221 protein-coding genes, 2 tRNA genes, 1 other RNA gene and 2 pseudogenes (2 of these 226 only partly in view) are annotated in these 230686 nt (G+C 48.3%); 77 read left to right on the top strand and 149 right to left on the bottom strand.

Translation table 11 applies throughout. The annotated features are described in order from the left end of the window. The 3 genes from pdxA to GN278_10465 all read left to right on the top strand — a co-directional run. Positions 1-53, top strand: partial view of a 4-hydroxythreonine-4-phosphate dehydrogenase PdxA gene (gene pdxA / locus GN278_10455; GenBank protein XAT61122.1) — the final stretch only. It extends 916 nt beyond the left edge of the window; the window shows 53 of its 969 coding nt (coding positions 917-969); its start codon lies beyond the left edge, outside the window; its stop codon occupies positions 51-53. Continuing rightward, the gene (rsmA, locus tag GN278_10460) at positions 50-889 is read left to right on the top strand and encodes a 16S rRNA (adenine(1518)-N(6)/adenine(1519)-N(6))-dimethyltransferase RsmA (protein XAT61123.1); all 840 of its coding nucleotides are present in this window, start codon (positions 50-52) and stop codon (positions 887-889) included. The genes pdxA and rsmA overlap by 4 nt, the downstream gene beginning before the upstream one ends. 117 nt (positions 890-1006) lie before the next feature. Further along, positions 1007-1543, top strand: a complete 537-nt coding sequence (locus GN278_10465) for an orotate phosphoribosyltransferase (GenBank protein ID XAT61124.1) — start codon at positions 1007-1009, stop codon at positions 1541-1543. Between the two features lie 93 nt (positions 1544-1636). Here the strand turns inward: GN278_10465 and GN278_10470 are convergent, their stop codons facing one another. The 6 genes from GN278_10470 to GN278_10495 all read right to left on the bottom strand — a co-directional run bounded on the left by GN278_10470 (position 1637) and on the right by GN278_10495 (position 7010). After that, positions 1637-2260 (bottom strand): DUF4167 domain-containing protein, encoded by a 624-nt coding sequence (locus tag GN278_10470; GenBank protein ID XAT61125.1) that lies wholly within the window; start codon positions 2258-2260, stop codon positions 1637-1639. 236 nt (positions 2261-2496) lie between these two features. Beyond that, positions 2497-3330 carry a peptide chain release factor N(5)-glutamine methyltransferase gene (gene prmC, locus GN278_10475; GenBank protein ID XAT61126.1) on the bottom strand — a complete coding sequence of 278 codons (834 nt, stop codon included), beginning with the start codon at positions 3328-3330 and terminating at the stop codon, positions 2497-2499. Then, the gene (gene prfA, locus GN278_10480) at positions 3327-4382 is read right to left on the bottom strand and encodes a peptide chain release factor 1 (GenBank protein XAT61127.1); all 1056 of its coding nucleotides are present in this window, start codon (positions 4380-4382) and stop codon (positions 3327-3329) included. Before prfA ends, prmC begins: the two co-directional genes overlap by 4 nt. A gap of 31 nt (positions 4383-4413) precedes the next feature. Next, on the bottom strand, positions 4414-4842 hold the full coding sequence (locus tag GN278_10485; GenBank protein ID XAT61128.1) for a DUF1499 domain-containing protein: 429 nt from the start codon (positions 4840-4842) through the stop codon (positions 4414-4416). 4 nt (positions 4843-4846) lie between these two features. Then, positions 4847-5815, bottom strand: coding sequence for an agmatinase (gene speB / locus GN278_10490; GenBank protein XAT61129.1), 969 nt, complete (start codon positions 5813-5815; stop codon positions 4847-4849). A 31-nt stretch (positions 5816-5846) separates the two neighbouring features. Beyond that, a complete protein-coding gene (locus tag GN278_10495; GenBank protein XAT61130.1) occupies positions 5847-7010 on the bottom strand; it encodes an amidohydrolase in 1164 nt (387 codons plus the stop codon). A 62-nt stretch (positions 7011-7072) separates the two neighbouring features. Here GN278_10495 and mazG point away from each other — a divergent pair, with 62 nt between their 5' ends. Next, a complete protein-coding gene (gene mazG, locus GN278_10500) occupies positions 7073-7909 on the top strand; it encodes a nucleoside triphosphate pyrophosphohydrolase (protein ID XAT61131.1) in 837 nt (278 codons plus the stop codon). Here mazG and GN278_10505 read toward each other — a convergent pair. From GN278_10505 to GN278_10520, 4 genes are all read right to left on the bottom strand, one after another. Next, positions 7906-9522, bottom strand: coding sequence for an ABC transporter permease subunit (locus GN278_10505; protein XAT61132.1), 1617 nt, complete (start codon positions 9520-9522; stop codon positions 7906-7908). The two genes, mazG and GN278_10505, sit on opposite strands and share 4 nt — an antisense overlap. Positions 9523-9525: 3 nt before the next feature. Further along, positions 9526-10554, bottom strand: coding sequence for an extracellular solute-binding protein (locus tag GN278_10510; protein ID XAT61133.1), 1029 nt, complete (start codon positions 10552-10554; stop codon positions 9526-9528). Next, on the bottom strand, positions 10551-11594 hold the full coding sequence (locus tag GN278_10515; protein ID XAT61134.1) for a sterol desaturase family protein: 1044 nt from the start codon (positions 11592-11594) through the stop codon (positions 10551-10553). The genes GN278_10510 and GN278_10515 overlap by 4 nt, the downstream gene beginning before the upstream one ends. Before the next feature lie 68 nt (positions 11595-11662). Then, positions 11663-13078: a DUF4856 domain-containing protein gene (locus GN278_10520; GenBank protein ID XAT62631.1), complete on the bottom strand. Its 1416-nt coding sequence runs from the start codon at positions 13076-13078 to the stop codon at positions 11663-11665. A 267-nt stretch (positions 13079-13345) separates the two neighbouring features. On the opposite strand from GN278_10520, the gene GN278_10525 reads away from it, so the two are divergent. Next, on the top strand, positions 13346-14287 hold the full coding sequence (locus GN278_10525) for a nucleoside hydrolase (protein XAT61135.1): 942 nt from the start codon (positions 13346-13348) through the stop codon (positions 14285-14287). A gap of 87 nt (positions 14288-14374) precedes the next feature. After that, complete coding sequence (locus GN278_10530) at positions 14375-15802, top strand: YdiU family protein (GenBank protein XAT61136.1); 1428 nt, start codon at positions 14375-14377, stop codon at positions 15800-15802. On the opposite strand, the gene GN278_10535 is transcribed toward GN278_10530, so the two are convergent. The 3 genes from GN278_10535 to GN278_10545 all read right to left on the bottom strand — a co-directional run bounded on the left by GN278_10535 (position 15803) and on the right by GN278_10545 (position 17912). After that, a complete protein-coding gene (locus tag GN278_10535; GenBank protein XAT61137.1) occupies positions 15803-16420 on the bottom strand; it encodes a histidine phosphatase family protein in 618 nt (205 codons plus the stop codon). Between the two features lie 7 nt (positions 16421-16427). Beyond that, positions 16428-16862, bottom strand: a complete 435-nt coding sequence (locus GN278_10540) for a GNAT family N-acetyltransferase (GenBank protein ID XAT61138.1) — start codon at positions 16860-16862, stop codon at positions 16428-16430. A 171-nt stretch (positions 16863-17033) separates the two neighbouring features. Next, positions 17034-17912, bottom strand: a complete 879-nt coding sequence (locus GN278_10545; GenBank protein ID XAT61139.1) for an EamA family transporter — start codon at positions 17910-17912, stop codon at positions 17034-17036. Positions 17913-18027: 115 nt separating this feature from the next. On the opposite strand from GN278_10545, the gene GN278_10550 reads away from it, so the two are divergent. Then, positions 18028-19275 carry a sodium:proton antiporter gene (locus GN278_10550; protein XAT61140.1) on the top strand — a complete coding sequence of 416 codons (1248 nt, stop codon included), beginning with the start codon at positions 18028-18030 and terminating at the stop codon, positions 19273-19275. A gap of 59 nt (positions 19276-19334) precedes the next feature. Here GN278_10550 and GN278_10555 read toward each other — a convergent pair whose 3' ends face one another. Then, on the bottom strand, positions 19335-20633 hold the full coding sequence (locus tag GN278_10555) for a DEAD/DEAH box helicase (protein XAT62632.1): 1299 nt from the start codon (positions 20631-20633) through the stop codon (positions 19335-19337). Between the two features lie 369 nt (positions 20634-21002). On the opposite strand from GN278_10555, the gene GN278_10560 reads away from it, so the two are divergent. The 4 genes from GN278_10560 (at position 21003) to GN278_10575 (ending at position 24626) form a co-directional block, all read left to right on the top strand. Continuing rightward, positions 21003-21419: a transcriptional repressor gene (locus GN278_10560; protein XAT61141.1), complete on the top strand. Its 417-nt coding sequence runs from the start codon at positions 21003-21005 to the stop codon at positions 21417-21419. 86 nt (positions 21420-21505) lie between these two features. After that, positions 21506-22213 carry a hypothetical protein gene (locus tag GN278_10565; GenBank protein ID XAT61142.1) on the top strand — a complete coding sequence of 236 codons (708 nt, stop codon included), beginning with the start codon at positions 21506-21508 and terminating at the stop codon, positions 22211-22213. A gap of 158 nt (positions 22214-22371) precedes the next feature. Then, the gene (locus GN278_10570) at positions 22372-23223 is read left to right on the top strand and encodes an EamA family transporter (GenBank protein XAT62633.1); all 852 of its coding nucleotides are present in this window, start codon (positions 22372-22374) and stop codon (positions 23221-23223) included. Positions 23224-23348: 125 nt separating this feature from the next. After that, entirely contained in the window at positions 23349-24626 is a 1278-nt protein-coding gene (locus GN278_10575) for a phosphopyruvate hydratase (protein ID XAT61143.1), read from the top strand. A 150-nt stretch (positions 24627-24776) separates the two neighbouring features. Here the strand turns inward: GN278_10575 and GN278_10580 are convergent, their stop codons facing one another. Continuing rightward, positions 24777-25331: a PIN domain-containing protein gene (locus GN278_10580; GenBank protein XAT61144.1), complete on the bottom strand. Its 555-nt coding sequence runs from the start codon at positions 25329-25331 to the stop codon at positions 24777-24779. Continuing rightward, the gene (locus GN278_10585; protein XAT61145.1) at positions 25328-26524 is read right to left on the bottom strand and encodes a methyltransferase domain-containing protein; all 1197 of its coding nucleotides are present in this window, start codon (positions 26522-26524) and stop codon (positions 25328-25330) included. The genes GN278_10580 and GN278_10585 overlap by 4 nt, the downstream gene beginning before the upstream one ends. 143 nt (positions 26525-26667) lie before the next feature. On the opposite strand from GN278_10585, the gene GN278_10590 reads away from it, so the two are divergent. Both GN278_10590 and eda read left to right on the top strand, forming a co-directional pair. Continuing rightward, entirely contained in the window at positions 26668-28473 is a 1806-nt protein-coding gene (locus tag GN278_10590; protein ID XAT61146.1) for a phosphogluconate dehydratase, read from the top strand. Between the two features lie 20 nt (positions 28474-28493). Then, positions 28494-29129: a bifunctional 4-hydroxy-2-oxoglutarate aldolase/2-dehydro-3-deoxy-phosphogluconate aldolase gene (gene eda, locus GN278_10595; GenBank protein ID XAT61147.1), complete on the top strand. Its 636-nt coding sequence runs from the start codon at positions 28494-28496 to the stop codon at positions 29127-29129. 111 nt (positions 29130-29240) lie between these two features. Here eda and GN278_10600 read toward each other — a convergent pair whose 3' ends face one another. The 3 genes from GN278_10600 to GN278_10610 form a co-directional block, all read right to left on the bottom strand. Further along, entirely contained in the window at positions 29241-29573 is a 333-nt protein-coding gene (locus GN278_10600) for a QacE family quaternary ammonium compound efflux SMR transporter (GenBank protein XAT61148.1), read from the bottom strand. 159 nt (positions 29574-29732) lie between these two features. Further along, complete coding sequence (locus tag GN278_10605) at positions 29733-30011, bottom strand: hypothetical protein (GenBank protein ID XAT61149.1); 279 nt, start codon at positions 30009-30011, stop codon at positions 29733-29735. Next, positions 30001-32790, bottom strand: coding sequence for a bifunctional [glutamine synthetase] adenylyltransferase/[glutamine synthetase]-adenylyl-L-tyrosine phosphorylase (locus tag GN278_10610; GenBank protein ID XAT61150.1), 2790 nt, complete (start codon positions 32788-32790; stop codon positions 30001-30003). Before GN278_10610 ends, GN278_10605 begins: the two co-directional genes overlap by 11 nt. A gap of 46 nt (positions 32791-32836) precedes the next feature. On the opposite strand from GN278_10610, the gene GN278_10615 reads away from it, so the two are divergent. The 5 genes from GN278_10615 to GN278_10635 all read left to right on the top strand — a co-directional run bounded on the left by GN278_10615 (position 32837) and on the right by GN278_10635 (position 35663). Further along, positions 32837-33304: a YbaK/EbsC family protein gene (locus GN278_10615; GenBank protein XAT61151.1), complete on the top strand. Its 468-nt coding sequence runs from the start codon at positions 32837-32839 to the stop codon at positions 33302-33304. 99 nt (positions 33305-33403) lie between these two features. Continuing rightward, a complete protein-coding gene (locus GN278_10620; GenBank protein ID XAT61152.1) occupies positions 33404-33808 on the top strand; it encodes a DUF2852 domain-containing protein in 405 nt (134 codons plus the stop codon). A 219-nt stretch (positions 33809-34027) separates the two neighbouring features. Next, complete coding sequence (locus tag GN278_10625; protein XAT62634.1) at positions 34028-34843, top strand: arginyltransferase; 816 nt, start codon at positions 34028-34030, stop codon at positions 34841-34843. 80 nt (positions 34844-34923) lie between these two features. After that, on the top strand, positions 34924-35286 hold the full coding sequence (locus GN278_10630) for an SUF system Fe-S cluster assembly protein (GenBank protein XAT61153.1): 363 nt from the start codon (positions 34924-34926) through the stop codon (positions 35284-35286). A 23-nt stretch (positions 35287-35309) separates the two neighbouring features. After that, positions 35310-35663 carry an iron-sulfur cluster assembly accessory protein gene (locus GN278_10635; GenBank protein XAT61154.1) on the top strand — a complete coding sequence of 118 codons (354 nt, stop codon included), beginning with the start codon at positions 35310-35312 and terminating at the stop codon, positions 35661-35663. Here GN278_10635 and GN278_10640 read toward each other — a convergent pair whose 3' ends face one another. Continuing rightward, on the bottom strand, positions 35664-36569 hold the full coding sequence (locus GN278_10640) for an isopenicillin N synthase family oxygenase (GenBank protein XAT61155.1): 906 nt from the start codon (positions 36567-36569) through the stop codon (positions 35664-35666). A 62-nt stretch (positions 36570-36631) separates the two neighbouring features. Here GN278_10640 and GN278_10645 point away from each other — a divergent pair, with 62 nt between their 5' ends. Then, positions 36632-37384 (top strand): triose-phosphate isomerase, encoded by a 753-nt coding sequence (locus GN278_10645; protein ID XAT61156.1) that lies wholly within the window; start codon positions 36632-36634, stop codon positions 37382-37384. Positions 37385-37627: 243 nt separating this feature from the next. After that, a complete protein-coding gene (locus tag GN278_10650) occupies positions 37628-38530 on the top strand; it encodes a hypothetical protein (GenBank protein XAT61157.1) in 903 nt (300 codons plus the stop codon). A gap of 66 nt (positions 38531-38596) precedes the next feature. On the opposite strand, the gene GN278_10655 is transcribed toward GN278_10650, so the two are convergent. From GN278_10655 to GN278_10690, 8 genes are all read right to left on the bottom strand, one after another. After that, on the bottom strand, positions 38597-40024 hold the full coding sequence (locus GN278_10655; GenBank protein ID XAT61158.1) for a mannose-1-phosphate guanylyltransferase/mannose-6-phosphate isomerase: 1428 nt from the start codon (positions 40022-40024) through the stop codon (positions 38597-38599). Positions 40025-40311: 287 nt separating this feature from the next. Continuing rightward, on the bottom strand, positions 40312-41172 hold the full coding sequence (locus tag GN278_10660) for an MBL fold metallo-hydrolase (protein ID XAT61159.1): 861 nt from the start codon (positions 41170-41172) through the stop codon (positions 40312-40314). A 373-nt stretch (positions 41173-41545) separates the two neighbouring features. Next, positions 41546-42427 (bottom strand): glucose-1-phosphate thymidylyltransferase RfbA, encoded by an 882-nt coding sequence (gene rfbA, locus GN278_10665; GenBank protein ID XAT61160.1) that lies wholly within the window; start codon positions 42425-42427, stop codon positions 41546-41548. Then, positions 42414-43271 (bottom strand): dTDP-4-dehydrorhamnose reductase, encoded by an 858-nt coding sequence (rfbD, locus tag GN278_10670; GenBank protein ID XAT61161.1) that lies wholly within the window; start codon positions 43269-43271, stop codon positions 42414-42416. The genes rfbA and rfbD overlap by 14 nt, the downstream gene beginning before the upstream one ends. Then, complete coding sequence (rfbB, locus tag GN278_10675) at positions 43268-44317, bottom strand: dTDP-glucose 4,6-dehydratase (protein XAT61162.1); 1050 nt, start codon at positions 44315-44317, stop codon at positions 43268-43270. Before rfbB ends, rfbD begins: the two co-directional genes overlap by 4 nt. Beyond that, entirely contained in the window at positions 44314-44883 is a 570-nt protein-coding gene (gene rfbC / locus GN278_10680) for a dTDP-4-dehydrorhamnose 3,5-epimerase (protein ID XAT61163.1), read from the bottom strand. The genes rfbB and rfbC overlap by 4 nt, the downstream gene beginning before the upstream one ends. Positions 44884-46119: 1236 nt before the next feature. Next, the gene (locus GN278_10685; GenBank protein XAT61164.1) at positions 46120-46518 is read right to left on the bottom strand and encodes a type II toxin-antitoxin system death-on-curing family toxin; all 399 of its coding nucleotides are present in this window, start codon (positions 46516-46518) and stop codon (positions 46120-46122) included. After that, complete coding sequence (locus GN278_10690; protein XAT61165.1) at positions 46515-46739, bottom strand: AbrB/MazE/SpoVT family DNA-binding domain-containing protein; 225 nt, start codon at positions 46737-46739, stop codon at positions 46515-46517. The genes GN278_10685 and GN278_10690 overlap by 4 nt, the downstream gene beginning before the upstream one ends. A 215-nt stretch (positions 46740-46954) precedes the next feature. Between GN278_10690 and GN278_10695 the strand changes: the two genes are divergently transcribed. Then, entirely contained in the window at positions 46955-47299 is a 345-nt protein-coding gene (locus tag GN278_10695) for a hypothetical protein (GenBank protein XAT61166.1), read from the top strand. A gap of 62 nt (positions 47300-47361) precedes the next feature. On the opposite strand, the gene GN278_10700 is transcribed toward GN278_10695, so the two are convergent. Beyond that, positions 47362-47925 (bottom strand): hypothetical protein, encoded by a 564-nt coding sequence (locus GN278_10700; GenBank protein XAT61167.1) that lies wholly within the window; start codon positions 47923-47925, stop codon positions 47362-47364. Beyond that, positions 47922-48575 (bottom strand): hypothetical protein, encoded by a 654-nt coding sequence (locus GN278_10705; protein ID XAT61168.1) that lies wholly within the window; start codon positions 48573-48575, stop codon positions 47922-47924. The genes GN278_10700 and GN278_10705 overlap by 4 nt, the downstream gene beginning before the upstream one ends. Before the next feature lie 343 nt (positions 48576-48918). Here GN278_10705 and GN278_10710 point away from each other — a divergent pair, with 343 nt between their 5' ends. Beyond that, positions 48919-49875 (top strand): tyrosine-type recombinase/integrase, encoded by a 957-nt coding sequence (locus tag GN278_10710; protein XAT61169.1) that lies wholly within the window; start codon positions 48919-48921, stop codon positions 49873-49875. Between the two features lie 178 nt (positions 49876-50053). Next, on the top strand, positions 50054-50437 hold the full coding sequence (locus GN278_10715; GenBank protein XAT61170.1) for a transposase: 384 nt from the start codon (positions 50054-50056) through the stop codon (positions 50435-50437). 97 nt (positions 50438-50534) lie between these two features. On the opposite strand, the gene GN278_10720 is transcribed toward GN278_10715, so the two are convergent. The 27 genes from GN278_10720 to GN278_10850 form a co-directional block, all read right to left on the bottom strand. Further along, positions 50535-51335, bottom strand: coding sequence for a YdcF family protein (locus tag GN278_10720; protein XAT61171.1), 801 nt, complete (start codon positions 51333-51335; stop codon positions 50535-50537). A 228-nt stretch (positions 51336-51563) separates the two neighbouring features. After that, a complete protein-coding gene (locus GN278_10725) occupies positions 51564-52862 on the bottom strand; it encodes a hypothetical protein (GenBank protein XAT61172.1) in 1299 nt (432 codons plus the stop codon). A gap of 120 nt (positions 52863-52982) precedes the next feature. Further along, positions 52983-54485 (bottom strand): phospholipid carrier-dependent glycosyltransferase, encoded by a 1503-nt coding sequence (locus tag GN278_10730; GenBank protein XAT61173.1) that lies wholly within the window; start codon positions 54483-54485, stop codon positions 52983-52985. After that, positions 54482-55399 (bottom strand): hypothetical protein, encoded by a 918-nt coding sequence (locus GN278_10735; GenBank protein ID XAT61174.1) that lies wholly within the window; start codon positions 55397-55399, stop codon positions 54482-54484. The genes GN278_10730 and GN278_10735 overlap by 4 nt, the downstream gene beginning before the upstream one ends. 10 nt (positions 55400-55409) lie before the next feature. Beyond that, positions 55410-56147: a glycosyltransferase gene (locus GN278_10740; protein XAT61175.1), complete on the bottom strand. Its 738-nt coding sequence runs from the start codon at positions 56145-56147 to the stop codon at positions 55410-55412. An 87-nt stretch (positions 56148-56234) separates the two neighbouring features. Next, complete coding sequence (locus GN278_10745) at positions 56235-58109, bottom strand: NAD-dependent epimerase/dehydratase family protein (protein ID XAT61176.1); 1875 nt, start codon at positions 58107-58109, stop codon at positions 56235-56237. 27 nt (positions 58110-58136) lie between these two features. Next, the gene (locus tag GN278_10750; GenBank protein XAT61177.1) at positions 58137-59603 is read right to left on the bottom strand and encodes a hypothetical protein; all 1467 of its coding nucleotides are present in this window, start codon (positions 59601-59603) and stop codon (positions 58137-58139) included. Positions 59604-59665: 62 nt separating this feature from the next. Continuing rightward, positions 59666-60403 (bottom strand): hypothetical protein, encoded by a 738-nt coding sequence (locus GN278_10755; protein ID XAT61178.1) that lies wholly within the window; start codon positions 60401-60403, stop codon positions 59666-59668. Further along, positions 60400-61221 carry a methyltransferase domain-containing protein gene (locus GN278_10760; GenBank protein XAT61179.1) on the bottom strand — a complete coding sequence of 274 codons (822 nt, stop codon included), beginning with the start codon at positions 61219-61221 and terminating at the stop codon, positions 60400-60402. The genes GN278_10755 and GN278_10760 overlap by 4 nt, the downstream gene beginning before the upstream one ends. Then, positions 61194-62042: a polysaccharide deacetylase family protein gene (locus tag GN278_10765; protein XAT61180.1), complete on the bottom strand. Its 849-nt coding sequence runs from the start codon at positions 62040-62042 to the stop codon at positions 61194-61196. The genes GN278_10760 and GN278_10765 overlap by 28 nt, the downstream gene beginning before the upstream one ends. Before the next feature lie 3 nt (positions 62043-62045). Further along, positions 62046-63155 carry a GNAT family N-acetyltransferase gene (locus tag GN278_10770; protein ID XAT61181.1) on the bottom strand — a complete coding sequence of 370 codons (1110 nt, stop codon included), beginning with the start codon at positions 63153-63155 and terminating at the stop codon, positions 62046-62048. Positions 63156-63183: 28 nt separating this feature from the next. Then, positions 63184-64320, bottom strand: a complete 1137-nt coding sequence (locus GN278_10775) for a UDP-N-acetylglucosamine 2-epimerase (non-hydrolyzing) (protein ID XAT61182.1) — start codon at positions 64318-64320, stop codon at positions 63184-63186. Next, positions 64313-65323 carry an NAD-dependent epimerase/dehydratase family protein gene (locus tag GN278_10780; GenBank protein XAT61183.1) on the bottom strand — a complete coding sequence of 337 codons (1011 nt, stop codon included), beginning with the start codon at positions 65321-65323 and terminating at the stop codon, positions 64313-64315. Before GN278_10780 ends, GN278_10775 begins: the two co-directional genes overlap by 8 nt. A gap of 35 nt (positions 65324-65358) precedes the next feature. Further along, on the bottom strand, positions 65359-66255 hold the full coding sequence (locus GN278_10785; protein XAT61184.1) for a sugar nucleotide-binding protein: 897 nt from the start codon (positions 66253-66255) through the stop codon (positions 65359-65361). Beyond that, complete coding sequence (locus tag GN278_10790) at positions 66209-67459, bottom strand: glycosyltransferase (protein XAT61185.1); 1251 nt, start codon at positions 67457-67459, stop codon at positions 66209-66211. The genes GN278_10785 and GN278_10790 overlap by 47 nt, the downstream gene beginning before the upstream one ends. Positions 67460-67467: 8 nt before the next feature. After that, positions 67468-68607 carry a hypothetical protein gene (locus tag GN278_10795; GenBank protein ID XAT61186.1) on the bottom strand — a complete coding sequence of 380 codons (1140 nt, stop codon included), beginning with the start codon at positions 68605-68607 and terminating at the stop codon, positions 67468-67470. Beyond that, positions 68607-69884, bottom strand: coding sequence for a glycosyltransferase (locus GN278_10800; protein XAT61187.1), 1278 nt, complete (start codon positions 69882-69884; stop codon positions 68607-68609). The genes GN278_10795 and GN278_10800 overlap by 1 nt, the downstream gene beginning before the upstream one ends. Next, positions 69853-71013 carry a glycosyltransferase gene (locus GN278_10805; protein XAT61188.1) on the bottom strand — a complete coding sequence of 387 codons (1161 nt, stop codon included), beginning with the start codon at positions 71011-71013 and terminating at the stop codon, positions 69853-69855. Before GN278_10805 ends, GN278_10800 begins: the two co-directional genes overlap by 32 nt. 11 nt (positions 71014-71024) lie before the next feature. Next, entirely contained in the window at positions 71025-72335 is a 1311-nt protein-coding gene (locus GN278_10810) for an oligosaccharide flippase family protein (GenBank protein ID XAT61189.1), read from the bottom strand. Between the two features lie 30 nt (positions 72336-72365). Beyond that, positions 72366-73280 (bottom strand): transketolase, encoded by a 915-nt coding sequence (locus GN278_10815; GenBank protein XAT61190.1) that lies wholly within the window; start codon positions 73278-73280, stop codon positions 72366-72368. Positions 73281-73283: 3 nt separating this feature from the next. Beyond that, positions 73284-74129: a transketolase gene (locus GN278_10820; protein ID XAT61191.1), complete on the bottom strand. Its 846-nt coding sequence runs from the start codon at positions 74127-74129 to the stop codon at positions 73284-73286. 20 nt (positions 74130-74149) lie between these two features. Next, positions 74150-75271 (bottom strand): aminotransferase class V-fold PLP-dependent enzyme, encoded by a 1122-nt coding sequence (locus tag GN278_10825; GenBank protein ID XAT62635.1) that lies wholly within the window; start codon positions 75269-75271, stop codon positions 74150-74152. Positions 75272-75713: 442 nt separating this feature from the next. Beyond that, positions 75714-75956: a type II toxin-antitoxin system prevent-host-death family antitoxin gene (locus tag GN278_10830; protein XAT61192.1), complete on the bottom strand. Its 243-nt coding sequence runs from the start codon at positions 75954-75956 to the stop codon at positions 75714-75716. Beyond that, complete coding sequence (locus GN278_10835) at positions 75953-76357, bottom strand: PIN domain-containing protein (protein ID XAT61193.1); 405 nt, start codon at positions 76355-76357, stop codon at positions 75953-75955. Before GN278_10835 ends, GN278_10830 begins: the two co-directional genes overlap by 4 nt. Further along, the gene (locus GN278_10840) at positions 76354-76596 is read right to left on the bottom strand and encodes an AbrB/MazE/SpoVT family DNA-binding domain-containing protein (GenBank protein ID XAT62636.1); all 243 of its coding nucleotides are present in this window, start codon (positions 76594-76596) and stop codon (positions 76354-76356) included. The genes GN278_10835 and GN278_10840 overlap by 4 nt, the downstream gene beginning before the upstream one ends. Before the next feature lie 88 nt (positions 76597-76684). Next, complete coding sequence (locus GN278_10845) at positions 76685-76915, bottom strand: transcriptional regulator/antitoxin MazE (GenBank protein XAT61194.1); 231 nt, start codon at positions 76913-76915, stop codon at positions 76685-76687. Positions 76916-77022: 107 nt separating this feature from the next. After that, a complete protein-coding gene (locus GN278_10850; protein ID XAT61195.1) occupies positions 77023-77397 on the bottom strand; it encodes a MarR family EPS-associated transcriptional regulator in 375 nt (124 codons plus the stop codon). Between the two features lie 348 nt (positions 77398-77745). On the opposite strand from GN278_10850, the gene GN278_10855 reads away from it, so the two are divergent. After that, positions 77746-78249: a transcriptional activator RfaH gene (locus GN278_10855; GenBank protein ID XAT61196.1), complete on the top strand. Its 504-nt coding sequence runs from the start codon at positions 77746-77748 to the stop codon at positions 78247-78249. A gap of 117 nt (positions 78250-78366) precedes the next feature. On the opposite strand, the pseudogene GN278_10860 reads toward GN278_10855, so the two are convergent. Beyond that, positions 78367-78591 (bottom strand): annotated as a pseudogene (locus GN278_10860) (DDE-type integrase/transposase/recombinase). Positions 78592-78985: 394 nt separating this feature from the next. On the opposite strand from GN278_10860, the gene GN278_10865 reads away from it, so the two are divergent. Further along, positions 78986-79795 carry a TIM barrel protein gene (locus GN278_10865; GenBank protein ID XAT61197.1) on the top strand — a complete coding sequence of 270 codons (810 nt, stop codon included), beginning with the start codon at positions 78986-78988 and terminating at the stop codon, positions 79793-79795. A 482-nt stretch (positions 79796-80277) separates the two neighbouring features. Here the strand turns inward: GN278_10865 and GN278_10870 are convergent, their stop codons facing one another. From GN278_10870 to GN278_10905, 8 genes are all read right to left on the bottom strand, one after another. After that, the gene (locus tag GN278_10870; GenBank protein XAT61198.1) at positions 80278-82041 is read right to left on the bottom strand and encodes an AMP-binding protein; all 1764 of its coding nucleotides are present in this window, start codon (positions 82039-82041) and stop codon (positions 80278-80280) included. Positions 82042-82056: 15 nt separating this feature from the next. Continuing rightward, a complete protein-coding gene (locus GN278_10875; protein ID XAT61199.1) occupies positions 82057-84405 on the bottom strand; it encodes an amidase in 2349 nt (782 codons plus the stop codon). Next, on the bottom strand, positions 84406-85122 hold the full coding sequence (locus GN278_10880; GenBank protein XAT61200.1) for an ATP-binding cassette domain-containing protein: 717 nt from the start codon (positions 85120-85122) through the stop codon (positions 84406-84408). Further along, positions 85115-86146, bottom strand: coding sequence for a branched-chain amino acid ABC transporter permease (locus GN278_10885; protein ID XAT61201.1), 1032 nt, complete (start codon positions 86144-86146; stop codon positions 85115-85117). The genes GN278_10880 and GN278_10885 overlap by 8 nt, the downstream gene beginning before the upstream one ends. Next, positions 86146-87012, bottom strand: coding sequence for a branched-chain amino acid ABC transporter permease (locus GN278_10890; GenBank protein XAT61202.1), 867 nt, complete (start codon positions 87010-87012; stop codon positions 86146-86148). The genes GN278_10885 and GN278_10890 overlap by 1 nt, the downstream gene beginning before the upstream one ends. Before the next feature lie 83 nt (positions 87013-87095). After that, positions 87096-88316: a transporter substrate-binding protein gene (locus GN278_10895; protein XAT61203.1), complete on the bottom strand. Its 1221-nt coding sequence runs from the start codon at positions 88314-88316 to the stop codon at positions 87096-87098. A 10-nt stretch (positions 88317-88326) separates the two neighbouring features. Beyond that, on the bottom strand, positions 88327-89934 hold the full coding sequence (locus GN278_10900; GenBank protein ID XAT61204.1) for a flotillin family protein: 1608 nt from the start codon (positions 89932-89934) through the stop codon (positions 88327-88329). A gap of 126 nt (positions 89935-90060) precedes the next feature. Continuing rightward, entirely contained in the window at positions 90061-91209 is a 1149-nt protein-coding gene (locus tag GN278_10905; protein XAT61205.1) for an ABC transporter substrate-binding protein, read from the bottom strand. A gap of 97 nt (positions 91210-91306) precedes the next feature. Here GN278_10905 and GN278_10910 point away from each other — a divergent pair, with 97 nt between their 5' ends. After that, a complete protein-coding gene (locus tag GN278_10910; GenBank protein ID XAT61206.1) occupies positions 91307-91738 on the top strand; it encodes a MarR family transcriptional regulator in 432 nt (143 codons plus the stop codon). Between the two features lie 939 nt (positions 91739-92677). Here GN278_10910 and GN278_10915 read toward each other — a convergent pair. Beyond that, positions 92678-93058 (bottom strand): hypothetical protein, encoded by a 381-nt coding sequence (locus tag GN278_10915; protein XAT61207.1) that lies wholly within the window; start codon positions 93056-93058, stop codon positions 92678-92680. Between the two features lie 301 nt (positions 93059-93359). On the opposite strand from GN278_10915, the gene GN278_10920 reads away from it, so the two are divergent. The 11 genes and pseudogenes from GN278_10920 to GN278_10970 all read left to right on the top strand — a co-directional run bounded on the left by GN278_10920 (position 93360) and on the right by GN278_10970 (position 104528). Further along, a complete protein-coding gene (locus GN278_10920) occupies positions 93360-95219 on the top strand; it encodes a hypothetical protein (GenBank protein XAT61208.1) in 1860 nt (619 codons plus the stop codon). A gap of 350 nt (positions 95220-95569) precedes the next feature. Next, positions 95570-96589 (top strand): geranylgeranyl pyrophosphate synthase, encoded by a 1020-nt coding sequence (locus GN278_10925; protein ID XAT61209.1) that lies wholly within the window; start codon positions 95570-95572, stop codon positions 96587-96589. Positions 96590-96665: 76 nt separating this feature from the next. Further along, entirely contained in the window at positions 96666-98192 is a 1527-nt protein-coding gene (gene crtI / locus GN278_10930) for a phytoene desaturase (GenBank protein XAT62637.1), read from the top strand. Continuing rightward, positions 97999-99168 carry a phytoene/squalene synthase family protein gene (locus tag GN278_10935; GenBank protein ID XAT61210.1) on the top strand — a complete coding sequence of 390 codons (1170 nt, stop codon included), beginning with the start codon at positions 97999-98001 and terminating at the stop codon, positions 99166-99168. Before crtI ends, GN278_10935 begins: the two co-directional genes overlap by 194 nt. Further along, a complete protein-coding gene (locus GN278_10940; GenBank protein XAT61211.1) occupies positions 99165-100304 on the top strand; it encodes a hypothetical protein in 1140 nt (379 codons plus the stop codon). Before GN278_10935 ends, GN278_10940 begins: the two co-directional genes overlap by 4 nt. Continuing rightward, entirely contained in the window at positions 100301-101197 is an 897-nt protein-coding gene (locus tag GN278_10945; GenBank protein ID XAT61212.1) for a beta-carotene 15,15'-dioxygenase, Brp/Blh family, read from the top strand. Before GN278_10940 ends, GN278_10945 begins: the two co-directional genes overlap by 4 nt. A gap of 739 nt (positions 101198-101936) precedes the next feature. Next, positions 101937-102215: a hypothetical protein gene (locus GN278_10950; protein ID XAT61213.1), complete on the top strand. Its 279-nt coding sequence runs from the start codon at positions 101937-101939 to the stop codon at positions 102213-102215. Further along, the gene (locus GN278_10955) at positions 102212-102361 is read left to right on the top strand and encodes a hypothetical protein (protein ID XAT61214.1); all 150 of its coding nucleotides are present in this window, start codon (positions 102212-102214) and stop codon (positions 102359-102361) included. The genes GN278_10950 and GN278_10955 overlap by 4 nt, the downstream gene beginning before the upstream one ends. 120 nt (positions 102362-102481) lie before the next feature. After that, positions 102482-102619 (top strand): oxidoreductase, encoded by a 138-nt coding sequence (locus tag GN278_10960; GenBank protein XAT62638.1) that lies wholly within the window; start codon positions 102482-102484, stop codon positions 102617-102619. Further along, a complete protein-coding gene (gene tnpB, locus GN278_10965; GenBank protein ID XAT61215.1) occupies positions 102616-102987 on the top strand; it encodes an IS66 family insertion sequence element accessory protein TnpB in 372 nt (123 codons plus the stop codon). The genes GN278_10960 and tnpB overlap by 4 nt, the downstream gene beginning before the upstream one ends. Before the next feature lie 89 nt (positions 102988-103076). Then, positions 103077-104528, top strand: a pseudogene (locus GN278_10970) (IS66 family transposase). 137 nt (positions 104529-104665) lie between these two features. Here the strand turns inward: GN278_10970 and GN278_10975 are convergent. The 8 genes from GN278_10975 to GN278_11010 all read right to left on the bottom strand — a co-directional run bounded on the left by GN278_10975 (position 104666) and on the right by GN278_11010 (position 112214). Continuing rightward, the gene (locus GN278_10975) at positions 104666-105472 is read right to left on the bottom strand and encodes a carbon-nitrogen hydrolase (protein ID XAT61216.1); all 807 of its coding nucleotides are present in this window, start codon (positions 105470-105472) and stop codon (positions 104666-104668) included. After that, positions 105469-106266 (bottom strand): ABC transporter permease subunit, encoded by a 798-nt coding sequence (locus GN278_10980; protein XAT61217.1) that lies wholly within the window; start codon positions 106264-106266, stop codon positions 105469-105471. The genes GN278_10975 and GN278_10980 overlap by 4 nt, the downstream gene beginning before the upstream one ends. A gap of 3 nt (positions 106267-106269) precedes the next feature. Further along, on the bottom strand, positions 106270-107115 hold the full coding sequence (locus tag GN278_10985) for an ABC transporter permease subunit (protein XAT61218.1): 846 nt from the start codon (positions 107113-107115) through the stop codon (positions 106270-106272). Next, positions 107112-108164 carry an ATP-binding cassette domain-containing protein gene (locus GN278_10990; GenBank protein ID XAT61219.1) on the bottom strand — a complete coding sequence of 351 codons (1053 nt, stop codon included), beginning with the start codon at positions 108162-108164 and terminating at the stop codon, positions 107112-107114. The genes GN278_10985 and GN278_10990 overlap by 4 nt, the downstream gene beginning before the upstream one ends. A 63-nt stretch (positions 108165-108227) precedes the next feature. After that, positions 108228-109328 (bottom strand): extracellular solute-binding protein, encoded by a 1101-nt coding sequence (locus GN278_10995; GenBank protein XAT61220.1) that lies wholly within the window; start codon positions 109326-109328, stop codon positions 108228-108230. A 26-nt stretch (positions 109329-109354) separates the two neighbouring features. Beyond that, entirely contained in the window at positions 109355-110341 is a 987-nt protein-coding gene (gene speB, locus GN278_11000; protein ID XAT61221.1) for an agmatinase, read from the bottom strand. 60 nt (positions 110342-110401) lie between these two features. Further along, complete coding sequence (locus GN278_11005) at positions 110402-111301, bottom strand: LysR family transcriptional regulator (protein ID XAT61222.1); 900 nt, start codon at positions 111299-111301, stop codon at positions 110402-110404. 409 nt (positions 111302-111710) lie between these two features. Beyond that, positions 111711-112214 (bottom strand): hypothetical protein, encoded by a 504-nt coding sequence (locus tag GN278_11010; GenBank protein ID XAT61223.1) that lies wholly within the window; start codon positions 112212-112214, stop codon positions 111711-111713. 240 nt (positions 112215-112454) lie between these two features. Between GN278_11010 and GN278_11015 the strand changes: the two genes are divergently transcribed. Then, entirely contained in the window at positions 112455-113159 is a 705-nt protein-coding gene (locus GN278_11015; GenBank protein ID XAT61224.1) for a hypothetical protein, read from the top strand. Positions 113160-113269: 110 nt separating this feature from the next. On the opposite strand, the gene GN278_11020 is transcribed toward GN278_11015, so the two are convergent. The 5 genes from GN278_11020 to GN278_11040 all read right to left on the bottom strand — a co-directional run bounded on the left by GN278_11020 (position 113270) and on the right by GN278_11040 (position 116648). Beyond that, on the bottom strand, positions 113270-113596 hold the full coding sequence (locus GN278_11020; protein XAT62639.1) for a DUF2938 family protein: 327 nt from the start codon (positions 113594-113596) through the stop codon (positions 113270-113272). 3 nt (positions 113597-113599) lie between these two features. Continuing rightward, entirely contained in the window at positions 113600-113803 is a 204-nt protein-coding gene (locus GN278_11025; GenBank protein ID XAT61225.1) for a DUF2938 family protein, read from the bottom strand. A gap of 430 nt (positions 113804-114233) precedes the next feature. Then, positions 114234-115661, bottom strand: a complete 1428-nt coding sequence (locus GN278_11030; protein ID XAT61226.1) for an aldehyde dehydrogenase family protein — start codon at positions 115659-115661, stop codon at positions 114234-114236. A gap of 352 nt (positions 115662-116013) precedes the next feature. Further along, positions 116014-116277: a helix-turn-helix domain-containing protein gene (locus GN278_11035; GenBank protein ID XAT61227.1), complete on the bottom strand. Its 264-nt coding sequence runs from the start codon at positions 116275-116277 to the stop codon at positions 116014-116016. After that, positions 116274-116648, bottom strand: coding sequence for a transposase (locus GN278_11040; protein ID XAT61228.1), 375 nt, complete (start codon positions 116646-116648; stop codon positions 116274-116276). The genes GN278_11035 and GN278_11040 overlap by 4 nt, the downstream gene beginning before the upstream one ends. Positions 116649-117237: 589 nt before the next feature. Between GN278_11040 and GN278_11045 the strand changes: the two genes are divergently transcribed. From GN278_11045 to GN278_11105, 13 genes are all read left to right on the top strand, one after another. After that, a complete protein-coding gene (locus GN278_11045; protein XAT61229.1) occupies positions 117238-117789 on the top strand; it encodes a tetratricopeptide repeat protein in 552 nt (183 codons plus the stop codon). Positions 117790-118784: 995 nt separating this feature from the next. Continuing rightward, on the top strand, positions 118785-119450 hold the full coding sequence (locus GN278_11050) for a hypothetical protein (protein ID XAT61230.1): 666 nt from the start codon (positions 118785-118787) through the stop codon (positions 119448-119450). Positions 119451-119452: 2 nt separating this feature from the next. Then, a complete protein-coding gene (locus GN278_11055; protein ID XAT61231.1) occupies positions 119453-119929 on the top strand; it encodes a hypothetical protein in 477 nt (158 codons plus the stop codon). Then, positions 119913-120380: a hypothetical protein gene (locus tag GN278_11060; protein XAT61232.1), complete on the top strand. Its 468-nt coding sequence runs from the start codon at positions 119913-119915 to the stop codon at positions 120378-120380. The genes GN278_11055 and GN278_11060 overlap by 17 nt, the downstream gene beginning before the upstream one ends. A 20-nt stretch (positions 120381-120400) precedes the next feature. Then, positions 120401-122662 carry a hypothetical protein gene (locus GN278_11065; protein XAT61233.1) on the top strand — a complete coding sequence of 754 codons (2262 nt, stop codon included), beginning with the start codon at positions 120401-120403 and terminating at the stop codon, positions 122660-122662. A gap of 119 nt (positions 122663-122781) precedes the next feature. Further along, the gene (locus GN278_11070; protein XAT61234.1) at positions 122782-124344 is read left to right on the top strand and encodes a toxin-activating lysine-acyltransferase; all 1563 of its coding nucleotides are present in this window, start codon (positions 122782-122784) and stop codon (positions 124342-124344) included. A gap of 115 nt (positions 124345-124459) precedes the next feature. After that, positions 124460-125059, top strand: a complete 600-nt coding sequence (locus GN278_11075; GenBank protein ID XAT61235.1) for a hypothetical protein — start codon at positions 124460-124462, stop codon at positions 125057-125059. Positions 125060-125230: 171 nt separating this feature from the next. Next, positions 125231-125857, top strand: a complete 627-nt coding sequence (locus tag GN278_11080; GenBank protein XAT61236.1) for a hypothetical protein — start codon at positions 125231-125233, stop codon at positions 125855-125857. A gap of 39 nt (positions 125858-125896) precedes the next feature. After that, positions 125897-126088 (top strand): hypothetical protein, encoded by a 192-nt coding sequence (locus tag GN278_11085; GenBank protein ID XAT61237.1) that lies wholly within the window; start codon positions 125897-125899, stop codon positions 126086-126088. Between the two features lie 2 nt (positions 126089-126090). Beyond that, a complete protein-coding gene (locus GN278_11090; GenBank protein ID XAT61238.1) occupies positions 126091-126477 on the top strand; it encodes a hypothetical protein in 387 nt (128 codons plus the stop codon). 1 nt (position 126478) lies between these two features. After that, positions 126479-127003: a hypothetical protein gene (locus GN278_11095; GenBank protein ID XAT61239.1), complete on the top strand. Its 525-nt coding sequence runs from the start codon at positions 126479-126481 to the stop codon at positions 127001-127003. A gap of 40 nt (positions 127004-127043) precedes the next feature. Then, entirely contained in the window at positions 127044-129569 is a 2526-nt protein-coding gene (locus GN278_11100) for a hypothetical protein (GenBank protein ID XAT61240.1), read from the top strand. Between the two features lie 127 nt (positions 129570-129696). Further along, positions 129697-129981 (top strand): hypothetical protein, encoded by a 285-nt coding sequence (locus tag GN278_11105; GenBank protein XAT61241.1) that lies wholly within the window; start codon positions 129697-129699, stop codon positions 129979-129981. Between the two features lie 37 nt (positions 129982-130018). On the opposite strand, the gene GN278_11110 is transcribed toward GN278_11105, so the two are convergent. The 16 genes from GN278_11110 to GN278_11185 form a co-directional block, all read right to left on the bottom strand. Next, entirely contained in the window at positions 130019-131314 is a 1296-nt protein-coding gene (locus tag GN278_11110) for an HlyD family type I secretion periplasmic adaptor subunit (protein ID XAT61242.1), read from the bottom strand. Continuing rightward, on the bottom strand, positions 131314-133056 hold the full coding sequence (locus tag GN278_11115) for a type I secretion system permease/ATPase (protein ID XAT61243.1): 1743 nt from the start codon (positions 133054-133056) through the stop codon (positions 131314-131316). The genes GN278_11110 and GN278_11115 overlap by 1 nt, the downstream gene beginning before the upstream one ends. Further along, a complete protein-coding gene (locus tag GN278_11120; GenBank protein ID XAT61244.1) occupies positions 133053-133274 on the bottom strand; it encodes a hypothetical protein in 222 nt (73 codons plus the stop codon). Before GN278_11120 ends, GN278_11115 begins: the two co-directional genes overlap by 4 nt. Positions 133275-134012: 738 nt before the next feature. Next, positions 134013-134165, bottom strand: a complete 153-nt coding sequence (locus tag GN278_11125; protein XAT61245.1) for a hypothetical protein — start codon at positions 134163-134165, stop codon at positions 134013-134015. A gap of 477 nt (positions 134166-134642) precedes the next feature. Beyond that, a complete protein-coding gene (locus GN278_11130) occupies positions 134643-135020 on the bottom strand; it encodes a hypothetical protein (protein XAT61246.1) in 378 nt (125 codons plus the stop codon). A gap of 769 nt (positions 135021-135789) precedes the next feature. Further along, positions 135790-137073 carry a tyrosine-type recombinase/integrase gene (locus GN278_11135; GenBank protein ID XAT61247.1) on the bottom strand — a complete coding sequence of 428 codons (1284 nt, stop codon included), beginning with the start codon at positions 137071-137073 and terminating at the stop codon, positions 135790-135792. Between the two features lie 279 nt (positions 137074-137352). Further along, positions 137353-137429: transfer RNA gene (locus GN278_11140), tRNA-Arg, on the bottom strand. 57 nt (positions 137430-137486) lie between these two features. Further along, complete coding sequence (gene sufS, locus GN278_11145; GenBank protein XAT61248.1) at positions 137487-138710, bottom strand: SufS family cysteine desulfurase; 1224 nt, start codon at positions 138708-138710, stop codon at positions 137487-137489. After that, entirely contained in the window at positions 138700-139215 is a 516-nt protein-coding gene (locus GN278_11150; GenBank protein XAT61249.1) for a hypothetical protein, read from the bottom strand. Before GN278_11150 ends, sufS begins: the two co-directional genes overlap by 11 nt. A gap of 71 nt (positions 139216-139286) precedes the next feature. Further along, positions 139287-139772 (bottom strand): YIP1 family protein, encoded by a 486-nt coding sequence (locus GN278_11155; protein ID XAT61250.1) that lies wholly within the window; start codon positions 139770-139772, stop codon positions 139287-139289. 1 nt (position 139773) lies between these two features. After that, the gene (locus GN278_11160) at positions 139774-141060 is read right to left on the bottom strand and encodes a Fe-S cluster assembly protein SufD (protein XAT61251.1); all 1287 of its coding nucleotides are present in this window, start codon (positions 141058-141060) and stop codon (positions 139774-139776) included. Continuing rightward, entirely contained in the window at positions 141061-141816 is a 756-nt protein-coding gene (gene sufC, locus GN278_11165) for a Fe-S cluster assembly ATPase SufC (GenBank protein XAT61252.1), read from the bottom strand. A 49-nt stretch (positions 141817-141865) separates the two neighbouring features. Continuing rightward, positions 141866-142177, bottom strand: a complete 312-nt coding sequence (locus GN278_11170; GenBank protein XAT61253.1) for a heavy metal-binding domain-containing protein — start codon at positions 142175-142177, stop codon at positions 141866-141868. Positions 142178-142295: 118 nt separating this feature from the next. Further along, positions 142296-143819 (bottom strand): Fe-S cluster assembly protein SufB, encoded by a 1524-nt coding sequence (gene sufB, locus GN278_11175; protein ID XAT61254.1) that lies wholly within the window; start codon positions 143817-143819, stop codon positions 142296-142298. After that, entirely contained in the window at positions 143803-144888 is a 1086-nt protein-coding gene (locus tag GN278_11180; protein XAT61255.1) for an aminotransferase class V-fold PLP-dependent enzyme, read from the bottom strand. The genes sufB and GN278_11180 overlap by 17 nt, the downstream gene beginning before the upstream one ends. Beyond that, complete coding sequence (locus GN278_11185; GenBank protein XAT61256.1) at positions 144888-145346, bottom strand: Rrf2 family transcriptional regulator; 459 nt, start codon at positions 145344-145346, stop codon at positions 144888-144890. Before GN278_11185 ends, GN278_11180 begins: the two co-directional genes overlap by 1 nt. 151 nt (positions 145347-145497) lie before the next feature. On the opposite strand from GN278_11185, the gene GN278_11190 reads away from it, so the two are divergent. After that, positions 145498-146151 carry an alpha/beta hydrolase gene (locus GN278_11190; GenBank protein XAT61257.1) on the top strand — a complete coding sequence of 218 codons (654 nt, stop codon included), beginning with the start codon at positions 145498-145500 and terminating at the stop codon, positions 146149-146151. A 30-nt stretch (positions 146152-146181) separates the two neighbouring features. On the opposite strand, the gene mfd is transcribed toward GN278_11190, so the two are convergent. Then, complete coding sequence (gene mfd, locus GN278_11195) at positions 146182-149661, bottom strand: transcription-repair coupling factor (protein ID XAT61258.1); 3480 nt, start codon at positions 149659-149661, stop codon at positions 146182-146184. Positions 149662-149692: 31 nt separating this feature from the next. Next, complete coding sequence (locus tag GN278_11200; protein XAT61259.1) at positions 149693-150133, bottom strand: hypothetical protein; 441 nt, start codon at positions 150131-150133, stop codon at positions 149693-149695. 210 nt (positions 150134-150343) lie between these two features. On the opposite strand from GN278_11200, the gene hemB reads away from it, so the two are divergent. From hemB to GN278_11220, 4 genes are all read left to right on the top strand, one after another. After that, positions 150344-151348, top strand: a complete 1005-nt coding sequence (gene hemB, locus GN278_11205) for a porphobilinogen synthase (GenBank protein XAT61260.1) — start codon at positions 150344-150346, stop codon at positions 151346-151348. A gap of 91 nt (positions 151349-151439) precedes the next feature. Further along, positions 151440-152018: a twin-arginine translocation pathway signal gene (locus GN278_11210; protein XAT61261.1), complete on the top strand. Its 579-nt coding sequence runs from the start codon at positions 151440-151442 to the stop codon at positions 152016-152018. Positions 152019-152144: 126 nt separating this feature from the next. Continuing rightward, a complete protein-coding gene (gene gyrA, locus GN278_11215) occupies positions 152145-154877 on the top strand; it encodes a DNA gyrase subunit A (GenBank protein XAT61262.1) in 2733 nt (910 codons plus the stop codon). A gap of 233 nt (positions 154878-155110) precedes the next feature. After that, the gene (locus GN278_11220; protein ID XAT61263.1) at positions 155111-155974 is read left to right on the top strand and encodes a LysR family transcriptional regulator; all 864 of its coding nucleotides are present in this window, start codon (positions 155111-155113) and stop codon (positions 155972-155974) included. Here the strand turns inward: GN278_11220 and GN278_11225 are convergent. The 3 genes from GN278_11225 to GN278_11235 form a co-directional block, all read right to left on the bottom strand. Beyond that, complete coding sequence (locus tag GN278_11225; GenBank protein ID XAT62640.1) at positions 155953-157422, bottom strand: carboxypeptidase M32; 1470 nt, start codon at positions 157420-157422, stop codon at positions 155953-155955. The genes GN278_11220 and GN278_11225 overlap by 22 nt on opposite strands. A gap of 24 nt (positions 157423-157446) precedes the next feature. After that, on the bottom strand, positions 157447-158598 hold the full coding sequence (locus tag GN278_11230; GenBank protein XAT61264.1) for a heme A synthase: 1152 nt from the start codon (positions 158596-158598) through the stop codon (positions 157447-157449). A 62-nt stretch (positions 158599-158660) separates the two neighbouring features. Beyond that, entirely contained in the window at positions 158661-159407 is a 747-nt protein-coding gene (locus GN278_11235; protein XAT61265.1) for an RNA methyltransferase, read from the bottom strand. A 136-nt stretch (positions 159408-159543) separates the two neighbouring features. On the opposite strand from GN278_11235, the gene GN278_11240 reads away from it, so the two are divergent. Continuing rightward, positions 159544-160173 (top strand): thiamine phosphate synthase, encoded by a 630-nt coding sequence (locus tag GN278_11240; protein ID XAT61266.1) that lies wholly within the window; start codon positions 159544-159546, stop codon positions 160171-160173. On the opposite strand, the gene GN278_11245 is transcribed toward GN278_11240, so the two are convergent. The 3 genes from GN278_11245 to GN278_11255 form a co-directional block, all read right to left on the bottom strand. Continuing rightward, the gene (locus GN278_11245) at positions 160148-160993 is read right to left on the bottom strand and encodes a 1-acyl-sn-glycerol-3-phosphate acyltransferase (GenBank protein XAT61267.1); all 846 of its coding nucleotides are present in this window, start codon (positions 160991-160993) and stop codon (positions 160148-160150) included. The genes GN278_11240 and GN278_11245 overlap by 26 nt on opposite strands. Further along, the gene (locus tag GN278_11250; GenBank protein ID XAT61268.1) at positions 160990-161769 is read right to left on the bottom strand and encodes a GNAT family N-acetyltransferase; all 780 of its coding nucleotides are present in this window, start codon (positions 161767-161769) and stop codon (positions 160990-160992) included. The genes GN278_11245 and GN278_11250 overlap by 4 nt, the downstream gene beginning before the upstream one ends. A 106-nt stretch (positions 161770-161875) precedes the next feature. Next, positions 161876-162061: a DUF3553 domain-containing protein gene (locus GN278_11255; GenBank protein ID XAT61269.1), complete on the bottom strand. Its 186-nt coding sequence runs from the start codon at positions 162059-162061 to the stop codon at positions 161876-161878. A gap of 30 nt (positions 162062-162091) precedes the next feature. Here GN278_11255 and GN278_11260 point away from each other — a divergent pair, with 30 nt between their 5' ends. Continuing rightward, positions 162092-162700, top strand: a complete 609-nt coding sequence (locus GN278_11260; GenBank protein ID XAT61270.1) for a hypothetical protein — start codon at positions 162092-162094, stop codon at positions 162698-162700. Here GN278_11260 and GN278_11265 read toward each other — a convergent pair. From GN278_11265 to GN278_11350, 18 genes are all read right to left on the bottom strand, one after another. Next, positions 162690-163946, bottom strand: coding sequence for a glutamate-5-semialdehyde dehydrogenase (locus tag GN278_11265; protein XAT61271.1), 1257 nt, complete (start codon positions 163944-163946; stop codon positions 162690-162692). The genes GN278_11260 and GN278_11265 overlap by 11 nt on opposite strands. Positions 163947-163964: 18 nt before the next feature. After that, positions 163965-165071, bottom strand: a complete 1107-nt coding sequence (locus tag GN278_11270; GenBank protein XAT61272.1) for a glutamate 5-kinase — start codon at positions 165069-165071, stop codon at positions 163965-163967. Further along, entirely contained in the window at positions 165059-166096 is a 1038-nt protein-coding gene (gene obgE, locus GN278_11275; protein ID XAT61273.1) for a GTPase ObgE, read from the bottom strand. The genes GN278_11270 and obgE overlap by 13 nt, the downstream gene beginning before the upstream one ends. Before the next feature lie 72 nt (positions 166097-166168). Further along, positions 166169-167122 carry a GNAT family N-acetyltransferase gene (locus tag GN278_11280; GenBank protein ID XAT61274.1) on the bottom strand — a complete coding sequence of 318 codons (954 nt, stop codon included), beginning with the start codon at positions 167120-167122 and terminating at the stop codon, positions 166169-166171. Positions 167123-167175: 53 nt separating this feature from the next. Beyond that, complete coding sequence (locus GN278_11285) at positions 167176-168243, bottom strand: GNAT family N-acetyltransferase (GenBank protein ID XAT61275.1); 1068 nt, start codon at positions 168241-168243, stop codon at positions 167176-167178. Positions 168244-168248: 5 nt separating this feature from the next. Beyond that, positions 168249-168701, bottom strand: a complete 453-nt coding sequence (locus GN278_11290; protein ID XAT61276.1) for a GNAT family N-acetyltransferase — start codon at positions 168699-168701, stop codon at positions 168249-168251. A gap of 15 nt (positions 168702-168716) precedes the next feature. Next, positions 168717-169307, bottom strand: coding sequence for a GNAT family N-acetyltransferase (locus tag GN278_11295; protein XAT61277.1), 591 nt, complete (start codon positions 169305-169307; stop codon positions 168717-168719). A 5-nt stretch (positions 169308-169312) separates the two neighbouring features. Next, positions 169313-169861, bottom strand: a complete 549-nt coding sequence (locus GN278_11300) for a GNAT family N-acetyltransferase (GenBank protein ID XAT61278.1) — start codon at positions 169859-169861, stop codon at positions 169313-169315. Continuing rightward, complete coding sequence (locus GN278_11305; GenBank protein ID XAT61279.1) at positions 169861-170463, bottom strand: LysE family transporter; 603 nt, start codon at positions 170461-170463, stop codon at positions 169861-169863. Before GN278_11305 ends, GN278_11300 begins: the two co-directional genes overlap by 1 nt. Positions 170464-170552: 89 nt before the next feature. Next, on the bottom strand, positions 170553-170822 hold the full coding sequence (gene rpmA, locus GN278_11310) for a 50S ribosomal protein L27 (GenBank protein ID XAT61280.1): 270 nt from the start codon (positions 170820-170822) through the stop codon (positions 170553-170555). A gap of 15 nt (positions 170823-170837) precedes the next feature. Beyond that, on the bottom strand, positions 170838-171524 hold the full coding sequence (locus GN278_11315) for a 50S ribosomal protein L21 (GenBank protein XAT61281.1): 687 nt from the start codon (positions 171522-171524) through the stop codon (positions 170838-170840). Positions 171525-171706: 182 nt separating this feature from the next. Then, positions 171707-172516, bottom strand: a complete 810-nt coding sequence (locus GN278_11320; GenBank protein ID XAT61282.1) for a hypothetical protein — start codon at positions 172514-172516, stop codon at positions 171707-171709. A 248-nt stretch (positions 172517-172764) separates the two neighbouring features. Next, positions 172765-172854: transfer RNA gene (locus GN278_11325), tRNA-Ser, on the bottom strand. A 67-nt stretch (positions 172855-172921) separates the two neighbouring features. Beyond that, positions 172922-173641 (bottom strand): alanyl-tRNA editing protein, encoded by a 720-nt coding sequence (locus GN278_11330; protein XAT61283.1) that lies wholly within the window; start codon positions 173639-173641, stop codon positions 172922-172924. 84 nt (positions 173642-173725) lie between these two features. Beyond that, complete coding sequence (locus GN278_11335; GenBank protein ID XAT61284.1) at positions 173726-174760, bottom strand: cysteine synthase A; 1035 nt, start codon at positions 174758-174760, stop codon at positions 173726-173728. Between the two features lie 163 nt (positions 174761-174923). After that, a complete protein-coding gene (locus GN278_11340; GenBank protein XAT61285.1) occupies positions 174924-176144 on the bottom strand; it encodes a methyltransferase domain-containing protein in 1221 nt (406 codons plus the stop codon). 12 nt (positions 176145-176156) lie between these two features. Continuing rightward, on the bottom strand, positions 176157-177578 hold the full coding sequence (locus tag GN278_11345) for a deoxyribodipyrimidine photo-lyase (GenBank protein ID XAT61286.1): 1422 nt from the start codon (positions 177576-177578) through the stop codon (positions 176157-176159). 51 nt (positions 177579-177629) lie between these two features. Beyond that, a complete protein-coding gene (locus tag GN278_11350; GenBank protein XAT61287.1) occupies positions 177630-178853 on the bottom strand; it encodes an aminotransferase class V-fold PLP-dependent enzyme in 1224 nt (407 codons plus the stop codon). A gap of 481 nt (positions 178854-179334) precedes the next feature. On the opposite strand from GN278_11350, the gene GN278_11355 reads away from it, so the two are divergent. After that, a complete protein-coding gene (locus tag GN278_11355; protein XAT61288.1) occupies positions 179335-181170 on the top strand; it encodes a BCCT family transporter in 1836 nt (611 codons plus the stop codon). Positions 181171-181286: 116 nt separating this feature from the next. Here the strand turns inward: GN278_11355 and ccrA are convergent, their stop codons facing one another. From ccrA to GN278_11375, 4 genes are read right to left on the bottom strand one after another with little or no spacing between them, the layout of a single operon-like run. Next, a complete protein-coding gene (gene ccrA / locus GN278_11360; GenBank protein ID XAT61289.1) occupies positions 181287-182528 on the bottom strand; it encodes a crotonyl-CoA carboxylase/reductase in 1242 nt (413 codons plus the stop codon). A gap of 16 nt (positions 182529-182544) precedes the next feature. Continuing rightward, the gene (locus GN278_11365) at positions 182545-183645 is read right to left on the bottom strand and encodes a dimethylsulfoniopropionate demethylase (protein XAT61290.1); all 1101 of its coding nucleotides are present in this window, start codon (positions 183643-183645) and stop codon (positions 182545-182547) included. Further along, positions 183646-184329, bottom strand: a complete 684-nt coding sequence (locus GN278_11370; protein ID XAT61291.1) for a DUF1326 domain-containing protein — start codon at positions 184327-184329, stop codon at positions 183646-183648. A gap of 12 nt (positions 184330-184341) precedes the next feature. Beyond that, positions 184342-185079 (bottom strand): DUF2182 domain-containing protein, encoded by a 738-nt coding sequence (locus GN278_11375; protein XAT62641.1) that lies wholly within the window; start codon positions 185077-185079, stop codon positions 184342-184344. Between the two features lie 84 nt (positions 185080-185163). On the opposite strand from GN278_11375, the gene GN278_11380 reads away from it, so the two are divergent. The 3 genes from GN278_11380 (at position 185164) to ssrA (ending at position 187803) form a co-directional block, all read left to right on the top strand. Then, complete coding sequence (locus GN278_11380) at positions 185164-185901, top strand: GntR family transcriptional regulator (protein XAT61292.1); 738 nt, start codon at positions 185164-185166, stop codon at positions 185899-185901. A 76-nt stretch (positions 185902-185977) separates the two neighbouring features. After that, on the top strand, positions 185978-187420 hold the full coding sequence (locus tag GN278_11385) for an amidase (GenBank protein XAT61293.1): 1443 nt from the start codon (positions 185978-185980) through the stop codon (positions 187418-187420). A 32-nt stretch (positions 187421-187452) separates the two neighbouring features. Beyond that, positions 187453-187803, top strand: a transfer-messenger RNA (tmRNA) gene (ssrA, locus tag GN278_11390). A 263-nt stretch (positions 187804-188066) separates the two neighbouring features. Here the strand turns inward: ssrA and GN278_11395 are convergent. Then, positions 188067-188399 carry a hypothetical protein gene (locus tag GN278_11395; protein XAT61294.1) on the bottom strand — a complete coding sequence of 111 codons (333 nt, stop codon included), beginning with the start codon at positions 188397-188399 and terminating at the stop codon, positions 188067-188069. Positions 188400-188672: 273 nt separating this feature from the next. Between GN278_11395 and GN278_11400 the strand changes: the two genes are divergently transcribed. The 5 genes from GN278_11400 to GN278_11420 all read left to right on the top strand — a co-directional run bounded on the left by GN278_11400 (position 188673) and on the right by GN278_11420 (position 192364). After that, a complete protein-coding gene (locus GN278_11400; protein XAT61295.1) occupies positions 188673-189476 on the top strand; it encodes a sulfurtransferase in 804 nt (267 codons plus the stop codon). Positions 189477-189954: 478 nt separating this feature from the next. Continuing rightward, complete coding sequence (locus GN278_11405) at positions 189955-190422, top strand: hypothetical protein (GenBank protein ID XAT61296.1); 468 nt, start codon at positions 189955-189957, stop codon at positions 190420-190422. Positions 190423-190569: 147 nt separating this feature from the next. Continuing rightward, positions 190570-191961, top strand: coding sequence for a class II fumarate hydratase (gene fumC / locus GN278_11410; protein ID XAT61297.1), 1392 nt, complete (start codon positions 190570-190572; stop codon positions 191959-191961). Next, positions 191961-192137 carry a DUF4169 family protein gene (locus GN278_11415; GenBank protein ID XAT61298.1) on the top strand — a complete coding sequence of 59 codons (177 nt, stop codon included), beginning with the start codon at positions 191961-191963 and terminating at the stop codon, positions 192135-192137. The genes fumC and GN278_11415 overlap by 1 nt, the downstream gene beginning before the upstream one ends. Beyond that, positions 192134-192364: an aryl-sulfate sulfotransferase gene (locus GN278_11420; GenBank protein ID XAT61299.1), complete on the top strand. Its 231-nt coding sequence runs from the start codon at positions 192134-192136 to the stop codon at positions 192362-192364. Before GN278_11415 ends, GN278_11420 begins: the two co-directional genes overlap by 4 nt. Positions 192365-192421: 57 nt before the next feature. Here GN278_11420 and GN278_11425 read toward each other — a convergent pair whose 3' ends face one another. Genes GN278_11425 through GN278_11435 form a run of 3 tightly spaced genes read right to left on the bottom strand, consistent with a single transcriptional unit; the run spans position 192422 to position 195773 of the window. Next, a complete protein-coding gene (locus GN278_11425) occupies positions 192422-193780 on the bottom strand; it encodes a cytochrome P450 (GenBank protein ID XAT61300.1) in 1359 nt (452 codons plus the stop codon). Next, positions 193777-194973 carry a hypothetical protein gene (locus GN278_11430; protein XAT61301.1) on the bottom strand — a complete coding sequence of 399 codons (1197 nt, stop codon included), beginning with the start codon at positions 194971-194973 and terminating at the stop codon, positions 193777-193779. Before GN278_11430 ends, GN278_11425 begins: the two co-directional genes overlap by 4 nt. 53 nt (positions 194974-195026) lie before the next feature. After that, positions 195027-195773 carry a cytochrome c biogenesis protein CcdA gene (locus tag GN278_11435; GenBank protein XAT61302.1) on the bottom strand — a complete coding sequence of 249 codons (747 nt, stop codon included), beginning with the start codon at positions 195771-195773 and terminating at the stop codon, positions 195027-195029. A 94-nt stretch (positions 195774-195867) separates the two neighbouring features. Here GN278_11435 and GN278_11440 point away from each other — a divergent pair, with 94 nt between their 5' ends. Continuing rightward, positions 195868-196092 (top strand): preprotein translocase subunit TatB, encoded by a 225-nt coding sequence (locus GN278_11440; protein XAT61303.1) that lies wholly within the window; start codon positions 195868-195870, stop codon positions 196090-196092. A 51-nt stretch (positions 196093-196143) separates the two neighbouring features. Here GN278_11440 and GN278_11445 read toward each other — a convergent pair whose 3' ends face one another. After that, entirely contained in the window at positions 196144-198948 is a 2805-nt protein-coding gene (locus tag GN278_11445; GenBank protein XAT61304.1) for an Rne/Rng family ribonuclease, read from the bottom strand. Positions 198949-199361: 413 nt separating this feature from the next. Continuing rightward, a complete protein-coding gene (locus GN278_11450) occupies positions 199362-200234 on the bottom strand; it encodes an NAD-binding protein (protein XAT61305.1) in 873 nt (290 codons plus the stop codon). 89 nt (positions 200235-200323) lie between these two features. Between GN278_11450 and GN278_11455 the strand changes: the two genes are divergently transcribed. After that, positions 200324-202789: a penicillin acylase family protein gene (locus GN278_11455; protein XAT61306.1), complete on the top strand. Its 2466-nt coding sequence runs from the start codon at positions 200324-200326 to the stop codon at positions 202787-202789. Position 202790: 1 nt separating this feature from the next. Here GN278_11455 and hflX read toward each other — a convergent pair whose 3' ends face one another. The 9 genes from hflX to dusB all read right to left on the bottom strand — a co-directional run bounded on the left by hflX (position 202791) and on the right by dusB (position 214514). Further along, positions 202791-204065, bottom strand: a complete 1275-nt coding sequence (gene hflX, locus GN278_11460) for a GTPase HflX (GenBank protein ID XAT61307.1) — start codon at positions 204063-204065, stop codon at positions 202791-202793. Beyond that, positions 204062-204301 (bottom strand): RNA chaperone Hfq, encoded by a 240-nt coding sequence (gene hfq / locus GN278_11465; protein ID XAT61308.1) that lies wholly within the window; start codon positions 204299-204301, stop codon positions 204062-204064. Before hfq ends, hflX begins: the two co-directional genes overlap by 4 nt. A gap of 114 nt (positions 204302-204415) precedes the next feature. Then, positions 204416-205918 carry a TrkH family potassium uptake protein gene (locus tag GN278_11470; protein XAT61309.1) on the bottom strand — a complete coding sequence of 501 codons (1503 nt, stop codon included), beginning with the start codon at positions 205916-205918 and terminating at the stop codon, positions 204416-204418. A gap of 3 nt (positions 205919-205921) precedes the next feature. Continuing rightward, positions 205922-207298, bottom strand: a complete 1377-nt coding sequence (trkA, locus tag GN278_11475) for a Trk system potassium transporter TrkA (protein ID XAT61310.1) — start codon at positions 207296-207298, stop codon at positions 205922-205924. Between the two features lie 61 nt (positions 207299-207359). Then, complete coding sequence (locus GN278_11480; GenBank protein ID XAT61311.1) at positions 207360-208760, bottom strand: response regulator; 1401 nt, start codon at positions 208758-208760, stop codon at positions 207360-207362. Continuing rightward, positions 208757-210988: a HAMP domain-containing protein gene (locus GN278_11485; protein ID XAT62642.1), complete on the bottom strand. Its 2232-nt coding sequence runs from the start codon at positions 210986-210988 to the stop codon at positions 208757-208759. The genes GN278_11480 and GN278_11485 overlap by 4 nt, the downstream gene beginning before the upstream one ends. Before the next feature lie 87 nt (positions 210989-211075). Further along, positions 211076-212449 (bottom strand): response regulator, encoded by a 1374-nt coding sequence (locus GN278_11490; protein XAT61312.1) that lies wholly within the window; start codon positions 212447-212449, stop codon positions 211076-211078. Further along, positions 212449-213534 (bottom strand): PAS domain-containing protein, encoded by a 1086-nt coding sequence (locus GN278_11495; GenBank protein ID XAT62643.1) that lies wholly within the window; start codon positions 213532-213534, stop codon positions 212449-212451. The genes GN278_11490 and GN278_11495 overlap by 1 nt, the downstream gene beginning before the upstream one ends. Positions 213535-213536: 2 nt before the next feature. Beyond that, the gene (gene dusB, locus GN278_11500; protein XAT61313.1) at positions 213537-214514 is read right to left on the bottom strand and encodes a tRNA dihydrouridine synthase DusB; all 978 of its coding nucleotides are present in this window, start codon (positions 214512-214514) and stop codon (positions 213537-213539) included. A gap of 194 nt (positions 214515-214708) precedes the next feature. Here dusB and GN278_11505 point away from each other — a divergent pair, with 194 nt between their 5' ends. From GN278_11505 to amt, 4 genes are all read left to right on the top strand, one after another. After that, complete coding sequence (locus GN278_11505; protein ID XAT61314.1) at positions 214709-215842, top strand: bifunctional 2-C-methyl-D-erythritol 4-phosphate cytidylyltransferase/2-C-methyl-D-erythritol 2,4-cyclodiphosphate synthase; 1134 nt, start codon at positions 214709-214711, stop codon at positions 215840-215842. Further along, complete coding sequence (locus tag GN278_11510) at positions 215839-216321, top strand: phosphatidylglycerophosphatase A (GenBank protein ID XAT61315.1); 483 nt, start codon at positions 215839-215841, stop codon at positions 216319-216321. The genes GN278_11505 and GN278_11510 overlap by 4 nt, the downstream gene beginning before the upstream one ends. A gap of 4 nt (positions 216322-216325) precedes the next feature. Beyond that, positions 216326-216796: a nicotinamide-nucleotide amidohydrolase family protein gene (locus tag GN278_11515; protein XAT61316.1), complete on the top strand. Its 471-nt coding sequence runs from the start codon at positions 216326-216328 to the stop codon at positions 216794-216796. Positions 216797-216958: 162 nt separating this feature from the next. Beyond that, positions 216959-218140: an ammonium transporter gene (amt, locus tag GN278_11520; GenBank protein ID XAT61317.1), complete on the top strand. Its 1182-nt coding sequence runs from the start codon at positions 216959-216961 to the stop codon at positions 218138-218140. Between the two features lie 55 nt (positions 218141-218195). Here amt and GN278_11525 read toward each other — a convergent pair whose 3' ends face one another. After that, on the bottom strand, positions 218196-218642 hold the full coding sequence (locus tag GN278_11525) for a type II toxin-antitoxin system RatA family toxin (GenBank protein ID XAT61318.1): 447 nt from the start codon (positions 218640-218642) through the stop codon (positions 218196-218198). Positions 218643-218712: 70 nt separating this feature from the next. Between GN278_11525 and hpt the strand changes: the two genes are divergently transcribed. After that, positions 218713-219252, top strand: coding sequence for a hypoxanthine phosphoribosyltransferase (gene hpt, locus GN278_11530; protein XAT61319.1), 540 nt, complete (start codon positions 218713-218715; stop codon positions 219250-219252). Positions 219253-219265: 13 nt separating this feature from the next. On the opposite strand, the gene GN278_11535 is transcribed toward hpt, so the two are convergent. The 5 genes from GN278_11535 to GN278_11555 form a co-directional block, all read right to left on the bottom strand. Then, positions 219266-220114: an EamA family transporter gene (locus tag GN278_11535; GenBank protein ID XAT61320.1), complete on the bottom strand. Its 849-nt coding sequence runs from the start codon at positions 220112-220114 to the stop codon at positions 219266-219268. Between the two features lie 46 nt (positions 220115-220160). Next, complete coding sequence (locus tag GN278_11540) at positions 220161-222551, bottom strand: DUF1989 domain-containing protein (protein XAT61321.1); 2391 nt, start codon at positions 222549-222551, stop codon at positions 220161-220163. Continuing rightward, positions 222551-224611 (bottom strand): ABC transporter permease subunit, encoded by a 2061-nt coding sequence (locus tag GN278_11545; protein XAT61322.1) that lies wholly within the window; start codon positions 224609-224611, stop codon positions 222551-222553. Before GN278_11545 ends, GN278_11540 begins: the two co-directional genes overlap by 1 nt. A 20-nt stretch (positions 224612-224631) precedes the next feature. Continuing rightward, positions 224632-225699: a betaine/proline/choline family ABC transporter ATP-binding protein gene (locus GN278_11550; protein XAT62644.1), complete on the bottom strand. Its 1068-nt coding sequence runs from the start codon at positions 225697-225699 to the stop codon at positions 224632-224634. 440 nt (positions 225700-226139) lie between these two features. Beyond that, positions 226140-227078 carry a glycine/betaine ABC transporter substrate-binding protein gene (locus tag GN278_11555; protein ID XAT61323.1) on the bottom strand — a complete coding sequence of 313 codons (939 nt, stop codon included), beginning with the start codon at positions 227076-227078 and terminating at the stop codon, positions 226140-226142. A gap of 201 nt (positions 227079-227279) precedes the next feature. Here GN278_11555 and GN278_11560 point away from each other — a divergent pair, with 201 nt between their 5' ends. Beyond that, positions 227280-228218 (top strand): LysR family transcriptional regulator, encoded by a 939-nt coding sequence (locus GN278_11560; protein ID XAT61324.1) that lies wholly within the window; start codon positions 227280-227282, stop codon positions 228216-228218. A 200-nt stretch (positions 228219-228418) separates the two neighbouring features. On the opposite strand, the gene GN278_11565 is transcribed toward GN278_11560, so the two are convergent. Then, positions 228419-228964 (bottom strand): hypothetical protein, encoded by a 546-nt coding sequence (locus tag GN278_11565; protein ID XAT61325.1) that lies wholly within the window; start codon positions 228962-228964, stop codon positions 228419-228421. A 51-nt stretch (positions 228965-229015) separates the two neighbouring features. Here GN278_11565 and GN278_11570 point away from each other — a divergent pair, with 51 nt between their 5' ends. Both GN278_11570 and GN278_11575 read left to right on the top strand, forming a co-directional pair. Next, positions 229016-229378 (top strand): ArsR family transcriptional regulator, encoded by a 363-nt coding sequence (locus GN278_11570; GenBank protein XAT61326.1) that lies wholly within the window; start codon positions 229016-229018, stop codon positions 229376-229378. A gap of 230 nt (positions 229379-229608) precedes the next feature. After that, on the top strand, positions 229609-230238 hold the full coding sequence (locus GN278_11575; protein XAT61327.1) for a helix-turn-helix domain-containing protein: 630 nt from the start codon (positions 229609-229611) through the stop codon (positions 230236-230238). A 21-nt stretch (positions 230239-230259) separates the two neighbouring features. Here the strand turns inward: GN278_11575 and GN278_11580 are convergent, their stop codons facing one another. After that, on the bottom strand, positions 230260-230686 hold the 3' portion of the coding sequence (locus GN278_11580; protein ID XAT62645.1) for a hypothetical protein. Its footprint extends 359 nt past the window's final position; 427 of the gene's 786 nt are visible here — the last part of the coding sequence; its start codon lies off the right edge, out of view; the stop codon is at positions 230260-230262.

Raw genomic sequence — 230686 nt, forward strand, 5'->3', positions numbered from 1 at the left:
CCTCGACAATTGAAGCCTTGCGCTTAGCGGCTAAAATGGGCGCATCGTCTTGAGCCAGATCGATGCCCTACCCCCTTTGCGTGAGGTCATTACCACACATGACCTTAAAGCCCGAAAATCACTGGGGCAAAATTTTCTGCTGGATTTAAACCTAACTGCGAAAATTGCCCGTCAGGTTGGTGATCTGGCAAACTGCGATGTTCTTGAAATTGGTCCCGGCCCCGGCGGCTTAACCCGAGGACTTTTGGCAGAAGGCGCACGCAGAGTTGTTGCTGTTGAAAAAGATCAGCGCTGCATACCTGCATTAGAAAACATCGCAACACACCATCCGGGGCGTTTGCAGGTGCTGGAAGGGGATGCCCTAGACATTGACCCAGCCGTCTATTTGAATGCTCCGATCCGTATCGCGGCCAACCTGCCTTATAACATCGGAACCGAGCTTTTGGTGCGCTGGCTGACCCCCCCTTCGTGGCCGCCGTTTTGGCAAAGCTTGACCTTGATGTTTCAACGCGAAGTGGCCGAAAGGATCGTCGCCCAGCCGGGCTCTAAGACCTATGGCAGGTTAGCCGTGCTTGCCCAATGGCGCTGCAATGCGAATATCGTGCTTTCGCTACCACCGGATGCTTTTACCCCACCGCCAAAAGTGTCGAGCGCAGTGGTTCACTTAACGGCCCTCAAAGAGCCAAAATTTCCAGCAGATTCAAAGACGCTGGAACGGGTTGTTGCGACCGCATTCAATCAGCGGCGCAAAATGCTGCGCTCGTCGCTTAAGCCGCTTGGCGGTGATATTGAAGATAGATTGCGCGCAGTGGGTATAGCCCCCACCGACCGCGCCGAAAACGTCCCCATAGAGGGGTTTTGCGCGCTCGCGCGCGTGCTGGCCGAATAGCGTCACCTTAATACAGAGTAACATTAAACTCTAAGTTTTAGCCTGTTCGGCCGAAAAAGCTTGTGAAGAATCTCCATTCACCGCACTATCGCATCGGTTGTATTTGGAGGCAAAAAGATGTCTATCCGGTCCAGATTGTCGTTGCACGATCTCGCGCAGGGTATCGCAGAGGTTGCTGCGATAGAGGGCGATTTTGTATTGCGCTCTGGACATGTTTCACATCGCTATTTCGATAAGTATCGTTTTGAAGGTCTGCCCCATTTATTGCAGCCTCTGGCGCGTGCTATGAGCGACCTGCTTCCACCACAAACCGAGATCATAGCAGGCCTTGAACTCGGAGGCATCCCTCTTGTTACCGCGCTCTCTTTAGAGACTGGGTTGCCAGCAGCGTTTATTCGAAAAGAGGCCAAATCCTATGGCACTTGCCAAGCGATTGAGGGCCAAAATATCGCCCGTAAAAAAGTAACCTTTATTGAGGATGTTATTTCCACAGGGGGCGCCGTTACGGATGCGCATCGTCTGGCAACGCAAGAAGGTGCAGATATTCTAGCAGTCGTATGCGCAATTTGGCGAGGCAAAGGTAGCCCAACTATTCAAGGCATTCCAAAGCTGCCAGTTTATCCAGTTTTCACAAGGGCTGATCTGGAACGTTGACACAGCTTACTAATCTTTCGAGCAAAGGCCCTGCCAGATTTAACCATAACTATAATTTCGTTTGCACCATTTAGACGTCTGAAAAAGGAAACTTTATTCGGCTGCTTCGGGGCTTTCGCTTTCGCCCACCGCAGGCGTCCCAGTATCAGTGGAAGCAGAGCTGTCGGCGGATGGCTCAGGCTTTTTACGGCGCGGAGCCCGCGGTTTGCGAGCCGGTTTCGAGCGCTCATCTTGTGAAGATGGCCCTGTAACTGAAGGCTGCGACTCTGGCGTATCAACCAAACCCATTGGCTGATCAACGCCCGGCATTGAAACAATATCAGGCTGCTCACTTTGCGAAGGATCATCCATAAAGATATCTTGATCCACGGGCTCAGCGACCTGCGTATTAGCCCTTTCGCTACGTTCGCGATCGCGCTCAGCTTGTCTCTCACGGTTGTCGCGCTCTTGTTGTTCGCGCCGCACCTCTTGTTCACGCTGCGCTTCACCCAGCAAGCGCAGATAATGTTCCGCGTGCTGTTGGAAATTCTCGGTTGCAACACGGTCGTTGCCAAGCTGAGCATCTCGTGCAAGTTGGTTATATTTTTCAATAATTTGCTGCGGGGTGCCCCGCACTTTTCCTTCCGGTCCAGAGCTATCAAAAACTCTGTTGACGACATTTCCGACCGAACGGTTGCGGTTCTGCTTAGACCGCGAACGGGATTTTGATGATCTCATTATAAGCTTTCTAGCCCTGTGCTATATGACGCTCATACCGCTTTTTGTAAGGTCCATAAAAAACCGATCTAAAAACGATTAGGATTATACGTCGCGAGGATAACATAGTGCGTTCCCATCTTGCGACTATCCTCAAGTAAACTGATCAGGAGCTGTGTTTCAAGAGTGATTCAACATTTTCCTCAAAAAAAATGCAATTAGATGTAATTAGATGCAAAATTGCAAAACTGTGACGTTTAATCTGGCATTTTTGCAGTAACGACGCGATCTCTTTCGCTTAAATCCTTCAGAATTTCTATTTCTTGGTAGCCTATTTGAGTAAATATTTTTTTAACAGCTGCACCCTGCGACGCGCCAATTTCAACAATCAACCGCCCGCTCGGCAAGAGATGATTGTGGGCATCGCGGGCAATCGTCCGATAGGCCGCCAAACCATCTTTTCCGGGGCTGAGAGCAATTTTCGGATCATAATGTGTTACATCTGCGCTTAACTCCGGAAATTCGCTTTCCGAAATATAAGGCGGGTTTGACACGATTAAGTCAAACTGACCTGAAATTGCAGCAAACCAATCAGAGCAACAAAATTCAACTCGTCCGGCTACCCCATGTGCAGCGGCATTTGTTTTTGCAATTGCCAAAGCTGCATTTGAAATATCGCTCGCAACAGCCTGTGCATCTGGCCATTCCGCAACCAACGTAACCGCCAGAACACCGCTGCCTGTGCCCAGATCAAGCAGCCGCTTCGCCGGCGTTTTTAACGCCTCAAGCACGATAGTTTCTGTATCTGCACGCGGGTCTAAAACATCAGCTGAAATTTCGAACTTGCGACCCCAAAACTCACGGTAACCCAAAATTCGCGCGACAGGTTTTCGCGCAAGCCTTTGGGACACATATGCCTCGAACTGTGCCACCTGATCTGGACTGGCGGTGCTGCCAGAAATAAGAGTTAGCCGTTCGGCAGGCACTGCCAGAGCCGCCGCCACCAATTTGCGAACATCGCGCCCTGGGTTTTCAATATTTGCATCCCGCAACCGCGCTTGAGCCTGCATCATTAATTCGCGTAAAATCATTGATTGAGATCAGCCAGCATACTCGCCTGAGCATCTGCTGTCAGCGCATCAATCATTTCATCAAGATCGCCTTGCATCACCTGATCCAACTTATAAAGCGTTAAGTTGATCCGATGATCCGACATCCGGCCTTGGGGGAAATTATAGGTTCTGATCCGCTCTGAGCGGTCTCCGCTTCCGACCTGTGATTTACGGTCGGCCGAGCGCTCGTCATCAACGCGCTGGCGCTCTAGATCGTACAGCCGTGTTTTGAGAACTTGCATCGCAATTTCGCGGTTGCGGTGCTGTGACTTTTCCGAGCTTGTTACCACAATACCTGTGGGAAGATGGGTGATCCGTACAGCAGAATCTGTAGTATTGACGTGTTGTCCACCAGCGCCCGAACTGCGCATCGTATCAATGCGCAGATCATTGGCATTAATCTGAATATCCACATCTTCGGCCTCAGGCAGCACCGCAACAGTCGCTGCCGATGTATGCACCCGCCCACCGCTTTCGGTTTCTGGTACACGCTGCACCCGATGCACACCGCTTTCATATTTGAGGCGTGCAAAAACTCCTTCGCCCCGCACATGGGCAACGACCTCTTTGATGCCGCCGAGCTCCGTTTGCTGTTCTTCGATCATCTCAAACTTCCACCCGCGTGCTTCGGAATATCGCTGATACATCCGCAGTAAGTCGCCAGCGAAAAGCGCCGCCTCTTCACCGCCAGTTCCAGGGCGGATTTCAACGATTGCAGGCCGTGCATCAGCCGCATCTTTGGGCAATAAAGCAAGCTGAAGCGCAGCTTCTACTTCGGGTAATTGCGCTTTCAACTCGGGCAGTTCTTCCTCAGCCAAAGCCTTCATATCAGGATCATGGAGCATTTCATTGGCGTCTTCAATCTGCCCTAGCAGCGCTTGATACTGCTCAATCTGGGAAATCACCGGCTTTATTTCGGCATATTCCTTTGACAATTGGGCAATTTCCTCACCCGAGACACCCTCGTTCATTTTGGCTTCCAGAAACTGAAAGCGCTGTTGAATTTGTACAAGCTTATCCAAGGGTATCATTGTGCTGATCTGATCTATTCACTGAAAGAGGTCAAGAGGTATCCTCAAGTCCAGCCTTGGTCAGCCAGTCGACGATGCGGGCTTTATTCACCCCAAAATCAATCCGACCAAAACGCACACGTGCATAGATATGCAAACCCATATCTGACAGCCAAATCGTGGTAAAATCTGGAAATCCAAAAACCTTGGTGCGGGTCACATAAGTAAACATGCCCTCTTTTTCGCCGCCGGCTATATGTTTGGTGCGCGGCGCTTGGTCGATTACGGCAACCAGTTGGCTAAACTCTGCTGTGCCGGCCGCCGGCAAAAAGCGTATAACACCGCCCATAAAAGCTTTGTCGCGTTCCGCCCGCGTTGTTACGTGCCAGCTGTCTTTATAAATCGGTGCAAACCGTATCCATAGCAGTCCCAAAACCAAAACAGCGCCGCAAGCGCCCAAAATCAATTTCAAAAGAAACATTGGATCATCCGTTCCGTTTATGCCTGTGCGCCCAAAGGCAAATTAATTCAACCGCCACATGGGCACCAGCAACCGCTGTGGCCCCGCTGCTATCATATTGCGGCGATACTTCAACCACATCACCGCCGAGGATATTTATGCCTGCCAAATCGCGCAGGATAATCGCCGCCTGCCCCGAGGACAGCCCACCCCACACCGGTGTGCCGGTTCCGGGCGCAAAGGCAGGATCCAGACAATCAATGTCAAAACTAAGATAGGTCGGCGCATCGCCAAGCAGGGACTTTATTTTCTTCGCCACAGCCACTGGGCCTATTTCATGCACCTCGCGGGCGTCTATGGTATTGACCCCGAGCGTATCTTCGTTGGTGGTTCTTATCCCGACCTGTACTGATCTTGATGGATCAATCAGGCCGGTTTTGACCGCTTTGTAAAACATGGTTCCATGATCAACCCGGCTCATATCATCGTCCGGCCATGTGTCCGAATGCGCATCAAACTGCAACAGGGACAGGGGGCCATATTTTTCTGCATAGGCCTGTAGGATTGGGAATGACACATAATGATCACCGCCCAACGCAATGCTCGCCACATCTGCATTTATTATTGTTTGGATGTGGGACTTTAAGGCCGCAGGAAAGGCCGATATCTTGGCATAGTCAAATGCCAGATCGCCATAATCAATAATATTGCATTCAGAAAACGGGTCAAAATCCCAACCATACGGCGGATCAAAGGTCTGCAATGTGCTGGCCTCGCGGACTGCGCGCGGTCCAAAGCGCGCACCAGGCCGGTTGGTCACAGCTTGATCGAAAGGAATGCCTGTAACGGCTAAATCTACATCCTGAAGATCTTTGGTATACTTTCGGCGCATAAAAGACGTGGCACCACCAAAAGCATTTTCAAAACTCAGGCCATGCAAGTCTTGTCGCGTAAAGGCATGGTCAATTTGTTTTTTTGCGTCTTCTAGAGGCATTTTTTATCTTTCTTTACTCCCACCACAGGACCTAGCTGACAGGTTGGGCTTTTTCAACCAAACGCGCAAAAAATGACGCTCCATAGGGGGCTGCGTCATCATTAAAATCATAATTGGGATTGTGCAGTCCTGCCGCCTCACCAATACCTAAAAACAGATAGGCGCCGGGGCGGGCCTCAAGCATATAGGAAAAATCCTCAGCGCCCATTTCCTGACCTCTGTCCGGATCAACCATATCCTCGCCAGATATCTCTTTGGCGATATCAACTGCAAACGCCGCTTGCTCTGGGTGATTTATTGTTGGAGGATACCCAACTTCATACTCGAACTCTGCCTCTACCCCATACGTTGCAGCCTGACCTGCGACAATCTCTTGCATTCTTTGCCGAACCATCGCTTGAACAGATTTGTCAAAAATTCGCACAGTTCCGTTCACATACGCCGTGTCGGGAATAATATTGTCGATCGTGCCGGCGTGGATTTGGGTCACAGATATGACCAGTTGGTCCATCGGGTTCGAGCTGCGTGTGACAATGGTTTGAAAGGCTTGCGCGATTGCCACAGCCGCAATCACCGGATCGCGTGTTTCATGCGGATAAGCCGCATGGCCGCCCTGCCCTTTGATGTTGACATGAAAGACATCCGCACCGGCCATAAGCGCCCCGGGCGTAGTGTAAAACTCGCCCAATTCGGCTGTTGGCGTATTGTGAATGCCGTAGACCTGAGAAATCTCAAAGCGGTCCATTATCCCTTCGTCAACCATAATCTCTCCGCCGCCGCCGCCTTCTTCGGCCGGTTGAAATATTAAGGCAACGCAACCGGAAAAATTCCGCGTTTGAGCAAGGTATTTTGCTGCGCCAAGCAACATGGTTGTATGCCCATCATGACCGCAGGCGTGCATATGGCCGGGGGTTTTTGACGCCCAGTCCACACCGCTTGTCTCTGTCATTGGCAGCGCATCCATATCCGCCCGAAGACCAATAGTTGGCCCTTCGCCTTTGCCCTCTATGATGGCCACGACACCAGATTTGGCGATACCAGTGTGTATATCGGTGATACCGAACTCGCCCAGGCGTTCAACTACATACTCTGCCGTTTTATGGCAGTCTAAACCTAACTCGGGATGCTGATGCAGATGACGGCGCCAGCCGCGCATTTCGTCAGCAAATCCGGCGATACTATTTATAACGGGCATGTTCTGGACTCTCTTTAATGGATTGCTAATCTGCATCTGACCTCAACTAAGCGAGTCATGCAATGCCCTATGATGAAAAACTGATCAACAATCCCAGCGGCGGCATGCCCCGTTTGGTCGAAATTATGCGTGCATTGCGTGACCCCAAAACGGGTTGCCCTTGGGATATTGAACAAGATTTCGCATCCATCGCGCCCTATACCATTGAAGAAGCCTATGAGGTAGCCGAAGCTATCGAACAGCAAGACTGGCAAGACCTAAAGGCTGAATTGGGCGATTTGCTGTTGCAAACCGTTTATCACACGCAAATGGCAAGCGAGGCAAAGCTGTTTGATTTTGACGATGTGGCCAATGCCATCAGTGATAAAATGGTTGCCCGTCATCCACATGTATTCGGCACTGAAAGCCGTGAAAAATCAGCCCAGCAGCAAACAGCTGATTGGGAAGCAATTAAAGCCGATGAACGTGCAGCAAGGGCAAAACAAGGCACACTTGATGATGTGGCTCTGGCTCTTCCAGCCTTGATGCGGGCAATCAAGCTGCAAAAGCGCGCTGCGCGCGTTGGCTTTGATTGGCCCGAAATTGATCAGGTGCTGGATAAGATGCTAGAAGAAGCGCATGAATTAAACGACGCGAAAAGTAACCTGTCACAGGCTGATATTGAGGAAGAGTTTGGCGATCTTTTGTTTGTCATGGTTAATTTTGGCCGGCATCTAAAGATCGACGCCGAAGAAGCGCTTCGATCCGCCAACGCAAAATTCACTCGCCGCTTTAAACATATCGAGCGTGCCTTGGCTGAGCGCGGCAAAACACCTGAGCAATCCACATTAGAAGAAATGGATGCTTTGTGGGAGGCTGCAAAAGTCATCGACAAAGCCAAGCGTGCAACCAGCGTTTAGTCGTAAGCGCGCAGCAACCTGTTCAAAAACACAACTGGGATTAGCCCTACAACAACGATCACAAGCGCTGGCAGCGATGCCTGATCCATCAACTCATCATGCGCAAACTGATAGGAATAGGTCGCGAGGGTTTCAAAATCAAACGGCCGAAGCAGCAATGTCATTGGCAGTTCTTTCATGATATCCACAAAAGCCAAAACACCTCCCGCAATGATTGAATTTTGGATCAATGGAATAGTGATCCGGCGCATCGTCGAGTGTGATGTCATTCCTAAAGAGCGGCTGCATGCAATCAAATTAGGCGGAATTTTGGTCAACCCCGAAGAAACTGAACCGTACCCAACCGCTTGAAAGCGCACCAGATAGGCAAAGAGCAACGCCAAAATAGTCCCGCTGAGGTACACGTTGCCAAATCCCAAACTCACAGCATTTATGCCGCGGTCAACAAATCCCAAAAACACCAGTACCCCGATCGCCAACATCGTGCCGGGAAAGGCATACCCTGTTGCAGATAGGTTGCCGACAACCTGAATGATCCTGCTGCCATTGTACTTTGCGGCACTGGCCACGAGAATTGCGCTGCCCATAATTAAACCTGCTCCCAAAGTCGCAATGAAAAGACTATTTTGCAACACATCAACCACAGCTCTGAAGGCAGCAAGGTCCGTTGATTTCACGACGTTCCAAAGCAGAATAGCCGCTGGTGTGACAAACCCGAAAATCACCGGGGTCAAACAGACGACATAGAGCAATACCGCTTTGAAACCGGTTACCATTTTAGGTTTGGCAACAGTTTGCTTTTTGCTTGTGTCATTAAATCGCTTGCGCGACCTAGAATACATTTCTGTTAATAAAAGCAGTATGATAAAGATAAACGTGAATGTTGAAATTTGCGCCGCAGCGGTGATATTATTCATCCCGATCCAGACGTTAAATATACCCAAAGTCAGTGTTTCTAGGGAAAAGAATTCAACCGTTCCAAAATCCGAGACCACCTCCATACACACCAGCGCAAGGCCTGCAACAATGGCAGGGCGCGCCAGAGGTAGGCAAATATTCCAAAAAACATTACGGTTTGAAATTGCGGCAACTTCGTAAAAACTCGACGGGATATGGCGAAATGCTGTGCGCGATAAAAGATACACATAGGGATAAAGCACTGAAGACAGCACAAAGATAGCCCCGCCCAGGGATCGAATTTCAGGAAAGTAATAATCGCGTGCAGTTTTCCATCCCATCATGTCGCGCAAAGCGCCCTGAACCGGTCCGGCATATTCAAAAAAGTCAGTATAGGCATAGGCCACCAAATACGCTGGACAGGCAATCGGCAGCAAAATCACCATATCCAAAATTTTGGAAAACCTAAATTGATAGGCCGCCACGATCCATGCTGTTGTCACACCGAACAGCAATGTCAAACAGGACACCCCAAGCATAAGCGCCACTGTCGTGGACACATAGCGCGCCAAAACCGACTCGAGCAAATGGCTCCACAACCCTTCGCTGTCACCAAAACTAAGATAAATAAGCGACAGGATTGGGCAAAAAATCACCACTGCAAGAGTGAAAACGCTTGCGCTCCATATATCGAAAGATCGGCGAAGCGCGATCACTGCCTACCAACCGACACGGTCAATGATTTTCTGCGCTTCCCGCGACAGTTCGGCGATTTTCAAAATGGGCAATTTATCCTCTTTGAATGTCCCCCAGCTTTGTAGCTCTTCAGAGGCAGGTACGTTGGGATTCACTGGATACTCAAAGTTGATCGCGCCGTAAAGCTGCTGTGACATCGGTTCCGTCAGAAATTCTAACAGTGCCTGAGCCGCCACTTTGTTTTTTGAATGTTTTGCGATCCCACCGCCAGAGATATTAACATGCGCGCCGCGCTCACCATCGCCTTGGTTTGGAAACACAAGATTAAGCGATTGAGCCCATTGGCGTTGGTTTTCATCCTCTGAATATTTCAGCTTTCCAAAATAGTAATTGTTAATAATGGCCACATCGCATTGGCCCTCATAAATGGCTTTGACCTGCGCGCGATCATTGCCTTGTGGGCGACGGGCCAAATTATCTACAAGAGCTGCGGCCCATTGCTCGGCTGCCTCGGCGCCATGTGCTGCGATCAATGAAGCCATCAGCGCCCGGTTATAAACATGGCTTCCGGGCCGCACACAAATCCGCCCTTCCCACTTGGGGTCAGCCAAATCCTCGATGTTTTCAATTTCACCAACGGCCACACGATCTTTCGATGTCACAATGATACGCGACCGCTTTGACAGGCCAAACCATGTATTATCGGTGCTGCGAAGATGGGTCGGAATATTGGCTTGCAAAACATCAGATTGGACCTGACTTAGCAATTCAAGATCTTGATAGATGTACAATCTGCCGATATCGACCGTTAGAATGACATCTGCCGGGCTGTTTTCACCTTCAGCCTTTAGCCGCTGCGCCAAACCCTTGGTCGAATAAAGCACATTGGTTTTAATGCCTGTTTTTTCGGTAAAAGCTTTCAGAAAGGGATCAATCAAAAAAGGTTGCCGATGCGAATAAATATTCAATTCAGTCGCGGCCGCGATATTCGAAAACAACATGGCGCAGGCGCTAAAGACGAAGATTAGATTGGTTTTTCGGAGCGATGTCATGGTGAAGATTTAATCCTATTTTTCAGACCCGGCTTAGAGCGCCAAGGCAATCTGTGAGCAACCCGCCCTAGGGCAGGTTTTAACTCTTTTGTTTTTGTCGTAAAATACCTGCCCATTTCAAGCAGTGGCAAGACATAGAGCGCATAGAGCCCATGCGCTGCATCACTGGTATCATCACTGACCCCAAGCGCCAATCCCTCGGTTTCAACCGAATGGTGAAGCGATCCAAAAAGCCAATCCCACAGGGCCAGCGTGGCCCCGAAGTTTTTATCATAATGCTCTTCGGCAATGGAATGATGCAATTGGTGCTGGGCAGGTGAAATCAAAATATATTCAAGCCAGCGCCAGTATTGGATGCCAATATGCGAATGGCGCAGATTTGATCCGGCAACATTAAAGGCAAAAACCAACACATTGGCGCCCAAGACGGTGAACAGATCCACCTGATTGCCAAACAGATAAAAGAACACCGCGATGGATAGTCCCTGCGTGAAGGCACTGCGCAGTGAAAATACGATGCCTTCAAGCGGGTGTGTGCGGTAAATGGTGATCGGTGTTAAATGTGATGCGGAATGATGCACTTTGTGCAGCGACCACAGCAGAGGCCATTTATGCATCCATCTGTGTACGATGTATTTGGTAAAATCATCCAGTACAAAGACGCAAAAGGTAAATGAGGCCACCACGACAGCCTTGGATGGTTCAAGCCCAAACGACCAAGCGCCCCAGTCAACTTCCAACAGCAGATTAAAAATAAAAGTGGCCACGACCAACTGGGTGAGCAGCAAAGGTGAGATAAACAAAGTAAATGCGCGGTTGATCAAGAACACCTTGAGGTCCGCGCGCGACGAGGTCGAGAAAAAGACACTGCGGTCAAAAATTTTACGCAAAGCATGGCGTATTGTTAATTTTTTAGAAATCAGTAGCCAAAAAAAGGCAATACCCAAAGCAGCGATCAAATATCCTATGAACAGCCGTTTTTTGGGGTCAAAGAAATGCTCGAATACGCTTATGCCAAAGTCGAAAACCTGCACAGCCATCACACCTTATTTTGACGCATAACTCCGGCAGAGACTATCTCTGCCGGAGCCAATTTTCCAGAGCCGAATTAGTCGTTCTCGGCGCTATCAGCTGAGCCAAGCTTGTCAGCCAGATCAGCCATATTTGCGGTCTGATCGTTCACTTTTGCAGCCAAGCCGAATTGATCAGCCAGCATGTTTTGAAGCTTAAGCATATGCAACTTGTACTCACCCCAAGACTGAGCTTCGTCTTTTATGAAGTTGCCTTGCGAGTCCATGCCAGTGACTTGTGAGGCATTCATCAAAACCGGACCATAACCGATAAGGCGGTTCATTTTAACCGCGGACTCACCAAGGTTTTTCTTGCCGACCTGAAGCGCCATTGAGAAGCCTTTTAGCTCACCCCAATGCTTTGCATAAGTGGCAAAAGCTTTGGCTGTATCGCCGTTTTCTGCCATCAGCGCTTCTAGCTTGACGATGTCTTTATACACAGAGCCTGCATATTTAAACACTGCCTCAGCAATGACTTTTTCCCAATTGCTACCGATCACTTCTGCATAGGCAACCAGTTGCGCCCGCTGCGCATCTGTTAGGTTTTCGCCATTGGCAGAGGTAATCACTGAGCGGCCGTCAATAAACGCCTTTGTAACTGTGCTCATGTAGTTGGTGTTGCCACCTTTATCAAAGCTAGATGCATAATAGGCATGGGCAAAGGTCATTTCAGATTTGAGATCAATAAGCCCATCACCATTGGCATCTGCCGCAGACAGATTTTTCATTTTGGCAACATCATAGTTGTCGCCTGCACTTAGATTAAGGCTATGCGCTGCTGCGCCCCAATATCCAAAGGCTTCATCCCAAGAGTGCTCTTTACCGGTGTAATGTGCGCCCTCTTTATAAGGTTTGCCGTTTGGCTTGTTGTCCGCTCCCAGTTTTTCGTCAAGGTAGTTATCAACCGCCTGATTATAGAACACTGCGCCCATCGCGAATTTTGAAATAAGCTGAGGATAGTTATATCCGGTGCTTGGATCAAAGCCGCCATCTGTCTGCGCTGCTTTCTCGATCATCGAGGTCAGAACTTCCACGCCGGTCATTTGACCCGGCCAGGCTGTAACGGCGCCTTTGTAGGTTTTGCCAGACAGGTTTTTACCGGATGAAATTTCGTTTACCGTTTCCTGTTTGATGTTGAAATCACCTTTGTCAGCAGGAGCGATGATTGCCTTGTTTTTATCTGATCCACCAAAATAGGCCATCATTTCCGCCTGCAACGCTGCTGCATTACCGCCGCCATCGCCTTGGCCAGCCAGTTTTTTGAGGCTGTCGTGCAAAACGTGCCGCGCAATTTGGCCGGTGTAGGAAACAGAATTTGTTTTGCTTCCACTGTAGCCTTTTAAGGTGACAGGGAATGGACCATAGGTATTTTCGCTAAATGCCGCTGTGGCCAGGGCGCTGGACGACAAAATACCAGTCGCCAATGCAATAAAGCGGACTTTTGTTTTCGACATCGTCATTCGAACATTTCTCCATGTTTTTGAGTCGTTTAAGGGCATTGGCCCGGTTTCTGAGTGATATTGTCAGGTTTGTCAATTCCGATTATTTTTATCGAGTTAAATTGTCGCTCTTTCCCCAAGAATTTCTTTTGCTTGCCCTCTTTGCTGGCCTTATCCACCAAAAAATAGGTTTTGTGTTAAGCAGATGCCCAGAAAATCAAAGGGTTGATCCGCGATGCATCCCATGCAAAACATGAATTTTTCAAATAAGGTCCCATGCGAATGCCCGCACAAAAAATCATCATTGATACAGACCCCGGACAGGATGATGCCGTTGCTATTTTACTGGCCTTGGCCAGCCCTGATGAAATTGATGTGATTGGCATTACGGCTGTTGCGGGCAATGTACCACTTGCACTGACTGAAAAAAATGCGCGTATCATCTGCGAACTTGCGGGCCGCACCGATATACCGGTTTTCGCTGGATGTGACCGCCCTCTTGGACGCAGCTTGGTCACCGCTGAACACGTGCATGGCAAAACCGGCCTCGACGGGCCGGTGCTGCCCGACCCTGAAATGCCCTTGCAAAGCACGCATGCGGTGGATTTCATCATTGAAACGCTGCGCGCGCACGCCAGTGGCACGATCACGCTCTGCCCTCTCGGGCCGCTGACTAATATTGCAACGGCGCTGACCAAAGCCCCCGATATTGCTAAAAAAATTGCCGCTATTGTTTTGATGGGCGGCGCATATTTTGAAGTTGGAAACATCACACCGACAGCTGAGTTCAATATCTATGTTGATCCCGAAGCGGCAGATATTGTGTTTAAATCCGGAATTAATATCACCGTTATGCCGCTTGATGTGACGCATAAGGCATTGGTTACAAAACCGCGCAATGATGCCTTTCGCGCCCTTGGCACTCCGGTTGGCAACGCCGTTGCAGAGATGACCGACTTTTTTGAACGCTTTGACAAAGAAAAATACGGCAGCGCCGGAGCACCGCTGCATGACCCCTGCGTGACCGCCTATCTGATCCGGCCCGAGCTGTTTTCCGGACGCCATATCAATGTCGAAATTGAAACCAGCTCTGAGCTTACGCGGGGTATGAGCGTTGCCGATTGGTGGCGGGTCACGGACCGTCCGGCCAACGCAACCTTTATTGGCGACCTTGACGCAGATGGATTTTTTGATTTACTCACCAGCCGCCTCTCGCGGCTCTAGGCGCTACAGCAGATATAAAACAAAGCCCACTCTTTGGAATTTGGCAAATTCCCCCTAAATACTAAAGCGAAGCCAGATGAGAATAGTATGACCCAAGACCCACTCGTAATCCCGTTTGACAATAGCTATCAAAAGCTGCCTGCACGGTTTTACAGCCGGCTAGACCCATCGCCGGCACCTGCGCCAACACTAATTGCCTTTAACCAACCATTGGCCAGAGAAATGGGCATAAGCGGCGGTAGTGACACCGAAATGGCGGCGATATTTTCCGGCAACGCCACGCCGCCGGGGGCAATGCCGATAGCTCAGGTCTATGCGGGCCATCAGTTTGGGCAATACAATCCTCAACTCGGTGATGGCCGCGCCCTGCTGATGGGCGAAACTCTGGGCCGCGATCAAAAACGCCGCGACCTTCAGCTCAAAGGATCGGGGCGCACCCCTTATTCGCGCGGCGGCGATGGCCGCGCCTGGCTTGGACCCGTGCTGCGTGAATACCTTGTTTCCGAGGCTATGCACCATATGGGCATCCCAACCACGCGGGCCCTTGCGGCGGTTGAAACCGGCGCGCCGGTGCTGCGCGAAACCGCCCTACCCGGCGCCGTGCTAACCCGGGTCGCCGCCAGCCATATCCGTGTGGGCACGTTTCAGTTTTTTGCTGCGCAGCGCGATTACGATGCGCTCAAAACGCTGCTCGACTATACAATTGCGCGCCATTACCCCCAAGCAGATGGCGCTTTGGGCTTGCTTCAAGCGGTCATTGAAGCCCAGGCAAAGCTGATCGCTCAATGGATGGGCGTGGGATTTATCCATGGGGTGATGAACACGGACAACTGCCAGATTGCCGGCGAAACCATCGATTATGGCCCCTGCGCGTTTATGGATCGTTACCACCCGATGCGGGTCTATTCTTCGATTGACCGCATGGGCCGTTATGCGTACGGCAACCAGCCCAATATAATCGTTTGGAACATGGCGCAGCTGGCCACTGCCTTGGTACCGCTCATGCCGGATAACGATGCGGCAATCTCTGCTTTCACCGCCGCCGTTCATGCAATGCCAGAGCAGCTGGAACAAAACCGGCGGGATGTATTTGCTGCCAAAATCGGCATCTCCGCCGCCACAACCGAGGATGACGCGCTCATCAATGATTTGCTTGCACTGATGGCAGATGGCCACGCCGATTTTACCAATACCTTTCGTGCGCTCGCCGCCGGCGCCGCCCGTGATCAATTTCTTGACCCGAATAAATTTGATCTCTGGCAAGAGCGCTGGCAAAGCCGGCTTGAGCAAGAGCCAGATGCAGAGCGTAGGATGGAGACATCCAATCCTGGGATCATTCCGCGCAACCACCGCATTGAAGAGATGATCTTGGCCGCCACCAACGGCGATTATGCTCCGTTCCATCGGCTTTTGGCGGCCGTCAAAGCGCCCTATAATGACGCAGCTGAGTTTAGCGACCTACGCCGCCCACCCAGCGCAGAGGAAGAGATCGAGGCGACTTTTTGTGGCACCTAATCAGCTTGGCCAAAGCGCCTCTTCGCGCCCTTCTTTGAGATGAAATATACAGCCCTGCCCACCCGGTAGCCCGGCCAACTGGCCGCGCTCAAGCCCCAGCCAGAGCCCGCGCAGCACGCGGCCGACAATCCCATGCGCCACAATCACCGTTGGCCGCTGCAAAGCCTCTAAAACCAACCGGATACGGGCGCTGAACACGGCATAGCTTTCGCCCCCGGGGCTGTTGCAATACACCTCAAAGCGTTCACTTTGACTGGGATTGGCAAAGCGCGGCTCAAGCTTTTCAATTTCGCCGCGCCGCAAACCTTCCCAGCTGCCAACGCTGATCTCGGCCAGCTCAGGCACAATTTTAGGCTCTGCGGGCACATCACGCAGCGCAATCTCAGCCGTCTCACGCGTCCGGCCCAACGGGCTAACCCACACATCCACCTCGCGCCAGTCTGCAATCACCGCGCGCAAAAGCTGTCCCTGATCTTCTGCCTGCCTGCGCCCGAGCGCAGTCAGGGGGCTGTCCTTTTGACCCTGAAACCGGCCTTCAAAATTCCACTCGGTCTGCCCATGGCGCAGAAAATAAACTTCTGGAAAATTCTTCATCCAAATACCTTTTGACTTCAACATAGCAGAGTCAAAAAACAAAAATAGTCATTCCAGAACCTAATTTTCCAGACGGTCGCACCTGAAACCCGAAATCAGAATAGAAGTTTTCTTTGCCTCTGGCTGACATTAGTCCGATAGTTGCGCCTTTGCCGGCGCGCTTTTTTGTTTCGTCAAGCAACAAACTAACAAGGGTCTTCCCGATGCAGTGCCCCTGAAACGCAGGCCTTACAATGATATCCTGCAAGTAAAAGTTCAGCGCACCATCTCCTATCACCCTTCCCATTCCAACAAGCTCATCTTTAAAGTAACAGGTTATATGAATGAGGCTGGATGATAGCGCTTCTTGCGCAGCAGAGGCCTCTATCTGCCCCCACCCGCATTCAACGCGGAGGCGAATGAAGTCAATTGGGTTTGGAGGATCATGTCTGTAAGACAAACCAGCGGGGTCAAGTACAGCGTTCATATCAGTTTCAAATAATCACCTCTCGCCCAATCCAAACGGCTACCAGTCCATTATCTGGCTTTATGTCCTCTTTCTTACCTACAACAAACACAGGTTTGTAGTCTTTTTCTTTGTCAAAATACTCAAATAATCCCATGCTCAAGGCTCAATATGCAACCATGGGTCTTAAAATCACTTTCGGTTAATCAACATAAGCCCCGCCGCAACAAGGATCAAACCGCCAATGATACTGCTGCTGATCTGCTCGCTCAAAATAAGCCATCCCAAAGCGACACTAAACACCGGCGATAGAAAACTAAACGACGCCACGCCCGAGGCTTTGTAAACGCTCACCAGCCAAAACCAGAACAAAAAACCAAAACAGGCCACCACAACCGATTGAAACGCCAATCCGATCCAATGGATCGGTGTCGGATCGCGCATCAGATCACCGAAAAACAGCGATGCCCCAAACAGTAGCGGCAAAGACACCACAAGCTGCACAAACAATTGCGTCTCGGGCCGCTCGCGCGCAAGGCCAGTCATCCGCACGCATAGCGCAATACCCGCCCAGGTCACCGCAGCGCTGAGCGCCAGGATATCGCCCCAAAAACTGGGCTCGCGCAGCTCACTGCGATCAAAAACCGCCCAAGCAACGCCGCAGATTGCCAAAACAAGCCCTGCTACACGCAGCCCGCTCAGCTTTTCATTGGGCAGAAAGAAATGCGCCGCCACAGCCAGCCAGATCGGCATGGAGTAAAATAAAATACTTACCCTTGAGACCGTAGTCAGGTCCAAGGCCAGAAACAAAAATATAAATTCGGCTGAAAACAGCGCGCCCAAAAGTACACTCGGCCATAGATTTTCCCGTGCAGGCAACATCGGTTTCCCGCGCCAGCGCATCCATAGCGCCAAAACAAAAACCGCCCCAAGCGAACGCAGCGCCGCAAGGTACACTGGCTGAAATCCCCCATTGGCAACTTTAATCACCACCTGATTAAAGGCCAGCAACAGGGAAAACCCGATAAGCATTACAGCGCCTTGGGCATCAATAGAGCGTTTATCCGACATAGCAGAACACAAAAACAATCTTTCGGCCGCGTCAAGCCAAACCTGCTTGAATTAAAATTATCTGAGGCATTTCCACTCTGTGCTATGCTGACCGGATAGAACCGAAAGAGAGCCCATGGATATTTTACAAATCACATCCCTTTTACTTGTTTTCGCCGCCACATTCGGGGCCATTAACTATCTGATTTTCAAGCTGCCAAGTGCGATCGGTATTTTAGTTGTTTCACTTCTGGCATCCTTGGGCACCATGGGGGTAGACATACTGCTGCCGGATCTTGGGATTGCGGAAAGCATCCGCACAACCATTTCGGAAATTGACTTTTCAAAGGCTCTGCTCGAAGGCATGCTGGGGCTTTTGCTGTTTGCCGGCGCGCTGCATGTCAAATTATCGGACCTGCGTAACGAGTGGAGCTTGGTCCTTCTTATGGCCACAATAGGGGTTGGAGTATCAACGCTTATTTTCGGGCTTGGAATTGCATGGATGACCGGCATTCCCATAATGATTGCATTGGTCTTTGGGGCCTTAATTTCCCCAACGGATCCAGTGGCAGTTTTGGGCGTTTTGCGTGAAGCTAATCTAAAAAAATCACTGGAAACCAAAATCGCAGGCGAGTCATTGTTTAACGATGGCGTTGGATATGTTGTATTCCTGGTGCTTGTCGGACTTGCCTTTCCAACTGGCGATCATCATGGCAGCGGGCTTTCTGCAGCGATGCGTTTGTTTATACAAGAGGCCTTCGGCGGCGCCATACTCGGTCTGGTACTGGGATGGGCCGTATTTCGGGTGATGCGCCAAATTGACGATTATGCGCTAGAGGTGTTGCTAACCCTCGCTCTGGCATTTGGCGGCTATCAATTGTCGGTCTGGCTTCATGTCTCGGCGCCGATCATGGCGGTTTGTGCCGGGTTGCTGATCGGCGATATCGGCAGCAAGCATGGGATGAGCGCAGAAACCCGCCACTATGTTGATGCCTTTTGGAGCCTGATTGACGAAATCTTAAATGCGGTTTTGTTTTTAATGATCGGCTTTGAGGTTTTTGCCATTGCCTTTGATGGCTCGATTTTGCTGACCTCAAGCTTTGCCATTGCCTTAGCGCTGGTAGCCCGACTGGCTGCGGTTGCAGTTCCGGTTTTGGCGCTTCGCCCGTTTCGCCAATTTTCCCGCGGCATCATTCCAATTATGACATGGGGCGGGCTTAAGGGCGGTATATCGGTAGCACTGGCGCTTTCGCTGCCGGACAGTGAGTGGAAGCCCTTGATCCTTACAGCCACCTATGTGGTTGTGATATTTTCCATTATTGTTCAGGGACTTACGGTATCCAGATTGGCCAACAGGCTTGGCCGCGAACCAGACCTGATGTAAATAAATCTGCTTTTATTGTCGGCGGCGCCCAAGATGTGCACCGCCGCAAAACTTAGCCTTTAGGCTGCCGAACGTGCGGCTTTTGCCTTGCGCCGATGCCGGGCTTTTTGGGCGCCAGTAGGGCCTTGTCCGCCGCTGCCTGCATGTTCTTTTGACCGATTTGGCCCACGTCTTCCTGCCCCGCGCGATTTGCGTTTTGGCTTGCCCTGACCGCCGCTGTCCATGTCTTCCCAAGGACGACCTGAGGCCACAGGGATGGAAATTCCCATGGTTTTATGGATCGCTTTTAATTCACCGATCTCTTCCGGTGCGCAAAAGGCCACCGCAGCGCCAGACGCGCCGGCCCGCGCCGTGCGGCCAATGCGGTGGACATAATTTTCCGGCACATTTGGCAGGTCAAAATTATATACAAATCGCACATCTGGAATATCCAAACCGCGTGCGGCAACATCTGTTGCAACCAAAATCTTTGTCTGCCCAGACTTGAAAGATCGCAAGGCGCGATCCCGCTGGCCTTGTGATTTATTGCCATGTACGGAGTCTGCCGCAAACCCGGCTTTTTCCAAAGTCTTTTTTAGCTTTTCAGCCCCGTGTTTGGTGCGTGAAAAGACCAAGGCCAACTGATCACGGTGTTTGTCGATCAATTCAATAAGCAAAGCCGGTTTTTCCGATTTTGCAATGAAATGGATAGACTGGGTTATTTTATCCGCAGCTTTGCCCGGCGGGGAGACTTCGACCCGTACCGGATTTTGCAAATAACTGGCTGATAGCTCGCTCATTTGCTTTGGCATGGTGGCAGAAAACAACATGGTTTGCCGCTCTGGTGGCAGCAAGGAAGCGATCTTACGCAAACTATGGATAAAGCCCAGATCAAGCATTTGATCCGCCTCATCCAGCACCAAAAAAGTAGTGGCATCCAGCGTGAGCGCGCGGCGATCAAGCAGATCAATCAGCCGCCCTGGTGTTGCCACCAGTATGTCCGTGCCCCGCGCAAGTCGTTTTATTTGCGGGTTGATGGATGCTCCACCTACAACCAAGCCTATTTTTAGCGGTGTATTTTCCACAAAATTACTTAGATTGTCGCTGATTTGTTTGGCCAACTCGCGGGTTGGCGCCAATATCAAACCGCGCACGGTTTTGGGCGCAGGCTTTTTGCCGGAAGCAAGTAATTTACTCACCAATGGCAGGCCAAATGCTGCAGTTTTACCAGTTCCGGTTTGTGCCAGACCCATCACATCTTTGCCGTCTAGAACCGGTGGAATGGCATGGGTCTGAATGGGTGTGGGTTCGGTAATTCCCAATGCAGCTACACGCGCCACAAGTTTTTCGGGCAAGCCCATTTCTTGGAATAAATTCAATGTCGTCCTTTCGCCGTCAATACCATAAGCTTGACGCACATTCATTTGCCCGCCTACCAACATAGGCAGTCAGGTCGCTTGGGCACATGACGTCGCCTGAGCAGGTCAAATACCCGATCAAGTGCCATGCGTGTGTGCCCACGCGTGATTTTGGGAACGCTGCGATAACTCATATGCGGCTCATTTTAAGGCGGGTCTTGCCCACCGGCCTGTTGACTGCTCACGCGGCAGGAATTAACGCTTAGATAGCGCAGTGAAGGTTTTACACTAAAAAGTCAATGATTTTTCTGCACTGCGGCGAATTCAGCCCTTTGCACCGCAGAGGAATTAATTTAAGTGATGCTCTGCAAATGCGCTTAAGGACAGCCAATGCCGGAAACCATAATTGAACGTTGCGAAACCAAAGGTTTGCGTATGACTGGCCAGAGGCGGATCATAGCTGGCGTGCTTGAAGACGCTGATGATCACCCCGATGTGGAAGAGCTTTACGCCCGCGCCTCAGCGCTGGATTCGGCAATTTCAATCGCAACAGTGTACCGCACGGTTAAACTTTTTGAAGAAGCCGGTATCCTTGAACGTGTCGAGTTCGGAGATGGGCGCGCGCGCTACGAAGATGCCGAACGCGATCACCATGACCATTTAATTGATCTCAACAGCGGTGAAGTGATCGAATTTGTTGATCCCGATATAGAAGCTTTGCAAGAAAAAATTGCTGCAAAGCTGGGCTATCAGTTAAAAGGCCATAAGCTTGAACTTTACGGCGTGCCAATCAAATCCAAGACCTAGACGACTTTCGCAGTTGAAACGTCAGACTTAAAAGACTTTAATTAGGCTGTAATCTAGCCGTTCTGTTAATAGTGTAAGGAGTTAAAATGACTGAGATTGATATCGCCTATCTGCCTGTGATTGGCCGCGGAGAACAAATTAACATTATCTGCGCCATGCACGGTATTAAGGCAAATTACCCTGCGCCCAAAGCCGCCGACTTTAACAAGGACACAGATGCGCCCTTTGGCACGATCCCTTGGATGAAAGATCATTCCAACGGGCTAGAATTGAACGAGTCGATGGCAATCGTTCAATATCTGGTGACTAAATATCCCGGGCCCCTGACGCCCAAAAGCCCCGAAGACGCCGCGCGGGTGGCGATGTACTGGGGCTGGGCGCAGGATTACTATTCTTTTGTCCTGTCGCCATTTCACGACATCATCACCGGCCATAGCGATGCGTTCTGGCGCAATCTGCGTCTCACTGACACTTTGGCCGAGGGCGGCAAAGAAACCGGTATTGCCAACCTGACAACATTGCATAAAAACCGGCTCGGGTTTTTAGAGCGACATCTGACGGCTCATAATGCAGGTCCATTTTTGACCGGCGATGCATGTTCTTATGCGGATATCTTTTTATATACCTGCGTTCGCTCAGTTCAGGACTGTGGCGGCTTTGGTATTTTACGCGATGCTTGCGGCGGCGCACCCTTTGCCGATTGCCCGACAATTTTGAAAATTGCTGAAACGGTCGGCGCAATGGATCAAGTCATTGAAGCCGTCGGCACAAAATTCGCCGAATACCCGATTTAGACCGCAGTGCGCTGGCTTAGGAGCCAGCGCGCAACCTCTCCCTTGCGCTGCATATATTGGCGCAAATCAAAGCGCTTCACGGCCTATTTTTAAGGCCGGCAGAATTATATTTCAATCGAGATGAGATAATTATGGACAACTTACGCGGCATCATTTTCATGCTTATTGCCATGGCCGGTTTCGCGGTTGAAGATGCACTTTTGAAAATTCTTGCCCGTGATCTTCCAGTTTCAGAGCTGTTAATCCTTATCGGGCTTGGGGGATTTTTGCTATTTTTTGCTGTGGCACTTGCCCGCCGCAAACCGATGTTTAGTTCACATATGCGCAACAAGCCCTTCGCCATCCGCTTTGTTGCAGATATCTTCGCCCCGCTGTTCTTCCTGCCGGCTCTGGCCTTAATCCCGCTTACCACGGTCACTTCGATCTTACAGGCGGCACCGATTTTGGTCACAATGGGTGCTGCATTATTTCTCAAAGAGCAGGTCGGCTGGCGACGTTGGAGCGCAATTATCATTGGCTTTATCGGTGTGCTGATCGTGGTGCGACCCGGCATGGACGGGTTTCATCCCGGATCTATCCTAGCCCTCATCGGGGTGCTTTTCCTCGCCTGCCGCGATTTATCATCAAGGTTGATCCCAGCCGAGCTTTCCTCTTCCACCGTAACCGCCTATGCATTTTTCGCCAGTATCATCGCCGGTGGAATTGCGCTGCCGTTCTTTGATCCATTGATCTGGCCAGAACCCGCTCACTGGCCACTTTTAATCGCCTGCGTACTCAACGGGGGCATTGCGTATTTCTTTATTGTATTGGCCACCCGCGTGGGTGATGTAGCCGTCATTGCCCCGTTTCGATACTCGCGTTTGCTCTTTGCGCTGCTGATTGCTGTGACGGTACTAAATGAATATCCAGACTGGCAAACGCTTTTTGGGGCCGCAATTATCATCGGCTCTGGGCTCTATACCTTTTGGCGCGAAAACCTGCGCCGCGAACCGCCCGCTCAAACCACCTAAAGTGACGTCACCCCATCCCAGTTACCGCTATCGCTGCACTGCGGAAAGCTCTGGCCATTTGCGCAGTGATTGCTTATGAAGCGCCAAACCACCACTTCAACGGCCGCTGTATTAAAGGACCCAACATGAGCATTATAGACGATATTTTCGCACGAGAAATTCTCGATAGCCGCGGCAACCCAACAGTGGAAGTGGACGTCACGCTCGAAGATGGCACTATGGGCAGCGCAGCTGTGCCCTCGGGTGCATCGACCGGCGCGCATGAGGCGGTGGAAAAGCGCGACGGGGATAAAACCCGCTATATGGGCAAAGGTGTGCTATCCGCAGTGGCCGCCGTCAACGGTGAAATTGCCGAAACGCTGGTGGGCTTTGATGCCAGCGAACAACAGGCCATTGATGCGGCGATGATTGCATTGGATGGAACACCAAACAAATCTCGGCTCGGGGCAAACGCGATCCTTGGTGTGTCTTTGGCGGCGGCAAAAGCTGCCGCAGACGCAAGCGCCATGCCGCTTTACCGTTACGTGGGCGGCACCGCCGCGCGTATTCTGCCTGTGCCGATGATGAATATCATCAATGGCGGCGAACATGCTGACAACCCAATAGATATTCAGGAATTTATGATTATGCCGGTGGCGGCGGAAAACATCCGCGACGCAGTGCGCATGGGCTCAGAAGTGTTTCATACGTTGAAAAAACAGCTGTCCGAGGCCGGTCTTTCCACTGGTATTGGCGATGAGGGCGGTTTTGCGCCCAACCTTAGCTCTACGCGTGATGCACTCGATTTCATTCTTAAATCCATTGAAAAGGCAGGCTATACTCCGGGCCAGGATATCTATCTGGCGCTTGATTGCGCCGCCACCGAATATTACCGAAATGGTGCATATGAGCTTAGCGGCGAAGGCATTTCGCTCAGCTCTGAACAGAACGTGGCCTATCTGGCCGATCTCAGCCGCGATTATCCCATTCTGTCCATCGAAGACGGCATGGCCGAGGATGACTGGGAGGGCTGGGGCATGCTCACCCGCGAGCTTGGCAATAAAGTACAACTGGTTGGGGATGATCTTTTTGTCACCAACCCCGAGCGACTGGCCCGCGGCATTGCCGAAGGCTGCGCCAATTCAATGCTGGTCAAAGTCAATCAGATCGGGACTCTGTCTGAAACCCTAAAGGCTGTGGATATGGCGCACCGCGCCCGTTTTACCAATGTGATGTCGCACCGCTCTGGCGAAACCGAAGACACCACAATTGCCGATCTGGCGGTGGCCACCAATTGCGGTCAGATTAAAACCGGCTCACTGGCACGTTCGGACCGGCTGGCAAAATACAATCAGCTCATTCGCATCGAAGAACAGCTCGACGATAGTGCCGAATACGCCGGCCGCAGCATTCTGCGCGGCTAAAGCGTCGGCGTGCCAGCACCAAAAAAAAAGCCTGCGGCGCGCTTTACCATTCTGCGCCGCCTGCGTTTGCAGCTGGGCTGATTTTTTCTTTGCCAAAATACTCTCGCCGAAGGCAGCTTTGTCCGGTTGACCTCAGGAACTGAAGCACTGCTACGAGCCTTCAAAAGCCGCCAAGGCTTTCGCCAATTTGGGCAAGCGGGCTTTTTTGTAAAAAGCGCGGGTTTGCCAAGCCGCCCCCGACAGGCTTTCAGCACGCGCTTTTATCGCATGGGAAACCGGAGTTATCGCATCAGGCGCAGCCTCGAATGCCTGCAGCAAAAGCGCATCGGGATCACAGCGATCAAGCCCCTCTTCACGCAGGATATGTTTGGGAAAATCTTTGGCATTCAGAGTTATAATCTGATCCGCTGATCCTGCGATCGCTGCCGCCAGCACATGGCAATCCGCCGGATCGGGTAGCCAAAGGCGGGCCTCTAAAGAGGGCGGCCAGCAGATCTCTGCCTCTGGCCATTTGGCGCGCAACAGCGCAACTTCCCCACGCGCAAAAATTGGACCCTCGGGGCCCAGCTTACCGGCTGCATGCACCCATTCGTCAAAAATGCGCGCCGACCAAAGCGGCTGCCAGCCCATCGCAGCTGCCGCGCCCAGCAGCATCTCGCGCATCACCGTGGGATAAAGCACGCAGGTATCAAGCAAAAGCTTCATAGGCGGAAAAACAGCGCTTTTAGATAATGGCTTTCCGCCAATTGCGGGTGCACCGGGTGATCGGGGCCGGCAAAGCCCGTATGGATTAAGGCACTGGCGCGGCCTGCGCGGCCAATGCCGCGGAGTGAGGCGGCGCGAAAGCGCGTCAAATCGGCCGCATGCGAGCACGAACAAAGCCCAAGATAGCCGCCCTCGTCCACCAAGGGCGCTGCCAGCCGTGCCAGCTTTTCATAAGCTCTCAAACCGGCTTCAAGCGCCGGCTTTGAGGCGGCAAATGCAGGCGGGTCACAGATCACCAGATCAAACCGCGCACCACTTTCAGCCAGCGCGCCAAGCACCTCAAAAGAATCGCCTTTTCTGGTGTCAAAGCGCGCGGTCACGCCGCCCGCTTCTGCGCCCTGCTGCGCTAATTCAAGCGCTGCGGCAGAGCTGTCCACTGCCAGCGCCGCGCTTGCGCCGCCTGCCAAAGCAGCCAATGCAAAGCCGCCTACATGGCTAAATACATCCAGCACCCGCGCGCCCTCGGCCAATTTGGCAGCAAACGCATGGTTGGGCCGCTGGTCATAGAACAGTCCGGTTTTCTGCCCCCCCTGAAGATCCGCCATATAGACCGCACCACTCATCGCGACCGGAACTGGCGTTTCTGGCGCAGCCCCGAATAAAACCGCATTTTCCCCATCAAGCCCTTCAAGGCTGCGCGCGCGTCCAGCCGCGTTTTTTAACACGCAGTTCACCCCGGTGACCGCCACCAGCGCGGCGCACAGCATCTCAATACAGTTCTCGGCCCAGACCGCATTCGGCTGAATGACGGCCGTATCCCCAAACCGATCAATAATAACCCCCGGAAACCCGTCAGCTTCTGCATGCACCAAGCGATAAAACGGCGCGTCATATAGCCGCTCGCGCAGCGCAAGTGCTGTTTTAAGGCGGGCGGTGATCCAGGCTTGATCTATTTCCACCTCAGGATCACGCGCCAGCACCCGGGCGACGATTTTCGAGGCCGGATTGACCGTGACCAGCGCCAGTGGCTGGCGCTCTGCGCTTTCCAGAACCGCAAAGCTGCCGGGGGCAATTTTCCGGCTGCGCCGGTCCATCACCAACTCATTATCATAGACCCAAGGAAACCCATGACGAAATTTTTGGACCATGGCATTGGGGCGCAATCGGATACGGGGGCGTTCGGAATTTATCATGCCCCCTCTTACGCAGTTTGCACAAAATTCTAAAGCCTCAATTGCACCTGACGAGAAACTCTTGCACAGTAATGCTGGGTGGTGTAACTCAAAATTCGTTAGCGCTAACATGTTGTGTTTGCAACAATCACAGATTAAGGACCTTGGCCATGCATCCTACCATAGCGCGGGTGACTGAACGCATCGAAACCCGATCACAAAACCGCCGCAACCAGTATCTAGAGCGCATGCGTGCTGCAGCCGATGCGGGGCCTCGGCGCGCGCATTTGACCTGCGGCAATCAGGCCCATGCCTATGCTGCGATGGGCGATGACAAATCCGCACTGGCTGAGGGGCGCGGGCCAAATTTGGGCATTGTCAGCGCGTATAATGATATGCTGTCCGCGCATCAGCCGTTTGAAACTTTTCCCGATCTGATCCGTGAAACAGCACGCAAATCTGGCGGCACAGCACAGGTCGCCGGAGGCGTGCCCGCCATGTGTGATGGGGTGACCCAAGGTCAGGGCGGCATGGAGCTATCGCTGTTTTCACGCGATGTGATTGCGCTGGCCACTGGTGTGGCACTGTCGCACAATACGTTTGACGGGGTGATCTATCTTGGGGTCTGCGATAAAATTGTGCCCGGGTTGGTGATCGCGGCGGCCACCTTTGGCTATCTGCCGGGAATATTTTTACCGGCGGGACCGATGCTGTCTGGTTTGCCGAATGATGAAAAGGCCAAGGTGCGTCAGAAATTTGCCACGGGCGAAGCCGACCGCGCCGAGTTGATGCGCGCCGAAATGGCCAGTTATCACGGACCGGGCACCTGTACCTTTTACGGCACGGCCAATTCAAACCAGATGCTGATGGAATTTATGGGGCTCCACCTGCCAGGGTCTTCTTTTGTCAATCCGAACACCCCGCTGCGCGATGCGCTGACCGAATATGGCACCCGGAAAATGATGCAAATCACGGCGCTTGGAAATCAATATCGTCCACTGTGCGATATTTTAGACGCACGGGCCTTTGTGAACGGTATTGTTGGTCTGATGGCCACCGGCGGGTCAACCAATTTGGTGCTGCACCTGCCGGCCATGGCACGCGCGGCTGGCATTGAACTTACGCTAGAGGATTTTGATGATATTTCATCAGTGACGCCACTGATGGCCAAAGTCTATCCCAATGGGCTGGCTGATGTGAACCATTTTCATGCGGCCGGCGGTTTGAGCTATATGATCGGTGAGTTGCTGGCAGATGGATTGCTGCATCAAGACGTTAAAACTGTGGTTGGTGATGGGCTTGATATGTACCAAAACGAGCCAAAACTGACCCCCGCCGGAGTTGAATTTCATCCTGCAACGAGCCAAAGCCAAAATGAAAAAATCCTGCGCCCTGCGCGTGATCCGTTTCAATCCAGCGGCGGGTTGAAACAGCTCAGTGGAAATCTGGGACAGGGGATGATCAAAACCTCGGCTGTTGCGCCCGAGCGTCATGTAATCGAAGCCCCAGTGCGTGTATTTCACACGCAAGAGGCGGTTAAAGACGCATTTAAGAACAATGAGATAACCACAGATACGATCGTGGTTGTCCGCTTTCAGGGACCAAAGTCCAATGGGATGCCAGAGTTGCACGGGCTGACCCCCACATTGGCGGTACTGCAGGATCGCGGGCTGCGCATTGCGCTGGTGACCGACGGGCGGATGTCGGGCGCATCGGGCAAAGTGCCTGCCGCCATCCACATTAGCCCCGAGGCCGCCGCCGGCGGACCGATCGCAAAACTGCAGGACGGCGACATCATGCGGCTTGATGCCATCACCGGACAAATTGAGATTCTAAGCGAAGGCTTTACCGCCCGCCAGCCGGTCACAATGGATTTATCCGATAATAAGCACGGCGTCGGCCGCGAGCTGTTTGAAATGTTTCGCCAAAACGTTGGCAACGCCTCTGAGGGCGCCGCCGTTGTGGTTTAAGGGATTAAAAGGACAAAGATATGACACCTGAGAGTGCCAGCACAGAAGCCGAAAAAATATGCGCCCTTGCGCCGGTGATCCCAGTATTGGTGGTGAAAGACCCCGCCATTGCGCAGCCACTGGCCAAGGCGCTTGTCGCCGGAGGCCTGCCCGCTCTTGAGGTCACCCTACGCACCCCTGCAGCGCTTGAGGTGATTGCCGAAATGGCAAAAGTGGAGGGCGGCGTGGTGGGCGCAGGCACATTGCTCAGCCCCAAGGATGTAACCGATGCAATAGCGGCCGGCGCACAATTTGGCGTCTCGCCCGGGGCGACAGATATGTTGTTGGAGGCCTGTGAAGCAGCCGAGCTGCCTTTGCTGCCCGGGGCGGCCACCTCTACCGAAGTTATGCGCCTGCTGGAACGTGGCTATCGGGTGCAAAAATTCTTTCCCGCCGAAGCCAATGGCGGCGCTGCAGCCTTAAAAGCCATCGGAGCGCCCCTGCCCCAAGTGCGTTTTTGCCCCACCGGCGGTGTTACACCCGCCAATGCGCCAAGCTATTTGGGGCTCAGCAATACGCTTTGCGTCGGCGGCAGCTGGGTCGCCCCACAAGCGCTTATCGATGTGGGCGATTGGGAGGCCATCACAGATTTAGCGCGCACGGCCGCCGCGCTTTAAGCGCGATTTTGCGCTAAAATGCTGCCTCTTGAGGGCAAAATTGCCACCTGCGTGATACTAACGTCATACCGACGCGAAACAGATAGGCAAATTTGCCCCCAAGAGCGCCGTTTAGGCTTGGGTTGGCTGCGATAAATACAGCCCAAGAGCACCACAAATAATCATCATAGTTGATATCATTTTGACTGTTGTGACGGTTTCTTTGAACAGCATTATGCCGATAAATGTGGTCAGAACCACGCCCAAACCGGCCCAGATTGCATAGGCAATGGACAGCTCGATCCGCTTGATTGCAAAGGTGATGAAAATACCCGATGCACTATAAAATACAAACATCATCGTTGACGGCAGCCATCGGGTAAAACCGACAGAAAGCTTCATACATGTGGTGGCAATGACTTCGCTTAGAATTGCTGCGAACAGCAATATCCAGTAGAGATATATACTCCTTTACTCCATGAAGAAACAGGCCATTAGAATGCTCTTCTAATGCGACTGTCCGCTGGCAGAATGCCAGAAGACCCTCCTCCTCCATCTTTTGGAATGTCTCGCCCAAAAGCCCGTTAAGTATAGATTAAAAAATTCTCCCGCATAGGGCATGGTTCAATTTTTTACTCTTCCATTGCGGGCTCGCCATCCACCGCGGCGCTTCGGAGCGCAGGCGGTTAACAGGCCCTCACGCAGGGTTTCAGTCATGGGATGATTTGGCGCGCCGGCTTCATATTGCACCAAAAGCGTGCGGATCACACTTTGGGTATCGGCCTCGGCTGGCACCCCCAAAGCCCAGTCCAAAAAGATTGAGCGGCACTCACCGGCACTGATAGCTTCAATATTATAAGCCTCTCTTATCAGTGCCTTAGGGTCGTTTGTGTCACCTTTCATCTGCATCTTCCTCTGGTTTGGGCAGCATTTTATCAATTGTGGCAGCAGCGGCCGTGGTCAGGGCTTCGATCGCTGCGTCCAATTCATCCATGGTTTCTTTGCCTGTCAGTCTGAGCAAAACCTTTTGTGCCCGTATTCCTAATTGATCGCGCCCCATCGCATCGCGCGACAAAAGCTTGAGCGCCACCCTTAAGGGAAACAAAAGCCTATAAGCGCGATCAAGGTCTTGTCTGCCTGCGTCATCCAAAAGCCCAGTTTCGACGCAGGCGCTTAGCCCTGCGCCGACGTCCCGATGGCCGCCGCCAGCCGCTAAATGGCCCAGTTGGGCTATCATTTCAATATCTTGCAGCCGCCCAGAACCGGCCTTTAAGTCCCACAGCTGCGCTGCGCCGCGCACCTGAGCAATCCGGCTACGCATTTTGGACACTGCCCCAAGCATTTTGTCGGTATCGCGCCGCCCCATCAAAGCACAGCGAAAGCTTTCAACATCCGCCGCCAAACCTGCAGGTCCAGCAATCACGCGCGCCCGGGTTAATGCCAAATGCTCCCATATCCAGGCTTCACCATTTTGATAGCTTTGAAAGGCCTGCCAAGAGGTGGCGACCGGGCCTTGGTTGCCAGAAGGACGAAGCCGCATATCGACCTCATACAAACGCCCCTCAGCCATCGGCGCCGTCATCGCCGTCACCAACGCCTGCGTCAATCTCGCATAGTAACTTCGGGCATTCAGCGCCCGTTTTCCATCGGACATTTCCACCCCATCAGCGTCATAAATGACAATTAAATCAAGGTCTGATGAAGCATGCAGCGCCTCGGCGCCAAGCGAGCCCATTGCTAAGACTACAGCGCCGCGACCCGGGGGGCCTCCATATTTTTTGGAAAATTGATCAATCACTTCCGGCCAGAGCCCCTGCACCATTGACTGAGCCAATTCGGTATATTGCGTTGCGGCCTGTTCGGCATTGCAAATACCGCGCAAAAGATGAACCCCAATACGGAAATGCCATTCTTTGCCCCAACGCCGCGCTGCATCGAGCTTGCGCTCATAGTCGCCTAAGGCATTTAATTCCTTACAAAGATTTTGGCATAAAGCGTCAACATCGAGCCAATCGCTCCAAAATGATCCCCCAATCACTGCATCAAAAACCTGCGCATTGCGCGCTAAATAGTGAGCAAGATCTTTCGATGTTCCAACAATATCGATCAACAAGTCGATTAGTTGGGGGTTGGCCTCAAAAAGGGCAAACAATTGTACGCCGGCTGGCAGGCCAGACAAGAACCCATCAAATGCCAAAAGCGCTTCCTGCGGGTTTTCTGTCGCTCTTAGCCGCCGAATAATTTCAGGTCGCAAGCGGTCAAAAATTGTTATGGCACGTTTTGATCGAAGCGCCGGATAGGACGGCCAAGATCGCGTAACCTCCTCAAAACCGTCCTCTTTTTCAGGTGCAGGATCTGTCATAGGCCCCGCAAAAAAACCCTCGGTAAGCTCATGTACCTCACTGAGCCGTTTCATGATGTCTTTTTGCAGATCAACGCTATTGCTTCCCATGAGCGCGGCCAATCTGTCAAAACCTTCTTTTGACGTGGGTAGACTATGAGTTTGTGCATCATTAATCATTTGAAGACGATGCTCAATGAGCCGATGCGCACGATAATGATCCGTTAAAACATCAGCTGTAGCATGTTCAATCCAGCCTTTTTGTGCCAAAGCAGCAAGCCCTTGCTGGGTGCCCAAAACTCTTAAATCGGTATCTCTTCCACCTGCTATTAATTGTCGTGTTTGGGTAAAAAACTCAATTTCCCTGATCCCGCCTCGGCCCAGCTTCATGTTATGGCCTTTAAGGGTTATTGCCCCGCCTACCCTTTTATGATCCCGAATTTGCAACTGCATGTTGTGCGCATCTTCAATCGCTGCAAAATCCAAGTGTTTGCGCCAGACAAATGGTACCATGTTATCCAGAAATTTAGCGCCAACTTTGAAATCACCAGCTGCAACACGCGCTTTAATAAACGCTGCGCGTTCCCAAGTTCGCCCAAGGCTTTCATAATAACGCTCTGCTGCTTCCACCCCCATACAGACTGGCGTGACTGACGGATTTGGCCTAAGTCGTAAGTCCGTCCGAAACACATAGCCGTCTTCTGTCAAATCACTGAGCAGAGCGGTCATTTTTTTCGTGGCGCTGATAAAGGCACTACGAGCTTGGAAAAAATCGTCAGGATCGAATCGTCCATCATCAAACAAGCAGATCAAATCAATATCAGATGAGTAATTGAGTTCATGAGCACCCATTTTGCCCATAGCAAGAACAAACATTCCCAACTGATCTGGGTCGGATATTTCCTTAGATGCTGGTAATTTCGCCCTTTCAAGCTGCTTTTCCAAGGCACTCCTTAAAGCGAGCGATACCGAAAGATCGGCAAATTCTGTCAACCAATGGGTGACAGTTTCCAACGGCCAAATTCCCGCCAAATCACAAAGAGCAGTCCATAAAGCCACCCGACGCTTGGCTTGACGAAGCGCTTGGGCCAACGCATCGTTCGCCACGTTTGACACTCTTTTAAACTCTTGCGGTAAACAGGTCTCAGGGTGATCAAAGGCCGCTTTGAGCCAAACAGCTTCTTTCTCGATAAGAGACTTTAGATACGGGCTAGATCCGCCTGCGCCGTGCAGCAGCTGCTGGATTTCAATTGACGCGTCCGCGAAGCCATCACAGACCTCGCGGCCCTGTGCGGGATCAAAGGAAAGGGGAATATGCTGGATGCGACTTGAAAAATTCATATACTGATGATTGCGCGCTGCCGCGCAAATGGTCAATGGTGACAAGATGAGCAAAAGCTTAAAACGTGTCAAAACAGCATTAAGAGCCGCAGGTCTTGCCGATACAGTGGTCGAAACGGGTACAGCAAGAACAGCTGCCCATGCGGCCGAGGCCTTGGACTGTGAAATAGACCAAATTGCAAAATCGATTATTTTTGCAGGGCTCAGTAGCCAGCAAGCTATTTTGTTTATCACCGCTGGCGGCAATTTGGTCGATAAAGAAAAAGCCGCCGCACTGGCCAATGAACCCCTCGGCAAAGCCGATGCCGCTTTCATTCGCGAAAAAACTGGCTTTGCAATAGGAGGCGTTTCGCCAGTTGGACATATTAATCCGGTTACAGTCTTCATGGACCCACGCCTTTTTGACTTTAACCAAATCTGGGCAGCGGCCGGAACGCCGAACCATGTTTTTTCAATCACCCCAGATAGGCTTCAACGCTTCACCAACGCCAAGACACTAATTTTTACTGCCTAAGAAAAAATGTAAAAAAGATTTACATGATCTCTTGAACTGGGCTTCAAGCACCTCCATATGACTTAATGTGAAAGGCATTTACATAAAATGGAGACTATTATGACCACCGCCACCTCGTATACTCAACTGCCCAAGGGCCCAACTTGGTTTGGGCGTGCTGAGAACTGGCTGGACCGTAAAGGAAAAGGAGCCTGGATCGCCGTAATGGTGTTAGGCTTCATCTTTTTCTGGCCCGTTGGATTGGCTTTTCTAGCTTATATAATTTGGAGAAAACCCGTGTTTCAAAAATCATGCAATTCCAGCTCTTATTTTGGCAGAAATCATTCCGTGACGCGACCAACTGGCAATGCTGCCTTTGACGCCTATAAAGAACAGACTTTACAAAGATTGACGGAAGAGCAGGAGAATTTTGAAACTTACCTGCAGCGCCTTAGGGATGCCAAAGACAAGGCAGAATTCGATCAATTCATGAACGAACGTGAAAAGGAAGCAAAAGAAACTTAGTAATTTATCCCTTTAAAGGATCAAAGCCGCCGCCCGCTTAATAGATGCAAATTGCATCCCGGGGGCGGCATTGCGCGCAATAAAACAGGGTGTTAATCATATTAGGCTCACAAATATTTATGTTAAATTGAAATTACTTGTGCAGAATTGGCTCACTTCACGAAGATACCTTGTAGCTATGATATTGATAAGCCGGCCAAGCCTTGGTATCGTGAGTACATGCGTCATACCTTACCGATAGCGCCGCAGTTTTATGTAACGGCTCCGCAGCCCTGCCCCTACCTAAACGGCAGGCAGGAAAGAAAACTGTTTACTTCCTTGCAAGGAGATGATGCTCAGCGTTTAAATGATACTTTATCCCAACAAGGTTTCCGTAGGTCGCAAAATGTACTTTACCGCCCGTCATGCGCGGATTGCTCTGCGTGTTTGTCAGCCCGTGTTGATTTATCAAAATTCGAATTGAGTAAAAGCCAAAAGCGGGTCTTGAAACGCAATAAAGACTTAATTCGAAAAGCCAACTCACCTTGGGCAACAGAAGATCAATACGAACTCTTCCGTAAATATTTAAATGCGCGCCATGCCACGGGGGGCATGGCCGACATGGATGTTTTTGAATTTGCAGCAATGATAGAAGAAACGCCTATCCGCACTCGGGTTGTTGAATACACAATTGGCAACGCATTAGCCGCTGTATCTTTGACTGATCTAATAGAAGACGGCCTGAGCATGGTCTATTCATTTTATGATCCAATGGTGGCTGCCCGCTCTATTGGAACCTATCTAATTTTGGACCATATCGCTTTGGCGAAAGAAGCAAAATTATCCTATTTATATCTTGGTTACTGGGTGCCAGGGAGCAAAAAAATGGGTTATAAAGCCCGTTTTTCAGGCTTGGAAATTTATTTCCAAGGCAAGTGGCAAAGCTTGTCGAACCCAACAGAATTTAATGCCGACCTGCATCCATTGAATACAGAACCAATTTCAGAGCAGGTTGCCAACCTCACTTTGCCAGACAGCAAACCTGTGCGCGGTTAACGGAATTTTTTTCGTCGTACCCTAGACCTATGGCCTGATATTACTTATATAAACAGTCAGGAAATAAACAGGAAAAACCCATGGACGAGCCTCAAACACAGCTAGAAGGAACTCCTTTGATTGCACCTTCTAGCACGGATCATCCGCTTTATGATTCCGTTGTTGAGGCTTGCAGGACCGTCTATGACCCTGAAATCCCTGTAAACATTTATGATCTCGGGCTGATTTACACAGTTGAAATCAACGATGAAAACGAAGTGCATATTAAAATGTCTCTCACTGCCCCGGGTTGTCCGGTTGCTGGCGAAATGCCGGGTTGGGTGGGCGAAGCTATTGAACCCCTTGCCGGCGTTAAGCAGGTTGATGTAGATTTAATTTGGGAACCGCCTTGGGGCATGGACATGATGAGTGATGAAGCCCGGCTTGAACTTGGCTTTATGTAACAATACCAGTGAAAGCAGAACTGATGCTTGATGAATCTGATAAAAAAAATGCTGTAACCTTAAGCCTTCGAGCACAGCAGCATGTAGAAAAACTAATGCAAGAAAAGGGCCATCTAGGACTGCGTCTTGGGGTTAAAAAGGGCGGCTGTGCAGGTATGGAATATACCCTAGATTATGTGGACACGGCTGATCCTCATGATGAGGTTGTAACCCAAGGTCATGCGCGGGTGATGATTGCACCTATGGCGCAAATGTTTCTGTTTGGAACTGAAATTGATTACGAAACTTCGCTGTTGGAGGCTGGTTTTAAATTTAACAATCCCAATGTGAGCGAAGCTTGCGGGTGTGGAGAGTCAATCAAATTCAAAGGTATGTAGTCATTTGCTCTGCAAATGAACATAAGTTTCATTATATCTACGGCTGAGATGTTCGCCGGCCAAAATTACCTGATCCTGCCCCGCGGGAGCCACATTGGTATCGTAATTGGGGTTTAAAAACAGTGGGATCGAAATTCGCTCATCCTCGCCGCCGCGCACACGATGCAAAGTCGCCTTGATATCTCCATCAGTCCACATTTCAAGCATTTCGCCAAAATTAATCACAAATTCCCCTGGTGAGGCAGTAAGAGATTGCCAAGTGCCGTCTGGTAACTGGATTTCTAAACCGGGCTGGCCATCAGTGGCCAAAAGCGTTAGACAACCGTAATCTGAATGTGCCGCAATCCCAAAATCAAGTACGCCAGCGCCCACAGGCCTTGGCGGATAATAATTACCTCGCAATAGGGCCATTGGCTTATTAAATTTATCGTCAAAATAGGCTGCATCGCGCCCTGTTGCAGCTGCAATTGCTCTTAGAACAATCATGCCAACGCTTAAGGATTTTTCGAAGTAATCTTGGATTTTATATTCAAAATCTATGGGTTGATCTGGCCATCTATTTGCTGCGTAAACAGATAATTCTGCCATTGGATCTTTTGCCGGCAATTCAATGCCGCAATCAAAGACCTCTTTATAATCTGGATTTGCCTTTGGATTGACTTGCTCAGATCGCCCCGGCCCCCACCCCCTGTTAGAGCCGGTTTGGACCATACTTACTGCCTGCTTTTTAGCTGCATTCTGTAAAAAAAATTGGCGATAGCTTTCAATAACCTCAGTAACGTCATGAGTATTTAGCTGCGTGCCGGTAATGACTAAAAACCCCAGTTCACGCGCGGCCCATGCAAGGCGGTCTAGCGCTTTACCCTCTAAATTTTCTAGTGCCACCGCATCAAGCCTTGGTATCATTTTTCCGTTCCTTGCTCATTGCGGCAATTTTTACTACAGAAGGCGGGGAAAGTAAAAAATATATGAGGCAAAAAATGAGAAAATTGGTGGCTGGAAATTGGAAAATGAATGGTCTTCGGGTTTCACTTGAAAACATTACAGAATTGGCCACCGCGCATGCAAGTGCACGCATTGATATAATGATTTGCCCACCGGCCACTTTATTGCAGAAAGCCTGTGAAATTAATGGGTCTTTAAAAATTGGAGCTCAGGATTGCCATTCGGCCGAAAAGGGCGCGCACACGGGGGATATTGCCGCCCAAATGATCGCAGATTGTGGCGCAACAGCCGTCATTTTAGGCCATTCGGAGCGAAGAGAAAACCATAGCGAAACAGATGCTATGGTTTGTGCAAAAACTTCTGCAGCGCAGAATGCAGGCTTAACAGCCGTTGTGTGTATTGGAGAAACACTTGAACAGCGGGAAAAAGGGGAAACGCTCAACGTTTTAGAAACCCAATTAGAGGCCTCCATTCCAGATAAGGTTGATCTTGCTCGCTTGGTTGTTGCGTATGAGCCAGTTTGGGCAATTGGCACTGGGAAAATCCCTACACGGGAACAAATCGCTGAAGCGCATGCATTCTGCCGCAGCACATTACTCGAAAGGTTGGGCCCTTTGGCCAATAATGTACCCTTACTCTATGGAGGATCTGTAAAAGCAAATAATGCAGATGAAATTTTCGCGCTTAAAAATGTTGATGGCGCTTTGGTTGGAGGTGCTAGCCTAGCTCCAGCTGACTTCTCTCCAATCATACATGCGCTTGAAGCAACTGTTTGATTGAGTTCTCCGAAGTAAAAACCATCTGTGATGCTTTGTGGATTTTCCAATGTAACCAAAGCGATTTTGCAAGCATGGACCAATGTTTATGAGGTTATACAATTAGGATAATTATATCCTAACGTTCTAAAAAGACTGAAAAATTACTCTGATCATACATCAATAATGCAATTAAAAGCCTTTTATTTCAAAAGCTTTTAGTTATCTTAACTGTCGAATCTGGTCGCGAAAAGGCAGGAGTTGATGGAGCAAGGTGTCAGATCTCTTTTTTTGATAAACCCAAAGTCCGGAAAGATGCGCCTGTCAGCAAAGCAACGGCTGATTGCAGAAGTTGCAAACCTAAGCAGCTCAAGTGTATTGGTTTCTAGCTCACCAGAACACTCTGGCCAAGCTGCAAGAGACGCAATGTTGAGAGGCGAAGTAGTTGTAGCATGCGGCGGTGATGGACTTCAGAACATCGTTGCACGGCAAGCTGTTGAAACGGGCGGATTGATGACTGTGCTACCACTTGGGCGTGGAAACGATTTTGCGGCGTCTTTGAAAATTAATACCGCCAACGATACAGTTTTAGCCCTAAAAAATGGTATCACGCATCACGCAAGATATGTAAAAGTGGATTTTTCAAACCACTCGAGGATTACATTAACATGTGCTGGTGTTGGGCTTCTCAGTGAAGCTGCTTTTCGCGCATCAAAAATCCCATTGCTGCAAGGTAAGCTATTGTACTCTGTGGCCTCATTACTCAGTTTTATCAACTTAAAGTGCCATAAATATCAATTGGTTATAGATGGACAAAAGACCAGCCAGAATAATTTAATTATTGCAGGCGCAGCAACTGAATACACGGGAGGTGGTATTTTCATTGCACCGCATGCGAGACAAGAGCCAAATTTACTTAATATTTTATCTGCAGGCGCAGTGAACAGGTTGTCGGCTATTAACCTTCTAAATAAAGCAATTTCTGGTAAGCACCTTGCTCACCCGAAAGTGAAAAATAGTCATTTTGCGCAATGCCAGATTGACAGCGAAACCAAAGACTTTTGGTCAAAGCTCGTCTACGGTGATGGCGAGTTTTTAGGCGAGCTTCCCGTGATACTAACATTGGGGGAAAAACCTCTTCGGGTTCTTGTTCCAAAAGATATTTAAGTACTTGAAGAACCATTGCGTTTGCTGAACTGGCTTTAGGCTTTGAAATGAAAAGAGTGGAGCAAATTAAACCCGTGAGTACTTATCTTTGTATCGAATAATATCATCCTCGCCGAGATAACAACCTATTTGTACTTCAATAAGTATCAATGGTACCTTCCCAGGGTTTTCCACACGGTGCACCGCACCAAGAGGAATATGAATAGACTCGCCCTCGAAGATGCTTTTTTCTGCACTGTTAATGCTAACTTTTGCAGTCCCTTGAACGACGATCCAATGTTCAGATCTATGATGATGACTTTGGAGGCTTAGGGCCGCACTTGGGTAAATAAAAATTTGTTTGACTTGAAAACGTTTGGCTTTTGTCAAAGTCTCAAACCACCCCCAAGGGCGATAATCTATTGGAAACACCTCAGCTTGAGGTATTGATTTTTCTTTAAGCTGTTTAACCACTTCAGCTATATCTTGAGCGCGATCTTTGTGGGCGACTAGAACAGCATCGCGCATCGCTACGGCGATAATATTGTTGAGCCCCAACCCAACCAAGTGCTGGGTTTCATTGTCAGATTTAAGAAGTACATTTGAACAATCTATTGAAGTGGAATTTTTTGAACATACAATACCATTACTATCAGGTTTAAGTTCTTGCCAGATAGAATTCCAACCACCCAAATCGCACCATCCTCCTAGAAACGGAATAGCTACCAAATTATCAACCTTTTCCATTATCGCGTAATCGATAGAGATATTTTCACATTGCGCCCATGCTTCAGGGTCCACTCGAATAGTTTTTCGTTCTTCGCGCAAGTTTTCAACGGCAAGTGTTACCTGCTTTAAGAGATCAGGGGCATGCTTTTCAAAAGCCGAAATCATGTCGCTTGCTCGAAATAGAAAGATGCCAGAATTCCATAGGTAGCGGCCTGACTCTATAAAATTCTGAACCGTTTGTGCGTCAGGCTTCTCAATAAAATTGACGACCCGATTGGCTTCCCTGGCGTCAACAGTTTCTAATTCTAAATACCCGTAACCCGTCTCAGCTCTCTCAGGATAGATGCCAAAAGTCACAAAGCGTCCTTTCTCAACGAAAGGTAAACCTTTTGCTACAACTGAGTGGAAGGCAACGGGGTCAGAGATGGCATGGTCACAAGGACTAATGAGCAAAACAGGATCCATACTGTTTTGTACTGCAAATATTGCAGCTGCTAGGATAGCTGGTGCTGTATTTTTCCTTTCAGGCTCTATGAAAACTGGCCCAGACTCAACACCAACCTCTAATAATTGCCTACTCGCAGTGAAATGCAGATCTTGGTGCGTAACTATCATCGGCTTAGCAAAGGAAATCAGGTCAGATTCACTTAAACATAGCGCGATGTTTTGAAACAAAGTTTTGTCGCCGATTATGGAAGAGAATTGCTTTGGATGGCTTTTTCTTGAAAGTGGCCATAGCCTGGTACCTGAGCCTCCGGCCAAAAGGACAGGGTTTATTTCAGTCATATGAGCTTCTCATCTATTGCTACAAAAATTTATATTCAAAACTTTAATAATTTTTAGTTAACAGAATATAAATCATTGAAATCAGCAGCAAAGATGTGAATTTAAATTACTACAAGCTAAATTTTTTGATTTCAACAGTAAACGATGGTCAGGAGCAGTTAGCCCGCTAAATACCACCCCCGTTAAAAAATTTAGGCTGCTCAGTATATTATTGAAAACAACACTAACTATTGCTGAACCCATCGACTATGGCTTCTCACACCCAATCCTAGTTTGTCTCTTTTAGTTTATACGTCCAAATCAATCCGCAAGCCATCAGCGCCCAAGAAAAATTGACCTGTCCAATTAGGCTCAACGGCCTTTTGCCAATGTTTCATTGTGAAATTAGGATCATCCGTTGGGATGAGATGATTAAGAGCTAGCATTTTTACCTCAGCCATGCTCGCAATTTTGGCTGCATCCGACGCTGATGTATGTGATGCATACAAGTGCTTTAGTAATCGGTCATCGCCGTTGCCAACCATTTTTACCAAAGGAATGATCGCATCTTCCAGCATTGCTTCGTGAATAAGTAAATCTGCCCCTTTTGCAAACTCCGCAAGCTCAGGCATAAATGCAGTGTCACCACCAAACACAACATGGTTTGTCTTAGATTTAAATGACAGGGCAAATGTATCGGTCAAGGGCGGGTGCAGTGTGCGCAACGCCGAGACATGCAAATCCCCAAGAGTAAGCACATCAGACTTGTTTATTATATGAAAGCGCACCAACTCTCGTATGTTGGGGCGTCCTTCATCCTCTATTCTCAACTCGATATCGCTTTTCATAGACGCAAGAAAACCTTGCCAATAAACATCTAGACCCGCAGGGCCATAAACATCAACCTTGGTTTTAAGCCCCGCTGTCCAAGAAGTGTGTAAAAGCGGACCAAGCTCAAGATAATGATCTGAATGTAAATGTGTAATGAAAATTAAACTTAGTTCCTTTAGGTGCATGCCTTGGTTGGTGAGACCGCGCGAAACCCCTAAGCCGCAATCAATAACAATTTTTTGCCCATCCATCTCAAGGAGGTTAGATGTCGGCATATTTGAACCAGGATAAATCGCAGGGCCGCCCTTGGTGCCAAGCAACGCGACGAAATTGGGCATTAAACCTCTCCTTCCGATAAATTCGTGTACTGAATTCAACAAGGCATTCTATACGCTCGCAATAATAGTCAGCACTAGAAAATTTCTTATTCAACCATAAAATAGATAGTCAAGAAAATAAGATCTATTAATTGCCTTAAAAAAGTTTATCGGAAAAATTTAGAGACGAAAACAATAACTTTTTGTCCCTGTAGTGAACCTATAAATTGGGAATCTTAAGCTATCGAAAATAATGCCTGTAAAAAAATTCCGAACTTTTCCACCTTATAAAGCCGTCACTAAAAAGTTTATTTCCTGCATGAAACAGTATTACTATGACGATAGAAAGCGCTTGCAGCGCTATCTATTTCGGCTCAATATTTCATAAAAATGTTTATTCAGGCTGCGAATTTAGATTTTTTAAATAAACACCGTAAGAATTCTTATTGTACTTTTCCGCCTGCTCTACTAGTTGGCCCTCGTCAATGAAGCCACGACGAAAAGCGACCTCTTCTGGAGAACCCATTTGTAGTCCCTGTCGTTCCGTCAGTGTTTTAACGAAGTTACCCGCGTCAAGAAGAGAGCTATGTGTTCCAGTATCAAGCCAAGCAAAACCACGTCCCATGCGTTTCACGGTTAGTTTGTCTTCTTTCAAAAAACTGTTTAACACTGCCACGATTTCTAGTTCACCGCGAGCGGATGGCTTTACCTGTTTTGCTCTCTCTGGCGCTGTCTGGTCAACAAAATATAGTCCAGTTACAGCATAATTCGACGCTGGAACCTCTGGTTTCTCGATGATTGAAGTAGCTTTCCCAGCCTCATCAAAACCGACAACCCCATAACGCTCAGGGTCGGTAACATGATATCCAAAAACGGTTGCGCCGTTTGATTTTGTATTAGCTGCCGCTAAAACTTCGGGTAAACCGTGACCAAAAAATATGTTGTCACCAAGAATTAGGGCAGAAGGTGCGCCATCTAAAAACTTTTCCGCCAGTATGAACGCTTGCGCCAGCCCATCTGGACTTGGCTGTATTTTGTAGCTCAGACTGATACCCCATTGACTTCCGTCACTCAGAACACGCTCGTACTGTCCAATATCTTCCGGTGTTGATATGATTAAAACTTCTCTAATTCCAGACAGCATGAGCACAGAGAGAGGGTAATAAATCATGGGCTTATCATAAACAGGCAACAGCTGCTTCGAGACACCTATGGTCAAAGGATACAGTCGTGTTCCAGAGCCACCTGCAAGTATAATTCCCTTACGCTGTTTCATTTTCTTTCTCCAAATCTCTTAAAATATTTTCCAACCCCTCCCGCCAGCTGGGGCGCAAGATATTAAATATACTTTCTGTCGAGTTACAATCTAATCGACTATTGAGCGGCCTTTTAGCAGGCGTTGAGTATTCGGATGTCGGGATGGGGAGTGCAATGGTTTCCCGTCCTACCTGCTCAAATATTGCATTGGCAAAACTGTACCAGCTGACATCCGGAGTTCCACTTAAGTGGTAAATACCAGACTTGCTAGGCGCATTGATCAATTGGTGCGCAATCTCTACGCAGGCTTTTGCAATATCCCGTGCAGGTGTCGGGCCACCAATTTGATCATCAACAACGGTTAAACTTTCTCGTGTCTTTAAGAGGTGCAGCATTGTCTTTACAAAGTTATTACCATGGGCCGAGACGACCCAGGATGTACGTAATATAGCGTAAGTTGCACCAGATGATTTGATGGCTTCTTCACCCTTTTGCTTACTCCTTCCATAAGCATTTTGTGGGTTTGTTTGGTCGGTAGCTCGCCAAGCCGTTTCGCCAGTCCCCTCAAAAACATAATCCGTCGAGGTATGTACAAAGGGGATATTCAGTTCAGCACAGACTTTTGCCATTGCGCCGGGGGCCGCGCCATTAATCAGGTTGGCCAGTTCTTCTTCACTCTCTGCCTCGTCGACTCCTGTGTAAGCAGCAGCATTTATAACAGCAATGGGTTCATATTGCTTGATAACATCTGCACAGGCCTGTGGATCCTTAAGATCTGCTTGCGATCTGTCTAATGCCACAATGTCAGTTAACATTTGGAGTTCGCGAGCCACCTGACCTGTTTTACCAAAAACCAAAATCATGTCTTGTTTCCTAGTCGTTTACCAACCCCTTGGCGTGCAAGAAGTGGTCGCCACCAAGCTTCGTTGTCCAAGTACCAACTGACTGTTTTCTCTAATCCCGCTTCAACTGTGACAGAGGGACTCCATCCAAGTTCTTCTTTGATCCGGCTTGGGTCGATTGCATATCTCGCATCATGTCCTGGACGATCGGCCACAAAGTTGATGAGTTCTGAGTACTTGCCTTCAGCTTTTGGCTGAAGTCTATCCAAGATAGAACACAGTGTTTCGACAAGTTCTAGATTAGTGCGCTCATTTTCTCCACCAATATTGTAACTTCGGCCAGCCTGCCCTTTCTCAAGAACAAGAAGAAGAGCATCTGCGTGGTCTTCCACGTAAAGCCAGTCCCTAACGTTGCTGCCATTTCCATAAATCGGTATAGGCTTTCCAGCCAAAGCGTTAAGTATCACAATCGGAATGAGCTTTTCTGGAAAATGGTAAGGCCCATAATTATTTGCGCAATTTGTTAGAACTATTGGCAGCCCATATGTCTCATACCAAGCCCGCACTAAATGATCGGAGCTTGCTTTTGAGGCAGAGTAAGGACTTCGGGGATCGTATGGTGTGTCTTCAGTGAATTTGATGTTTGGATTATCTGGAAGGCTGCCAAAGACTTCATCTGTGCTGATATGGTGAAAGCGGAAACTTTGAGGAGAACTTTGAGCCATCCAATATGAACGAGTTGCTTCTAACATATTGAATGTACCCGTCACATTGGTCTCAATGAAATCCGCTGGTCCATCGATAGATCGATCAACATGGGACTCAGCGGCAAGATGCATGACTACGTTTGGCCTGTGCTTATTGAAAATATTATCAAGGGCACCGCGATCTCGGATGTCCGCTTTTTCAAATGAATAATTCGGATGGTCTGCAACAGTCGCCACATTTTCCAAGCAAGCCGCGTAGGTGAGTGCATCGACATTCACCACGGAATGACCCCGCTCAATAGCTATACGAACGACAGCAGAGCCAATAAATCCAGCCCCACCAGTTACAAGCATCTTCATGAGTTAACTCCATACAGGAATGGACTATCAAAATCTTTCAATAACAGAGCGCTTTGGTCTTTATCACTTAGAAAAGGCTTGCCTCTCAATGGCCACTGAATTTCGACACTTGGATCATTCCAAAGCAAACATCCTTCGGTCTCCGGTGCATAATATTCAGAGCACTTATACACGATCTCGCTATCGGGTTCGAGTGTTAGAAAGCCATGCGCAAATCCGGCAGGAATATATAGTTGATGACCATTATCAGCCGTCAACTCATACCCTTCCCAATGGCCATAAGTTGGGCTGCCTTTTCTGATATCGACTGCCAAATCAAAAATCGCGCCCCTTCCACATCTAACCAACTTCGCCTGGGCATAAGGGGGAGCTTGGAAATGTAGACCCCGTAATGTTCCAACTTCCCTGGACAGTGAGTGGTTATCTTGCACGAACTCAACATCAATGCCAAACTCCAAGTATTTTATCCTACTATAGACTTCGGCAAAAAAACCTCTCTTGTCTGGGTAGCGTCTTGGCTTTATAATTTTAAGGTCTTTCAAATAGTTCTCCCTCTCTTTAATCATTGTAAATTACACCAGTTTCCAAAGGCATATAGTATCAACTTATCTAACGTCTAAACATATATATTAATCTTTTTATGCCATCTCGACAAACCAGCGGTTATAAAAACTTGATGCTTGTCGAGACACTAATTCTAATTTTTACACCAAGGCAACATATGAGAGACATTACAACTTTTTCACTGCTTACCCTTAATGTTCATGTCTTAAACAATTTGACAAAGGTCTTTGCCATAGTTGAAAATTGATTTGCGCGATGCCCTAGTTTTTTTCATGGTTGTTACACCGAGCAATTGGAAGAAAAAAATTCCTGGTCATACTTGCTTCACAAGCACCAAACCAAATATGCCAAATCCATCGTGAACATCTTAAAATAGTAGATTAAAGTAATAAAATTCTCGACCTAAGGCGCAATAATTGCAGAGTTTAAACAAATCATTTTCTTAACTATATTATTCATTCTAACAGAATTGTGATTTTAATTACTGCGCCTCTAGCTATCCTCCCATGTATTGCTTGTATTGCTGACTTTAAAGTGCCTACTAACCTTGGCCCTATTAATTTGCCTTGATTAGTTACAGTGATTATAGAATTGCTTGGTGAATTTTTTTCGACAAAAAACATTTTACTAAATTGAAGGCACGCTTCAAGCTACGAAAATTGAAATTTGATAGCACCACAAGACTATAAGGTGGAAATTATGATTGTCCTTAAACGACGGAGACACTTTTATGCCCAGCCTACCTTAGCAACGTTTTTAACTAAATAGCGCACTGTATAAGCCACCGAAAAATCAACTTTTGTAAATCTTTAAGAAAGTAGTGACCCTATACCATTTTTACCTTTTTATCTTTTGTAAACCAGATGAATCAACATCTTCATGTTAAAGTCAGGGGCATTGGCTTAGTTATAAACTGCGCAGTTTTTTATCTTTTTCCACACACTTATCTAGTAGCGCAATGATGTTTCCAATCTTAGCCTCAACGAATTATTTTCATATGACCCCACCATTACAAACTTGCCTAACGCAATTTAGTTCAACAAGTTTAACACATTTCCTTGCTTGCCCTCGCCAAAATAATATTTGGACGAAAGTTGATAAGGTTAGTACTACCTTATTATGTTTTCAAACATACTCTCTGAAATAATTTACTTCGCGGGTCTTAACTGTGCCGAGTTCCACGAAACCATGCTTATCGGAACACCCAAGCCCCTGAAGTAAATGACTATTACGTGGGTTTAACTTTTTATCTCTTTCAAGTTTTTCCTAATCCACTGCGCGAGTTCATCTTCACTGATATCACTCGCAGCGACGCGAATAATGGTCTTATACTTGGCTTCAGGTGAGGCTGCTAAATCGTATCCGTTTAACTTCAAAAACAGGCGCATTGCGATTAATGCCGTGCGTTTATTAGAATCATTGAACGGATAATTTTTCGCTAGCCCAAACCCGTAGGCGGCAGCGAGTTCGGCTACGTCTGGTTTTGGGTCAGAATAATGATAGGAATTTTCGGGCCGTGATAAGGCAGACAAAAGCAATCCCTCATCACGAAGCCCCGGTAGTCCACCATGTTCATTGATTTGCCGATAATGAAAGGCCTTTATGACGCGCAAATTGATCCAGATCGGTTCCGTCATTTAGCCAGTTTTCGCAAGATGTCACGATCTTCGCGCATGATGTCTTCTGCAACCGCAATCTGAGCATCAAATTCAGGGTCATAGGGAGTAAGCTCAATGCCGTTCTCCGTTTCAATAACATGCAAGACGTCCCCTTTATCGACCCGGAGTTTGGTCAAAATTTCTTTCGGCAATAGAACGCCAGCGGAATTACCAACAGATTTAATTGTGAGCGCAGTCATCGAGTTTCATCCAATCTTACAGAATTTTATAACAAATGTTATAACGCAATTGATTGGGGAAATCAAATGCAAGTGTCTGAAAATCACCAGCCGGAACCCTGGCCCTTATCGGAACCCCCAAGCCCCTGATGAGGCGCGCCTTTCGCTCTATCCGCGAACCTCCAAAATCATAGCTTTTCCTTGTGTTATGAGCCCAGCGCCTATACGCGGTTCACATGCGCAAGTACCTCGATATCCCGCTTACATTAATAGTGACGACTGTTTTGACAGTGGCCATGCTTTGGCCCATCAATCAGCCGCCCCCAGCGCCAGATAGCACCGACAAACTTGTGCATCTCATTGCCTTCGCAGCTCTGGTCTTTCCACTCGCTCGTACAGGCCGCTTTGGATTGATCCCCATCTTTGTTGGTGGAAGTGTCTTTGGCGGCCTTATAGAGGTCATCCAACCTTCCTTTGGACGCAGCTCGGATATGCAGGATTGGATTGTGGATATCGCAGGTGTGGGGCTCGGACTTGTGCTCGCGTTGCTCTATCGTCAGTTTCGGAAGCATCGCGTTTGACTATCCAGTTGTAAATATTTCGCCTTTTGGTTGTGAAAAATTTCGTTTCGGGATTTGGAGTTTTAGTCCCTCTTAAATTGGTCGCACCAGACTTTCTGAGCCTTACGCTGCTTTGACACCGCTTCGCGTTTGTATCGGTCTAACAGACGGGTACGTTTATTAATTTGCCTGTCTACCATCCTTAAATCCATCTTTACAGCCCTCAGTAACAGTTTAAATCCATCCCGAGTCCATTTATCAAAACTACGCTTGGAGCCCAAATCTAGATAGAGGGCATAGTCATGCAACAGATTTGCGCGCTCTTCAAACAACGGGTCACGCCCTTCATCAAATTCTGCGATCGTTTGCAAAACGCGGCGGAGCCGGACCTCCGTCTTAGCCAAATCAAGCGCCAGGCGTTGCATATAATTGCTCGTCTCCATGAGGGGCAACGTGTCGTTAGGGTCGCCAACGATCACGCGATACCACTCACACACCGATTTAGGTTCAAGGTCAGCTGTTACGCCATGCTTTTGCGCATTTTTCTTAGCGGCTTTTGCGCCCGTTGGAGGAGCTTGTGAAAGAGCTGCCTTATGCAGCTCGTCATGCATGTAATCAAAAATAGGATCGTAGTTGGAAACTATCATTCTGCGGCCGTCACATCAATCGCACGCGCGTTCTGTAAATTATTATAATCAACTACGAGAAGACGACGTCGTTTTTCCAAATCTGCGAGCGCGTCATCAAGATCTCTATACTTCGACCCAGTTTCGTCCACCGCAGCCAAGACGGTCTCTGGAGATAAAAGGTCCACTTTGATTTGTTCCTGGGCTTGTGCGATTTGATCTGCTTTACCAGACTTCAATTGCGCAATCACGCGTCCTGCCTGTAACTTTGCCTCATGTGGGTCAAAAGGCTCTGGCTTTTCGAAAGACGATCGTGACGCATAATTATCGCCAAAGCGCCGCTTATTCTCTAAGCGCTCCAAGCGCTTTTCAGCATCAAAAGCCTTCTTGGCAACCTTCACATATTGATTGGTGATTTCATCGAAGATGGCTGACCGCGCGATATGCCTCTTTTGCATGACGATTTGGGAAATATCCCATTCGACCATGACGAGGTTTTCAGCCATGACGGCCTCATGTGGTCGGATTGGGGCAAGATCAGTTAAAAGCGCATCTCGAAATGCATCTAAATAATCAAGGTGATCACCCGCTTTCTTGGGAAGTTGATAGATCAACTCTTGAAAACTGTTCAGACCAAAGTCACTTGGGAGAAGGTGTTGATTCTGTGTCATGTGGACTCCTATATGTAGTGCCCGCCATAGCATATTTTCGCAATTTACAACAATATGTAGGTTTTATGTTGCGGTCTGATTGTAAATATTCATAAGAATAATTATTTCATACTTCAGGGTATTTATCTCTTCCAGAGCCGAACGCCTGGACCCTCATCTGCGCGGCCGATAAATTCGATGCCGGCTTCTTCAAACGTTCTTTGCACAATGCTTAAGTTAGCCTTTGTAGCTGAAGAAAAACCTTCTAATGTCTCCATGCGATTTAATGTTCTTGAACTGACTTCACTTTCTTCGGAAAGCTTCTGAGTAGACCAGCCTAGCGCACTTCGTGCCATCTTGATTTGTGAAAAATGCACTATTGACATTTGCTACCTTATGGCGCATTTTACGACATATGTCGCATTATTTGCAAAAACGTATTAATGAAGCCTTTAGCACAAATAACGGTGCATATGCCCCCAATACACTTAAATCATATTACACAGACACCAATGCATTTGTCGATTGGTGCTGTGAAAAAAACATAGAGCCGTTTCCACTCACATCAGCCGGTACACGCATGTACATTGACACAATGGCCCCTGACTACAGCTACGCCTCAATCAGACGGCGGCTGTCATGTCTTAGGCGTATCAACAAGCTCCTTGGGCACCAGGACCAGACACAAACCGAAGAAATCTACCTTACTATCCGCCGCCTTAAGCGCTCTAAATGCCTAGATCAACAGCAAGCCGTTGGCATAAATCATGATCTCTTATTGAAAATGATTGATGCACAACCAAATACGCTCGCAGCGATACGCAACAAAGCGCTGCTCTCTCTGGGCTATGATTTCCTTGCTCGAAGATCAGAACTCGTCGCACTCCGAACAACGGACTTAGAGTTCACAAAGGACGGCGCACTGAAAGGAATGATTAGAAAAAGCAAAACCGACCAGTATGGACGTGGTCGGCTTGTCTTTGGCTCAGAACGAAGCGCTAAATTGTTAAGGGCGTGGTTTCGTCAAAAACCTAAAGAAATTGAATCAGTCTTTTGCGCTATAAATCATGGGAAGTGTTTGGATCGAGCTATTTGCGACAGAAACGTAAATGAAATTATCAAAAAGAGCGTAGTGAAAGTGAAGCGCTGCAAGCGGCCTAGTGACTTGGACGTTTCGGGGCACTCGCTGCGTGTTGGCGCTGCGCAGGACTTATTGATCAAAGGTTATGACTTAGCAGCCATCATGCGCGCTGGTGGATGGTCAAATGCAGAGACTGTTTCCAGGTACTTGCGGTTTTCACAGCATAATATTTGGAAATAAAGTTAAAATATCCAAATATCCAAAATTTAAGATTAGTCATAGTTTACGGCCATGCGTATGTTTTAATTATAATCGAGGCCTAATACCGCAAGATTCCAAGGCTCTTCCCTAGACTTTCCAAAAAAGTTTATGCGTTATCCAAATCGTCGGCTGAGATAAAGGTCGATTATCAAACACTATGGACGCCAGCTTCTGCAAGGAAGCGTTGGATGAGACGATTGCCAAATACGGCCCACCAGAGATCATGAACACGGATCAAGGTTCCCAGTTCACCGGCGCAGTATCGATCACCACACTGACCGAGGCAGGCGTGAAAATATCCGTGGATGGGCGTGGGCGGTATCTCGACAACATCTTTATCAAACGTCTCTGGCGATCCCTAAAACAGGAGGCGGTTTACCTACGTGAACTGACTGATGGCTTTGTGGCAGAGCGGGTGATCGGCGAATGGATCACGTTTTACAACACTGACCGCCCCCACACGGCTCTTGATAAACGAACGCCGGGCGAAGCATACTTTGAAGGCAAAGAAATGAAAAAGCGGCATGATAAACAAACCTGATACACCTTAACTTAGCCGCAAACCTGCCCAGAAAAGTAGGCCCACTTCACATGGACAGGCTTCGGAAAAGTTTATGACTACAAAGCGGCGGTTTGATTCAGCATTCTGAAGGAAAAATAGAGTTAGTTCTTCCGGTTATTCTATAGGCAAGAAGCCCTAGCCACTCCTTTGTGGCAAAATTCAATTCATTGAGGTTATCCGCAAAGTCCCAACCTATTCGAAACTTGTAGCCTGCCGTTCTATGATCAACTGGATATGGAGTTAGACTAGTCCATCCATTTTTGCAGAATACTCCAATTGAACGGGGTAAATGAAAGGCGCTGGTAACTAGAACCCAATTCCCAACATTTTTGCCGTCTAATAGTGCTAGGGAATATTTCGCGTTTTCGGCAGTGTTTCTAGCTCTACCCTCAAGTAACAGGCGGTTTTCATCTATACCGGAACTTACAAATATTGCTTTGGCAACATCGGCGTTACCATCTAATTCGGATGCGATCTTGCCGCTGCCGCCAGTGAAAAGAATTTTTGCTCCAGGAAAGCGCTTGGCAAGAATTATCCCAGCCAAAAATCGATCCCCTGCTTCATTTATGGATGGTATTCCCCAGAACTTCGAAACTTCCTCTCGCTCCGCGCCGCCAAGTACTATTATCCCAGCTATATTATCTAAGTTGGGGTTGCTTTGAAAGCGTGCTTCAAGCGGACGTAGCAATAATTCCCCAACAGGGAATGTACCTATCAATATTGACATCACTAAAACCGCTCTGAGGCACAACTTCCCAATCAGGGAATGCTTGCCTCTAATTAGAAACAAACCAATCAGAAGCACTACTAGCAAAAAGTTTTCTGGTCGGAAAGCAAACCAGACTAACTTGGAGACGACAAAGAATATTGTATCCATACAATTAGCTCCTAGCTATCAGAACAACTCCTAACCTCACAACCAGTGATTGTACAAATTGATCTTTGGGACTTTTATCAATTTTGTATTGGCTGATCCAATGCCTACTGATTAACCCTGCCATTTTACCAAAAGCTAGAAAAATCTAATGTCAGAGGGGTCAAGGGTTGTGAATCGGGTGCACCTGTTAGGTCGACCCAAATAAATAGAAGAGGCCCGCGGTGCAAATCAGTCATGAGAGGGATTCTTTCTAGGCATTCCCGCGTTAATGCTAAGCGCCACAATTAACCAAAAAACGGATGATATATATATTTCATGAAACATCCCATGAAAAATCATTCCAGCAGCTACCGATGCTAGAGAAGCCAATATCAGTTTATCCGAACCAACCCGTGATTTTGACCGCCTAAAAGCACCGACTGTAGCAGAATATAAAGTAGCTATAAACAATGCGCCGGCTACCAACCCAAACTCCAACGAAGTCGCTATGAAAATATTGTGAGCACTAATGTTTTGGCCAGTAATCCGCCCAAAGACAATTTTGGCATTCCCATAACCAATGCCAAATATTGGTTTTTCAAAAAGCATTGGAATAAACTGTTGAACTAACTCTTTCCGAACTGATGAAGACTCAATCTTATTTCCTAGTACTGAACCACTACTGACAATCTGGTTATTTTGTGTCAAAATTGTGATTACAGCTGTATAAACTACCAGAGCGAAAACGAATAATATGGCGAAGATGAAGGTTGTCTTTATCCCGAATGAGAACATTTTTCTTGGATTTTCCCTGCTGATTAGCAAGATTAACGTGCAGGACACCACACACCCGCCAATAGCACTTCTTGAATAAGTAAGTGTTAAACATGTTAGACAAAGCGCAAGACATAAAACGACACTAATTCTCGACATAGGGCTCTGCCGCAACCTCAACAATAAAAAGCAAATCGGCGGTCCTATCATAAACACAGCGGCAGCTGCATTCGGATTCCCTTTTCCAGCAACAACGACAGGGACTCCGAACTGATATTCGACCAAAAAAGGGCCCAACAAGCCGCCTATATCAAAGTTTATGGCTATGCTCACCAAAACAAGCAATGCTAGAATGCTAATACAAATTAACAGCCAGGACAGTATACGTAGTAGGAACGTCGTTGTTAACCGCAGGTTGGCAATCACAGTTAAAAGGATAAGGTAACCTAAAAGATTTGGCAGAATAAGAATATAATCCTGACTGATTAGAAGTGAACTTGAGGTCGCAATCAAAAACAAAAGAAAAATGACCTCCGGGCGGCCAACTTTATAGTTCCCTAATCCCAATTTTGAAATCAGCACTAGTAATAGAGCCAAGCTGAGAAATGACCCCAAATTTAAACCAAACAATACGGAGATATAATTGGAAAAAATGTAAGAGAAAATCAATATCAGAACGATCGGGTTGATAACGTTAATCTTTATCGCTTGAATTTCCATAGTGTCTCCAACCAAATTGCAGCACAGTTTCTTAGCTACCAAAACGGCACTCATGTGTCGTTTTGCACCAATTACGGTTACAAAATCGCGCCGGCCAATCTTTGGCGTGTTGCCGCACTCTCTATACTATTATTTCGGGTGTCAAAAGGCCGCTGTTTCAACCCAACTTAGCTCTTAGTTCATCGCGTAGACAATAAGATTATCTCCCTCAAAGACAAGCTCTCCTGCAGTTTCCAAATGTAAAATGAACGCTTCATTTTTCCTCAACTCTTGAAGCGAATTTCCATAAACCGTGTTGATGCTAACAAAAATATTTGCGCCATTCGACACTTCAGTGATTAGTAATTCAATCGCCTGTTGTTCATCCTCAATCTTAATCGGTTTTGAATTTCCATCAATGTAGTAATCCAACACTCCAGATGTCGCATTTTTTTGATGAATTAGAGCGTATCTATTTTCAGGAAAATGTTTCTTTATGATGCCTGCTGCTTGAATTGCATTTGGCATTCTCAGATTTGGGTCGTACATATACTGGTAGAATCGATAGTATCCAAAAACATGCACAGCTAATATTACCGATACTACTAGAATTCCGTTTTTACTCTTAACAAAGTTGATGATCTTGAAACTGTATCGTTCAAAAAACAGTCCACAGTAGAGAGCTAGTGGCGGCAAAAGGAAAATTTGATAATATGGGTGTCCACGATTTGCCCCTGCCAAAACAAAAATAAACAGCACACACCCAAAGAGCCAGTGTTGAATTGGAATGAACTTCTTATTAGCAGCTCCAACCCAAAGTCCCAAAAGTGCTCCAATAAAGAAGACCGGCGTCAACAGGAACACAACTATTGAACCACCAACATTTCGATAGAAATCCCAGGAAAGCCAGTTACCCAAAATTCCGCCACGGCCATAAATGATGTCCAACCAGTTTCCCCAGTTTTTCGGGATATTGGGATTGGAAGCATTGATATAATTTGCATAAATCCCCCAAGCGGCAAACGGAATCGTGCAGAAAAGTACAAGTGCTACCAAATTAATTTTGGTCGATCCACGAAACTTTGAGAAAAAAATGCTTGTGATTACAGGTAGAAATACGAGTCCAGCCGGCGGCTTTGTTAACGGCGCTAAACAAAGTGCAATCACTCCCAAAATCAAATAGAAAAGTTTCCTCTTCTCTAGGAAAATGGAAAAAAGATAGAACCCACTCAAGTAAAAGAACATCATGCTTGCTTCAGGCATAAATGCGCGGCCCAGAAAAATGTTCCACGGAGAAATCGTAAATATTATCAGAGCGCAAAGTGCACCACTGCGCGACAAAAAGAGCAAAGCCAATTGCAAAAACATCAGCGAAGAAAGTGCAAAAAACCCTAGACTTACCAAGCGGCCAAATATTTCGTTGACACCAAACAGCCAGTATAGCGAGGCTGTTATCATGTGCATTAGCGGGAATTCGAGCACAACGTCGCCGCTGGAGTTGCCAAAAAAATCCAAACGTGTTGGCAGGAAGTGAACACCGTCAAGGAAAATGTTCCGTGCCATCATTGCTGTTTGTGCCTGCCTGATATTCCAAGCTTCTGTCAACGGATTGCTGAGGCCATATAGCCTCAGCAATATTCCGATAAAGACGGTGACGACAACAAACCAACGAAAATTCTTACTGCTAATGACATTCATGAAATTGCTGGTGACCTCTTGCCTAGGGTCAATACCATGATGAGAAATGAAGCAATCACATAGGAGCAAAGATTCAAAACCCTGAACCCTATATAAGCAATTGCGATACCAGTGGTTTCAACACTGACGATGGATTTGGTGGTAAAATCAAAAACGAACTCTGATAATCCTAGTCCGTTTGGAGTGATCGGAATTATCGTTGCAAGATTTGAAGCGAGCGTACTGAGGGTGATTGCCACATAAGGAATGTTAAAGGAAAAAATTGAAGCTGATATAAACACAACCCCAGTTACGCATAGATTTAGGGCTGCGGATAACAGCAGCAAAATTAAGAACCTATGGATTCCTAATTCGAAAAGGCCCTGCCACTTTTCCTGTGATGCAATTCGAATGACGAACGGTGTTCGTGAAATTGCTGTGAATATGAGAAGAACCAGAATTAACCCCGATAACACGGATAGCCCAATTGTCCTCCCAAATACAAAGAACGAGCCAATCACTACGAAAAGTACACCTTGCGAAAGAAACGCGACTATTTTGTCCAAAATCGTCGCATAAACCAATCGGCCAATTCTCGAATCGTGCGATCGTTGCCGAAATTTTGCCATTCTTAGCGCATCCACTGCTAACTGTGCTGGCAGGAAATAAATAAACATACCGGCCCGGTGTGTTATTCCAACAACCTCACCAATTTTCACATCGATTCGCAACGCGCGTGCTATAATGTACCATCTGATACCGGCGCAGCTATTAACGAAGATAAGCACACAAATGGCCAAAAGAATTAGATCGGCATTCTGTATTGTCAGCTCAAGAGTTATTGCGCTGAAGTCCAGAAGTTTGAAGTAATTGAGTGCAAACAAAACAGCGGCAGCAATCGCTAAATTTGCAAGAATTTTTGATGTAGTTTTCATTGTTACGACATCAGAACCAAAAAACGATTTTTTTTCTGTGAAGCAAGGATCTGATCAAACATAAAGAGAAACCGGGGCCTTCTTTTATGAAATTAAATTTTGACACACCCCCGACCCGTGTTCCTTGCGCTCCAGGTAGGAATTGAATTTTAAATCCAGCGAGAATCGCTTTGAACATGATTTCTGGACTGATGTTAAATCGGTTTGAACTAAGGCCGAGCGCTAGAACCTTTCTCTTATCAAACATCTTAAACGAATAAGTCGAGTCTGGGATTTTTTTCCCAAGGCAAATACGAACTGAAATTCTAAAGAAGAACTGAAAAAACTTATACTTGAAAGGGATCGTACTAGAATCTTCCTTTGACAGATACCGGGAAACTTGCACTAAATCGTATCCGTCGTGGAGTGACTTATACATTTCGGGCAACAAGTGAATCGGATCAACCATATCAGCGGAAATAAAAATAACGAGGTCGCCAGTAGAGTATGCAGTGCCATATTTGATGACTGCGCCGTAGCCGCGCCGGTCAAATTCCTTGCGGTAGATCGTTATGTTTTTCGTATTCTGTGTTGAAACATATTCACTTACGATCTTATGGGTATCATCATCACTCTGGTCGTCGACTACAATCAGTTCATACGGAATGTCGGTCCCTAAGACAGTAACTATTTTGTCCAAAGCATCCACGATGTTGGACGCTTCGTTTAGGCATGGCACTATGACAGAAAGCTTTTTTTGATCAGGCATTTTGTGATTTCTTATTTTTTATTCGATTAAGGGTGCTCGACATTGAGCCGATATGTTGACGTGAAATAATAAAGGGATACAGATATGTCAATTTTCGGGATTGAATTCTTTGACCCATTTCTTGATAAACTTTCTTGCCTCTTTGTGATCGCTAGATTCAACGATAGGATGCAATTCGTTTAGCATCAACTCAATTTCGTCAGGAGGCAATGTTGTTTCTTCAGCTCTTAGAATCTTGTTGTGTGGTGTTGAAAGGGTTTTATGATCGATAAGCAATTCTTCGTAAAGTTTTTCTCCTGCACGCAGTCCAATTTCCTTTATCTCTATACCGAAGCCATCTGAATTATCTCGTTTGACACTTTTTCCGAGCAATTCGATCATCCGGGTCGCTAAATCAACGATTTTTATTGGCTCGCCCATGTCTAAAACGAAAACGTCACCACCACGTGCATAGCTTCCTGCAACTAGTACGAGTTGAGCCGCCTCCGAAAGGGTCATAAAATACCTAGTAACCCTTCGGTCAGTTATTGTAACTGGACCGCCCGTTGCTATTTGAGACTCAAAAAGCGGAATAACCGAACCTGAAGAGCCAAGAACATTCCCAAATCTGACGCTCGCAAATATTGTGGAGCTCTCAATTGCTTGGGAGTTTTGGACAATGAGTTCCGCAAGCCTTTTGGTGGCACCCATAATATTCGTTGGTCTTACAGCTTTATCGCTGGATATTAAAGTGAACCCCTCAACTTTCAGTCGTACTGAAGCGGAACACAGTATTTGAGTTCCGAGAACGTTGTTTCTTATGCCCTCAATCTCGTTCTGCTCAACAAGAGGTACATGTTTATATGCCGCAGCATGAAAAATCGCCTTTACTTTGAAGCCGGTAATAACCTCCTCGACGCGCGCCCGGTCAATCACGGACCCAAGTACTGCACAGATCTTTGTGCTGGTGTCGGGAAATAGTTCCTGCAAACTTTTTTCGATAGAATAGAGGGCAAATTCCGATTGCTCGAACAAAACGATACAAGAGGGCTCGTAGCTCATCAACTGGCGGCACAACTCAGAACCGATTGAACCGCCAGCACCCGTGACCATTACTACTTTCGATTTGTAGTGATCCCTAGGACCGACCAAGCCCAAATTTATGTCCTCTCGATCAAGAAAGGTTTCAGGGGAAACTGGTTTCCAATTTCCGAAAAGACGTTCTCCTGAAATAAGTTCTGGATATGAAGGGAGGGTCTGAATCTCGCAACCCAGCTTTGATAGCTTTTTCGCGATTAGCTTGCGGCTATCAGCGCTTAACGAAGGCATCGCGAGTAAGATCCGAACGATTTGACCCGAGGATGCCAAATCTTCTAGTGCCGAAGGTTGCTGAATTCGCAGATTACTAACAACTAGCCCCTGCAGGCTCGGCTTGTCATCAACTAAGGCCACAGGCTTGAACTCGTTGGAATGTTTCAATGCTACAACAAGTTGCACCCCTGCAGAACCAGCGCCGTAAATTGCTACCGGTACACGGTTGGCTGGCTTTGCCTGCAACAGAGTTAGACCGTGCAACAATCCGACCCTCAGGCCCACAGACATAAGAAAATAGAGTATCGAAAAAAGCACGGCTACCGAAATATTGGTTTCCAGAAGCCCAAGTAGTGATAGCAGGCCTGCGGCTAGTCCAATCAAAGCGACTGTTGCAGCCAGGGAGCGAACCGACGCAAGATCGAATCCAAACAGCTTAATTCTATGCATGCCCATAAGCGCCGAACTGAAAGCTGTCAGGAGCATCAGCACGAGGATTGGCGTGAAAAGGTCGTGGTGGTCTAGCCTACCTTCGACAAACAAAACCGATCCGAGATATGCTAAAATCACAAGAACTATGTCCGCCACAGAAAGCAATACTCGCTTTACAATTGCGGGTAAGCCAACCAGCCAAGCATATTTGGTCGAAAATAGTTTTTGGAGAAAAGTCATTGCTATCCTGTAATCTCGGCGATTTTCTTAGGCCCGCACATCTTTGACGGCCCAAATGCAATTCTTGATCATCAGAATCGTAGTTTCTTGGTTAGCGGTCGTATCAATTTCAACAACCGTGGTTTGTGGAAAATTGAGTTTTTTGGCCAGCTCAAAGCGTCCTCGAACAAAAGGCCCGGGTTCCGGCGAATCCCGCAGGGCATTGCGCTCAAGGGTGGTCTCCAACGGGGCGATCATTTTGAATACAATGTCAGGTGAGGGCAACATCTCGTAGTTGGCTCGCTCGATACGACTGAGTAGAGATTTATAGCCCGTATTTGGCTCAATTCGCGGACCGTCGAGACCATTACCAGATAAACTTGGATAGCGATCAGTAACGACTATTCCCCCTTCCATCATGCGAGAATAATGCTTCTTTAGCCAAAATTTCCGGTCAAAAGAATCTAAAACGCAAATGATCGGGTTAGGTAAGTTGGCCGAAATTCGTGCTAGCTCTTTAGTCGATGATTGGGTGGTCGGTTTCTTCTGCTTTGCCCATGACTTCAATCTGGAATAGATACCGATTGCGAACCAAAACGGTTTGGTGCGCCAGTTTTTCTTAGGTTTACCGACATGGATATGGCTCACATCAAAACGTTCTGCGAGCCATTTTACTGCCTCACGAGACGATGTTGATTTTCCGCTTGCTTCAGATCCGACAAAAGAAACCAACAAACCGCCGGGGAACAGAGTGCGGTTATTTCTCATAAGCCCCAAGCGCCCCCTTGCATGGGCACCAAAGAACATCATCCCTCTGCGAAGTGACGCCTTGGACGAACTGTAAACCGTAACTTGCATACGCTTTCTTATCTTCAGCCCAAGCATTACACGTGTGGATATCGAACTCTCGTCACATAAAGCACCAAGGCATTTATCGAAGAGCGCGGTTGGTACAAACGGAAACCAATGATCCAAAAGACGGTGAATTTCTGTTACAGAGATCTGTTCGACCAGCCAGTCCAGCTCATTCTTGATGTTCGGCCAATCCTTCAAGAACAAGTAGTGCTCAATCAAAGACGGTTGCTCAATAAACTTCCGAAAAACGAATAGTATTAGATCTGCCTCGGCAGAGGGAATGTAGACCCCATTTGGACCGCGCGGTTGTGCGCTTTCCAGAAACATGTTTTCCACACGTATCCAGTGGTTTTTCAGAATTGAGCCACCGGTGATAATCCGGAAATACACATGAAGATGAACAAACAGACCTGTTTTAGGATCTACACCAAAGAAATGGAAAACAAACGGCGTCGGCTTATCGCCCCTGTCATGCGCCATTCGGAAACCACGGCTTGAAATAATTTCCATGAAACTATCACGATCAGACTGAGCGACCAGAAGATCAAGATCGTCTACACCACAAAGCGCAGGTTCAAGGTTGTTGTTGCTTTTGAAATGACAATAGGAAATTTTTTCTGCGTGAAACGCATCAAAAAGGGAAAGAATAAATGTATTCATACGTGTATCCAAGATGATTGGGTGGAGGAACAAATCCAAAAGCAGAAAGCGATGTAAGGACCTCAGAGATCTAACGACTCTCTTACTTCCGTTATTAGATTTTGGCCTTTTTGCAAGGCCATATCCGGCTCCGTTTGGGCGGCGTTCAAAATTAATGCAGCATGCATGAGTTCAGGTGAACCGCTGATTTCAGAAAATAGAAACCAGGCGTTCTCAGCAAAGGTAGCGACTTGTTGTCTATTCCTAATTCGAGGCGATAGGTCACCACGAGCCAATTGGTTTGTTACCAATTGGTCCACCCTATCCGTCAGTATGATTAGTGCATCAGGACGCGGGCAAAAACGCAGGAAGGTTGCTATTTGATCTTTGGTCGCCCTTTCAGTCGGCGATATCAGGAAGTTATGGGCGCTGTGAAAAAGGCCTTCATCGACGCAAATAATTTGGTTTCGAAATTTTCGCTGCGATAGGAAACCATACACGCCAGTCTTGCGCGCAAAGCTACGCAACAATGCGATTTTCTCATTTATCTGACTCTTCGAAAAAAGTATTTGCTTCATCGCGAAAAAGAAAAATCTTGGGTTTTTTACGCAGATGGAAATACTCCACGGCAATGCCGCCAAATCTGTTTGAACATTCTGCCCATCCAAATCCGCAAATGTGGTTGGAATACTCTTCTGCTTGTTAGCCGCTACACTGTGAATGGCGCCTGTTTCGTATCCGGCATCTTCCAACCTGGTTAAGAGGTTAAGAAGGTATGTCGTTTTGCCAACGCCGCTCGGGCCTGTGACCTCGACAATCACGCACAAATCTTTCGCGCGACAACATATATGACGCGGTAGTTTGTGTTAATTTTGTCACCGGGAAGGGGTTCTCTTTCGCTGGAATATTGTAGCATATCCTGCGCATCATCCGGCAAAGGCCCGACATCTTTTAGTGTCGATTCCCGCATTCTGCGCCAAAGAGCTTTGCCTCCGGGGAAGATACAGACTGTGCCCTTAACTGCTGTCTTTAGGAACGACTTAACCCGCCGTTTAAACAATGAGCCATCCCCAGTTGGAAATGCTCCAAAGAACGAAGGCGCAAAACCTTCCGCTATCAAAGAAGCGGTTAACTCAGGAATCGAATAGTATTGGGTGGTGAACGGCGCGGGGACGAATCCAGGCACATCTTTGTTGCTTGTACAGAACAACAATACTCCATCCTGAGCCAAAACCCGGTTTGCTTCTTTCAAGAAGGCCTCTAGCGACAGATAGTAGATCATCGCCAAAGCGACAATTAGGTCGAACTGGTCCGCTGCAAAAGGCATATCATGGGCATCACCTTTATACAATTCCGCAAAATCTGAAAACCGATTAGCAAGCGAGTCGACGTTTTCCTGACTGTATTCCAAGCATTTCAAATCTTGAGCGGATGCCGCGAGATAGCGCAGCCCCAGCCCAGCCCCACAGCCAACCTCGAGAACTCGTCGGTTCTGGGCTAATGAAACTGCAAAGTCATAGCGATCCCGGATAATCGCCTGGGTTTCGATTGGGAAGAGCTGCTGAGGTTTCTCTGTTTCATCAAAAAGCCCTCTGGATTTCGATGCTGAAATTAACGCCACAGACCCGGCCCATTCCAGATAAACTTTCTAAGAGCGGTCGCTTTGTGCAGGAAGTACAGGTAGTCGTATTTTCCCCTCAATTTAAGCTCCAAAACCTTATCGTTGTCATCTTGTTTGATCATTATTCGGTTCAACAAATAGCGTTGTTTAGGTAAGTGGGTTGTTCTCCAGAAAGTGGTACAAGCGCCGATGAAACCCGCGTCTTGTAAAAGACGCGGAGCGAATGGAGGAATGTCTGCACCTTGACCATTTGGATAAGCGAACAAGTCGACAATACGTTCCAATTTTTTCTCTAGCTTATCGCGGCAGACCAATATTTCAGTTCGCACCATATCCTCATCAAGTGATGAAAGAATGGGGTGGGTATCGGTATGCGCTGCAATTTCGACAAAGGGGCTCTGATCCATAGCAATCGCTTGCTCCCAAGTCATCGCTTCCCATCCGGGATCTCCGATCAAATCGACTTGCCCATCTATAAAGCCGGTTACCAAAAAAATGGTGGCATGACACTTGTATTTCCCCAGAAGAGGGAGCACCACTTCGAAATTGTCACGATACCCATCGTCAAATGTGAGGGCTACAGCCTTTTTGGGTAAGGGTGATCCCAAACGAAAATGGTCAACGACATCCCGAAACGATACAATATTATAGTTCGTGGCCAAATGCGCTAGATGAGCCTCAAACATCTCTGGAGAAAGAGGGACGCACTCGTCATTATCTCTAGCGTTCACGCTATGATAACATAAAATCGGTACATATTCAGCTCGACCCACCGATGACAATGCGGTCGGAAAGCTTGCTGCTAAAGCCCGTTTCAGCTTTTTTTTCATCATTTGCATAGATCAGTTCTTGCCGAATTTCGAAAGTCGACGCCATACTTTTTGTAAAGCGGGCGACTCGTTCCTCAATGACTTGCCCGTTCTTTTTGCTGCTTGTTGCAAGTCATATGTCTTGGCTTGAAGCGCGGAGCGAAATATCGAGTACTTTAGCAAATCATAGTTTTCTGGCGCCCATTGATATTTGTACGCCTCCGCACCACCCATGAAATCAAATTGTGCAATATTTGAATGACAACACCGCTCGATCAGGCACTTGATGTGCAGTTTGCCCAGTGAAATGGAACGGTAAGAATGGTCAAATGACGGAATCCAATAGTAGAAGGTGTTACCACAAATGATTGAATAGGCCGCTGATACAAATTTTCCGTCATGTTCGATGGCGGACATATGCGGAGTAAAATCTGAAGGCGGATCTAGTAATAGCTCGCGAAAAAAATCCACGTTGGCCGTCTCTTCAAATATGGAGTGGCCCGCTTTGTCTGACTGCCGTGCGAGGTGAAACTTCACCAGCCGTTTGAAGATTTCCGTGGCAACATTTCCATTGGTCGCTTCCACAAAACTCCACGATCCTGTCTTATTCAGATTATTTGAACTCGTCTTTAGATCTTGGCGAAGGCCCTTTTTCAGCGTTGCCAGATAACTTGAGAAATCACGCTCAGTGCTAACGACCGGATTTGGGCAAATTGTCGTTCTGCGCCAATTGAGTTTCTTCTGGATCAATGCGGCTTCAAAAAGCGCCGTGGTGCCTTCGGTTTCACGCATCGGTTCAAAAATGGCATTTCTTGACGGTGACCGTGTAACCATATTGTCCACTAAAAATGCTACAGCTTCCGGGTGGTCAGGATGAACAAGAAAGTTCGCGTAGTCAGCGAAAAAGGGATCAGCTCGAAATTTCAATTTCTTCGATTGGTCAACGAGAGCGATCGCAATAACGTTCCCAGTTTCCCTAACCACATGCACTTTTGTGTTGGTTGTGTTGCCAAATGAGCTGACCCAACGGCTATTCCAACCCAGTGACAAAAATGGATTTTCAGAATTGGCTTGTGCAAACAAATCGGACCAAATCGATTCAACTGAACCGAAATCCTCTTCGGTCAATTCTAAGGAATTCATTTGGTTTTTCTCATCCCGACCGTGTTTCTCAATTGGTTTTCTTCCAAACGGTGGTATTCACAAAATTCGTATAGCTCTGGATTATCCGCAAGATTTTGTCCGACACATTTGGGGTATCATAATCGGCCACAACCCGAAGATTGCGCTCATTGTCTCGTTTCTGGTCATCAAGGATTGCGACACCCTGCACAACTCGATCTGTATCCATCCCAGTAAACATTACGCTGCCCTCTTCAAACCCTTCAGGCCGCTCATGGACCTCTCGGATATTAAGCGCTGGAAAGTTCAGGAGCGAGGATTCTTCAGTAATAGTTCCGCTGTCGGATAGAACTGCGCGCGCATTCATTTGAAGATGAACATAGTCGATGTAGCCAAAAGGTGGGTGAAACTGGGCCAACGAAGTGCGAGCACCCAACTGATGCATCTCGATTTTCTTACGCGTTCTTGGGTGGGTTGAAACGATAATTTGATGATTATATCTCTCACTAAGGCGATCTATGACATCCAGCAGCTTCTGCAGGTTCTTAGGATCATCGACATTCTCTTCTCGATGTGAAGAAACGACAAAATACCCACCTCGCTTAAGCCCAAGCCGATTAAGGACTGTTGAGGCTTCAATTCTGGACCTGTAAGTTTCAATGATCTCAGCAAGCGGACTGCCGGTTTTGATAACTTGTGCAGGGTTCAGCCCTTCACGTAATAGATAGTCCCGAGCAATCGTAGTGTAGGGTAAGTTTATATCTGAGATATGATCTACAATGCGACGGTTGATTTCTTCGGGCACGCGAAAATCAAAGCACCTGTTCCCGGCTTCCATATGAAAAATTGGAATCTTACGCCGCTTGGCCGGAATTGCTGACAGAGCACTATTGGTGTCGCCTAAGATTAACAGAGCTTCTGGCTGAAAATCTTCAAACGCTTTATCTGCCTTAATAATGATTTCGCCAATTGTTTCCGCAAGGTTTGATTTGGCAGAATCTAAAAAGACGTCAGGTTTTCGTATTTCCAATTCTTCAAAAAAAACCTCGTTCAACTCGTAATCAAAATTTTGCCCAGTATGCACCAAAGTGTGATCGCAATACTTATCCAATTTGCGGATGACCTGCGACAAGCGAATGATTTCTGGCCGCGTCCCGACGATTGTCATAACCTTAAGTTTATTCATTGACGGCGTCCTGAATGATCTGCAGCTTCATCAAGGTTTCCTGGATTTCTTCGCAATTTAACCTTTTGGTGTTGTGCGAAGAATAATCATCCACAACGGCGAGCTCGGTCAAACCATCAGAGAAATACTTATTGTAATTCAAATCGCGTGAATCCGAGCGGATCCGATAAAATCGATCAAGGTCTTCTGAACGCAATAACTCTTCACGTGATACAAGCGTCTCATACGGCTTTTCGCCATGCCTGGTCCCGATAACTTGCGTAGGATGATCTGGCTTCAAAAGTTTAAGCATGGCATCGGCTAAGTCACCGATGGTACTTGCCGGAGATTTCTGAATGAAAATATCACCAGGGTTGGCGTTTTTGAACGCGTAAAAAACAAGGTCGACCGACTCTTCAACGGACATCAGAAATCGGGTCATGTTCGGGTTGGTAATTGTTAAAGGCTTTCCTGCACGGATCTGATTTAGGAAGAGCGGGATTACTGAACCTCGAGATGCCATAACATTGCCATAGCGCGTCGCACACAAAACCGTCCCGCGTTCTGCAGAGGCCTTAGATTTAGAAATCATAATTTTTTCCATCAACGCTTTGGACATACCCATCGCGTTTACTGGGTAAACAGCCTTATCAGTGCTAAGAACAACGCAGCGGCTAACGCCATGACGCGTTGCGGATTGGATGACATTCTCAGCCCCAAGAATATTGGTTTTGACTGCTTCCATAGGGTAGAATTCGCAAGATGGAACTTGTTTTAATGCAGCGGCATGAAACACTAAGTCGACGCCTTGCATCGCACTATCTATCGAAGATGTATCCCTTACATCCCCGATGTGGAACTTCACACGATCATTTGCTAATCGGAGGCGCATCTCCTCTTGCTTTTTCTCGTCACGGCTAAAAATACGAACTTCTTTGAAGTCCGTTGCAAGCACACGTTTCAGAACAGCACTGCCGAATGAACCAGTGCCGCCGGTAATTAATACTGTTTTTCCGTCTATCATATTGTGTCCTAAAAGTATCGAGGGTGAACCCTCTATTAGCCAAAATTCTTCATATTAGCGACAAGCTTTTCCCAGTTTGGTGGTTGGTAACCTGTTAAGTCTCTGAACTTTTGTGAATTCAGTGATCGATCGATTTTTACTGAGTCACTTGGTTTTATCAAAATATCTCGACCGTATTCATTCGCGATTATTGTTAATAGGTCAAATTTGTTGATTGCCTCCGTAGAAACATGATGCAGGCCATTCAGGCGACTGTTCGGGATCACTACATCCCGCACAACTCTCGCCAATTCCCCGGTTGGGAATCCAGAAAAAATGGCCTTCTTAAAGCCCTTGATCGGAGCGTTCTGGGCCAAAAACCATTCCAACAGACCATTCTTGCTGCCTAGTTCATGTCCAATAATCGAAGTTCTTAAGGTGATAGCATTACCGTAACTGACCTCACCCAGCAGTTTTGATCGCCCGTAGAAGTCTTTTGCGTCTGGAATATCATCTTCGTGATAGTCACCCTTTAGACCGGTAAACACACAGTCAGTACTGATATGAATCAATCGCGCGTCAATATCCGAGCAAAACCGTGCCAAATAGTGTGGAAAAAGAGCATTCAGAGTTATCGCATCGACGGGGTCTTCCGCATTGGGTAGCTGTTTAACCAATCCAACGCAGTTAATGACAACATCCGGCACAATCCGGTTGATCACGTCCCGAACCGTAGAGATATCGTCGACATCGATACTGTCCACAATCCTTGCGGGATTAACCCTGTTTTCGAAGTTTCTCGAACTAGGCGAGCGAACTGTCCCCGTCACTTCCAAGTCAGGTTTCTCTGCAAAAACGCGCATCATAGAACTACCCAGCATTCCAGACGCCCCAAAAATAAGAACCTTAGTTTTCATTTTTGATTCTCTTCCTTTTTGAATTTCGCGACTCATACGATGTGACTGCATTTTCTAGAAGAGCAAGTAGGTTTTCTGTTAGTTTATCATGCTGGAAATTCTTTTCAAAATAGTCGACCGCATTTTGACCCAGACGCTTCTGCTCTTTGGCCCCTGCTGATTTTAATTTTAGGATATTTTTGCTAAGCGAAATTGGGTCCTCCGCACGACTCACAAAGCCAGCGTCTGCCTCTAATATTAGCCGGGATCCTTCGCCGTCAATAGCGGCAAGTATCGGTTTTCCAGTCGCCATGTAAGTCTGAAGTTTGCTGGGAACTGTTTTTGAAACGAGAGCGTTCTTTGTCAGAGTGATCAAAAGTGCCGACGCTTGTTTGAATAGCCCTGCCATCTCTTCGCTAGGAAAATGTCCTGGGAGAATGACATTCAGCTTCTTTTGCGCAACAGTGTTCGCAATTGCTTCTGCTTGGCTGCCGGTTCCTACCAGAACAAATAATATGTCGCGATGCTCGCGCAATATTTCGGCAGATTCCAAAACTGTTTGCAAGGCTTGGGCTTTACCAAAATTGCCAGCAAACATCACCGAAAACTTTCCGCCGAGACCCAGATCCACTTTTGGGCCCCCCTGATGCAGTTTAATACAAGTATTTGGGTGATATTTGACCACCGCAAGCGGATGCCTAGCCAACACATCTTCAATAAAGGCATTGGATTGAACAAGGATCATATCCGCCCGCCGGTATAGCCACCCAACCGCAAAGCCAATCGCGCTTAGAGCCTTCCGGTTCCTAACAAATCCGGTTCCCTCGAGCACATCAGGCCAAAGGTCTTGGACCCAGACAACTAAGGCTACGCGTCTTATCAGCCGAAATACGACACCAGCCAAAGATTGAAAAACTGGAGAGGTTGCAAAAACGAAAATCACATCAATTTTGCTCTTGCGCAATAGAAACGGACCCAAAAACGACGCGCTCAACATAAAAGACAGGTAGTTTGCAATCAAGTTGACCGCCCCTCCGTTTTTTCTTGGGAGCATTGGGACACGGTATACCATAACCCCAGAAGGGTGCTTTTCAGCATGGTATTTCAACGCATTATAACCATCATAGATTTTTCCTTGGGGGTAATTAGGTTGTCCAGTCAATACCGTCACATGAGCACCGGAACGCTGCAAGTCGGCCGCAACGGAATTTATTAGGAAGCTTTCTGGCCAAAAGTGCTGACTGATAATCAGAATATTCATCGATCTGCTTAACCGAACTGTTCTTCTAAGCCGCGTTGAAGAATATCCTGGACCGAACTCATGTTCTTTAGATCAAGAGATTGATGCACTGGCGCACTGACGATTTCTTGAGCGATTTCTTCCACGATCGGAAATTTTTCGTCAGCGTTCACCAGATTTGGCAAGGACTGATATGGGGGGGCCAACGTCGGTTCCAAATATAGACCGTACTTCGCAGCAAATCGAATAAGTTTTGCCCGTCCCTTTATGCGGAAAGGGTAACTATAGGGCACTGAATCTGCTGGAAAAATCGAAAACAAAGGCTCTACATTTGACAGCGCTTTTACACATTTGTTCAAGGCCGCATAGTTTTTCTTGCGTTCAAGTTGCATGAATTTGAGGTCAGCGTGTGACAGACCCCATTGAGAGAGCCATTGCAATTTCCGAGGCTGATCACGATTTTCCAGCTCAATTTTGTCATCCGCACAAAGATAGTCATCGATGTTATTCGAGCGTATGCTTTTTAAAAACTGGAGTGGCACTATGCCCCTTTGGGCCAAGCTCTGAACTCCCAGCTTTAGAGCATCAAGTATGGGTTTTTTGGCCGGGTAGTTCCCGAGAATAAACTCATTCCGGCTCAAAGTTTTGTCATTGATTACCAACCCTCCACCATCTGGCAATGGTAAAAACTTTCGATAGCTGAAAATGGTAATATCGCCTGTTGTCCCTAGCAACTTGCCGTTCTGAGCACCTGTAAAACCATGAGCACAATCTTCGATTAGTTTTATTCGTGCCGCATCGCAGAGATTGCGAATAGGCTCAATTGTTGACGCTTTACCCAGATAGTGATTGACGTAGACGGCCCGGGTTTTTGAATTGACGCGCTTTTTGAGATCGTCCAAATCCACGTCCAAATCGGGAAGCAAATTATAATAATGAACTGAAACCCCGCTGTGAAAAATGGTTTGAAGTACGACCTCACAAATCGTTGCCGGGACTAATATTTCATCTTCTGGGCGTAAGTTTAGTAGGCTCAGTCCTGCCCATAAGGCGGCTCGACCATTGTTGAATAATTGAAATGGACTTGGAAATAGATTCTCTTTGTCGTTTGGTATGTGCCTAGAAAACTGACGCTTGGTCAGTGTAGGCAGGACAGTGATGTATCCCATTATGAAGTCGAACCGGTTGGCAGAGCCATATGCTTTTCGACCAAGTGAGAAATTTGAGCCGGGTTCATGCGTTCAAAAACCGCTTCCATAGTTATCGAAGCTTCGCGGATCATGTCCTTGCGCAAGCGATCATTGTCAATCACATCCAAAATGGCAGCGCTCAACGCTTCGGCATCTTCAGAGGCGACAACACGCGCGTTGACGCCATCCTTAAGCAAATATGGAATACCACCAACGTCCGTTGTAACGATCGGCAAGCGGTGGGTCATCGCCTCGTACAACACCCTTGGAAAACCTTCCGTAACACTAGACAGAACAAAAATATCGGCATCCTTCAAAATCTCGTAGAGTGCCGATTCATCCTCAACGTAGCCCACAAATTCAACAGAGTCCGAAATGTCCAAAGCCACGGCTTGCGCTTTCAAGTCAGCCTCTTTTGGCCCCTGCCCTATGATACGCAATTTCAATGTTGGATCTTTTTGTTTTGCGTCCGCGAATGCCATTAGCAATATATGCTGGGCTTTATCGTGGATTAAGGCACCCACATTTATCAAGATCTTTTGGTTCCCATTACACGTATCTTCGCGATTAAAAATGTTCTCACGTGTTAACGTCATCCGCGGGGAAGTATCATAAGTCGGACAACCCCATGCAGCATATTTGGTTTTTAGCTGCCCACCTGCTGCGACCGCAAACAAAGCAGTCTTAACAATTTTGCGTTCCATCCAGCGATTTAGGCCTGCATATGCGCGATAAAACCAGCCAGTGCGCATATCGTCCCATTTGAACATACTCTGAGACGCCTGTTCCCAGTCATCTGCCCCATACACAATATGGATTTTCCGAAAACTCTTGGCCGCCAACCATCCCATTGCACTTGGGTAGCTCGGCAAAAAGACATATAGAACGTCGACTTTTGGAACCACCTTTAGGAGGAGCAGAAACACTTTAAAAAACTGCCAAGCCTTGCCGACTACGCTGACGGATACACCTTGGGCCCTTGGCAATTCAAGAACCTGGATATTTGGGGCCTCAAAAGCAGAATGGATACAACTCTCATATGCTTCATCGCCCTCGCGAAAAACAAAGGTAATCAGCTTTAATTCGGCAAAATGTTTTGCCAAATTGTCAAGGTATAACCTTTCGCCCTTAGAATAACGGTATTCTTTCCCGTCGAAAGCGATTGGGCCTTCCGGCACTACGCCGATAATCATTTGATCTGTAGATTTATTGATTGTCTCAACCCTAGTGTTTGGCCAAGGCCCGCTCATAGACATCAATGTATTCTTGAGCTCTGGCGTTCATCGACATCTTCGTTTCAATAAAAGTTTTAGCTAACATTGTACGCTCTTTTGCCTGAGCGTAATTGCTTAATATCCCATCTAATGTCGTTGCTAAAGCTGGAACATTTCCAAATTCGACAGTTTCACCAGCATCGACACGACGCACATCCTCGCCAGCGCCCGTGTGATCTGTTACGATAATAGGAATTCCACATAAGACAGCTTCAAACGGTGCCCAGGCTCCCTGTTCTTGACGAGACATCTGCGCAACAACATCTGCGTCAATCAGAGCTGAGTTCTTATCAGCGCCACCAATAAATCCAGTGAACATGACTTTATCGTAAACACCAAGATTGTTTGCCAATGCCTTGCATTCGTCCATATGACCATCGTCGCTACCTACGATTACAAGCAGACAATCATCGCGCATCTTGCACAACTCAGCAAAGCCTTCGATCAAGTAATCATTGCCCTTGATGTGATGAACCCGACCAAGGAACATGATCACTTTTTTGTCCGCATCGATGTTATGTTCGACCCTGAAACGGCCCTTTTCTGGCAGGATTTCAAACTCGTCCGTGTCAAAGGGTGGCGAAATCACTACAATTTTTTCTTTATCCAGTGTGGGATCGACACTAAGATATTCAGTTACACCAACCTCGGTTTCTGCAATCAAGAAATCTGCATCATGAAGCATTGCGCGACCCCAAACTTTATCGAAGATGCGTTTGAGAAAATTCTTTCGACTGTAATATGGAACTGCGCCATGCGCATCTAGGACGAACGGAATATTGTTCCTCTTACAGAACTTGTACAATACGACGTTTTGAAACGTCCTGAAAACGTGCATGTGAACGATTTCAATGTTGTCCTTGTCTTGCTGTAACCGGCGCGCCAATTGCGGCATAATTGAAAACCCAGCTTTATCAAACCAAGAAGGCACGATCTGAAACTTTGTTTTCGGAAGGCTATCTGCAAGGGCTTGGTCAAACTTGTAATCCCCAGAATAAACTATGGGTTGGTGGTTTTGTTTTTCCTGTGCTTTGCAAATTTTGTACATCAAGTCAGATGTACCCCCAGCGAAACGAATGGAGAAAAACAAGAAGGCGTGAACGATGTTCATTTTGGCGATCCTTAGAGGCGCAATCCGATTTGGGATTTAATGGAGTTCCAGATATTTGAAAAGTCGTTTCTTGTTGCAAACACCGCTGACGACACAGGCAAGCGGGTTTGGATTAAAAACGAAATCAACATGACAATCGCAGAGGCGAGAGCGCTCAACGAGAAGGCGATTGCAGCACCGAAAGCTGAATATTGCGGGATAAGAACGAATGCTGATCCTATCGCTACCACGAGCGAAATGCATGCAGCAAAAATCGAGTACTTTTGCTTTGCGATGCTGGTGAAATACCGGGTCATGACCTGATATATTGTTCCCATGACTGCGCCTATAAGCAGCATCTGAGCGGTTGCTACAGCCGCCAAATACTCGACACCAAAAACGAATGGAACGATCCAGTCCGCAAAAACCATTAGGAGCAATGCGATGGGAATAGTTATGAGCAAAGACAATCGGCACGTTTGAGCCGCGAATTCATCGGCATCTCGATCATCTTTTAGCTTTACGAGATGAGGAAGCAACAGGGTGCCGATTGTATCTGGAAAGAACCGCACCGCCTCAACAAGCAACATCGAGACAGAAAATAGACCGATAGCCTCATGGCCAGATAAGGCGCCTAGCACCAAAATGTATCCGCGGTAGTTCAGAAGCCCGATCAAATTCTGAAGCCAGTTGCGACTACCGAATTTTATTTGCTTGACAAAGGTCGGAATGGAAACCGACATCCGAAAAGGGCGCACATGTCTCCAGAAAGAAAAGACATACCAAACAGAAAAGAGTGCAACCGCGCCACTCCTTAGCGCAAGTGCTGTACCCACGTCCGACCCAGTCGGGATAATCAGGATGGTAGCGCCCAAAAGTAGCGCGGCCTGAATGATCAGGTTTTTTGACTGTAAAGTATATAGATGGCTACCGTAAATTAGGCCTGCGAAAGACAAATCAACGACGGTAGCAAAAGTTGCGAGCCATAAAAGGCCTAGCCACACTAGGTTTGAACCAAATCCTATCGACGTGAGAAAGCCACTTGTCCGTGCAATCAGCAATAGCAAACCTAAGCCCACGCATGAAGCCAATACAAACGCCGCCGTGTTACCGATTAGGATTCCTCGGTCTACTTTTTCACGATTCAGAAAATATGTATTTGCTTGCGACAACCCTAAATTACTGAGATTCGCCCCCAGCCCAACCATCATGAAAAATAGCGCATATATACCGCGCCCTTCAGGCGTCAGCAGGCGCGCGGTTATCACGCCAATCGAAAAAATGATGGCGGTTGAAAGGAACTTGCTTGAACCAAATACACTAAGACTTCGATAGAAATTCATGTGCAACTCAGTTTCTAGACCGTGATTTTGCTAAAGTACATTGCGCACAATTTCGACAATTGAGCTTGCGTCTAGGTTGTATTCTTTGCGTAAGTAATCCTGATCCCCAACAATACTTGGGAAAGAATCTTCAAGCCCAATCGACTGGAAAATAGACGGACTAATTCCGCCCATCAAACAGGTTTCAGCTATCGCGCCAGCCATGCCACCCGTCTTAATGTGTTCTTCAATACTGACGATGCCACCCGTTTCTACCGCCGCAGCGAGGATGGCTTCCTTATCGAAAGGTTTCACAGAATTCAGTGTTAGAATACGCGCGCTGACACCATCTTGTTGCAATGTCTCTGCTGCAGCCAAAGCCTCAGCCAAGATGGCTCCAGTTACTACAAACGTAATATCAGTGCCTTCACGGACTTTCCTAGCTTTACCTAACTGAACGTTTTGCCCATCCTCAGGAAGCCCAGCCTTGCCTTTGTCCAAGCGCAAATATTTCGGGCCAGGAATTGCGGCCATTTGACGGGTTAGAACGGCCGTTTCCCACGGATCCGATGGCGCAACCACCATCATGTTAGGAAGCGCGCGCATTATGGCCAAATCTTCGGTCGCAAAATGGGAAACCCCTAGCTGCCCATAAGAGAATCCACCACCAACAGAAACAACTGTTACATCACAATCGTGATAGCAAATATCGTTGCGGATCTGCTCGAGACAGCGAAGGGTGGTGAAATTGCCGATCGAATACGTGTACACTTTGTGTCCCTCTAGCGCGAGACCACATGCCATACCTGTCATATTTTGTTCGGCAACGCCCGCATTGATGAACTGGTTTGGGAAGCGTTCAGAAAACTCAGTGAGAACGCCAAAACCAAGATCACCTGTTATCAATGTGACCATCGGATCTTCGGCTGCAAGTCTGGTAAGTTCAGCAATAAATGCATCTCTCATGGTTCAGCCCTCCCACTTCGTTAGATACTGATCTAGTTCTCTAATTGCTGCTTCATACTCATCACCCTGGGGGCTGCGATAGTGCCATAAGACAGAGTTTTCCATAAATGATACACCTCGCCCTTTGATCGTATTGCAGATGACCACAGAAGGTTGGTCGGGTTTGGCCCGGGCAGTGTCAAATGCAGTTTTTAATGCCCTGTGATCGTGGCCGTCAACGTCTGCAACATGCCAACCAAAGGCTTTCCATTTATCAGTAAACGGCTCTAAGCCGATCGTGTCCGATACTGCCGCCAAAGACTGAATTTTGTTATAGTCAACGGCGACGGTCAAGTTGCCCAGCTTGTGATGCGCAGCGAACAAGATGGCCTCCCAATTCGAACCTTCATCGCATTCGCCATCAGACAAAACAACAAATACGCCGTTCGTTTTGGACTGCTTTTTTGCAGCGAGCGCCATTCCGCAGCCAACACTTAGCCCATGACCAAGTGAACCCGTCGATAACTCGACACCAGGAACACCTTTATGTGAGACATGGCCCGAAAAAATGCTACCGTTTTGGTAATGATCTTTCAAACGCTCGGTCGGAAAAAAGCCGCGCTCGGCCAGTGCAGCATAAACGGCAGCACCGGCATGGCCTTTTGAAAGGATAAACCGGTCTCGTTCGGCAAATCGAGGGACTTCAGGGTCTAATTGCATCGTGTGGCCGTATAACACCGACAAAATATCAGAAATCGACAAACCCGAGCCGACATGAGAGCTATTGCCGCGGTGGGTCATGTTTACAATATGACGGCGAATTCGCCCTGCCATATGCTCGGTGTCCGTGTTTTTGTACTGGTCATTCATTGGGCCGGTCACCCTTTGGACTAAACTTTATAGAAATTCAGAACATTTTCGATTACATAATCTACGTCCTCGTAGGACATCGCCATATGCATTGGTAAGAGTAAGCAACGCTCGAAAAACCAATTCGTCCGCGACAGATCCTCGAATTTTTCCTTACCAAACCCAAGACCGCTGAAATGGTGAACTGGCGTTCCTGCCCATTGAACAACGGTTTTGATACCCTTGTCCGCAAGCGATTTGCGCAATTTATCGCGGTCTTCCGCCGCCATCTCATAGTTCTGGTATACATCGAAATAATCGGGATCGGCGTCAGGCCCTTGAGGTGGGTAAAGTTTATTATGGCCGCGAAATGCATTTTCGTAGCGCCGAGCGATTTCCCGGCGGCGCATAATATCTTCATCATAATGATCGAGGCGAATTTGCAAGAAAGCCGCTTGAAGATTGTCCAACCTTGCATTTGTTCCCCAAGCCACAACTTCCCCTTGCTCGTTGCGCCCATGGTCGCGCCACAGGGATAGTTTTTCTGCCATCGCGCTATCATTTGTCATCACAGCACCGCCGTCGCCAAAACAGCCGATCAATTTTGCTGGATAGAAACTCAATGTCCCAAAGCGGCCAAATGTGCCTGCCGATTGGCCCTTAAATTTTGCACCAAGACCTTGTGCACTGTCTTCCAACACATACAAACCATGCCGAGCTGCAACTTCCTGGATGGCCGTCATGTCAGCGCAACGCCCATTGACTTGTGTCGGCATAATCGCCTTGGTTTTTCCAGTAATTTTCTTTTCGGCAGCGACGGCGGACAGCATATTGTTTTCATCAATATCTGCAAAAACAGGGCTTGCGCCAACCATGTGGATAGCCGCCGCAGTTGCAACATATGTATGTGACGAAATGATAACCTCGTCGCCATGGCCAATACCAAGAGCTTTGAAGCCTATAATCATTGCATTGGTGCCGTCTGCGACGCCAAGTGCGTGTTTCACATTCAAGAACCCAGCAAGCGATCTTTCGAAATCTAGCAGGTCTTTTTGCAAAATAAACGCACCGCGCGAACAAACATCTTTGAACGCCGCATCAAACTCACTTTCAAAACGGGTGTAAATTGCCTGGTAGTCAAAAAATGGCACTACTTTCATAATATTAGTTCGCTTTCGTTGATTTTCATGTGTCAAAATATCAATACCCCAGAAGTTAGAAAAAACACCGTTTTAACACCAAAAAATCTTAAGTCACTGATTTATAAAATCAGTAAATCGTCTTCATTTCTAAAAGCGTACGTAATGTCAACTGCACCTAAGGCACCCCTAAATTCATCGTCAGTTAGAACTGCCCGTAACCTTTGATTATATTGATATGTCCGTGGTGGATTATATCGGCACTCATTCCTACGTATACACTACCCATGATAAAGGCCGCTTGGTAATATTGACTAGAATTTAAATCTGGTGATTTGTGATAAACACTGGGAATATATCTCGCGTCGCAAAACTCAGCCGACTTCCCATAACGCCCCAACGTCGGAACACTTAAGCTCCTGAACTGGTTTCGACTTAGCTTCAATGGGTTGATCTAGAAGGTGCACTACCAATTCAACTTTCTTGATGTGCTTTCAAGGTTTTCTGACAAGCCATTTTTAATTGCGTCTCGCATTCCGGGCACCGACAATAATTGAAGTGTTTCATTCATTGCCTGCCAATCACTTTCAGCCATGAGAACGGCATTATTATTCTTGCCGGAAATCAAAACTGGTTCGCGCTTTGCAATCGTATTCTCAACTAGGTCGGGTAGTTTGTCGGACGCTTCTTTAACACTGAGAGTTATCAATGTGTCGTTCCTAACAATTCGACGTCATCTAGCTTTGCTAATTTTTGATCGAAGGTTTTCAGGATGCGGTTCTCAGCTCTTTGAGCCGCCTGTCGGATCATAAGGTCTGGAAAATCATAGCCCTCTTCTCGATAAAGATTTACAACCGAGGCGATGTCTTGCGCGTTTTCAACCGAAAGCTGGCTTACGGTCACAATACTCAGCAGCGCCTCTGCAATTTCTTCACGTGAATATTTATAGGACCGCTCGAGAACCCAGACCAATTCGATAATAACTTCGCGACATACATACCCTGGCGCATCGCTCGTGAAGCCCTCGATCAAATCAGCAGCGACCTGGAACTGAGCAGCGTCATCTTGGGCAAGATAACGAACCAATACGTTTGTATCGAGAGCAATCATGACACGCTTTCGATGGCTCCTTCAGCGATCGCTTCATTCATTTCCTCAAGCGAAACTGTCCGCTGACCCGGACGGTGCAACATACCAGCAAGCTCACGGACGTGCCTTGCCTTTAGCATTTGAACGCGACCATTTTCTACAATGTAGCGCACCGAGTCACCTGCCTCCAAGCCAAGCGCCGCGCGCACGTCTCTGGGAAGAGTTGTCTGGCCTTTTGCAGTAACTTTGGATTCTTGCATCATCTTCACCCGTTCATTCTAGATAAATTCAATTTTAATATAGTAAGGATTTTTACAAAAAGCAATTCAATATCATAAAAGTAATGCATTATCGCAAAGAGAGTTCCTGAAGCATTGTGCGGCTTTCATCCATGACCACTTCAGCTTTCGATAATGCGTCTAGTACTGCAGGATCGTGAGCATGAATTTTCAAGCTATTATCGTCTGACCGCGTGACATACACTGTGTCACCTTCATTTACGCCTAAGACAGCTAACATATCAGCACTGATTGTAATGGCAGCGGAATTTCCCACTTTTCGTATCTTGGTCTTAAACATGAGAGTTAGGCCTATATATCTTCAAAAGAACGATCATTTTTTAATGCAGAGCTACCCATAACCTTAAATTATATTGAGATGCCTGAGACTTTACCAATCAATACTATTCACGTATCGTCACGACCTTTGATCACTGGGTCATACGCTAATCCAGCCTCACGCTCCAAGAGTTCAATTTCTGCCCGCAAGTCATAATACTCCTGACGCTTGCGTTCAATAAACCTATGTGTCAGCAAAGATTTCTCCCGAACACCCTTAGGAGTCAGCAGATAGGCATACTGCCCCTTGCGTGGATTATTTTTGAAATTCTCAAGCTTTACGAACCCTTTTTCAACAAGGGCCGTCAGAACGTAATAGGCAGAACCGTTTGATATTCCAACCTGATCTGCAACCTGACGTGAGGACAGCTCTGGATTGCCATTTATAAGACGCATCACGCGTAGGCGGACATCTTCTTGCTGTTCTTCACGCCGGCTAGCCAAAGTGGACCTTTACAACAGCTACCGCACCAAGCCATCCCAAAATGATGGGGCCAGCCGTGTTAAAACTCAAATTTTGATCAACCATTTTCATAACCGTTCAACTTTGAACTAATAGCCTATGAAATTTAATTGATCAAGCCCTGCAGACAGCTCCACTCGCGCAAAAGGCATATAAGACAATGAATTTAAATGCAATTTTAATATAAAACTAAAATATTTTGGGCTTTTTCCTTATAATTCAAATACCTCCACAAAAAAAACCATATCAGCCGCACCCTCTTTTTTTTTGAAGTTATGCGTGGTAAGTAAGTTCAGAATTGAGCATTTAGTTGGAGATGGCTGCTATATATGTCAGAAAAAATTTGGTTCCTATTGCAATTCAAACCAAACTCGCACCGTTTGGCAGAGCGAAATCTATTGCGCCAGAATTTTGAGACCTTCTTACCGATGCAAGAAGTGACTAGGCGCAAATCAACGCGCTTTGTAAATGACCTTCGCCCCTTGTTTCCAGGCTATATGTTTGTTGCCTTTGACCATCAAACAGCCCCATGGCGCAAAATAAACGGTACGTTTGGAGTTTCGAAACTTGTAAGCTTCGATGGAAAACCAAAGCCTGTACCACTTGATCTTATCGCCGGCCTAATGCGGCGGTGTGATGTTGCCGGCAAGCTGCTCCCTTCAAGACGACTCGCCCCAGGCAATCAGGTTAAACTTCTCACTGGACCCTTTGCAAATTTTGTTGCCAAGGTAGAAACCATAGACTCGAACCAACGCATTTGGATACTGATGAAGTGCATGGGTCAGCGCACGCGGGTACATGTCACAGCCGATCATTTACAGCTTTCAGATTAGTTTAGCACATTATTTCGAAAATATTTTAGCTCGGAAAATTTTTGTCTTCCAGCCATTTGTCCAGACACCAGATATGTAGCATGATCCGTTACCAATGAGCAGGCTTGGCCTGTTTTACACTAGGGCGTTATCGCAGCCTGATGCCCCCAATGCCAATTCAATCGTCTCGGTCACATCACTGGCTCGCATGGTCGTGCATAGCTTCCATGCAATAATGTAACGGCTGTAATCATCCAGAATCGTTGACAAATAGTAGCAACCCCAACCAATGATCTTGAAATAGGTGAAGTCTGTTTGCTAAATCTGGTTGATGGCCGTCGTTTTATCTTTGAACTCTTCGCTCAACCATTTACATTTGTTGTTCCCCAAAAAAGGGGTTTGATGCCCCCCAACAAACCAAACAGAGCCGGACTTTAAGCAATATCGAGAGTTTTGCATAGAGCGGTTGACAGTTAAATATCTAAATCTGGCTTACAGTTATAGGTTCGGGAGCCAAGGAACGCACTGAATCGACTACATCAAGGATAAAATTAGGCGACCAATGCTAATTGTTCTTTCGAACACTTTCTTTTTTATCCCCAGTCCCAAAAGACCGGTTAAGTTCAGATCTTTTTTCATTCTCCAAAATGGTAATATCTGCCAAAATCTTCGAGATTGCCTCACAGATAAACTTGGTTATTCTAAAGTAAATCAATTCAGAGTTTGCTTTGCTTAGTCTTGCAGTTGGAAGGGCGCCATGCATTTTTCAATAAACCATATGACTGCACCAAATTTAGAATGGCTAGATTTTCTGAAACTCGCAGATGAAGTTGGTGTGGAAGGAGTGGAGTTTCGAAATGATCTTTCAACTCCCTTGTTCTCAGGTAGTCCGCCAGAAAAGGTGGCTGCGGCTTTGAAGAAAACTGGCCTTCGCTGCTTTGGGCTTTCGCAAGTCTACCCATTTAATTCCTATTCAGATGAAATATCACTTGCTGTAAAATCCCTAATTGAATCAGCCAAGGCGTATGGTGCACAATCAATTTCGTTGATACCGCGCAATGATGGGACCGGCAAAGGCACCAGAGAACGCCAAACTAATCTCCGTTTAGCATTGCGAGAGATTAAGCCCATGCTTGAAGAGGCGGGCATTATTGGCCTTGTTGAGCCTCTTGGGTTTGAACGCTCATCCCTGCGCACCAAAGAAGAAGCTTTAAATGGGATTGAGGGAGTAGGCGGTGCCAATGTATTTAAAATTGTGCATGATACTTTTCATCATCATTTGGCGCAGGAAACTAGTTTTTTTGCGGAACATACAGGAATTATTCATATTTCAGGCGTCGTTAATCCAACCGTAAGCATTAATGAAATGGAAGATGAGCATCGCGTTATGGTCGATTGCAAGGACCGCCTTGGCACTGTTGAGCAGATAAAGTCTCTTCTAGAACTTGGATATGGAGGCCCCATTTCGATGGAATGCTTTTCCCCTGAAATCCACAAATCGTCATGCATAGCAGAGATGTTGCAGTCATCCTTTAGCTTTGTCACAGACAGGCTCGTTTATGCGTGAAGCTCTTGAATGCTCAAGATATTCCGAACTAATTGAGCATATTCAATAAGCATATTAGACTTTTTATCATCAAAATCTTTATATTATTTAATTAAATAAGAGATTGGTGTAAAAATGACAAAACCGCCTTTCTGTAAAATGTAGTTTATTCAACGGCTAAGCACGAACAACAGCACGAGATCGACAAAACTTTGCAATAAAACAATATGGTTAGTAACCTCGGCGCCAATGACCTTTAGATTTTGCAGGTTCAGCTCAAATTTGTGAGTTTATATTAGCTAATTGAAACCAAAGGGTCACCTACCTAGGGCATTTATTTTTAAATAGACTCATTTTAGAATCTGGCTTCCTATATTGAGCCTGATGTCTCCTGTGGCCTGGCCAATTTTGCCAGTAGTAAAATATTAATATTAGAACCTATATAGCTGTATTTATTATAATTTATTAGATTAGCAGAATAAGACACTTTATGTTTCATTTACTCATTTAGTATTCTCCAGGAACTCTATCATTCTATCACGCATCACAAACTTTTGTGGCTTGCCAGTAATGGTCATTGGTAATTCTTCGACTATCGCGATGTGCTTAGGGATTTTAAAATGTGCAATTTGACCTTCACAATAAGAACGCACAGCGTCTACAGATATTTCTTTATTTGGCGACGCGACAACCCAAGCGCAAACCTCTTCTCCAAACTTTTCATCTGGTATGCCAAAAACCTGAACTTCCGAAATATCTGGATGGCGAAACAGAAAATCTTCAACCTCTCGTGGGTAAATATTTTCGCCGCCCCTTATGATCATATCCTTCACCCGGCCAACGATATCGCAAAAACCTTCGCTATCGATCACTGCAAGATCGCCGGTTAACATCCAACCGTCGACAATAGACACATGTGTTTTCTCCTCATCGCCCCAATAGCCTTTCATCACTGAGTAGCCACGTGTACAAAGCTGTCCGCTGGTTCCGACCGGAACGATAGAGCTGTCTTCATCAATAACTTTAGCCTCAAGATGGGGATGAATACGCCCCACTGTGCTGCATCTTTTTTCAACAGGATCATCGATAAAGCTTTGAAATGAAACAGGCGAAGTTTCCGTCATTCCATAACAAATAGTGACTTCTGCCATATTCATTTCACTGATTACACGCTCCATTATATCTATTGGGCAGGGAGCACCGGCCATAATTCCAGTTCGCAGTGAGGTCAAATTGTATGATTGACTTTCCATTTTTTGGAGCATGGCAACAAACATTGTTGGAACGCCGTAAAGCGCTGTGCACCGCTCAGATTGAAGTGTTCTAAGCGTTTCTTCGGGGTCAAAGCCTTGGCCAGGAAAGACCATTGTTGCCCCTTTGCTAACACATCCCAGTGCCCCCATAACCATTCCAAAGCAATGGTAAAGTGGAACCGTAATGCATAAGCTATCCATCTCTGTTAAGTTGATTCGGTCCGTTACAAAGCGGGCATTGTTTATAATATTATAATGGCTAAGCGTTGCGCCCTTAGGGGATCCAGTTGTACCGGAAGTAAATTGGATATTTATGGCATCATCTGGGTTTAAGGTGCCTGTTATCGCCTCTAAGCGAAGCTGCTGAGCCGGCCCGCCAAGCTGCGTGACTTGCTGAAAGCTTAACATCCCACGTTGAGGCGTTTCGCTCATCGAAACCACAATCTTTAGAGAAGGCAGTTTGGAAGCATTAAGACGACCGGGTTCACAGTGTGCAAGTTCGGGGGCCAAATCTTGAAGCATTTCCAGATAGTGAGAATTTTTAAAGCTTTCAGCCAAAACAAGAGCTTTGCATTGAACCTTGTTAAGCGCGTATTCAAGCTCGGACAAACGATAGGCGGGGTTAATATTGACCAAAATCAAGCCAATACGGGCGGTTGCAAACTGGGTTAAAACCCATTCGTATCGATTGGGCGACCAAATACCAACCCGATCCCCTTTGTCTAGACCCAGCGCCAAGAGACCTGTCGCCAGAGCATCAATTTCTCGATCAAAATCATAATATGTCAACCGCCTATTTTGATCAGGGAAAACTGCGGCATCCCTCGGCCCATGCCGCGAAATAGTTTCGCGCAACATCTGGGGAATTGTTTTAAAATGAAGAGGTTGGTTTGTATCCCCTGAAAGATAAGAGGTCCCATCTTGCGGCACGCTTTGGGATGTTTCATTTTGTCTTTTTTGTTCGGAAAACGGCTGTGCCAAACTTGGGGCCAGACTTTCGTTTAGAATAGACACTTTAAAACTCCCTATCTACATTACGCGCCAATCGCCGATCTGTTCAAATGCATGAGCCGCCTGATAAATTTTTAATTCACCATATTGCCGCCCAACCAGCATCATGCCAATTGGCAGCCCCTCGCTCAGTCCACATGGAACATTCATCGCCGGCAAGCCACCATTAAACGGGGCAGTGTTGCCGATCATTTCAAAGGCACGCTGCACGTAAAGACTTATTGAACAATCCGCAGGCGGAATTTTCTGCGCTTTCATTGGTAAGGTTGGCATTAGCAGTACATCATATTGGCTTAAAGCTGCAGTATATTTTTCATTAACTTTGCGCATCAAGTTTTGAGCTTTTCCGTAAAACCGGCCCCGGTATTGTTCTTGAAAATACTCGCCAAGAAACATGCAAACTTTCAAAGAATGAGTGAGCTCATCAGATCTATTTCGCCATTGTGCCATATGATCCATCAGGGAAGGTAAAAACAAGCCTTTGTAATTTGACCCCCCCGAATTTCCATTCATCATATGATCTTGCAGGCCCTCAACAGTTATTGCTGTCCAGCAATCGACCGCCAGATGATGTTCAGGGACCGAAATTTCTTCGACGATTGCCCCAATTTCGCGAAATTTTTCTGCAGCAGATAAAACTTTTTGGTCTACATCTGCCTCGCTTTCAGGTCGATGAAACCCTTCCTTCAAAATTCCGATACGCAAGCCATGTGCACCGCGACCCAACGCCTCTGTATAGCGGAAAACCTCTGGTTTATGCTGCCGCGGATCAAGACCATCTTCCCCGGCCAGAACTTCCAACAAAAGTGCATTGTCTGCGACATTGTTGGTCACTGGGCCGACATGATCAATGGTCTGCTCAATTGGCATAACACCTGTGTACGGCACTAATCCATGCGAAGGTTTCATTCCATAAACCCCGCAATTTGAAGCAGGTATTCGAATGGATCCACCCTGATCTCCGGCAATGGCCATATCAACTTCGCCCGCAGCAACCAAAGCGGCAGATCCGCCAGAAGATCCACCTGCCATATAGCCGTGTTTCCATGGGTTATGGATGGGGCCTTTCGCATTGGTATGAGAGCCGCCAGACAAGCAAAAATTTTCACTATGGGCTTTGCCTACAATCGTTGCGCCTTCATCCAACATTCTGGTAACAATCGTGGCATCAATTTCGGGTGTGTATCCCTCCATGATGGATGACCCATTCATCATAGGAACACCAGCAAGGCAAATGGTATCCTTAAGCGCAATCCGCTTGCCTTTGAGAGCGCCATCCATTGCGCCCCGTACCTCGGTTTTGACATACCAGGCATTAAGGGGGTTTTCCGAAAAATCAGGAAAATGCCCGGGCGCGCGAGGATAGCGAACACTAGGCAGGTTATCAGGCGTGGCATCCAGCCGATCATAGGCTTGGATATAGGGCTCCATGATTTCATTATATTCGGCCAGTTCTTCATCAGTCAGGCTCATATTGAATTTTTCAGCCATAGCCCGCATCTGGGCCAAGGAAGGACGTTTTATGGTCATGTTTATCACCGAGCGTTGAGGAATTTCGATTGAAATTTGATCTGATTTCGAAGGGGCAGAGCTTTTGATAGTTGCGTTGCCTGAGGGTGAATTTTTGCGCGTCGACCGCGCGGTTCCAAACCCTAAGAACTGATCTACTTTGGCTTGATCAGCCAATTCCGTTTTTGACAATTCACCGGAAATACGGCCGCGCTCAAGCACAAGTACCCTGTCAGACAGATCCTTGATGAAATCAAAATTCTGTTCGACTAATAAAATCGATAGTCCGCGTTTTTTCTTAAGCGACACAAGAGTTTCAGCCATCTCTTCGATGATTGAAGGTTGAATACCTTCTGTCGGCTCGTCCAAAAGCAAGAAATCTGGAGCGCCCATCAAACACCGAGCAAGCGCCAAAAGCTGTTGTTCACCCCCAGACAGCGCACCCCCTTGGCGAGACAGCAGCCGTTTGAGACGTGGAAAATCGGATAAAATGACTTGCAGGGCGTGCTCTTGGCTTTCTTCACCATAATCTTGATAGGCAAATCGCAAGTTATCCAGAACGGAAAGCTGAGGAAATATGCCGCGTCCTTGCGGAACATATCCAAGCCCCAAGCCGGCGCGTTCGTTTGGAGACAATCCATTAATTTCTGTACCGAAAAACCGCATTGTGCCTGTATTGGCTGGCAAAAATCCCATGAGCGATTTTAACAGAGTTGATTTCCCCATGCCGTTATGCCCCAAGACACCAACAATCTCGTTTTCTGCCACCGAAAACTCTACGCCATGAAGCACGGGAACTTTGCCATATCCACCCGAAAGCCCGGTTACATTCAAAGCTATGTTGCGCTCGTTTTCCATCTAGGCCTTCTTTCCCAAATAAACGTTGCGCACGGTCTGATCGGCCATCACACGGTCCACATGATCTTCAATTAACATGGCACCTTGATGAAAAACGCTCACCGTAGAGGCGATTGACCGAATGAATTGCATATCATGTTCCACAATGATCACAGCGGCCGATTTCAGCATCTCGTGGATGATGTTGGTCAAGCTATCCACATCCTTTGCCGACATTCCTGCTGCCGGTTCATCCAGCAGTATCAACCAAGGATCCGCCGCCATCACGATGCCTAATTCAACACGCTGTCGCTCTCCATGGGCAAGCTGGCCTACATCTGAATTAATTATGTCACCAAGGGACAGTCGCGATATGACCTCATCCGTCATTCTATTGGCATCTGTGACGGATAGAAAACGCCTGGCTGCCAACCAGATATTCTCAAAGGCCGTGAGACCGTCCAAAACACTTGGAACTTGGGTTTTTATACCCACGCCTAATGACGCGATTTCATGTGGTGACCAGCCTGTAACCTCTTCGTCGCGCATAAACACTTGACCCCCGGTTGGCTCTAACTGGCCTGTAACACATTTAAAAAAAGTGCTTTTACCTGCGCCATTTGGGCCAATTAGACAACGTAGCTCACCAGCGTTTAGCTTGAAATCTACGTTATCTACCGCGCAGATGCCGCCAAAACGCATATTTAGGTTTCTGGTTTCTAAAGCCACTTCAACCATTGGAAATCACCCGAGTGCCACGGCGAGATTTACGCAGCCGCTTTCGGCGCCGGCCAAAGCTTGCAGCCCAAAGGTCTGAAATTGCTGGAACAATACCCTTTGGCAAAAACAAGACAAATAAAACAAGGATCAAGCCCATGATCAATGTATTGTCAATCATTGATTGCTGACCCAGCAGAAATTTCAAATAGGCAAGGCTCGCTGCACCAATGATGGGACCCAAGCGGGTACCAAGGCCGCCGACGATGCACCAAATAATTATCTCTGCTGATTGGCCTAGGCTAAATAAGCCCGGAGTGACTATTTCGGCCCAATTCGCAAATAGACCACCTGCCAATCCGGCAATGGCAGCGCCTATTGCGAAAAGAACAGTTTTTCGAGCACGAGTATCATATCCCATTAACGACATGCGTTCATCATTTTCGCGAATGCCGATGGCAATCCGGCCAAAGCTTGACCGCAACAGCCATGAAACAAGCAAATATACAATCACCAAAGCCGCAAAACAAAAATAGTAAAATGCGTCGCCCCAAATATAGTCGTCAGGCCGGCCAGGTATGTTCAAAGTTTGGAAACCAGGAATGCCGTTATAGCCTCCTAGCCGTGCTTCACCGATAACATAAATTGGGCTCGCCGTAGAATTAATGAATTTAAACAATATTAAAGTCACCACCAATGTAATCACGCCAAGATAAACATCTGCCAGACGTCCATAAAACATCATCGCGCCCATCAAGGCGGCAAATGCCGCCGGAACTAGAATGGACAAAATCAGAGGCAGTGTACTTTCACCAATATTGATAGCTGAAATCGCATAGGCATAAGCTCCGAGCCCAAAAAAAGCAGTTTGCCCAAAGCACAAGATACCGCCAAACCCCCAAATTAGTCCTAAGCTGAGCCCCAACATCCCATAGATTAATAAAATCGAAAGGGTGAAGGTGTTGATCGCAAAGGGCAAAGCATAAACCAAAATCAAAGCGATCGCGATGACAATAACACTTTCTTTTTGCCAGCTTTTAGGCATTAGAGCTTACCCTTGAAAAAACGGCCTGTGACACCCTGCGGTAAGAGGCGCAGTAAAATCACAGCCGCGATGAGCATGGCAACGTCCCCGATCACCGGAGAGGCCACAAAGGAAAAAACCTGACCGACAAAGCCAAACAATGCGCTACTCGACAAAAGTCCGGAAATCAGCGCCGGGCCACCTGCGATCACGGTAATGAACGCTTTTGCGATAAAGGCGCCGCCCGACGTTGGAACCAGCCCCACCAAGGGCGCCAAAATAGCGCCGGCAAAACCTGAAAGCGCTGAGCCCACAAAAAATGTTGCCATATATATCCGGTCTGGTGAATAGCCCAAAGCGGACGCCATGTCCGGATTTTGCATTGTACCGCGCGCAATCAACCCCAGGCGTGTGGTTTTTAGCACCGCCAACATCACCAAGATTAGAACCACTGAAACGATAATTATAAAGAAATTATAGCCATTGATTTGATAGTCGCCAACAGCAAAGCCAGGAATTGGCGTTGAAATACCGGTTGTCGTGTTCCCAAAAATCATCGTCGCGCAACCGATAAAAAACAGGCTGAGCCCCCAAGTCGCAAGCATGGTATCAACCAGTCGACCGTAAAGATGGCGGATCACCAGACGCTCTACAATCAATCCAATAAGCCCGACAACAATCGGAGCGATTATCAACATTGCTATAAATATATTTACGCCCATGTTTGCAGAGGTAATAGCGGCGTAACCTCCAAGCATCATGAATTCCCCATGCGCCAAATTAATCACCTTCATCATCCCAAAAACAACCGCCAAACCTGCGCTTATTAAGGCAAGTGAAGCGACTGCATAGAGAATTTCCACCAAAATGACGAAGCCAAAATCCATTTTTTACCTGTAATGTTTGGGCGCGTTTCGTCGCCAGCCAAGGCTGGCGACGTTGGCTACTTTTGTCCGTAAATCAAATTGCTTTAGAATTTGATTTCATACTGTGTGTTATCGTTTGGATTGGCCGCCAAATCACAAACCGCTTGGGTATCAATCGGTTGGCGCTGGGACAGCGTTTTAACAACCCGCATTCCCTGATTTTCCATTTCCATTAAATGAACATCAAGAACTGCATGGTGGGTTTTGGGATCTACCGTGACCTTGCCCCCCGGGCCGTCGATGGAAATACCGGTTTCAAGAGCAGCAATAACCGCATCCCGATCCAGGCTTCCTGCCGCTCGAACACCCTCGGCCCAAGTCAGAACGCCTTGATAGTTGGAAACTGCAATTTCATGAATAGAGTTGCTATCTCCAAAAGCCGCTTCCCAATTTGCCTTAAACGCATTATTGGCTGGGCTGTCTATGTCTTGAGAATAGTTGTAAGCAACCATTATACCGTCCGTTTCGGCCGCACTTAGCACTTTGTGTTCGTTGCCCACGCCCATTGTTGTAGAGGCCAGTGCAATTTTATCTTTCATCCCCGAGGCCGCCCATTGACGGAAGAATGAAAGATGCGCAGCGCCTACCAGTGGCGCGATCACCAAATCCGGGCCAACAGACTGAATTTTTGCGATTGTCGAGCCGAAATCAGACACATCCAGCGGGAAGAAATCAAGACCAACAGTTTCACCACCATTTTCAGCAACATACTTTTTGATCCACTCGGCGGTGATCTGACCATAATTGTAGTCAGCAGCTAAAATATATACCTTCTTGCCAGATTTACCCATCGCATAAGGCACCAAAGCTTCTACCTGCTGAGCTGGCGTTACACCGTTGATAAAGATATTTCGGTCGCAAACACCGCCCTCATACAAAACATTATAGAAGTACAGAGTTTTAGATTTTCTCATGGTTTGCCGAATAGCTTCGCGTGACGCAGACAAAATACCACCATGAACCACATCAACTTTATCCTGTCGGACAAGCTGTTGGGCATATTGCGTATAAAGGGCCATATCAGATTGCGTATCGTAGCCAATTACTTCTACCTGTTTGCCCAAAAGGCCACCATCGGCATTAATTTTTTCAACAGCAAGCTGAAGCGCCATGTTCATTGGCTTTCCATAGGCATCAAAACCGCCAGATGTGTCCAATACCGATCCAAGCTTTATGGTATCGCCAGCTAGTGAAATACTGGGGACTGCGACGGCGGCAGCCACTGCAGCCGTTGTTGCTAAAAATTTTCTTCTGTTGAGTTTCATAGTTTTCTCCCTAGGGTTTTTTGTTCTTTTCGGTTTCTGTTTTAGATTTGATGCGATTGGCATAATCCGCCGTGCGGCCAGCAAGGTTTGCGTCGAAGTCAACACCAATTTCCTCGCCCATTTGCTTCATGGCGGGCAAACGTACAGCCATTCCTAGAATTTGATCCATGGCGGCCCCAAAAGCGCCGTCCACACCGCCGTTAGACTCATTTGCGCCCCCGCCAATACCAGCGATTTGGTTGATGCGGATCGAGTCTATTTTTTCCACCGGTTTCATCATTTGAGTCATAATTTCAGGGAGGCGGTCAAGCTTACGCTCCTCCAAGCGCATTGCAATAACGGCTTCACTAAGGCCATTTTCGGCAGCGATCTGGGCGGCTCGGCCTTTGGCCTCGGCCTCCATGCGCTTTAAATCTGCTTCGGATTTTGTCTGAACGGCCTTCGCATTGGCCGTTGCCTGGGCAATTTGTGTCTCAGAGTTATTTTTGACTCTGGCTCTTTCGATTGCCAACTCTTTTTCTAGTTTAAGCAAGGAAATTTCTTGATCGCGTTCAGCAATTGCCTTTTCTTTTTGTTTTTGTACGGATTCGGCCGCCAACAGTACCTGCGCACGTGATGATTCTTCGCTTGCCTTTACTTTAGCCTCTTCAGCACGCAACTGAGCAAGTTGCATTTCGTTTTGTATTTTAGTTTCCTCAAGTGCAAGAATGGCGGTCATCTCTTTGCGCCTTAGCACCTCGTCATTTTTAACCTTTGCGGATTCAATATCCTGCTGCTGCTCTATGCGAGCCGTTTCCGATGACTTTTGAGCTTCGATCTTGTGCACCTCAGATAAAGCCTCAGACTCTGCTTGCAATCTAACCAGATGTTCTCTTTGGGCGATTTCCGCCTCGCGCGTTGATCGTTCAATATCTAAACGCCGCTGGACCTCGACCAGCTTGCTTTCACGAACAGAGATTTCAGCCTCTGTTTCGATTAGTACGCGCTCTTTTCGCTGATCCGAAACCAATTGCGCTGCCCTTCGCATACCTTCGGCATTAAAGATATTTTGCTCATTTAGCTGGCTTAAATCACTCTGATCCGTAGACAGCAACGCACCGGAAATGAGTTCGAGGCCAAATTTGTTTGCCTGCTCTGAAATAGCTTGTGACACCTCTTCAGTAAAAGCGGCTCTGTCAGTGTGAATTTCTGTTAGTTGGCGAATGGCCGCCGCATTCTGAATGGCATTTAAAACTGTTCCAAACAGTAATTCTTCAATATCCGCACCAGAGCGCGAGATGCGTCCACCAAGCGACTGTGCCGCCAGCGCTACAGATGTTTTTGACGGCGCCACACGGAACTCAAAAGACATATCGACATCAGCCCTAAGCCGATCATCTGTCAGAAGTGACGCAGCTCCTTTGCGCTCAATGCGAAGCGTAATAGCACCCATCGACACTTTTTGTATTTGATGCAAAATTGGAAGAGCAAGACAGCCGCCATCTAACACAACCTTCTGTCCACCAAAACCGGTCCGCACAAGCGCCATGTCCCGAGTGGCTTTCGCAAAGTACCGTTGAAAAAACCAAATTCCGACCAAAAAAACAGCTAAAGCAACAGCCAGATTAACAATCAGCATCAGCGCGACCTCCCTTGGATTGCGAGGGCACACTAGTGCTCTAAGGACCTCGAATCTGTCTAAGGTCGACTTTGGATTACTTTACTTTCCATTTCAAGTATTTAGTTTCTTTTTCAATTAAAAATTTTAATCTATTGTTTTTATTAATTTTTTATCAACACTATACATAACACCATCTGCTCTAGCCAAATAGATCGGAGATGACTTTTGGTCGTTTGAAATAAATTTTGCGTTGCGTACACTTTTATAAATCAGCGGTGCGCGACGTGGCATTCCAAAATCCGCCCAGCCCTCTCCATGCGTTTGAATCAATTCTTTCAAAAACTGGATGCCTTCATATGTTGATTGACCCAAAGCATTTAGCATTGGGGCTCGGTCACCATGCAATGTATAATATTTTTCTTTGAATGCAGCATTTTGCTCAGACTGAAGAGACGCAAAATAAGAAGACGAAGAAAACAAACGCTTCAGCCCGTCAGATCCACTGGCCAATAGCGCATTTTCCTCAATTGCACAGGACAATCTGATCATAGCTTCATGCGCATTTAGCGCCCCAAAATTACGATTGAATTCAACAGCGTCTTGCCCCACTAAAGAGATTAAAACGGCTTCGCTGCCGGACGCAGTAATTTCCTCAATTTCTCTATAAAAATTTGGCTGACCAAACGGTAAATATTTTTCATAGCTTAATTTTGACCCAAGCGCTGCAATTTTCGTTTTCGCGTAGGCATTTGAAGATCGTGGCCAAACGTAGTCATTTCCAATGAGAGCCCATTTTTTTGGTCGGTAAATTGCTTGCAAATGATCCATCGCAGGGCCCAGTTGCTGAGCCGGTGTTTCGCCGATTGCAAATATTCCCTTGCCGTTTTCCCCACCCTCATAAAGAGGAGTATAAATATATGGAATGCGGCCCTGCACAACTTTGCTTAGTCTCTGACGCATTGAACTAATATGCATGCCCACAATTGCATCCACCGATTCCGTTTCAATAAGCGAGTTTATTAGCTCTTCAACGGGTGCATTGGTCTCGATTGCAGTATCGACCATTATCAATTGCACTTGACGTCCTGCAATACCATCGGCTTTGTTTAATTCGTCGATGGCAACCTGAGCACAGGCGATACACGAAGGCGCCCAGAGCCCTGCAGAGCCACACATAGGTATCAGCAGTGCAATGCGAAATGCTTTTGATGGGCTTAACAACCGCTCGTCGAAAGGTGAGGCAATAGTGTGCGGCACCCCAACAGAGGAATATTTCCAATTCGATACTTGCATTTTTCGATTGCACTCCTTGGATTACACAGTATCGCAATTGATTTTCGTTTCCAAGTCAACTAAATTAAGGTGAAAGTTGGAACTTTGGAACAATATAATGACGGCTAGCCCATTACCACTAGACAAGTATTTTTCGTATGCGGTGGCTTCAACACATCGAAAATTGCACGTGAACTTGAACAAACAGCTTAACTCTTTTGGAATTCAAGTTGAGACTTGGCGGGTATTGGAAACTTTGGATCAAACCGACAGCCTAACCATGAGCGATCTGGCCAAAGTAGTACTAATGAACCCGCCAGCGCTGACAAAAATGGTTGATCGAATGGTAGCAGACGGGCTTGTTCAGCGCCAAATCAGCCGTGAAGATCAAAGGCAGGTTACATTGGTTCTTACCAATATGGGCTTAGATCTTGTTCAAAACGTCCGCCAACCAGCCATTCACCAAAATGCTACAGTAATGGAACAATTAGGCCCCGAAAAGGCAGCGTTGATCCACGAAGCCTTGGAAAGCTTGAATAAGCTTCTTTGACATTTGCCCTTCTTCCCTAGAACAAAATCATGGATTTTGTAAACGTCTCTTTAGGAGGAAGGCGAATGGCACAAATGAGACACAGTGAAGAAGACATATTGCGTTTGCATCATGAGATTGAGGTTCATCTTGAACCGTAGTGCAATGGCGCGGTATCCAGCCGATGAGGCAATTCTAACGCCCTACCAATGAAGTCTGTTTAGGCATATGGGAAAACTATTTTTGGGGAAATTCTCTGGGGAATTTTTGGATTTTTAGTCGGTTAAAAAAAATAACCCGAGCCATAAGAGATTAACTGGGTCAGGACAGCGCGATCAAATCAAAGTTCAGCATAGGGAAATAACGGAGTGAAAGCACAGCCCTAAAGGGGAAATAAAGAAATGTCGCGCATCTGCAAATAATGTCAGTCGCAATTTGTCATGGAAACAATGCTTTAGATTACTAAACACTCTCTTTTAAATTAGCAGCTAATCCTAGCTTCCGAGGGGGCTGATATCCCCCAAACTTAAAAAATTGGTTAGTCATATCCATTTTATTGAAGCGCTCACCACTCGCAGTTTTAAGAGTAAATTACGCAATTATCCCGTATTCTTAAAACTGAATTCCGCTAATCCGTTGATTTTATAGCGCACCCGAGAGATGGTTTACATGCTAATTATAGCACGATACACAAACTTCTATAAGCAATATTAATAGCTTACGTATGCGTGGTTCATAATCAACTACTGCCTCGGTGATACCTTAAAATATACCACAGCTTATACAGTCACGGCCCATGCATAACTTGGTCAAATCCTTTTTGCTACTAGTATGGGGTAAGCGATGGGTGATGGTGACACATATCAGTCTTGTAAACACCTACATGCTATTTCAGATGACAATACCAAGTATGCATATTCATTATATAGAAAATAACTACACACTCCTGATAAAATATTTTCAAAATTGACAATAATCTGCAGGTGATGTTGGAAAATATCTAGTTGTCAGATCATACATTTCAGGGTGTTCATTTTTGATCATTTGGAGGCTGGAGTAAGAAGATTTATAATCAACACCACCATCCATCATGTATCCTTCCACCGCAACGGCCCAAACTTCACCCGCTGGAAAATAACGTGAAACAATTTGCCTTTCATATGCCTGATCAACTAGATCAGGAAGTGTTTGATAAAATTGGTGGTCACTTGTACTTTCAAAGATAATCTGCTGCAGCAAATGCGCCATTTCTTGGTATAAAGGGTTTCCTCCAATATTTTTATTTCCAGGGTAACAAAGCCATATCGAATTCACTGGCATAGTAGCATCTGTTTCACTCATTGCAAAACCACTCTCATCGCAATACGTGGAAAACTCTGGCACTTCGCAAGAATTATTTTTAAACAATGCAGTACACATTTTGTTTATTTTTATTATAGAGAAAATATAATTATTTCTCTTCTATAACCTTGGATAACTATATGTCATTGGGTTGATTATGTATAAGGCAGACACCATGCCTTAACAGTGGGTGTTAACATGAAAGTAAATTCCGTAACGAATGACTCCACAAACAAATATATTTTTGATTAATTAATGTCATACGTCCTTTGACTGAAATGAAAAATATTTGAAAGTAAACATGACCAAGGAAAAGATTGAACGAAAGATTGCGGTTATTTTTGCCACCGATGTTGTTGGTTACAGCAAGCATATGGAAGCCAACGAGAGTGAAACCATTCACAATCTGCGTGCATGTGAAGCTATCTTGGAAGGGCTTTTTGAAAAGCACAATGGACGTTTGTTTAATACTGGAGGTGACTCATTTCTTGCAGAGTTCCCAAGCGCAGTTTCAGCCGTCGAATGTGCAGTAGAATTTCAAACCCTCGTCAAAGAAAGAAATTCGTTAGAAGAGACCTCAGTAAAGCTAGAGTTCCGTATAGGAATTAACTCTGGTGATGTGGTTAAAGAAAAAGATAATTTGTTGGGAGATGGGGTTAATATTGCAGCAAGGCTTGAGGCTTTAGCCCAAACGGGCGGCATTACGATCGCAAAGGTCATTCACGACTTCGTCAAAGGCAAAACGGTATACAAATTTCACGACCTAGGCGTTCAAAAAGTAAAGCAGAACGAATTCCATGCATTTGATTTACTTCTAGAGCCATCGCAAAAAAGAAAAATAAATGGAACAACGTCAAAATTTTTCATGGTTACAGCTGTAGTTTCTGTTATTGCCTTGGGCTTAGTAATATTTTGGGGACTATTTCATCCAATCCTAAAAGACCAAGCTTCTTCTGATGTTCAATTAGCAGCCGTTAACTCATCCTCACCCGTTATGCTGGTCTATCCTTTTGAAAACTTGTCGTCTTCAGAAGCAGGCGCGAATTTAAGTACTGCAATAACGGAAAGTATGATCTCAAGCCTGTCCCGTTATACGGGTATTAGTGTACTTTCTAGTAGTACGAGTTTGGATGCCAGATCAAAGCAACTTTCTGATGCACTTATTAAAAAGTTTTATAATGCAAACTTTGTTGTGAGGGGTTCAATTCAAACTTTTTCCAATCAATCCAGAATACAAATGCAGCTTGCTGACTTGTCTTTGAATAAAGTCGTCTGGACAGATAAAGTTGACTTTGCTGCGGAAGATATTTTTGAAGTTCAGGACAAAATAGGGGATAAAATCCTTGCACATTTGCAGATTGAGGCAGTCGCAGGATCCGAAGCAAAAAGTTGGGCCTCTAAATACGGTACGGCCGAAAGACTGACGCTTTTTTTAAATTCACGAGAAGAGTGGTTTAAATTCACAGCGGATGCATATGAAAATCACACCAATATAATTAAGAAACTTGAGGAACAGTTAGGGAGCAGTTCTCCTGTCTTGTACAATATAAAAGGATGGAACCTCGTCCTTAAAATCACAGTTGGAAAATCGACTAACTTAGCTCAAGACACGGCTGAATTGATCAGACTTGCAAATTTGGATATCGCAGAAAATAACGATGTGACATCCTATAATTTACGCGCCCTTGTCGAATTCAGAGTTGGTTCTAAAGACTGTGAGACTTCAAAACAGTATGCTAAAAAGGCGGCGGAGTTAGGGGCTACAGCAGATACATACATAGTGAGTGGCTCTATCTGGGTGGAATGCGGTGATCTAAAAGAAGGAACACGCTTTTTTGAAAAAGCCTTGCGGCTGCAGCCTAACGATAGTGGTTGGAACTTAACAAAACGACTAATCCCAATGTATTATTTACAGGATGACCACAAGAAAATCATCTCACTGGTCGAGCCGCACCTTGATGCGGTTGATATTGCTCCCGAAATGCTCGCCTTTTATGCGTTTGCAAAACTTCAAGATGGAGACAAGGCGCTAGCGTTAAAAATGCTCGATAGAGCCAAACAGCTAGGTATTTCAAAAGACTCTTTGCAAAGAGTAATCAGAGATCAGAGTAAAACTGAAGAATTTATCATAAAGTTATCAGAATTGGGGAATATTGAATAACTGGATGCTTAACCATTTTTCAAAGCCTATCAATCGTACCCACTGTTCCTAAAACTAAAAACATAGGATAACCGACAGCCGAGCGGCGTGATATCTCGAGAATATGTGCAAACAAACCTCGATCAGAGCCACTAGAGCAATATATCTTCAGGCACTGGAGGTTAAGGTAACTGAAAACCTTTGCAAAAATGGCCAGAATTTTCCGCCGCTTTTGATTCCTACTTTGTCTGGACTTCGAAATCTGAAATCTTAAGCTTTTTATCATGCCGATGACTGAATGAACAAAGTTATGGCTAGACAACATGCATTTTATTTTTTTATAGATAATGATCTGTGTTTGAGGCCATCAAATGACTGAAAATGCTCAAAGAATACTACAACAGGCATTTGGCGATGCAGTGTTTGCGTGTCCTCTTCCGGAGTTCTCTCAGGCAATAACTGACTTTATTGCTAACAGATTGCCGCCTGCGAGCCACCCTCTAGGGGCCGCAGCGAGACATCATTTCATGGTGCCTGGGAAACAAATCCGCGCTAGAATGGCGCTCGCAGCTTCAGATAGTTTTGATGTATCGCGTATCGCGGCTCTGCAATGGGCAGCCGCAGTTGAGGTTCTTCACAACGCCTCTCTTGTTCATGATGATATTTGCGACGGCGATACAGTGCGCCGAGGCCATGAGTCTGTGTGGTCGCGCTTTGGGCGTGATATGGCACTTGCTCTTGGCGACTGGTTAATCGCTTTGTCTTTTGAACTGGCTGCCGAGGCTGCTCACACAGGAAGGACCCCGCTTTTAATATCGATCTTATCGCGTAGCATGTCAGAAACAACCTCTGGACAGGCTCTCGAATTTGGGACAGCATCCTATCCTGATTGGTCAGCCTATATGAATATTTCAACCGGTAAGACAGCGCCGCTTCTAATTGCCCCAGCTGAAGGTATCGCCCATCTGGCAGGACGCCAAGATGTGTTGCAACCGCTTGTAAGCTTTTTTACCGCAGCTGGTGCCTGCTATCAGATTGCCAATGACATGCTAAACATAGCGGGAACAGATGGCGCAAACAGTCCAGCATCGGATTTGATAAGACGCACACCAAATGCTGTCATTGTGATGTTCCGCACAACATTGAAAAGAAACAAAGCTGCGGAGTTTGATAAATGGCTTGCCTCATCTGATACCAGTGGGGCCGCAACATGGCAGAAAAGACTAGCCCGATCTCTCGCAATGCAGATGACAGCATCTTCGCTTTTGAAAATGATGGAGCAGGCCGAAGCGTCCTCTGCCCAGTTTCCACATGACTGTCGGGATGTTATCGCCCCGATACAGTCTCAGCTTCATACTGTTTGCCATAAACTTGTTTCAGACTACCTCTAGGCAAATCAATTTGATGTTAGGGAAACACCCATAGCCTGGATAAGGCCTCAACAAAGGGTATGGCGGAATGTATGACATGTCTTCAACGGCTTCCTCGACAAAGCGAGCAGATACTTCTCCATCCCATACACTTGTCATAGGTGGAGGCTTTGGTGGCATTGCCTCGGCTCTTAGAATGCGCGCACGCGGTCATCAAGTAACGCTTGTGGAACGGCTTGATGCTCTTGGTGGGCGGGCTCAGGTGTTTGAACGGGGTGGCTTCCGCCATGATGCTGGTCCAACTGTGATTACAGCGCCCTTCCTGTTTGACGAGCTTTTCGCTCTATTTGGTGAACAGCGAGAAGACCATCTCGATTTCGTGCCGCTTGATCCGTGGTACAGGTTTCATTTTCACAATGGCGAGAAGTTTGACTACCGTCCTTCGCTTGAGGACACGCATAATGAACTGGCTCGCTTTAACCCTGATGATACCAAGAACTATGATGCGCTGGTTGAGACATCGCGCAAAATTTTCGATATCGGATTTACCCAGCTTGCCGACAAGCCCTTTACCCGCTTCGGGGCCATGCTTAAACAGATACCACATCTACTACGCCTCCGAAGCTATCTCACGGTATCGCAACTCGTAAATCAGCATATTAGACATCCTCTTCTTCGGCAGGCCTTGTCTATCCATCCGCTTCTCGTCGGTGGCAATCCGTTCGACACAACTTCCATTTATGCACTTATTCATTATCTGGAGCGCAAGTGGGGCGTGTTTTTTTGCATGGGCGGCACCGGAAAATTGGTGGCAGAACTTCATCGGCTGCTCGAGCGACGTGGTGTAACTATTCTTCTCAATACCGATGTTGATGAAATTCAGGTTGAGGGGCGCAGGGTCAAAGCCGCAATCACAGCTGATGGCCGTCGTCTAAGCGCCGATCGTATTGTTTTTAATGGTGATCCATCAACATTATACAACCAGATGATGCCGACGCATAGCCGGCGCTGGAAAAAAGCACTACCAGAATCTGTGACGAAATATTCCATGGGGCTGTTTGTCCTCTTTTTCGGGACCAAGCGAACCTATGAAAATGTGGCTCATCACACAATCTGGATGGGGAAACGCTATCAGGAATTACTGGATGATATCTTTAACAAGAAGATATTAGCGGATGATTTTTCGTTATACGTGCATCGCCCAACAGCGACGGACAAGAGTTTCGCGCCAGAGGGATGTGATAGCTTTTATGTATTGTGTCCTGTGCCAAACTTACAAGGGAACGTTAATTGGGACGTAGAAGGCCCTGACCTGCAGCGCAGGATTATTACGGCACTGGAAAAAACTATAATGCCAGGACTTAATGACGCTCTTTCAGATGATTTTTATATGACACCTGAAGATTTCAAAAAGGACTACCGTTCGATGCATGGGGCGGGGTTTTCCATTTCTCCAACCTTTACCCAATCAGCATGGTTCCGTTATCATAACCGCGATCCTCATCTTGATAATCTTTATTTTGCCGCAGCAGGAGCGCATCCGGGCGCTGGCATGCCAGGTGTTTTGTGTTCTGCAAAAGTTGTTGAAAAACTTGTCGACACGGAAACAATCATGCAAACTTAATCTAAAGACGATACAAAGGGAACGGGCTTGCAAGGTGACAAAAGAGGCATCCTTTAAATTTGGGAATTCTGATTCAGCTGTGGAGCGTGCTAAGAGCAGTTTATCCCGAAACGGCCGGAGCTTTGCTTGGGCAGCCCGGTTTCTTGGACCGCAAGTTGGGTCAGATGCCGCCATGCTATATAGCTTTTGCCGGATACTGGATGACCTTGCTGACGGAGATATGGAGTTCGGCCCAGAACGTCTTGAAGCTATCAGAACAGGATTACATAAAAACACCCCCCACATTGACCCTTCGCTTGCCGAATTCTGGCCTGTGATGCAACGCTGCGCTGTTCCAGCTGAACCTCTTATCCATCTGCTTGACGGCCTTCTGCTCGATCAAAAGCCGGTTCGCATTGAAACAGAAATGGCTCTGGTTCGTTATGCGTATCATGTTGCCGGCGCGGTCGGCCTCCTTATGTGCCCTGTGCTCGGATGTGCCTCTAAGGACGCCGAACCGTTCGCCATCGATATGGGCATAGCAATGCAATTGACCAACATCGCCCGCGATATCCACGAAGATGCTCAGATGGGGCGCCGATACCTACCCTCTGACTGGGTCGGCTCATTGGAACCAGAAGATATCCTGCGCGCAGGCTCACGGCCCGCCAGCCAAGACTATAAAGCGGTAGAAGCCGGAACAGAAAAGCTATTGCTTCTGGCAGACAGATATTATGAGAGCGGCAGAAGGGGTCTATCCTATCTTCCTGTGCGGTCCCATTTATCAATTGGCGTTGCCGGTATGGTGTATCGCGCAATTGGCACAAAGTTGCGCAAAAACGGGCTGGATTGGGCTGGACCGCGCACGGTAACCAGTTCATCTGAAAAGCTTATGGCCAGCCTGAAAATCCTTCCCTCTCTTCTCAAACGGGGAAAAAGAAGTACTGCTGAACATGACCTGCGTCTTCATACCCCACTTTTCGGATATGTCAGATGAGAGCTACGTCTGTAACCATCATTGGGGCTGGATGTGCAGGCCTATCCCTAGCTGCTGAACTCTCGAAAATTGAGAACAGCAAAGTTAAGCTTCTTGGCAGGCCCTCTCCTGCGGAAACCACCCCTCATGTCTGGGGTTTCTGGCGGATGGACTGGTTAGAAGAGCCCACACATCAGAGCCGCGCTTCTTGGTCAAAATGGGAATTTCTGGCTCCTGATAGTGCTGTTGTTCGACAGGAAAGCACGACCCACTCCTATCATGCTCTTCTGAGCACAGATTGGCTTGGCGCTTGCAGGCGCAAAGCCCAAACCACCCAATTTGAGCAAATTGATGTGGACGGACCTAATTTGCCAGCAGACGAAGACACAGAATTTGTATTTGATAGTCGTCCGCCGGAACTGGATGAACCGTTCATGAAACAGCATTTTCTGGGCTGGGAGATTAAGACTAAAACACCAGCTTTTGACCCCAGTGTCGTGCGTTTGATGGATTTCACCACCGACCAGTCCCGCGGCATTCATTTCATATATCTGCTCCCCTTTGATGCACACACTGCGCTGGTCGAGTCTACCATGTTCTCTTTCACCACCGAACCCAACAGCTGGTATGAAGATGCGATAACAGCTTATTTATCTGACCAGCTTGGAGTAACTTCATTCAACGTTCAGCGCACTGAAAAGGGCTGTATTCCAATGGCCTTTCCAGATCGTCCACACAGCCGCTATCATGCGATAGGTGGGAATAGTGGTGCGGTTCGCGCATCATCTGGCTATGCCTTTACCTTTATTCAAAAACAGATCAAACAGATTGCGCGTGCGATTGCCACCAGGGCAGACACGCAGTCAACCATTGCGGTCAGACGTCCCCATAGGACACTTGATAGAATGATGGATGCTGTTTTTCTGGATGTGCTTGCCAGAGCCCCGAAGCGCGCACCTAGCCTATTCATGAAACTAGCACGCGCACTCCGAGGAGACGAGCTTGCTCGTTTTATGTCAGGCACAGCTGGTTCTGCAATTATTATCAAGATTATTTTTGCTATGCCGAAAGGTCTATTTTTTTACTCGGCCGTTAGATGCTGTGCTAATGCGATCAAATCTTGCCTAGCGATGCCTTTAAAAGGTCAAATAAAATGAGCTTGTCCCTGATAGATTACGTCAGTCTCTTTTTCGTTATGGTTATAGGTCTTCCTCATGGCGCTTTTGATAATGCGCTTGGCTATCTACTGGGATATGGACGGAGTCTTAAAAGTTTTATCCAGTTTTCGGCCGCATATCTGGGAATAGCAGGTCTTGTCTATCTGGTTTGGCTCTTCGTGCCTGTCATATCTCTCATTTGCTTTCTCGGCTACAGCTTGGTGCATTTTGGCCTTGGTGATGTCACCGGCCTCCGGCGCTCTGTGCCGGAATCATCCAAAAGCCAGCTATTTACATCCCAGTTAGGCAGTCGATTGCTGAATTGGACATTGGTCTATGCGCATGGTGGTCTTGTGACCATTTTTGTGCCATTTTGGCATGCTGATGAGGTCAGTGTGCTGTTCCAGTTGCTTTCAGGTGAAGAGGCAGCCACCATTATGACAATTATTTCTCCTTTGAGTATCATATGGGTCGCAAGCCTTCTGGTTATTATTAGCACCGCCATTTTTGAACCACTTTATCGGCGCAGTGCTTTTGAGCTTGTTGTGCTGACATTCTGCCTCAGCTTTTTGCCGCCACTTGCCGGATTTGCTTTCTATTTCTGTGCCGTTCATAGCCGCAGACATTTTCAACAGGTCTGGAGCAATATCACATCAACACTTTCTGGACGTTACTCTCTTGGTCTTGCTGCCATACTCACAGCAGCAAGCTGGGCCCTGGCCGGTGCTCTTTATGCCAGCCAGCCTATTGGTGACAGTATCGATGCCGCACTTTTGAGGTCCGTATTTATCTTGTTGGCAGCGCTAACTGTCCCTCATATGTTGTTGGTTGATATGCTGTTCCGTCCCCATATTTTAGGCTGTGCTCGGAGCGCTGAAAATGACAACTTGTGATTGGTAAGATAATAATACGGCCTGCAACCAAAAAACAGGCAGCGCCCCGCGAAAACTCCCATATCACTCTTGCTTATAGCATTTCACCATAGGATACGTCCCATCTGATCTAAATAGTATTCCTAGAACAAAGGCCGCAGGATATTTGCAAGCTTCATATTGATAGGAAGGCTTTTGAATGAGGTAGGACTAGATACTCCTCTGTGGTGATGTGTTTGCCTACTTAGGGGCATAATGAATATGATTAACAATCTAAAAATAGTCATAAAATAAGTCTCCGATTGGAAAGCCCTGATACCACTATCAACAGTTTTTGCGTTGATAACCTTGAGAAGTAGAGCTTTCATTACTGCACTCTGCACAGGTAGTATTTGTTTCTTAATCGTATAGGGGTCAGATCTAAAATGTTACCATTAAGAATGCCTTGAGTTTTTTTAGAACTTGCCTCGGATGAATTGTTCGAATACCCGACCCAAAACTGACAGTAGTTCTATGCACCTCACTTTACTGAAATATCAAAATCAGATTACAGTCTAAGTATGAAATCCCCTATTCATCATACCTCTGGTTCTAATGTCTCTAATTCTAGGTGCTATTGATAATGAGCTTATATAAAAAATACCAAGAAGCTTGGGATGGGCAGGACATTGGGGCAATGCTTGAAATATACCATCCTGACTAAAAGAGGGTCTTCCATGCTAAAGGTATTGAGCAAGGCCTAGATGATCTAGAGCCAATGATGTCACGTTGGTTGATAGGAACAAAACGTAACAAAAGAAGGTGTCTATATGAAAATGAGGACGTCGTTGTTGAACACTTTGTTGCTGACTTTCAAGATGGAACTACAGAAGCCGTATTAACCGTACATCTCCTTAAAGATGGCATACACATCGTAACCGTCTGGTCTTCCCCCTCTGACGCTTTTGTGGATGGCTTGATAATGTGCACCATTGGTAGTGGACATCATGAGGCATTCTATGGCGGGAAAGAAGGGTCAAAAGAAGCGGTTTTGGTTTGAATGAGGCGGATCAGGAATTGATCTGGGAGATCAATTCCCCGACGAATGAGAAGCATACGATCTGTGCGCAGGCGCGGGTGTCGGGGGTGTCTGTGGCGCAGGTCGCACGCCGGTATTCGATGAATGCTAATTTGATCCACAAGTGACTTCGCGACCCTCGGTTTGCCACTGATTTTTCGGATGATGTTCTGGAGATTGATGAAGTGCCGGCCTTTCTGCCTGTTGAGATAGAGGGTGTCGTTTCATCCCCGGCCACACGATTGCCGATGTCGCCGTCGGTGTCGGATGCCCGACTGTCGGCGCAGCGTGTTGATATCACTTTGTCGGATGGTCGGCGTATATTGGTGGAAGGCGCGACGGGCTTGTCTGCTGTTGTGGCTTTGGTCGAAGGATTGATGGTTTGATCCCGGTCCCGGCGCAAACGAAGATATGGCTGGCGGCTGGGGTGACGGACATGCGCAAGCAGTTTAATGGTCTTTCCGCACTGGCAGAAGCTGTGTTGAAGCAGGACCCGTATTCGGGTCATCTGTTTGTGTTTCGAGGCCGGTGGGGCGACTTGATCAAGATTATATGGTGGGACGGCCAGGGGGCGTGCATGTTTTCCAAGCGTTTGGAGAAGGGCAAATTCGTTTGGCCCAGTGCTAAGGACGGTAAGATCAGCGCGACACCTGCGCAACTGTCGATGCTGTTGGAGGGGATTGACTGGCGTATGCCAAAGCGAACCTGGCAGCCTTTGACGGCTGGCAATTTAACAACAAATTCAGCGGTGTAGGATTCCCATTTGTACGCCTATCCGCTATAGGATCGGCAATGCTGAAAGACCTTGATATCACCCCGGATGACCCCGCTGAACTCAAGGCCGTGAACCGACTTTTGGCGGCTGAAGTCAAGGCGCAAGCGCTGCAAATTGAGAAGCTCAAGCACCAGCTTGCAGGCCATCAACGGCACCGATTTGGATCAAAATCGGAATCTTCTGATCAACTCAATCTTGAACTTAAACTGGAGGAAGAAGAGACAGCCGCCGCGCGTATTGCGCCGCCTGAAGATGCCCCTGATCCAGAGCCCAAACAAAAACCAAAGCGCAAGCCGCTGCCCCCAACTCTGCCGCGCAATGAGCAGGTTCTGAGCCCTGGCGAGACCTGTAAATGCGGCGGCGATTTGCGCACCATCGGCGAGGACGTGACCGAAGAGCTGGATTATATTCCTGGGCGCTTCATCGTAAATCGCATCGTCCGGCCCCGGATGGCGTGCACGTGTTGTGAACGGATCGTTCAGGCACCGCTGCCATCGCGCCCGATTGAGCGCGGTCGGCCCGGCGCTGGTCTTTTGGCGCATGTGTTGGTCAATAAGTACGCAGATCACCTTCCGCTTTATCGCCAATCGCAGATATTTGGCCGCGAGGGAATTGATCTGGACCGGTCCACACTGGCGGGTTGGGTTGGTCAGTCCTCAAAGCTACTGGAACCTCTGGCCGATGCCATCGGGCGGCATGTTCGTCAGGGACAAGCTATTTTCGCGGACGATACGCCGATCAAAATGCAGGCCAAAAAGAAATGCGCAACCGCACGCATCTGGACTTATGTGCGTGACGGGCGGCCTTGGGCCAGCGGTGATCCCCCGGCGGCTTGATATAAGTTCAGCACGGACAGGCAAGGCAAGCATCCCACCGATCACCTTAGCCAGTACAAGGGATGGATCCATGCAGATGGCTACGCTGGGTTCAACGACTTGTTCGCCAAGGATGAGGTTCATGAGATGGCCTGCATGGCCCATGTCAGGCGCAAATTTGTCGATATCTTCCAGTCGCAGCAATCACAGATCGCCGAAGAAGCCATCAAACGCATCGCGCTTCTCTACAAGGTCGAAAAGGCCGCCCGTGGAAAGCCGCCCGAAGAACGGGTCGCCCTGCGCCAACGCGACGCCAAACCGGTCTTTGATGAATTGGAAACCTGGCTGGATGCCCAGCTGAACCGCATCTCGGGCAAGTCAGAACTGGCCAAAGCCATCCGCTATGCCCTGGACCGAATGACGAAAATGCGCAGTTGTCTGAACAACGGCTCACTGGAGATCGACAATAATTCAGCCGAGCGTTCAATTCGCTGCGTGGCCTTGGGCCGTAAGAATTTTCTCTTTGTTGGCTCCGAGGGCGGCGGCAAAGCCGCGGCTATCGCCTATACCCTGATCGAAACTGCTAAATTGAACGGCGTCGATCCCCAAGCCTGGCTCACATGGGTCCTCGCCCAAATCGCAGACCATAAGATCACACGCCTGAACGAGCTCCTCCCGTGGCGTTACGCTGCCATAGCAGCGTAACTCAACCCATCGATCCGCGCCAGAGCCCCCAGACCAAACGGATACGCTTTTTGTAACATTACGCTCTTTGTATTATTAAAAAAGCGCACTTGAGAAATTTGCGGCGTTCCATTCTCAAAAAAATGAAGGATCAAACTTTACTCGCGGCTTAGTATTTCATTTGCAAGTTCAGACAAGTAGTCAATTTTTGAAGTCACTTGGAGCCGAGTCATATTGGATACTTTGGCAGTTAAGAGTCCCTGTTTTGCTCTTGCTGCCCGAGCCATATCGTTCCCATCTGGAGAGACAATACAGCTGCCACCAACATATTCGAATTCTTCTTCACGATTTATCCGATTTGCATAGCCTACATATATGCCGTTTTCCAGTGCCCGCGTTGGGACAAGAAGTGATAAAACGTTTTCATACGGCTCCATTAGTGCGGTTGGTGTAACTATTAGATCTACGCCCAGATTTGCTAATTCTCTTGCCCGTTCTGGAAACTCAAGATCAAAGCAGATCAACACACCGACCGTTAGCCCCTTCCATGTGAAGGTCAGCGGTTTCGTGCCTTGTTGGAATGTCCGCTTTTCCCAATCCCCATAGAGCATTCGTTTTCGATAAGTTCCGACCAATCCAATGCCTGGATGCACCACAAAGGCGGCATTACAGGTCCCTTGCGTGGAGGCTTCATAGGATCCGACAACCAAAGCGATATCGTATTCATCCGCTATGCTCGCCAATTGATCAAAAACTAGATCATCCACTTGCGCTGCGATTGCCGCGATGTCAACCAACGTGAAGTATCCCGTCAAAAAACATTCGGGAAAGACCAAGAGTTTGACACCCTCGGCAGCCGCTTGCCTTGCTATTCGACTAATGTTATCAATGTTAGACGCCACATCACCGGGTACACCGACGCCCTGCCAAAGACCAAGGATCATCTCTTTATCTGTTCCGCTCATTTGTCCGATCTCTCTGCGCCCAGAAGTTTGGGAAGATCACCAAACCGGGCAATGGTTCCGAAAACCAAAATCGCTGTCATTACGAAGAACACTGCGACTGCCGCCATGACTGGCGTATAGCCATATCTAAGTGAGTTAAATATTTTGATGGGCAGCGTTTCTGCTGTAAAGCCTGCCACCATATATGCTATAATATACTCGTTCAGACTAAGGACAAACGCAAATGCAAAACCTGAAATCATGTAGGGCCTTACCAACGGAAAGATGACCGTGCGAAAAACTTTTCTTTCGTTGGCTCCCATGGTGCGAGAGGCTTCTATCAACTGTTTATCGATGGAATCAAGACCTAGTGAAATCGTGACAAGCGGTAGCGTCACCAGAAAAACGCCATGAGAAATTATCGTTGCATAGATTTGCCCGTAAAATCCAATTGTTATCCAAAATATCATGAAACCGAGCGCCGAAATGACCGGTGGCAGCATGAACGGTGCGACACCAAGCCCAAAAAGCGCTTTGGCGAGGGTATTCTGTTTTCGCCAAATGTAGAGCGCCAACGGCAAGGCAATCGAGACGGCAAGTGTACTTGCCCCAAGCGCAATAACCAGCGAGTTGCCTAAGGCATTTAGCCAATCCTTTTCCTGGAACAGTTCACCGTACCATTGTAGCGAGAAGCCTTCGGGCGGGAACAGCAGCCGCTTGGGCTCATTTACTGAAACTCCAAGAACAACAAGAAGTGGGGCGGCAAGGAATAGTAAGACCAACAGTATAAAGGTGGTTTTCATCAAATTAGACATAGTTTATGTCTTTCTCTTACCGAGAAGCGTCGATAGCCCAACCAAGGCCAATGAGACAAGCATCAAGAAGACGGCCATTGCGGCTGCGAATGGAAGATTTGATTGAAAAATCGCTTGATCAGTAATGTGTACTGATAAGGTCCAGTGTTGGGGGCGGCCCAGAACCTGTGGTAACAGATAAGCACCCAAGGTGAAGACGAACACCAAAATGAGCGCCCCTATGATGGTATTTCTCATCACTGGGATAGTGACATTAAGGAAACTTTTGACCGGAGAAGCGCCAAGCATCCGCGCCGCTTCGGGAATTTCTGGATCAAGCCGTGATAAGGCGGGGTAGATCACCAGAACCGCGTACGGAAACCCAAGATAGGTCAAGCCCAGCAGTAATGCACCCAGACTGGGTGTGAAACTCTGTGATGTCCCAAGAATGCCGAGTGCAGCAAGCAGGTTTCCAATTCCTGCTGTTCTTGACAAGAGGGTGGACCATGCAAAACCGATAATGACTTCCGACAGCGATAGCACTGACAATAGAAAAACCAGAATAATGGATTGTCGGATCACTGACATACGGGTCACCAAATAAGTGAATGGAACAGCAATGGAAACAGATATGAGTGCCGCTGCCATAGAAAGGCCAAGCGATGTTAAAAGTACTTTTCCGAAGAATGGGGCCAAGAAACGCACATAATTGTCCAACTCAAAGGCGGGTTGAAAAAATGCGCCTTCGTCCCGATTGAAGAAGCTTACGGAAAACATGATAAGAAAGGGAATAAAGAAAAATACGGCCAACATGAGCGTTGGATAGACAGCCTCCTTATTATCCTGAAACCGAGACATGTGTGTACTCATGATGCCAGTACCGTTGTGCGACCTGTGTGAATCTCTACTCCGACGCAATCACCAATGTTCACATCTGGTCGACGCTTTGGCGTACAAACTGATGTGATCTCAATGTCTCTAACACGAGTTAAAATTTCCACACTTGCCCCCAGATCACGAATAAAAAGAACTTCCCCATCAAGTTGTGCACCGTCTCTTTCAGTAGACACAACGACATCTTCAGGCCGAACTGATAATGTGGCTGGCTTCCCAATTTCGCAATGTACAATGTCGTCGTCTGTGAGGCCTATATGTTTGCCGCCAAAATCAAAGGTCGATGCATCATGCATCTGTCCTGTTAGCAAATTGCTGACGCCGATAAAATTGGCGACAAAGGCGTTTGCTGGGTTTCGATAAATGTCTATTGGCGATCCAACTTGTTGTACTTTGCCAGCTTCCATAATCATGACTATATCGGCCATCGACATGGCTTCGCGTTGATCGTGAGTCACTACCATTGTCGTAACTCCTAAGTCTTTTTGCAATTGCCGGAGTTCAATCTGCATATGTTCCCGCAATTTGGCATCGAGTGCCGAAAGCGGTTCATCTAACAGAAATACATCAGGATCAATTGACAGGCCACGTGCGATTGCCACGCGTTGTCGCTGGCCACCTGACAGTTGATGAATTTGGCGATCTTCCAGACCAGGCAGCTTGACCAATTCGAGCAGTTCGGTTGTACGAGTTCGCTGCTTGGCGGCAGTAACTCCCCTGATCTTAAGAGGGTATGCAATGTTTTCGGCCACAGTCAGATGCGGGAAAAGGGCTAGAGACTGAAATACCATCCCAAAATTACGTTTATGCGCCGGAACACTGCCATAATTCTTGCCGCCAACCCTCAATTTTCCAGCAGTAAGGTCTTCTAAACCAGCAACCAAACGCAGCAAAGTCGTCTTACCGCAACCAGAAGGACCCAACAAACAGACAAAACTGCCATCAGGTATATCAACAGAGACGTTGTCCACGGCGGTAAAATTACCAAATTTCTTTGTGATGTTTTCAATTTGGATCTGTGTCATGGATATTCTCTGTTAAATTTGTTTTTTTGACCCGCCAAGACTTCTTGGCGGGTCACCATTGGTTTATCCGGCGACCAGTTCAGCCCATTTCTGATTTAGCCAATCTTCACGCTCGCTATACATATCATAACGTGGAATGATTGGATCAATTGAACTCGCGACCGCACCGTATTCGTCATCGGTCAAATCGGTCAGTTCACGCCCTACAGTTGGTGCGGTGCCGACAAAGCGAGACAATTTAGCTTGAATTTCAGGTTGGCACATATAGTTCATGAACTCTTGTGCTTCTGCCACTTTATCGGATGCTTTGGAAACACACCAAGACCCAGAGTCAAGCACACCGCCTTCTGCGGGGAATGTTGACCTCACAGGCTTACCTTCTGATGCCGCCAACCCGGTCACGTCATGATAATACTGACCCATCGGGATCTCACCGGTTTCCAAGGCCTGCTGGAATTGTCCTTCGTCGCGATACCACAGCCGTACGTTTGGTTTTACTTCAGCCAGCTTGTCCATGACCTTCAAAATGCCTTCCTCGGTGTCTAATATGCCAGTTCCATCGAACCATGTCTTAGCTGTGATTTCCAAAAGAAAAGAGTTACTCGCAAGCGCCAAAAGGCCAAGACGATCAGCGTTTGCCGAATCCCAAAGAGATTTCCAGGATGTCGGCGCATCTCCGTAAACATCAGTATTTGTAACCAATGTGATATACCACGCCACTGCGCCTAAACCGTTGATTTGGCCATCTTCGTAGCGGTGAACAAAATGGTTTGGTAGATTCGATGCGTTTGATAAAGCCTTTTCATCCAGTGGTGCCCAAAGCTTTGCCTTTTCTCCCTTCAGGCGTGCAACTTGTGCCATCATAGAGACATCAGCTGGGGCTTGGTTCGCATGCGCTGCTGTCATCAGTTGCACAAGCCAAGCTTCCCCAGTTGGTTCCCCGATTGATTCAACTTTTATCCCTGTTGCTGTCGTAAAATCAGGGAAGATATGCTTATCAAAAGATTCCTGAAAGTAACCACCATAGGTGCCGACTTTTATAGTTTTGTTGGAAGCAGCGCGCAAAATAGAAGGAGCGCCAATTGCTGCAATACTGCCTGCAACAATTGCCGAACCGACAAAGGTTCGGCGGTTCAATTCGATTGGGTTTTTAGATTTTGTCATTTTCATTTCTCCCTGTTTAAGTTTGGTTAGTCTTGATTATATCTTGGTAGAACGCAGAGCATTTCATAAAGCAGGTTTGCTGCGATTAAAGCTGTGTTGCCGCTGGGGTCATAAGGTGGTGAAACCTCAACCAGGTCTCCTCCAACGACGTTCAGGCCAGCGCATCCCCGAATGAGTTCCAAAGCCTGCCATGTGGTCAATCCGCCGATCTCCACTGTACCAGTGCCTGGTGCAAATGCCGGATCAAGGCTGTCAATATCGTATGTTATATACGTCGGGGTGTTGCCGATCTTTTTCTTGATACTCTTCATCAGTGGTGCAAGGGACTTGCCCCAGCACTCTTCGGCTTGGATGACAGTCCAACCCTGTTGGCGAGACCAATTAAAGTCATCCGGTGAATACCCTGTACCGCGCAATCCTATTTGGAAAACCTTATCGTTATTTAGCAAGCCTTCTTCGAAGGCACGCCTAAATGGTGTTCCATGCGCAATTTTTTCGCCAAACATATCATCATTAATGTCGGCATGCGCATCTATATGGATCAAAGCTACTGGCCCATATTTGGCCCCGATTGCCTGCAAAATCGGGTAGCTAATCGTATGATCCCCGCCCATCGTTAGTGGAATAACATCGTGCTTTAGCAGATCGTCATAATACTCTGAAATTAACCTAATACTGTTTTTCAAATCAAATGTATTAATTGCCACATCACCGATGTCGGCAATGTTCATGGCATCAAACGGTGCCACTCCAGTAGCCATATTATAAGGCCGCAACATGCTAGATTCAGCGCGTATTTGACGCGGACCAAAGCGTGTTCCTGATCGGTTCGATGTTCCGATATCTAATGGGATGCCGATAAAACAGGCGTCGAGGTCACTTGCATTTTCCCGAGCAGGTAGACGCATCATAGTAGACGGCCCCCCAAAACGCGGCATATCATCTCCACACAACGGTTGAAAATATTCTTTTGGCAACGCATTCCCCCAACATATATTGTGAGCGCGTATCATGGCTTAGAAATTACATTGATTAAATGCGATTTATTTGAAGTAAGGTTTGATGTTTATCAATTAAATGACTGCGTGAACACGTAATACAGCCGCAACAAATGTACTCAAAGCTTGGGAGGGTTTAAGTCCTTTTTTGGAAACCAGGTCAAATTCGCAATCAAACCGTGCAGCAAGTGGTGACAAACAACGTAACTGCCCGCTCTGAACCCATTGCTCTGCAAAATGATCTGGTAGATAGCCGATAAATTTCCCGCTCCTGATTAGGATCAATTGGGGCTCGATCTCGTAGACCACGGCCTTTACGTTCACCAATCCTAACTCTTCGTGGCGCCGATCACGCCAATACCCTCGCCCGACTATGCTTTCATTGCGCAGAGTCTCCACGTCTAAATCACCTGGCTTCACCGAAAACAGCGGATGCGTCGCGCCGCAGTACAAAGAATGCACCTCTTTATGCAAAGGCTGATACTTCAAACCTGTGGCTTTATGAGGAAAGCTGCCGATACCAACATCAAGACTGCCATTCAAAACTCTTTGTTGCAGTTCTTGTGGCGTATTTTGAGAAACCTCAAATCGAATATCGTTGGGCTCTGAAAGAAATTCAGCAAAAGCTTGTTCCAATCGTAAGCCTCTGTCGGTGGCAATCGCATCTACTAATCCGACCTTTATTTTACCAACCAATTGCCCTTTGAGTGTGCTGATACCAACCGAGAATTCTTCGATATTACGTAACAGTTTTTGAGATTCCACAAAAACCAATTTGCCCTTGTCACTTAGTTTGAATCCGCCCCGACCCCGTTGGCAAAGGATGACACCTAACCGCTGCTCTAGTGCAGTTATATGGTTGCTGATTGTTGAAGGCCCAACGTTCAGCTCTGTTTGCGCAGCCGCAAAACCGCCATGCCGTACAACGGCATCAAAAACTTTGAGAAGACGAAAATCGGTTCCAGACAAGCGCATTCACATTGATAAACATAAATACTGATGACAGTAAATAATGATTTTATCCAACTGAACGATTTACTAAGGGTTACAAAAAACTTTATGGCACTCGAGGGATTGTCCAGCCCCCAATTTATGTACCATTTTTTAATAGAGTTTCTGGAACGGGCGGTCTCCAGGGATCAGAGGCGCTGAGATTTTTTTCTGGCGAGAGCTGTGTATTAAGTAACCTTTCGGTATTTGATGTGGACACTCTATCAAATAAGTCTGGAGTTCTGCCCGCTTTGAGGGTCAGGCGCTTAATGAATATCGCCAAGAAGGGCTTCAATACTGTTCGCATCAAAAGATCCACTACCATCTATGTATCACGCTCACCGTCTAACTGTTTTCAGCGGCTTAGGAAAAACTGCGCAATTTGCGCACTTTTTCATTTACTAGGACCGATTGTATTTGAGTAAATAACTAAGCTAGATACCACAAAAATGATCGGTGTAAGCCCGGCTAAAGCCCATGTAACGTCATCAGCTCTCAATGGAGGTACTAAGTCGAAAACCTCCAAGAAGCCAATTGAAGCAAACAATAACTGCGGGGGAATGAATAGCAGGAAGAGTGCTCCCACAATAGAATTAATCGCGTTTCCTCCTTTGAGTTTTTCTAAACCGGTCCCGTTCAAACAATAATATGCCCAATAAGCCCCCAAGCAATACACAAAAAAATTGCTGTTACTATCAAGATTTACATTGGATAGTGACTCTATTGCGGGTCCGATAGATAAAGCTAGGCCATACAAGTTCCAATAAATATTTTTTCCAAACGACCGAAGCGCTTCACTTATTGATCCTTCAGGCCACCAAATAAAGCGGCCAGCATAGAAAAAAAGTACTGCATAACTTCCGTTGATCAATGAGTTTATAAAATCATTGCCGTCCATAGAGCTTATGCCTTGTGTTAAATAAAAATCTTTTAACCTATTTTAATAAAGTAGACGATCTTCTGCAGTCGCTGTCCTACTATGGCGAACTGAAACAGGATCAACGCCTGTTGAAAAAAGTAAAGACTAACGCTTGAAACACCTCATCCTATTTTTACAAGCATCCTAATTTTTCGACATCAGCACTGACGTTTCTACCGTTATCAGCTATTGTTTCATGTAAATCAAAGGTCTAGAATTATGGAAAATCTAGGGGATTTGCTGATGAATTGGGTGCCATACGAGGAAGTCGTGCGTCGTCAGGTAGACGAGCATGATATAGATAACCTTAGACAATTCTACCACGAAGATTTCATTTATCTGCGTGAGACAGAAATGCTTTCTTTTGAGGACGTAGGGCAACATATCATCGATGATTTTGTGAGTGGAAAATTTATTTCAAAAAATCGTAAAACACTGCATGAGGACGAGTGCTCAAGCACATTTGAGCATGATGTTACAGCCATTGAGCCCCATAGAGGAATAGTAGCAGGTGACACCTACAGAGTGAGGAATATTATCCAAAAAAAAGATGGATTGTTTTGGCGACAGAACATTTATGGAATCAAAAAAATAAGTCCCAGCGAAATGGAGAGGGGTACAAAAAAAATAGCCCGGATCAATATGGTTGATTTTTCTTCTGAAGAGGATATGGCCATTAGGTTGGCTGATTATGAAGCCAAAGCGCAGAGTATCTTCACTGATGCGGAAATTCTGATGACCGTCAAAGTCAGCGCCACATCTGCCTTAACGATTTCTATTTATCCTGATGAAGTAAGTGCAGAGGCTTCTTTGGCTTTACGTGATCAACATTTCAAAGAGCACAAAGACAAACAAACGGGCTGGCATTTAGAAGGTGAACTGGGCATGTTTTTCCTGAAAGAGACCAGTGATCTGCGATCCTAGTAATTCCAGCTTCAAAGAAAAATGGTAAGGTAAGTGATATTTGGGCGACCGATGGCGAATATGATAGATTTGTCATTAAAGAGAGAAAGTTCACGTACGCATTGGCATATCTAGGAGGTGCAATCTTGATTGCTGCGACTTGTGATCGTTTCTAATCCCCAGTAATCTAAAAAAGAGAATCCTATCGCTAAAAATATCCCTACAACGACATGACTAGAAGTAGACAGTAATCTGGTTAGATTTGGGTTAGGTGTTTTATTTCCCATAAAACCTTTTCCAGTTACAGGAAGATAAAAAAACCAAGGAACAATCACTGACATTAATCCGAAAATTAATCCAGATAAGATTGAAGTGTCTAAAACATCAAAAGCTGCCAGAAAAAGATAGTAAGCAAACCCGTAACCTACGCCGACACAATAGTGAAAAAACCATCCAATTTGTTATTCATATTTTACTGGATTTTCATCTTCTAAATTTTGATTAACGATCATTTTGTTGCTAATCAACATTATCAACCATCTACCAGCAGTAGACCAGTTCGTAGGTGGAATTTTAAATATCAAAAATAAAATTCTTTGCCATAGATCCATCCCAACACAACAAAAAATGCCTGCGATAATTGAGACAAATATAAAGTGTCCCATATACTCAGGTTACCAATTCTTTTTCTATCAGACAATCACTGAGGAAAGAGAAAAAGAATTAATCCGCAGTAACCTTATACTTCACATTGGTCCCAACCTTTTGCATCAATAAAGAACCATTGTCAGCAATCACGTAGCCAGACATCAGAGAACTTTTCTGGCTCTCTAAAGCATTGTCCCGATTGTGCCTTTTGGCAATGTCTATCCATTCAATTTCAGACATCCTTCTTAATATTTTTCCATTCTGAAGAGTTACGATTTTACGGTTATTCGCAGTAAATTCGCTGAACTCAGAGAGAGTTCTTGGTGGCTTAGGCTACTCCGTCTGATCTTGGTCCATTAGGCTTCTCCTTGGGCAATATGTATGGGTCTGTGATGCATTTCATGGGATGACCATTATGGCTCTACACAACCCTTCTGGATGCGAAGACTATTTTTTTGTTATAGCTTTAGTTTCTAGGTATTCATGAAACCCCAAAGGTCCAGCTTCACGTCCATTTCCAGATTGATTATACCCACCAAATGGCACATCATAGTCACCCACATGCCCATTCACATTGACGACACCAGCCCTTAAACGACGGCTAACTCTGTCAATTCGGCTATTATCCGTTGATTGTATATACGCAGCGAGACCGTATGGAGTATCGTTGGCAAGTTCTATAGCATGTTCTTCGTTTTCAAATGGAATAATAGATAAAACAGGGCCAAAAACCTCATTCTGCGCTATAGACATATCGTTATCCACATCTGTAAATAAAGTTGGCCTAATGTAATACCCTTTGTTGAAGCCTTTGGGCAGGCCCAATCCTCCAACAGCAAGATTAGCCCCCTCATCTATGCCAATTTTAATCAAATTTTGAATATTATCAAATTGCCGTTTGTTTACTACAGGCCCAATATGGGTGCCCTCGACCATTGGATCACCTATTTTTACGGAAGCAACTTCTGCCGTAACTAATTCGACAACTTTGTCATATACAGATTTCTCAACAAGAAGTCTTGAAGCAGCATCGCAAGATTGGCCATTATTTATAAAACATGCATCGACTGAAATTCTTGCTGCTGTCTCTAAGTTTGCATCTGCAAAAAGTAAATTCGGAGACTTGCCACCCAACTCTAAGGTCACCCGCTTTATACTATCAGCTGCGCCTTTAGTGATGGCTTTACCTGCTCTCGTTGATCCAGTAAATGATATCATATGAATGTCTGGATGATTTGTGATCGCTCGACCGACACTTGGCCCATCACCGTTAATCAGGTTAAAAACTCCGGGGGGGCATCCTGCTTCATGAAGAACTTCTGCCAGCATGACAGAGCTTAGTGGAGAGTATTCACTAGGCTTAAGCACCATCGTACACCCCGCAGCCAATGCCGGTGCAACTTTGATCATTACTTGATTCACGGGCCAATTCCATGGTGTAATCATCCCAACAATTCCCACGGGCTCGTCCACCAAAGTTGAACCTCCTCGTGCTGAGGGTCTCTCAAATCTATGACTTTTAAGAGCCTCTACAGCCGCCTCAATATGTCCTATACCAACTGGCATGTGAACTTCCCTAGAGAATGAAATTGTTGTCCCCATTTCATATGGCATTATTTTGACAAATTCTTCCGCTCGAGATTCATATACTGCAAGGATGCGCTCCAACAATGCTACGCGATCTTTAACAGTACTAAACTGCCAGGATTTAAAAGCCTCGCGAGCAGCGTCAACTGCCATATTTACATCAGCTTCACTACCCATCGAAATAGACGCGATTATTTCCTCATTACCAGGATGAATTATATCAAATTTCTTTGCACTAACCGGATCAGACCAAGCGCCATTTATATAAAATTTTTCATTATTTGACATGGATCACCCCACTTTTTTTTACAAGATAAATAACATTGTCGTACTGTTAGCAATAATTATTTATGCGCATTACAGACAAACTTATCGTAAAAATGGAACTTACTATTGGGACAGTTCCCTCTAGTCAAAAACTTTGATGTTAATAATTTATTAAATATTTTTTACTCATCAAAAAAATAGAAAGGCATTAAATGAAGTATGCCAAGCACTAAATTTTGATACAATAGAAACTTATTGCTTTTTAAATTGATCATCAACTGCTTGTTAATATTATACAGCGTATTTGCAAGATAACGGGCGACAGAGATGAGCAGGATCGTATGAACTGCGTGAGAACTTCAGTTGGCAAGCCTCACGATGAACTTCGAGGATATAATGGTTTAGTGGACTGTATTGGAAAGGCTCCAGCGGATCGTATAGCAAAGCTTGTTGGGCAATACTGCGGTCGTGGAGAACGATCCACCAGCGCGTTCAGGCCGCCTTCAACCCACCGAGCATACCAATCGTAATAGGTGCTGCTAGGAACCCCAATCATCGACAGGGTCTGTTTGACCGGCAAGTGTGAGGCTTCCACGGTGTGGATGATTTCAATCTTCTCAGAGGCGGAATATCTCATTCGTCGAACTCCCCATCCCCGAGCATGCTTTTTTTAAGCAGGCGGTTCTCAAGCGTTAGCTCCGCGACCACCTCTTTCAAGGCAGATGATTGCGAACGCAACTCTTTGACCTCAGGAGAGGACGCCTGGCGTGCAGTATCGCCCGCCAAACGGTTCTTGCCAGCCTCCAGGAATTCCTTCGACCATGAGTAGTAAAGGCTCTCGGCAATACCCTCGCGGCGGCACAGACCTGCAATGCTTTCCTCGCCGCGTAGACCAGCCAGCACAATCCTGATCTTCTCTTCTGCACAATAGTGCTTACGCGTCTTACGCTTGATACCTCTGACCAACTTATCAGCGGCTTCTTTCGATGTTCCGGATCTCTTATTCATCTTCGCTCCTTAAGAGCTGCGATGAACCAGAAACCCTCCCTTGCTTAAACCGCTAAATCTTTCCGGTAGGCGATGACGTCAGACAACTTCCCTACAAAAGACTTCTTAAGCTCAAGCGCATACTCAGATATGGCAAAGTTTAAGATTGCGTCCTTTTATTCTTGAATTCCAAGGTAAAGTGAATTTTCAGCAAAACTGACTAAAATAGTGTTATTTGCCTTGATGCAATGCAGTTTTATATACTTAACGTAAAGGGTAGCCATCGAGGTTAAGACTATGAAAAGAAATTTTATCTTAGCGGTAGCACTATGGCTATTGTCCACAGCAGCATTTGGGCAAACGTTCCCTGCTTGCCCGGACCCCGGAAATGACCCATCCAAATTTTGCCCAGTTGGGCAAATATGGAGTGAAACCGCAAATGACTGCATTTTAATGGCTTGAGACGCCAATTTTTGATTTTTTTGCTTTCAGCCGATGAATGCCAGCGGTCTGGAAACAGAAATCCATCAATACTGCATGAAATTGCTTGTTGGTCGTTGGCACCTTCATCACGTGTAATGAGGATTTTTACTCTGAATTGAGGTAGATAATGAAAGTTTTGAAATTTAGTATTTCTATTTTTTTGGCCGCATTTTTGCAGCTGTCACAAGCTGCTGCATCAACTACAAGCCAAACCCTTTTAGATAACCTAGCAAATGCAAAAACGCTTGAGCAGGCAGAACCGATTATCTCTGCTCTTTGGGAAACTTGGATGAGCAGTCATAGAGTCGAGAACGAAAAAGTTTTGATGGAGCAAGGCGTTCTCGCAATGAGAAAAGGCAACCTTGAGCAGGCGGAAATGCTTTTCGGGGATCTCATAAATCAAAACCCTAACTTCACAGAAGCTTGGAATAAACGGGCTACTGTGCGCTACATGATGTCCAATTTCAAAGAGTCGCGGGACGATGTCTTTGAAGTACTTCAACGTGAACCCCGCCATTTCGGTGCGATTTCTGGCCTTGGCATGATTAACCTTCGCCTTGGTGATCTAAGCGCTGCTTTGAACGCATATAAGAATTTGCAGCGCATCTTTCCGGCAAGTCCAGAAGCCAGCCGGTATATCCCGATTTTACGCAAAAAATTGAACCTGATGGATTTGTAGCAAGGCGCTGTGGCACACTTCTTTATTCAGTGCGAACAGACTTCAAAACCAGACATTTCAAAACACGTATAGCCGTAAAAATCCAAGTGCCCGCGCCCAATAACGTGAGAGCCTGTCATCCTGAGATGAGACCAGTACTCATCCAACTTAGCCCAACCAACATAGCACCCGATTTAGCAGTCTGCGCAGACCTCGTCTTAAGCCCCTGAACAATACGGGGATAGGAATAATGGCTCAAAAGGTCTGCGGGAACACGTCTCGAGAAGTAGTAAAACCCGGCACGGTTAAACGTGTAAGGGACTTTTTTGGTCAGTAATCTGGTCAACATTCTCTCCAGCCCAATACTAAGGCAATGCTATTTATGAGAATGTTATCAGTAGGTTATCTATCAGTAGACTGCTGTAGTCTGATTGATAGTGGCGCACCCGAGAGGATTCATATCGAATTGAAAAATCTAAATTTATTGTTTAAATTCAATAAGGTAAATGGCTTCTAAATTGTTTCCTCTTAATAATTGTTGAGGGATTTGTTGAGGGTTTTTCAACAGATAATATCGACAGGCCAAATAGCCGTCATTGCTGTGCGTGCACGCAACTAGATTGAACCCGGCATCTGATAGGTTGATTGGCGATACCTCCCAGCCGCAGCAGTTGAGGCACAGAGATACAGAAAGACCCAGATTTTCATAGTAGACAAGGACATGATATAATGGTGCAAACAGAGGAATACGTCTCCTGCAGAGTTGACTAAGTTATTCCACCCAACCTTCGCCTGAACATGAATTATCCTAGACCCTGAATGCATTTTTTCACTTTATAGCAATCACTTACGACCCCTGACTTCAGACCAAAAAGCTTTTTAATATCATAAAAATATATCTAAAACCAAAGATTTTCTTACAATTTTAGGATTTCTATTTGACAATCCCTCCACCCTAAGTAGTATCGCCCTATTGTTTGTTAGACTTTAAATTTAGCTTTGTGATTTACAAGAAAATGGTAACCGATCAGTATAATTTTGCAAGTTTTGAAGATGACAGTTTTTCTGGTGAGCTGTATTTTCCAACATTGGTGTTCAATATCATCTGCGCCGATCATGAGGCGCTGAATGAGTACCTTTTGAACCTTATAAATGCCGAACGTGAGCGCGATCAAAAGGGTATTGAACGTTCGAATTTCCGCAAGCTTGGTGGTTGGCATAGCCACAATAATTTACACCGTGAAACAGACTACAAACCGATCACGGACCGGGTGAATCAAGCGGGGCGCCGTATATCGCGCCAACTTGGATATCACCCTGAAAAACATCTTAAGATCGGTACAATGTGGTCGATTATCAATGCACCGGGCAGCTCAAACAAGGCGCATGTACACCCCGGCTGTCATTGGAGCGGGGTTTATTATGTCCAGACTCCCAAAAATGCCGGGGATATCGAGTTCACCGATCCGCGCACACCCCATGTGATGAACCAGCCAAGCTTTGCGCCCAAGAAACAGCGCAGCAAGGAAAACTGGACCAAAGTGCGCTTTACGCCAAAGGCCGGAAAAATGCTGATCTTTCCCAGTTGGCTATACCACAGTGTGGACCCGAATATGTCGGATCAAAAAGACAAAAATGGGGAACGCGTCATCATCAGTTTTAATTTGACGCAAACGGGTTGATCATGGCTAAACTAAAGGTAGACCGTGTAGCCGAAACTGATCGCAGCAAAATCTGCGCTTTGGCCCGTCTTGCCCATGGGGAAAGCCTGTTTAAGGATATCGCGTTTTCAAAGGCAAAGTTTTTTAATGCCTTCGATAACACATTGCACGAGCCGGATACTTATCTTGGTCTAAAGGTCAGCCTTGGACATGAAATCATCGGGTTCTGCTATGCGCTGCTTGGCGGCTTTTACATTGGCGAAGACGCCAAAATTGTAACTGTCATCACCATTGCCATCGCCCCGGAAACCCGATCACGCATTCTCGGCGGCAAAGCCGCCCTTCGTCTTACGCGCGGTATTGAAATTTGGGCCAAGGCTATGGGTGCATCATACGTGCTCTATCACGCCACATCCGGCACCAACCCAACCAGCTCGGATCGCTTTTTCCGAAAGCTTGGCATGATAACACTTGGAGGAAATTATGGGATTAGGCTTTAAGAGAGCCATAGTTTTTGGACTTGCTGCTTTTGCTGTGGCCGTCGCTATATTTTCTGCACAGATAGAATCTTGGGTTACTAAAGCTGTGCTAAAGCAAGTTTCAAAATTTGACGAATATGCTGAGATGGAACTTTGCATTGCGGCGGTTGCAGAGCAAATCGAAAATAGCAAACCAAACATAAACTTACAAAAACTGATTATAGGTTGTGCTCAAAGTGAACATTTAAAATGCACAGAATCGGATCAATCTATCAAATGTTTCGATGCTCTATCTCACAAGTTTGCTCAATTGGCCAAAATTCATGGCCCAATCCATATGGATGAGAAAAACTCAATAGAATACAATGAGTTAATTTCATTTTGCACCTCTATGGAAAATGAAGAACTTATATCTCTGTGCATAAATAATGTTGAATTAGCAATGCTACAAGTTGGGCTAGAAACAAACTAAATTTTTGAAAGGATCATAAGATGAGTGGAGCAAAAGACGCATTTCTTGGGTTGGGAGACAGCTGGGCTGAAATCTATGAACACAGGCATCAAAACGCAATTAATGATGCCAAGGAAGATGGAATTATTACATCTTCTGAACAGGACGAAATCAACAAAATTGCTGCGAAATTTAAAGGTCAGACTTTGATCAACGACAACTTTCAGACACCTAGGAGCGGTTTGGATGGAAGCTCGAGCACATCCATAGCAGAGCATTTTCCTACGACTGACTTTTCATCTCACCAGCCCTCTTCGATGAGGCCTGACAATTACGGTGGTCGAACACGTCCTGGTTTTGAATACAATGCACTCGATGCGATAGCTGAAAATAAAAATAATGTACCTGATTGGGAGAACCCTGCGAAAGACGGGCTTGGGAAAGCTTTAGGTGGATTTTTTAAAGGACTTTTTGGTGGTAGCGGTTCCGGCACTGCGGGCAAATCCCCATCCAAGCCCGTTTCTTTTCCGGCAGATCCCCCTTCCCTTCCAGCAGATCCTCCGTCGCCTTCGCTTTCTTCCATCCGCATTAGTTCAAAAAGCTCTCCCGGATTCTCTGACAATGATGGTAACGAGGGAAACGAGGGAAACGAAGGTAACGAGGGAAACGAAGGTAACGAGGGCAACGAAGGGAACGAAGGCAACGAGGGCAACGAAGGTAACGAGGGCAACGAGGGTAACGAAGGCAACGAGGGTAACGAGGGGAACGAAGGCAACGAGGGTAACGAAGGCAACGAAGGCAACGAGGGTAACGAAGGCAACGAGGGTAACGAAGGGAACGAAGGCAACGAAGGCAACGAGGGCAACGAAGGCAACGAGGGCAACGAAGGCAACGAAGGCAACGAAGGCAACGAAGGCAACGAAGGGAACGAAGGGAACGAAGGCAACGAAGGCAACGAAGGCAACGAAGGCAACGAGGGCAACGAAGGCAACGAAGGCAACGAAGGCAACGAAGGCAACGAAGGCAACGAAGGCAACGAAGGCAACGAAGGCAACGAAGGCAACGAGGGCAACGAAGGTAACGAGGGCGGAGGCCGCTCGGGTCGCGGCGGAAAGCCCGTTGTGGTTGACCTTGATGGTGACGGAGTTGAGATTGATGAACTTGGCAAAAGCACGGCCAAGTTTGACTTCGACAATGACGGCTACCGCGAAAAAACCGCTTGGATTGGCAAGGACGACGGCCTTTTGGTCTTCGATGTGGGCAATGATGGCAAGGTCACCGAGGCCAAGGAAATCGCCTTTGCCTACCTTACCGAAAACGAGGACGACACCGACCTAGAAGCCCTGCGCGAAGTCTTTGATACCAACGGCGATGACCTGCTGAATGCGCTGGATGACGACTGGGCGCAGTTCAAAATCTGGAAAGACAGCAACCAGAACGGTATTTCCGAAGACGGCGAATTGATGAGCCTTGAGGAACTTGGCATCACCGAAATCGGTCTAATCACCCGTGAAGGCAGCTCAGAAGTGCTTGCTGATGGTACGGTCAATCACGGCCTGATCGATGTGACCATGAAAGATGGCTCAGTCGTAGATGGCGGGGATATCGCTTTTGCCTTTGATGAAAATGGCGAGCGCGAAGGTGTCGATGAAAACGGCAATACGGTGATCGAATATGAAGCGGGTGCATCTACTGACACCACAGGTGTGGTGAGCTTTAGCTTCGGGGATCAAACCCAGCTTATCCACCATCTGCACATGATGGGCTTTATGGATAACGCCCTTTCGGTTATGGAGCTAGCCGAACAAGAGGGTGACAATGTTGTCTTTAAGCAAGACGGGGTAACATTGGTCGCAGTGGAAGACACAACCATCGCTGCCTTAGCCGACGCCATGGTCGCCGACATTCAAGTGCCTGAGCCTTTAGCAGCAAGCGACGCCACCGAGAATAGTGATCCTTCTTCCGATACGGCCGAAGATGAGCTGCTGTTTGAAGATACATATGACACTGACGAAGCCATGGCCGATGAGGAAATGCTTGATGAAAACGCGGCGCTTGTCGATAACGATCCGCTGATCGCTTATGATGGTGATACGTTCGAGTTTGATGAAGACGCAGAAGGTGATGCGCCTGACGACCACACCGCAGCAGCCTTGACCGCGCAAGCGATTGCAGAAGCAGATCAGCCTGTCCCTGACGCGGATGAGGAAACTGAACCGGGGGCTGCCAATCTTGTGGCCGCGCCAGATAGCTCTGAGAACGACCTACCTGCTGACGGCACATTCTCGGATGAGGCCGCATAGGCGGCATGCTCTTCAAATAGTCAAAACAGCCCCATCCGTGAAAACGGGTGGGGATCGCATTTTTCAACAATGGGGATGGTAATGTTAGCAGGAAATTATGATGTTCCTCTCCACAGTGAATGCTTGATGTTGGGCTGATGCCCACGAAGCGAAGATATTTTATGATTGATTGGCTGAACTTACATGGCCTAACGTCTTCAGATGTTCAAAAATATTGCAGCGTCATTACTCTAAGTTACCAACCTGACAGCATTAATTTCTCCTTTAATAGTCCCGCGAAAGGCCTGCGCTTCCATTTCGATAAAAGCCTTAAATATTTGGTTTTGCCTTCCTTAAAAGCGCTCTTAGGGTCTACAGTGACCACAAATTATGATTTATCCAAAATAAAGATCGTCCAGCACAAAGCTGGAGAGCTTGAGCTGCCCTTTACTGAGTGGAATGATAAAACTAACGCGCCGATAGTCCATTTGGTGTGGTCGGGCACCGCGGATGACCTCATCTGTCTGGCCCATGAAATCGCCCATGCCGCACAGATGATCTTATCAAAGCAATCATTCATGCCGCCTCTTGCGCGTGAGGTCTGCGCGTTCTTGGGCGAGCTAGCGCTCATCCGATTTTCAAAAAATCAAAGCAGCGATTGGTATCTGGGGTTGCAAGCTGTTTGGCATACCGAAAACCAGCGTTATTTTGCAAGCGATGTCACCCTGCTTGCAGATGACCTAAATGCTGCTGCGCCGCCTTATAACTACCGCTATAACTATCCGTTAGCGCGCGTTGCGGCCATGTCTCTATTTGCAACTTCCAGTTCAGACCAACTTGCCGACTTCTTTGCCAGTGGATCATCAGCAATGGCTAAATTGAACTTTTCAACCATGATGAGCGATTTACAACTCAATGATGCCGTTCACTTTAGCAGACAGATCTCTAACGAGGCGAAAGAAGATATTTTGGCGTTTCGAATGAGCTTATCACCACAAGCTTCGAACTTAGTCAGCCAAGCTCAAATTGACTTTGCATGGCTCTATCGCCCAGCCAGCGCAGGCTGTATTAACGGGGATCGGGTTGAGAAAATATCTTATCTGCCCGCGCAGCTCTGGGTAAAGTGGCGCTCACTTGGCGTTTTGGCTCTTGCAGCGCTAAAGCGCAGCAATGCTGATATTTTGCCCGGGGTTTTCCTTCAGAAATATGAACCCGTGGCAGAGCAGGCCTCTGACCTTTCGTTTTCATTTACCACACCTTGGGTGCAGCCGCTGAAATTCGATGCGCTCACGGCGGTGGGCATGACAATCCAACAACTTGCCGCATCACCCTATCATCAGCAGTTTAATCTTGCCTATTATCTGCCGGTTGAAATTTTGCCGCCGCTTCAAGCCAAACAGCTGAGGTGTTTTGTCGATGCCGCGGGCAATCCCGTCGGCCTGACAACCTGGGCATGGCTGTCAGATGCTTCAAAGCACGACGTGCATATCACTGGCCGCGCCTTACAAAGTTTAGAATGGTCAGGCGGTTCCAATCTGTTTTTTAACGACTGGATTACAGATCCAAAGGCTTTTCGACCAGCCACGGCCAATATGGCCCAAGACATTTTTCCCACTAAGACCGCAAGCAGCCTGCGCCGAAATCCCGACGGGTCTGTCCGCCGGATCAACACATGGAAGGGACGAAAGGTCCAAAGACTTTAAAAAAACATCGACCTCCCGCTAAAATCATGCTACGCATTATACAACCTTTGGAATATTATCCAAATGCGATTCCCCCTTGGGGATAGTTTCTGTTTTTGATTATTTAGGACAGTTTATGCCAGCACGAACACTCAAAAGCCCCGTCACTTATAGTGTGCTGATCATTGCCGCATGCGCGGTGCTGATGTCATGTGCAAAAGAGGTACCTTCGCAAGTCCGTTTTGGACTTGGGGCGTCCCGGGTCAAAACCGATCAATGCCGGATTTCGGACGCGGTAGAGCGCTATTTTGCCGCCGGAGAAGTTGGTAATATACCGCGCCGCAAACCCACAACCCTGAAAGAGATGTTTTGGACAGCTGCAAATGCATATGGCCCCGGTGAGGTTGGCTACCACGAATATCGATATCAAAACGCCTATATTCATTTGTTGCACTATGTCGTGTCGCAAGATGACTTTCGCTATCAACCAAACTGTTCAACGCGGATGGAAATAGAAATAACCAGTTGGGTGCCCTCAAGCCGGCGCCCGCGCGTTAATGCGACAGAGGTTTATGACTTTAGAGCCAACAGCAATAATCAGCTGTGTCTGCATAATGACACATATAAATTTAAAACGGTGATTGAACAAGTGCTGGTGCGGGCCTGTGTGCATGTGGAAAATTTACAAGACGATTTTAATGTCGATATCAAATTCGCGCCGGACCATAAAAAGTAAAATTAAATTAAACGCCAAGGTATTTTAAGGGGTGCAAAAATGGAAAAGAATTTAGCAAACGAAACTGTCACAGACGCACTATTCGATCTGTTTTCCGAATTTAGCTTTGGAGGCTAGGCGCACTCTGCCGCTTTTCGGATTTTACCGGTTTTTTATGACAAAGGACAGTTTATGCCAGCACGAACACTCAAAAGCTCCGTCACTTATAGTGTGCTGATCATTGCCGCATGCGCGGTGCTGATGTCATGTGCAAAAGAGGTACCTTCGCAAGCCCCTACCGAAAAAGAGGAACCTTCGCAATCCTATGCCGGACTTGGGGCGTCCCGGGTCAAAACCGATCAATGCCGGATTTCGGATGCGGTAGAGCGCTATTTTGCCGCCGGAGAAGCTCGTAATATACCGCGCCGCAAACCCACAACCCTGAAAGAGATGTTTTGGACAGCTGCAAATGCATATGACCCCGGTGAGGTTGGCTACTACGAATATAGATATCAAAACGCCTATATTCATTTGTTGCACTATGTCGTGTCGCAAGATGACTTTGGCTATCAACCAAACTGTTCAACGTGGATGGAAATAGAAAGAACCAGTTGGACAACCTTAAACCCGCGCCCGCAAGTTAGTGCGACAGAGGTTTATGACTTTAGAGCCAACAGCAATAATCAGCTGTGTCTGCATAATGACTACTATGGAAAGAATAATGCTGAACACGTGCTGGTGCGGGCCTGTGTGCATGTGGAAAATTTACAAGACGATTTTAATGTCGATATCAAATTCGCGCCGGACCATAAAAAGTAAAATTAAATTAAACGCCAAGGTATTTTAAGGGGTGCAAAAATGGAAAAGAATTTAGCAAACGAAACTGTCTCAGACGCACTATTCGATCTGTTTTCCGAATTTAGCTTTGGAGGCGGCGGCGGAAGCAGCTCGTCCAGCAGCGGAAGCTCTTCTTCAAGCAGTGGAAACGAAGGAAATGAAGGCAACGAGGGTGATGAAGGCGACGAAGGAAATTACGGGGTGAAGATATAGCTATGAAAAAAATGTTGAATCGATATTTGCAAGAGTATGACAAGAAGCCCCTTGTGGCTTCACTATTGGGATTATTAATTTCTATTTCACTTGGATTGATAGCGACTTGGGTTTTGGCAGCTTTTGCAAATTTTCTGGGAAGCTACATGGTTATTGCTATTTTTTTGATAGCACCATTCTTGCTTCTTATTCTTGGCCTTTGGATTGTAGTTGGTTTGCTTCTTGCTGAGCAAATGTGGGTCTTCTTTGGAATATACAAGATTTTAGGGATTACAAACAAGCCGATCAGAAAAAGCTTCAATAAGTGGACCGGGCGAAATCTTCAGAAATCTCAGATCGAAATAAAGTCTGGAAACGCAAACAAAGCCACTGAGTTTGCAGGAGGATGAGATGAAGAGCAAAATTGGTATATCGACGGCATTTGTCGTCGCTGTTGCAACAGCGCTGTCTGGATGTGCGAAAGATCCAACTGACGATCCACAGCACAAATACCGCCAAGACCCCAGACAAACATGGGCGCTTGATGTTGAGCGCGATGAATGTGCCGTATCAGAAATCGTACAAGAATATTATGAAACAGGGGCGTGGGGAAATCAGCGTTCTTATAGCTGGGACATATTAAGACAAGATCAGGATTCTCTAACTCGAGCGATACACCGGGCCGGACAGTGGAATATTCTTGACTACATAGTTAGTCATGAACGATTCGAATTCCACGCGAGTTGTCGCTCTGACTTTTCGCGATCAGAAGTCCATAATGGCGCAGAAAGCCCTAACAAAATAGATCTTCACTTTAGATCGGATCAAAACAAGACTCTATGCACTGTGACAGATAAGAATGCCCCAGGTTTGGTCCAATCCTGCATCAATGTAGAAACCGGTTCAAAGACTTTTGACGTCATTCGTAACAACTGAGTTACATCACCATCGCAACAACCATAAACGAGGAACAAAGATGATGTCCAAAACTACCGAATTAACCTCAACCCAATTTAATCCCTTTTGGGATTTAGCAACCTCTCTCAGCTTTGGTGGCGGTGGCGGTGGCGGTAGATCGTCAGGAGGTGGCGGAGGCAGCTCCAGTAGTAGTGGTGGTGGCTTTTGGTCGAATGCTTTCGGGGGCGGTGCGAATACTGGCAACGAGGGGAACGAAGGCAATGAGGGTGACGAGAATAATGAGGGAAATGAGGGCAACGAAGGGGACGAAGGGAATGAAGGCAATTTCTTTCGTGACATCGGTAGCGGTATAAGCAACATCGCCGGGAATGTCGGTGGAGCCATCGATCGTGCCGCTGGATTTATAGGAGATCACAATGGCAATGAAGGAAACGAAGGGAATGATTATACGCCTCCAAGCAATACCGACAGTCGGGGTGTTGTAGCTGGGAAAGCGAATGTTGTTGTTTCCGAATACAAATTGCCAGGTGGAACCACACACCTAACTGTTTCGTTTTATGACAGTAATGGCCGATTGGTTGATGAAATGAATGGGCTAGCAACCAGTGCAAATGGAGTCCCTAAAGCTATTGGAATGCCGTGGGATACCTCAGACACGATTGATTTCTATTCTTCCACTCAAAATTCTTACCCCAATGGTCAGCCCGTAGCCTTAGGTGTTGAGTATAACGGTAAATATTCAGCCCATAACAATGCTTGGAGCGGTTCAGACGCACAAATGCAACAGATGCGCGCGCAAGCGCTATCTGCTGGGGAGCAAATCAACGCAAAAAATCTCGATTATCAGTTGCTAGACCAAAACAGTAATTCCGTCGCGAATACTCTGATGAACAGCATGGGGCTTGACATGCCTCAAGCAAATCGCATTGCGCCAGGTGCAGGAAATGACTTAATTAATCCTGCAAGATCGAATGCTGTTTCGTCGGCTAATGATGGCAACGAAGGTAACGAAGGTAACGAAGGCGACGAGGGAGACGAAGGGAACGAAGGAGACGAAGGAGACGAAGGAAACGAAGGCAACGAGGGAGACGAAGGCAACGAGGGGAACGAAGGCAACGAGGGAGACGAAGGCAACGAGGGGAACGAAGGCAACGAGGGAGACGAAGGCAACGAGGGGAACGAAGGCAACGAGGGAGACGAAGGCAACGAGGGGAACGAAGGCAACGAGGGAGACGAGGGGAACGAAGGGAACGAGGGCAACGAGGGAGACGAGGGGAACGAAGGGAACGAGGGCAACGAAGGTAACGAGGGCAACGAAGGTAACGAGGGGAACGAAGGGAACGAAGGCAACGAAGGCAACGAAGGCAACGAGGGCAACGAAGGGAACGAGGGCGGAGGCCGCTCGGGTCGCGGCGGAAAGCCCGTTGTGGTTGACCTTGATGGTGACGGAGTTGAGATTGATGAACTTGGCAAAAGCACGGCAAAGTTTGACTTCGACAATGACGGCTACCGCGAAAAAACCGCTTGGATTGGCAAGGACGACGGCCTTTTGGTCTTCGATGTGGGCAATGATGGCAAGGTCACCGAGGCCAAGGAAATCGCCTTTGCCTACCTTACCGAAGACGAGGACGACACCGACCTAGAAGCCCTGCGCGAAGTCTTTGATACCAACGGCGATGACCTGCTGAATGCGCTGGATGATGACTGGGCGCAGTTCAAAATCTGGAAAGACAGCAACCAGAACGGTATTTCCGAAGACGGCGAATTGATGAGCCTTGAGGAACTTGGCATCACCGAAATAGGTCTAATCACCCGTGAAGGCAGCTCAGAAGTGCTTGCTGATGGTACGGTCAATCACGGCCTGATCGATGTGACCATGAAAGATGGCTCAGTCGTAGATGGCGGGGATATCGCTTTTGCCTTTGATCAAAATGGCGAGCGCGAGGGTGTCGATGAAAACGGCAATACGGTGATCGAATATGAAGCGGGCGCATCCACTGACACCACAGGTGTGGTGAGCTTTAGCTTCGGGGATCAAACCCAGCTTATCCACCATCTGCACATGATGGGCTTTATGGATAACGCCCTTTCGGTTATGGAGCTAGCCGAACAAGAGGGTGACAATGTTGTCTTTAAGCAAGACGGGGTAACATTGGTCGCAGTGGAAGACACAACCATCGCTGCCTTAGCCGACGCCATGGTCGCCGACATTCAAGTGCCTGAGCCTTTAGCAGCAAGCGAGGCCACCGAGAATAGTGATCCTTCTTCCGATACGGCCGAAGATGAGCTGCTGTTTGAAGATACATATGACACTGACGAAGCCATGGCCGATGAGGAAATGCTTGATGAAAACGCGGCGCTCGTCGATAACGATCCGCTGATCGCTTATGATGGTGATACGTTCGAGTTTGATGAAGACGCAGAAGGTGATGCGCCTGACGACCACACCGCAGCAGCCTTGACCGCGCAAGCGATTGCAGAAGCAGATCAGGAAACTGTTGTCGTCGCGGCTGCTACAGTGGTTCCATCAGCTTCTCTTGAAACAGAAGAACCAACCGAAATAATCAATGAGGATGGAGCGTAATCCTAACTATAGAAAACTACTGACGCACTGAATTATATGAGTGCGTCAGTATGAATTCAGCAGTTGGCTTGTGCATCCAAACTACCATGGACAGCCAATAAATTAATCTATGTTATTGGATTTATTCATGTTTTCACTTGGCTCCGAAGTTGCGCTAGATTGGCTAGCAGCCACTGTGATTTTCTGGATTTTTTTTGGCCTTTTAAAGATGGGTGTTGCAGTCTCTAAGATGACAATTGACAAGCAGGGCAAATTTCAGATGATCTCTCGAATAGTAATCCCGTTCCGCGTGAAGTATTCTAATCACCGCATTGATCAAGCTTTATATGAAAAACTTTTGACGCTACTTTCCTATCCAGTTGCTGCACTTGGCATATTCACGTTTATTGGCTTTTTGTTGTCTGCGATATAACGCTTTTTGAAAATAGAACTTTTCACCTGTTCGATTTTTACCCCTCTCTGAACGCTCGATAGAAGTAATCCGCAAGCGGCTTGGTCAAATAGCTGAGCGGTGACCTTTCAGCGGTGCGGATATAAGCATCGACCGGCATTCCAGGAACAAGAGATTGGTCCCCTAGTTTGGAAAGTTCTGTTTTTATTGGCGAGATTTCGACTTCGTAGTAGGCTTTCCCGGTAGCTTCATCGAGGAAACTATCGGCAGAAATCGTATTTAAAACACCAAATATTTCAGGCGTAAAGCGTTGATCCAAAGCGGTGAATCGTAAGGAAACTTCCTGACCAACAACTATCTGATCTACGTCCGGTGCGGGAACTTTGGCTGAAACCACGAGAGCTTGATCTTGGGGTACAATGAACATGATTGCTTTGGCTTTTTCGACCACTGATTGCAGAGCAAATACTTGTGAGCCAAAGACAATTCCTGCGACTGGAGCCGTGACTTCCATGCGCGACAATTTTCGCAGTGCAACACCCTGCTTTTCAAAAAGCTCTGAGCGAACAGTTTCAAGATCCCGTATCTCGGTTATAGCTTTTTCCCTAATGGTTGTTTTGAGTCGAATTTTGCCAAGCTCTAACGCAGCAATCGCACTCATATGCTGACCGCGTAGAGACACCAAACGTCCACGTTCCCCTTGCAAGCGCGCACGATTACGTTGTTGTTCGAGGAGCTTGGAGCGAATAACCAAACCCTGTCCCTCAAGTTTTTCGTTGGCAGATATCTCTTGATCCAGCAAATCAATCTGAATGTGTAGAGCATCTATTTGCGCATCGACACCGCTAACCTGCTCTAGAGTTTGAGTGATTTGCTCTTTTAGTTGCGCCAACTCATTTTCATACGAGGCTCGGTGAGCTAAAAATAAGCGGTACTGGCCAGATATTAATTCCTCAGAAGGAACATGCATCAAGCCATTAAGGTTAACTGTGAAGTCTGCTACTCCATCACGTTCCGCTCTGAGCCGTGCTATCCGGGCTGACTTTTCAACGATCTGTTGCTCAATAATCGCAAGTTCTGAACGTATGTCAGTGTCGTCAAGTCGTAGCAAAGTCTGGCCGGCTTCAACGCGATCACCATTGCGAGCGTAGATGAATCCGACAATTCCACCATCCGCATGCTGAACAACTTGCCGGTTGTTTTCTACTTTGATAAGCCCCGTGGCGATAACAGCCCCGGCAATCTTTGTTTGCGTTCCCCAGACACCAAGTAGACCAATCAGCATAATAAGTGCGACAAAACCAGTGAGGAAAGCAAACCGCCCCCTCCAGCGGTGGGAGTAGCCGCCACTCATCAAAAAGCTTCCTTTTGATTTTCAGCTTGATGAATTTGCGGTACATTTTTCACTAGCCGCTGTAAGACTTCATTGCGTGGACCATGGGCGCGGATCAGGCCCTGCTTTAAAACGACAAGAGTATCACATTGTGAGATTGCCATTGGGCGATGCGTCATGACAATCACGGCCTTATTCTCAGCTTTCATGTCTATGATAGCTTTATTCAATGCTTCAGAGCCTTCGGAGTCCAACGCCGAGTTCGGTTCATCAAGGATCAGCAACGATGGATTGCCATAGAAGGCCCGCGCTAGAGCAATCCGTTGCCGCTGACCTCCCGAAAGCATACCATCGCCACCATCAAGCAGCGTGTTATAGCCTTGCGGTAAAGAAGTAATAAGGTCATGTGCATGTGCTTTTTGCGCTGCTTCCTCCACGGCTGAATCATCGGGTTTGTCACTCATACGTGCAATGTTTTCCGCAATAGTGCCCTGAAAAAGAGTTATATTTTGGGGTAAGTAGCCAATGAGCTTACCAAGCGTAACCTGATCGTATTGTTCAATTGTAGCACCGCCAAAGCGGATTTCTCCAAGTGTAGTTGGCCATAGACCCGTAATGGCACGGGCCATAGTCGACTTGCCTGAACCTGAATTTCCAATTAACCCCAGTGCCTCACCGGGCGCAACCTCAAACGAAATTTGTTGTAGCGTAGCCACGTCTCCAGCTGGCGGTATGACTGTTACTCCAACTACAGATAAATGTGCTTTGGGGCGGGTAAGACCGTGCTTTTCTTTGGTTACTGGGACTTCTGTAAGCAAGGTTGAAAGGGATTGCCAACTGTCAATAGCTCGCTGAAATTGTGACCAGCCTGAAAGTGTTTGCTCAATAGGCTGCAACGCACGCCCTAATAAGATCGATCCAGCAATAATCGCCCCACCTGTCAAATCGCCTTTGAGTACGAGATAAGCTCCAAAAGCCAACATAGCCGACTGCAAAAATAGGCGGAAGGACTTTGACAGAGTCGAAAAAGCTCCACCAAGGTCGTTTGAGCGCATTGAGTGATCGAGGGCATTCCGCCGATAGGATACCCAGCGTTTCAGAACATCAGGCAACATACCCTGAGACAGGATGAGTTCAGACGATTTTTGCGATTGCGTGCTGAAGCTGTGGGCTTGCGTTGAAGTCTGCGCCGCTTCTTTGGTTTTACGCCGCGTGCTCCATTGATTTATAAGCGTAACAGTTAGGAGAATAGCCCCACCAGCTACCCCAAGCCAACCCAGACTGGGGTGGAAGATAAAAATTGCAGCAAAGAAGATCGGTGACCATGGGATATCGCATAGCGCAAGAATAACCGACGAAGAAAAGAATGATTGCAGACTCTCTATGTCACGCAGTTCATTGCCTAAAGGCTTTTGCGGGTCGGCATTAATGCTGCGTGAAATGACTGCACTAAAAACCCGCCCATCCATAGATTCTTGAAACCGTGCTCCAAATCTTGCCATCAACCTGCCGCGGGCAAAATCCAAAAGAGCCATCAATGCATAAAGCCCGCCGACCAGTAAAAAAAGCGCAACCAGCGTTTCTTCCGATCCAGAGCCAAGCACCCGGTCATAGATTTGCAGCATAAAAAGAGGGCCAGTTAGCATTAACAGATTCACAAAAATGCTAAACCCAAACACTGCCGCAAGAAAATGGAGGCTAGCATTGCGAGCTTCGCGTAACTCCCTGTTTCCTGCCTTGTTATCGTTTCGAAGTGCTTTCATTCTGGATCAACAACATTCTTCAGAGCCAATTCGATAAAACACGGTTTGTTTTTCAAGTGCAGATACTCAAAAAAGGCTAAACTGTTTGGCATAATCTCCTTCTTCCTTACGTCAATAATTTGCGGCAACCGCTCAGGGTGCGCAAGCACTGCCCAAGCAAAGAGCGCAGATTCAGTCTTGTTTTTTCCGTTAGATTGGTTGGTTGCATAGTCTGTCATTAAGGCACCATCCGCCCATTTTACCTTACGCCATATCCGACTGCATGGATAACCCAATTCCAGTGTAGTATGGACAGTCTATGAAAAACTGTTTCTTCCAGTTCTTCATTACGAACTCGAGCATGGATGTTCTCCAAGTAATGAATAAACAAATGTAAATCCGTCTTGCCAAAAGCTGTAACATCCTCTTTGTGATTCACCAAATAGCCATACCAAAACGGCATGATACTCGGCGGGTTACCAAGAGGTCCAGCGACCGGTTCTATCGATCTTCGAACTGCAGCTTTAGATCCACGATCAGAATGTGCCCAAATCCTTACTGAAGTGTTACCTACGTCATTGTCAACATAGTTGAAGGTCCTATCTTCAAAAAACGCCCTATCCCGTTTGTCCGCCGTATCTGCCAGTACGGACCCCATATAAACGATACATGAGAACGCTCTTGGGTCATTTGAGCATATGAATGCCAGATCGTTTGAAACTACTAAATCGTAAAAGAGGGTCTCTCCCAAATTCGATTGAGGTAATGCTAGTGAACCGTTTAATAATATTGCACGAGAAATCATCAAGAGCCTTATTCAAAACAACTATAAAAAATACACGCTTTGATTGTTTCTTAAGCTAAAAATTCAACAAAAGCAAATTTTTTTATGTTATTTCAATCTAGAATACATAAAATAATCCCCACACAAAACCTCTGAAAATTAAGCCAAAATTCTCAATACCAAAGCTGACCACTCAGCCAAAGTATTGCCATCCAGCCTGCTTAGCATGCAGCAAAACCCGTTCAATGCCGGGCTTTTCCATCATCGCCCTTTCCTCAACTTCTAAGATTTCATAGAGGTTTATAAGCTCATCACAAAAGCCCTGCCCTGCTATTATTTGTGTCACGACATTAAGGGCTTGTTGCAGCTTGCAAGGCTTCGCAGATTTCCCGCATCTACCGCACTTTGGTTGGCGCAGTTTGGGCTGCCTGACGTTAGGAGTCAAAACACCATCGTGTAGCCCCTCCCATCAAGTGCAATATGCTCGGGATTTTTTAAAGATATGATGCAAGCGCCAGTATTATTCTTCTCGGAGTTGATCATTTTTGGTGGAAGTTTCATAACAACAACCCCAATAAAAAGTTCAAGTGAATTAAAATTGAAATTGGATATCCGCAGCGCGGTGCGAATATACCCACGTAAGAAAAGCCTAGAAAGAACCTAACTCCTCAAATCATCGTAATGGATGCAGGGGCTGCAATGCGTCGATGTTTGATTTTATCTGTATCACATGGCGGCCCCCTTAAAACGCAGAACGCCGGGCGATCAACCCGGCGCAATTTTTGCAATCTTATGTACCAAAGGACGTAAAGAAATTTTTATGTCAAGAAATATCTGATAGGTTTTTGGGCGCGCGGGCGATCACCGCGGCCACCGCATCCGCGATCGCGTTCAGCCCGGCTTTAAAATCGCTTTTGCGCGCATTGCTCTGCCCAAAGCCGGCGCGGTTGATAATTTCGGTTTGTGTTGCGCCGTTTAAAACCACCGCGCGCCAGATCTCCAAGCCGCAACGCTTGACCGGGGCGCGGCCGCCGAAAACCAGCGGCTTGGCCTTGGCCGCCGCATCCATCCGGCGCAAGAAATGGGTTTGATCAACAAAACCCGATTGTCGGCCCTCACGCGGGCCAGCGCCGCCGCCGCCGGTCGCGGCAAACAGATCCGCCGGGCCGCGCGCACCGCCAGCCGCCACCGCTTCAGCCACCGCTTGATAGACCTCTATGGCGCCTCACCGCGCCGGTGATAGAGGATGCTCAACAGCCAAAGATCGGCGGCGCTTGAACGGTGTAGTTTAGCGGCCATTTCGGCCGATGCGGATTAACTCAAAGTGATGCGGTGCTTTTTGCATTTAATAATCCTTTTTCTATGCCTGGGGAGTTTGGGGATGTTGGGGAGGGGTGCCAGCTACTTATAAATAAAACACCTTTAAACACATAATTTCTTTTTATGCCTATATATACCCTCCCCATACTCCCCATAATATATAAGGGGTATAACCCCTTATATATAAACGATTTATCAAAATTTCACCCTCCCCCAAACCCCTAAAAAGTGTCCCCAAAGTGTCCCCAAAGCATCCCCAAAAATTCGTTTTTTTCTTTAAAATCAAAGCATGGCCGCACGCGGCCATTCCTTTTAATCTTTCTGGACTCCCCAAACTCCCCCGGTTCGGGGTCTTTATAGGGGCGCGGGGATAGCGTTGCCGGGGCATCAGGACGCCCCGCCCGGCGGGGTTTCGGTGAGATATCGGGTCGTAGCTTCATCCTCGCGCAGCTTGAATCCGGCAAAAACCATGTAGCCATGTGACTTGATTTTTGGAAAACCCTTTTCGACCACCGTATCGCGCAGCGCTGCATCCGAATAAATCCGCGCGCCATTATCGCGCGCCCAATTTTTAAAACAGCGGAAAAAATCAGCGGTGCGGTTGGGGTCATTTGTTTGAGAGGCTTTAGCGTTAAAAATTCACACCAAAACTAGAGCGCGATTTTCATTAATGCGCCATAGCGTCCCAAAAGACCTCCTCCTTGGCCGTAGTTTGGGCGGTGGTATTTATGGCCCAAAATATCCGCACGTATCCGATCATCAACCCCTGCGGCCAAAAGCTCATCCTCAACGTAATGGCGCAGTGAATATGCCGTATGAGACAGCGTTTCCTTGAGCCCGTTATTGAGTAGATATTTGTTGGTCACAGCGGACCACCCGCCAGCTTTACCTGCATATCTTTGGACCCCGCCACGCCCCATAATACGCTGCGCCGCTTCCAACGAAACCCCCAACAAAGGAATATCACGGCGCGTGTGTTTGACCTTTAGCTCACGGCCATGTGGCGCGATACGCAAAAACGGGATGTCTTCTTGAAGGTAAAAATCGGTAAGTGGTGCATCGGTTACTTCGCTCGGCCGTATCCCGGTATTGACCATCATCAGAAATATGTCCCGCGCCTCTGCATTAAGCTGGTCAAAGATGTGAGGAGCCAGCAAGCGCTCTGCCACCCATTGGCGGCTGAACGGCGGCCGGGTGGTTTCGCTTTCATTGGCCAAAGCCATTTTGGCAAACGGGTTTGGCAAATCATGCGAAGTAAGAGTGGTCCAAGTGTTCCAAATTTCTGCTAAATGCGTAAAATCTTTATTTGCTGAACCGGGCGCCATGCCATTGGCCACGCGATCAAACCACCAAGCGCGAAACTTCAAAGCATCAGCGCGGCTTATTTCATCAACGGGCCGTGCAGAACCGGGCCCCATGACCGTTAGGAAATTTTTCACTGCCCTTTGACGCGGCAACGCCCAGCGATGCCTTTGCCCGTCTGATTTCTTCAAATGCCTATGGCGTGTCAGATCGATATATTCTTTCAGAACCCCTGCAAGATCCGGTAAAACCACTCCAGAAAGACCCAAAACGGCATCCAGAACAACAGGCTTATCAATCGCATTCTCTAGGCTAATGAGCCGTTCAGCCAGATCATCAATGGGACCTGTGAGCAGCTCAGAGAATGGCTTATATGGAAATCCCCGCGATTGCGCCAGCTTTTGCGCCACCAGAAAATGTTGCCGAGCCGATCCCGGATCACTGCTGGCCAGTGCCTCCCACTCGGCAAGCTTTGCTGCCTCGATTATCGCTGATTTTTGTAATGCGACTGTTTTGCTATCAGTGTTGAGCGCCACACGCAGCTGCTGTACCGGCCGCCCAGACACGCCAAGCACCACGCGCCTAAATCGCTTTGGCACCCGCTTGACCCAGTAATAGCGGCCCCTGTCCAAATGAACCCCCACCCGCTCAAAACCAGCTTTGATAAAAAGGCCACCTTAAATGCGTGCGTAAACCCATAACATCTCTTCCATTCTACGGGACCAACGCCAAATCAACATGCGCCCGCAGTCACAAGAGAGGGACTAAATTGGTTAATAAATTGTGAAAATGTTGAGGGATTTGTTGAGGGATTTAGGCAGATATTTTAACACAGCCTCACCGCCAAAACCCATAAGACACTGATAGTTCACGGTTTAATCAGAAATAATTACAATATACGTGCTTGATAGTGGCGCACCCGAGAGGATTCGAACCTCTGGCCTCTGCCTTCGGAGGGCAGCGCTCTATCCAGCTGAGCTACGGGTGCCTTTGCGACGCGGTATAGCGGCTAGGCATTCTTGCCGCAACGATTAAATGCGGCGCTCTAACCTAAGAGGTCTTGGGCCAATTGCAAACCATCCACCAAAGCGTCTACCTCTTGTTTAGTATTATAGAAAGCAAATGAAGCGCGGCAGGATGCTGTAATTCCCAAATGATCCATAAGCGGCCCGGCACAATGCTGACCCGCTCTTACTGCTATGCCTTTTTTATCAAGAATTGTTGAAATATCATGCGCATGCGCTGCCCCCGCCATGGTAAACGAGAAAATTGCGCCTCGCTCATTGGCTGGTCCCTGCAGGTTAAGCCAATTCAACGCCTGTAAACGAGATAGTGCATATTTTACTATGCCATCTTCATGTGCTGCAATATTTTGCATACCTAGATTCATCATATAATCAAGCGCAACACCCAAGCCGATCGTTTGGACAATTCCAGGTGTTCCTGCCTCAAACATCATTGGTGGATCATTATAGATCACGTTGTCTTTGTGAACTTCGCGGATCATATCGCCGCCGCCCATAAACGGTCGCATTTCAAGCATCCGATCTTTGCGAATAAAGATCGCACCAGAGCCCGAAGGCCCACAAAGCTTATGGCCTGTGATCGCATAAAAGTCGCAGCCAATGTCTGATATATCTACCGGCATATGTGCCGCGGCCTGCGACCCATCCACCAATACGGGTACACCCCTGCTGGCGGCCGCGGAGCAGATGGATTTCACATCCACTTTGGACCCCAGCACATTCGACATATGGGTGACGGCAATGAGCCGGGTTTTCGGCCCAATAGCATCGATGACCGCTTGCGGATCAAGTGCGCCCCTGTCATCGATATCAACCCATGTTAACTTGATACCATAGCGTTCGCGCAAAAACTGCCAAGGGACGATATTGGCGTGATGCTCCATAACGCTTAAAATAATTTCATCGCCCGGCTGCATCACGTTCATTGCCCAGCCATAGGCAACTGTATTGATCCCCTCGGTTGTTCCCGAGTTTAAAACAATCTCATTTTCATCAAAAACGTTAAGAAATTTCGCGACAATGCCGCGTACTGCTTCATATTTATCCGTTGCCAGATTGCTGAGAAAATGCAGCCCGCGATGCACATTGGCATACTCGTTTGAATAGGCATTAGAGATGGCATCAATCACCACATTTGGCTTTTGGGAGGATGCGCCATTATCAAGATAAACCAATGGTTTATTATTAACCTGCCGGTGCAGAATGGGAAAATCAGCACGGATTTTTTCAACATCAAATACCACTACCCACACCCCCCAGATCGACAAATAATAAAATAATCAAAATCAGTCCAAACATCCCAATTGCACTGCCCAGTAAAGCAACGAGGGAGGATTTAAGCATGTTATCGAATTGATGCACTTCGTCAAAAAATGCAATAAAAATCCAAAGTGACCAGCCAATTGTTCCAAGGAGAACAAATATCGCAAATCCAAATGGTAAAATCAGTGTGAAAGTGAGAACCACCTGCATGCCCAATTTAACTACTTGGAACCATGCGACCAAACCCATCACGGCTTGGAAAGACCCTTGTCCAGAGAACTTTGGCCCGATCCAAGCAATGCCAAGAGAAATAGCAAGATTGGTTACCAGTGTAATTGCAGCAAATTGCCAAGGTGAAAGGAGAGATACAACCAGCCACTGTTGCTCTTGAAAAAGTGTTTCAAAGCCAAAAATCAAAACAGTGTTGGCGCAAACCGTTACCAAAAATAAAGAAAAAACCGCATCATAGGACAGATCAAGCGCCAAAAACTGCTTTGCGGCGGCTTTGGGTTCAACAAAGCTCTGTCGAAACAGCATTTGTATATTGACACTAGATGTCATTCTGGCTGATGTCCTGCAGCCCGAAGACCGGCAATGACAAACCAAATAAAACTTGCCAGCCAGATCACTTCAACAAAGGTTTTCATCGCCGAGGCCCCAATAAATCCACCAATTACCCCAACCACGAGCAGCAAAGGCGCCGTGGCCAGAAAAGCCCAAAATATTGCAGTTCTTGTTTGAGCGCCCGAGCGCTTTGATCCCATAAGATAGCCGATAAACTGAACCAGCCCAGCCAAAATGTAGAACATTAAAGGGGCCAGAAAAATCCAGGCATACAAGGCTCCACCTATCAACATATCAAGAGCTTGCCCTTCAATAAAAGACTGTCGTGCCAATCGGGGCCACTGTGCAATAAAGGCAATAACGCAGCCGCCGGCTAAGAACCCCAACGCCCTATCTTCGCGTGCTCCATTGGCCACAAATTGTGCGACGACGACCTGTGGGCGGTGGTAACTTCTAATAATATTCCCAATCAAAGACATCTTACGTGCGCCGCCTTGCTAGCCAGCCTTCAAGCCATTCGACAACGCACTCTCTGAGCTGTGCATCATCAATTTCATTCACCGCTTCCGCCAGAAAAGACAAAGTGAGCATATCGGTCGCCATTGCCTGCGGAACGCCGCGAGACCGAAGATAAAAGAGTGCATCTTCGTCCACCGCGCCTGATGTAGAGCCGTGTGAACACGCGACATCATCCGCATAAATTTCTAATTCAGGCTTGGCAAGAAACTGGCTATCTTCATCAAGCAGCAGGGATTGACTGATTTGATATCCATCCGTTTTTTGTGCATGCTGTTTGACTAAAATCTTTCCCTGAAAAACGCCGGTCGCTCCATTTCGGAGCACTTTCTTAAAGACCTGGCGACTTTCACATCCCACTGCATCATGGGTCACAAAGACAGTGTCATCATGAACAAAATCACCATCACCAACGCAGGCGCCTGCCACATGGGCAACACCATCATCTCCAAGCAATTCAATAACACATTCATTGCGGGTCAGAGCCCCGTTTGCAGTCAGTGTGAAAGACTTAAAGGTACTTTCCTGCTGTAACCTTGCAAAGTGATGCGTTGCTGCAAGCCGTTGATGATCGCGACCTTGAATCCGGATATGGCGAAAGCTACCTGCCGCACCGATATCTGTTTCCAATACTAAATTACTGCGCGCTCCAATGGAACCGCTTTCCAAGAGAGATAAAGAAGCCCCGCTATCAACTTTTACAATATGATGAAGCATCACATCACAAGTTTGATTTTGCCGCAAATAAATTAAATGCACGGGTTTTGATATGGCGCCCTTTGCATGCACTAAAACCCCGTCGTCGGCCAACGCAGTGTTCAAGGCCGCCAAAGGGCGCGCAACGGGTGACTGTCCTGCGGTTTCCAATTTCCCAAAAATATCTGACGCCCAATGCTCACCTAGAGCTTGGGTTTGCGATAACAACTCAATGCTGAGCTCTTGCCCCTCCAAATTATCCGACATTTCCGGGGAAAACACACCATCGACAAACACTATTTTAATCTGGTCAAAACCTGAAAAGATCGCTTGATCTTCGCTGCTCAACAGTGCCGCTGTCGGCGCCGCCGCCTCAGTCAGCCTATCTGGCCGTGTATACCTCCAGTATTCGTCACGCCGGTTTGGCAAGCCCATTGATTGAACGCGAGCCCTCGCGTTTACACGCTGCTGCTCTGACCAACCTTGATCAGTGGGATTTTCCGCACGGTCCAGCCAAAGATCAACCAACGCGTTACTAGGCTTGGCAAACCCCATCTAGGCGACCTCCGCAAGAATGTCTGAATACCCGTTGGCTTCAACTTCTAGGGCAAGTTCAGGACCGCCTGTTTTCACAATCTTGCCATCAGCCATAATGTGAACAACATCAGGCGCAATGTGATCTAACAGCCGTTGATAATGGGTAATCACCAAAAATCCGCGATTTTCATCCCGCAAAGCGTTAACACCACGGGCAACAAGTTTCATGGCATCAACATCAAGACCACTATCGGTTTCATCCAAGATGCACATTTTAGGTTCTAGAAGAGCCATTTGAAGAATTTCATTTCGCTTTTTCTCACCACCTGAAAAGCCAACATTGACCGGTCGCTTCAGCATATCTGCGTCAATTTTCAAACTCTTCGCCTTTTCCCGCACAACTCGCAGGAACTCTGCCGCGCTCATTTCCTCTTCTCCCCGCATCTTTCGCTGGGAATTTAGCGCCGTGCGTAGAAAGGTCATGTTTCCAACCCCAGGTATTTCAACCGGATACTGAAACGCTAAAAATAGCCCCGCAGCAGCCCGTTCCTCGGGTTCAAAGTCAAGTATTTCCTCGCCCCGAAGCATCACACTTCCATCTGTGACCTGATAACCAGATTTTCCGCTTAAAACGTATGAAAGTGTTGATTTTCCAGATCCGTTGGGCCCCATAATGGCATGCACTTTGCCGGCCTCAACCTTGAGATCAACGCCTTTCAGGATTTGTTTGTCTTCTTCTTCCAAAGAAACGTGTAAGTTTTTGATTTCTAGCATTCCAGTTTCCTTCAGGGGTCTTTGTGGCCTGTCTATGTTACGGTTAGGGTTAAATTACAACCGCTGTTCCGCTTACTGACACCATGAGCATCGACTGCCCGACCACTTCATAATCTAAATCAACGCCAACAACAGCGTTTCCACCTTTGCTTTTTGCGCTTTCTTCCAACTCTTGCATTGCGACTTCACGCGCCTCTGCCAATTTTGTTTCATAGGCGCCTGACCGTCCCCCGATCACATCGGTGATCGATGCAAAGATATCACGTACCACATTGGCGCCCATAATCGCCTCTCCGACCACAACACCGCGGTATTCTTTGATCGTTTTCCCTTCGATACTGTGAGTGGTGGTGATTATCATTTGCTGCATCCTTTTTCTTGTTTAGAGACTTTCACAGAGCCCATTTGGGTCATAAGTATGTGACTTCCAAAATCCCAATCTTTGAATGAATTGAGAAATGAAAACCTTGGTCTCTTTGCTAACCAACTGAACCTTCGAGCGATATTGCCACCAACTGCTGTGCCTCCATTGCAAACTCCATTGGAAGCGCCTGCAGCACTTCTTTACAAAACCCGTTCACAACCAACGCCACAGCCGCTTCTTCATCCATGCCGCGCTGGCGGCAATAAAACAGCTGATCATCATCTACTTTTGAAGTGGTTGCCTCATGCTCTGCACGCGAAGAGTTATTTCTGACTTCAATATACGGAACAGTGTGCGCCCCGCAATTACCACCAATGAGCAAACTGTCACATTGCGTGTAATTTCGGCTATTCTTTGCCTTTGGATGCATGGAAACCAAACCGCGATATGTATTTTGAGCAACCCCGGCAGAGATACCTTTGGATACAATGCGGGACTTGGTATTTTGCCCAAGATGCACCATTTTCGTGCCGGTATCTGCCTGCTGGTGATTATTGGCAATTGCAATCGAATAAAACTCACCCTGTGATTCATTGCCGCGCAAAATACATGACGGGTATTTCCAAGTGACAGCAGAGCCGGTTTCCACTTGCGTCCACATAACCTTTGCCCGATCACCGCGACAATCAGCACGCTTCGTTACAAAATTATAAATACCACCATTGCCGTCTTCATCCCCTGGGAACCAATTTTGCACTGTGGAATATTTAACTTCTGCATCTTCTTCGACAATGATTTCGACCACTGCAGCGTGAAGTTGCGCGGTATCACGCTTTGGCGCGGTGCAGCCTTCTAAATAACTGACATAAGAGCCTTTATCGGCAATGATTAAAGTGCGCTCAAACTGTCCCGTATTTTCTGCATTGATCCTAAAATAGGTACTCAATTCCATCGGGCAGCGGACGCCCGGTGGGATGTAGACAAACGATCCATCCGAAAAAACAGCACTGTTGAGGGTGGCAAAATAGTTATCTGACACTGGAACAACTGTGCCCAAATATTTTTTCACCAGTTCCGGATGCTCTTTAATCGCCTCGGAAATCGAACAAAATATAACCCCCGCCCTTTTCAGCTCGGCTTGAAAAGTGGTGCCGACGGAGACGCTATCAAACACAGCGTCTACAGCAACTTTGCGGCCTTCTGCTGGGGCATTTTCTGCGCCCTCTACCCCTGCCAAAATCATTTGTTCTTTCAAGGGAATGCCTAGTTTTTCATAGGTGGCAAGCAATTTTGGGTCGACCTCATCCAGAGATTTAGGCTTTTCAATCATGGATTTTGGGCGGGCATAATAATACAAATCCTGATAATCTATTTCAGGATAGCTGACCATCGCCCAGTTAGGCTCTTTCAACTGCTCCCACCGCTCAAGAGCCTGCAAGCGCCAGTCCGTCATCCACTCAGGTTCGTCATTATTTTTAGAGATCAATTTCACAATATCTGGATTTACGCCTTTCGGGGCATAGTCCATGTCAATCTCAGTATTCCAGCCATACTTGTAGGTTTGACCAACCTCATGAACTGCTTCCACAGTTTTTTGATCAACCCCTTCCTTGACCTCGATTTTATCCAAAGTTGCCATTCAAGGTCTCCTGTTCATTCTGTGCAGTCATAGCGCGAGCAGCCCATTTTTTATATTGTTTTGACCAACTTTCAACCAGCCAATCTATGTCCTTTTGTCGGGTTTCAGGCCCCAAACTTACCCGCAAGGCAGATCCCGTACTGCTTGCCCCAAATCCCATAGCCCGCAAAACGCGGCTTTCTTTTACTTTGCCGCTTGAACAAGCCGATCCGGCGGAAACGGCCAGCCCAGCCAAATCCATCTGCATCACTTGCGTTTCACCTTTCCAGCCTTGGGTCACCATGCAGCTTGTATTTGGTAATCTAGGTCGCGATTTCCCTATAAAAATAGTAGACGCAGATATTTGTTCAATACTATTTTCTAGAATGTTTCTAAGTTTTTCAACATGCGCCCAAACCCCCTGCTCAACATCGCGGATTGCGGCCTCTGCGGCCGCTCCAAAACCGGCGATGCCAACAAGGTTTTCAGTACCCGAGCGCCGCCCCATTTCTTGGCCGCCGCCCTTGATCTGAGCTGCGAGTTCAGTTCCACGCTTGATCACCAAAGCACCGATCCCTTTCGGGCCTCCTATTTTATGCGCTGAGATCAGTCCCATCTGAGCCCCGGTCCAATTGAAGGCAACGGGCAATTTGCCAAAGGCTTGGGTCATATCGCAGACCGCCACCCCTTTAGGCAAAGTTTGGAGTATGCCCGTTTCTGAGTTGGCCAATTGCACTGCACTTCTTTCAGGTTCGTGAACTGTGATTTGTCCTTGTTTATCGACACTTAAGTCAGTTTTGCACCATGCACGTACAGCTTCATGCTCGACATCAGCGCAGCTAAAAGCGCGACCATGCAACGCCAGACCAGCTGCTTCGGTCGCCCCAGATGTAAAAATAATATCTGCGCCTTGGGCACCCAAGGCTTGTGCGATTTGCTCACGCGCCCGCTCAAGAATTGCCTTTGCGGCCCGCCCCTCAGCATGAACTGACGATGGGTTACCCACGCAATCCATTGCCTGAACCATCGCTTGCCTTGCCTCTGACCTCAGCGGGGCGCTGGCATTATAATCAAGATACGCCCGATCCATCACTCATCGACAACAGCAAAAATATTCGGAACTGCCGGACAAGGCACAAGATCGTTTTCGATCACATCCGACAAGCGTGTTTGATGCAAGAAAACATAAACATGGGCGCTCAGACCTTCCCAAAGGCGGTTGGTTAATGATTGAGACTTACTACCAGATAGGCCGCCAGATGCACCCGCACCCTTATACAATGCATCCACTGTTTCATCGACAGCTGACAGCACATCAATCACTCGAATCTCGTGCATTGATTTTGCCAGTCGGTAACCTCCGCTTGGCCCTCGAACAGAATCCACTAATCCCTTGCGACGCAGTTTTACAAACAATTGCTCAAGATACGCCAAGGAAATATCTTGCCTTTTTGATATATCACCAAGCGTCACCAATTCCTGACCACTCTGCAGAGCGATATCAGTCAAGGCGACCATCGCATAGCGCCCCTTTGTACTTAGTTTCATTTAGCTTTCCCGCAAATTGATTGACCTAACGGCCAGCAACGCTTATCTGCATGTCAACCGAACAATCCTGTCCGTGTTTAGAATTGTTCTAAATTAGCCAACCGGTTTTGTCAAGAATAAGCAAACGGCTTTTGAGGAGATATCAGAAACCATGCCCGAGGTAATTTTTCCTGGCCCCGAGGGCCGTCTAGAAGGTCGTTATCACCCACAAAAAGACCGCGATGCCCCCATCGCGATTGTTCTGCATCCGCACCCTCAATTTGGCGGAACAATGAACAATAAGGTGGTCTACAACCTGCACTATGCCTTTTATAACATGGGCTTTACCGTTTTACGTTTTAATTTCCGAGGCGTGGGTCGCAGTCAAGGCGAATATGATCAGGGTGTTGGTGAACTCAGCGATGCGGCTTCAGCACTAGATTATCTTCAGTCCATGAACAATAATTCAAAACATTGTTGGGTGGCGGGATTTAGCTTTGGAGCCTGGATCGGCATGCAATTGTTGATGCGCAGGCCTGAGATCACAGGTTTTATTTCCGCCTCACCACCTGCAAATATGTATGACTTTTCCTTTCTCGCGCCCTGCCCTTCATCAGGCTTGGTTATCAACGGTACAGAAGACCGCATTGCGCCGCCGGCTGACACCGTCGGTCTGGTTGATAAGCTGCATGAGCAAAAAGGGATTACGATTACTCATACCGAGCTTGAAGGCTCGGGGCATTTTTTTGAAGAGCCACATATGGACACGATGATTGATCATGTCACAGGCTATGTCAAAAGGCGTCTGACAGAAAACACGCGCTAACCTTGAGGGAATAAGTTAAATTCTGCCCCCTTAAGCGGGGGGCGGGGCAGAAGATTTGGCTCTTTTGGACTCATTTTCCAAAATGACTTTTTCGGCGAGATCTTTTGCGACAGCAAACGCACCTTTGATCTTATCCGCATCTTTTTTCCAATCGCGCCGGATGACCAGTTTGTTTTCCTTGATTCTGGCCAGCCCCCGCTGGTCTTCCAGAAACTCGACCAGCCCTTTTGGCGAGGCAAACTTATCGTTGTGAAATTGGATGATCGCACCTTTTGGCCCGCCATCCAACTTTGCAATGCCCGCTCGTTTGCACATGGATTTTATGCGAACCACCAGCATTAAAGTATTAACCTCTCGGGGCAGCTTTCCAAATCGGTCAATTAGTTCTGCGGCAAAGCCTTCCAATTCAACCTTTTTGCTGAGGCTCGATAACCGCCGATACAGACCAAGTCTTTCATCCAGATCAGGCACATAGCTTTCTGGAATTAACACAGAGACCCCAAGGTTGATTTGTGGTGCCCATTGGTCATCCGCTTGCGATAGGCCCTCTAATTCTCCAGCTTTAATTTTTGCTATCGCCTCTTCAAGCATCGATTGATAAAGTTCGTAGCCGACCTCGCGCATTTGCCCAGACTGCTCTTCACCCAGCAAATTACCAGCCCCTCGAATATCCAGGTCCTGCGAAGCAATCGAAAATCCGGCGCCCAGCGTGTCAAGTGATCCAAGCACTCTCAGACGCTTCTGCGCCGTTGGTGTTAATTTGGCCTTGGGCTTAACGGTGACATAGGCATAAGCACGGGTTTTCGAGCGCCCGACCCGGCCCCTAATTTGATAGAGCTGCGCCAACCCAAACATATCTGCTCGATGCACCACCATGGTGTTTGCGGTTGGAATATCCAGACCTGATTCGACGATGCTGGTGGCCAAAAGCACATCATATTTGCCATCGTAAAAAGCGTTCATGCGCTCATCAAGCTGACCTGCAGCCATCTGACCATGGGCCACAACATAGCTAAGCTCGGGAAGTTGGTCCTTTAAAAATTCTTCAATTTCAGGCAGATCACTTAACCTTGGAACGACATAAAAGGATTGCCCGCCCCGATAATGCTCTCTGAGCAATGCTTCGCGAATGGTCACGGCATCGAATTCGCTGACATAGGTGCGAATGGACAAGCGATCTACTGGCGGAGTGCCGATAATTGACAAATCCCGCACCCCAGACAGAGATAGCTGCAACGTGCGCGGGATCGGGGTCGCGGTTAAAGTCAGCACATGAATATCCGAACGCATTTGTTTCAGCCGCTCTTTGTGCTGCACACCGAAATGTTGCTCTTCATCTATAATCAAGAGCCCCAAATTCTTGAAACGAATATTTTTTGCCAGCAATGCGTGCGTGCCGATCACAACATCCACTGTTCCGGCTGCAAGGTTATCACGGGTTTCCTGAGCTTCTTTTGCCCCTATAAATCGGGACAGTTGCCGAACCTCGAGCGGAAAGCCCCGAAAGCGGTCTTTGAAGCTTTGCGCATGTTGCCGCGTCAACAAAGTTGTGGGAGAAATTACCGCAACCTGTACGCCAGACATCGCGGCAACAAAAGCAGCCCGCATTGCAACTTCAGTTTTTCCAAAACCGACATCGCCACAAATCAACCGGTCCATAGGTAATCCAGAGGTCAAATCAGACACGACCTCGGTGATTGCGCCCAACTGGTCATCGGTTTCTTGGTACGGAAAACGTGCACAAAAGGCATCCCACATGCCCATGGGCGGCTCTAAAATTGGTGCTTTTCGTAATGCACGCTCGGCAGCAACGTTGATCAGTCGCTCGGCCATATCGCGAATTCTTTGCTTTAAGCGCGCTTTTTTTGCTTGCCATGCCCCACCGCCAAGGCGGTCCAAAAGTCCATTTTCATGGCCAAATTTACTCAGCAATTCAATATTTTCAACGGGCAAATAAAGCCGCGCATTTTCTGCATATTCTAGCAAAAGACACTCATGCGCAGCACCAGCAGCTGTGACCACCTCTAATCCGCGATAACGGCCCACTCCATGATCAATATGAACAACCAAATCCCCGACCGATAAACTTTGGGTTTCGGTTAAGAAATTTTCCGCCTTCTTTTGCTTTTTGGCCCGATGGATCAACCGATCTCCAAGCACGTCCTGCTCGGAAACCACGGTTAAATTGTTGGTTTCAAATCCGTGCTCCAGCGCCCAAACAGCCAAATACAGCCCCCGCTCACCCAAGCTTTTGCCGTTGGTGACAGGTAGGGCGCCTTGCAGATTTTGATCTTCGAGCAACCCACCAATACGCTCTCGAGCGCCCTCAGAATAGCTTGCAATTACCACAGGCCCTTGCGCCATTTTGGCTTTAATATGGTCTGCTAAGGCGCTAAAAAGGTTTATATTTTTACTTTGTCTTTCTGGCGAAAAGTTGCGTCCTATGCGGCCGCCTGCGGCCACCACGCCCAAACCAGTACTTTGCGGCAGGGGGTTGAACTGTAAAATACGGCGGCTTTGAAGGGCTGCGTCCCACCCATCTTCATTCAGATACAAAAGCTCTGGAGTAATTGGTTTATAAACCGTATCCAATCGGCTTTTCTGCGCTAAGGCGTGCTGTCTATTTTCATATTGATCGACGACTATGTCCCACCGCGCCGATTGAGCCGACATGAGTTGATCATCGAAACAGATTGTTGCCTTGGGCACATAATCAAACAGGGTTTCAAGGTGTTCGTGGAAAAACGGCAGCCAGTGCTCAACCCCTTGATATTTTCGGCCCGCGCTGACGGCTTCATATAATGGATCATCAGACCGGCCTGCTCCGAATTCAATTCGATAATTTTGCCGGAAGCGAGTGATTGCGGCCTCATCCAGAATGACTTCAGACACCGGCGCAAGTTCGATCTGCTTCAATTGCTCTGTTGTGCGCTGCGTAACGGGGTCAAACCGCCTTGCCCCATCCAACTCATTGCCAAAAAAATCAAGCCGTATTGGCCCCAAGTCACCCGGCGCAAAAATATCAATAATACCTCCACGCACTGCATATTCGCCCGGCTCCATCACTTTGGATGTTTGTACATAGCCCATCACCGTTAAAAACTGGCGTAAATTTGCGTCGCTAATTTGATGACCTACAGTTGCGACAAAGCTGGACGCTTTCAGCACAACGCGGGCCGGCACCCTTTGCATGGCAGCATTAGCCGTTGTCAGTAGCACATATTGTTCCGGCATTCCATGCACCAAGCCTGCAAGGGTTGCCATGCGGGTCGCTGAAATATCTGCATTGGGAGATACACGGTCATAGGGCATACAGTCCCAGCTTGGGAATTGAACCACCGGAACATCAGGCGAAAAAAACCTCAAAGCGTCGACCAAGGCCGTCAAACGTTTATCGTCTCGTGCAATATGAACAACAGGCAAAGAACTTTGCTGCATTTCTTGCAAAATAAGCTGCGCATCATACCCTTCGGGGGCGCCGCCCACTGTAATTATTTTGTGTTTACTCATTCCGTCCTTGTCTGCGCTTCCTGCCCGATATTCAAAGGCCAAGTACAAGATTGTTTATATTATAGGCAAGCCCCCAGAAAGCCGTCAAAAATATGCTCAACCCCGCAATTAAAATAGTCCAAAATCGATACCACCAAAGGGTTCTATAGACCACATCAAAGACTGGAACAGCATCGCAGATACTGCGTGCCAACCGCAAACGCAAGTATGCCACGAATGTTACTGGAGCCATTAAAAAGAACAGGGCCTGAAGCGGCTCACTGTGATAAAAGAACCCCGTAAACCCGCAAAATCCAAATAAAAACCCACCCATAATTATTAAAAATAGTGACATATTCGGCGTATAGGCTGCGACAGTACGTCGGGCATGCAGTTGCAGGGAGATCAACAATTCACTTTGTTGCTCTTTGGATTGGGATTTAGCTTGTTGCAGCGTATGAAAGGGCACACTGAGAATGATCTGAGCGCTCATACCCCAAACGAGTATAACCAAGACCCAATACCAAAAACTGAAAAAAGATGTAAATTCTAGAACCTCAAATATTAACACATTCTCACTCGCATAAATGCTTCCTCACATCGATTTAAACTGAAATACTCAATACGCAAGCTGCCCGCAGAACTCAAAGACTTGTTCAGAGCATATATCCGTGGCATTTAGAGCTGCGTTATGGAGAAACCAATGCCATCAGATAACATCGCCCCTTTTCCAAAAACCCGCCTTCGGCGCATTAGGCAATCACCTGCAACACGCGCCTTAACGCGTGAACATAGTGTATCTGTGAGTGATTTGATTTGGCCAATCTTCATCTGTGACGGTGATAACGTTGAACAGCCCGTGGCATCGATGCCGGGGGTCGTGCGCCGCAGCGTCGACAAAGTCGTTGACGCGGCCAAAGAGGCTGCGGGTCTTGGCATTCCGGCAATTTGTTTGTTCCCCTATACCAACCCAAAATTAAAAACACCTGATTGCTCCGAAGCTTGGAACCCAGAAAACCTTTCAAACCGAGCCACCCGAGCGATTAAATCGGCGGGCCTAGACATTGCCGTGATGACAGATGTGGCTTTGGATCCCTATAATGCCAATGGCCATGATGGCTTGGTGGTGAATGGTGAGGTTGTCAATGACCTCACAGTGGAAGCGTTGGTCAAGCAAGCCCTATCGCAAGCAGAGGCTGGGGCAGACATTATTGGACCCTCAGATATGATGGATGGCCGGATCGGAGCAATCCGCTCGGCTTTGGAAGAGCATGATTTTCCGAATGTGCTTTTGCTGTCCTATGCAGCCAAATACGCAAGTGGCTTTTATGGCCCGTTTCGGGAGGCTGTTGGCGCCAGTGGAACCCTAAAAGGGGATAAGTCCACCTATCAAATGGACCCGGCAAACGGCCAAGAAGCGTTGCGTTTGGTTGCCAGAGACCTATCTGAAGGGGCCGATATGGTGATGGTAAAGCCCGGCATGCCCTATTTGGACATTTGCCACCGTGTAAAAGCGCAATTTGGCGTGCCCACTTTTGCCTATCAGGTTTCGGGTGAATACGCGATGTTACAAGCTGCTATTCAAAATGGCTGGCTCGACGGGGACAAAGTCGTTATGGAAAGCCTTTTGGCCTTCAAACGGGCTGGATGCGATGGAATATTAACGTATTTTGCTTTGGAAATAGCGCGCAAACTTGCCAAAACCTAACCAAATAACTCAAGGATAGTGACAGCAGGGTAATCCTCGCCTATAAATTACTCATAAATTGGGAAAACCCAGTCACACGAGCAGGTACAAAATGTTTAAACTTTTTTCGCGCCGGGCATTTGCGGCGTTATGCGTTGGTTCATACTTTGGCTTAGCTGCCTGTACTGGTGACAATTTTAGCACCGACATAATCAACGAAAATGCCATGAAAATAGATGCCCGCGTTGATGCAACGCTGGCTCAATTGTACTCGGATCATCCAAACATTAAAAACCTTGCGAATAAGTCATCCGGAATATTGGTTATGCCGCTTGTCACAGAGGCAGGCTTTGGTTTTGGCGGCTCTTATGGCCGCGGCGCGCTGCGCATTGGCAATGTAAGCGTTGATTATTATTCCACTGCATCAGCAGGATTTGGGTGGCAAGTCGGCGCCCAACAATATGCCCATGTGTTGTTCTTTATAACAGAGGATGCACTTCAGAGCTTCCGCTTTTCCCAAGGCTGGGCCGTCACAGGGGATATAGAATATGCATTCAGAGATCGCGGTGAAAACGTCAGAGCGGAAACCACGACTGCTTTATCGCCAGTTATTGCCGTAATATTTGGACAATCAGGGTTAAAAATTGGTGCAACACTTGAGGGCACCAAATACACCCGCATTATACCCTAGATTGCTCATGGTAAATTAACAGCATAAATAGCAGGTTTATCCTACCTCTACCATTGCGCCCAAGATACATGGTCTGTTATACATAAAATAACAAAATCTAGACTTTCATAGAGATGAGCGCTCCCCTTGACCGACACGCCTGAATTGCCTCCGACAGACGACGAACAGCCTGAAACAAGCAGCGCTTTTTCCGGCCCGTCCGTATCGATCACAGATGAGATGAAAAGCTCGTATCTTGATTATGCCATGAGCGTAATCGTGAGCCGCGCAATCCCTGATTTACGCGATGGTCTAAAGCCTGTGCATCGCCGAATTTTATATGCGATGCATGAAACCGGCAATAGCCACGACAAACCATATCGTAAATCAGCCCGGCCTGTTGGTGATGTCATGGGTAAGTACCACCCACACGGCGACGGCGCGATTTATGATGCGCTTGTGCGGATGGCCCAAGATTTTTCAATGTCTCTGCCATTGCTAGATGGCCAAGGTAATTTTGGGTCGATGGATGGTGATAACCCGGCGGCCATGCGCTACACGGAAGTGCGCATGGATAAACCGTCCGCCTATCTTCTTGCGGACATAGACAAAGACACGGTTGATTTTCAGGACAATTATGACGGCAAAGATCGAGAGCCCACAGTTCTGCCCTCTCGCTTCCCCAATATGCTTGTCAACGGGGCTGGCGGAATTGCTGTTGGGATGGCGACGAACATACCGCCGCATAACTTGGGCGAAGTGGTCACAGCAACACTTGCTTTGATTGAAGATCCTGACTTAAGCAGCGAAGATTTGATCCAATATGTGCCGGGGCCGGATTTTCCGACCGGAGGCCTAATGCTGGGCCGCTCTGGTGCGCGCAAAGCATATCTAGAAGGACGTGGCAGCGTTATTATCCGATCAAAGACACGGATCGAAGAACTGCGAAAAGATCGATATGCGATCATCATTGATGAAATCCCCTATCAGGTGAATAAAGCCTCAATGATTGAAAAAATCGCAGAGCAAGTCCGCGATAAAAAAATAGATGGCATTTCGCATGTCCAAGACGAAAGCGACCGAAACGGCGTGCGTGTTGTGATCGAATTAAAGCGGGATGCCACAGCCGAGGTGGTTCTAAATCAACTTTATCGCTTCACTCCGATGCAAACGTACTTCGGCTGCAACATGCTGGCTTTGAACGGGGGGCGTCCTGAACAATTGACGCTGCGCTCTTTCCTGACAAACTTCATTGATTTTCGCGAAGATGTCGTGGCCCGTCGGGTGGCATTTGAGTTGCGCAAAGCCCGCGAGCGCAGCCATATTTTATGTGGATTGGCTGTGGCTGTTTCTAACGTAGATGAAGTGGTTGCAACCATTCGGTCGTCTGCTGATGCTGCTGATGCAAGAGAAAAGCTAATGACCAGGCGGTGGCCAGCACAAGACATTGTCGAATATATCAAGTTGATAGACGATCCGACGCATAAAATTAATGACGATGGATCATATAATCTATCTGAAACACAGGCCCGAGCAATTCTTGAACTTCGCCTGCAACGTTTGACTCAGCTAGGGGTAAAAGAAGTCACTGACGAACTTCAGGCCTTGGCAAAGAATATAATTGATTATCTCGAAATACTCAGTTCACGAGACCGTATAATGCGGATCATCAAAGATGAGCTTGAAGATGTCCGAGAAAAATTTTCCGTTCCACGCCGCACCGAAATTATCGAGTGGTCTGGCGATATGGAAGATGAAGATCTCATCGAGCGCGAAGATATGGTGGTGACCGTAACGGCTGCAGGCTATATAAAACGCACGCCGTTGGCCGATTTTCGTGCCCAGCGGCGCGGTGGCAAGGGGCTGTCAGGAATGCAAACAAAAGACGAAGATGTGGTCACCACGCTCTTTGTCGCAAACACCCATACACAGCTTTTGTTTTTCACCACCGATGGGATGGCCTATAAACTCAAGACCTGGCGGCTTCCGCTTGGGGGCCGCACAGCGAAAGGAAAAGCTGTCGTCAATATTCTTCCTATTCCAACCGGCGTCTCTATTGCGGCTATTATGCCGGTTGATGCGCCTGAGGCCGAATGGGAAAATCTTCAGATTATTTTTGCCACATCCGCCGGCGATGTTCGCCGTAATGCCCTATCAGATTTCACCAATGTGCGGGCAAATGGAAAAATTGCGATGGATTTGCCGGAAAATGTAGAGTTGGTAAATGCACGGATCGCCAATGAAGATGATGATGTCATGCTGGTTACAAATTCCGGCCGTGCAATTCGGTTTTCCACAACCGATGTCAGAGTTTTCAAAGGCAGAAAATCAACCGGCGTCAGAGGCATCCGCCTGTCAGGCGAGGACCGCGTGGTGTCTATGTCGATTATTCGGCATTTCATCGCCACTTCGGATGAACGTGCCGCCTATTTGAAAATGCGCCGCGCAGTGGCTGGTATGACGGATGACGAAGAAATCACTGACGAAGATGACAGCAATGCACACGCAACCATAAGCCCTGCACGCTATGCCGAAATGTCAGCCGAAGAAAACCTCATCCTAACTATTTCTGCAGGCGGGTCTGGCAAACTTTCGTCAAGCCATGACTATCCTGTGCGCGGGCGTGGCGGCATGGGTGTTGCGGCTATGGACAAAGCCATGCGCGGCGGCGATTTAGTTGCAAGTTTTCCTGTTGATATAGAAGATCAAATTATGCTGGCCACATCCAAGGGTCAGTCCATACGCGTCCCCGTAGAAGGTATTTCTTTTCGGTCGCGCAGCGCTGGGGGTGTGAAGGTTTTCAACACCGGCAGAGGTGAAGAGGTTGTATCAGTTGCATGGATAGCTGAACAAGCGGATGACCCTACAGACGAAGAGTAAATTCGTTTTGCTAAAAGTGCCCCAATAGCATTAAGAGCCAATAACAGCACTCTTATAGGTATACTTTTTCCCTTAAAAATACCCCTATTGGGCGTATACTTTACTTAAAGCTGATTGCACAATTGATCTATAGATTGTGTTCGTTTTATCTAAATGAGGTGTTTTAAACCTTACCCACAAAAAATGCATTAAAGCGGGACATTTAAACAGAGTAATTGAGTGGAAGGGATATTATGCAAAACTGGGATGATCTTAAATATTGTTTAGCCCTTGATGAATTTCGGACAATGACTGCTGCGGCTAAAGCACTTGGCACCAACACTGCAACTGTTTCACGCCGCATTGAAAGGCTAACAGAAGAAGCAGGCCAACCCCTGTTTATTCGGCAAAATTGCCACTGGATGGCAACAAGTCTGGGGCAAGAATTTTCTGCCGTAGCGCGACGTATTGAAGAGCGAATTCAAACTGCTGAGATAAATGCATCAACTCAACAAAAAAATTACAAGCTGCATATTACTGCGCCACAAACTATAATTGAAGCCTGTTTGCTTCCAGAAGCAGATAAGCTTTTAATCACCTACCCTCAATTGGAGATGAAGTTAGCGTCCACTCACGCAAGTTTGGCATTTGGCGAAACTGACCTTATTTTGTCTTTCTTAAAACCAGAAGAAGGTCGCATTTTCAGATTTAGAATTGGGCATCAAATATGCGGATTCTATCATGCAGCACGCTTTAAAAACAATCTACAAGGGTGGGTGGATGTTGATAGCGAAACCGGTCCTCGCCCAAAATTACAAAGTAATGTTGGCCCCCTAAATCAAAGCCCACGACTTACCGTTTCAAGTCTTTTAAACGCACATCAGCTTATTCGCACAATGCCGCTTTTGGCCTATTTGCCTTGTAGCTTTGCCGATAGTAAGCCCGATCTTATGCTTTATGAGCCTACTGGAAAAAATCAAAATGAAATCTGGGCTTCTTACCATTATACTCGAAAAAAAGACCCTGCACTAAAGCTGGCACGGGATTGGATCGAAAGTAGTCTGATGAAGAAATCGGCTCGCGTAGCTCAGGTCAATTACATGGCAGCAAGACCATAAAGATCAGAAAATTTATTTTTTAAATATTCCAGCAACGGTTCAACTGAAACCGCATTCCCACTGGCTGACGCGATCAGTTCAGCGGCCGGATAACGCCCTCCGTGTCTTTGAAGGCGCTGCTGCAGCCATGAAACAGCTGGTTCTAGGTTTCCAGAGCCAAGGTGTACATCGAGATCAGCTAAGTCATTTCTTAGCGCTTTAAAAAGGCATCCGGCATAAACATTACCTAAAGAATATGTTGGAAAATAACCAAACAGCCCTTCGGACCAATGGACATCCTGCAGAACACCATTTGAGGCTTTATCGACTTTGTAGCCAAAATCTGCTGCAAATCGGTCATTCCATGCGGCTTCTAAATCTGCGACCTCTAATGCACCAGACATCAGATCACGCTCTAGATCAAAGCGCAGCATGATATGCAGATTATACTGCAGCTCATCAGCCTCGGTCCGAATATAGCCATGCGACACCCGGTTAACAGCGTGATAGAAAACCTCTTCGTTTTCTATCCCAAAATCTCCAAACACGGCGCGCATGCGGCGGTATAAATGGCCTGTAAAAGCGCGGGATCGGGCCAATTGGTTTTCATAAATTCGGCTTTGACTTTCATGAACCCCCATTGAGCACCCTGCCCCAATCGGAGAAAATCCATATTCTGGATCAATATTTTGCTCATAACTTCCATGACCCACTTCATGGACGGTTGAGTAAAAGCAATTTAACGGGTCGCTTGGTTCAGTTCTTGTTGTGATCCGCACATCATTACCCGAGCCTGAACTAAACGGATGCACAGCTTTATCAATCCGCCCGCGTGAAAAATCATAGCCAAAACATTCCGCCAGTTCATGCGCTATCAGCATTTGCTGTTTAGGATCAAAATGTCCCTGCAAGGCTTTTGGCTGCGGGCAATCTAACACGGCTGAACGCAATTCCACCAACGGTGATCTGAGTTGATCGAACATGTCCATCAGAGCTGGGAGTTCTCCATCCGGCTCATAATCTTTCAGCAACGCTTCATAAGCCACTACAGCGCTGCCTTGAGCCAAGGCTTCGCCTTCCTGGCGGCGCAGTTGAATGACCTCAGAAAGAATGGGCGCAAAGGCCATAAAGTCATCTTCTGCCCGGGCTTTGGCCCAAATTTGATGAGATTTTGGGGTAATACGTGCCAATGCAACCGAAAGCTCAACAGGCACTTTTCGGGTCCGAAGAAGCGCGCGCTCAATCAAGCTCACTTGCCGTTTTTCAAGGGCCGTCAAAGCCTGCGATTGGGCAGTTGCTAACAAATCTTCTAGCTCACTCGAACTGCGCCGATCATGGAGCGCTTTTTCAAGTGCAGCAGATTCTTCAGCCCGGTCTTGCAATGCGCCTTTGGGCATGACTGTTTCTTGGTCCCATCCAAGTCGCGTTGCAATTTTAGCGAGGGCTTCTGTTTGATATTGATAATCCATTAAATTTGAAAAAGCAGTCACAGGTTAAATTCCTTTTACCGATTGTTGTGGAGGGTAAGCAGCCAAAAACCGTGCACGCAAAATTAAAACCCAAAGAACAACTGCTCCTAATTGATGTACGATAGCGATGTGCCAAGGGGCCGCATATAAGACGGTTGTAATGCCCAAAACCATTTGCAGGCTCATCATTGCAAGAACTGCATTGAAGGCAAATCTAACCATTGCATTTCCTGATGACCGCGAGCGCCGCCAAGCAATGACGCCCAAGACGAAAACGCCGTAACCGGCTATGCGATGCATAAATTGAACCAGTCCATCGTCTTCAAAAAAGTTGCGCCACCAAGGGTTGAGCAAAAACGAGTCCGATGGAAAAAACTCTCCAGCCATCAGGGGCCAGTCAATATAATTGCGCCCAGCATCTATGCCCGCCACCAGCGCTCCAATAAGAATCTGCAGAAATGTGAAATGCAGTAGTCCCGTTGAGAGTGAAAACAAACGTCCCTCTCGGCTGCGTCGCCGCTGGATTAAATCACTCTCGCGTTCGCTCAGATGAAGTAGAAACCAAGCAATAAAACCTAAGATTACAAAGGCCAAGCCCAAGTGGGTCGCCAAGCGGTAGCTGGCAACATCCAGCATCGTTCCAGAAAGCCCACTTGAGACCATCCACCAACCGATTGCACCTTGTGTTCCGCCCAGAGCCCCCAGAAACAGTAATTTGGGCGTCCAGCCTGTCGGAATTTTCTTTGTAAAAAACAAAAACGCAAATCCGATGGCCCAAACCAGGCCAACCACACGGCCCAATTGCCTATGGCCCCATTCCCACCAATATATAACTTTAAAGCTCTGCAGGCTCATACCTTTGTTCTGCAGCTGGTATTCTGGAATTTGTTTGTATTTTTCAAACTCCTCAGACCAGTCTTGTTCGGACAAAGGCGGAAGAGCTCCGCTCACCGGCCGCCATTCTGTTATACTTAATCCGCTATCAGTTAACCGAGTAAGACCTCCAACAAGGATCATCATCACTACCAGCAAGAATAGTAAGATGAGCCATAAGCGCAAAATAGACCGGTTCGCCTGCCCGCGACCTCGGTCAATTATTCCGGTTGCTTTGTTTACCGGTGACGAGGCTTCAGTCTCGGCGGCAACATCTTCAAATATTGATCTCTTACGGGTCATGCGGGTTCAGGCTTTCTATTATTTCCAACTAAAGAGTAGAGCGCAGACATATAAGCTTCAAGTCATTCACCCCGTTCTTTCCACCTTACAATTTGTCGCAACATGCCATGAAATATTTGTACATCCGCCCGAGTCAAAGGCAAACGGGACCACATATTGCGAAGATTTAACTTCATGCCCTGCGCCTTGGTCTCAGGAAAGAAAAACCCGGCCGTTTCCAATCTCTGCTCAAAATGCTCTGCGAGTTTCTCAACATCTTGGACCGCGGCCCAGTCGGTGCCAGCCAATTCCATTCTTTGATTTTCGATCTGGCCTTGAGCGCGCCGCCATTCATAGGCCAGCAGCAATACACATTGCGCCAAATTGAGCGATGGAAACTCTGGATTGACCGGCAAGGTAATGATTGCGTTTGCCACAGCAACATCTTCGTTTTGCAATCCAGCCCTTTCAGGGCCAAACACAACCGTCACTTTTTGTCCAGAAGCGATCAACTCTGCCGCCTTCTCCATTGCGGCTTGCGGCGCATAAACCGGCTTTGTGAGGCCGCGGCTTCGGGCCGTTGTGGCAAAGACAAAATGTCCATCACCACTGGCGTCTGCAACGGTTTCAAAATGGCCCGCTTCATCCAAAACGCGCCCCGCACCACTCGCCATTGCAATGGCTTTTGGGTTTGGCCAACCATCCCGGGGGGCAACAACCCGCATTCTATCTAGACCAAAATTAAGCATGCCTCGCGCAGCAGCGCCAATGTTCTCACCCATTTGTGGGCGGACAAGGATAAAGGTTGGTTGTGGATGCAAACTGGTCATTGGGTCACCATTTGAATGTATGCAGCTCATCTATGCTAGAAAACCTGCCCTGAAAAGCCCTTTGGAGACCATAAGCCATAGCCATTTACGAAATTTAAGATTATGGAAGTTTAAAACTGCTATCAGGAACTTTCAGATGATGGACCAAGAGCACCCACAGGTTTATTTGATCACTCCAGGCGACTTCGAACTTTCCCGTTTTGGTGATCAATTGGGCAATGTCCTGGATGGCAATGAAGTGGCCTGCGTGCGGCTTGCTCTGACCACAAAAGACGAATTAGAGATTTCCAAAATCGCAGATAGCCTGCGCGATATTTGTCATGCTCGTGATGTTGCGCTGGTGATCGAAAGCCACATTATGCTGGTCGAGCGTTTGGGGCTTGATGGGGTTCATTTATCTGATGGTGCGCGCGCAGTTCGAAAAACACGTGACGCTCTGGGTAAAGAGGCCATTGTTGGTACATTTTGCGGCACTTCAAAACATGATGGAATGTCCGCAAGCGAAGCAGGTGCTGACTATGTTAGTTTTGGTCCGGTGCAAAACACCAAACTAGGCGATGGCCAGGTGGCGGACATCGATCTTTTCGCATGGTGGTCAGAAATGATTGAAGTGCCTGTCGTCGCAGAGGGGGCGCTCAGTATTCCTACAATGGCCAATTTGCGCAAAGTCACTGATTTTGTTGCCCTGCAAGACGAAATTTGGCGCGAAGACAACCCATCGGAAGCTTTGAGCGCCTATATCACGGCGATGACTTCAACCGGCTAGTTGCCTGTTGGTGGGCGCTGCTCACCTGACTTTGCAGGTGCTTTGACAGGTCTTTTCGGGATGAAAAATCTGCAATCGCAACGGGCGGTGAAAAGATAACCTCAACCCTGCCTTGGCGCCACGTGCTGAGGGTCAGCAGAAAGTGGGAATCAAAAGCCATATCACCCCACCAACCATAAAATCGGTCATCACATCCCTTCGGGGCTTTGTACACCACGCTCACAGGTTGAACATATATATCGCTTTTTAGGTTTTGCTCGAATAAAGCCGCAAAAAGCGTTGATTTAAAAGGCAAAACCTGCCGCCCGTCGGTTGAGGTGCCTTCTGGGAAAAACAGTAATTTATGTCCCATTTGTAAGCGCGATGAAAGCATATCGCGTTGCAATTTGGCTTGCTGCCTGTCACGCTTTATGAAAACTGTTCCGGCTGCACGCGCCAGCCACCCGATACCAGGCCAGGCGGCAACTTCAGACTTTGACACAAAATACACTTGCTGCGTGGCATTCAAAGTAAAGATATCAAGCCAAGACGAATGGTTGGCAACGACAGCGCCGTTATTGGTCATGGCTCGGCCAAAAATATGCTGATTTATGCCCATAATGCGCAGAGATATTTTACAGACGGCTTGGTTCAGAAAGGGCGTTATCGGCCGATTGTGACCAAATAGGGGTTTTTCAAAAATACGCAGCAGGAGTAAGATCAAAAGCCCACCAAAGATAACAACGAACATCGGCACAACGCGTATTATAACTATGATCCACCCCATAAACGATATTTCATTTATGTTTAGATCGCCGTGTGAACTTCGCCACGTTGTCATGTCAATATCTCAGCTTTTGAATAAATATTTTTCTGCCGGCCATTCATACGCTCGATATCTAAAACCAAACATACGTCAATTGTATTAAAGTCATAATCAATAAATGCATTTTGCCCGACAAACCCGCCCAATCGCAGATAGGCTTTAATCAAGGCGGGAATTTCCAATACGGCTTTACGGCGGTCCAAATTTTCCGGTGGGATCAAATCCATGATCTGAGCATGAGGCGCTTTGGCTTCTATCCTTAATTCGGGCGGAGCAAGATGGCGCTGATGTAAAAGACTAAGCGGAGCAGCAAACGCATTTGCATCTGTGCCATGAAAGCTTGCCACCCCAAACAAAATTTCTATTTTCTCTGCAAGCACGAATTCAGACAGACCTTTCCACAGATGATAGAGCGCTGTTCCGCCTCTGTAATCGGGATGCACACAGGATCTGCCAAGTTCTAACAATTTACGGCCAGACCTTTTTAATTTTGAAAGATCATACTCGTCCTCTGAGTAAAACTGCCCAAGCTCCTGGGCCTTTTCATCTGTCATCAAGCGATAAACCCCCACAACACCGCTTTTGCAGTCACTTTGTTTTGTCTGATCTACCAAAATCAGGTGATCAAAATAGGGATCAAAACGATCCCGCTCTAAACGGTTTTCATGGTCAACAAGGTTTCCGCACCCACCAAGTTCGGAAATAAAGACATCATACCTTAGCCTCTGAGCCGCCAGAAACTCTTGTTCTGTTTTCGCAAATTTAACAGTGAACTCAGGCGAAGTTACCAAGGAATTACCCTTTTTTAGATGCTCTCTCTAGCCAAGACACTCTTTCTTGACAAGATAAGACCAGATTAAAACCCACGAATTACAACTCAGGGTTGTTTTTTGAAAATTATTCTTTAAAAAGAACCTGAATTAAAACAATGCGTGATCCGTCAATGACTATTTTTCCAACTTCGGTAAAGTTCACGGTGATCCGATTACCAATCCGTGATTGCACCTGCCCAATCCCCCAATCTGGCTGTGACGGGTGTTTCACCATCATCCCCGGTTCCAAGAAGTTATTCAAATTATCCAATTCACATACCCTTAGAAATTTCTTTCCACAATGAAACATGATCCTTTACAACTCGCAACATTAATTGGGTCCAGAATTTGCCATGACCTCGCAAGCCCGATAGGCGCTGTTAAAAATGGCCTTGAATTGCTCCATTTATCTTCTGAAAATTCTAGGGGGCCTGAAATCTGTCTCATTGAGGAAAGCAGCGAAAATGCCATCGGTCAGGTAAATTTTTTCCGCATTGCTTTTGGCATGGGGAGTAAACACGCGGAACTTTCCCCCGACAGAGCCCGAAACATACTGTTCCCCTTGTTCAATGGCTCTCGTGTAGTTTTGAGCTGGTCCATTGAAACGAACATCACACGGATTGAAGCGCAGGCTATTTTCCTTTCTATTCTTTGTCTGGAAACAGCAATGCCGCTGGGTGGGGAAATCCATATAAGCAGGCAAAAGGATAAAACCACTGTAAAGGGATCTTCGTCCAATTTTTCCCAAAATCCAGAGCTTTGGAACAGCTTACTGCAGCCTTCAAAAAGGCACGATATTGCGCCTGCACATGTTCATTTCCTGTTGCTGCCTTTGATCTGCCAACAGATGGAAAAGCCTATAAACCTAGATCAATCCACCGAAAATAAAGCCGTTTACATCAGGTTCTGACGGAGCCATTTCCAGAAACCAGGTATTTGAAACTTGTCAATTGCTCTGTCCCAACCGGACCGCGGGCATGCATTTTTCCTGTCGCAATGCCAATTTCTGCACCCATCCCAAACTCTCCACCATCGGCAAACTGGGTGGATGCATTATGCATTAAAATTGCACTGTCAACGCGTTCGAAAAAGTGGCGCTTTGCGGCGTCATCTTCGGTCATGATACAATCAGTATGATTTGAACCATGGGTTCGGATATGCGCAATGGCCTGATCAATATCACGAACTGAGCGCGCTGCGATTGTACTGGCCAGATATTCTTTGCCCCAATCTTCCACTGTTGCTTCTTTGGTGCCCGCAATATGGCTTAAGTCTTCATTAGCACGCACTTCAACACCAACCTGGATCAAAGCTGAGATAACTTCTGCGCCCAAGCCATCCACAAGGTCTTGATGGATCAATAAACATTCTGCTGCTCCGCAGATGCCAGTTCTACGTGTTTTAGAATTTAGCACAACATCCAAAGTTTTTCCCGCATCAGCGTGCTTGTCGATATAAATATGAACGATGCCTTCCAAATGCGCAAAAACAGGAACCCGTGCTTCGCTTTGCACCAAGCCGACCAGTCCCTTGCCACCGCGCGGCACAATCACGTCAACCGTGTCTGTCATGGTCAGCATTTTTTGAACGGCTGCGCGATCACGGCTTGGTACGAATTGAATAGACGCCTCGGGCAAATCCGCTTCTTTCAGCCCAGCAACCAGACAGGTATGAATAGCCTGAGAGCTGTGAAAGCTTTCCGAACCGCCGCGTAAAATAACCGCATTGCCCGATTTAAGGCACAGCGCTCCGGCATCCGCAGTCACGTTGGGACGGCTTTCATAAATCACCCCAATCACCCCCAAAGGTGTAGAGACCTTTTTGATCGACAGCCCATTAGGACGATCCCATTGATCAAGCACTTTTCCGACAGGATCAGATTGCTGGGCAACCGCCGTTAAACCGTCAACGATACCCTTGATCCGCGCCTCATCTAGCAACAAGCGATCCATCATAGCGTCGCTTAAGCCCTTTTGCCGCCCGTATTTTAAATCCTTGGTATTTTCGCCAATGATCCATGTGCGCCGATCCCAAACAATCTTTGCGGCGGCCTCTAGAGCCAAGGTCTTTTGACGATCTTGTGCATATGCAAGCTGGGCTGCGGCCGCTTTTGCCTGTGTTCCAATGGCTTGCATCACTTTATCAATATCGTTCATTCTTACGCCCTTATATCTTTATGTGGCCATATCATTTCGGTGCACCAAAGCTGCACGTCCAGGATAGCCCAAAACCTTTTCAATTTGTGAGCTGCGCAACCCAATAAGAGCGCGCGCTTCTGCTGATGTATATCCGCTTATACCCTGACCTATTTCGCGCCCTGTCTGGTCACAAATAACCACCACATCACCGCGAAAAAACTTGCCTTTCACATCGGTAACTCCCGCAGGCAAAAGGCTTTTGCCAGTGCCTAGGGCTTTTACGGCACCGTCATCAATAGCAATTTGGCCCATCGGTTTTAGCGATGCAATCCAGCGTTTTCTGGCCGTATGCGGATCAAGCTGTGCCCCGAACCAAGTGGCCGGCGCATCATCCACCAAAGCCTGCAGAGGATGCAAGCGCGATCCTTTTGAGATCACCATGATGCAGCCCGCCGCTGTGGCCGTTTTGGCAGCCATGAGCTTTGTTTTCATGCCCCCCTTCGAAAGACCAGATCCTGCATCACCAGCCATGGCTTCAATTTCGGGAGTAATCTCATCTATTTTTTCAATCAGTTTTGCAGATTTATCCAAATGGGGGTTTTGACTATAAAGACCATCAACGTCCGAGAGTAGAATTAAATGGTCTGCCCCAATTGTAACCGCAACCTGAGCTGCAAGCCTGTCATTATCCCCATAACGAATTTCGTCTGTCGCCACGGTGTCGTTTTCGTTGACGATCGGAACAACGCCCAAGCCAAGAAGAGTTTCAATGGTTGCGCGCGAATTGAGATAGCGGCGGCGGTTCGAGCTATCCTCTAGGGTGACAAGGATCTGTGCAGTTTTAATATCATGTGGGGCCAGCACTTCTTCATAGGCCTGCGCCAGGCGGATTTGCCCCACGGCAGCAGCAGCTTGCGACTGCTCCAGCGCCAGATCATTGGCGGGAAGGTCAAGCACCCTGCGGCCCAGCGCAATGGATCCAGAAGACACAAGAACCACATCAACGCCCATTTTTTTGAACCGTGACACATCCGAGGCAAGCGAAACCAGCCAGTCGCGTCGCAAAACACCGCTCTGCGGCTCGACCAACAACGCCGATCCGATCTTTATCACAATCCGCTTTGCAGAGCTTAGGGCCGCCATGTATCCTGCCCCTCATCCGTCAGTTCAGGTTCGGCCTTTGCCCCGTCAATCACCGCACGCAAAGCGCGCAGTACATCGCTTACACCTTCACCGCTCACACCCGACACCAACAACACCTCACCGCCGCTAATCTGTTCCAGCTCGGCCTTAAAGAAGGATTGCTCTTCTGCATCCAAAGCGTCAATTTTGTTCAATGCGGTGATGCGCGGTTTTTCGGCCAGTGCCCCGCCATAGGCGGTCAGCTCGTGGATTATTGTTTTATAATCCGTCAGAAAATCACCGGCGGTCCCGTCCACCAGATGCAGCAGAACAGAGCATCTTTCAACATGACCTAAAAACAAATCTCCCAGCCCGCGACCTTGGTGCGCTCCGTCGATCAAGCCGGGAATATCGGCCATGACAAATTCGGTATTATCAATCCCAACCACGCCTAAATTCGGATGCAGCGTGGTAAAGGGATAATCCGCAATTTTAGGGCGGGCGTTGGATGTGGCCGCCAAGAAAGTGGATTTTCCGGCATTGGGCATGCCGAGCAAACCGGCATCCGCAATCAGCTTTAACCGCAGCCAAATGGTGCGCTCGATGCCTTCTTGTCCGGGATTTGCCCGCCGCGGTGCCTGATTGGTCGCCGATTTAAAATGCAGATTGCCAAACCCGCCGTTGCCGCCTTTGGCAAGAACAATCCGATCACCAATATTGGCCAGATCTGCAATAACGGTTTCTTGATCTTCATCTAAAATCTCGGTTCCTGCCGGCACCCGCAAAATGATATCACCGCCAGTGGCGCCAGAACGTTGCTGGCCCATGCCCGGCCGGCCATTATCGGCAAAGAAATGTTGCTGATAGCGAAAATCAATTAATGTATTGAGACCATCAACAACTTCGGCAATAACCGACCCGCCATTGCCGCCATCGCCCCCGTCAGGGCCGCCATATTCGATATATTTCTCGCGGCGAAAGCTGACCGCACCGCCGCCGCCGGAACCGGATCGGATGTAGACCTTTGCCAAGTCAAGAAATTTCATTATTGCCTCTTGGGGTTATGCTCAACAAGCCAATAGTTAAACTTGGCCCAAGGCTCAAGCCTTTGGCGCAATTTAAAAGGCGCACAGCGCTGCGCGCGATAAGCTATATTCGAAGACCTCTTCTTTCTTTTCACGTGCCGCTGATTGCCCAAGCGCGCGGCCAGTATATTCAAAACCTACTTTGCGCAGAACGCGGCACGAGGCCGGGTTATCATGAAAATGATCTGCGATCACTTCCTCTCGGTCAAAGCGGCAAAAGCAATCTTTCAAAAATGCCCGCACGGCTTCGGTGGCATAGCCCTGCCCCCAATAGGCAGGACCAAGAAAATACATAAGGCTTTTATCCGGCCCAACGCCAATACACCCAATGAGCTGCCCATCCGTTTTGAATATCCCCAAACGGTACCCCAATTGACCATTATAGGCAGAAGCTTCAATCCAAGCGGCTGCATCGTGAACCGGCCAAGGAACGGTGGCGCGCATAATCATCGGCGCAACTTTTTGATCTCCGCCAATACGGGCAATATCTGTTACGTGATCAGCATTTAAACCCCGCAATATCACTCTAGGGGTGTCGATCATGATCGGATTATTCAAAAGCCATTCGCGCCGCGTTAACACATGTTCACATGACGTTACTGGCGCACTGCGTGCACGCGACCAATACCGTGCAGTGCCAAGCTGTTTCATCCCGCATTTTGCCAACACGCTTCGAGAGGCCGGATTATCATCCCAAACACCAGCATAAATCACGTCCCAAGCGTATCTTTGAAACCCATATGCAATCAGCGCCTTTGCCACTTCGCTGGCATAGCCTTTCGCCCAGTGATCCGGACGCAAAAGATACCACAGCGTCGCTTCGTTTAGGCCACCAGTTCCGATAAATTCATTACCTGCAAAAATACACCCGGCAAACCCTTTGCCCGCCTGCAATTTTTGCATGCGCTCAATCACCTGATCACGATCTGGTGGGAAGATCCATGTGCCCGTGTTTTTAGAAACCTCCCAAAAAGACATCAGCGCCATGACCTGATCAATATGCGCTGGATCATTCTCAAATGATCCTTAACCGTTCGGTTTTAATGCCCCGTGCCATCAGATGCTCCTTTTCTTCGCACCAACCGGTAACGCGTAATAGGTGATTTTTCACTGCGCGCTGCTGATTTCTCCATGTCTTTTTCAAACGGCTCAAACCCGGCTTTTTCAAGCACCCTTTGCGAGGCAGGATTGTCATCAAAACAGCTTGCTTGGATTTTTCCTGCCCGATAGCGCTCAAAGATAAAGTCACAAAACGCGCGCAGGGCTTCGCTCATAATGCCCTGCCCCCAAGCCTTGGGATCAAGCGCATAACCGATGCCGATATCATCCTCTTGCCCCTGTGTGGACGAATAAAACCCGATCATGCCCAGCACAGTGCCGGCTGGATCGGCAATATGGAACCATCCATTCCACCCACCGCGCCAACGTCCATTTTCTACACGCTCTTCAATAAATTCAATGTCCAGCGGATGCGGAAAACTTCCCAGATTTCGAGCCACCTTTTGTTGTGCGATGATGGCATGGATGGCCGCCATGTGGTGCGCTTCATTGGGGTGGATGCGCAGCCGTTCGGTTTTAATCTCAACCGGATTTAAAAAATGCCACTGCTCAGGGGTTAGATACATTTGTTGCAGCGGCAAATCCTTGTCCTGCGCAAGATTATAGCGCAGGATTGGCGCCGCTTTAGGGCCAAAACCCAGTTTACGCAGAACATTGGCCGAGCGCTCATTACCGATAAAATAACCAGAGGCCAGCGGCCCTGCCGCCGGATCTCTAAAATACGAGTCTAGTACGGCGCGGCCCGCTTCGCTCATTAATCCCTGCCCCCAGCGCTCCTGCGCCAGCCAATAGCCAAACTCGCGCTCTAGACCAATGGTGCCGATATACCGCCCGTCCAAGGTGATCGCCCAGACGGCCTTATCGGGATCCTTTTGCATTTCGCTGAGCCAGTCCACCGCATCCGCCCGAGAATAGGGATAGGGCATACGTGCCAGCCAGTGCGCCACATCATGGGTGATCCGTGGCGCTATTTGATCTGCATCTGAATTTTGCGGCGGGCGAAGAATAAGCCGCTCTGTTTCAATAATCTTGGGTATCATCGTTTTCATCCAATTTAGATGTTTTGGGGATCGCCCCCTAGTTTTAACCTTAATCCTTTGGCCCAATCTGGCCGCTTAAGCGCATAAAGCGTGTTTGGCGCTGCAGCCGCGCGCGCCTTTGATGTGGCCTCGCCCTGCCCGGTCACTTTAAAGCCAGCTTTTTCAAGCACCCTGCCCGAGGCCGGATTGTCGTTAAAATGATCTGCAGTAATTTCAGCGCACTGAAAACGCTCAAAGATAAAATCAACCATCGCCCGAACGGTTTCCGTGGCATAGCCATGACCCCATAATTTGGGATCAATGAAATATCCGATGCTTACCGGATCGTAGAAAAAGCCGAAAACACCCCTTACATTTTCAGATTGCTCAATTGCAAATATCGTCCCGATCTTTCCCCGCCAGCGGTCTTTTTCGTAACGCTTTTCCAGATGTGATAGCTCAAGCGGATGCGGCACACCGCTGAGCATCTGCGCAACTTCTTTCTACGCAGCAATCGGATATAGCGCCTCGGCATCTTCGGGCATTACCGGCCGGATGCGCAGCCGTTCGGTTTTAATCTCAACCGGATTTAAAAAATGCCACTGCTCAGGGGTTATCGCGACTTTGCGATGCAAGGTTTTACGGCCCAAGGATTTGGAATACTCTTCTTCAACCGGGCCTTTATTACCGAACCCCAGTTTATAAAGGACAGCAGCCGACCGAGCGTTTTCAATGAAATAGCCCGACATCAAAGGCCCCGCTGCAGGGTTTTTAAAATAGGCGGCAACGACAGCGCTTGCGGCTTCGCTCATCACGCCCTGCCCCCAATGCGCAGGGGCCAGCCAGTAGCCAAGATCAGGCTTGATGCTAATGATGCCCAGAAATTGGCCTGCACGGGTGATGGCCCAATACCCATGGGGCGATGCTTTGACATGGTCTATAAACCACTGCGCATCTGCCCCGGTATAGGGATGCGGCACCATGCTAAGCCATTTTGCCACCGCAAAATCGCTTACGCCGCGAATGATATCATCCTTATCTTTGTCCTCAATCGGGCGCAGCACCAACCTTTCGGTTGTTAAAATATGTTCCATTAAATTTATCCATTGATTTGAAAGGTCTTTAAATATGTCCACGTTGCAACGGTCGCATTGCGGGCCACGCAAAACGCTTCGGCATCACCGATATAGGCAAATCCGCAATTGGTCAGCACCCGCGCCGAGGCAGGATTATCCTGAAACACCGCTGCAAAAATTGTTTCGTTCTGCAGCGGGTTGGCCGCCAGCAAACTTGCGGTCACTTCGGAGGCAACGCCTTTGTTCCAAAACGCAGGCGCAACCCAATAACTCAGCTCGCTTTGGTTTTTGCTCAACCGATCCAGCGATAAGAGACCCAGAACTTCTGATAGTCCCGATTTCACGCCGTCAATCGCCCAGATGTCCTGCTCGCGCTCTGGTGACAAAGCGCGCGCGATCATAGCTTCGGTTGCCCCCGCCGGCATTGGATGCGGGATCGCCGGTGTCATCCGCGCCACACGCTCGTCTTTGGTGTAAAACTCGACCAGACCTGCGTCCGAGCGGCGCAAAGGGCGCAGATCAAAGCGGTCGGTGGTTACGAAAGGCTGGTTGGTAATCTGTTCCAGTTTCATCAAAGTTCTCCATTCATCAAAGCGTAGCCAACAAAAGCCACAGTCAAAGCCGCCAAACACCACATCAGATAGCGTTCCGACGGGGTCCCGATGAGCAATCTTGCAATACGATCTCCAAAGAAAGTCCAAACAGGATGGCAAATAATCTGAATACCCATCAATGAAAGCGCAATAATCGCTGTGGCAGTAAGCGTTGGTGTGCTGGGGTCAACAAAATTGGTAAATCCCGCAACGATCATCGCCCATGCTTTTGGGTTCAAAGGATGCACCCAAAGACCTGCCACAAAACCGGGGGCATTCGCAGTGTCTTTATTGACTGACAAACGCATATTAGCGACCCGCCATGCCAGCCAGATAATATAGGCAGCAGAGACATATTTAAGCAGCACAAAAAGCAGTGGAACCTGATCTGCAAGGCTCATTAGACCAAAGCCGATCGGCCAGATAATCAGCTGTTTGCCCAGCACCACGCCCGCCACAAAGGGAAGCGCTGCACGGAACCCATAGCGCGCACCGGTTGCCAACATTGCCATGTTGGCAGGACCGGGAGTGGCCACTTGCGAAAACGCAAAAGCTACAAAACTGATGATACCAACGCTCATGTTTCCACCTGTTCTGGGTGTATCCCCAAAATGAAAAAGGGACCGGCGGTTTCGCCGATCCCTTTAAAACTTTAAACCTAAGGTTTCGGCTATTCAGCGGCCTCCATTGCAGGAAGCACGGAAATAAAGGTGCGGCCTTTGAAGCCTTTGTGAAATTTCACATTGCCTTCTACGGTCGCAAAAATAGTGTGGTCTTTTCCCTGACCAACGCCGTTGCCCGGCCACCATTTGTTGCCGCGTTGACGCGCGATGATATTTCCAGGAATAGCGTGCTGCCCACCATAGAGCTTGACGCCAAGACGGCGACCATCAGAGTCGCGACCGTTACGGGATGAACCGCCTGCTTTTTTATGTGCCATGGGTGCGTACTCCTCTTACTTGGCCAGTTCTTTGGCTTGATCAATCCAGCCTTCGCGCTCAATCTTGCCTTTGAATGACAGTTGCTCGTCTATAGCAGCAACATCTGCATCCGTCCATGCTGCAATTTGCGCATAAGATGTAATGCCGGCTGCATTTAGCTTTTTCTCTAATGCCGGTCCGACACCAGATAATTTTTTCAGATCGTCAGATGCCGCCGGGGCCGCTTCTGCTTTTGCAGGCTTAGCAGCTTTTTTCGCTGCTGGCGCTTTCGTGGGCGCTGGCGCTTTTTCCGCCTTGGCTTTTGCCGGCTTTTTGGCTGGCGCTGATGGCGCCGCAGCTGGCACTGAGCCAGCCCCTAAAGCGGCCTTTACGCCTGATGCATCTGCGCCAGAGGCCAAAATGTCAGTGATTTTAACCAAGGTCAGCTTTTGCCGATGGCCTTTGGTGCGCTGCGAGCTGTGCTTGCGGCGGCGTTTTACAAAGTTGATGACTTTGTCGGCTTTGATCTGATCGATCACCTCAGCCTGTACGGCTGCGCCTGACACCATTGGTGTGCCCAGCACTGGCTTTTTGCCACCCAGCATCAAAATGTCGTTAAATTGAACTTTTTCACCTGCATCAGCGGCCAGCTTTTCAACCCTCAGCATATCGCCAGATTGAACTTTATATTGCTTACCGCCGGTCTTTAGGACCGCAAACATGTGTCTTTCCTTTTGGTTTCGCGTTCTGCGGCCCCCTATATCAGGGCGTTTCGGCCATATGGCCACCTCGAACAGCGCGTCTTTAAAACGTTATTACAAGAATTGGCGAGCCATAGCCCGCCAACAGAGCGCGCTTATCCGGCACTCGCAAAAGAAAGTCAAGGACTTTAACAGATAACAGGTCACAAATCCCGCGCTTCTAATGCCGACGCAAGTAGTTTGCCCAATTGCCCTGCGCTATCAGTTGCAACCGCATTGAAACTTTCAAATAATGCGTGGTTCAATGCCTTGCCAATAGATGAATTTTGAAACGCCAGATAATCTGATAGCTCTGCGTCGCTGAGCGGCCGGTAAGCCATATAGACATAGCCCAAAACCCATTTGTCTATTTCAGCGCGCAGACTATCTTTATCCCGCGCAATAAGTTCAATGATTTGATCCTGATTTATGCCCAGTTCATCGGCCTCAGCCAAGCCAGATAAAAATGCAAAACGCGCCGCAAAAGCTCCGGACAGGTTATATTCTGTCAACCCCATTTCCTCAGCAGCGCTTTGCAATATCTCTGCACGTTCATCTTTTGCTTGCAGCGCGTCCTGCGCAATAGAAATCGCCATTTCTTCAACTGCATCATTCGAAATTGCAACGCGGCCCGTGGTTTCAAGTTGGCCCACGAGCACCCCAAGTGGAGTGCGATAAAAATCCAACGCAAGCTCGGCATCAGCTTTAGCTAAGGCAGCCCTTAACCCTTTAAGCAGCTGTCTCTTAATTGAAGCCTCTGCATAAAGCGCATCAACAGCGCTATCAAAATTATTTCTAACGCTGTTTTTAAGATACATTTCAGCGGTCGTTTCGGCTTCTTCCAATCCCTCTTGGCGCATGACCGCCACAACCTCATCCATATGCAGCGCTGCATAAAGCTCTTGGTAGATGTCCGCATAAACAGGCCGCGTAACAAACAAAACAGTTGCAGTAATGAGAGCAAAAATGCGCATTGCGATATCCTAACTAATTTATTTCTAAGCTAGAATAATTTTACCCATCTTCAACAGAAAAATAGAGAAGGAAATTGGGGCCAGACATCGTCAGCGATATTTGAACGATTACCGAAATCAAAACACGCAAAGCATCAAAAAATCTCTGCTGTCTCATGTCCACTCCCTGGTGGTTATGATGAGCCAGAAACCCTCTCTTAGCAATTTACGCTATTTTGGACCCATAAGCGCTGATCCCAGACAGCATATGGCGGACAGACAGGGATTCGAACCCTGGAGACGGTCTCCCGCCTACACACTTTCCAGGCGTGCGCCTTCGACCACTCGGCCACCTGTCCACTAGCCTGCCTTTTAGCTGTTACGGCAGGCTAAAAGCAAGGCATCTTCGTTGAATAACTTAAAAAATTATGCATCGAAATGCAAATGCACCCGCCGGTTTAGCTGACCCTTTTTTTCAACTTTGCCAATTCTAACCCGCCCTATTTCACTTGTGCGGGCCACATGGGTGCCGCCGCAGGGTTGCAAATCAACGCTGCTCTCATTTGTGCCAATCCGGATCAACCGGATTTTTCCGGCGCCGCGGGGTGGGGCCACTGACATGGTTTTGACCAAGGACGGGTTTTCATCCAGCTCGCGCTCGGTGATCCATTCTTCTGTGATCTCCAAATCCCGGGCGATCAGCGCATTCAGTGCCTCTGTCAAAGCGTCTTTGTCTTCTAGCGCTTGTGGCATGTTAAAATCCAAACGGCCTTTGACTGCCGTAATCGCCCCGCCGGTCACCGGCAAGGGAATGACAACCGACAAAAGATGCAGCGCCGTGTGCATCCGCATATGATTGTAGCGCTGATCCCAATCCAGAACCTGCAAAACCTCTTGTCCTACTTTTGGCAGAACACTGCCTTCGGCGGGCAGGCAAATGATCTGATCTGCCTCACCTTTTACGGTCGTTGAAATCACTGTTTCCTGACCGTTCCAGCGTAAGACACCGCCATCGCCAGGTTGCCCGCCCGAGGTGGCATAAAAGAGACTTTGGTTTAAAACTATGCCGCCCTCTTGGGTTACATCAACAACCTTCGCTGGTGCTTCACGCAGAAAACTGTCTTGCAGAAATTGCTTTTCGGTCATGTTAAGTCCTTTCTTGGAATTCTGTCCACGCAGATATCAAACGCCTTGGAAGACAAGCACCCCAAGGCTGGCCTGGGATGAAGATCACATCTCCTCAAAAACGCCCGGAATAGACTGGGGCGCCATGCTTAACCAAGGCGGCAAGGGTAACTCTTTGCTTTTTAGAAAATCAGGGTTGAAGAGTTTGGAATGATAGCGCGTTCCATAGTCGCATAAAATCGTCACAATCGTATGCCCCGGCCCCAATTCTCGCGCCATTTTAATCGCGCCGGCCACATTTACACCCGAGCTTGCCCCAAGACAAAGGCCTTCGTTTTGCAGCAAATCAAACACAATGGGCAGGGCTTCATGATCGGTGACCTGATAGCATAGATCAGGGGTAAACCCTTCTAGATTTTTGGTAATGCGCCCCTGCCCGATACCTTCGGAAATTGAGTTGCCCTCAGACTTTAAAACGCCCTCGGTGTAAAACGAATAAAGCGCCGCGCCCATGGGGTCAGCCAGACCGATTTTGACGCCTTTTGGCCGCAGGGCCTGTGAAATACCGCCCAGTGTGCCGCCAGATCCAACCGCACATATAAATCCGTCAACTTTGCCACCTGTTTGGTGCCAAATTTCCGGACCGGTTGTTTCAACATGCGCTTGACGGTTGGCCACATTATCGAACTGATTGGCCCAAACGGCTCCATTTTCCTGTGTCTTCACCAGCTCGTCCGCAAGGCGCCCAGAATACCGCACATAGTTATTTGGATTTTTGTAGGGGGCAGCAGGCACTTGAACCAATTCGGCGCCAGCAAGCCGCAGCATGTCTTTTTTCTCTTGGCTTTGGGTTTCAGGGATTACAATGACGGTTTTGTAGCCCAGTGACGCTCCCACAAGCGCCAGACCAATTCCGGTATTTCCCGCAGTACCTTCCACGATGGTTCCACCCGGCTGCAGCAATCCTTTTTCAATTGCATCACGAATGATGAACAATGCGGCTCGGTCTTTGACCGATTGACCGGGGTTCATAAATTCGGCCTTGCCCAAGATCGTGCAGCCAGTTTCTTCGCTTGCGCGCCGAAGTTTAATCAGTGGCGTGTTTCCCACCATACGAGCAAGGTCACTTGCATAGTCCATTAGGGCAGTCCTTTATTTCACATCTGACAGCCACATGTAGGCAGATTACCGCATGAACTCAAGCCAATGCTCGCAGCGTTATTGCATCGCCGCAGATATCGTATTTTAGCGGCACTTTAAGCAGGCAGGTTTTAGATGCGCACGCAGCGCGTCTCGCCCTTGGCTAAGTTTTTGAACCACCTGAATTGGCAATGGTTATCTGCGTGACATCACAATTACCGCTTTCAAAAGTTGCAGCACAGGACGTGAGATAAAAATTCCACATACGGCGAAACCTATCATCAAACCCCAAAGCCGCCGCCTGATCCCATTTGGCGTTAAAAACATCGTGCCAGCGCCGCAATGTTTGCGAGTAGCTTAGGCCAAACTCTTTGGACTTAACCACCGACAATCCTGCATTTTGAACTTCCGCTTTCAGCGCATTCGGACTGGGCAGCATACCACCGGGGAAAATATACTTCTGAATGAAGTCAACACCGCGCTGGTAAACCTCCCAGCGGGCATCTTGTACCGTAATGATTTGCAAGGTTGCCTGCCGGCCCGGATGAAGGCAATTTTTTATCGTCTCGAAATACGCCGGCCAGTATTTTTGCCCAACCGCTTCAAACATTTCGATACTGGCGATCCCATCATAGCGGCCTTTTTCATCACGGTAATCTTGAAGTTTTATATTAACTCTATCCTGTAGGCCTTTGCTTTCGATTCTTTTCTTAGAGTAATCAAGCTGTTCCTTGCTGATTGTTAGGCCAGTGACCTTCAATCCTCTTTCTTTCGCAGCATATTCGGCAAAACCGCCCCAGCCACAGCCTATTTCCAAGACATGATCGCCTTCTTTGACACCCATTTGATCCACCATTGAGGCGTATTTCGCAATTTGTGCGGCCTCAAGGCTTTCCTGACCTGTCGTAAAAAGCGCCGAGGAATATGTCATCGTATCGTCAAGCCACAATCCGTAAAAATCATTGCCAAGGTCATAGTGGTGGCTGATGTTTTTGCGAGCTTGTCTTTTCGAATTACTCTGCAGCCAAAAGCGGATTTTTTCAAAAACCCGTACCAAGCCCATTCCGGGAAAGCCGTCGTACAGTTCCTCATTTTCCGCATGGACCCAATCCATGAAGGATTGCAGATCTGGGGTGCTCCACCAATTATCAAGATAGGCGTCTGAGAACCCAAGATCACCTTCGCGGATGAGACGGGCAAAGATCTCGGGGTTATGGATATCAACTTGAGCAACGGGCCCGGAGTTTTTACCACTGGCGCGAAAAACCCGCCCGTCAGGCAAAACAAAATCCAATCTCCCCGTATTCATAGCGTCCGCCATCTCAAAGACTTGGCTAAAATACCGAGGCAGATTCTTTTGATTTTTTGTCGATGTTAAGTGCATAAACCTTTACCTTTAGAAACAACGGTTTTCATAAGCATTCAAAGCCCTTTGGCGGCCTTGGGAGAGAGTGACGACAGGGTCAGGATAAACCAAGTCTGGTTTTAATTTCCAGCCTTTTGGTATAGCATCAAAGTAACTCGTTGCTGTTATGGTTGGATCATTTGCAATTTCTGCAATCCAACGCTCTTGATAGACGCCGTCAGGGTCAAATTTACCCAGTTGGGTATCAGGATTAAAAATTCGAAAATAGGGCGCAGCATCCGGGCCGGAACCGGCTGCCCATTGCCACCCCATTGCATTGCTTGCGCAGTCCCAGTCTATGAGGCATTCCTCAAACCACTTTTGCCCAATGCGCCAGTGACACATTAGATGCTTGGTTAAATATGAGGCAACAATCATCCGGCCGCGATTGTGCATCCTGCCGGTGACATACATCTCACGCATGGCGGCATCTACGAAACGCACGCCGGTACGCCCTTGTTTCCACGCTTGTACCTTGGGATCATCTTCATCACATGACCATGGGAATTTATCCCAATCCGGCTTCCAGTTCGAATGGGCAATGTGCGGCGTATGGTACAAGAGATGATAGGCAAAGTCGCGCCAGACCAACTGCCGCAAAAACGCCTCAGCCCCTGCATTTCCATCAAAATGAGCACGCAGTGCCGCATGCCAGCACTGCCGCGGGCTTATTTCCCCAAGTGCAAGGTTTTCCGCAATCCCAGATGTGCCATGCACCGAGGGTATATCCCGGCGCTGGGAATAAAACGCCACATCATTTTGTAGAAAATCCGCCAATCTGGACCTGGCTTCTGTTTCACCAAGTTGCACGTATGCGCGCGTGACATCTACACCGCGCCCCATGCTTTTCGCCATCTGCCAATCGCTTAGCTTATCTGATCTTGGCCATTCAGAGGGCGCGTTAAATGTAGTCACTTTGGGCAAAGGCGCAGTAACATCACGATTTTTAACTGCGTTCCAATACGGAGTGAAAACCCTGTAATAGCCACCAGTTTTTGTTTCAACGCTCATTGGCTCAAACAAAACAGCCCCGCCAAAGCTATCGACCTTGATACCGCGCTGCTTTAAAGTCTTTTTAAGGGCGCTGTCCCGGATCATAGCTTTGGTTTCGTACATCCGGTTCCACACTAGATGATCCGCCCCAGTTTCATTGATCAAGGCCTCTAACACCTGATGCGGCTCACCAGAGCGGAAGATTAAAGTGGCGCCAACCTTTTCAAGCACTGCTGAAAAGTGTTCAAGCCCAAGCCCCAGTCGCCACTTTGGCGCTGCACCAAGCTCTTGTTGCAATTGATCATTTATGACAACAGGGATCACCGGCTTACCGGATTGGACAGCCGCAGTCAGGGCTGGATTGTCGGAAAGGCGCAAATCACGCCTTACCCAATAAATTACCGCTGACTGATGGCGCATACTCGACCCCGTTCCGTTTAAGATTAATACGGATATGCAAGCACTATTGGATCAAATAATATCGTCTAAAGCGTTCAATAATTTATCTATTTCCGCTTGCTCGGTGTAATGCACAAAACTCATTCTTAAAACGCCTTGGTCTGGATTTACTCCCATCCCTTCAAGGGCGCGCACCGCATAAAAGTTATCACCGCCAGCCATAATGCCGTAGTCTGATAATTTCTGCGCCACTTCACGTGCTGGTTTTCCTAGATCAACAGCAACGGTCGGAGCGCGATGTTCCGCTTGATCCGGACCTAGCAGTCGCGCCGAATTTTTCTGCCGTAAATAATTTAGAACAGGCTGCAAAAGTATCTTTTCTTGATCACGCATCAGCGTATGAACAGCTTCACCGCGGTCAGCAGGTGACGCTTGACCATCAAAATGATGATCATAAAGCGCGTCAAAATAATCCGCCATACCCGCACTGGCGGCAATTTGCGCATGATCCGGACCGGCCGGTGTAAAACGTTTATAGAGCGAGCCTTCATTGAAATAATGCCCTTGATTGGGCAGGGTTTCCCCCAATGCGCGCCGGATCACCATAATCCCTTGATGCGGCCCATAGGTTTTATAGGACGAGAATAGATAAATATCTGCGCCCATCTGCGCAACATTTGGCAAACCATGCGGCGCATAGCTCACCCCATCGACGCAGACAAAAGCCCCCGATGCGTGCGCCATAGCGCATATGTCCGCTACCTGATTGATTTCGCCAACCACGTTCGAGCAATGCGGGAAACACACCAAACGGACTTTGTCGTCCAAAAGCGCCGCCAGATCCTGAGGATCAAGATGACCGGTTTCTGGATTTATGCGCCATTCACGGACTTCAATGCCGCGATCGGCCAGGCGTCGCCAAGGACCGGTGTTGGCTTCATGATCTTGGTTGGTGACAACAACTGCCTCGCCTGCCTGCATCCATTGACCAAAAGCTTGTGCAAGAACATAGGTGTTTTGTGTGGTTGACGGCCCGAAACTTAATTCATCCGTTTCAACCCCCATGAGCGCCGCAAGACGCGTGCGCGCTTCATCCATTTCAGCCCCGCCCAATTGAGCTGGTTCATAGGGACCATAGGGTTGAACTTTGCGCTGCGTGTAAAACCGATAAAGCCGGTCAATCACCTGACGGCAGGTATAAGATCCGCCTGCATTTTCAAAAAACGCCAACCCTTCCAGTTTGCTTTGCTCAAAAGCCGGAAAATTACTGCGTACGAAATCAATGTCCAAACCCATTTCCGGAAGCTCTCTGTTGTTGGTATAAACTGACTTTCAAGACATAGACGGACAGTTTTGGAAAGGCCATAAACAATTTATTCCCCCAAAACTTTTTGCCATGTCAATGTCGTTTTTTAATCCAAAAGGGTAGTTTTGGCGATCTCAAAGGTTATAATTCTGGTTAAAACTTGGGCATAGTCTTTATGGCACCATCGAAAGGACACGGTCGCTACAGAGAAAATTACACAACTCAACGGTAAAAAAATATAAACAGCTAAGGGAAAAAAACTGCAGACTAAAAGACTAATTTTTATTGGATCTGTATTTTCAAGGTTACCATTAAGACCTGAAATTTAAAATCACGCCGTCTTAACCTCCTGCAGAATTTATTATCAAAGCCCCTTAAACCAAAAACCAATAAATAGTCGGTGAATATTCCTGCGATGTTTGCCAATCGGGCAAAAACTTATCCAAAATTACGAACCTTAGGGAGTAAAATATGTCATTAAAACCACCATTTACAGAGTTGGAGATCACGAAGGAACCGTCCGGTTTTTATAAAGGGACTAGTTTACCAATTGCATTGATCAGCAAGATAAGCATGACGGCTCTTGTTCTATGGGCGCTGATTGCTCCGGGCAATGCCAGCAACGCTTTATCTGCGATCAACGGAACTTTGTTAAATAGCTTTAATTCTTTTTATATTGTCGCAGTTGGCCTTTTTGCATTTTTTCTGTTCCTCTTAGCAATTTTACCAGCCACTGGCACCAAACGTTTGGGCGGACCAGACGTTAAGCCGGAATTTTCCAATTTTTCTTGGTTTTCCATGATGTTCGGCGCCGGATTAGGTGTTGGATTGATGGTATTTGCAACCGCCGAGCCATTAGGTTTATGGGGATCTAATCCAGTGGTGCTAAGCGGCTCTGTGGCCCCATACACTCAAGAAGCAGTTCAATCTGCCTACCGCTATACCTTTTTGCACTATGGCTTTCATGCGTGGTCAATCTATGTGCTCACGGGGCTGTCTTTGGCCTATTACGCCTATACCCGCGATATGCCTTTAACCATTCGCTCTGCTTTAACACCTTTGCTGGGCAAAGCTGCAAATGGGATAATTGGCCATCTGGTAGATGTTTTGGGCGTTATCGCCACGATACTGGGTGTGTCGGTCACCATCGGTTTCGGGGTCAGCCAATTTGTTGACGGCGTTTATTCTGTTACGGGTGTTGGATGGTTGATGAATGGCGATGCAGAGGCTCCTCAACCGAGCACCGTTGGACTAATCGCGGCGCTCATCATCATCATGGGCTTATCAATTTTATCAGCTGTGTCAGGTGTAGGGCGCGGTATTAAGTACCTATCAAACCTTAACCTCGTTTTATCGATAATTTTGCTTTTGACCTTTGTGATTTTTGGCTCTTTCTTTTTTGCCATGACTACATTTGCCTCTGGGCTGTTTGATTATATCTTGAATTTTGTTCAGATGTCGTTTGGCGCTTATAGCCCTCAATCACCTGCAGCTTTCGCTGAAACACTACCAGAAGCCATCAAAGCTTTGCCCCAAGAGGACATAGCAGCTGTGTACGGCGGCGCAACAAATGCATGGGGGTCTTTGGCCGGCTTTGCAGCCAACCTTCCAGAAGCAGTCACAAGCGCTGAGGGCTTTGACGCCTCGGCCCTCTATGCGGCCGGCGAACAGGGGCGACAGTTTGGCTGGCAGTCAGGATGGACAACATTCTACTGGGCTTGGTGGATCGCCTTTTCACCTTTTGTGGGTTTGTTTTTGGCGCGAATTTCCAAAGGACGCACGATAAGGGAATTTATTCTAGGATGCGTGATTGCTCCGGCAATCGTCTGTTTCTTATGGATGACAATTCTTGGTGCAACATCAATCGACCTAGAACTAAATGGCGATGTAAATGGGGCTCTTATTGGCGCCAGCAATACAGCAAAACTATTTGTCACACTTGGTTACATGATATCTGGTGGTTTCCTATCTGCGATTACCGTCATGTGTGTAGTGCTAATAATGACCTTTCTTGTAACCTCGGCGGACTCTGGCATTCTAGTCATGAATACAATCATGTCAGGCGGTGAGCAAAAAACCGGCATCAAGCACCGCATTATCTGGGGCCTGATACTGACCGCAGTCATCGGCGTTCTGATCATTGCCGGCACGAGCGGGGCTCAGGCGGATCCATTTAGCACTCTGCAAGATGCTATGATCATTGGTGCATTGCCATTTACCTTTATCATGGTCCTGATGATGATTTCACTTGGAAAAGCGCTTTATCGCGACAACCTGCGGGAAAAATCAAAAGCTTCTGAAGCCTAATTTATCACAATCGGGCAGCTAAATTCTCTGGCCCACACTTGAAGGCTTAAATTAAAAAACGCCCCTTTGATAAAAACAAGGGGGCGTTTTAAATGCTAAACAATAATAGATCAGGCTTAAGAAGCGCCCTGCCCGGTTTCCGTGGCGTTTACCAAACAGGCCATATTGCCATACGGGTGCTTGTTTTCATACATCAACTGATGGGCATGGCCGATTTCATCGAAGCTATAGGTTTCCGACAAACAGGGATCAACCTTGCCGTCCAACAAAAGCTCATTCACGGCCTCGGATTGCTCATCATTGGCCAAATGTGATCCTTGAAAACGCTTTTGCATCATCCAGTGATAGCGCAAATCCATCGTGATATTATAGCCGGTTGTCCCCGCACAGATGACCACCATGCCGCCTGTGTCACAAATAAATCCCGAGGTCGCAAGCGTGGCTTCGCCAGGGTGCTCAAAAACAATTTTGGGGTTTTTACGCTCGCCAAGAATATCCCAGATTGCTTTGCCAAAGGCGCGCGCACCTTTGATAAAGCCGCCATATTCCGGGGATGTTGTATCGGGCATCGGCCCCCAGTGATCGAACTCATTGCGGTTGATAACCCCAACAGCACCTTTGTCCATGCAGAACTGCCGCTTGTCTTCGTCAGAGATGACAGCAATCGCTTTGCCGCCCAGCGCCGAGACAATTTGCAAGGCCATCGCCCCAAGACCGCCAGCTGCACCCCACACCAGCACAACGTCATCCTTTTCAACTGTATGCGGCGACCAGCCCATCAACTGACGATAGGCTGTTGACGCGCACAGCATGTAACAGCCAGCTTCTTCCCAAGATAAGTGCTTTGGCTTTTTCTTAATCTGATGCGATTGCGCTTTGGCGAACTGACAATAAGAGCCGTAATTGGTTTGATACCCCCAAATGCGAACGCTGGGCGCCAGCATCGGATCTTTACCGGAAAGAACCCATGCATCATCTGGTTCCCACCAACCAGAGTGGACCACCACCTCATCGCCAATTTTTACATCGGAAACGTCATCACCAACGGCCCAGACAATGCCCGAAGCATCCGATCCGCCCGCATGAAAATCCTCTGGCTCACCCTTTTTCTGGCGATCTTTTATGACATCCACAGGATAGCCAAGTGCGGCCCATACATTGTTGTAGTTAACCCCTGTTGCCATCACATATACAAGCACATCCTTAGGACCAATTTTGGGTGTGTCGATCACTTCGCGCTGCCAGGCATCAATCGGATCACCGAACCGATCTTGCCGTACCAAAAAGGCGTGCATTTTTTCGGGGACTTCCCCGAGCGGCGGCATTTCACCGAGGTCATAAAGCTGTTTCGTTGTCATTTTTCTCTCCTTCGACTTAAATCCAGAATTTCTCTTGTACCGTGGCTGCGCGCACTTCAGGCCCAATATCTACGTTCAAAACAGTGCCGGGCTCCCAATAACCGCGGTCAATCATGCCTATAGAGACATTGGTATTGAAATCAGGGGACCACACGGCCGATGCAATCAAACCAACTTTCTTGTTGTCGGCATAAACATCCCAGCCCACGGCATTATGTGGCAAATCACCCGCCCCATCGATGGCAATAGGCCGTAGAATTTGGTTTGGGCCCTGCGCCTTTTGTGCCTCAATAATCGATTTGCCGATGTAATCCTCGGGCGAATTGCAAAACCGTGCTAATCCTGCCTCAATAGGCGTGTTTTCACGGCGCATATCGGACCCGTAGCTTAAAAGACCGCCCTCGATCCGTTCGATTAAATTTGGGCATCCTGCCCGCACATTCAGGTCTTCACCCGCATCAAACAATCGGTTCCAAAGCGGCATTCCGTACTCGGTCCCATCGACATAAATCTCAAACCCGCCCTGTTTCGACCACCCTGAGCGCGCGACCAAAAATTCGGTGTCTTCAAATGCAAGGCGTTTATAGCGGAAAAACTTAATGTCCCGAACAACCTCGCCAAAAACACGCGCCATAAGTTCATCTGCCTTTGGACCTTGGATTGCGAGAGGTGATACATCCGGTTCAACGACCTCGACATCAAGCCCTTGGCCTACAGCAAGCCCAAGTGCCCATTGCAAAAGATCACCGTCCGCAATGGACATCCAATAGTGATCTTCGGCGACCTTGATCAGGACGGGATCATTTAGCATCCCCCCTTTATGGTCACAGATAGGCGCATAATAGCATTGGTCATCTGCCATTTTGTCCATATCGCGCGGGCTCATTTGCCGCATCAGTTTAAGCGCGTCTGGGCCTTTGACGCTTACCTGTCTCTCAACAGACACGTCCCAGACCTGCACATGCTCTTTAAGGTGCCGGTAATCTGCCTCATAACTTTCAAAATAACTCGGCAGCAGCATATGATTATAGACTGTATAGGCTTTCGCCCCTGCGGCCTGAACACCAGGCGTGAAGGGCGTACCGCGCACACGGCGTGAGGGAACCACCCCAGCCATTTAGTTCGGACCGTGCCAGTCGATCTGGCAAATTTCTGCCGATCTTCCATCAAAATCCCAAACCCTGCCAAAGGCGCGTACCCGGCCTTTGGTTGCGGTGCCTACGGTGATATCGGGGCCCATCCAATATTCGGTATTGGTGACGACAATATCTTCGCCTTTGTGACCGGGCACAGGGACAATTTCACCCTGAATTTTTTTACCAACCATCAACCGCCTGGCGTTGCCCTCGGTTGTAAATTCAACAGGCGCCCGTTCTGCGCCCAAAAACTCTCCGACCAAAACCTTGAAAAGACCTGTTGTTCCACGGGCTTGGCCAGTGAAAATCTTAAGCAGACCATCATAGGCCTCATGGCTGGCGCGCTCATCGATATAAGCGGCGGCTTTCCAGTTTCCACGCGCCATCAAGCCGGGGATTTCCAAAACCAGTCCAACATTAAGACCGCTCAAATCTTCATCACCATAATGGCCTTCATCCACCCGGATACCAGCCCATGCCTGACAATATCCTTCAGTGGGGGCGTGTTTACCCAATGACACAACGCAGGGGCAAAAAATTGTGCAGTTGCAATTTAGGATCAGCTCCCCTTTGATTGCCCAAGGCGTCAGCCCCGGGTCGGTCTTTTTTGCTGACGGATGGCGGCTGTCAATTTTAGCCGGCACTTCAAGACGATCACTTGCCATCTATTTTCTCCCTTAGATGAACGCGCTAAACGCAAGACTGGCTGCACTTAGCAGCAATATAATGCCCAAAGGTCGGGTGATATAACGACCGATCTCTGGCAGTTTTTCCAAAATCATAATCACAGTGGCCAAACCCATAAAGGCCAAATTCATCACACCGCCGGCAAAGGCCAGCAACATGAGCGCCCAGCAGCAGCCCAAACACACCAGCCCAAGCCGTAGTCCGTTACGCCACGGGCCCTCTTCGAAGTGACCCATAAAAAAGGTCAGAGGCTGGCGGCACTTGCTTAAGCAGGCGTCTTTTACGGGTGAAAACTGATAGGCACCCGCGAGCCCAAGCAACGCGGCGGAAAATAGCGCGGATTGACTATCGCCAACAGCATTTAGCAGGCCCACATTAAACAGCCACATTTGCAAAAGAGCTGCCACAGCCGAGTACCCCACCCAAACGGCAACATAGCCTGCCACAAGCGCGGCAAAATTGGTTTGGGTTTGACGCCCAATATCTTCATAGGTGGCAAAAGCAGGCAAAGCGGTTGGTGCCATCATCGCGCCAGACATCAGCATCCACATGGCAAACACACGCGCCAAACCGGCCGCATCTGGGGTCACGATGCATAAAGAAGCCCAGAAGTCCGCACCGTAAACCCGCGCTGCTATGCGCAAATCTGATGGGACCGACATGGCAAATAGCATAAGCCATGCTGCGAGGATGAGTGCAAACAGCACAATCCAATGCAAAGCTCCCATTGCGCGTATCCGGTCTGACACCATTGGCATTTTCCTAGAATCAATTCTTGCTTTTTAAATGTCAGACTTTTAAATGTCTGACAAATGAAAATTAACCCGAATGACGCAGCGGACCTTTCGGCCCAAATCGCCGAAGCCATCCGAGATGCAATAATTAACGGTCAGTTGATCGTCGATGAGCGCTTGCCCTCTGAGGCCGAATTGGCCGATCAATTTGATGTTTCTCGCTCGACTGTACGCGAAGCGCTAAAGCGTCTTGCTGCGCAGTCCCTGATCCGCACTCAACGCGGCGCATTTGGCGGTGCATTTGTGAACCGGATCAGTTTTGAAGAGGCCTACGGGCAGCAAATCACCACCTCAACCCTTCTTTTATCTATGAATGCCGTGAGTTTTGATGTCGCGTGCGATGCACGTTTCGCGATGGAGCGCGCCTGCGCACCGTTTGCAGCCGAGCACCGCAATGCGGATCATCTGGCCACCATGCGCGCTGAAATTCACCGCCAAAGCCAGCCCGGGCTAAGCGATGAAAGCTGGTGCGCGTCGGATGTGGCCTTTCACCGAGCGCTTGTGGATGCCGCAGATAATCCGGTTCTGTCCTATCAATTGGCCGGCGCCGTTGAGGCTATGCAACCATTGATGAATATGATCACCTTTACCGCCCGCAGCCGCGAGCGGATTATTGCATTGCACAGTGATATAGCAGATGCTCTTGACGCGCAGGACAGCGCATCAATCGAACTGTCGCTCACAGAGCTTAGCAATTATACAAAAACCTTGGCTGATAACGTCATTGCAGCAAAGCAAAAATCAAATCAGAAATAAATCTACGCAAACTTATCATCTGATTTTTCCGGTTTTCATATTGTTTATCCAGCGCTCTTCTGCGCAGGCTTAAGACATGAAAATTGATGAGATTCACCAAAAATACCGCCAGGGCGATACAACCGCCGCCGCGCTGACACAAAGCTACATCGATCGCATTCACCGCCTAAATCCAGAGTTTAAAGCTGTCCTAAAGCTCGAGCCAACCGCGCTTGAACAAGCCCAAAAGATCGACCTATCTTTTTCAAAAGGCGTCTGGCGCGGCCCGCTACACGGCATTCCTGTGCTGATCAAAGACAATATCGAAACCAAAGGTGCGCTGCCCACAACCGCGGGGTCGCTGGCCCTTTTGGACAATGTAACCGGCAAAGACGCCACCGTGGTGGCAAAACTGCGCCGCGCCGGTGCAATCATTCTTGGGAAAACCAACCTGAGCGAATGGGCCAACTTTCGCGATCCGAAATCATCATCGGGTTGGAGCGCCCTCGGCGGGCAAACCGGCAATGCCCATGATGCCGCCCGAACGCCGAGCGGATCAAGTTCCGGCTCGGCTGTTGCTGTTGCGCTCAAGCTTGCCCCGATCGCTCTGGGCACGGAAACCGATGGCTCGATCATCAGCCCGGCCGCCAGCAACGGGATTTATGGCATCAAACCATCACGCGGAGTGGTTTCAAGGACAGGTGTTATTCCTTTGGCCGAAAGTCAGGATACCGTGGGACCGATGGCGCAAAGCTTTAGCGATGCGATGAAGGTTTTTGATGTCATATCGGGCCGTGATCCAAAAGATAAAGCCACGATAAGAAAACCTAAAGCGCCACTTTCAGGCAGGCCCATTCCTATTAAAGGATTGCGAATTGGAACTATGGATTTGACTGGACTTTGCGCCCCTACCCGCACGCTTTTTGAGCGCAGCCTAAAGCGGCTCAAAATCGCCGGTGGGGTAATTATACCAGCACAGCATTCCCAAAAGGTGCTAAAACAGATCGAACAAATGCGGCAGAGCGAGTTTTTTATTCTGCTCTATGAGTTAAAAAGAGACCTTGATCGCTATCTGTCCAAAACACCTGCAAAGGTCGCCGCCCGATCGCTTGCGCAGCTGATTGATTTTAATGCAACCCACCGATTGCAAGAGATGCCATATTTTCAACAAGGTTTTTTTGAGCAGTCTCAGGCGTTGAATATCCAAAACCTAAAGCCAAAATACCAAAAGCTGCGCAAAGACTACCGCACACAGGCAAAAGCGGCCATCGAAGCGCTGTATCAAACCCACCGGCTTGATATCTTAATCTCGCCCAGCAATGTAGCGCCTGCAAAAATTGATCATGTGAATGGCGACACGCGCGGCGGCAGTGCAGATACCAGCCTACCGGCAATTGCCGGAAGCACCCATATTACACTTCCGATGGGCCGCGTGCGCGAATTGCCGGTTGGGCTGTCGCTGATTGCCAATATCGGGTATGATGCAAAAGCCTTTCGCATAGCAGAGTCGATCGACGCTTTGTTGGCACAAGCCGATTAAAATCCAGAGATTTATTTTAGGAAGTCATTATTACCCTTCAAACCGGCACTGAAATCACCTATGCTCGCTTTGTTCGCAAGAACTATGGACATAAACGCGCTCGTAATAAGCGGATCGGACCCGGGGGCGGTACCCGGCGGCTCCACCAACACCCGTTCATTTGGCGGCTTTGGGGCCGAAATAGGATCGACGAACGTCTAAAGGGGTTAGCTTTGTCTCGGCGAGATACCACCGTACCGGTTCAAACAGTACAATTGCAAATGACAATCGTGCTCCAATGGCGATGGCTGCGTAAGCAACCTGAGTTATTGAAACTTTAAGCCCTGTCGCCTAGCCGCGTCAGGCGGGGTTTCGGAGGTTCCTGGCAACAGAATACCTCCACTTTCCATAAGCTGCTGGCATAGCCCTATGCGTCAAGACGGCTACTCTCTTTCAAAGCCGACCGCTAAGGCATGTTCGGTTTCACAGGTGTCACCCGAACAACATTCAAAAATATTGGACTTGCAAAACAAACACTGCTCATGTCCGTGAACCACCACTGTCTTCAATGGTGAATGGCACCTTGGGCAACGCTGCTGATATGGATTAGCAGGGTTCAGGGGATTATTCATAGCAACATCGGGTGTCTAAAGTCACGCGGCAAAACTTAGTCCCTCCATGGCCCATAGTTGCGTTGGTTGCCGGTAAGGCTACTGACATGGACATGGTCATGAGCTCTATAGCAGGCGGTAACAACAAATTCGTTTAGACCTTTGGACGCCAAGGCATCGTGAATATCCTGCTCGTCTTCTGCTTCCCAATGGCAGAAAAAGAAATCATCGTTCCCCACCCAATATCCAAGACATTTGGCTTGCTCAAAAGTCCAATCCTGCGCCCATTCATGATCTGTCTGCCAATCCTCGCGCGGCGGCGGCATCAAGAATTGTTTTTTTACCTCGTCTGACAGGTAAGTATGAATTGCGAGAAATTGTTTTCTCATCATCGTGATCCTCAAGGTTGCGCCCTATCTTGTTAGAAAACATCAGAAAAATCAATCTTCAAGATAGTATTGATAGTAGGCATATCACGCGGCCTTCAAAAGCAGGCGGGCACAAAAGCGCTCATGCTCTAGGCACTCTTAATTTCTGGGTATCAGATATAACTTGATTAAAATTAGAAATTCGCCCTAAGGTAGAGCGTGGGGTTAGCGCCTGCCCCGTGAGGCCAAGGCCAAAGCGACGCATCCTTTTCACCTAACTCAAGAGGATGGATCATGGTCTCGTTTACCGAAATTTCTTGTGCCCAATTGTTCAAGCAGATCGGCCTGCAAGATACCCCGCAGATTTTAGATGTAAGATTGGATGAGGATTTCGAACCCGATGCATTTTTAATCCCTTCATCCTATCGCCTTCCATACACAGAGGTTGAAAAATCTTTGGACCACATTCAGAGCTCAAAGGTTATTGTCGTTTGCCACGAAGGGCTTAAATTATCCCATGGCGTGGCGGCGAAACTGCGCAGCAATATGATAGATGCCTGTGCCTTGAGCGGTGGTTTCGTCGAATGGCGCAAGCAGGACTTACCGGTTATTTCGGCAAGCCAACTGCCGCCCAAACAATATATAAATGGCTTATGGGTCACCCGCCATCGCCCCAAAATTGACCGTATTGCATGCCCATGGCTGGTGCGCCGATTTGTTGATCGCAGGGCGCGATTTTTATATGTACCACCCGCCCACGTGCTAGATGTTGCTGCACGATTTGAGGCCATTTCTTTTGATATTCATGGCGGTGAATTCTTTGACCAAGATCCCTTTTCTAGCTTTGACATGCTACTCGATAAGATCGGACTAAAACACCCGGCGCTGACCAAAATGGCGGGGGTTATTCGTGCAACAGACAGCGGCCGCTTGCAAGATGCGCCTGAAGCGGCTGGTTTACTCGCATTTTCGGTAGGATTATCCAAACTCCACCGAAGTGACACTGCGCAAATGGAAGCTGGATTACATCTCTATGATGCTTTGTACCTTTGGGCCAGAGACGGGCTAAAGGAAACCCATGGCTGGCCTCACGAATAGAACTAACGTTGGCATCAGGGCACTTTTTTCTTCAAATCAGGTTTGCAATATCGGCAAATTTTGCTTTGACGGCCTGATCGTTTGTTTGGATTTGATGCATGATGGCAACTCAAAGCTTTATAAGAGGGCAAAATAAGATGGCAAATTCAGTCCCGCTGAAAACATGGTGTGGTTTACAGACCGCAAGGCACTGCGTTAAAAAAGCCTTTTTGGTTTAGCCTTCGTATGCAGTTGATACTGTATAGATCACCCCTTTGGCTGAATATCCTTGTGACCATGAGCAAAGACTGGCTTGCTCGGCAGGACTGGGTTAAGTAGGGCGTAATCTTTGTCCTTCGACAATCTTTATCGGGCGAGTTGGCAATGCTACAGATCCAGCAGCTTTAGAAAAACTATAATCCAAACATTTTTTCCAGTTTGACCTCTTTAGTTTTCGCCAAAACCTCGTATTGTGAGGCTAAAGTAAAAGGATGATGTGATGTCGCAAACTTTGGACTACGGAAATATTATGAATCGCGCGATGCGTGTATTTGTACGGGATGTCCTACAGCAAGTGGCAGATCACGGGCTGCCCGGAGAGCATCATTTTTTCATCACTGTTGACACCCAGCACCCAGATGTCGAGATCGCTGAATGGCTTATCATGCGCTATCCTGATGAAATAACCATTGTGATGCAAAACTGGTTTGAAAATCTTGATGTGCAAGACGACGGCTTTTACGTGACGCTAAACTTCGGCGACACCCCAGAGCCGCTTTATATTCCCTATGCCGCCATCATTACCTTTGTCGATCCTTCGGTCGAGTTTGGTGTGCGATTTGAAAAAATCGACGGGCCAGAAGACGAGAAGCCATCCCTTGCCTCTGTCGAGCCAGAGCCCGAGACCACAGCCGAGAAACGCGATGGGGACGCCGAAGTGGTAAGCCTTGATAGCTTTCGCAAATAACTTTCTATGCTTAGCTATCTGTTGTGCAGTTCTAGAAAAATGTAATGAACGGTCGGCAATTCAAAGAGACCCGGGTGAAATTTAACATTGCCTGCCCCTGTCAGCTTTTATACATGTCCTGCATAAGCTTGAAAACCGGAGTATATAATGTCGCAAACCCGCACCGAAACCGATAGCTTTGGCCCTCTTGAGGTGCCGGCAGAAAAATACTGGGGCGCACAGACCCAGCGCTCTATTTTAAACTTTCCAATTGGATGGGAACGCCAGCCGGTCTCGATCATACGCGCGCTCGGGGTAATCAAGCAAGCCTGCGCACAGGCCAATTTAACCTTGGGCAAACTTGATGAAAGCCGCGCAAAAGCTATTGTTCAGGCGGCCTCAGAAGTGGTTGAGGGCAAATTTGACGATAATTTCCCGCTTGTCGTTTGGCAAACCGGTTCGGGCACACAGTCAAATATGAATGCCAACGAAGTGATCGCCAACCGTGCGATTGAAATTCTTGGTGGTACCATCGGCAGCAAAGATCCGGTGCATCCCAATGACCACTGCAATATGGGGCAATCTTCAAACGATACTTTCCCCACAGCCATGCATATTGCAACAGCCATGAGCGCGCATAACGTGCTGCTTCCCGGTTTGGAAAAACTTCATGCCGGCCTAGAAGAAAAAATGAAAGAGTTTGACGGCATTATTAAAATCGGCCGCACCCATACTCAGGACGCCACTCCGCTCACCCTGTCGCAGGAGTTTTCCGGATATGCGCATCAGGTAGCGAAGGGCATTGAACGCATAAAACGGTCGCTTGGCGATATTTATGAGCTGGCCCAAGGCGGCACTGCGGTGGGCACCGGGCTCAACACATCACCGGGTTGGGATGAAATGGTTGCGCAGAATATGGCGGACATCACCGGATTGCCGTTTGTGACTGCACCGAATAAATTTGAAGCTCTTGCCGCCCATGACGCAATGGTTGAAATCTCTGGTAGCTTGAAAACTGTTGCCGCAAGCCTGTTTAAAATCGCCAATGATATTCGACTGCTGGGCTCTGGACCGCGCTGCGGGCTTGGCGAATTGGTGCTACCTGAAAATGAACCCGGCAGTTCGATCATGCCAGGCAAGGTGAACCCTACACAATGCGAAGCCCTCACCCAGGTTTGCGCCCATGTCATTGGCAATGATGCAGCGGTTGGCTTTGCCGGATCGCAAGGGCATTTTGAACTTAATGTCTATAAACCAATGATGGCCTATAATGTTTTGCAATCGATGCAACTCATCGGGGATGCCTGCTCTGCCTTTACCGATAATCTGATTACCGGGCTCAAGGCCGACGAGACACGGATCGACAAACTAATGCGCGAAAGTCTAATGTTGGTTACGGCGCTGGCGCCTCAGATTGGATATGACAACGCCACAACGGTCGCAAAAACGGCGCATAAAAACGGCACCACACTGAAAGAAGAGGCCATCGCCCTTGGATTTGTGGACAGTGAAACATTTGACAAGGTGGTGCGTCCGGAAAATATGGTTGGCCCCAAGTAATGCCCCAGCCCGTCAATCTGAACCGGGCCCGAAAACAAAAAGCGCGCGCCGAAAAACAGGCGCGAGCAAAGGAAAATTCGGTCAAATTTGGCGTCTCTAAAGTGGAAAAGACCGCTGTAAAAAAACGCCTCGAGGCCGAGAGTTCGCGCCTTGATCAGCACCGGCGCGACCAATGAGCCTGCGGCCCCAAAAACGCTCTTTGACACTGCGCGGTCATCGCACCAGCGTATCTTTGGAAGACCGCTTTTGGCTGGCGTTCCGCACCATTGCAAAAGAAAAAAAGCGCCCCATAAATGTTCTTGCGGCTGAAATAGATGCGGCGCGCGCACTGGATACAGGACTGGCCTCGGCTATTCGCGACTATGTTTTGCAGCACTATATGGATAAAGACAGCCGCGCCTAAACTGGCTTTTTCTTTGGCCAAATACTCCCGCCGGAGGCGCGCTCTTTTTTCGCCCCATCAGGTGTCGGTTTGACGCGCTTCAAAGTTCAAATAAATACCAGATTTTGCCCGCACAGTTAAATGGGCGACCGGCACAGGCGGCGCATGCTCAGTGCAACTGATGCGAAAACTGCGCAGGATACGCGACAGGAAAAGCGGTCCCTCAATCATTGCAAACCCTGCCCCGGGACAAACCCGTGCGCCGCTGGAAAATGGCAAAAATGCATCCCGCAAGCAGGTTTTGCCATTGCCTGTTTGCCACCGGCCAGGATCAAAACCATCAGGATTTTCCCACAATCTTTGGTGGCGATGCAAATGCCAGGGGCTTAGAACAATCGCGCTGCCCTTGGCGATTTTGCGATCCCTAAAACATTCGGGCTTGGCATTTTGGCGCACCATCATCGGCACCGGCGGATAAAGCCTTAGGGTTTCGCGAAACACATCGCGCGATATTTGAAGCTGGCTAACTACGGAAAAACCGCTGCTGTCGTCCAAAACCGAAGCTTCATCGGCCAAATACTGCTGCCAGTCAGGATAAAGCGCCATTAAATACAGCGCCCAAGCCAAAGCCGATGCGCTGGTTTCATGCCCGGCAAGAAGAAAGATCGCAACTTGATCCACCATTTCATCACGCGAAAAGCAGGCACCAGTCTCCGGATCGGGTGTTGTCATTAATTTTGTCACCAAATCCTCTGGGGCCTGCCCGGATTTTATTTCTGTACTACGTTTATCAGTCAGCTCTTGGATCAGAGCGCGTATTTTGCGGGCCGAGGCTTTAGTTGCACGCCGATGAAACCGTGGTACCCAACGCGGCAGAGGCACGAAAGCTGCGATGTTTAAAATAGGTTGCTGACGTTGATAGCGCTGGAATTCCCGAAAGATATCATTTGCGATTTTATCTTCGATTGGAACGGAAAATAAAGTCCTGAAGATCACATCGGCTGCTGCAAAACTGGCAAGCTCTTCTACTTCGATGATGCCGGGTTTAATGCGCTTTACGGTCGCTTCGCTGGCGGCTTTCATCGCCGGAAAAATTTGCCTTAGCCGCCCGCCTTCAAAGGCGGGGTCAATAATCCGCCGCTGACGTTTCCAAAGCGCCCCATTGGTTAAAAAAACGCTATTGCCCAAAAGTGGTCGCAGGCCTTCACTGATGCGTTCTGATTTTGGAAAATCATCAGGACTTTCTTTTAAGACTTTGCGGATCAAATCCGGTTGATTGATCAGGTAAGACCGAAAAAACGGTGTTTTAAACTCTGCCATCCAAGCACGGTATAAGCGTTCAGGCTGGGCCGATAAAATATCTTTGCGGAACGCCAACATATAGCGCCACAGAGATGTTTTTCCCTGTCGAGATGTAGGTTTTGGCGGATCTATCATGCCATATCCCGATGCCGTGCAAAGGCGGTTTCAATACGTGATTTCGAAGCCTTGCGATCCTGAAACCGCTGCCCCAAGCTTATTGGCCCAGCGGTAATTTGAAAATAGTCATAATCCCGTGGGCGATCAAAGGCGCATAGATATTGAAAATGTAGCCGGAAAAACCGCCATCTTAGTGATTTCCAACGCTCTGGCGACAGGCTCTGGGTAAAGGCTGCTGAAATGACCAAAGGACCGGTTTTGCCGATAGAAGCTACGCCGCTGACTGCAACCGGATCGCACAGCGCAAAAGAACATCCGTCTCCCGGAGCCGATACATCCACCCATGACACCTCACCCATTTGCGACAGGTCATGAAGATCACGGCGCAATGCCGCCGCCTTTGGCAGGAAAGTCACCATCGGCATCACATGACCCAAGGATAAAAGTCCAATCGGCATAGGCGCGCACTTGATTTGATTACGGCGGCCAAGCTCGGCCAGAACAGATACAGCCAAATGCGCACCAGATGAATGCCCCACGACCAGAACCTCATCCCAATCTTCTGCCATCGCTTGGGTTACTTTTTGCCCGAATTGCTTTAGGCGCTGGCTTAATTCTGGTGGATAAGCACCGCCAAACTGGGCCGTAAAGGCATAATCCTGCATCAGGTAATAGGCAAAAATGCGCCCGTCTAAGCGGCGAAAGACCTCTAAAACCGGCCAGGTTAAAATCATTCCCGGCCAAAACAAATAAGGGTGGATACTGGCCAAAATTGTGCCAGAAATAAAGCCAATTGCCAGTGCAATTATTAACTGGCCAAGCAAAAATCCCACAGGGTATAACGCCGCGATCACCGGGCCTTTGCGCACTTTAATCACATCTGCCAAAGCGCCTGTCGACAGATAAATCCACGCTGTGCGCAGCAATTGCAGATAGGTGGCTAAAATACCTGCGCGCATGGTGTCTTTGACCAAATCAGACCAAACAAGAACCTCAATTTCAGCCTCACAATCCTGATCCCCAAAACTTGCATTAACCTGCCAGCCAAAACGATCTTTCAGGTGAAGCGCGCTTTGGCTGATAGTGTAGCCTGAAATCGCCGCCTGCTCTTGGGAATTTTGGCGGTAGAGTTCACGATACCGGCGTGCAGGGAAAGGATCAAACCCCGGTATATAGAATACTTTTCGCCGCTTAATCTGCTGCATATTCATGCCGCTATCCACTATAACTTTCCACCAAGTATGGCGATTTGAATCATTTTTGACTAACCCAAGTTGCCAAGAACAGGAATTTCCAATAGCCATAAAGTCAAACTAGAAAATCCACCGGTTAGCATCAACAATCCAATGGTCCATAATAGCAGCCCCATCAACCGTTCGATTTGAACCATATAGGTCTTCACCCATAAAAGCACGCCGCTCAAACGGGATATAAAGACCGCCACAAGGATAAAAGGAATGCCCAGACCCGCGGCATAGACCCCAAGCAATAATGTACCCTTTGCCACCGATCCCTCTGACGCCGCAAGCGACAAAATAGCGCCCAGCTGCGGGCCAATACAGGGCGTCCAGCCAAACGCAAAGGCCAGCCCCAACACATAAGCGCCGAGTGTTGATCCGCCGCGATCCCCGGCATCAAAGCGCATTTCACGGTCGAGAAATCCAATCCGGTATATTCCAATAAAATGCAGCCCAAACAGCATCACCAATAGCCCTGCAACGGCGTTAAAACCTGTTTGATAACTGAGGAAAAACATCCCCAGCGCCGAGGCGGTAAAGCCAAGCAGTAAAAAAACAGTGGACAGCCCCAAAACAAAACTAAGCGCCGGCAACAGAGCCGCATAGCGGCGCGTGCCTTGGGAAAGCTCTGAAAGCGATACACCGCTCATATAGGCAAGATAGGGCGGCACAATAGGCAAAACGCAGGGACTAAGAAAGGAAAGCACCCCTGCAAAAAGTGCAATCGCCATAGCTGGCAGTAGGCCAGCATTGATCAAAGTGATTCCATCCATGGCAAAGCCTTAGTTTATTTTAACGCTCTGGTCACGGGGGCCAAACATCACATCTTTGTGGACAAATATCAAAGCACCCCCTAGATGATCCCACATGACCTATAACCTTGATGCTTGCGGTCTGCTCTGTCCGCTGCCTGTTTTAAAGGCTCGTAAAAGGCTTTCACCACTTGCTTCGGGCGAGATGTTAGCCTTGCTCTGTGATGACCCCGCAGCGATTATAGATGTTCCGCATTTTTGCCATGAAAATGGCCATCGGTTGATCAAAACCGTTGATGAGGGACAGGGAAAGACGCTTTACCTAATTGAAAAAGCCTAGTCGTTTCAAGCGGACCACACTGAATGTGGACCGCTTTTTAGGCAGATTGGTTTACTTACCGATTGACCACCAGCCGCGCTTTTTTGATTTGTTCGTCTCAACAGGTGCATCGGCCGTTTCAGATGGCGCTTGCACATCCGCGGATTGAGGGCTTTGCGCTTGAGGTGCCAGCGTAACCTGCTCGCCCTCCGCGCTTGAACCGCCCTCTCCACCGTCAGACGCCGCCGCTGCAGCCTCGGCTTCTTTTTGGGCTTTGGTCTTTCTTGGAGCTCTTTTGCGCTTTGGCTTGACCTCTTCAGGAGCCTCTGGCTCTGCCTTGGCGGGTGTCTCGCTTGCAGGTGTCTCGGTCGCGGCCTCTGCCGCTTGATCAGGCTTATCCTCGACTTTTTTCTTTGCTCTGGTCCTGCGCGGGCGTTTGGCCGGTTTTTCTTCGCTTGCGGCAGGCGGCTCTGCCACAGGCTCAGCGGGTGCATCTACTGCCACCGTTGCGTCATCTTCTGTTTTTTCTGATTGCACCGGTTCGCCCTGCGCATCATCAGCGCCGGTTTGATCCTCTTTGGCATCGCTTAACGGTTCGCCATCACTGTTGAGCGCGCCGTCTTCTTGCGATTGGCCAGATTTACGCCGCCGCCGACGACGGCGCCGTTTACGCGGTTTGTTCCCCTCTTCTTGAGCATCATCTTTTGCCTCAGGGGTTTCGCTGCTCTCTTCGCTATCGTCAAAATGCTCCATATCGACGGCATCGACTGAAACAACAGGTTCGGTTGGCTCAGGAACGACCCGCGTTGCCGTTTTGAACTTTTCGATTTCATAATCAGGGCTAACTAGGCTGGCAACCCCTTCTATGCGCACCGACAGCCCGTAACGGCTTTCTATTTGCGCCACATGCTCGCGCTTCTGGTTCATGATATAATTAGCAATTGGAACCGGGCATTTGACCAGAACTTCACGGGTTCGGCGCCGTACGCCCTCTTCTTCAATCTGCCGCAAGATGGACAGGGCAAGGTTATCATCCGAGCGAATTAAACCGGTGCCATGGCAATGTGGGCATGGCTGTGTTGTGGCTTCGATCATGCCAGGCCGCAACCTCTGTCGGCTCATTTCCATCAAGCCAAAGCCAGAAATACGGCCCACTTGAATGCGCGCGCGGTCTGTTTTTAGCTTATCCTTGATCCGCTTTTCGACCGCATTGTTATTTCTGCGCTCTTCCATGTCGATAAAGTCGATCACGATCAGTCCGGCAAGATCGCGCAACCTTAATTGACGTGCAACTTCTTCTGCGGCCTCAAGATTGGTTTTCAGTGCGGTTTCTTCAATCGAGCCTTCTTTCGTAGCCCGGCCCGAGTTGACATCAATGGCCACCAAAGCTTCGGTTACACCGATCACCAAATAGCCGCCGGATTTCAACTGAACCACCGGGTTGAACATGGAAGACAGATAGCTTTCCACTTGATAGCGCGCAAACAGCGGCAAACTGTCTTGGTAGTTTTTCACGTTTTTGGCATGCGATGGCATGATCATTTTCATGAAATCCTTGGCGATGCGATAGCCGCGCTCGCCTTCAACCAGAACCTCGTCAATCTCACGGTTATAAAGATCGCGGATCGAACGTTTGATCAGATCGCCTTCTTCATAAATTTTCGCAGGTGCGGTGGATTTCAATGTCAGCTCGCGAATTTGTTCCCAGAGCCGTTGCAAATATTCATAATCGCGTTTGACTTCCGTTTTGGTGCGCTTGGCGCCCGCTGTTCGGATAATCAGCCCCGCACCCTGCGGGACATCAATTTCATGGGCAATTTCTTTGAGCTTTTTGCGATCAGCCGCATTGGTAATCTTACGGCTAATGCCGCCGCCACGGGCAGTGTTTGGCATTAAGACACAATAGCGGCCCGCCAGTGAAAGATAGGTGGTCAGAGCAGCGCCTTTATTACCGCGCTCTTCTTTCACCACCTGGATTAGCATAATCTGACGGACCTTTATGACTTCTTGTATTTTGTAACGCCGCGGACGCGGCTTGCGGATTTGGCGTAAATCAAAGGTATCATCGTCATCAGCGATGTCTTCGATGCTTTCATCCTTTTCCGCAGCGGAGCTGGCCTCATCCTCTGTGCTGTCCTCGTCCTCTTCGCCGGCCTCATCCGAAGATGCAGGCTCAGCTTGAGAACTGGCGCCCTCGGAAGATGTGTCTGAGGCCTCTTGCTCAACGTCCTGACTTACTTCAGGCTGTGGTTGATCAGCTTCGGCGCTTTGATCATTCTCAACACTGTCTGTATCGGTAGCCTCGGGCGCATCTGCGGTATCGGCTTCATCAACAGAAACAGACACCTGGGATGTTTCTGGCTGCGCGTTTTCTTCAACCGCGCTACCTTCATCGGCTGGCTCTGTGAGACCATTGCCCTCTGTGTCCAGATCAATGGTTTCCATGCCGGTGAGCTGGGCATCCTCGACGTCTTTGGTTTCAACCGCGTCTTTTGATTTCAGCGATTGTGCACGGGTGCGGCCCCGGCGTCCACGGCCGCGCTTTTTCGAGGTCTCTTCTTCCTCATCAAGCGCACGCTGGGCTTCGGCGTAGGCGCGCTCTTCTTCCATCAGCGCTTCGCGATCCGCAACTGGGATTTGATAATAGTCCGGATGAATTTCCGAAAACGCCAAAAACCCGTGGCGATTTCCACCGTAATCTACAAAAGCAGCCTGCAGCGAGGGTTCGACCCGTGTGACTTTTGCTAGATATATATTGCCTGCAAGTTGGCGTTTGTTTTCTGATTCAAAGTCGAACTCCTCAACTTTGTTTCCATCCGCCACCACAACCCGAGTTTCCTCGGCATGGGTGGCGTCGATAAGCATTTTCTTAGCCATGTTTTCCAATTGCACACGCAACTTCGCCCGATCCTAAAGGTATCGGACTGTTTTGCGATATGTCTTACTAGGGCGATATTCGGCGCACGGCATATAGGGTCTGTTTCAACCTTGTTGCCCGTACAAATCAGTTCTGCGCTCTGCATCGCGTTTCTTTCCAGTGGTAATCCGCACAAGATCCCACCAATTTATGTCCCTTCACCGATCGGTTCAGGGGATTATATAGTGACCTGTTAAGGTCTGATCGATCTGCACTGCGGGCGTCATTTATATGCAATAACGCTGCTCGCTGTGCAGTGAAACTTTGTCGCGGTGCGCGATTAAAACAACACATCGCTTGTTTGCAACATAAGGCTTCCGACTGGCAAATGACAATGGGCAAAGTGCGATTAGTTTTTTATTTCTTTGGAAATTCAACCCAAAGCCCGCAGTCTTTTGAGCAAACTAGAGGTATCCCAGCGACCACCACCAAGTTTTTGGACGTCTTTATAAAACTGATCCACCAAAGCTGTCACCGGAAGGGAAGCTTTGTTTTCTTCGGCCGCTGCCAAGCAGATCGCAAGGTCTTTGCGCATCCAGTCCACGGCAAAGCCATGTTCAAAATGATCATCCAGCATGGTTTCATAGCGATTTGACATTTGCCAGCTGCCTGCGGCGCCTTGGCTAATAACTTCGACCACCGCGCGCCCGTCCAATCCAGCATTTTCAGCAAAATGCAAAGCTTCCGATAACCCCTGAACCAATCCGGCTATTGCAATTTGGTTGCACATTTTGGTCTTTTGCCCAGCGCCGCTGCCCCCTAGTCTTCGGCAAATTTTGGCGTAGACCGCCATTATGGGCTCCGCTGTTTCATAAGCCGGCAGATCGCCACCACACATGATGGATAATGCTCCGTTCTCAGCGCCCGCCTGACCGCCGGAAATTGGCGCATCCACAAAGCACAGCCCATTGGCTTTTGCCGCTCCGTAAAGCTCATCGGTAACCTGCGCTGAAACCGTTGTGTGATCTACGAAAATCGCGCCTTTCCGCATACCGGCGAACGCGCCGTCCTGACCAAGCGTCACGACGCGCAAATCATCATCATTGCCGACGCAGGCCATTACAAAATCTGCACCTTCTGCAGCCTCTTTAGGCGCTTGAGCCATCACTCCACCATGCTCGGCCACCCAATTGCGCGCCTTTTCAGTCGTTCGATTATAGACCGTGACCGAGTGACCTTTTGCTTGCAGATGACCTGCCATCGGAAAACCCATCACCCCAAGACCAAGAAAAGCAATTTTAGCCATCGTAATTCCCCAAAAAATTTGTATCTCTTGTTGTGTCGCGTTGCTATATCGGTTGCAAGAGCAGAGCGCATAAAAAAGGGATAAAATGCATGGCAATCTTATTTCGGTGGAGTTTGCGGATTGCTCTGGCAATGATCGGGCTGCTTATTGCCGGTGTCTTTTTGATTTATTATCTGGCATCACAGTCCCTGCCCGACTACGAAAAAACCGTAAGCTTACCCGGAGCAATTGAGCCTGGCGAAATTATTCGTGATACCTTTAATGTTCCGCATATTGTTGCGGCGCGCGACGAGGATGTGTTTTTCGGCCTTGGTTATGCCCATGCGCAAGACCGGCTTTGGCAAATCATGCTGATGCGCCGCACAGCCCAAGGCCGGCTATCTGAAATTTTTGGACCCGAGACCTTACAAACGGACAAACTTCTGCGCCGTCTGGATTTATATTCTTTGGCGCAATCCTCAGTGGCCGCGCAGTCGCCTGATGCCCGCCGTGCCTTAAACGCCTATTCAAAGGGGATAAATGCGCGCATACATGAGATAAACAGAGATGCGCTCGGCCGCGGCGCACCAGAGATGTTTATTTTTCCAACAGATGTTTCGCCTTGGCGGCCAGCAGACAGCCTTGCCATTTTGAAACTCATGTCTGTGCAACTCAGCGGCCATTTGGCGAATGAGGTTTTGCGGGCCAAAACCTCGCTGAAATTGGACGATGCCGCCCGACTATCAGATATTATGCCAGATTCCCCGGGGCAGGTGATCGCCGACCTAGAGCAATATTCCACCGTGATCCCTAAGCTTGGCAACACACCCAAAACAGCCCAAAGCCAAACTGCAGATGATTTATCGCCCTTTCCAAGCGTTAAGATGGCCGGTGCCTCAAACGTCTTTGCAGCAGCGCCTTTTCGGGCAGCAGCCGGCGGCACGCTTTTGGCAAATGACCCGCATCTGGGACTGACTGCACCCGCAATCTGGTATCTGGCGCATTTAGAACTGACAACTGGCGGCGTGATAGGCGCCACCATCCCCGGAATTCCGGCTGTGCTCTCTGGGCGCAGTGCGATGTTGGGCTGGGGGCTGACATCGTCGTATCTTGACGACCAAGACCTCTTGATCGAAGAGCTAGACCCTGAACGGCCAGAATATTACCGCGCGCCGGAAGGATATAAAAAGTTCCGCAGCCGAGAGACGATTATCAATATCAAAGACCACGCTCCGGTAACGATCACTCTAAGATGGAGCGATAATGGGCCGATCCTGCCCGGCACCCATTACGGCATTTCAGAAATTACTCCACGGGGCCATGTGGCCGCACTGTCGTGGACAGCTTTGGGCAGCGCGGATACATCCTTTACCGCAGGATTTAATCTAATGAGCGCGCAAACTACCTCGCAGGCTCTTGCGCTTTTGAAAGATTATCACAGCCCATCGCAAAATATCATTCTGGCAGATACAGAGCAGATCGCAATGAAAACAATCGGTGTGATGCCACTGCGCGCAGCATCCCACCAGACCCAAGGCCGTATGCCCAGCCTCGGTTGGCGCACAGAAAACCGCTGGAAGGGCCGTATTGAATACGCCAAAAACCCCGAATTTATTGATCCCGACGGGGGTGTTTTAGGTAATACAAACAATAAGGTATCCTCTGGTGAATTTCCTGAGCACATGTCATTTAGCTGGGGCGACAGCCAGCGTATTCAACGCTGGAAACGCCTGATGCAGGGTCGAAAGGTACACACCCGCGAAAGCTTTATTGAGGCGCAGCTGGACACGGTTAGCTTCACCGCACGTGCGCTGCTGCCATTGATCGGGTCAGATTTGTGGTTCACCAGCCAAGCCGCACCGCAAGGCACTCTGGCCCGAAACCGCAAAACCGCTTTGGATTTACTTGCCGAATGGAACGGTGAGATGAACGAACATATGCCAGAGCCTTTGATTTTTTCGGCATGGATGCGGGCGCTGCAAAACCGTTTGATCCGCGACGAGCTTGGACCGCTGGCGGATAAGTTTGCCCATATGGAGCCGCTGTTTATCGAACGGGTTTTCCGCAATATCGATGGCGCAGCGCAATGGTGTGACGTGATCCAAAGTGCAAAACAGGAAACCTGTGATGAAATATCGCGTCTAGCACTTGACGATGCATTAGTGTGGCTGGCTGAAAAATACGGATCAAACATGGAAGCTTTGCGTTGGGGAGAAGCGCATCAAGCCCTGCACCGCCATGCAACTTTGGGGCGGGTGCCGCTGCTAAGCTATTTTGTAAATATCTACCAACCGACAAGTGGTGGAGATAACACGCTGCTGCGCGGAAAAACATCCGGCGCCGAGCCAGAGCCATTTTTCAATGTGCATGCTGCCGGCTATCGCGGAGTTTATGATTTTGCTGACCCCGACAGTTCGGTCTTTGTGATCGCCACCGGGCAATCGGGTCATTTTTTATCACGGCATTATGATGATCTCGGCCAGCTTTGGCGGCGCGGAGAATATATCCCGATGTCGCTGGATCTTGATCTGGCGCGTGCGGCCGCGGTGGGTGTGACCTATATCAATCCCGAATAAATCACAGCGCAGCGAATTGTGTTTTTTGCTTTGATGTCCAGCTTAAAGACAACACGCTGTCGGTGTCGCGCGTTTGCTCTTCGATAACAACGCCCTGTGCGTAAAGCCACGCTCGGCGTTTACCGTCAGCGTGATCCAAAACAATCTCATCTGACTGCGCGGCTGCATTGAGCGCTGTTGCAATTGTGTCTAGAACCTGCTCAATCCCATCGCCCGACAGAGCTGATATGGCAAAAACATCGTCTTGGCGATCGGCGCGGGCCGCTGTGGCTGCAACATCTTCTTCTGGCAATAAATCAATTTTATTCCAAAGCTGAAAAATCGGAGTGGCTTCGGAAACGCCCAGATTGGTGATAATTTGATCCACATCGCCAGCTTGTTCTTCGCTTGCCGCATGTGAAATATCGCGCACATGCAAGATAATGTCGGCGGTCAGCACCTCTTCGAGCGTGGCGCGGAAGGCTGCAACCAATTCGGTTGGCAAATCGGATATAAACCCAACGGTATCGGAAAAAATCACTTCAAATCCGGGGCCAAGCTTGACCGATCGCATGGTCGGGTCCAGCGTTGCAAAGAGCATATCTTTTGCCATCACACCAGCCCCGGTTAAACGGTTGAACAGGGTGGATTTACCGGCGTTGGTATAGCCCACAAGAGCCACCACCGGAAAGGGCACCTTGGCCCGTGCAGCACGGTGCAGACTGCGGGTTTTAACCACTTTGCTCAATTGCCGCCGCAATCGCACCAATTGTTGATCAATCGCCCGCCGGTCTGCTTCAATCTGGGTTTCGCCGGGTCCGCCGACAAATCCGAGCCCGCCACGCTGACGCTCAAGGTGGGTCCAGGCTCGCACCAAACGCGTGCGCTGATAACTCAAAGCCGCCATTTCAACTTGTAAAACCCCTTCACGGGTGGCGGCACGGTCGGAAAATATTTCTAAGATCAAGCTGGTACGATCCAGCAGTTTCACTTTCCAAAGCTTTTCCAAATTGCGCTGCTGCACCGGGCTAACCAGCCCGTCGATAATCACCAGCTCGATATCTTGGTCGTGAAACAGCTGTTTTAGCTCTTCAAGCTTGCCTTTGCCAAAAAGATGGCCGGGGTTCGGCTTTGGCAAAGGCACAATGGTAGATCCTACGGCCTCTAGGCCAGGCAGCGCCATCGCAAGTGATACGGCCTCGCCTATCGCCGAAAGCGGCTCTCGGCGATCAGGATCAGATTTAATGTCTGGAAGCAAAACCCAAGCGCGGGTGTCGCTTTTCTCTGTTGCCCTCAATTGGCGTCTTCACCTTCATAAAGGGAAATGGACTGTGACGGCATAATCGTCGAAATGGCGTGTTTATACACCAGTTGCGATTGCCCATCGCGGCGCAAAAGAATGCAAAAATTGTCAAACCATGTTATGACACCTTGCAGTTTAACACCGTTGATCAAAAATACCGTCACCGGGATTTTGGTCTTACGTACATGATTTAAAAATGCATCTTGCAGGTTTTGACGATCTGAGGCCATTTTTTTACCTTTTCTTGTTTTTACGCCCTAGTCACGCAATCCTAATCAACAATGAAATAGCAATGCTTACGCCGCAATACAACCACATCTCTTAAACAGGGTCTATTCTAATTCTTAACGCCACCACGCTTCTGGCGATAGCATGGCCAAAACCACCAAGATTTCAAATCGCCCCAAAATCATTGCAAAGCATAAAATGGCTTTGGTCCAACCGCCCGCAGACACCAGATCGACAGTGTCAGGGGCCACCAGATCAATCAAGGGGCCCGTGGTGCTCAGAGCGCTGATACAAAGCGCTAAAGCCGTCTCAAAGGAAAAACCTGTTGCTGCAAGAGCCAAGGTAATCAATGCCAGCGCAATGGCAAACATCATGAAAAAGATCCACGCGACAAAAGCATTGCTTCGCAATTCTTGATTATGCCGATTGGACATCTGGCCGACAGATGACGGATGGATCAATTGATCAACCTCTCGCATTGCATTGAGGTAAAGCGAATAGACGCGCAGTAATTTAACACCCCCTGCGGTGGTGGCAACGCCGCCCCCGATCAGAGCCAGTCCCATGAATAAAAGCGCCGGCGTACTGAGCGCGGACCATTGTTCCCCGGCGCCCCAATGGGCGCTCACAAATCCAGTCGTTGTGATAAAAGACAAAGTGGTGAACAAAATACCCCATAAGACCTCAAAGGCCTGCGCAAAGGTAAGTATGCCGCTAGCGTTCATGACCCCCAATATTTGCCAAGCAAGCAGTCCGAGGCTGACAATCACAATAATTAGCATACCAAAGCGTACTTCGGGATCACGGCGCAGTTGTTTGGCCGATGGGCCACCGCGATCTGCCTGCACTGTTGACCGCGATACTGCCAATAGCAAAAAGACGAAAATTAGCCCCTCCACCAACCATTGCCCAGACAAGTCAGACAATTGAACCGCCCCGGTGATGCCGCTGGTGGCCAGAACCGACATAGCATATATTAACCCGTCGAAGCCCGCCATCCCGCTAAGGGTAAGCCCCAACCACAATATGCCAGTCAAAGCCGCGTATATCGGAAATAATTGCATCGAGTTGCGGAGCAAAAAGGACCGGCGTTCTTTAGCGGTCAAAAAACTTGTTTGACGGCTTTTAGAAGAGCCGACCAATTCAAAGCCGCCTAAATTCATCGGCGCTAGAATAGCAGCCGCAGAAATCCAGATTAAAACGCCGCCAAACCATGCCACCAATGCCCGCCACAACAGCAAGCTGTCCGGGAGACGATCTGGGTCAAAAACCCGTAGCCCAGTTGTGGTTAGCGCGCTAACCATATCAAGGTAGGCCGTTGAAAAATTGGTGGATTTAAGTATCTCGGCCTCTGGTATAGCCAAGAAAACTGGCAAAATGACAAACCCAAGGCCTAATGAGCCCAGTTGTTGTACCCCGCTTTCCTCAATCTTTCGATTGGACATTGCCAAGGCCACCATTGCAAGGAAAAGCAATCCCAAAACACCAGTGTAAAAGAACATACGCGCATCGAAGTAAGCCGCTTGCGATAAAGCAAAAATGCTTGGCAACAACATTGTAGTAGCGGCCACTGCAAACAGGTGGAAAAGAACAGGAAGATCTAGGAAACGCCTGAGCATCGACTAGAAAAAGTCAATCGAGACTTGCAGCAATCGCTCGACTTCCGGAATATCCTTGGACAGCGCAAAAAGCGCGATCACATCGCCTTCTTCAATGCGGGTTTCTCCTATGGGCTTGACCAGTTCTTGCCCCTTTAGAACCCCACCGATCAAAACCCCTTCGGGGAAATCAATGTCACGAATTTTTTGGCCCGTTATGGGCGAAGTTGATAACACCTGCGCTTCGATAACTTCGGCCTCGGCATCACCGATAGAATAGACTTCGCGCACTCTGCCATGACGGATATGGCGCAAAATCGAACTTACGGTGGTGGCCCGAGGGTTGATATATGCATCGATGCCCAGCGGACCCATCAAAGGGATAAGCGTTGGATCATTAATCAGTACGATTGATTTTGGACAGCCTTGCTGCTTTGAGCGCACCGCCGCAAGCATATTTGTTTTATCATCATCAGTGACGGCCAAAACTGCATCAGTTTTAGCAATGTTCGCCTCGGTCAGAAGGCTCGCTTCTAACCCGTCCCCATGCAGAACAATGGTTTTTTCCAATTCATTGGCCGCATGCTCAGCAACGATGCGATTTTTTTCAATTACTTTGGCACGCACTCTTTGAGAGCCCGACTCAAGTGCTTTTGCAATCGAAAGACCGACATTGCCGCCGCCGATCAAAAGCACCCGGTCATTTTTGCTTTGAGGTTTGCCAAAGACCTCGATCACGCGATCCGTATCGTCGATATGGCACATGACATAGACTTCGTCCTGAGCAAACAATTGATCGCCCGCATCGGGGGCAAAAAGCAAACCTTCACGGCGCACACCAACAACCAAAGAACGAAGGGTCGAAAACAGATCGGTCAATTGGCGCAACGGTGTGTTGGTGACTGGGCAATTTTCATCCAAGCGCAGTCCGAGCAGTTGAGCTTTGCCCTCTAAAAAAGTTTCTGTGTCAAAAGCAGCATTGGCCGACAGACGTTTAAGTGCTGCCTGCGCAACTTCACGCTCGGGGCTGATCACAACATCAATGGGCATATGATCGCGGCGGTAAAGATCTGAATAAATTGCATCAAGATAGGACTGGCTGCGCAGGCGGGCTATTTTTCTGGGGATATCAAATACAGAATGCGCCACCTGACAGGTCACCATATTGACCTCATCCGAATGAGTTGCAGCGATAATCATATCCGCATCGCGTGCACCCGCCCGCTCTAATATATCAGGATAGGACGCAAATCCTGCGATGCCCTGAACATCAAGCGTATCTGTAGCGCGGCGCACCAGATTAGGATTGTTGTCAACGATCGTAACGTCATTACGTTCGTTGGACAAATGTCGCGCAATTTGCCAACCGACTTGACCGGCACCGCAAATAATGACTTTCATCCAAATCCCCTTTGACCTGGTAGATCTTGATTTATTTGCATGGCAGAAGGCAGGCTATTGGTCAATTGCTGTTTTCCTCTGCGGTTTCTCCATTGGCTTTTCCAGCCGAAACAACACCGAGCGACTTTAGCTTGCGATGAAGCGCGCTGCGCTCCATGCCAACGAATTGCGCAGTTTTACTAATATTGCCGCCAAAACGGTCGATCTGAGTGATTAGGTATTCGCGCTCAAAAGCTTCACGCGCCTCGCGCAGAGGCATTGTGGCGATATTTCTTGAAATCAGTCCTTGAGTATTTTCTAAGCTGTCTCCGGCAGCATCATTTGGCAAATCGGCTGCAGAGATAGGATCACTGCTGTCGCCCAATATTAATACCCGCTCAACAATATTTTTCAATTGCCGTACATTGCCAGGCCAGGCCATGGTTTGCAGCATCGTAGAGCCTTCTTCGCTTAACTCACGTAGGCTATGGCCTTGAGATTCGTGAAAATACTGCAGAAAATGTGTAGCAAGCAGAGGAATGTCTTCACGCCGTTCTTCCAAAGACGGCACAGAAATAGGGACGACATTCAACCGATGAAACAGTTCTTCTCGAAAGTTTTTTTCATTAATTTCTTGGTTTAAATCTTGGCTGGTCGAAGAAATAACCCGCAGGTCCACATTTACACTTTCACTCCCACCAACACGTTGAAAGCGTTGGTCAACCAAAACCCGCAGGATCTTTGATTGGGTCACCAGTGGCATATCTGCCACCTCGTCAAAATACACGACCCCCTGATTGGCCTGTTCCAACAGCCCTTCGGTAATGCCTTTGTCGCTGCTTTCTTGCCCAAACAGCACGCGCTCCATTTGATCGGGCTCAATCGCTGCACAATTGACCACCACAAATGGCGAAGATGCCCGATCTGAGTGGCTGTGGATATAGCGCGCAGCCACTTCTTTGCCGGTGCCAGAGGCCCCTGTGAGCATCACACGGCCATTTGATTTTGTCACCTTATCCAATTGGGAAATAAGCGTGCGAAATGCTGTGCTTTGGCCGATCATTTCGCTTGCCGGGCCATCTTTTTGCCGCAGAGCAAGGTTTTCGCGGCGCAGCCGAGAGGTTTCCATGGCACGCCGGATCACCACCAAAAGTTGGTCAATGTTAAAGGGCTTTTCGATAAAATCATAGGCACCCTGCTTAATTGCAGCCACAGCAATTTCAATATTTCCATGGCCAGAAATAATCACGACAGGGACGTGTGGATACTCGCTCTTGACCTTTTTCAAGATATCAATCCCGTCCATGTCACTGTCTTTGAGCCAGATATCAAGGATCAATAAGCCCGGCTGCTCGGCAGTGACCTCACGCATACACTCTTCTGAGTTTCCCGCCAGCCGGGTGCTATAGCCTTCATCTTGAAGAATATCGCCGATCAGCTCGCGAATATCGCGTTCGTCATCTACAATTAGAATATCGTTCATTTATATGCTTCCTTAGTCATCACTGTCACGCCTTGCAAAGCCTGTGTTGGCAATAGAATAATAGCTTTGGCCCCTTTAAAATCGGCTCCGTCAAACGAATCGGCATCCTCAAGTCTAAGGCTGCCTCCGTGTTCTTCGATAATCTTTCGCACAATCGCCAATCCCAAACCCGTGCCCTTTTCCCGGGTTGTTACATAGGGCTCAAAAAGACGACTGCGATCAGTTGGAAGCCCAGTTCCGTTATCGGCCACCGTGATGCAAAGCTGCTGCGCGCTCGGCAGCAGCTTGACGATGATACGCCCGGGCACATTGGCACCCAGCCCTTTTTCAATTCGCGCGTCGATTGCCTCACCGGCATTTTTTAAAAGATTGGTAAAGGCTTGCGAAATCATAGTCGCATCTATTTCAGTTAAAACTGGTGCGCTGGGTATGTCGATGTCAAAGCCAACATTGGGTTGACCGGCGTCTTGCAATACTACCGCAGAGCGCAGGAGCTCGGCGATATCTTCACTACGTTTATCAGGTTCGGGCATGCGCGCAAATTTGGAAAACTCGTCAACGATTCGGCGTAAATCATTGGTTTGACGAATAATGACATCGGTCATTTGTTCAACCGCTTGTTCGTCGCCATCTAGTTTTGCGATGAATTTGCGCCGGATGCGCTCAGCCGACAGCTGGATCGGGGTCAAAGGGTTTTTAATCTCATGAGCAATCCGCCGCGCCACATCGCCCCAAGCCGCCGATCTTTGCGCAGAAACCAAATCGGTAATGTCATCAAATGCGATCACATAGCCTTCAAGGCTCTGATCTTCTTGGCGGCGAGGAGCCATACGCACCAAAAGGTTTTCCAAGCGCCCCGCTCTGACCACTTTGACTTCCTCTTGGATGCTGTCGAGCGGAGCCCCGCGCAAGCGCTCAAAAAGTGGAAAAAATTCTGGCACCGCGACGGATAAATCTGTTAATTGTTGTTCGTTTTTCCAGCTGAGCAAACGTTGGGCCGACGGGTTAACAAATGACACCCGCCCCTCTGGATCAAGCCCGACAACACCCGAAGTGACCGAGCTAAGCACCGAGTCAAACAGCCTTCTACGCCGTTCAATTTGATTTGTATTTTCAACCAAGGCATCCCTTTGGACTTTAAGTTGCCCTGTCATTTGGTTGAAATATTTTGATAAAAGAGATAACTCATCTTCGCCATCCTCTTCAATCACACGGGTATCAAATTTACCCTCACCAACCCGCTGTGCTGCACCGGCCAAGCGTCCTATTGGGCGCGACAGACGCTCTGCAAACAGCAGGGCAAGCCAGATTGAGGATACAATGAGCAAAATTGCAAAGGCGAGATATAGCAATGCAAATTCGAATAACTGCTTGCTAGCGTCTTGTTCAAGCTGTTGGTAAAGCTTGGCTGTTGCCTGGGTTTCGTCTAGCAAGGCCAGCAAATTTCCATCAACCTGACGGGATACAAGCAAATAATAATCTGGAAACCCAGACAGATAGGCCAGTGCCCTGAGCTCGTTATTTTGCCAGTCTTCGATTAAAACCACCGCCTGTAAGGAGGCATCAATCTGGCTAAGATCAGGTTTCTCATAATCAAATAAATAAGACCGGTGTCCGCGCAGGATCAATTCTCCTTGACCGTTGATTATGAACGCCTCGCGCAGACCACGTTGAATGTCCTGCTGCTCTTGGCTTAGCGTTTCACGCAGCGCCTGCGGGTCAAAGCGAACTTGCGTTCGGCGATATTGCTCAAGGATTTGCACGAGACTTGCGGTGTCTTCGGACATGGAAGCCTTTTGATCTTCTTCATAGGCCTGTGCGGCGGCAAGAGAATCTCCAATGACGCCTTTCACCCGATCTGAAAACCAGGCCTCAAGCCCCATATTGATCGACAAAAGAGCAAAGACAGCCACGGTAATTGTGGGTAGCAAAGCCATGACTGTAAAGACGCCGGTGAGACGTAAATGCAATCGTGATCCGGCCGATTTCTGGCGCCTTTGCGAAATGATGCGCAGTATTCTTTGCGATACCATTGCAACCGTGACCAAAACATAAATGATGTCGGCCATGACCACCAAGCGGATCACATTCGAACGCGCGTTCTGTTCTAACGGGCCGAGCACAAGATAAGTGCCAAGCACCAAAATCGGCCCTAGCAATACCAAACCGACGTTGACAACAGTCGAAAATCGTTTCTGACGCTGCAATTGCAGTGCCCGGCTCCAAATGAGCCGCGAAGCTCGGGTTTTTGATGGCTTGCTCACGGCCTTCCCCAATGTGACAAAACGGTCGGCATCCTTCTGCCTGTTGCTTGATTACATCAGTTTTCGTCGACGTGTGACCTTAATGTCAAGCTCATTGATTTTTTTACGCAAAGTATTGCGGTTAATACCCAGCAAATCGGCGCATTTGGCTTGATTTCCGCCGTTGGCTTCCAGCGCAATCTCGATCAAGGGGCCTTCGACCTCTCGCAGGATACGCGCGTGCAACCCGGGCGGCGGCAAAATATTACCGTGCAGATCAAAATAGCGGCGCAAATGACGTTCGACATCTGCCGATAAACGGTCCGTGGACCCTTTTTGCAAATTAAGGTTCATCGCCGGTTGATTGCTCAATGCCTGTTCGACCTCAGTAAGTGAGATTTCAACGCCTCTTGCTGTCAGGCCAAGCCGTTTCACAACATTTTCAAGCTGCCGCACATTGCCCGGCCAGCTATAGTTTCGAAACAGCTGCGCCGCTTGCTCGGACATCATGCGGGGGATGGCCCCGTCCCGCTCGGCGCGGTTTAAAAAATGATCGCAGAGCAATTGGATATCATCCACCCTTTCACGCAGGGACGGCACCTGGATCGTCGCCCCGCCAAGCCGGTAATACAGATCACGCCGCACCGCGGCTTGATCAACAGCTTCGCTAACCTCGCCCTGCATGGTGGCGATAAAGCGCGGTGAAAAATCCCCCGGCGTGTCGATCATCCGGACAATACGCCCCTGCCCTTCTTCGTTAATATCGCTAATTTCCTCGATTAAAATCGTCCCACCCTTGGCCCGCGCTAAAATTTTGGCAGGTCCGTCGAGCGCCACCAAATCAGCTTCGGTCACAGTGACGAAGGGCAGGTTTCGGCGATCCGAATAATTGTGAAGCACCTTTGAAATAAGCGTCTTTCCGGTCCCCGACTCGCCCGAAATGAGCACGGGAAGATCTGCATTCATCACCCGCGCCACCAGTCGGTAGAGCCCCTGCATGGCGGGTGTTTTTCCGATTAGGGGCAGACCCTCTTGTGTTTCATCACCCATGTCCGGCTCGGCCACCTGACGCCGTGCAGGGCGCCGGTGCTCTAAGGCTTTGGCGCATCGCTTCATCAGATCAGGCAAATCAAAGGGTTTAGGCAAATAGTCAAAGGCCTCGGCCTCGGCCGCGTGTATTGCTGTCATAATGGTATTTTGCGCTGAGATCACGATCACCGGCAAATCCGGGCGGTCTTTGGATATTTTAGGCAACATTTCCAATCCATTGCCATCCGGCATCATCACATCGGTGATCACCGCATCGCCTTTGCCTTCTTCTACCCAGCGCATCAATGTGGTCAGGCTGGACGTTGCATGCACGCGGCAGCCCGCACGGGTTAACGCTTGGGTCAAAACGGTGCGTATTGTGCGATCATCATCGGCAACAAGGACAGTTCCATCCATTATAGCTCTCCTTTATTGGCCCGATCGGGCGGCATAACTGGCAGGGAAATACGAAATACGGTTTTGCCAGGAACCGAATCTACAGAAATCCAACCGTCATGATCGGAAATAATTTTACTGGCCAAGGCCAGCCCAAGACCGGTTCCGTTTTCACGGCCCGACACAAAGGGATCAAAAATATCGGCGCGGATATCTTCGCGCAGTCCGGGCCCATCATCCCAAATTTCAACTTGCAGCGGCAGCGACTTGCCTTCTCCATCCGAGCGGCGCAGGCGAAAGGAATGCTCATAATAAGTACGCAGCCGGATCGTGCCACCGTTTGTATTGGCGGCCTCTGAGGCGTTTTTGACCAAATTAAGCATCACCTGAAGCAATTGATCACTGTCGCCAAGAACGGCCGGCAATGAGGGGTCGTAATCTTCAACGATCTTCATATGCGCGCCAAACCCCACTTGCGCCGACCGGCGCGCACGGTCCAGCACATCGTGAATATTGACTTCGTTTTTCTCCAATGACTTCAAATTTCCAAATTGCTCGACCTGTTCAAGCAGTTTCACAATCCGGCGGGTTTCCGTGACAATCAAATCGGTCAGCTCCAAATCCTTGGGATCAAGCCCCATGGACAGCAACTGCGCAGCGCCAGTAATTCCCGCAAGTGGATTTTTAATTTCATGCGCCAGCATTTCGGCCATTCCAATCGCTGATTTTGCGGCGGACTTAACAGTTTGGGTTTGGGTCATCCGCCCGGCCAATTCACGTGGGGCGATGAGTAAAATCATCATCTCTGGATGACCTACAATCGGTGCAAATTTAAGATTGCATTGCATTGGCGCCCGATCACCGGTGCCAACATCTACGTCATTGACAAAGAGCGGCGTGGCATTGCGCCGCGCGCGTTGAAAACTTTTTTCAAGCGGCGCGTCAACCATCAACCGGTCCCACAGGGGCTCGCCCTGTACTGCCCGCTGCGAGAGGTTAAAAAACCATTCAGCGGCAGGGTTTATTTCAACAATTAGATCTTGGGCATCCAGCACCACCGCCGGCACCGGCAGTGAATTCCAAATGGCCTCTAGCGGATTGGACATACTCATGCCGCTTGCTCCTGTTCCATCGCATAAGGCAAAACCTCAAAAACATCCTCAGGGGTTACGGCTGTCAGAATTTTGCGGCGCAGGGCCTGCGTTGTGCCTGCTTCATCCATATACCACCCCAAATGCTTGCGCGCGACACGTATCCCAAGATCGCGCCCGTAAAACTTTAAAATACTGTCGTAATGTTCTGCTACCAATTGACCGAACTCTTTGAGATTAGGGCGTGCAATCTTTGGGGCTTGAAAAAGCGCGTGGGCCAATTCCGAAAGAAGCCAAGGCCGCCCTTGTGCACCCCGGCCGACCATGATCCCATCCGCACCAGACAAGGCCAAGGCCCGTTTTGCACTGTCTAGATTTGTAATGTCACCATTTGCAATCACAGGGATGTTGACCGCGTTTTTGACCCGCGCAATGGCGGCCCAATCTGCGTGGCCTTTGTAAAACTGACACCTGGTACGGCCGTGAATGGTGATCATTTGAATACCCGCCGCTTCAGCCCGTTTCGCAAGTTCTGGCGCGTTGATGTTTGTATCATCCCACCCCAAACGGGTTTTTAATGTAACCGGTAGCTTGACTGCGCCCACGACCGCTTCGATCAAGCTCAAAGCGTGATCAAGATCTTTCAAAAGCGCAGATCCGGAATAGCCAGTGACCACTTTTTTCGCCGGGCAGCCCATGTTGATGTCAATCATCTGCGCGCCATTGGCTTCCACCATGCGCGCGGCCTCAGCCATCCAGTGGGCTTCACGCCCAGCAAGCTGAACAGCCGTATTCTCAGCCTCTAGCCCCAATTCGGTTTTTTCGCGGGTGCCTGCCCGCCCGATCACCATGTCTTGTGATGCAACCATTTCGCTTACAACCATTCCCGCCCCAAATCGCGAAACGATTTGGCGAAACGGTAGATCGGTTATTCCGGCCAGTGGCGCCAAGAATATTGGTGGTGAAAGCGGCAAAGCCCCAGAGAGTAATTGCACGAAATAGGCTCCTTTCGGGCAGAATAGGCAAACAATCGCGTCAAAACAAGTCAATCGCGCCGAATTTTTAGCCAAATTTCTTTATATGCCTATTTTATAATCATATATTTGGCCTCGATTCCAAGATTGCGTCATGGTTTGTGACCGCGTAGACAGTGAGCAATTCTTTTGACTGAACAACTGTGGATCACCAGATGACCGTTGCCGCTTTAATTGTCGCCGCAGGACGTGGCAGCCGCGCCGGCGGCGCAGAACCGAAGCAATGGCAGCGTGTTGCAGGAAAGCCTGTCATTGACCATACGCTGGAACGGTTCACCCAACATCCGCGCATTGATCGCATTATGGTAGTGCTGCATCAAGACGATATGGACCTGCTCAAATCTACAGACTGCGAAGTCACTCAAGGCGGCGCCTCGCGCGATGCCTCGGTCCGCAATGGGCTAGACGCTTTGGCCGCCAACCCGCCCGATCAGGTGCTCATCCATGATGTTGCCCGCCCCGCCCTCGGCGATGATGTAATAGAGCGCGTTTTGGACGCCCTAGAAGATTATCCAGCCGCAGCCCCCGGCCTGCCGGTGACCGACGCTCTTTGGCGTAGCGCGAATGGCACCGTCACCGGCAGCTGCTCGCGCGAAGGGTTATATCGGGCCCAAACCCCGCAAGGGTTTCATTTTGATGCCATTTTGAAAGCCCATCATGCCAATAACGCACCTGCGGCGGATGATGTTGAAGTGGCCCGGCGCGCCGGATTAGAGGTGGCCATCGTTGACGGCGATGAAGGCAATTTAAAAATCACACGGTCAGAGGATTTTGCGCGCGCCGCCCTAGCACTAAAAGGATCGCATATGACAGATATTCGCTTGGGAAATGGCTATGACGTACATGCGTTTGAACCCGGCAATGAAGTGATCCTATGCGGTGTGCCGGTGGCGCATACAGCCCAGCTGAAAGGCCATTCGGATGCCGATGTGGCGATGCATGCCATCACCGATGCGCTTTATGGAGCAATAGCAGAAGGCGATATTGGACGGCATTTCCCGCCATCTGATCCGCAATGGAAAGATGCCGCAAGCGCGGTGTTCTTATCGCATGCGGCAGAGTTGGTGCGCGCAAGAGGCTTTGAAATTAGCAATATAGACTGCACAATTGTGTGCGAATTGCCCAAAATAGGACCGCACGCGGCCGCCATGCAAGCCAATCTGGCAAAGATTATAGACATAGAGCAAACACGCATCAGCGTGAAAGCCACCACCAGCGAGCGTTTGGGATTTACCGGCCGCCAAGAAGGGATCGCTGCAATTGCAACCGCAGCGCTGCAGACGTCATGAGCGCGCCTATCGCCACACTCTTTGGCATTGGCTATCTGCGGCCGGCCTCAGGCACATGGGGGTCACTGGCTACGCTGCCGCTGTTTTGGGCAAGCTATCAATTCATTGGCTTTGGCGGCGTCCTTTTATGCACCCCTGCAATATTCTTCTTAGGATGGTGGGCCACGGCAAACTATATCCGTGCCGCCGCATCCCACGATCCCTCTGAAGTGGTGATCGACGAGGTGGCCGGCCAATGGATTGCCCTAATGCCTATCGCTTTTGTGATGTCGTTTTCAAACGCGTCCACCAGTGCGCTCTGGCCGGAATGGGCCGCGGCCTTTGTGCTGTTTCGCCTGTTTGACATCACCAAGCCCGGACCGATTGGCTGGGCTGACAGACGCGATGACGCCTTGGGGGTCATGCTCGACGACTGTATAGCAGGCCTTTTGGCTGCGGTCGGCGTCGTGATCCTGACCATTGCTCGGCAAGGATTATAGCCCCATGCGTGAGACTATTTTACAACTGGCAACACAGACAAAGCAAAAGATTGCCGTCGCAGAAAGCTGTACTGGTGGGATGCTGGCTGCGGCGCTGACCGACCTTCCCGGATCATCGGCCATCTTTGAGCGCGGATTTGTCACCTATTCCAACGCAGCCAAAACTGAACTGCTTGGGGTTTCTGCAGATACGCTGGCGCGTCATGGCGCGGTTTCCGAGCCAGTGGCAAAAGAAATGGCGCGCGGTGCGCTTGAACGCTCAGATGGCGATATCGCGCTTTCGATTACCGGCATCGCCGGACCGGGCGGCAGCGACCATAAACCCGAAGGGCGGGTCTGCTTTGGGCTGGCCATTTCTGGCGGCGCTGTGACCAGCGAAACCATCGAATTTGGTGCAAGAGGCCGCGAGGCCGTCCGCATTGCGGCACGTGACCACGCCATGGGACTCCTAATGCGGGCACTCAAAGACCATTGAATTTACGCCTAATATTGCATCTTATTTCTAATTTTATGCATAAATTTTGTGCTTTTTGTGTCTAGCCCCTCATCTACGCGCTCTATTTTACAGCAAATGCTTTGTTTTTGATCGTTTTTAGGGTCTTTGCCCTAAAAAAATGTATCTAGGAGGATCAATCAAATGAACGGAGCGGATACCGCTTGGATTATCGTCGCCACAGCGCTTGTGCTGTTTATGACATTGCCGGGGCTTGCCCTTTTCTATGGCGGGCTGGTACGCGCGCGTAACGTGCTGAGCGTCTTTATGCATTGCTACGCAATTGCCTGCCTGATGAGCGTGCTGTGGCTTGCTTTTGGCTATTCAATTGCCTTTGGCAGTGGCACAAGCGGCTATTGGGGCGGATTGGACAAAATGTTCCTGTCCGGCGTTACAACCGACAGCCTAAGTGGCACCCTACCCGAAGTTCTGTTCTTTGCCTTTCAGATGACCTTTGCGATCATCACACCGGCACTGATTGTGGGCGCCTATGTTGAACGCGTGGGCTTTGCCTTTGTGCTGACCTTCTCGGGCCTCTGGATGCTGCTGTGCTACGCGCCGGTTGTGCACTGGATTTGGGGCGGCGGCATGTTAGCTGATGGCGGCATTCTTGGCGCGGAGGGCGTCAAAGATTTTGCCGGCGGCATTGTCGTGCACGAAACCGCTGGTCTGGCCGCTTTGGTCTTGGCGTTTTTCCTTGGTGCGCGCAAAAACAAAACCACACCGCCGCACAATCCCGGCTATGTCATGATCGGCGCAGCGATGCTTTGGGTTGGCTGGTTTGGCTTTAACGGCGGCTCGCAGCTGGCCGCCGATGGCAACGCGGCCATGGCGCTGACGGTTACCCATATCTCTGCTGCAACGGCTTCCCTGACTTGGGCGGCGTGGGAGCGCTTTAAATATGGCAAAGCCTCTTTGGTCGGTCTGGTGACTGGTACGATTGCCGGCTTGGCCTCGATTACACCCGCCTCGGGGTTCGTTGACCCCATCCAAGCGCTTGTCATCGGTGCGATTGCTGGCGTGCTTTGCCAAGAAGGTGTCAATCTGGTGCGCAATACTCTCAAGATTGACGACACGCTTGATGTCTTCGCAGTGCATGGCATCGGCGGTATCTTCGGCACCATTATGATTGCAGTCTTTGGCCACGGTGCCTGGGCAGCGCAATTGGGCGGATTGGTGATCGTCGGTATCTTTACCGTTATCGTGACCACTATTTTGATCAAGGTTGTCGGGGCATTTACGCAGCTGCGCGTTGATGAAGAAACCGAAACCAACGGGCTGGACCTAAGCGTGCACGGTGAGCGCGCCTATGACATGACAAGCTAATTACACTCTCCTGTGTGGAAACTAGATGGCGCGCGGCTTGGTCTGCGCGCCTTTTTTATGGGCCGTAAAGCTCTGCCGCCCTGCGTTCAAACGCACGTACGATGCGCAGCATGGCTTCATTGAAAACCACCCCGATGATGCCCTGCAAAATGGCGTTCTTAAACTCAAAATCTACAAAAAAATCCACCTCGCAGCCTGCCCCGTCAGGGCGGAACGCCCAGTGCGACCGCATATAGCGAAAAGGCCCGTCCAGATATTCGGTTTCAATTTTCAATGCAGCGGGAAAAAGCGTCACCCGACTGCCAAAGCGTTCGCGAAAAACCTTAAAGCTGATGACCAGATCCGCCTCAATGATCTCACCCTCGGGCTGCGGTTGGCGCGATCGGACGCGCGCTGCTGAACACCACGGCAAAAATTGTGGATAGCTGCCCACATCCGCCACAAGGGCGTACATCTGCTCGGCCGTGTAGGCAAGACGCTTGGTTTCGGAATGTTTTGGCATAAAGATTCTTTTAGCGCGTGACAGTTGCGTCTGAATACGTATTGTTGAGCGGTAAAATCAAGAGGGTACTATGGTGCAGCGTCCTTATGTCATCGATGAAATGATTTCAGCAAAAACAATTGCTGCACGGGTCGAAGAGCTTTGCCGCGAAATTCACGATGAATTCAACGGCACTGACAAGCTCATCGTGGTGGGCCTTCTGCGTGGCTCATTCGTCTTTATCGCCGATCTTGTCCGCGAATTGGATCTACCGGTCGAGGTCGATTTCCTTGAGGCCTCGTCTTATGGCGATGGGATGGAAAGTTCGCGCGAAGTGCGGATTTTAAAAGATTTGCGCGGCGCCATTGAAGGCCGTGATGTTTTGGTGGTCGAAGACATCGTCGATACGGGCTTCACCCTTAGCCATGTGATTGGATTGCTCAAATCGCGCGGACCCGCCCGAATGAAGTCCATTGCATTGCTGGATAAACCCTCGCGGCGCGAAGTGCCGATCAAAGCGGATTGGACAGGATTTGAAATCCCGGATGAATTTGTGGTTGGCTACGGCATTGACTATGCCGAGCGCAATCGAAACCTCGGCTTTATCGGCAAGGTTCGCTTTACGGATTGAACACGTGGGCCGATCACATGCCCAAATAGGCAATAGCGGCAAAGACAGTTGCGGCTGCGCCCCATTGGCTTGGACGTATTTCCTCTTTCAAAAATGCCCATGCCAGAATGATCGTCACCATTCCAAAGGTTGAGGCCGCAACCGATGCATATTCGGGATGCGCAAGCCCACCAGCTTGTAGCACAAGCCCAAGCGCAAGCGCATCTAGAACGGCAAGCACTGCCAAAAGCGGTAAAAACTTGCGTCCCGGCCAGTGAAATCCTCCGCTCCGCAGCACCACAAGCGACATCACTGCAAAGGCAACACAGCGGGTCACCAAGTTCAGCGCCAGCGGATGGCCGGTGTTGACCGCCGGTTGACCGATAATAAAGGTAAAAGCAAAACCGATTGCTGCAAGCAGAGCCCATATCACTGCCCTGCTCTGATCGTTATCGCCCGCACCCGGTGTTTTTTCCGAGAGCACGACGACCAGTGCAACCCCGAAGATTACCACTGCCACTGCAAGCCAATCGCTCAAAGGGGCGGGTACTGAGAAAACCGAGGCCCATGCGATAGAAATAACCGGATAGGCGCCAATAATTGGTGCAACCAAACGCACAGGGCCAATTTCAAACGCCCGATAAAGGCTAAACGAGGCAACTGCAAAGGTCAGACCGGAAAGGACGCAAAGCCCAACCCCCTCAGGGCTGATGGTAAAGCCTGCGTTGGGTAGGATCAGCAAAGCTGCAAGCAGTAAAACCACACTCAGCGCCAGCACCGTGCTCAGCGCCGTTACCGTACCGAGCCGTTGGGACACCTGACGCACTAAAAGATCATGCACCCCCCAGGCCAAAGCCGCCAAGACACCGAAAATTAAACTCATTGCGTTGGTTCACCGCTCTGCTTGAACTGACTTTGCAGGGCTACGCTTAGGATCCGGCGGGGTCAACCGTTTCATAATTGCCTTTGACACGTTCTTTTTTAGGATCAAAATGCGGAAACGGGACAATCTTTGCACTCAGCCGCAGCTGGTCGCCATCCAGCCGTCCAACCTCAACCTCAGTGCCCATATCGGCATGGGCGATATCAAGGCGGGCCAAGGCAATAACTTTCCCGAGAACCGGCGATTTAAGCGCGGATGTCACTTCGCCAATTTGCGGCTTGCCAATATGCACGCAATCGCCGGGTGTGGGCACCACACCGCCGCTAAGCTCAAGCCCCACAAGTTTCTTTTGCGGATGTGCTTTGCGCCGCTCAAGCGCAGCGCGGCCGATAAAATCATCGGTTTTGCTTTTTAAAGGTACAGCAAAGCCAATACCGGCTTCCATCGGGTCAGTTTGATCATCAAATTCCGATCCGGCAAAAATTAATCCGGCCTCAATGCGCACCATATCCAGCGCCCCTAGACCAAGAGGTACCATTTCATGCGGCACGCCGGCTTGCCAAATGGCGTCAAAAATCTGTGTGGCATCTTTGGGGTGGCAAAACACTTCATAGCCCAGCTCGCCGGAATAGCCCGTGCGGCTGACCACCACAGAGGGACCATGAAAATCGCCGAGCCGCCCAACCGTCAGGCGGAACCAAGGCAGTTCCTCCACCGTTGGCTGATGCGGCGGCGTCCAGATGATGTCTTTTAGGATATCACGCGACTTCGGCCCCTGTACGGCGACGTTGCAATGATGATCGGTCGAGCTGCGCACCCAGACATTCATGCCGCGCTCTTGCGCTTGTTTGCGCAGCCACAGACCGGACTGGTCATTGCCGCCGATCCAGCGGAAATTGGTCTCGCCCAAACGAAACACAGTGCCGTCGTCAATCATGCCGCCGTGTTCATAACACATGGCCGTATAAGAAATGCCGCCGACCGGGATTTTTTTGACATCGCGGGTTACACACAGCTGCATCAGCGCCTCGGCATCTGGCCCGGTGACCTCATATTTGCGCAGCGGCGACAGATCCATAATTACTGCCCGCTCGCGCGCGGCCCAGTATTCGGCGATGCTGCCATGGTTGGTCATATCTTGGGGCAACCAGTAGCCTGCATATTCGACAAAATTGCGCGTGTGCCGCGCAAAACAGTCATGAAAGCCGGTTTTTTTCGTTTCTTCCATATCAGCCCCCGGGGTTTTGCGCCATCCAATTGAGCGCTTGAAATCTTCGGATTTCTTGTAGGTACGAACCTGAATATCGGTCGGGTTCCAGCCGTTTGCAGGATCAATATCACAGGGGCAAGCTGTTGAAATACAAACTAAATCCGTCAATGCCCTGAGCAAGACATAATCCCCCGGACGCGAATACGGCTCATCCATAGAGATCGCGTGCGTGTCATCCAAAATCGTATTGAAAAAGAAGTTGATCGCTGGCCAGCCGACCCGCGGGCGAATATCATAAGCCGCCAATTCTCGGGTGATGTTATCGGAACAATTCACATGCCCCGGATAGCCCAGATCTTCATAATAACGCGCCGTACAGGCCAGCCCAAAGGTGTCGTGGCGGCCCACAGTATCTTGTACAATTTCCACCAGCGGCTCTTGATCCACAGAAAAATATTTCGCGTGCAATCCGGGGCTAGGATAGAGCGATCCCATTAATGAACGGGTGGTGGTCGGGTCGATATCACGCTCGAGCCCCCGGTCCAGCGCGCGCCGAGAAAAGGCCTGAAAATCACTGCATTCACGGCCCTGAATATCCACGACCTGAATAAACTCACCAGCTTTGACCTCATAGGGCTTTGCCTCGCCGGGCTGAATATTAATATCCACCAAAGGGTCTGCCAGAGGGTCGGGCATCATCGCTGCCCCTTTGCGCAAAATCGGCGTAAGCCGTTTGATGAATAGCACGATCTCTGATGGGGCCCATTGGGTATGGGCGTCCATAGCGCCGCCCGCGGCGCAGACGATCAAAAGCCCGTCATTTGCGGCGGTAAAGCTGGCCGTGTCGCCCGGTCGCGAGCCTTCGTCAAAAACCAGCGTGCCATCTGCCTGCGCCAAATCAAATCCAGCCTTGTCGAGGGCCTGGACAACCTGACGCCCCGAGGCATGTTGCAAAAGGGATGCTTTCAGCCCCTCAGGGGAGCGTCCCCCCTTGGCACCGATCATTGCCGCATCCGAACGCCGGTCCGGCGAAAAGAATACCATCTCTGCGGGTTGCAATCCCTCGACATCCTGAAGCGTTATTTCGTCACCCGCAAAAATCGGTACTGCGCGACTTCCGCCGCCCGGAACTGGGTGACGTTCAACCCCTGCCGGCAGCACCGGAAGCCCCGGTGTAATCACCCCCGAAATTGATTTTGGCCTAGGAAATACCGTTTGCTCGTTCATCAAGTTAACCCTAAAACTGTTTTACGTTCTTGCGCCCAAGTGTTGATTAGGTGGTCGACGGCCAAACCGATAAACGCGACACATAACCCAAGCATTAGACCGTTGCCGGTTCCATTTTTGTCGGAAAGCGCTTTAAGAATATATTGTCCAAGGTCATCTGTGCCAATCATGGCCCCGATAATCACCATGAACAGGGCAAAAATCACTGTTTGGTTGATTCCCAACATAATATGAGGAAATGCCAATGGCAGCTCGATTTTGACCCACCTTTGAAGCTTTGTAACGCCGGACATTGAGCCTGCATCTTGCAGCGAAGGCGGCACACCTCGAAGCCCTTCAACGGTGTAACGCGTTGCCGGAATTGTTGCATAAACAATCACAGCTATAAGCACAGAGGTATCGGTCACACCAAACAGCATAATGACTGGGATAAGATAGATAAACGACGGAAAGGTCTGAAAGGTATCGCAGACCAATAAGATGGTTTTGGAGGCGAACGAACTTTGAGCACAGATTGAGCCCACCGTAATGCCGATGGTGACGGATACAATTACCGCAAAACTTGTCATATAGGCGGTGATTAACGCTCTGTCCCACCATTCGGTCATTGCGATAAACAGTAAAAAACCACCAACGATTAAGGCAGAACGCACCCCACCGATAATGTATCCTATCCCCATAACCAGCAAAAATGTGGCAGAAACGGGCATACTAAGATACGCGTTTTTCATTGGCATCAACACATTGACAATCAAGCCCTTGTTAAAACCTTGCAGCCCTTGGTACCAATTATCCACCATCCAATCTACGCCCGACTGCCAAAAGTTTTCGGTTGTGAAGCCTTTGTTATGCGGGATGAGATACAAAAAGTTTGTGCCACCCTTAAAGATGAATGACCCCAAATACGCGATGACACTTCCTGCAACCAAAACCGCCAGCATCACCAGCAAATATTTGTTCCGTCCAATGAAATTTAGGTTGGCAAAATAATCAATCTGCTTGTTGGCCCAAGCAAGCGACAGCTTGTCCAACACCACGGCAATAAGAACGATACAAATTCCAAGCTCTAACGCCTGCCCAATCCTAAGCTGGTTGAGCGCCAGCAATAGGTTGAACCCCAAGCCCTTAGCACCAATGAACGAAGCGATCACAGCCATGGCAAGGCACTGCATAATAACCTGGTTTACGCCCATCAGAATGTCGCGCCGCGCCGTGGGCAACAAGACCTTAAACATCAATTGAAAATTACTGCAACCGCTCATCATACCGGCTTCAGTCACTTCTGGAGGCACCCTTTTTAAACCCAACAATGTCAAACGGACCATAGGCGGCGTGGCAAAGATGATGGTCGCAATGGCTCCAGCGTGGTCACCCACACCAAATAGCACCATCACGGGAACCAAATAGGAAAAATGCGGCATTGTCTGTGCAACATTCAAAAGTGGCATAATCAGGGATTCAAAAGCACGGTTTTTAAAAGCGGCTACGCCAAAGAGAAGACCCAGAATAAAGGAAACCGGCGCTGCGACCAAAACAAATGAAAGGGTTTCCATAGACGGTTCCCACTGACCAAAAAGGGCAATGTAAGCCGTCGAAAAACCTGCGAAAAAAGCAAGGCCCCTGCCCTTTAAAGCATAGCCCAGGGTGGTCGCGCAGCCGGCCACAACTGTCCAAGGCAACGCTGGCCAATATGCCCACTGATTTTCACGCACAAAATCCCAACTGGAAAAGGCAACAATAGTTTTGACACCGCCGATCAAGAATTCGCGTATGAACTCAATACAGAACAAGATGCCCCGGGAAAAACCACGCGTAACTTCCTTTAACAGTGGTGATTTTTCATATTCGTCAATATCCGGATCATAAATATCAATCGGCATCCACTCAAACATCAGATAGTCAACTGAGTTGTTTAGCATTTCCGGGATGCCCGCAAAGAACGGTGGAAATCTCCATAAAATACTTGTAGCTGAGGGGCTTATCGCAAAGCATAGCACAAAAAAAGCGATCAGCAAAACTAAGAACTGAGCAAACTTCGGATGGTTATTTATTAGGTTCATAACTCTATCCATCCCCTAAATCAACTATCTGCCTGGGGTGATTGGCCTTTGCCAAACAAGACGTGAATGATTGTTTTATTATTTAAAACGCCAATGACTTTGTTATTTTCATCGACAACTGCAACAGGTTGGGTTTCATTTAAAACCGCTTCGGCCACTGTTTCTATCAGCGCATTTTGATCCACACGAAGCGCGCTTAGCTCTATCGCGCCCGACGGTTTATCCATGACGTTTGCACAGGTCAGAACCCGCTCGCGCGGCACTTCACGGGTAAACTTAGCAACATATTCAGTTGCAGGGTTCAGTATAATCTCAGCAGGAGCACCGATTTGTTCAATAATGCCGTCTTTCATGATGGCGATGCGATCTGCTAACCGGAGCGCTTCGTCAAAATCATGCGTGACAAACAGAATTGTTTTTCCCAACACCGACTGAAGCCGTAAAAATTCGTCCTGCATTTCTTTACGAATAAGCGGATCGAGGGCGGAAAACGGTTCGTCCAGAAACCAGATGTCAGGCTCAACCGCCAGAGATCTTGCAATCCCGACGCGCTGTTGCTGGCCACCGGAAAGCTGCCGTGGGAAGTAATTCTCTCTGCCCTCCAAGCTGACCAGATCAATCATATCCATCGCCCGCTGCATGCTGTCCTTGGTGCTGTGGCCTTTGACCTGCAGCGGAAAGGCGATATTTTCCAAAACGGTTTTATGCGGCAGCAAAGCAAAGCTTTGAAATACCATGCCCATTTTGCTACGGCGCAGTTCGATCAATTCCTTATTGGACATCTCAAGCAGGTTTTTACCATCAATAAAAATTTCACCAGCCGACGTGTCGGTCAATCGCGAAATACAGCGCAGCAAAGTGGATTTTCCAGACCCAGAAAGGCCCATCACAACCAGTATTTCACCGTCATAAACTTTGAAAGAGGCGTTGTTCACACCAGCGATACACCCCGCATCCTGTAGAGCGCCAATATCAATATCAGCGGTAGAACTTTTAATCAGCCGGCGGGCATTGTCGCCGAAAATTTTATAGACCGATTTGCATTCGATTACAGGTTTTTTCTTAGACGGGAGAGATTGATTAGGCATAGCGTTTGCTTTCATCCGTTTAACTTCTGGACGTTTTTGTGCTTCCGATTTTGGGTTTACTTTTTTCACTTAGGGCATTTCACTTCTACATTTGGACCCAGGTCACCTTTGATATGTCAAGCAAAATTCTATAATTTCGCGCTATCATCCCCATGTGTGCCGGGCTTTCACAACTTATGTTCTGTCACACTTTAAGCCTTGCCCTCGCCGATAAAAACTGTCGTTCTTGCGGCCATTGGATAAGTTTGGCATGAACTCTTTATAACGTACGAGGCGCATATCTCTTCGAAACTGATGCACTTTTTTGACCATTATTTTCCGTTTTCGTATGTGACACTCGTGGTATGGAACCATTTCCCCCAACCCAAAGGCGCGGGGGAATTGTTTGGCTTTCGGTGAGCAAACCGCCCATCGAAAGCCTTTATTGTGATCCGTAAAGACTACTGGGTGAAAGGTTTCCAGACGGCTTCGTTATCAGCAAGCCACTTTTTAGCGGCATCTTGATGGCTCATTTTATCAGTATCAACCAAAGCGGCCATTTGACCAATTTGCTGTGCCGAGAATGATAATTTTGAAAACGCCGTATATGCAGCAGGATGCGTTTTTGGGAACTTATAGTTAGCCGCCTTTTTCAGCCACCCTTTTGGCGAACCGCATTTTCCCTCACCGCCGTCTGCTTTGCGACAACCATCAGTGTATTCTGGGAACTCGATAAACACGAACCCGTCAGCATCCGTAAAGTTCGGCGTCCAGTTAAACGTAATGATCCCGCGACCTTCTTTTTTGGCAGAGGCAAGCTCGGCCCAAATTGCATCGGCACCCCCGGCAAATTTAACCGTATAAAGATCCCCAAGACCTAAGGCATCTACCCGAACAGGCATCAAATCACCGTGCCAGCTTTGTGGGCCTTCCAACCAACGCCCTTTACCACCTGAATCCGCAGTCGCAAAAACTTCTGGGCAATCTAACAACGCTTCCCAATTGGGCAGACCTGGGCAGAGATTATCATCGATGACATATTGCGGCACGCCCATTTCTTCCAGTGTGGGTGCAGAATGCGTACCGGCATCGATTACCCCACCTTTGGCCATTGCATTGTAAAATGAGTCACCAAAGGTCGACTGCCACACTTCGTGTGAAATTGTAACATCACCGTTGCGAATAGCCTCATAGACGGCTTGCGCATCCGCGGGAACATACTCAACATTGTTCCCCATGCTCTCAAAAATACCACCAATAACATAAGCCATAACAACTTGGCTGGACCAATTGTGGGTTGGGATGACGATCGGTTCGCTGCTATCGGCTGCGTAGGCAGCCGGCGCCAGTGCGACACTGAACGCAGTGGCAGCAGCAAAAGACAAGTTTTTTAGTTTCATGTGTTTTCCCCTGTTTAGAATATCATTGGCTTGAACAAGCGCCAAGCATACGGACGATAATTGCAAATTTGCTGGGGTTCTCAACGTAGAGATTTGTGAGGCTAAGGCGATAAAAATTAGTGGCAAAGACACAAATCTGTGCTTGAATAAGGCAAAGGTACGTCACAAGCCAATTCTCACTCAGAGAGTAAGCGAATAAAAATGAGTAAAAACAATTCACTGCCACCACTAGATTATCTTCTAGCCTTCGAGGCAACGGTGGAATCCGGTAGTTTTTCGGGCGCATCTAAGGCTCTAAATATTAGCGAAACGGCCATTAGTCGCAAAGTTAAACTGCTGGAACATCATTATAAGTTAAATTTGTTTATCCGCGGTCACCGTTCCATCCAAATTAGCCCCCATGGTCAGCAGCTATTTGATGAAATATCGCCTGTTCTTGGGCAATTACGGTCAATTTCAGAGAATCGGTTTAAAGACGCCAAGGCCGAGGCCATTACGCTTGCAGCCACCAATTCCGTCGCGGGGCTGTGGCTGATGCCGCGTTTGCCGCTGTTCAATGCGGACAATCAAGAGCTGCGGATCAAACTTGTCTCATCCGACAGTGATGAGGAATGTCTGGCCGAAGACATTCACTTAAGCATCTTGCGCGGTGATGGGCATTGGCCGGGATATTCGGCGCAGCTTTTGTTCGGGGAAACTATTTTTCCCGTCTGCTCACCCGATTACTTAGAAAAACATCCCGAAATAGCCGACTTATCAGCGATGGCGCAACATTCTCTTATCGGGGTGGCCAGCACCCATACCGAATGGATGACTTGGCACACATGGCTGTCGCGCAATGAACTTTATGTCCCAAAACTCGACCAAACCGTGCTGTTTAACACCTACCCTCTGTCTATCGATGCCGCCGTGAACGGGCTGGGCATTGCGCTGGGATGGGGCCATTTGCTTGATCATCTGGTGGATCAAGGCAAGCTGGTGCGACCGCTTGGTGATATTTCGGTGCGCACCGAATATGGTTATTATCTGATTAAACCGGAAAAATCATCAAGCTTTTCGCAGCGCGATGTGGTCGAACAATGGCTTTTAGAGCTATCCGCATCGCGGCGGCGCTATGAACCTTTGGATCTGAGCGATTGATGGCTTTTCATCACATTATGTGACAACACCAACAGACCGATTTTTATCTAAGTAGAATAGCTTGCAATTTGCTAAAATCACCAAATATCCGTTTTCGATCCTAAGTCACCGGGCCATTGCACTGGGTGTATAACCTTCATTTACCACTAATAAGGCGGCGGGGGTGCAAGCGCAAAATAATTTGCGCTTGCTGAACTTGATTATTTTGGTGCCAGCTGGGCCATAAGGCCTGCAATATCTTCGACATGCCAAAATTCGGTAAGTTTACCATCTTTTGCTTTCCAAATCTCGATACCGGCAATCGCAAAGGCAGCGGCGGGATCTTGGGATGGAATGCCAAAAAGCGTATTGCTATTGGTACCTTCATATGACCAAACAACGATTGCTGTATCATCGCCTGAGGGCAAAATCATTTCAATATTATGCACTGAATCCGGCGCACCATCGGCAAGTAACTGATACAGCAGACCAACGGGCGCATCGGCTGGAATGGCCGGGTTTGGATGATGATCCACGAACCCGTCAGCGTAAAATTCTGCCAGCGCAGAAAGATCAAAAGGCCGCGTATCAGCCACTTCATAAAATTGTTCCATCAAAGTAACGGCTTCATTCGCTGAGGCAGTTTGAGCAGCCCCAACTGTCAAAGCGGTCGCAGCAGCGGCAATGAGTGTCTTTTTCATATCTATATCTCCAATATTAGCATTTGTGTTATATCGAACAATTTGGTATCTAAACGTTATCCACATACCTATCAAGTAGGCACTATTTTAGCATGTGGTATATAAAAGGGTACTTAAATGCCAGAACCGCAGATCACCGAAAAACCCGATGGTTATTTTACCTGTCCCGTACGGCGCACGATGAGCATCGTAGGCGGCAAATGGCGCTTATTGATCATCAATTCATTATTGGACGGCCCGTTGCGGTTCAACGAACTTAAGCGCCAAACAGGAAAAGTGTCTCAACGTCTGCTGACCGCGCAGCTTCGGGCGCTAGAAGAAGAAGAGCTTGTGTCACGCAAAATCCTGAACGTGATGCCACCGCATGTTGAATACGCGCTTACAGAAAAAGGCATGGGCATCAAAACTGTTATCGACGCAATGTATGCTTGGGGTGAAAAAGAACTTCAAGCTGACCATCCGCGCGATGCAATTCGATAAACATATGTTGCGTTCTTTGTCTGCCCGCCAAATACAAATAGGAATAATCCAAGCGGCACTGGCTGCGTCAACAAAGGGGATTTATCCTAAGCCCTGAATCAGGGCGGGGTTTGCCAGTAAAGTTTGCGGCTTGATCTTTTGCATGAAATTTGCAAATTTTCATCTCAGGAAACAAAATCTCTGCGCTTTCCTGTCCCATTGGGCGGCGCCTGCCCTAAAAGGGGAAAAATATGCCAAACACCCCTTTGAACCAAGATCCGCACCGTCTGCGCCAGCACCACGAATTGAACCTAGAAGCGGCCATTGGCCGCGAGGTGCGTCTGCACCGACGGCAAAAAAATATCACGGTGGCCAAGCTTGCCGAACTGACCGGCTTGTCTATTGGGATGCTGTCCAAAATTGAAAACGGCAATACCTCGCCTTCTCTGACCACGCTGCGCAGCCTTGCCCAGGCGCTGTCTGTGCCGCTCACGTCCTTTTTCCGCGGTTTTGAAGAGACCCGCGATTGCATCCACACCAAATCCAGTGCTGGGGTGGAAATGGAGCGCGCCGGAACCCGCGCCGGACATCAGTATAATTTGCTTGGTCATATCGGATCAAACGCCAGCGGCGTGATCGTCGAGCCCTATCTGATCACATTGACCGAAGCCTCGGATGTGTTTCCCACGTTCCAACATGGCGGCATCGAGACAATTTATATGCTCGAGGGCGAAATAGGCTACCGGCACGGGGAAAAAATCTATCACCTTAGCCCCGGCGATACATTGTTTTTTGATGCCGACGCGCCTCATGGGCCAGAGGTTTTCACCCAGCTACCAGCAAAGTTTTTATCGGTGATCTCGTATCCACAAAACACTTAGCCGCCCAAAGCTCGCAAGCGATCAGTTTGAAAACTTGATATTCTTTGCATGCGGATAGCGGCCATTAGGCCACATCTGACGCGGATATGCGTAGTCTTTGATTTCGATCACCGCCGCGACTTGCGGTAATTTCTGTTTCAAAGCGGCGCGGGTTTTGACCCGCAGCTCATCATGCGCCACATCGATTGCCGAGCCTAAATAGGCGGCCGTTGCCAGATAGAAAAACTCGACCACCTTGCAGCTATCATCACAGGTCCAGTCATTATAATCGTAAAGCCGCTTGCTCTCTGCCTCTTGCCAAGCGGCAAAAAGCGCACTGCCCTTGGCGCGGCGATCGCTAAAAAGCTGCGGCGCCAAAGGGATCCAGCCTGCGTTGACGATGAGGTGATGAATTTCTTCCTGCGATGCATCGCGTTCATCGCGGCGCGCCGGCGCGGTTTCATCTGCG

The organism is Rhodobacteraceae bacterium Araon29, assembly GCA_039640505.1.
In the GTDB taxonomy this organism is placed as follows: domain Bacteria; phylum Pseudomonadota; class Alphaproteobacteria; order Rhodobacterales; family Rhodobacteraceae; genus CABZJG01.

Coding starts and splice junctions, on each gene's coding strand:
- GN278_10465 (XAT61124.1), top strand. CDS start 1,007: ATGTCTATCCGGTCCAGATTGTCGTTGCACGATCTCGCGCAGGGTATC.
- GN278_10470 (XAT61125.1), bottom strand. CDS start 2,260: ATGAGATCATCAAAATCCCGTTCGCGGTCTAAGCAGAACCGCAACCGT.
- prmC (XAT61126.1), bottom strand. CDS start 3,330: ATGATTTTACGCGAATTAATGATGCAGGCTCAAGCGCGGTTGCGGGAT.
- prfA (XAT61127.1), bottom strand. CDS start 4,382: ATGATACCCTTGGATAAGCTTGTACAAATTCAACAGCGCTTTCAGTTT.
- GN278_10485 (XAT61128.1), bottom strand. CDS start 4,842: ATGTTTCTTTTGAAATTGATTTTGGGCGCTTGCGGCGCTGTTTTGGTT.
- speB (XAT61129.1), bottom strand. CDS start 5,815: ATGCCTCTAGAAGACGCAAAAAAACAAATTGACCATGCCTTTACGCGA.
- GN278_10495 (XAT61130.1), bottom strand. CDS start 7,010: ATGCCCGTTATAAATAGTATCGCCGGATTTGCTGACGAAATGCGCGGC.
- mazG (XAT61131.1), top strand. CDS start 7,073: ATGCCCTATGATGAAAAACTGATCAACAATCCCAGCGGCGGCATGCCC.
- GN278_10510 (XAT61133.1), bottom strand. CDS start 10,554: ATGACATCGCTCCGAAAAACCAATCTAATCTTCGTCTTTAGCGCCTGC.
- GN278_10515 (XAT61134.1), bottom strand. CDS start 11,594: ATGGCTGTGCAGGTTTTCGACTTTGGCATAAGCGTATTCGAGCATTTC.
- GN278_10520 (XAT62631.1), bottom strand. CDS start 13,078: ATGTCGAAAACAAAAGTCCGCTTTATTGCATTGGCGACTGGTATTTTG.
- GN278_10525 (XAT61135.1), top strand. CDS start 13,346: ATGCCCGCACAAAAAATCATCATTGATACAGACCCCGGACAGGATGAT.
- GN278_10530 (XAT61136.1), top strand. CDS start 14,375: ATGACCCAAGACCCACTCGTAATCCCGTTTGACAATAGCTATCAAAAG.
- GN278_10535 (XAT61137.1), bottom strand. CDS start 16,420: ATGTTGAAGTCAAAAGGTATTTGGATGAAGAATTTTCCAGAAGTTTAT.
- GN278_10540 (XAT61138.1), bottom strand. CDS start 16,862: ATGAACGCTGTACTTGACCCCGCTGGTTTGTCTTACAGACATGATCCT.
- GN278_10545 (XAT61139.1), bottom strand. CDS start 17,912: ATGTCGGATAAACGCTCTATTGATGCCCAAGGCGCTGTAATGCTTATC.
- GN278_10550 (XAT61140.1), top strand. CDS start 18,028: ATGGATATTTTACAAATCACATCCCTTTTACTTGTTTTCGCCGCCACA.
- GN278_10560 (XAT61141.1), top strand. CDS start 21,003: ATGCCGGAAACCATAATTGAACGTTGCGAAACCAAAGGTTTGCGTATG.
- GN278_10565 (XAT61142.1), top strand. CDS start 21,506: ATGACTGAGATTGATATCGCCTATCTGCCTGTGATTGGCCGCGGAGAA.
- GN278_10570 (XAT62633.1), top strand. CDS start 22,372: ATGCTTATTGCCATGGCCGGTTTCGCGGTTGAAGATGCACTTTTGAAA.
- GN278_10575 (XAT61143.1), top strand. CDS start 23,349: ATGAGCATTATAGACGATATTTTCGCACGAGAAATTCTCGATAGCCGC.
- GN278_10580 (XAT61144.1), bottom strand. CDS start 25,331: ATGAAGCTTTTGCTTGATACCTGCGTGCTTTATCCCACGGTGATGCGC.
- GN278_10585 (XAT61145.1), bottom strand. CDS start 26,524: ATGATAAATTCCGAACGCCCCCGTATCCGATTGCGCCCCAATGCCATG.
- eda (XAT61147.1), top strand. CDS start 28,494: ATGACACCTGAGAGTGCCAGCACAGAAGCCGAAAAAATATGCGCCCTT.
- GN278_10605 (XAT61149.1), bottom strand. CDS start 30,011: ATGAAAGGTGACACAAACGACCCTAAGGCACTGATAAGAGAGGCTTAT.
- GN278_10610 (XAT61150.1), bottom strand. CDS start 32,790: ATGAATTTTTCAAGTCGCATCCAGCATATTCCCCTTTCCTTTGATCCC.
- GN278_10615 (XAT61151.1), top strand. CDS start 32,837: ATGAGCAAAAGCTTAAAACGTGTCAAAACAGCATTAAGAGCCGCAGGT.
- GN278_10620 (XAT61152.1), top strand. CDS start 33,404: ATGACCACCGCCACCTCGTATACTCAACTGCCCAAGGGCCCAACTTGG.
- GN278_10625 (XAT62634.1), top strand. CDS start 34,028: ATGCGTCATACCTTACCGATAGCGCCGCAGTTTTATGTAACGGCTCCG.
- GN278_10630 (XAT61153.1), top strand. CDS start 34,924: ATGGACGAGCCTCAAACACAGCTAGAAGGAACTCCTTTGATTGCACCT.
- GN278_10635 (XAT61154.1), top strand. CDS start 35,310: ATGCTTGATGAATCTGATAAAAAAAATGCTGTAACCTTAAGCCTTCGA.
- GN278_10640 (XAT61155.1), bottom strand. CDS start 36,569: ATGATACCAAGGCTTGATGCGGTGGCACTAGAAAATTTAGAGGGTAAA.
- GN278_10645 (XAT61156.1), top strand. CDS start 36,632: ATGAGGCAAAAAATGAGAAAATTGGTGGCTGGAAATTGGAAAATGAAT.
- GN278_10650 (XAT61157.1), top strand. CDS start 37,628: ATGGAGCAAGGTGTCAGATCTCTTTTTTTGATAAACCCAAAGTCCGGA.
- GN278_10655 (XAT61158.1), bottom strand. CDS start 40,024: ATGACTGAAATAAACCCTGTCCTTTTGGCCGGAGGCTCAGGTACCAGG.
- GN278_10660 (XAT61159.1), bottom strand. CDS start 41,172: ATGCCCAATTTCGTCGCGTTGCTTGGCACCAAGGGCGGCCCTGCGATT.
- rfbA (XAT61160.1), bottom strand. CDS start 42,427: ATGAAACAGCGTAAGGGAATTATACTTGCAGGTGGCTCTGGAACACGA.
- rfbD (XAT61161.1), bottom strand. CDS start 43,271: ATGATTTTGGTTTTTGGTAAAACAGGTCAGGTGGCTCGCGAACTCCAA.
- rfbB (XAT61162.1), bottom strand. CDS start 44,317: ATGAAGATGCTTGTAACTGGTGGGGCTGGATTTATTGGCTCTGCTGTC.
- rfbC (XAT61163.1), bottom strand. CDS start 44,883: ATGATTAAAGAGAGGGAGAACTATTTGAAAGACCTTAAAATTATAAAG.
- GN278_10685 (XAT61164.1), bottom strand. CDS start 46,518: ATGACGGAACCGATCTGGATCAATTTGCGCGTCATAAAGGCCTTTCAT.
- GN278_10690 (XAT61165.1), bottom strand. CDS start 46,739: ATGACTGCGCTCACAATTAAATCTGTTGGTAATTCCGCTGGCGTTCTA.
- GN278_10695 (XAT61166.1), top strand. CDS start 46,955: ATGCGCAAGTACCTCGATATCCCGCTTACATTAATAGTGACGACTGTT.
- GN278_10700 (XAT61167.1), bottom strand. CDS start 47,925: ATGATAGTTTCCAACTACGATCCTATTTTTGATTACATGCATGACGAG.
- GN278_10705 (XAT61168.1), bottom strand. CDS start 48,575: ATGACACAGAATCAACACCTTCTCCCAAGTGACTTTGGTCTGAACAGT.
- GN278_10715 (XAT61170.1), top strand. CDS start 50,054: ATGGACGCCAGCTTCTGCAAGGAAGCGTTGGATGAGACGATTGCCAAA.
- GN278_10720 (XAT61171.1), bottom strand. CDS start 51,335: ATGGATACAATATTCTTTGTCGTCTCCAAGTTAGTCTGGTTTGCTTTC.
- GN278_10725 (XAT61172.1), bottom strand. CDS start 52,862: ATGAGTGCCGTTTTGGTAGCTAAGAAACTGTGCTGCAATTTGGTTGGA.
- GN278_10730 (XAT61173.1), bottom strand. CDS start 54,485: ATGAATGTCATTAGCAGTAAGAATTTTCGTTGGTTTGTTGTCGTCACC.
- GN278_10735 (XAT61174.1), bottom strand. CDS start 55,399: ATGAAAACTACATCAAAAATTCTTGCAAATTTAGCGATTGCTGCCGCT.
- GN278_10740 (XAT61175.1), bottom strand. CDS start 56,147: ATGCCTGATCAAAAAAAGCTTTCTGTCATAGTGCCATGCCTAAACGAA.
- GN278_10745 (XAT61176.1), bottom strand. CDS start 58,109: ATGACTTTTCTCCAAAAACTATTTTCGACCAAATATGCTTGGCTGGTT.
- GN278_10750 (XAT61177.1), bottom strand. CDS start 59,603: ATGAATACATTTATTCTTTCCCTTTTTGATGCGTTTCACGCAGAAAAA.
- GN278_10765 (XAT61180.1), bottom strand. CDS start 62,042: ATGCAAATGATGAAAAAAAAGCTGAAACGGGCTTTAGCAGCAAGCTTT.
- GN278_10770 (XAT61181.1), bottom strand. CDS start 63,155: ATGAATTCCTTAGAATTGACCGAAGAGGATTTCGGTTCAGTTGAATCG.
- GN278_10775 (XAT61182.1), bottom strand. CDS start 64,320: ATGAATAAACTTAAGGTTATGACAATCGTCGGGACGCGGCCAGAAATC.
- GN278_10780 (XAT61183.1), bottom strand. CDS start 65,323: ATGATAGACGGAAAAACAGTATTAATTACCGGCGGCACTGGTTCATTC.
- GN278_10785 (XAT61184.1), bottom strand. CDS start 66,255: ATGAGTCGCGAAATTCAAAAAGGAAGAGAATCAAAAATGAAAACTAAG.
- GN278_10790 (XAT61185.1), bottom strand. CDS start 67,459: ATGAATATTCTGATTATCAGTCAGCACTTTTGGCCAGAAAGCTTCCTA.
- GN278_10795 (XAT61186.1), bottom strand. CDS start 68,607: ATGGGATACATCACTGTCCTGCCTACACTGACCAAGCGTCAGTTTTCT.
- GN278_10800 (XAT61187.1), bottom strand. CDS start 69,884: ATGTCTATGAGCGGGCCTTGGCCAAACACTAGGGTTGAGACAATCAAT.
- GN278_10805 (XAT61188.1), bottom strand. CDS start 71,013: ATGAACATCGTTCACGCCTTCTTGTTTTTCTCCATTCGTTTCGCTGGG.
- GN278_10810 (XAT61189.1), bottom strand. CDS start 72,335: ATGAATTTCTATCGAAGTCTTAGTGTATTTGGTTCAAGCAAGTTCCTT.
- GN278_10815 (XAT61190.1), bottom strand. CDS start 73,280: ATGAGAGATGCATTTATTGCTGAACTTACCAGACTTGCAGCCGAAGAT.
- GN278_10820 (XAT61191.1), bottom strand. CDS start 74,129: ATGAATGACCAGTACAAAAACACGGACACCGAGCATATGGCAGGGCGA.
- GN278_10835 (XAT61193.1), bottom strand. CDS start 76,357: ATGATTGCTCTCGATACAAACGTATTGGTTCGTTATCTTGCCCAAGAT.
- GN278_10840 (XAT62636.1), bottom strand. CDS start 76,596: ATGCAAGAATCCAAAGTTACTGCAAAAGGCCAGACAACTCTTCCCAGA.
- GN278_10845 (XAT61194.1), bottom strand. CDS start 76,915: ATGTTTAAGACCAAGATACGAAAAGTGGGAAATTCCGCTGCCATTACA.
- GN278_10855 (XAT61196.1), top strand. CDS start 77,746: ATGTCAGAAAAAATTTGGTTCCTATTGCAATTCAAACCAAACTCGCAC.
- GN278_10865 (XAT61197.1), top strand. CDS start 78,986: ATGCATTTTTCAATAAACCATATGACTGCACCAAATTTAGAATGGCTA.
- GN278_10875 (XAT61199.1), bottom strand. CDS start 84,405: ATGGAAAACGAGCGCAACATAGCTTTGAATGTAACCGGGCTTTCGGGT.
- GN278_10880 (XAT61200.1), bottom strand. CDS start 85,122: ATGGTTGAAGTGGCTTTAGAAACCAGAAACCTAAATATGCGTTTTGGC.
- GN278_10885 (XAT61201.1), bottom strand. CDS start 86,146: ATGCCTAAAAGCTGGCAAAAAGAAAGTGTTATTGTCATCGCGATCGCT.
- GN278_10890 (XAT61202.1), bottom strand. CDS start 87,012: ATGGATTTTGGCTTCGTCATTTTGGTGGAAATTCTCTATGCAGTCGCT.
- GN278_10895 (XAT61203.1), bottom strand. CDS start 88,316: ATGAAACTCAACAGAAGAAAATTTTTAGCAACAACGGCTGCAGTGGCT.
- GN278_10900 (XAT61204.1), bottom strand. CDS start 89,934: ATGCTGATTGTTAATCTGGCTGTTGCTTTAGCTGTTTTTTTGGTCGGA.
- GN278_10905 (XAT61205.1), bottom strand. CDS start 91,209: ATGCAAGTATCGAATTGGAAATATTCCTCTGTTGGGGTGCCGCACACT.
- GN278_10910 (XAT61206.1), top strand. CDS start 91,307: ATGACGGCTAGCCCATTACCACTAGACAAGTATTTTTCGTATGCGGTG.
- GN278_10915 (XAT61207.1), bottom strand. CDS start 93,058: ATGAGTGAAACAGATGCTACTATGCCAGTGAATTCGATATGGCTTTGT.
- GN278_10920 (XAT61208.1), top strand. CDS start 93,360: ATGACCAAGGAAAAGATTGAACGAAAGATTGCGGTTATTTTTGCCACC.
- GN278_10925 (XAT61209.1), top strand. CDS start 95,570: ATGACTGAAAATGCTCAAAGAATACTACAACAGGCATTTGGCGATGCA.
- crtI (XAT62637.1), top strand. CDS start 96,666: ATGTCTTCAACGGCTTCCTCGACAAAGCGAGCAGATACTTCTCCATCC.
- GN278_10935 (XAT61210.1), top strand. CDS start 97,999: ATGGGGCGGGGTTTTCCATTTCTCCAACCTTTACCCAATCAGCATGGT.
- GN278_10940 (XAT61211.1), top strand. CDS start 99,165: ATGAGAGCTACGTCTGTAACCATCATTGGGGCTGGATGTGCAGGCCTA.
- GN278_10945 (XAT61212.1), top strand. CDS start 100,301: ATGAGCTTGTCCCTGATAGATTACGTCAGTCTCTTTTTCGTTATGGTT.
- GN278_10950 (XAT61213.1), top strand. CDS start 101,937: ATGTCACGTTGGTTGATAGGAACAAAACGTAACAAAAGAAGGTGTCTA.
- GN278_10960 (XAT62638.1), top strand. CDS start 102,482: ATGTCGCCGTCGGTGTCGGATGCCCGACTGTCGGCGCAGCGTGTTGAT.
- GN278_10975 (XAT61216.1), bottom strand. CDS start 105,472: ATGAGCGGAACAGATAAAGAGATGATCCTTGGTCTTTGGCAGGGCGTC.
- GN278_10980 (XAT61217.1), bottom strand. CDS start 106,266: ATGTCTAATTTGATGAAAACCACCTTTATACTGTTGGTCTTACTATTC.
- GN278_10985 (XAT61218.1), bottom strand. CDS start 107,115: ATGAGTACACACATGTCTCGGTTTCAGGATAATAAGGAGGCTGTCTAT.
- GN278_10990 (XAT61219.1), bottom strand. CDS start 108,164: ATGACACAGATCCAAATTGAAAACATCACAAAGAAATTTGGTAATTTT.
- GN278_10995 (XAT61220.1), bottom strand. CDS start 109,328: ATGACAAAATCTAAAAACCCAATCGAATTGAACCGCCGAACCTTTGTC.
- speB (XAT61221.1), bottom strand. CDS start 110,341: ATGATACGCGCTCACAATATATGTTGGGGGAATGCGTTGCCAAAAGAA.
- GN278_11005 (XAT61222.1), bottom strand. CDS start 111,301: ATGCGCTTGTCTGGAACCGATTTTCGTCTTCTCAAAGTTTTTGATGCC.
- GN278_11010 (XAT61223.1), bottom strand. CDS start 112,214: ATGGACGGCAATGATTTTATAAACTCATTGATCAACGGAAGTTATGCA.
- GN278_11015 (XAT61224.1), top strand. CDS start 112,455: ATGGAAAATCTAGGGGATTTGCTGATGAATTGGGTGCCATACGAGGAA.
- GN278_11025 (XAT61225.1), bottom strand. CDS start 113,803: ATGGGACACTTTATATTTGTCTCAATTATCGCAGGCATTTTTTGTTGT.
- GN278_11030 (XAT61226.1), bottom strand. CDS start 115,661: ATGTCAAATAATGAAAAATTTTATATAAATGGCGCTTGGTCTGATCCG.
- GN278_11035 (XAT61227.1), bottom strand. CDS start 116,277: ATGAGATATTCCGCCTCTGAGAAGATTGAAATCATCCACACCGTGGAA.
- GN278_11040 (XAT61228.1), bottom strand. CDS start 116,648: ATGAATAAGAGATCCGGAACATCGAAAGAAGCCGCTGATAAGTTGGTC.
- GN278_11045 (XAT61229.1), top strand. CDS start 117,238: ATGAAAGTTTTGAAATTTAGTATTTCTATTTTTTTGGCCGCATTTTTG.
- GN278_11050 (XAT61230.1), top strand. CDS start 118,785: ATGGTAACCGATCAGTATAATTTTGCAAGTTTTGAAGATGACAGTTTT.
- GN278_11055 (XAT61231.1), top strand. CDS start 119,453: ATGGCTAAACTAAAGGTAGACCGTGTAGCCGAAACTGATCGCAGCAAA.
- GN278_11060 (XAT61232.1), top strand. CDS start 119,913: ATGGGATTAGGCTTTAAGAGAGCCATAGTTTTTGGACTTGCTGCTTTT.
- GN278_11065 (XAT61233.1), top strand. CDS start 120,401: ATGAGTGGAGCAAAAGACGCATTTCTTGGGTTGGGAGACAGCTGGGCT.
- GN278_11070 (XAT61234.1), top strand. CDS start 122,782: ATGCTTGATGTTGGGCTGATGCCCACGAAGCGAAGATATTTTATGATT.
- GN278_11075 (XAT61235.1), top strand. CDS start 124,460: ATGCCAGCACGAACACTCAAAAGCCCCGTCACTTATAGTGTGCTGATC.
- GN278_11080 (XAT61236.1), top strand. CDS start 125,231: ATGCCAGCACGAACACTCAAAAGCTCCGTCACTTATAGTGTGCTGATC.
- GN278_11085 (XAT61237.1), top strand. CDS start 125,897: ATGGAAAAGAATTTAGCAAACGAAACTGTCTCAGACGCACTATTCGAT.
- GN278_11090 (XAT61238.1), top strand. CDS start 126,091: ATGAAAAAAATGTTGAATCGATATTTGCAAGAGTATGACAAGAAGCCC.
- GN278_11095 (XAT61239.1), top strand. CDS start 126,479: ATGAAGAGCAAAATTGGTATATCGACGGCATTTGTCGTCGCTGTTGCA.
- GN278_11100 (XAT61240.1), top strand. CDS start 127,044: ATGATGTCCAAAACTACCGAATTAACCTCAACCCAATTTAATCCCTTT.
- GN278_11105 (XAT61241.1), top strand. CDS start 129,697: ATGTTTTCACTTGGCTCCGAAGTTGCGCTAGATTGGCTAGCAGCCACT.
- GN278_11110 (XAT61242.1), bottom strand. CDS start 131,314: ATGAGTGGCGGCTACTCCCACCGCTGGAGGGGGCGGTTTGCTTTCCTC.
- GN278_11115 (XAT61243.1), bottom strand. CDS start 133,056: ATGAAAGCACTTCGAAACGATAACAAGGCAGGAAACAGGGAGTTACGC.
- GN278_11120 (XAT61244.1), bottom strand. CDS start 133,274: ATGACAGACTATGCAACCAACCAATCTAACGGAAAAAACAAGACTGAA.
- GN278_11155 (XAT61250.1), bottom strand. CDS start 139,772: ATGTCTTTGATTGGGAATATTATTAGAAGTTACCACCGCCCACAGGTC.
- GN278_11160 (XAT61251.1), bottom strand. CDS start 141,060: ATGGGGTTTGCCAAGCCTAGTAACGCGTTGGTTGATCTTTGGCTGGAC.
- sufC (XAT61252.1), bottom strand. CDS start 141,816: ATGCTAGAAATCAAAAACTTACACGTTTCTTTGGAAGAAGAAGACAAA.
- GN278_11170 (XAT61253.1), bottom strand. CDS start 142,177: ATGATAATCACCACCACTCACAGTATCGAAGGGAAAACGATCAAAGAA.
- sufB (XAT61254.1), bottom strand. CDS start 143,819: ATGGCAACTTTGGATAAAATCGAGGTCAAGGAAGGGGTTGATCAAAAA.
- GN278_11180 (XAT61255.1), bottom strand. CDS start 144,888: ATGGATCGGGCGTATCTTGATTATAATGCCAGCGCCCCGCTGAGGTCA.
- GN278_11185 (XAT61256.1), bottom strand. CDS start 145,346: ATGAAACTAAGTACAAAGGGGCGCTATGCGATGGTCGCCTTGACTGAT.
- GN278_11190 (XAT61257.1), top strand. CDS start 145,498: ATGCCCGAGGTAATTTTTCCTGGCCCCGAGGGCCGTCTAGAAGGTCGT.
- mfd (XAT61258.1), bottom strand. CDS start 149,661: ATGAGTAAACACAAAATAATTACAGTGGGCGGCGCCCCCGAAGGGTAT.
- GN278_11200 (XAT61259.1), bottom strand. CDS start 150,133: ATGAGCGCTCAGATCATTCTCAGTGTGCCCTTTCATACGCTGCAACAA.
- hemB (XAT61260.1), top strand. CDS start 150,344: ATGCCATCAGATAACATCGCCCCTTTTCCAAAAACCCGCCTTCGGCGC.
- GN278_11210 (XAT61261.1), top strand. CDS start 151,440: ATGTTTAAACTTTTTTCGCGCCGGGCATTTGCGGCGTTATGCGTTGGT.
- GN278_11220 (XAT61263.1), top strand. CDS start 155,111: ATGCAAAACTGGGATGATCTTAAATATTGTTTAGCCCTTGATGAATTT.
- GN278_11225 (XAT62640.1), bottom strand. CDS start 157,422: ATGGATTATCAATATCAAACAGAAGCCCTCGCTAAAATTGCAACGCGA.
- GN278_11230 (XAT61264.1), bottom strand. CDS start 158,598: ATGACCCGTAAGAGATCAATATTTGAAGATGTTGCCGCCGAGACTGAA.
- GN278_11235 (XAT61265.1), bottom strand. CDS start 159,407: ATGACCAGTTTGCATCCACAACCAACCTTTATCCTTGTCCGCCCACAA.
- GN278_11240 (XAT61266.1), top strand. CDS start 159,544: ATGATGGACCAAGAGCACCCACAGGTTTATTTGATCACTCCAGGCGAC.
- GN278_11245 (XAT61267.1), bottom strand. CDS start 160,993: ATGACAACGTGGCGAAGTTCACACGGCGATCTAAACATAAATGAAATA.
- GN278_11260 (XAT61270.1), top strand. CDS start 162,092: ATGAAACATGATCCTTTACAACTCGCAACATTAATTGGGTCCAGAATT.
- GN278_11265 (XAT61271.1), bottom strand. CDS start 163,946: ATGAACGATATTGATAAAGTGATGCAAGCCATTGGAACACAGGCAAAA.
- GN278_11270 (XAT61272.1), bottom strand. CDS start 165,071: ATGGCGGCCCTAAGCTCTGCAAAGCGGATTGTGATAAAGATCGGATCG.
- obgE (XAT61273.1), bottom strand. CDS start 166,096: ATGAAATTTCTTGACTTGGCAAAGGTCTACATCCGATCCGGTTCCGGC.
- GN278_11280 (XAT61274.1), bottom strand. CDS start 167,122: ATGGCGCTGATGTCTTTTTGGGAGGTTTCTAAAAACACGGGCACATGG.
- GN278_11285 (XAT61275.1), bottom strand. CDS start 168,243: ATGAAAACGATGATACCCAAGATTATTGAAACAGAGCGGCTTATTCTT.
- GN278_11290 (XAT61276.1), bottom strand. CDS start 168,701: ATGCTCAGCGGTGTGCCGCATCCGCTTGAGCTATCACATCTGGAAAAG.
- GN278_11295 (XAT61277.1), bottom strand. CDS start 169,307: ATGGAACATATTTTAACAACCGAAAGGTTGGTGCTGCGCCCGATTGAG.
- GN278_11300 (XAT61278.1), bottom strand. CDS start 169,861: ATGAAACTGGAACAGATTACCAACCAGCCTTTCGTAACCACCGACCGC.
- GN278_11305 (XAT61279.1), bottom strand. CDS start 170,463: ATGAGCGTTGGTATCATCAGTTTTGTAGCTTTTGCGTTTTCGCAAGTG.
- rpmA (XAT61280.1), bottom strand. CDS start 170,822: ATGGCACATAAAAAAGCAGGCGGTTCATCCCGTAACGGTCGCGACTCT.
- GN278_11315 (XAT61281.1), bottom strand. CDS start 171,524: ATGTTTGCGGTCCTAAAGACCGGCGGTAAGCAATATAAAGTTCAATCT.
- GN278_11320 (XAT61282.1), bottom strand. CDS start 172,516: ATGCGCATTTTTGCTCTCATTACTGCAACTGTTTTGTTTGTTACGCGG.
- GN278_11330 (XAT61283.1), bottom strand. CDS start 173,641: ATGACCGAAAAGCAATTTCTGCAAGACAGTTTTCTGCGTGAAGCACCA.
- GN278_11335 (XAT61284.1), bottom strand. CDS start 174,760: ATGGACTATGCAAGTGACCTTGCTCGTATGGTGGGAAACACGCCACTG.
- GN278_11340 (XAT61285.1), bottom strand. CDS start 176,144: ATGCACTTAACATCGACAAAAAATCAAAAGAATCTGCCTCGGTATTTT.
- GN278_11345 (XAT61286.1), bottom strand. CDS start 177,578: ATGCGCCATCAGTCAGCGGTAATTTATTGGGTAAGGCGTGATTTGCGC.
- GN278_11350 (XAT61287.1), bottom strand. CDS start 178,853: ATGGGTTTGGACATTGATTTCGTACGCAGTAATTTTCCGGCTTTTGAG.
- GN278_11355 (XAT61288.1), top strand. CDS start 179,335: ATGTCATTAAAACCACCATTTACAGAGTTGGAGATCACGAAGGAACCG.
- ccrA (XAT61289.1), bottom strand. CDS start 182,528: ATGACAACGAAACAGCTTTATGACCTCGGTGAAATGCCGCCGCTCGGG.
- GN278_11365 (XAT61290.1), bottom strand. CDS start 183,645: ATGGCTGGGGTGGTTCCCTCACGCCGTGTGCGCGGTACGCCCTTCACG.
- GN278_11370 (XAT61291.1), bottom strand. CDS start 184,329: ATGGCAAGTGATCGTCTTGAAGTGCCGGCTAAAATTGACAGCCGCCAT.
- GN278_11375 (XAT62641.1), bottom strand. CDS start 185,079: ATGGGAGCTTTGCATTGGATTGTGCTGTTTGCACTCATCCTCGCAGCA.
- GN278_11380 (XAT61292.1), top strand. CDS start 185,164: ATGAAAATTAACCCGAATGACGCAGCGGACCTTTCGGCCCAAATCGCC.
- GN278_11385 (XAT61293.1), top strand. CDS start 185,978: ATGAAAATTGATGAGATTCACCAAAAATACCGCCAGGGCGATACAACC.
- GN278_11395 (XAT61294.1), bottom strand. CDS start 188,399: ATGAGAAAACAATTTCTCGCAATTCATACTTACCTGTCAGACGAGGTA.
- GN278_11400 (XAT61295.1), top strand. CDS start 188,673: ATGGTCTCGTTTACCGAAATTTCTTGTGCCCAATTGTTCAAGCAGATC.
- GN278_11405 (XAT61296.1), top strand. CDS start 189,955: ATGTCGCAAACTTTGGACTACGGAAATATTATGAATCGCGCGATGCGT.
- fumC (XAT61297.1), top strand. CDS start 190,570: ATGTCGCAAACCCGCACCGAAACCGATAGCTTTGGCCCTCTTGAGGTG.
- GN278_11415 (XAT61298.1), top strand. CDS start 191,961: ATGCCCCAGCCCGTCAATCTGAACCGGGCCCGAAAACAAAAAGCGCGC.
- GN278_11420 (XAT61299.1), top strand. CDS start 192,134: ATGAGCCTGCGGCCCCAAAAACGCTCTTTGACACTGCGCGGTCATCGC.
- GN278_11425 (XAT61300.1), bottom strand. CDS start 193,780: ATGATAGATCCGCCAAAACCTACATCTCGACAGGGAAAAACATCTCTG.
- GN278_11430 (XAT61301.1), bottom strand. CDS start 194,973: ATGAATATGCAGCAGATTAAGCGGCGAAAAGTATTCTATATACCGGGG.
- GN278_11435 (XAT61302.1), bottom strand. CDS start 195,773: ATGGATGGAATCACTTTGATCAATGCTGGCCTACTGCCAGCTATGGCG.
- GN278_11440 (XAT61303.1), top strand. CDS start 195,868: ATGACCTATAACCTTGATGCTTGCGGTCTGCTCTGTCCGCTGCCTGTT.
- GN278_11445 (XAT61304.1), bottom strand. CDS start 198,948: ATGGCTAAGAAAATGCTTATCGACGCCACCCATGCCGAGGAAACTCGG.
- GN278_11450 (XAT61305.1), bottom strand. CDS start 200,234: ATGGCTAAAATTGCTTTTCTTGGTCTTGGGGTGATGGGTTTTCCGATG.
- GN278_11455 (XAT61306.1), top strand. CDS start 200,324: ATGGCAATCTTATTTCGGTGGAGTTTGCGGATTGCTCTGGCAATGATC.
- hfq (XAT61308.1), bottom strand. CDS start 204,301: ATGGCCTCAGATCGTCAAAACCTGCAAGATGCATTTTTAAATCATGTA.
- GN278_11470 (XAT61309.1), bottom strand. CDS start 205,918: ATGCTCAGGCGTTTCCTAGATCTTCCTGTTCTTTTCCACCTGTTTGCA.
- trkA (XAT61310.1), bottom strand. CDS start 207,298: ATGAAAGTCATTATTTGCGGTGCCGGTCAAGTCGGTTGGCAAATTGCG.
- GN278_11480 (XAT61311.1), bottom strand. CDS start 208,760: ATGAACGATATTCTAATTGTAGATGACGAACGCGATATTCGCGAGCTG.
- GN278_11490 (XAT61312.1), bottom strand. CDS start 212,449: ATGGATGGAACTGTCCTTGTTGCCGATGATGATCGCACAATACGCACC.
- GN278_11495 (XAT62643.1), bottom strand. CDS start 213,534: ATGTCCAATCCGCTAGAGGCCATTTGGAATTCACTGCCGGTGCCGGCG.
- GN278_11505 (XAT61314.1), top strand. CDS start 214,709: ATGACCGTTGCCGCTTTAATTGTCGCCGCAGGACGTGGCAGCCGCGCC.
- GN278_11510 (XAT61315.1), top strand. CDS start 215,839: ATGAGCGCGCCTATCGCCACACTCTTTGGCATTGGCTATCTGCGGCCG.
- GN278_11515 (XAT61316.1), top strand. CDS start 216,326: ATGCGTGAGACTATTTTACAACTGGCAACACAGACAAAGCAAAAGATT.
- amt (XAT61317.1), top strand. CDS start 216,959: ATGAACGGAGCGGATACCGCTTGGATTATCGTCGCCACAGCGCTTGTG.
- GN278_11525 (XAT61318.1), bottom strand. CDS start 218,642: ATGCCAAAACATTCCGAAACCAAGCGTCTTGCCTACACGGCCGAGCAG.
- hpt (XAT61319.1), top strand. CDS start 218,713: ATGGTGCAGCGTCCTTATGTCATCGATGAAATGATTTCAGCAAAAACA.
- GN278_11535 (XAT61320.1), bottom strand. CDS start 220,114: ATGAGTTTAATTTTCGGTGTCTTGGCGGCTTTGGCCTGGGGGGTGCAT.
- GN278_11540 (XAT61321.1), bottom strand. CDS start 222,551: ATGAACGAGCAAACGGTATTTCCTAGGCCAAAATCAATTTCGGGGGTG.
- GN278_11545 (XAT61322.1), bottom strand. CDS start 224,611: ATGAACCTAATAAATAACCATCCGAAGTTTGCTCAGTTCTTAGTTTTG.
- GN278_11550 (XAT62644.1), bottom strand. CDS start 225,699: ATGCCTAATCAATCTCTCCCGTCTAAGAAAAAACCTGTAATCGAATGC.
- GN278_11555 (XAT61323.1), bottom strand. CDS start 227,078: ATGAAACTAAAAAACTTGTCTTTTGCTGCTGCCACTGCGTTCAGTGTC.
- GN278_11560 (XAT61324.1), top strand. CDS start 227,280: ATGAGTAAAAACAATTCACTGCCACCACTAGATTATCTTCTAGCCTTC.
- GN278_11565 (XAT61325.1), bottom strand. CDS start 228,964: ATGTGGATAACGTTTAGATACCAAATTGTTCGATATAACACAAATGCT.
- GN278_11570 (XAT61326.1), top strand. CDS start 229,016: ATGCCAGAACCGCAGATCACCGAAAAACCCGATGGTTATTTTACCTGT.
- GN278_11575 (XAT61327.1), top strand. CDS start 229,609: ATGCCAAACACCCCTTTGAACCAAGATCCGCACCGTCTGCGCCAGCAC.